Raw genomic sequence first — 226,305 nt, 5'->3', positions numbered from 1 at the left:
CGGGCGCGGCACTCCCGTGGCGGCCCACTCCGCGCCCTTGGACGACGCCGCGTCACGCGCGCTCCGACCATCCGTTACCGTTTCGCTCGCTGCCCCGGTAGCCCAACGGCAGAGGCAATGTGCTCAAACCACATCCAGTGTGAGTTCGAATCTCACCCGGGGCACGGCGGCATCGCTGTTCGCGGACACCGGGGGACGTCATACGGGGCGAGGGCGATCGCCCACTCTCCGTATGACGTCCGCGGTCGGCGCGGGCTCGGCCCGAAGCGCTGAGCCGCCTCAGCGGGCGCGGCGGTAGGCCGGCGCGACCTCGTTGATGGCGTCGCCCATCCGGTGGATCCGCAGTGCGTTGGTGGAGCCGGGGATGCCCGGCGGGCTGCCGGCGACGATGACGACCAGGTCGCCCTCGACGACGCGACCGATGCGCAGCAGCTCCTCGTCGACCTGGCGGACCATCTCGTCGGTGTGCTCGACGGTGCTGGTCTTGAACGCCTCGACGCCCCAGGTCATGGCGAGCTGGGAGCGCACCCGTGCCTCGGGGGTGAACGCGAGCACGGGGATCCCGCTGCGCAGCCGGGCGAGGCGCCGGGCGGAGTCGCCGGACTGGGTGAACGCGACGACGTACTTGGCCCCGACCCGCTGGGCGACCTCCTCGGCCGCCTTGGTGATCACGCCGGCGCGCGTGTGGGGGTCCCACTCGATGCGGCCGAAGCCGGTGAAGGTCTCGTCGGTGAGCGCGTGCGCCTCGGTGGCGGCGACGATCCGCGCCATCGTCTCCACCGTGTGCACGGGGTGCTCCCCCACGCTGGTCTCGCCGGAGAGCATCACCGCGTCGGCGCCGTCGAGCACGGCGTTGGCCACGTCGCTGGCCTCGGCGCGGGTCGGCGCGGGGTTGGTGACCATCGACTCCAGCATCTGGGTGGCCACGATGACCGGCTTGGCGTTCTCGCGAGCGGCGACGACGACCCGCTTCTGCAGGAACGGCACCTCCTCGAGCGGGCACTCCACGCCCAGGTCGCCCCGCGCGACCATGAACCCGTCGAACGCCTGCACCACGTCGTCGAGGTTGTCGATCGCCTGCGGCTTCTCGATCTTGGCGATGACGGGGATGATGATGCCCTCCTCGCGCATCACCTTCCGCACGTCCTCGGCGTCGGCGGCGCTGCGCACGAAGCTCAGCGCGATGAAGTCGACGCCCAGCCGCAGCGCGAACCGCAGGTCCTCGGCGTCCTTCTCCGACAGCGCCGGCACCGAGACCGCCACCCCCGGCAGGTTGATGCCCTTGTTGTTGCTCACCGGGCCGCCGACGAGCACCTCGGTGGTGACGTCGGTGTCCTCGACCTCCACGACGCGGAGCTTGACCTTGCCGTCGTCGATCAGGATCGGGTCGCCGGGCGAGACGTCACCGGGAAGCCCCTTGTACGTCGTCCCGCAGACCTTCTCGTCGCCGAGCACGTCGCGGGTGGTGATCGTCCACTCCTGGCCACGCTCGAGCCGCACCGGCCCGTCGGCGAACCGCTCGAGCCGGATCTTCGGCCCCTGCAGGTCCGCGAAGATGCCGACCCCGCGGCCGCTGGCGTCCGACGCCTCGCGCACCAGCCGGTAGACATCGGCGTGGTCGGCATGGCTGCCGTGGCTCATGTTCAGCCGGGCGACGTCCATCCCGGCGTAGACGAGCTCACGGATCCGCCGCTCGGAACTGGTCGCGGGGCCCAGCGTGCACACGATCTTGGCTCTTCGCACGACCCCAACCCTAGTGGGCATGTGATCGATCCAAACCGTCTGGACCGGGGTACTGGACAGTAGGTCCGGCACCCCGGTCCGGCGTCAGACGGCCAGCGGCCGGGCGGTCGGCGGGATCGGGGCCGGCAGCGTCGTGGAGCCGGTGAGGAACCGGTCGACCGCGGCCGCGGCCGCCCGCCCCTCGGCGATCGCCCACACGATGAGCGACTGCCCTCGGCCGGCGTCGCCGGCGACGAACACCCCCGGGACGGTCGACATGTAGTCGCCGTCGCGGACGACGTTGCCGCGCCCGTCGAGGTCGACGCCGAGCTGCTCGACCAGCCCCTCCTTCTCGGGGCCGAGGAATCCCATCGCGAAGAGCACCAGGTCGGCCGCGATCTCCCGCTCGGTCCCCTCGATCTCGACCAGCCGGCCGTCCTCGAAGGTGACGTCGACCAGGCGCAGCGCCTTCACGTTGCCGTGCTCGTCGCCGACGAACTCCTTCGTCGACACCGAGTAGACCCGATCCCCCCGCCTCCTCGTGCGCGGAGGAGACCCGGAACACCATCGGGTACGTCGGCCACGGCTGGCTGCCGGGCCGGTCGGCCGGCGGCTCCGGCATGATCTCCAGCTGGGTGACCGACGCGGCGCCCTGTCGGGTGGACGTGCCGAGGCAGTCGGCGCCGGTGTCACCGCCGCCGATGATGACGACGTGCTTGCCGTCGGCGCGGATCTGGTCGGGCACCTCCTCGCCGAGCGCGACCCGGTTGGCCTGCGGCAGGAACTCCATCGCCTGGTGGATGCCGCGCAGCTCGCGGCCCGGCACCGCCAGGTCACGGGGGCACGGTCGAGCCGACGGCGAGCACGACGGCGTCGTAGCGGTCGCGGAGCGCGGCGCCGGTGAGGTCCCCCGTGCCGACCTCGACCCCGGAGCGGAAGACCGTGCCCTCCCGCTTCATCTGCTCGAGGCGCCGGTCGAGGTGCTGCTTCTCCATCTTGAACTCGGGGATGCCGTAGCGGAGCAGCCCGCCGGGCTTGTCGGCGCGCTCGTAGACGGCGACCGTGTGGCCGGCCCGGGTCAGCTGCTGGGCGGCGGCCAGGCCCGCGGGGCCCGAGCCGACGACGGCGACCGTCCGGCCCGAGAGCCACTCCGGCGGCTGCGGCGTCACGAACCCGGAGTCCCACGCCTTGTCGATGATCGAGACCTCGACGTTCTTGATCGTCACCGCCGGCTGGTTGATGCCGAGCACGCACGCGGTCTCGCACGGCGCCGGGCAGAGCCGGCCCGTGAACTCCGGGAAGTTGTTGGTCGCGTGCAGCCGCTCGATGGCGCCCCTGCCAGTCGTCGCGCCAGACCAGGTCGTTCCACTCGGGGATGATGTTGCCGAGGGGGCACCCCTGGTGGCAGAACGGGATGCCGCAGTCCATGCACCGCCCGGCCTGCTCGGTGATGATCGGCAGCAGCGCCCGGCCGGCACCGCCGGGATAGACCTCGTTCCAATCGCGCACGCGCTCCTCGACCGGCCGCCGCTCGGCGACCTGCCGGCCGTGCTTCAGGAATCCCTTCGGGTCAGCCATGGAGCACCTCCATAATCCGGTTCGCCGTCGCGTCCTCGTCGAGGCCGTCGGCCTCTGCCTTCGCCCTCACCTCGAGGACGATCCGGTAGTCACGCGGCATCACCTCGGTGAACCGCTCGAGCGCGGCCTCCCAGTCGGCGAGCAGCGCCTCTGCGACCTTCGAGCCGGTCTCCTCGTGGTGCCGGCGCACCATGTCGTGCAGCTCGTCGCGGTGCGCCTCGGCGACCGGGCCGAGCTCGACCAGCTCGCCGTTGACGCGCTGCTCCTTCAGGTCCAGCACCCAGGCGATGCCGCCCGACATGCCCGCCGCGAAGTTGCGGCCGGTCGGCCCCAGGACGGCGACCCGGCCGCCGGTCATGTATTCGCAGCCGTGGTCGCCCACGCCCTCGGTCACGACCCGCGCCCCGGAGTTGCGCACGCAGCACCGCTCCCCCACGCCGCCGCGGATGTAGATCTCGCCCGAGGTGGCGCCGTAGGCGATCGTGTTGCCCGCGATGATGTGCTCGTCGGCCTTGAACGGCGCCGAGCGGTCGGGCCGGATCACCAGCCGGCCGCCGGAGAGCCCCTTGCCGACGTAGTCGTTGGCGTCGCCCTCCAGCCGCAGCGTCACCCCGCGCGGCACGAACGCCCCGAACGACTGGCCGGCCGAGCCGGTGAACGTCAGGTCGATGGTGCCGTCGGGCAGGCCGTCGCCGCCGTACCGCTTGGTCACCTCGTGCCCGAGGATCGTGCCGACGGTGCGGTTGACGTTGCGGATCCGCAGCTGGGCGCGCACGGGCTCGCCGCGCTCGAGCGCGGGCTCCGCCAGCGGGACCAGCTCGGTGACGTCGAGCGACCGCTCCAGCCCGTGGTCCTGGACCTTGGTGCGCCGCACGTCCTGGTCGGGGAAGTGCGTCTCGGCGACCTCGACCTGGTGCAGGATCGGCGCCAGGTCGAGCCCGGAGGCCTTCCAGTGGTCGATCGCGCCGACGGTGTCGAGCGACTCGACCCGGCCGACGGCCTCGTCGATCGAGCGGAAGCCGAGCGCGGCCAGCAGCTCGCGCACCTCCTGGGCGATGAACTCGAAGAAGTTCACGACGAACTCGGGCTTGCCGCTGAACCGGGACCGCAGCACCGGGTTCTGGGTCGCGACGCCGACCGGACAGGTGTCGAGGTGGCACACCCGCATCAGGATGCAGCCCGAGACCACCAGCGGCGCGGTGGCGAAGCCGAACTCCTCGGCGCCGAGCAGCGCGGCGACCACGACGTCGCGGCCGGTCTTGAGCTGGCCGTCGGTCTGCACGACGATCCGGTCGCGCAGGCCGTTGAGGAGCAGCGTCTGCTGGGTCTCGGCGAGACCTAGCTCCCAGGGCCCGCCGGCGTGCTTGAGCGACGTCAGGGGGCGACGCGCCGGTGCCGCCGTCGTGGCCGGAGATTAGCACGACGTCGGCGTGCGCCTTGGAGACGCCGGCGGCGACCGTCCCGACACCGACCTCCGACACGAGCTTCACGTGCACCCGTGCCGCCGGGTTGGCGTTCTTGAGGTCGTGGATCAGCTGCGCCAGGTCCTCGATGGAGTAGATGTCGTGGTGCGGCGGCGGGCTGATCAGGCCCACACCCGGCGTCGAGTGCCGGGTGCGCGCCACCCAGGGGTAGACCTTGTTGCCGGGCAGCTGGCCGCCCTCGCCGGGCTTCGCGCCCTGCGCCATCTTGATCTGGATGTCGTCGGCGTTGGTGAGGTACTCCGACGTCACACCGAACCGGCCCGACGCGACCTGCTTGATCGAGCTGCGCCGCTCGGGGTCGTAGAGCCGATCGGGGTCCTCGCCGCCCTCACCGGTGTTGGACTTCGCGCCCAGCCGGTTCATCGCGATCGCGAGGGTCTCGTGCGCCTCCTTGCTGATCGAGCCGTAGGACATGGCGCCGGTGGAGAACCGCTTGACGATCTCCGACACCGGCTCGACCTCGTCGACCGGCACCGGGGCGCGACCGAGGTCGGCCGGGTCCTTGAACTTGAAGAGCCCGCGCAGCGTCATCAGCCGCTCCGCCTGCTCGTCCACGGCCTGCGTGTACTGCTTGAAGATGTCGTAGCGGCCGGTCCGGGTGGAGTGCTGCAGCCGGAACACGGTCTCGGGGTCGAACAGGTGCGGCTCGCCCTCCCGGCGCCACTGGTACTCGCCGCCCACCGGCAGCGCCCGGTGGGCCGGCGCGATGCCGTCCTTGGGGTACGCCGTGGCGTGCCGGCGGGCGACCTCCTCGGCGATCGCGTCGAGCTCGACGCCGCCCAGCTTGGAGGTCGTTCCGGTGAAGTACTTGTCGACGACGGACTGGGAGAGACCGATGCACTCGAAGATCTGGGCGCCGGTGTAGGACGCCACGGTGCTGACGCCGATCTTCGACATCACCTTCAGCACGCCCTTGCCGAGCGCCTTCACCAAGTTGGCGACCGCCTGCTCGGGCTCGACTTTGACGAAGAAGCCCTGCCGGGCGAGGTCCTCGACCGACTCCATCGCGAGGTAGGGGTTGACCGCGGCGGCGCCGTAGCCCACGAGCAGCGCGACGTGGTGCACCTCGCGGACGTCGCCGGCCTCGACGAGGAGACCGACCTGGGTGCGGGTCTTCTCGCGCACCAGGTGGTGGTGCACGGCGCCGGTGAGCAGGAGCGACGGGATCGGCGCCTTCTCCTGGGTGGAGTGGCGGTCGGAGAGCACGATGACCCGCGCGCCCTTGGCGATCGCGTCGGAGACCTCCTGGCAGATCTCGTCGATCCGCTGCGCCATCGCGGCGCCGCCGCCCTCGACCGGGTAGAGGCCGCGGGGAGACGTGGGTGGCGAAGCCGGGCATGTCGCCGTCGCGGTTGATGTGGCGGATCTTGGCCAGGTCGTCGTTGGAGATCACCGGGAACGGCAGCACGACCTGGCGGCACGACGCCGGCGTCGGCTGCAGCAGGTTGGCCTCCGGGCCGATGGTGCCGTTGAGGGAGGTCACCAGCTCCTCGCGGATCGCGTCGAGCGGCGGGTTGGTGACCTGGGCGAAGAGCTGGCTGAAGTAGTCGAACAGCAGCCGCGGCTTCTCGCTGAGCGCCGCGATCGGCGTGTCGGTGCCCATCGAGCCGATCGGCTCACCGCCGGTGTTGGCCATCGGCGTGAGGATGACCCGCAGCTCCTCCTCGGTGTAGCCGAAGACCTGCTGCCGGCGCGTGACCGAGGCGTGGGTGTGCACGATGTGCTCGCGCTCGGGGATGTCGTCGAGGTGGACCAGGCCGGCGTGGAGCCACTCGCCGTACGGCTGCTCGGCGGCGAGCTCGTCCTTGATCTCCTCGTCCTCGATGATCCGGTGCTCGTCGGTGTCGACGAGGAACATCCGGCCGGGCTGGAGGCGCCCCTTGCGCACCACCGTGGCCGGGTCGATGTCGAGCACGCCCACCTCGGAGGCGAGGACGACGAGGCCGTCGTCGGTGACCCAGAACCGCGACGGACGGAGGCCGTTGCGGTCGAGCACGGCGCCGATCTGGGTGCCGTCGGTGAAGACGACGCACGCGGGACCGTCCCACGGCTCCATCAGCGTGGAGTGGAATCGGTAGAAGTCGCGGCGCTTCTCGTCCATCTCGGCGTGGTTCTCCCACGCCTCCGGGATCATCATCAGCACCGAGTGCGGGAGGCTGCGGCCGCCCATGTGGAGCAGCTCGAGCACCTCGTCGAACGACGCGGAGTCGGACGCCCCGGGCGTGCAGACCGGGTAGAGCCGCTCGAGGTCGCCGGGGATGAGGTCGCTGTCGAGCAGCGCCTCGCGGGCCCGCATCCAGTTGCGGTTGCCCATCACGGTGTTGATCTCGCCGTTGTGGGCGATGAACCGGAACGGGTGGGCCAGCGGCCAGCTGGGGAACGTGTTGGTCGAGAAGCGCGAGTGCACCACGGCCAGCGCCGACGCGATCCGCTCGTCGACGAGGTCGGGGAAGAACTTGTCGAGCTGGTCGGTCGTCAGCATGCCCTTGTAGACCAGGGTGCGCGACGACAGCGACGGGAAGTAGACCTCGGCCTCGCTCTCCGCCCGCTTGCGCAGGCAGAACGCGCGCCGCTCCAGCGCCATGCCGGTGAGCCGCTGGCCCGAGGCCTGGACGAACACCTGGCTGAACGTCGGCATCACGCTCAGCGCCATCGTGCCGAGGACGTCGGGGTCGACGGGCACGTCGCGCCACCCGATGACCGAGAGACCCTCCTCGGCCGCGATCTCCTCGATCCGGCTGCGGGTCTTGGCGACCTGCTCCTCGTCGCCCGGGAGGAACGCCGTGCCGACGGCGTAGCACCACTGCTCGGGCAGCTCGAAGCCCGCCTCGCGGGTGACCTCGCGCAGGAAGGCGTCGGGAACCTGCATCAGGATGCCCGCACCGTCACCGGAGTTGGGCTCCGCCCCGGCCGCACCCCGGTGGTCCAGGTTGCGGAGGGCGGTCAGGGCCTTCGCCACGATGTCGTGGCTGGCCTCGCCGGTCAGGGTCGCCACGAAGGCGACGCCACAGGCGTCGTGCTCGTGACTCGGGTCGTACAGACCCTGCGGCGGCGGGAACGCGTGCGAGTACGGCACCAGAGTTCTCCCGTCGGCTTCGTCTGCCGGCCGACGCACCGAGGCGGCGGCGAAAAGCAGAAGGTGGGGCGCTAGGGACGGCGTTGGCCCACGCGGCGGAGGGCACACGTTACCACCGCGTGACAGGGCGTGAACACGCCTCAGTCGTCGGTGGACGCGCTCGCGTCCTCGCGCTCCTCCTCCGACTCGCCGTCCGGGGCCGCGCCGTCGCGGTGGACGCTCTCCTCGCGGCCCGGGTGGCGCCGGCTCGACCAGACGAAGTACGCCGCGGCGGCCGCGAACAGGACGATCGAGGTCCAGACGTTGAACCGCAGCCCCAGCACGTCGTCGTACTGGACGTCGTCGATGCGCAACGCCTCGATCCAGCCCCGACCCGCGGTGTAGGCCATGACGTAGAGAGCCATCACCCGCCCGTGGCCGATGCGGAACCGGCGGTCGAGCCAGATGATCAGCGCGAAGGCGGCGAGGTTCCAGATGCACTCGTAGAGGAACGTCGGGTGGAACGTCGCGACGCAGCCCTCGAGGCCGGGGTCGGCGCTGCACTGACCGAGCGTGGGCAGCGCGTTGCCGGCTGCCTCCTGCTGGGCCTCGTAGGCGCTGCTGAAGTGCTCGCGGTCGATCTCGAGCCCCCACGGGAGGTCGGTCGGACGGCCGTAGAGCTCCTGGTTGAACCAGTTGCCCCACCGGCCGATCGCCTGCGCGACGAGCAGCCCCGGCGCGAGCGCGTCGAGCACCGGGGGAACCGGAGGCCCTTGGCCCGGCAGCCGAGGTAGGCGCCGAGCGCGCCGAGGGCGATGCCGCCCCAGATGCCGAGACCGCCGCGCCAGACGTAGAGGGCGGTGACCGGGTTGTTGCCCTCACCGAAGTAGCGGCCCCAGTCGGTCGCGACGTGGTAGATCCGGGCGCCGACGATGCCGAACGGCACCGCCCAGATGGCGATGTCCTGCACGTCGCCGGGCCGGCCGCCGCGCGCCACCCACCGGCGCTCGCCGATCCAGATGGCGGCGACGATGCCGAGGATGATGCAGAGGGCGTAGCCGCGGAGGGGCACCGGGCCGATCTCCCACACCCCCTGCTCCGGGCTCGGGATGGCGGCGGCGAGCAGGTCTGGGAGCACCGGTCAGTCCTCGTCTAGCAGCGTCTGGATGTCGTCGGCGAGCTCGACGGCGGAGGTCTCCCTGGTTCCAGACCACCACGGCCTCGTCGTCCTCGTCGATGCCGAGGACGAACGTCGAGTGCCCGCCGAGATCGTAGCCACCGCTGGGCAGCTTCTGGCCGTCGTTGACGTAGAGATGGAGGGGGTCGCCGGCGGCGACGATGTCGTCGAGGTCGCCGGTGAGGCCGATGAAGCTCTCGTCGTAGCCGTCGAGGTACTCCCGCACCACCGTCTCGTCGTCGCGCTCGGGGTCGGTGGTCACGAACACCATGTCCACCTGGTCGCGCTCGTCGTCGTCGAGGCGCTGCAGGCCCGCGGCGATGTTGTTCATCACCAGCGGGCAGATGTCGGGGCAGTTGGTGTAGCCGAAGAAGACCAGGGTCAGCGGCTTGTCGGTGTCGGCGGCGATCGAGAACGACTCGCCGCCGGTGTCGGTGAGCGCGATCGTCGGCGCCTGGTAGGGGCGGTCGAGCCGGGTGCCGGTGAACTCGGCGGGCTCGTCGCCGCCGCAGGCCGTGAGGAGGAGCACGGCGCCCAGGGCGGCCGCGAGGAGGCGACGTCGGGGGTCAGCCACGTACGCCGCCCGCGAGGTCCTCGGTGAGGGCGGCGAGCGCGCGGAGGCCGGCGGCCTCGTCGCCCGGGTGGTCGAGAAGGGCGCGCACGAACGCCGATCCGACGATCACGCCGTCGGCGTACGCCGCCACCTCGGCGGCCTGCGCGCCGTTGCTCACGCCGAGGCCGACGCCCACCGGCAGGTCGGTCACGGCCTTCGTGCGCGCGACGAGCGGGCCGGCGAGGTCGCTGGTCGACTCCCGCGCACCGGTGACGCCCATGACCGCCGTCGCGTAAACGAAGCCGCGGCACGCCGCCGTCGTCATCGCGATCCGCTCGTCGGTCGACGAGGGGGCGACGAGGAACACCTTGTCGAGGTCGCGCGCGTCGGCGGCGGCGATCCACTCCGGCGCGAAGTCCGGCGTCAGGTCGGGGGTGATCAGCCCGGCGCCGCCGGCGTCGTGGAGGTCCTGGGCGAACCGGTCGACGCCACTGCGCCCACGGCTACGACCGCTTCCGCGTCCGTAGCTCTCGACCGGGTTCCAGTAGGTCATCACCAGCGTGGGCGTGCCGGTCGCGGCGACCGCCTCGACCGTGCGCAGCACGTCGGTGGTCCGCACGCCCGACTCGAGCGCCTGCTGGGCGGCCGCCTGGATGGTCGGGCCGTCCATCACCGGGTCGCTGTAGGGCAGGCCGACCTCGATCACGTCGCACCCGGCCTCGACCATGGTGCGCATGGCGGCGATGCCGCCCTCGACGGTGGGGAACCCGGCCGGGAGGTAGCCGACCAGCGCCGCCCGGCCGTCGGCCCGCGCCTTCTCGAACGCGACGCTGACGCTGGTGCTCACGCCTCCTCACCCTCCTCCGAGACCGGCGACGGGCCGGCCGTGCCGAGACCGAACCAGTCGAGCGCCGTGCCCATGTCCTTGTCGCCGCGGCCGCTGAGGTTGACGAGGATCGTCTCCCCCGGCCGTTCCGCGGCCACCTTCAGCGCGCCCGCGACGGCGTGCGCGGACTCGATCGCCGGGATGATCCCCTCGGTGCGCGCCAGCAGCGCCATCGCGTCCATCGCCTCGGCGTCGGTCACCGGGAGGTACGTCGCCCGGCCGGTCTCGGCGAGGCCGGCGTGCTGCGGCCCGACACCCGGGTAGTCGAGGCCGGCGGAGATCGAGTGCGACTCGACGGTCTGGCCGTCGTCGTCCTGCAGCACGAACGTGCGGGCGCCGTGGAGCACCCCGATGCTGCCGGCGAAGATCGTGGCGGCGTGGCGACCGGTCTCGACGCCGTCGCCCCCCGCCTCGAAGCCGTAGATCGCGACCTCGGGGTCGTCGAGGAAGCCCGCGAACAGGCCGATCGCGTTGGAGCCGCCGCCCACGCAGGCGGCGATGGCGTCGGGCAGCCGGCCGGTGAGGTCGAGGCACTGGCGGCGCGCCTCGTCGCCGATGCCGCGGACGAAGCTCAGCACCAGGCTGGGGGAACGGGTGCGGCCCGGCCGCCGTCCCGAAGAGGTACGCCGTCCGGTCGACGCTCGCGACCCAGTCGCGGAGAGCCTCGTTGATGGCGTCCTTGAGCGTGCGGCTGCCGCTCGTCACCGGGACCACCTCGGCGCCGAGCAGCTGCATGCGGGCGACGTTGAGCGCCTGCCGCTCGGTGTCGACCTCCCCCATGTAGACCGTGCAGTCGAGCCCGAGGTAGGCGGCCGCGGTCGCCGACGCGACGCCGTGCTGGCCGGCCCCGGTCTCGGCGATCACCCTCGTCTTGCCCATCCGCTTGGTGAGCAGCGCCTGGCCGAGCACGTTGCGGATCTTGTGGGCGCCGGTGTGGTTGAGGTCCTCGCGCTTGAGCAGGATCCGCGCGCCCGCGCGCTCGGAGAGGCGGTGCGCGTCGTAGAGCATGCTCGGCACGCCGGCGTAGTTCTGCAGCAGCTGGTCGAGCTCGCGGAGGAACGCCGGGTCGGCCATCGCCTCCTGCCACGCGGTGTCGAGCTCGTCGAGCGCGGCGATCAGCGCCTCGGGCATGAACCGGCCGCCGAAGTGGCCGGCGTACCAGCCGTGCTGGTCGGCGTCGAACTTGGTGGTCACGCTTGGATTCCTGTCATCGCGGCGACCGCCTCGCGCGGTGCGCCGTCCTTCACCAGTGCCTCGCCGACCAGGACGACGCGGGCGCCGTCGGCGACGAAGCGCTTCACGTCGGTCGGTCCGCCGATGCCCGACTCGGCGACCAGCACCCGGTCGTCGGGGACGAGCGGGGCGAGCCGGCCGAACGCGTCGGGGTCGACGTCGAGGGTCTTGAGGTTGCGGGCGTTGACGCCGACCAGCTCGGCGCCCAGCGCCACCGCCCGCTCGGTCTCGGCCTCGTCGTGGACCTCGACGAGCACGGTCAGCCCGAGCTCCCGCGCGGTGTCGTGGAGCCGCCGCAGGGTGTCGTCGTCGAGCGCGGCGACGATGAGCAGCGCGAGGTCGCCGCCGGCGGCGCGGGCCTCGAGCAGCTGGTAGTCGCTGACGATGAAGTCCTTGCGCAGGAGCGGCACGTCCACCGCTGCCCGCACCGCGCGCAGGTCGTCGAGGCTGCCCCCGAAGCGGCGCCGTTCGGTGAGCACGCTGATGGCGGCCGCGCCGCCCGCGGCGTACTCCCGCGCCAGGGCGGCAGGGTCGGGGATGTCGGCCAGGTCGCCCTTGCTGGGGCTGCGCCGCTTGACCTCCGCGATCACGCTCGAGCCGGCGCCGCGGAAGTGCGGCATCGGGTCCCGCGGCGGGTCGACGTCGGCGAGCGCCGCCCGCAGCTCCGCGGCCGGCACCGCGGCCTCCCTGGCGGCGAGGTCCTCGCGCACCCCGGCGACGATGTCGTCCAGGACGGACACGTGGCCTCCTCCTTCTCGTCCTGCGGCCTGCTCCGCCGCGGCTCCGACCCGGGCTCCCGGGTTCCCCGCGACGCACGGCGGTGGTCCTTTCGAGTGTCCCACGATGCCGATACGGTCGGGGCACCCGTCCCGGCGAACGGCCGGGAGACGCCTCGGAGAAGGACGGCACCACGTGAGCTACAACGAGCCCCCCAACTACGGCGCCCCCGCCGCCGCCTCCGCCCGGCGGCGGCGGCCAACCGCCCTACGGCGGGCAGCCCTACGGCGGCCAGCCCTACGGCGGCGGCCAGCCCCAGCAGAACTCGGTCATGGCGATCATCGGCCTCGTCCTCGGCATCCTCGGCCTGATCCCGTGCCTGTGGGGCTGCTTCATCTTCTCGATCGCGGCCGTCGTGCTCGGCTTCCTCGGCAAGAAGGAGACCGACTCGGGCCAGAAGAAGGGCGGCGGGATGGCCCTCGCCGCGCTGATCACCGGTGTCCTCGGCATCCTGGCGAGCATCCTGATCTGGATCCTCTTCGCCACCGGGGCGTTCGACTTCTACTACAACGACATCTGACGGTCGTCGGCCACGGCGGGGTTCAGGGCGCGAGCCAGGACCCCGCCGTGGTGTTGCGGAGCACGGTGAAGACCACCAGCCCGACCGCGAGCAGCACCGCCGAGGCGTTCATCGTGGTCGCCGACAGCTCCCACCGCTCCCCTCGCCAGCGGGCGAGGGCCCACCGGCCGATCAGCCACAGCACGAACGGCGCCACGACGACGAGCACCAGGTTGCTCGACGCGGCGTCGACCAGCCGCAGGTTACTGAGGTCGTTGACGCCGCGCAGGCCGCCGCAGCCGGGGCAGTAGATCCCGAACATCGAGTAGCTGGGGCACACGCCCCACGACCCCTGGTCGTGCGGGTCGCGCAGGTGCAGCGCGACGACGGCCGCCGCCAGCCCACCCGTCACCAGCGCCGGCGCGACCAGCCGGCGCCCGCGGGAGGCGACCGCGGTGGGCACCGTCAGTGGCCCGACTGGTGCAGCCCGAGCTTGTCCATCACGACGAACACCACACCGGCGAGCACGACGATCGCGGCGCCGACCCAGAAGACCACCATGCTGACGGGGTCGAGCATCAGGCCGACCGCACCCACCACGAATCCGAGCAGGCCCACTACGACAGCCGTCCAGGCCGCGGGGGTGTTGCCGTGGTTGTCAGACATGCAGGTGCTCCTCTGAGGTCGCGCAGGGTCGGATGAAGTCTAGGAGACGGGGCCGGTCGTGGGATCGTCACCCTCGTCGAGCGACTTCCACAGGTCGAGGTTGGTCCGCTCCTCGGCGGGAGCGTCGGCGGAGCCGGGCTCCTGCGCGGCCGGGGCGTCGTACCGGCTGCCCATCTCGGGCCACCACGGCGCCAGGCGCACGGCGGCCACCGCGGCGGCGAGCGCGAGCGCGGACCCGGCGAGGGCGACCCAGAACCAGGCCGTGAGCTCCATGGTGAACCGGTCGCCGCCCGCGCCGGTCAGCCCGACCTGGTCGACGAAGTCGTCACGGGCGTCGTCGCGCTGCACGAAGCCGCCGACGGCGACGACCACCAGCACCCCGGCGGTCGCGAGCGCGGCGAGGACCGCCACGGCCCGGCGTACGACGCCGCGGGTCACGAGGAGCGCCCCCCAGCAGGCGAGCGCGACCAGCGCCAGCGCGCCCGCGAGCGGGAACTCGGCCTGGCTCAGCTCCTGACCGGCGACCGACATCGCCCCCGCCCGGTCGAGCTGCTCCTCGGGCACGCGGATCATCGGCTGGTGGCCGGCGAACGCGGTGAGCCCGGTCGTGGCCAGGCCCGCCAGCGCCACCCGCCCGAACGTGCGGCGGCGGGGGTCGGTCGTCGCCCCGACCGGCGCCTCGCCCGGTCCGGCCCGGTCAGCCACGCAGGAGCCCGTCGTCGAAGCAGGTGCGGGTGCCGGTGTGGCACGCCGGGCCCCTCCTGGTCGACCTTGAGCAGCACGGTGTCGCCGTCGCAGTCGAGCCGGACCTCCCGGACGTGCTGGCGGTGGCCGGACGTCTCGCCCTTGACCCAGTACTCCTGCCGCGAGCGACTCCAGTACGTCGCCCGGCCGGTCGTCAGCGTGCGGTGCAGCGCCTCGTCGTCCATCCACGCGAGCATGAGCACCTCACCGGTGTCGTGCTGCTGCACCACCGCCGGGAACAGGCCCGCCTCGGTGCGGGTCAGCCGGTCGGCGATGGCGGGGTCGAGAGGCATGCCGCCAGTATCCCAGCGCCCCGGTCACCCGTGCTGGGAGACCCAGGAGCGGTGCAGTCCGGCGTAGACCGACCCCTCCTGCCGCACCAGCTCGGCGTGCGGGCCGCGCTGGACGATCCGGCCGCGGTCGACGACGACCACCTCGTCGGCGGCCTCGGCGGTCGACAGCCGGTGGGCGATCGTCACCGACGTGCGCCCCGACATCAGCCGCTCCAGGGCCCGACCGATCCGGGTCTCCAGCTGCGGGTCGACGGCACTGGTCGCCTCGTCGAGGACGAGCAGGTCGGGGTCGGCGAGCTGGGCCCGCAGCAGCGCCACCAGCTGCCGCTCCCCCGCCGACAGCGACTCGCCGCGCTGGCCGACCGGCGTCGCGAGCCCCTCGGGCAGGCCGTCGACCCAGTCGCCGAGGCCGAGCTCCTGGGCCGCGGAGACGATCTCCGCCTCGCTGGCGTCGAGCCGGCCGTAGCGCACGTTCGCGGCCAGGGTGTCGTCGAACAGGAAGCCCTCCTGCGGCACCAGCACGACGCTGGAGCGCAGCGACGCCTCGGAGATGTCGCGCAGGTCGATGCCGTCGAGCAGCACGCGCCCCGCCGAGGGGTCCATCAGCCGGGTGAGCAGCTTGGCGATGGTCGACTTCCCGGAGCCGGTCTCCCCGACCACGGCGACCCGCCGGCCGGCGGGGGATGTCGAGGTCGATGTCGACCAGCACGGGCGGCCCGCCGGGGTAGGCGAAGCCGACGCCCTCGAACCGCACGTCGACCGCCCGGTCGGGCAGCACCTGCCCCTCCGGACCGGGGTCGACCAGGTCGGCCGGCGTGTCGAGGATGCCGATGACGCGGCGCCAGCCGGCGATCGCGTTCTGCGCGTCGGTGAGGATCTGCGTGCCCATCTGGACCGGGCCGACGAACAGCGTGACGAGGAACGCGAACGCGAGCACCTGGCCGGCGGTGATGCCTCCGCCGCCGAGCCAGCCGTGGACGCCCAGCCAGATGCCGACGATCAGCACCCCGGCGTTGGCCAGCCCCGCCGAGATGCCGCCGAGGGAGAACGAGAACGCGGTGAACCCCTGCGCCCGGGTCGAGGCCGCCTGGTGCTTGGCGATCGCGTCGTCGATCCGCGCCTGGGTGCGGGCCTCGACGGCGTAGGAGCGGACCACGGCGGCTCCGACGACGGGCTCGGAGATCGCCGACAGCATGCCGCCGACCTGCTGGCGGACGATGCCGTAGGCGGCGGACAGCTTGCGCTGGAAGTAGCGCAGGCTGAGGAAGAGCGGCGCGAAGCACAGCCAGACGACGAGCGCCAGCTGCCAGCTGTAGACGATCATGACGACGGTCGCGATCAGGACCTGCCCGATGCTGACGACGAAGAGCAGGCCCCCGAAGACGAGGAACTGGCTCACCTGGTCGACGTCGCTGGTCACCCGGGAGACGAGGGCGCCGCGGCGCTCGGTGTTCTGGGTCAGCAGCGGCAGGTCGTGGACGTGGCGGAACGCCTTGACCCGCAGCGTCGCGAGCCCGCGCTCGGAGGTGGCGAACAGTCGCGAGGTCATCGCGAACGACGCCCAGCTGGTGAGCACGATCGCCGCGGCGGCGAGCACGGCCATCCAGGTCGTGAAGCCGAGGTCGGGTCCGTCGGAGCCGCGCAGGCCGCGGTCGATGGTCTGCTGGACGGCGATCGGTACGACGACCTGGCCGACCGACGCGAGGACGGCCAGGCCGAGGGTCTTCCAGATGCCGTCGACCAGCTCGGGCGAGTGGTGCACGCCGCGGCGGATGGTCTCCCAGGCGCCGATGTCCTCGCCGGTCTCCATCCGGGTGCTGTTGACGGTGCTGGTGCTCACGGCGCCACCTGCTCGGCGTGCTCCGACTGCCCCGACTGCCCCGACTGCCCCGACTGCTCCGTCTCGTAGGCGTTGACCAGCTCGGCGTAGTCGGGGTTGGTCGCGACCAGCTGGTCGTGGGGGCCGCGGTCGACGATCGCGCCGTCGGCGAGGAACAGCACCTCGTCGGCGAGCCCGATCGTGGCCTTGCGGTAGGCGACGACCACGAGCGTCGCGTCGTGCCCGTGGGTCCGCAGCGCCGCGAGGATGCGGGCCTCGACCTCCGGGTCGACCGCGGAGGTGGCGTCGTCGAGCACGAGCAGCCGCGGCCGTCGTACGAGCGCCCGGGCGAGGGAGATCCGCTGCCGCTGGCCGCCGGAGAGGGAGGTGCCGCGCTCCCCCCAGCCGGGTGTCGAGACCCGCGGGCAGCGCGGCGACGAACCCGTCGGCCTGCGCGGTGCGCAGCGCCTCCCACACGTCGTCGTCGGTGACGTCGGCGCCGAGGGTCACGTTGCCGCGGACGGTGTCGTCGAAGAGGAACGGCGTCTGCGGCACGACGGCCATCACCTCGGCCAGCTCGCCGCGGGCCAGGTCGCGGACGTCGACACCGTCGAGCCGGATGCTGCCGGCGTCGACGTCGACCAGGCGGGTGAGGAGGGTGGTCAGGGTGCTTTTCCCCGACGCCGTGGCGCCGACGAGCGCCACCGTGCGGCCGGGCTCGACGGTGAACGACAGGTCCCGCAGCAGCGGGCGGTCGGCGCGGTAGCCGTAGCGGAGGCGGTCGACCTCCAGCCGGGCGCCGCCGGTCGCGGCCGGGGCAGGGGCGTCGCCGTGCTCCATCGAGCCCGTGGCGCGGAGCACGGCCGAGACGCGCCGGAAGCCGACGACGCTGCGCGGGAACTCGCCGAGCAGCCAGCCGATCGAGCGGATCGGGAACGACACGACGGTGAGCAGGTAGGCGACGGTCACGACGTCGCCCGCGTCGGTGGCGCCCGAGACCACGCGGCTGACGCCCACGACGAGGACGACCAACACCGCCAGGTTCGGCAGCGCGGCCAGGGTCGGGTCGAACGCCGCGCGGATCCGGCCGACCCGGGTGTTGGCCTCGCGGAGCTCGAGCGCCTTGGCCCGGAACCGGGCCGTCTCCTCCGGCTCGCGGCCGAGGGTCTTGACGACCATCGCACCGTCGAAGGACTCGTGGGCGATCTCGCTGAGCTCGGCGCGCAGCTGCTGCGCCCGGGTCGCCCAGCCCTGGGCGAGGTTCTGGTAGACGATGTTGGTCGCGATCACCACGGGGAACACCAGCAGCCCCACCAGGGCCAGCACCAGGTCGGCGAAGAACATCTGCGCGACGGCGATCACCATCATCGCGACCGTCCCGACGGCCATCGGCAGCGGCGCGATCGGCCCCCAGGCCGCCTCGACGTCGGAGTTGGCGTTGGAGAGCAGCTCGCCCGTCGGGTGCCGCTGGTGCCACGACATCGGCAGCCGGAGGTACTGCCGGGTCACCGCGCGCCGGGTGCTGGCCTGCATCCGGTACTGCATGACGCCCGCCCCGAGCCGCCGGGCCACGATGCCGACCGCCCGCAGGATCGCGACGCCGAGGAACAGCGCGAGCACCGCCCACAGCAGGTTGCCGTCCACCTCGCCGTCGCGGAACGCCGGCAGCACCACGTGGTCGGTCGCCCACCCGAGCACCCAGGCGTCCGCGACGGTCAGCGCGCCGAAGAGGAGGCTGCCGAGGGTGGAGAGGGTGAAGATCCAGGGCTCACGCTTGATCGCCACCCAGAGGACGCCGAACCCCGCCCACGTCGTCCCGCTGTCGCTTCGCTCGTCCGCCACCCGGCCCTGCTCCTCCTTTGTCCCCGGTCGCAACCGGGCAAGAGGGACAGCCTATTCCCCGGCACGGGATCGATCGGCATCCAGGTTGCGGGCTTCCGCCCACGGGAAGCCGATCTGCGGTATACGTGACGCGCGCACCGAACGACGGGTGCGCCCCGCTCCCCTCCGAGGAGGCGCCATGCGCGCTCGCCGAGTCCTGCCCACCGCGATCACGCTGGCGCTCGCCGCCGTGACGCTGCCACCGCTGGTCGGGCCGGCACCGCCGGCGACGGCCGACGAGGACGCGCAGTGCACGGCCGTCGGCACCCGCATCACCTGCGTCTACGACGACCCGGCCACGGTCACCGTGTTCCCGGCACCGGACGCGCCGTCGATGCGGGTCGTCGTCGAGGGCGGCGCCGGTGCGCCCGGGATGCGCGACGGGGTCCCGACCTCCGCGGGCGGAGCCGGGGCCGTCGTCACGCACGACATCCAGATCGACCCGGCTGGAACCGTCGCGCCGGGCACGTCCCTCAGGCTCAACATCGGCGGCAACGCCGACGGCCGCTTGGGCGGTGGCTTCGGCGGCGGCCACGGAGGGGGCTCGGGCGACACCTACGGCGGTGGCGGCGGCGGAGTGTCGTCGGTCGAGGTCGCGTCGACCTTCGAGGTGCTGGTCGCCGCAGCGGGCGGCGGGGGGCGGCGGCGTGACAGCCGACCACGAAGGGGGCGACGGCGGCGACGCCGGCACTGACGACCGGGACGGCGCCGATGGCGGCAGCGCGATCGTCGACGGCCAGGGTGGCGGTGCCGGCAGCGACCTGGGCGGCAACGGCGGGTCCCCCGGCGTCGGGACGTCCCCTCAACGGGCTGCCCGGCAACAACGCGGACTCCACGGGTGCGGGCGCGGACGGGGTCTCCGGAGCAGCCGGTGGTCACAGCGGCGGCGGAGGCGGCGGCTGGACGCCGATCGGGCGCGGTGGCGGCGGCTCGGGCGGCTCCGGCGGCAGCGACAACGGGGAGTCCGGCGACGGCGGCGGAGGCGGAGCCGGTTCGTCGTACCCCACGACCGCCTCGGTCACCAGCGGCACCGGCGACCCGCGGGTGGTGATCAGCTGGGACGAGGCGCGGCCGCAGACGATGCTGATGGACTACCCGCGGCCATGGCTGCTCGGCGGCAAGGCGCGCTTCGCCTACGCCTCGAGCCACCCCGACACCTCCTTTGCGTGCGCGGTCGACGGGCGCCCGCTCGAGTGCGGCGCCGACGGCGTGAGGCTCCCGGTCGGCAAGCCGGGCAGCCACGTCTTCAGCGTCGCCGCCACCGAGCCGACGTGGGGCATCCCCGACACCACTCCCGCGAAGGCGGTCTGGACCGTCCCGCACGACGACAGGGTGTTCAAGCGGTCGCGCGGCTGGGTGCGCAAGCAGGTGGCGAGGGGCTACCGCGGCAGCGCTCTGACCGCCCGGCGCAAGGGCGCGACGCTGACCTACCAGGTCCGCGGCGCTCGCGAGCTCGTGCTGGTCGCGTCGACGTCAGGCCGGTCGGGCACGGTCGTCGTTCGGCTCGGCAACCGGGTGCTCCAGCGGGTCTCCCTCGACCTCGGCCACCCGCGGACCACGCACCGCCAGCTGTTCCGTCTCGGCAGGTGGAAGAAGGCCCGCTCCGGGCGGCTCACCATCACCACCACGAGCAGGCAGCCGGTGACCATCGACGGGATCGGCGTCCGGACCCGCTGAGGTCCCGGGAGTCAGGTGAACGGGACCGGGTTGGGTACTGCCCTGTCGTGACCGCACTGTCCTCGACCGCGCCCGAGCGCACCGCCGCCCCACCTCCCGCCCCCCGGCGGCCTGACCCGCGCGCAGGTGATCGCGCTCGGCGAGGAGCTCGACGCCCTGCGCCAGGAGGTCCTGGACAGCCGCGGCGAGCGAGACGCGGCGTACATCCGGCGGGTGATCGCCGTGCAACGGGCCCTCGAGCTCGGCAGCCGGGTCGTGCTCCTCGGCAGCCGCAACAAGGCGGCGTGGCTGGTCGGCACGGTCGGGCTCTCGCTCGCGAAGATCCTCGACAACATGGAGATCGGGCACAACGTCCTCCACGGCCAGTGGGACTGGATGCGCGACCCCAAGATCCACTCCGCCACCTGGGAGTGGGACCACGCCTCGCCGCCCGAGCAGTGGCAGCGGGCGCACAACCAGGTGCACCACACGTTCACCAACATCGTCGGCCACGACAACGACCTCGGCTACGGGATCATGCGCGTCGACGAGGCGCAGGAGTGGCGGCCCCGTCACCTGGTGCAGCCGGTGTGGAACCTGGTCACCGCCTGCATCTTCGAGTGGGGCATCGCGATGTACGACCTCGACCTCGGCGACCACCTCCGCGAGAAGCGGAAGATGTCGCCGGCGAAGCGGAAGGAGCTGCGGAAGACGCTGAAGCGCGCGGCCAAGCAGGTCGCGAAGGACTACGTCGTCTGGCCGGCGCTCTCGCTCCGCTCGTGGCGCTCGACCCTGGCCGCAGGTGCCGTCGCCAACCTGACCCGCAACCTGTGGTCGCACTCGGTGATCATGTGCGGTCACTTCCCCGAGGGGGTCGAGGTGTTCGAGCTCGACGAGCTCGACCCGACCGAGGAGCGCGGTGACTGGTACCTGCGCCAGATGCTCGGCTCGGCCGACATCTCCGGATCGAGGCTGATGCACGTCCTCACCGGCAACCTCTCCCACCAGATCGAGCACCACCTCTTCCCCGACCTGCCGAGCAACCGGTACGGCGAGATCGCGCCCAAGGTGCGCGCGGTCTTCGAGAAGTACGGCCTCGCCTACTGCTCCCGGCCGCTCGTCCCGCAGGTCTACTCCGCCTGGCACAAGGTGGTGCGGCTCTCCCTCCCCAACGGGTGGCTCGAGGAGACCAACCGCCGCAACCTGCTCCCCCCAGCTCGGGAAGCTGCTCAGGCCGGCGGCGGCGTAGGCCCCCGGCGCCCCGCGCGCGGCGCGGTGCGTGCCGCGCCGCGCGCGAGAACCGGCTACCGCCGCTTCACCTTCGCCCGCACCTTCGTCGTGGCACCCGGCTCGACGAGCGCGGAGCCGCGGTGGGTGACGACCAGGGTGTGCCTGCCGGCGCCCAGCCGCGCCAGGCGCACGCGGGCCTTGCCGTTGGCCGCCACCCGCGCCGTGCCGACCTTGCGGCCGCCGTCGGTGACCACGACCTTGCCGCCGGGCGCGGTGAAGCCGGGAGCGCGCACCGTGACCACGAGCGTGCCGCGCTTGGCGGCGGTCAGCTTCCGGGGCCGCAGGGTGGCGCTGACCCGGGCGACGGCCCGCTCGACGGTGAGCCGGGCGGTGTCGCTCGACGCCAGCATCCCGGGGCCGCCGTCGTAGCTGACCGAGAGCGTGTGCACGCCCGGCCGCAGGGCCCGCGGCGCGACGGTGATGGTCGCGACCGACATGCCGGGCACGTCACCGTCGGCGACCAGCGAGCCGCTGCCGAGCGAGGTGGAGCCGGCACGCAGCACGACCGTGCCCTCGGGCGCCGCGGCGCCCGACCCGAAGACGACCGCGCGCACGGTCGTGCGGGCCCCGTAACGCACCGAGGAGTCGGCGAGGGTCGCGACGGTCGCCGACACCGCCGCCGCGACGGTCAGCGTGAACGACGTCGTGATGTCGGTGCCCGCGCCGTTGCCGGCCTCCACCGTCACGGGGAAGGAGCCGGCCGCGGTCGGGATGCCCGCGATCAGTCCTGTCTCGGCATCGAGGCTCAGGCCGGCGGGCAGCGCGCCGTCGGTGACGGCGTACGTCGGCGCGGGGTGACCGGTCGCCTCGACGGCGAACTCGTAGGGGGACGCCCACGTGGCCCGCCGGCGGCTCGCCGCTGGTGAACACCGGTCCGGCGAGCACGTCGAGGACGACGTCGAGCCCGGTCGCACCGGCAGGGTTGCGCGCCTCGACCGTGAAGGCGCTCGCTCCGCGCTCGGTCGGGACACCGGAGATCGCGCCGGTCTCGGCGTCGAGGGTCAGGCCGTCCGGCAGGTCGCCGTCGGTGACGGCGTACGTCGGCGCGGGGCGGCCGGTGGCGGTGAGCTGGTAGGAGTACGGCTCACCGAGCGAGGCCGCCTCGGGTGCCGGGCTCGTGAACTCGGGGGCGCCGGCCTCGACCAGCGGCGCCAGCGGCACCGCCGCGGCCAGCGCCTGCTGGCCCAGCGTGTTGACGTGCAGCCCGTCGAGGTCGTACGCCGGGCGGATGATGTTGGGGTTGCCCGGGTCGCGCAGCGCGGCGTCGAAGTCGACGACCCCGTCGCAGGTGCCCGAGCAGTCCCCCGCCCGCGCGGATGAACGCGTTGATCTCGCTGCGCCGCTGGTTCTGGAAGAACGTGTAGCCGGGCCGCGGCGTCACCGGGGGTGACGAACACGTCGATGCCGGCGGCGCGCAGCTCGGCGAAGGTGGCGCGCATGCTCGACGTCAGCGCCTCCGCGCTGCAGCCGCTGCCGTTGTTGAGGTTGGCGAGGTCGTTGGTGCCGTAGTAGTAGATGAGCGCGGTGACGCCGGTCAGCTCGAGCACGTCGCGGCTCAACCGGGACACGCCGTCGATGCCGCCGGAGCCGCAGGCCGGGGACGCCGTGGTGCCTGCGATGCCGGCGTTGACGATCGCCAGCTGGCTGTCGGCGGGCAGCTCGGACTGGATGCGGCGCGAGACGATGTCGGTCCAGCGCATGTAGGGGTTGGGCTCGGAGCAGCCGGGGCCGCAGCTCTCCGACCCGTTGCCGTCGACGACCGAGCTGCCGTAGGTGACGACGGTGCCGGCGAGGTCCTCGTTGTGGACGTCGATCGCGCCGACGATGTAGCTCCAGCCGTGGGTCTCGTTGAACGGCGCGGCCGACTCCGACAGCGTGTGGTTGCCGCCGCCGTTGGGCGCGAACCAGTTCGTGCGGCCGGCGCGGTCGTGCAGCGTCGTCACCGTGGCGTTCTGCAGGTAGAGCGACACCATGAGGTCGTCCTGCGCCTCGACGGTGTAGTCGAGCGGGTCGCTCCACACCATGCCGCCGGCGGGGATCGTGATGCTCGGGCTGCCGTTGAACATCACCGTCTCGAGCGAGCCCGGCACCACGGCGGCGCCGGTGCCGGCGAGACCGACGGTCGTCTGGTCCACCACCATCGGCGCGTTGCCGAAGGAGTTCTCCAACCGCAGCCGGATCTTGTCACCGCCCTGGCTCAGCCGGCTGACCTGGCGGAGGGTCCGGTTGGTGAAGGTCAGGCCGGACCGGCGCTGGATCGACTGGGTCCACGCCGTGAACCAGTGCTCGTCGTCCGCGCTGTGATCCTCGGCCGCGGCCGATGCGGCCGCGGCCGAGGGGGGCCGATGCGGTGGGCGCCGCCGCGGTCGGCGGCGCGGTCAGGCCGCCGACGGCGAGGCCTCCGGTCAGGGTCGCCACCAGCACTGCTGCTGCTCGACGGAGTCTCATCACTGAGCCTTTCTCGCGCCCCGCGCGGCAGCAGCCGGCGGGCACGGGACGGGTCCGGTCGGGATCGGCACGGACCAGGGAGGGCAGGGTCGGGTCGCCGGCGCTCAGACCTCGCAGCCTGCCCTCGACATCGTCGAACAGCGTGGAACAGTGACGGCCGGCACACTCAACCGACTCGCTGCGGACGTGTCAAGGGCGACGCCGCCAGGTGGTACGGCGCCCCGCCGTACGGCAGTCTTCGGGCATGCACTTCGTCGGTGTCGACCTCGCATGGGGCGACCGCAGGCCCACCGGCATTGCCGTCCTCGACGCCGACGGCCACCTGGTGCACGTGTCGGCCGCGCAGACCGACGACGAGGTGGTCGACGCGATCGCGCCCTACACCGACGGGGACTGCCTGGTCGCGATCGACGCACCCCCTGGTGGTGGCCAACCCGACCGGCAGCCGGCCCGCGGAGGCAGCGCTCAACAAGGACTTCGCCCGGTTCGACGCCGGCGCACACCCGTCCAACACCGGCAAGCCGGAGTTCCGCGACCAGCCGCGCGGGGCCCGGATCGCGGCGCGGCTCGGCCTCGACATCGACCCCCGGTCCAACCGGCCGCGCCGGGCGATCGAGGTCTACCCGCACCCCGCGACGATCGCGCTGTTCCACCTCGGGCGGACGCTGAAGTACAAGCACAAGTCCGGCCGCGACCTCGAGCAGCTGCGCGCCGAGCTGCTCGTGCTGGTCGGCCTGCTCGAGGGGCTCGCCACCGCCGATCCCCCGCTCCTGGTCGACGGCCGGCCGCAGGAGCCCGGCGGACCGCGGCCCTGGCGGCTGCTGCGCACCGCGGTCGAGCGGGCGGGCCGCAAGAGCGAGCTGCGGGCGGTCGAGGACCAGGTCGACGCCGTCGTCTGCGCCTACATCGGGCTCTTCGCCACCCGGCGACCCGACCTCACCACGACGTACGGGGACCTCCAGACCGGCTACATCGTCACCCCGGCCCTCCCCCACGACCTGGTGCCGACGCCGCGCGGCAGGGGCACGCAGCCCGAGGCCCGGGACCCAGGCGCGGCGGTGCGGGAGTACGCCGAGCGCCACCCCGAGCTGCGGCGGGCCGCCGACCTGTTCGTGGAGCTGGTGACGTCGGTCCTCGACGACGCCGGCATCAACTACCTGACGGTCAGCGGCCGCGCGAAGTCGATCGCGTCGTTCGCCGCCAAGGCCGCGCGCACCGTCGACGGCCGGCCGACCTACGCCGACCCGCTCACCGAGATCACCGACCAGATCGGTGTTCGGGTCATCACCTACGTGCACAGCGACGTGCAGGCAGTGGTCGACCTGCTCGACGACCAGGTCGTCGTGCACGACGACCGCGACCTCGGCCAGGAGACGGCGAGCGAGGGCCGGTTCGGCTACGCCAGCCGCCACCTGCTGGTGAGCCTCGACGAGGAGCAGGAGACCGAGCCGGCGTACGACGTGCTGCGCGGCCACACCGCTCAGGTGCAGATCCGCACGGTGCTGCAGCACGCGTGGGCGGAGTTCGAGCACGACATCCGCTACAAGGGGTCGCTGCCGGCGGAGCACCGGCCGGAGTTCGACCGCCGGTTCACCCTCGCCGCCGGGCTGCTCGAGCTCGCCGACCGCGAGTTCTCCAAGATCCGCGACCGGCTCCGCGAAGGCGCCCCCGGCTCCGGGCCCGAGCCGGAGGACGACGACCCGCGGATCCACCCGCGGGAGCTCGCGGCGTTCCTCGCCGGGCAGTACGCCGACGCCGGCTGGTCGCGCACCGACCACTACGCCTGGATCGCCGGCGTCGTCCTCGAGCTCGGCATCACCTCCCTCGCCCAGCTCGGCGAGACCCTGCGCTCGGTCGACACCGCCACCGCTGATGGAGCGGATGGACTACCGCTACCCGCCCGGCGCCGTCCGCCGCCTCGACGACGCCCTGCTCTGGACCTACGGCGACACCTACGTCGACCTGCGCGCCAACGCGCACCGGGCGGGGGCTGCTGCGGGCGAGGTTGGCGAAGATGCGCGGCGAGGGGTGACTCGGTCGGCGCACTTCCGCGTCGGTCGTCAGTGGTCGCCCGGCAGCCGTCGCGCCTGGTCGACCCACGACCTGAGCTGGTCCTCGTCGAGGTCGTCGTCCTCGTGGAGGTCGAGGTAGCGCACACGCGGGTGCTTCGACTCCTTCGGCGGGACCGGGTCGAGCTCGGCTCCGTTGAGGAGCTGGACCTGCACGTACTTCGTGTAGCAGCGGAACGACAGGAACCAGCCGTTGTCGTCGGTGCCGTAGAACGGCTGGTTCCACTTCACGGCCTTGCGCAGGTCGGGCGTCGCCTCGGTGACGATCCGGTCGAGGCGCTTGCCGACGCTGCTCTTCCACCCCGGCATGGCCGCGATGTAGTCCTGGACGGGGCCGTCGCCATCGCCCTTGGGGATCTGAGGATTGCCGCCGGAGAGCAGCTTGGGTGCGGTGTCGCTGTCCTTCGCCATCACGCGCTCCAGACGAAGCCGTCGGGGTCGGTGAACGAGCCTGCGTCGCCGTGGATGACGAGGCGCGCGGGATCGGTCCCGTCCGCCGACACACCGACGGCCTTGGCGAGGTCACCCGGCTTGTTGAGGGTGAGCGTGACCGGACCGGTGTCGAGCTCGGCGTACTTGCGGCCGAAGCTCTTGGCGACGGTGAAGCCGCGGTCGGCGTAGAAGCGTTTGGTCGCGGCCACGTCGGCGACGCCGAGCTGGAGCACGACGTCGTCGACCCGCCCCGTGGCCGGCGCGGTGTCCTTCTTCGACGACGACGCCACGGTGCAGACGGTGCCGTCGGGCGCCTGGAACGCCGCGCCGTAGCCCCACAGCGACTTCTTGGCCGGCTTGAGGGACGTGGCGCCGGCGTTCAAGGCCCGCTCCACGAGCATGTCGACGTCGCCCGGCTGGGCGAGGACGAAGGAGAGGGTGAACCCCTCGAAGCCGGTCGGTGCGGTCTCCGCGGCCCGGACCCGGACCAGGCCACTCACGCCGAGTGCGGCGTAGAACGCCTCCGCCGCCGCCAGGTCCGCCGCGCCGAGATCCAAGTGGTCGATGACAGGCATCGGTTCCAACGTAACCAGCGATCGGGGTGCAGGCCAAGCCCCTCGGCGAGCCGGCTGGGGATCGGCATCGGCGCTGCAGGGTCTGGCCGTCGCCCGCCGGGCCCCGAGGAGGGACAGGCGCAGCGCACGCGAGACGTCATACGAATCGTGGGCTATAGCCCCCGATTCGTATGACGTCCTCGGCTACACCGTCCGTGGGAGCGCTCACGACGTCGGACCGCCCTCCTCGTGGCTCGGGCAGTCGGAGTTGCTGCAGACTCGCTCGTCCACCGTGGGGTCGGCATCGCCGACCACGCCGTCGGGGTGCACCGACAGGCTCGCTGCCCGAGGCGTCCGGCACCTCACGCGCCTGCAGCTTCACCTCGGAGCCGCAGACCTGGCACGGCTTGTTGTCGAAGTACATGGGCGCATCCTCCCCCAGGAGGAACTCCGACGGCGCCGAGCCTGCCCGTTTCGGCGCTCACGAGTCGCCGCGGTCCGCCGGCTCGAGGAACGCAGCGGTGTCGTAGTAGGTGGCGAACCGGGTGACCCGGCCGTCGTCGTCGAGGTCGAGCAGGGAGACGCCGGAGTAGCTGACGTCGCGTCCGGTGCTCAGCCGGCCGGTCGAGTGCCACTCGAGCCAGGCGGCGCGGGGCGCCTCGCGGACGGTGTCGAAATCAGTGCTGATCTCGTCGAACTGGTCGAGGTAGGCCTGCCAGTACGCCGCCGGGTCGCTGGTCGACGAGCCGCGCGCGGCGACCTCGGGGCGGAGCAGCTCGGCGTCGTCGGCGAAGAGGCCGAGCAGGGGCGTCGGTGTCGCCGGAGGACTCCAGCTGCTGGAGGGCGGAGGCGAACTTCCGGGCGGGCGTGTCGTCGGCCATGAGGAGGCGGTGCCCGAGGTCGACGCCCGCAAACCCCCAGCGGCTCGACCCAGCCCCGCTCAGCGCCGCGGCGGCACCGGTACCCGGTCGAGGTCGCGTGCGGCGTGCACGTCGGGGTGGTGCAGCCGCGCCTCGGCCTCGAAGACCGACTCGTCGGGGTGGCGGCCGGAGTAGTGGGTCAGCACGAGGCGGCGTACGCCGGCCTCCCAGGCCAGCGTGCCGGCCTGGGCCGCCGTGAGGTGGGCGTACTTCTCGGCGAGGTCCTCCTCGGAGGCGAGGAACGTCGACTCGGTGACCAGCAGGTCGACGCCCTGCGCGAGCTCGCGGGCACCGGAGCACAGCCGCGTGTCCATCACGAACGCGAACGACTGTCCCGGCCGCGGCTCGCTGACCTCCTCGGCGGTGACCACCCGGCCGCCGACCTCCAGGCGCCCGGCCCGCGCCAGCTCGCCGACGGCCGGCCCCGCGATCCCCAGGGCGTCGAGCCGGTCGGACAGCATCCGCCGACCGTCCGGCTCCTGCAGGCGCCAGCCGTAGGCGTCGATCCGGTGGTCGAGGGCGCGTGCCTCGAGCGTCAACCCGGGCCAGCGGTCGACGACCCCATCGGCTGACACCGGGTGCTCCCGCACCTCCGGGGTCGCGGCGACCGCGCTGGCCCGCCGGAGCCGGTCGACGTACTCCTGTCCGGACGCCGGGTAGTAGAGGTCGACCGGCTGCCGGGCGCCGTCGAGCAGCATCCGCTGCAGCACGCCGGGCAGGCCGAGGCAGTGGTCGCCGTGCAGGTGGGTGATGCAGATCCGGGTGATGCTCCCCGCGGAGACGCCCGCCAGCGTGAGCTGCCGCTGCGTCCCCTCCCCGGGGTCGAACAGCACGACCTCGCGGTCCCACCGCAGCAGCGCACCGTGATGCGCGCGGGTCCTGGTCGGCACCTGCGACGCGGTGCCGAGGACGACGAGCTCGCGGACGGTCACCGGCGCCTAGTGGTAGGTGAAGCCGTGGAGGTGCGGCCGGCCGCCCTCGATGCCGACGTAGGAGAGCACGTAGTAGCGGCCCCGAGTGCTGCCGGCCATCGAGACCTCCACCGCCTGCGGCGCGTAGAGCGCCTCGCCGGCCCCGACAAAGCCCGAGCTCAGGCCGGGGGCGTCGAGCGCGAGGAGCGACGGGGTGCCGGTCGAGGCCCCGCCCCACATCGTGGCGAGCACGGCGCGACCGTCGGGAGCCACCGCGATGTCGGTGCCGTCCTCGAAGAGCGGGGGGTCGACGACCTTCACGAGCCGGCGCTTGCGCAGGTCGATCCGCGCGATCCGCCCTGGCGACTCGGTCATCGACGAGCTGACGTAGGCGGTGCGGCTGTCGCGGGTGATCGCGATGCCGTCGGGTGCGAACGGCAGGCGCAGCCGCTTCGCCAGCTTGAGCCGGCCCTTCTTGCGGACGCCGTGGATCAGCACGTAGTCGTCGACGGTGCGTGAGGTGGTCACCACCAGCTTGCCGTTGCGGGCGACCTCGACGTCGCCGCCCCACTCGGCCAACCGGTTGCGGCGCACCAGCTTCGGCTTGCGGGGCTTGACCAGCGACAGGGTCGCGATGCCCTTCCCCTTGCCGTGACCGCCGAGGACGAAGCCGTGCTTGACGAGCAGCATCCTGCCGTTCGGGGTGACGGCGATGTCGAAGGCGTGCGACGGGGCGAAGGCACCCCGCCGGAGCTGGCGGACCACCTTCGGGCGCTTGGCGGCGACGTTGACCACGAACAGCTGGTCGCCGTCGCTGAGCACGTACGCCGTGGTGCCGTCCTTGCTGAGCGCGACCTGCTCCCCGAAGGCCGCGGTGGTGCGACCGCCGAGCACCATCCGCGAACCATGCAGCTCGACGACCTGGAGGTAGTCGTCGGCGACGATGACCGCCCGCCGGCCCCGGCTGGCGATCGCCAGGTCGTTGGGGCCGTTGGTGGTGCGCGGCAGGGCGAGCGAGCCGAAGGTGAACAGCTGCGGGGCGTTCATCCCGCGCGGGGCGATCGGGTGGACGACCCGGTCCCGCGAGTCCTCCGCGTCCTCCGCACCCGCGGCGGTCATCGGGACCACCAGGAGCAACGCCACCACACCGACCAGCAACCGAAGCCGAGACCTCATGGCCGCAGAGCCTCCCACACCCCGGTGCCAGGGATGACGAGGCGCGCCCGCCGCCTCAGCGCACCGGGTGCCCGGCCTCCGACAGTGCCGTCTTGACCTCGGCCACCCGCACCTTGCCGAAGTGGAAGATCGTCGCCGCCAGCACGGCGTCCGCGCCCGCGTCGACCGCGGGCGGGAAGTGCTCGGCCGCACCGGCGCCGCCGGAGGCGATCACCGGGACGGTGACCTCGCGGCGCACGGCCTCGATCAGCTCGAGGTCGAAGCCGTCCTCGGTCCCGTCGGCGTCCATCGCGTTGAGCAGGATCTCGCCCGCACCGAGCTCGCAGGCCCGCGCCGCCCACGCGACCGCGTCGAGCCCGGCCGACTTCCGGCCGCCGTGGGTGGTGACCTCGAACCCGGAGTCGGTGCGGCCCTCCCCCGTCACCCGGCGGGCGTCGACCGACAGCACCAGCACCTGGTTGCCGAACCGGTCGGCGATCTCGGCGACCAGCTCGGGCCGCTGGATGGCGGCCGTGTTGACCGCCACCTTGTCGGCGCCGGCCCGCAGCAGCCGGTCGACGTCGGCCACCGACGAGACGCCGCCACCGACGGTCAGCGGGATGAACACCTGCTCCGCGGTCGCGGCGACGATCTCCATCGTCGTGGCGCGCCCCTCGTGGGAGGCGGAGATGTCGAGGAACGTCAGCTCGTCGGCGCCCTCGGCGTCGTAGGTGCGCGCCAGCTCGACCGGGTCACCGGCGTCGCGCAGCTCGCGGAAGTTGATCCCCTTGACGACCCGGCCGGCGTCGACGTCGAGGCACGGGATCACCCGCACCGCGAGGGTCACGCCGTGCCCTTGGTCAGCGCGAGCGCGTCCTCGAGCGTGAACTGCCCGGTGTAGAGCGCCGTCCCGGCGATGGCGCCCTCGACGCCCAGCGGCACCAGCTCCATCAGCGCCCGGATGTCGTCGAGCGTGGTCACGCCGCCGGACGCGACGACCGGCCGGTCGGTGGCGGCGCAGACGTCGCGGAGCAGCTGCAGGTTGGGGCCCTGCAGCATGCCGTCCTTGTTGACGTCGGTCACGACGTAGCGCGCGCAGCCCTCGGAGTCGAGCCGGGCCAGGGTCTCGTAGAGGTCGCCGCCCTCCCGGGTCCAGCCGCGCGCGGCCAGGGTGCGGCCCCGGACGTCGAGACCCACCGCAACGCGGTCGCCGTACGTCGCGATCGCGCGGGCGCACCACTCGGGCTGCTCGAGCGCGGCGGTGCCGATGTTGACCCGGCGGCAGCCGGTGGCCATCGCGGCCTCCAGCGACTCGTCGTCGCGGATGCCGCCGCTCATCTCCACCTTGATGTCGAGCCGGCCGACGATCTCGGCCTGGAACCGGCGGTTCTCGCCGGTGCCGAACGCGGCGTCGAGGTCGACCAGGTGCAGCCACTCCGCGCCGGCCTCCTGCCAGCGCATGGCCGCCTCCAGCGGGTCGCCGAACCGCTTCTCCGACCCGTTCACGCCCTGCACCAGCTGGACGGCCTGGCCGCCCTTGATGTCCACGGCGGGCAGGAGCTCGAGGTAGTCAGGCATGACCGTCGCTTTCAGAGGCTCGTGACCCAGTTGCGGAGCAGCTGGGCGCCGGCGTCGCCGGACTTCTCGGGGTGGAACTGGGTGGCGCTGAGGGGGCCGTTCTCGACGGCGGCGACGAACCGGTCGCCGCCGTGCTCGGCCCAGGTGACCAGCGGCTGGTGGGGAGTCCGGCGTGCGGTCGTTGGTGACCAGCGACCAGTCGCGGACGCCGTAGGAGTGGACGAAGTAGAACCGCTCGTCCTCGATGCCGGCGAACAGGCGGGTGCCGTCGGCGGCGTGGACGGTGTTCCACCCCATGTGCGGCACGACCGGGGCCTGGAGCCGCTCGACGACGCCGGGCCACTCGCCGCAACCCGCGGTCTCGACGCCGTGCTCGATCCCGCGCTCGAAGAGGATCTGCATGCCGACGCAGATGCCGAGCACCGGGCGACCGCCGGAGAGCCGGCGGGCGATCACCCGCTCGCCGCGGATCGCGCGGAGTCCGTTCATGCACGCCTCGAACGCGCCCACCCCGGGCACGACGAGGCCGTCGGCCTCCAGCGCCGTGTCGAGGTCGGCGGTCAGCGTGACGTCGCCGCCGGCGCGCTCGAACGCGCGCACGGCGGAGCGGAGGTTGCCCGAGCCGTAGTCGAGGACGACGACGCTGGGCTTGCGGTCAGCCACCGGTTACAGCGCACCCTTCGTGGACGGGACCCCCGGTCTCGCGGGGGTCGAGCGCGATCGCGTCGCGGAACGCGCGGGCGAACGCCTTGAACTGCGTCTCCACGATGTGGTGCGGCTCGCGCCCCGCCAGCACCCGCACGTGCAGGGCGATGTGGGCGTGGAAGGCGATCGTCTCGAAGACGTGCTTGGTCAGCGAGCCGAGGTAGGCCGGGGTGGTGCCGCCGAGCTGCACGTACTGCTGCCCCTCCGGCTCGCCGGTGTGGACGCAGTAGGGCCGGCCGGACACGTCGACCACGGCCTGCACCAGCGCCTCGTCGAGCGGCACCGTGGCGTCGCCGAACCGGCGGATGCCGACCTTGTCGCCGAGCGCCTGGCGCAGCGCCTGACCGAGCACGATCGCGGTGTCCTCGACCGTGTGGTGGGCGTCGATGTGCACGTCACCGTCGGTCTGGACGGTGAGGTCGACCAGACCGTGCCGGGCGAACGAGATCAGCATGTGGTCGTAGAACCCGACGCCGGTGGAGACGTCGTGGCGGCCGGTGCCGTCGAGGTCGACCTCGACGAGCACCTTCGACTCGCTGGTCTGCCGCTCGATCCGTGCGGTCCTGCTCATCACAGCTCCTTCATCACGTCGGTCAGGGCGTCCTCGAACGCCGCCATCTCCTCCGGCGTGCCGATCGACACGCGGAGCCAGCCGTCCGGGCCGGTCTCGCGGATCAGCACCCCGCGGTCGAGCAGGCCCTGCCAGACAGCATGCCGGTCGGCGAACGTGCCGAACAGGCAGAAGTTGGCGTCGCTGTCGGCCACCTGCAGCCCCTGGTCGCGCAGCCAGGCCACGGTCTTGTCGCGCTGGACGCGCAGCTCGTCGACCCGGCCGAGCAGCTCGGGGGCGTGCCGCAGCGCCGCGAGCGCGGCGGCCTGGGTGACCGCGGAGAGGTGGTGAGGGCAGCCGCACGACGTGGATCGCGTCGCAGATCGCCGGGTCGGCGGCGAGGTAGCCGAGCCGCAGGCCCGCCCCCGGCGAACGCCTTGCTCATCGTCCGCGTCACCACCAGGTTGCGGTGCACCGGCAACAGCTCGAGCGCGCTCGGCACGCCGGAGCGGCGGAACTCGCCGTACGCCTCGTCGACCACCACGACGCCGGCGTCGCCCACCGCCTCGCAGAGCGCCGTCACCGCCGTCTGCGGCAACGCGGTGCCGGTGGGGTTGTTGGGGCTCGGCAGCAGCACCACGCTCGGCCGCACCTCGGCGACCAGCTCTCGTGCGCGGTCGAGGTCGAGCGAGAAGTCCTCCTGGCGCCGCCCGGTGACCCACGCGGTGCTGGTGTCGCGGGCGTACTCGGGATACATCGAGTACGTCGGCGCGAAGCTCACCGCGGTCCGCCCCGGCCCGCCGAAGGCCTGGAGCAGCTGCAGCATCACCTCGTTGGACCCGTTGGCGGCCCACACCTGCGCCGGCTCGATCGTGCCGGGCACGTCGCCGGAGAGGTACGACGCCAGCGCGGTGCGCAGCGCGACGAGCTCGCGGTCGGGGGTACCGGTTGAGCGTCCGCGCCGCGTCCGCCACCGCGGCCGCGACGTCGGCGACACACTCCTCGGACGGCCCGTAGGGGTTCTCGTTGACGTTGAGCTGCACCGGCGCCACGTCGAGCGAGAGCTGGGGGAGCGCCGTAGGGCTCGATCCCCCGCAGCTCCTCCCGGACCGGGGGGCCAGCTCACGACTCGAACCTGATCGCGACCGACTGCCCGTGGCCGGGCAGGTCCTCGGCCTCGGCCAGCGTCACCACGTGGTCGCGCACGGCCGACAACCCCTCGCGGGTGTAGTCGACGACGTGCACCGCCTTGGTGAACGAGCGCACCGAGAGCCCGCTGCTGTGGCAGGCGCAGCCGCCGGTGGGCAGCACGTGGTTGGAGCCCGCGCAGTAGTCGCCGAGCGCGGTGGGCGCGAACGGGCCGATGAAGATCGCGCCGGCGTTGCGGATCCGCGCGGCCACCGCGTGCGCGTCGCGGGTCTGGATCTCGAGGTGCTCCGACGCGTAGGCGTTGGCGACGTCGACGCCCTGGTCGAGGTCGGCGACCAGCACGATGCCCGACTGCGACCCGGCCAGCGCCGTGCGCACCCGCTCGGCGTGCTTGGTGGCCGGGACCTGCCGCTCCAGCTCGGCCTCCACCGCGTCGGCGAGCTCGACCGAGTCGGTGATCAGCACCGCCGCGGCGAGCGGGTCGTGCTCGGCCTCGGAGACCAGGTCGGCGGCGACATAGACCGGGTCGGCACTGTCGTCGGCGAGGATCGCCACCTCGGTCGGACCCGCCTCGGAGTCGATGCCGACGAGGCCCTTGAGGATCCGCTTGGCGGTGACGACGTAGATGTTGCCCGGGCCGGTGACCAGGTCGACCCGGCGACAGGGCCCGACGCCGTAGGCGAACATGGCGATCGCCTGCGCGCCGCCGACGGCGTAGACCTCGTCGACGCCGAGCAGCGCGCACGCGGCCAGGATCGTCGGGTGGACGGAGCCGCCGAAGTCCTTCTGCGGCGGGCTGGCGAGCGCGATCGAGCCGACCCCGGCGACCTGGGCCGGGACGACGTTCATCAGCACCGTGGACACCAGCGGCGCGAGGCCGCCGGGCACGTAGAGACCCACCCGGTCGACCGGCACCTTGCGCTGCACCACCCGCGCACCCGGCGCGACGTCGGTGACCACGTCGGCCTCGAGCTCGCGCTCGCTGGCCGCCCGGAGCCGCGCGATCGACTCCTCCAGCCCGGCCCGTACGTCGGGGTCGAGCTGCTCGAGGGCGGCCGTCATCGCCTCCGGGGCGACCCGGAGGTCGTCGACGCGCACGCCGTCGAACCGCTCCCCCAGCTCGCGGATCGCGTCGACGCCGCGGGTCCGGACCTCCTCGCAGATCGCATGCACCGCCGGCACCGCGGCTTCGACGTCGAAGTCGGCGCGGGGGCACGGCTGCGCGGTAGTCGACCCGTGCCGGGTCGGCGTCACGCAGGTCGATGCGACGGATGAGGGCCATGGCCCGATTCTACGGCCGGGCCTCGGTTTCCCCCGCCTCGCCGACGACCGGTGGACGAGGCCCGCGGTGCGCCGCACTAGTGTCGACCGTGTGACGGCACAGCTCCCGATGTTCCCGCTGAGCACGGTGGTGTTCCCGGGCGTGAGCGTGCCGCTGCACGTCTTCGAGGACCGCTACCGCGCGCTGGTGCACCACCTCCTGCGGGTCGACGACCCGGCCGAGCGCCTGTTCGGCTCGGTGGCGATCCGCGAGGGTTACGAGGTGGGCGACCACGGAGCCCAGTCGCTGTTCCGTGTCGGGGTCCGGCTCCAGCTCACCGACGTCGAGGCCCACGCCGACGGCACGTTCGATGTGGTGGCGGTCGGTCGCGACCGGATCCGCCTCGACCGGCTGCTCCCGGGCGACCAGTTCCCGCTCGGCGAGGTCGCCGACCTGCCGGAGCCCGAGGCGCGGGTGCCGGCCGAGCTGGTCGAGCGGGCACGGGCGACGTTCACGGCCTACCGGGCCACGCTGGCCCAGATCGCCACCGACCCCTACGACGGCGCGCTGCCGGCCGACCCGACGTACCTCTCCTGGGTGCTCGCCGCGTCCGCGCCGCTGCCGATGGCGGAGCGGCAGCAGCTGCTCGAGGCGTCCGACGCGGCCGAGCGCCTCGCGCTCGTCGTCGAGCAGCTGCGGGAGGAGCTGCAGGCGATGAACGTGATCACCTCGCTGCCCGCGACCGAGGTGGCCCGCACCCGCTGGTCGCCCAACTAGGCACCGGGCTGGTCAGAGGGCCGATGGCGAAGAAGAAGTCGGCGGGCGGGACGCCCGCGACCACCGTCCTGACGGCGGCCGGCGTGGCGTTCACCGTCCAGGAGTACGAGCACGACCCGCGGTCGGAGTCCTACGGCGAGGAGGCGGCCGCGGCGATCGGCGTCGACCCCGCCCGGGTGTTCAAGACCCTGCTGGCCGACGTCGACGGCCGGCTCACGGTCGCCGTCGTGCCGGTGTCGGGCCAGCTCGACCTCAAGGCGCTCGCGAAGGCGGCGGGCGGCCGGCGCGCGGTGATGGCCGACCCACAGGCGGCCGAGCGCGCGACCGGCTACGTCGTCGGCGGCATCTCGCCGCTCGGCCAGAAGCGCGCGCATCCCACCGTGGTCGACGACTCGGCGCTCGACTGGCCGACGGTGTGCGTCTCGGCCGGGCGCCGCGGGCTCGAGGTCGAGCTCGCGCCGACCGACCTGGTGCGGCTCACGCGGGCGGTGACGGCTCCGATCCGCCGGGCCTGAGCCAGCCGCCGCCGGCCTCCCGGCGGCGCACGTTCTCGGCGCTGTTGACCAGCAGGGTCGCGGCCAGCCAGGCCACGAGACCGCCGAGCGACCAGCACAGGTAGGGCGTCCAGCCGTCGACCTGCATCGACGACGGCAGCTCCGCGCCGACGCCCTTCTCCGCCGCCAGGCCCTGCGGGTCCGGCGGGCCGAGCGCCGTGCCGACGACGAAGGTGACGGCGGCCGCGACGGCGGTGGCGAGCAGGAGACCGGCCAGTGCCGCCAGGGCCCGGCGGCGCCCCGTGACCGCGGCGACGACGCCCAGCAGGACGCCCCCGACCAACCCGACGACGGCGTACTGCGCCGTGCCGGCGAAGACCTGCGCCTGGCCCGGGTCCCACGGGAACGGCAGCCACACCACGCCGTCCTCCGTCTCGAACACCCGGCCCGGACGAGCCGGCGACCACCACGCGTGCCAGGCCCAGCCGCCGACCACGCCGAGCAGGCCGCCCAGCCCGACCAGGCCGGCGGGCAGCAGCAGCCGGCGGCCGGACCGCTCCGCCTCCGCCGGAGGTGCGTCGGCCACGACGGGCTGGCTCATCCGGCGAGGCACCCGGGCCCGAGCAGCTGCTTGAGGTCGGCGAAGAGAGCGGGGCTCGGCGACACCCGCAGGCCGTCGTCGAGCTTCATCAGCCGCGTGTTCTCCCGGGTGAGAAGCCGCAGCCGGACCTCGGTGAGCCCCGGGTGGGTGCGGAGCACCTCCTTGAGCCCGGCCACGACCGGGGCGGTGCAGCGCGTAGAGGGCAGACTGATCACGACCGGGCCGTCGCTGCCGCGGTCGAGGTCGGGCACGGTGACCTCCATCGCGTGCAGCTCCGGCTGCTCCTTGCTGCGCGAGAGGCGACCCTTGACGGTCACGATCGCGTCGGGCACCAGCATCGTGCCCGCCAGCTGGTAGGCGCTCGGGAACAGCAGCACGTCGATGGCGCCCTCGAGGTCCTCGAGCGAGATCATCGCCCAGGGGTCGCCCTTCTTGGTGATCTTGCGCTGCACCGAGGTGATCAGCCCGCTGACCGTGATCACCGCGCCGTCGGGCCGCTCGGTGCCCTCGGTGTCGGCCATCAGCTCGCCGATCGTGCAGTCGGCGCTGTTGGCGAGGACGTGCTCGAGCCCGAGCAGCGGGTGGTCGGAGACGTAGAGGCCGAGCATGTCGCGCTCGTGGCCGAGCAGGGTGGTCTTGTCCCACTCGTCGATGTCGGGGATGGTCACGCTCACCCCGAAGTCCGCACCGTCCATGTCGTCGAGCCCGGCGAAGAGCGAGTCCTGCCCGATCGCCTCGTTGCGCTTGATGTCGACGTACTGGTCGACCGCCGTCTCGTGGATCGCCAGCAGCGCGCGCCGCCGGTGCTTGAGGTCGTCGAACGCGCCGGCCTTGATCAGCGACTCGATCACCCGCTTGTTGCACACCAGCGCGGGCACCTTGTCGAGGAAGTCGTTGAACGACTCGTAGCGACCCTTCTCCTCCCGCGCGGCGACGACCTGGTCGACGACGTTGGCACCGACGTTGCGGACGGCGGTCAGGCCGAAGCGGATGTCGGTGCCGACCGGCGTGAAGTTCTTGGCCGACTCGTTGACGTCGGGCGGCAGCACCTGGATCTTCAGGCGACGGCACTCGTTGAGGTAGACCGCCATCTTGTCCTTGTCGTCCTTCACCGACGTGAGGAGCGCCGCCATGTACTCGGCGGTGTAGTTGGCCTTGAGGTACGCCGTCCAGTAGGACACGACGCCGTAGGCCGCGGAGTGCGCCTTGTTGAACGCGTAGTCGGAGAACGGGAGCAGGATCTCCCAGAGGGTGCGGACGGCGTCCTTGGAGTAGCCGCGCTCGAGCATGCCGCCCTCGAAGCCGGCGTACTGCTTGTCGAGCTCCTCCTTCTTCTTCTTGCCCATCGCCCGGCGCAGGTTGTCGGCCTGTCCCAGCGTGAAGCCCGCCAGGACCTGGGCGATCGCCATCACCTGCTCCTGGTAGACGATCAGGCCGTAGGTCTCGCCGAGGATCGGCTCCAGCGCCTCCGCCAGCTCGGGGTGGATCGGCTCGATCGGCTCGCGGCCGTTCTTGCGGCGGGCGTACTTGTTGTGGGAGTCGGCGCCCATCGGCCCCGGGCGGTAGAGCGCACCGACCGCGGAGATGTCGGCGAACTTGTCGGGCCGCATGCTGCGCAGCAGCGCCCGCATCGGGCCGCCGTCGAGCTGGAAGACGCCGAGTGTGTCGCCGGCCGAGAGCAGGTCGTAGGTGGCGGGGTCGTCGAACGGCAGGTCCTCGAGCACCACCTCCTCGCCCCGGTTGGCGCGGATGTTGTCGAGCGCGTCGTCGAGGACCGTGAGGTTGCGGAGGCCGAGGAAGTCCATCTTGACCAGCCCGAGCGACTCGCACATCGGGTAGTCGAACTGGGTGATGATCGCGCCGTCCTGCTCGCGCTTCATGATCGGGACGATGTCGACCAGCGGCTCGCTCGACATGATGACGCCCGCCGCGTGCACGCCCCACTGCCGGATCTGCCCCTCGAGGCCGAGGGCGGTCTGGTAGATCTCGCGGACCGTGGGGTCCTTGTCGTAGAGCTCGCGGAACTCGGCGCCGTCGCCGAACCGCTTGTGGCCGTCGTCGAAGATGTCCTTGAGCGGCACGCCCTTGCCCATGACGTCGGGCGGGAGCGCCTTGGTGATCTGGTCGCCGACGGCGAACCCGTGGTCGAGCACCCGGGCGGCGTCCTTGATCGCCTGCTTGGCCTTGATCCGGCCGAAGGTGGCGATGTAGGAGACCCGGTCGCTGCCGTACTTCTCGCTGACGTACTGGATGACCTCGGTGCGCCGACGCTCGTCGAAGTCGATGTCGAAGTCGGGCATCGACGGGCGCTCGGGGTTGAGGAACCGCTCGAAGATCAGGCCGTGCTCGAGCGGGCACAGGTCGGTGATCCGCAGGGCGTACGCCGCGATCGACCCGGCGCCCGAGCCACGCCCGGGGCCGACCCGGATGCCGTTGCTCTTGGCCCAGTTGATGAAGTCGGCGACCACGAGGTAGTAGCCGCAGTAGCCCTTCTGGGAGATGACCGCGAGCTCCATGTCGACCCGGTCGCGGACCTCCTGGGTCAGCCGGTCGCCGGGGTAGCGCGACTCGATGCCACGCCACACCTCCTTGACGAACCACGACTCCTCGGTCTCCCCCCGCCGGCACGTCGGCGCGGGCCATGTAGCCGCCGGTCGACTCGTTGAACTCGACCTCGCACCGCTCGGCGATCAGCAGCGTGTTGTCGCACGCCTCCCGCAGGCCGTTGTGGTCGCCCCACAGCTCGCGCATCTCGGCCGCGGACTTGATGTAGTAGCCGGTGCCCTCGAACGCGAACCGGCGCCCGCCCTTGCTGTACGGCGGCTCGGAGAGCCGGCTGCCCGACTGCACGCAGAGCAGCGCCTCGTGCGCCGCGGCGTCGCCGGGGTTGTTGTAGTGGCTGTCGTTGGTGGCGACGGGCGGGATGCCGAGCTGCTTGCCGAGCTTCAGCAGGTCGTCGCGGACCCGCTTCTCGATCGAGATGCCGTGGTCCATCAGCTCGAGGAAGACGTTGTCGCGCCCGAAGACGTCCTGCAGCTCGCCGGCCTCGCGGACCGCCTCGTCCCACTGCCCCAGCCGGAGCCGGGTCTGGATCGCGCCGCTGGGGCAGCCGGTGCTGACGATCAGGCCCTTGCTGTAGGTCTGGAGGAGCTCCTTGTCCATCCGGGGCTTGTAGAAGTACCCCTCGAGGCTGGACAGCGACGAGAGCCGGAAGAGGTTGTGCATCCCCTCGGTGCTCTCTGCCCACATGGTCATGTGGGTGTAGGCGCCGCCGCCCGAGACGTCGTCGCCGCCCTCCTCGGCGGTCTCGCCCTTGCCCCAGCGGACGCGGCGACGCTCGGAGCGGTGGGTGCCGGGGGTGACGTAGGCCTCGATGCCGATGATCGGCTTGACGCCGTGCTTGCGGGCCTTGGACCAGAAGTCGTAGGCACCGTGCAGGTTGCCGTGGTCGGTCATGGCGACGGCGGGCATGCCGAGCTCGCTGACCCGGCCGAACAGCCCGTCGAGCAGCGACGCCCCGTCGAGCATCGAGTACTCGGTGTGGACGTGCAGGTGGACGAAGTCCCCGTCCCCGGCTGCCGCGGCGCTCGAGCCTGCCATGTGCTGCTTCTGACTCCCTCACTCGGTGTGCGGACGGCGTGCGGCAGTGGCCGGAACGGCCGCGCCGGACGTCGGCGGGCGGGCCCGCGGGCTCACTGGGGGAAGGACCGCCAGCCTACGCGAACTCGGACCCGACGATAGGGAGACCCTCCGACAGTCCGGCCGGCCGGCTCAGGTGGTGCCGACCGCCACCACGAACCCGGCGGCGGCGAGGACCAGCAACCCCGCTGCGGGGGCCAGGAAACCGGCCAGGACCACCCACCGGTGGCGGGGGCTGAGCACGCCGGGGCGGCGGAACGCCCACCACGCGCCGACCGCCAGCCACATCAGCCCGAGCGGCACGAGCGGCAGCGACGCCGCGGCCCAGCGGGACCACAGGTCGCTGCGGTAGGCGGAGCGGGAGTCGGGGTCGGCGCGCACCGCATAGCTCTCCCCCGGGTCGCCGTCGTAGTAGAGCTCGGCACGGTACGCCGAGCCGCCCCCCGGCCGGCTCGAACGTACCGAGGCACTGCGCGCGCGTCGTCGTGCCGTCGTACTGCAGGTCGCGGCCGCAGGTCTTGGCGGCGAACGTGCCGGCCTCTCCGGACAGGCCGAAGGTGAGGGGCCAGCTCGGTGCGGCTGCCGAGGACGACGACCAGCAGCACGGCGAGCAGCGCACCGGCGAAGCCCAGGGCGGTCCGCCCTCGGGCGGCCTCGGCCGCGGCATCCTCCGGCGAGCCGGCGGCGCCGGTCGCTCCGGAGGACTCCGACCACGTGGTCATGCCCCCGAGTCTCCCGTCGCGAGCGCCGCGGCGGAGCGGTTTCGGCGAAGCCGTTGTCAGATCCCGGTCCGCCGGCCGGGCCACTCCATCCGGACGTCCGGTTCCCGCTCCTCGTTGCCCGACCCGTCGGTGTGCTCGCGCTCGACCAGCCCCCCGGCCGGCGTAGAACCTCCGCGCCGGCTCGTTCGTCTCGAACACCCACAGGCCGAAGCCGTGCGGGCGCCGCGCCTTCACCAGGTCGAGCAGGGCCGAGCCGATGCCGGTGCCCGCGTGCGCGGGGTGCACGTAGAGGTCGTCGAGCCACGTGGCCGTGAACCGGGCGTAGCCGACGACGCGCCCGGTCAGCCCGGTCAGCCCGGTCAGCCCGGTCGACTCCGCCAACTCCGCCACCCAGGTCTCGTCGGCGTCCACACGAGCGGCGCCGTCGAGCCGGCTCGCGAGCCAGGCGCGGACCTCCGGCTCGGGGTGCACCGACGGCGGCATCGGCGCAGCAGCGCGGGCCGCGAGGTGGACGTCGGCGACCGCGTCCGCGTCGGCCGGACCGGCCGGGCGCAGCACCAGGTCAGTGGCTGTCACGGATGACGTCGAGGGCGCTCTGGAGGTCGTCGGGGTACGACGACTCGTACTCGACGTGCTTGCCCGTGTCGGGGTGCTCGAACCCGAGCCGCACCGCGTGCAGCCACTGCCGGGTCAGCCCGAGCCTGCGGCCGAGGACGGGGTCGGCTCCGTAGGTGAGGTCGCCGCAGCAGGGGTGCTTGAGGGCCGCCATGTGCACCCGGATCTGGTGGGTGCGGCCGGTCTCGAGGTGGACCTCCAGGAGGCTGGCGAACCGGTGCGCCTCGAGCGTCTCGTAGTGCGTCACGCTCGCGCGTCCGCCCTCCATCACCGCGAACTTGTAGTCCGCGCCCGGGTGGCGGCCGATCGGCGCGTCGATGGTGCCGGACAGCGGGTCGGGGTGCCCCTGGACGAGGGCGTGGTAGGTCTTGTCGACGGTGCGCTGCCGGAAGGCGTTCTTGAGCAGCGAGTAGGCGTGCTCGGACTTGCAGATCACCATCACGCCCGACGTGCCGACGTCGAGCCGCTGGACGATGCCCTGCCGCTCCGACGCGCCGCTGGTGGCGATCCGGAACCCGGCGCCCGCCAGGTGGCCGACGACGGTCGGGCCGCGCCAGCCGGGCGAGGGGTGCACCGCGACGCCCACCGGCTTGTCGATCACGACGATGGAGTCGTCGTCGTGGATGATCTTGATGCCCTCGACCACCTCGGGCACCACCTCGAGCGGGTCGGCCTCGACGGGGATCTCGACGTCGAGCACCGAGCCGGGCAGCACCCGTTCGCTCTTGCTCACCGCCGCGCCGTCGAGGCGGACGTTGCCCGCGGCGATCAGCTCGGCCGCCCGGGAGCGGGAGAGCCCGAACAGCTGGGCCATGGCGACGTCGACCCGCTCGCCGTCGAGGCTGTCGGGCACGGGGAGGCTGCGGTGGTCGGCGGTGGTCACCGGTCGTCCTCCGCGGCGGCCGGGCCTCCCCCGTCGTCCTCGGCGGAGGCGCCGTCGGTGCCCGTCCCGTCGTCACCGGGCCGGTCGGGGGTCCCGCGGGTGCCGTCGAGGTGGACGCCGCGGAACACCTGGATCAGCACCACGGCGGCGCCGACGTTGATCGCGATGTCGGCGACGTTGAAGATCGGCCAGTTCGGCAGCTGGAGGAAGTCGATGACGTGACCGTGGAAGGCCTGCGGCTCCCTGACCAGCCGGTCGGTGAGGTTGCCGGTGATGCCGGCCAGCATCGCGCCCAGCCCGAACGCCCAGAACCGGTCGGCCAGGCCGCGACTCATCCACAGCACCACCACGGTGGCCGCGATGGCGAGGCAGGTGAGGACGACCGTGAAGTCGGTGCCGAGCGAGAAGGCGGCGCCGGGGTTGCGGGTCAGGTGCAGCTGCAGGAGCTCGCCGACGACCTGCACGTCACCGTCGGCGAGGTGCTCGACCGCGGCCCGCTTCGACAGCTGGTCGGCGGCGTAGAGCACGCCGGCGACGACCGCGAACAGCAGCCAGGTGCCCCGGCTGGCGAGCAGGCGGCGACGGCGTTCGTCCGGGGCGGTCTCGTGGTCTACCGGCGTTCCTCGCGCTGCTTGCATGTCATGCACAGTGTCGCACGGGGGAACGCCATCAACCTCATCTTGCCGATGGGGTTGCCGCACGACTCGCACACGCCGTAGGTGCCGTTCTCGATGCGCGCGAGCGCCCGGTCGATCTGGGCCAGCTTCTCGCGCTCGTGGTTGAGGACGGTGAGCTCGTGGTCGCGCTCGAAGCTGGTGGCGCCGATGTCGGCCTGGTCCTGCCCGGCGCCGTCGCCGGCGTCGCGGAGCAGCCCGGACAGGTCGGCCTCCTGCTCGGCGACGATCTGCGCGCTGTGCTCGCGCTGCTCGTGGAGCTCGGCCATCACCTCGGCCAGCTCCGCCGACGACCACTTCGCCTCGCTGTCGAGCACCGGCAGCGCGGTCGCCGCCGCCTTCTGCGCGGACGCCGCCTTCTTCGGTGCTGCCTTCTTCGGTGCTGCCTTCTTCACGGGCGCCGCCCGCTTGGTCGTCTTCTTCACCGGCGCCGCCTTCGTGGTCGGTGCCGGCTTCGGGGCCGGCGAGGTCTTCGTGGTCGACTTCGTGGCGGGCGACGTCTTCTTCGTCGCGGAAGCCTTCTTCGCCGGTGCGGCCTTCTTCGCGGGCGTCGCCTTCTTGGCCGGCGCGGCCTTCTTCGCGGGCGTCGCCTTCTTGGCGGGGGCGGCCTTCTTGGCCGGTGCGGCCTTCTTGGCGGGCGTCGCCTTCTTGGCGGGGGCCGCCTTCTTCGACGGCGTCGCCTTCTTCGCCGGAGCCGCCTTCTTCGCGGGCGTCGCCTTCTTCGCCGGAGCCGCCTTCTTGGCGGGTGCGGCCTTCTTCGCCGTCGTCTTCTTCACCGACGCGGTGGTCCGGGACGGGCTCGCGTCCTCACCGTTGGCGGAGCGCCGGCGGCCGATGATCTTGCCGGCCGCGGACACGGTGCGTCCCGCCAACGACTTCTTCGTGCTGCGGGCCATGCGGACCCTCCTTGTCCGGGCTCAGCCGGTGACGTGGATCACGGGCTGCAGGGAGGGTAGCCGGTGGGTCCCCCGCGACCAAGCAGCCACACCGCCTGCGCCGAGCCGCCGAAATGCACACCGGCCGCCCGCGGTGCGGGACGGCCGGTGGTGCAGGTGCAGGCGCCGGAGCGCTCAGCGCTCCTCTTCGCCGAGGATGGAGCGCAGCCGCTTGGGGGCCGGCGCCTCCTCGGACGGGGCGACCGTGTCGCCCGGGGTCTGCAGGGCCTCGAGCTGCTGGGTGAAGTAGCTCTTGAGGCGCGAGCGGTACTCGCGCTCGAACGAGCGGAGGTTCTCGACCTCCAGCGCCAGCTTGTCGCGCTCCTTCTCGAGGTCACCGAAGAGCTGCGTGCGCCGCTCGGCGGTTTCGGCGTCGAGCATCTCGGCGCGGGCCCGGGCGTCGGACTCGAGCCGGTCGGACTTGCCACGGGCCTCGTTCTCGAGGCGCTCGGCCTTGGTGCGGGCCTCGCCCACGATCCGGTCGGCCTCGTTCTTGGCGTCCTCGACCAGCTCGTCGGCGTTGCGGGTCGCGATCTCGAGCAGCCGGGCGGCGGCGTTGGACGCCTCCGGCACGGTCTCCACCCGGATGGTCTCGACCCCGCCGACGACCTCGCCGGTGGCCGGTGCGCTCACCGGTGCGGGCGCGGGCGCAGCCACGGGCGCCGGCGGCGGCTCCGGAGCGGCCTCGGGCACCGGGGTGAGCTGGGTGGGCGCCACCGGGTCGAACGACGACGGAGCACCCGACTGAGCGGCGGCCAGCTTGGCGCGCAGCTCGTCGTTCTCCTGCGTGAGCCGCGCGAGCTCGGCCTCCACCTCGTCGAGGAACTGGTCGACCTCGCCCATGTCGTAGCCCTCGCGCAACCGGACGGGGGTAAAGCGCTTGTTGCTCACGTCCTCGGGCGTCAGCGGCATGACCTCACCTATCTTCGATCCTGGGACTTGCTGTCCCGCGAACAATAGCGCCTGACCTGCAGGTCGAGAGACTCGACGATACCGCCGTGACGTCAGATCGCCATGCTCCGGGTCACGCCCAGAGCGATGTAGGCGAGGATCATCACGATGATGAAGCTGAGGTCGAGCGCGATGCTCCCCAGCCGCAGCGGCGGCACCACCCGGCGCAGCGCCTTGATCGGCGGGTCCGTCACCGAGTAGACGACCTCGAGCAGCACCAGGACCAGGCCGCGCGGCTGCCACGACCGGGCGAACACCTGCACCCAGTCGACGATGAAACGCACCCAGAGCAGCCCGATGAAGACCCACAGGACGTACTCGATGACCTGGCCGACGATCGACAACGACAGTTCCTAGTTGGTGAACGAGAGAAGCCGGGCGCTGTCGCCCGGCGGCTCAAGTGTGCCGTACGGGCCAACCGGCCCCGGGGCTGGGTGGAGCGGCCGGACGACCGGTCAGCTCTGGTTGAAGAACCCGCCCTCGGCGATCCGCTGCTTGTCGGCGGCGGCGACGGTGACGTTGGGCGGCGAGAGCAGGAACACCTTGTTGGTGATCCGCTCGATGCTGCCCCGGGTGGCGAAGATCAGGCCGGCGGCGAAGTCGACGAGGCGCTTGGCGTCGGCGTCGTCCATCTCGGTGAGGTTCATGATCACCGGCGTGCCGTCGCGGTACTGCTCGCCCACCGCCCGGGCCTCGTTGTAGGTGCGCGGGTGGAGCGTGATGATCCGGGAGAGCTCGGCCACGGTGCCCCCTTCCGGGCCCACCTCAGGCGCCACCTGGGCGACCGGGGCGGCCGGGACGGAGCGGCGCCGCTCGCTGATGTCGGCGACGGGGGCCGGACGGGGACGGGCGGTCCGCTCGGCCCGGGCCGAGGAGGTGCGCTCGGTCTCGTCGACGACGTCGCGGTCGTCGTCGAGCTCGTCGTAGCCGGTGTCCTCGAGCAGGCCGAGGTACTCACCGATCCTGCGCATCGCACCGCTCATGGCTGTTGCCTCCGAGTCTTCTGCGCCCCGCGCGGGCGACTTCTCGTGTTGTGGACATTACTGGACCGCGGGCCTCGATCCGAGGACCGCGGTGCCGACGCGCACGTGTGTCGCACCGGCCGTGATCGCCTGCTCCAGGTCGCCGCTCATGCCGGCCGAGAGCCAACCTGCGTCGGGGTGGTCGGCGAGGAAGTCGGCGCGGATGGCGGCGAGCCGTTCGAATGCCGCGGCCGGGTCCTCGCCGAGCGGCGCGACGGCCATCAGGCCGCGCAGCCGCAGGTGCGGAGCGGCGGCCACCCGGTCGGCCAGGTCGGCCACGTCGGCGGGGTCGACCCCGGCCCGTCCCTCGCGCCCCGGCGGGTCGAGGCTCACCTGGAGGAGGACGTCGACCGGCCGGGGCCGGCTCTCGGCGCCCGCGTCGAGCCGGGCGACCAGCTTGGCGCGGTCGAGGGAGTGCACGGCGTCGGCGTAGCGAGCGACCGCGGCGGCCTTGTTGCTCTGCAGCCCGCCGATGAAGTGCCACCGCACCGGCACGTCGGCGCACTCGGCCGCCTTGGCCTCCGCCTCCTGGTGGCGGTTCTCCCCCACGTCGGTCACCCCGAGCTCGGCGAGCAGGCGCACGTCGGAGGCCGGGAAGTACTTGGTCACCACGACCAGCCGGACCTCGTCGGCGGAGCGGCCGGCGGCCGCACAGGCCGCGGCGATCCGGGCGCGGACCCGGTCGAGCCCGGCGGCGACCTCGTCGCGGCGGCTCATGCCGCGCCTCGCAGCCGCACGAGGCCGGCGGACCGGCCGGCGGCGGCGCCGTCGCGGCGGTAGGAGTAGAGGTCGGGCGACTCGCGGGTGCAGCGGGCGGCGTCGACGACCGGTACGCCGACCGCGGTGAGCTGGGCGCGGACGCCCGCCCCGATGTCGAGGCCCGGGGTCCCCCACGAGGTGGTGCTCCTGCTCTCCGGGACCGCGGCGGCCACCTCGTCCTGCAGCTGCGCCGGCACCTCGTAGCAGCGGCCGCAGATGTGGGGGCCCACCCAGGCCGTCACCCGGCGGGCGCCCAGCGCGGTCATCCGCTCCACCGTGCGCGGCACCACCTCCCCGCACCATCCCGGCCCGCCCGGCGTGGGCGACGCCGACCACGCCGGCCTCGGCGTCGGCGAGCAGCACCGGCACGCAGTCGGCCACCCGCACCACGAGCACCAGGTCGGGCCGGTCGGTGACCTGGCCGTCGCACTCGACCCGCTCGGAGCCGGCGGCCTCGCCGTGGTCGACGTACGTCACGTCGGGTCCGTGGACCTGGACCATCGCGGGCGCCGGGTCGGCGTCGGGGGCGAAGTCGGCGAGCACCGTGCGCAGGTTCCGCGCCACCGCGGCCGGGTCGTCGCCCCCGTGAGCGCGAGGTTGAGCTCGTCGTAGGGCGCAGCACTGACCCCGCCGAGCCGGTCGGTGAACGCCAGCTCGACGGGGCCGTGGGTGCTGCGGTAGGCGTACATGTCCTCCGGGACCTACTTGAGGAAGTCGGGGACGTCGAGGTCGTCGTCGTCGAGCTGCATCGGCGCGGGCGCCGGGCGGGCGCCCACGGGCACGCTCGGCTTCTCGGCCGGGCGCTCCGACCGCTCGGCGGGCGCCGGGGCCGGCCGCTCGGTCCGCTCGGCGGCGGGCTCGCGCCGGTTGGCGGCTGCGGCCACGGCGGCGCGGGTCTCCTCCTGCGTCTGCTGCGGCCGGGCCTCGCGTCGCAGCGCGCTGCCCTCCTCCCGGCGCTTGGGCGTGCCGCCGTCGAAGCCGGCCGCGATCACGGTGACCCGCACCTCGTCGCCCAGGGCGTCGTCGATGGTCGCGCCGAAGATGATGTTGGCATCGGGGTGCACGGCCTCGGCGACCAGCGCCGCCGCCTCGTTGATCTCGAACAGGCCGAGGTCGGAGCCGCCGGCGATCGAGAGCAGCACGCCGTGCGCGCCGTCGATGGACGCCTCGAGCAGCGGGCTCGACACCGCCATCTCGGCGGCCGCCACCGAGCGGTCCTCGCCGCGGGCGGAGCCGATGCCCATCAGCGCGGACCCGGCGTTGGCCATGACCGACTTCACGTCGGCGAAGTCGAGGTTGATCAGGCCCGGCGTCGTGATCAGGTCGGTGATGCCGGAGACGCCCTGGAGCAGCACCTGGTCGGCCTGGCGGAACGCGTCCATCACCGACACGTTGCGGTCGCTGATGGAGAGCAGCCGGTCGTTGGGGATGACGATGAGGGTGTCGACCTCCTCGCGGAGCCGGGCGATGCCCTCCTCGGCGGAGCCGGCGCGGCGCCGGCCCTCGAACGCGAACGGCCGGGTGACGACGCCGATGGTCAGCGCGCCGAGCGAGCGCGCGATCCGGGCCACGACCGGGGCGCCGCCGGTGCCGGTGCCGCCGCCCTCGCCGGCGGTCACGAAGACCATGTCGGCGCCCTTGAGCACCTCCTCGATCTCCTCCGCGTGGTCCTCGGCGGCTTTGCCGCCGACCTCGGGGTTGGCGCCGGCGCCGAGCCCGCGGGTGAGCTCGCGGCCGATGTCGAGCTTGACGTCGGCGTCGCTCATGAGCAGGGCCTGCGCGTCGGTGTTGATCGCGATGAACTCGACGCCCTTGAGGCCGACCTCGATCATCCGGTTGACGGCGTTGACCCCACCACCACCGATGCCCACGACCTTGATGATGGCCAGGTAGTTCTGTGCAGCTGCCACGGCGGCTTTCACCTCTCGTCGAATCAGTTCTGTGTGCCAGTTGGTGTCGGCAGCCGGCTGGTGGGGCCAGCTGTTGGGGATGGCGGGACGGTCGTGCGGGGAAGCGACGGGCCGGCGTGTCCCTCAACCCTTACCCTCATCCTGAGGGTTATAGTTATGTCAACCTCGTCGTGCCGACGACACTAGGGACGAAGCGGCGCCCGGCGGCGCAGACACGCCGGGACGCCGGCCGGCATCCGTGGCGCCTGTGCCGGGAGCGCGCTACGGCCGGGTCGTGGGGAGCCCGGGGACGCTGACGTCGTAGGTCCGCGCGTCCGGCGCGGCCGCGAGCAGGTCCAGCAGCACGGCGGCCTTCTGCTCGGCCCGGTCCGCGCTCCCCCACCGCACCTCGCGCCCGTCCCGCAGCCGCAGCAGCACCTGGTCGACGGTGCGCACCTCCACCGCCTCCACCCGGGCGCTCACGTCCGGGTCGAGGGCCGCCACGACCTGCGCCGCCTCGACGAGGGCCGCGCGGTCGGCGTCGGACCCGACCTCCACCAGCGGCAGCCCGTCGGGCGCCTTCGCGAGCCGGCCGAAGGTCCACCCCTCGGCGTCGAGCTGGCTGAAGGAGTCGCCGTCGTCGACGACGGCCACGGGGGGTCCGCTCGACGATGTCGATGCGCACCTCGTGCGGCCACTGCCGGGAGACGTCGACCGACCGCACCGCCGGCAGCGCCTGCACCCGCCGGGCGATCGCGTCGAGGTCGACCCGCGCCAGGGCGCCGCCGTCCGGCACCTCCGCCGCCGCGAGCACCTCCGCCTCGGTGAGCTGCCCCTCCCCCACGACCTCGGCACCCTCGACCCGCAGCCACGGCGAGAAGTAGACGGCGTAGACCGCGAAGCCGAGCGTCGCCACGACGAGCACGACGCCCAGCACGTAGCGCCAGGTCAGCCAGCGGCGGGCCCACTGCCGGCGCGCGAACCGTCTCCTCGTCCGCTCCACGCCCCGGTCAGCCACCGGCGGCCGCCCCCTCCGCCAGCAGGGCCAGCAGCTCGGGAGCCAGCGCGGTCACGTCGCCCGCGCCGAGGGTCAGCACGACGTCGCCCGGCCGGGCGAGCCCGAGCAGCGTCGGTACGACGTCGGCGCGGTCGGGCAGGTAGCGCACCCGCCCCTCCGCGAGCGGCACCGCGTCGGCGACCACCGCGCCGGTGACCGCCGGGTCGGCGTCCTCGCGGGCCAGGTAGACGTCGAGGACCACCACCTCGTCGGCGGCGCCGAGCGCCTCGCCCATCGCGCGGCCGAAGATCCTCGTGCGCGAGACCAGGTGCGGCTGGAACGCGACGACGACCCGGCCGTCGCCGGCGACGGCACGGGCGGCCTCGAGGTCGCCGCGGATCTCGCTCGGGTGGTGGGCATAGCTGTCGAGCACCCGCACCCCGCCGGCCTCGCCCTTGGGCTCCATCCGGCGCCCGGTGCCCGTGAACGAGCCGAGCCCGCGCGCCAGGGCGGTGAAGTCGTGGCCGAGCTCGAGCCCGGTGGCCAGCGCTGCCAGCGCGTCGACGACGTAGTGCCGGCCGGGGATCCGGAGCGCGACCGTGCCGAGCACCGCGCCGTCGCGTCGCTCGACGTCGAACGTGGTGCCGGTGCCGGCGGTGCGCAGGCCGGTGGCGCGGAGGTCGGCGCCGGCGTCCTCGCCGATGGTGACCACCCGTCGCCCGGCGGCGCGCTGCCGGGAGGCCAGCCGGGCGGCTCCGGGGTCGTCGACGCCGCAGACGAGGAACCCGGCGGGGTCGATGCCGTCGGCGAACTCGTCGAACGCCGCGGCGTAGGCGGCCTCGCTGCCCCAGATGTCGAGGTGGTCGGCCTCCACGTTGAGGACGATCGCCGCGTGAGTGTCGTAGACGAGGAAGGCGCCGTCGCTCTCGTCGGCCTCGGCGACGAAGTACTCCCCCCTGCCCGAGGTCCGCGTTGCGGCCGGTGGCGCTCAGCACCCCGCCGACGACGTACGACGGGTCCGCGCCCGCCTCGATCAGCGCGACGGCGAGGAGCGACGTGGTGGTGGTCTTGCCGTGGGTGCCGGCGACGGCGACGACCCGCTGGCCGTGCATCGCCGCCTTGAGTCCCGCCGACCGCGGCAGCAGCCGGAGCCCGCGCTCCTGGGCCGCGACCACCTCGGGGTTGGTCTCGCGCGCCGCGGTCGTGACGACGACGGTGTCGGCGTCGCCGAGGTGCGCAGCGTCGTAGGAGAGGTGGAGCGGGACGTCGAGCTCGCGCAGTCCGGCGAGGAACGGGGTGTCGTTGTCGTCGCTGCCCGTGACCGGGACGCCGCGGCGCGCCATGATCCGCGCGATGCCCGACAGCCCGGCACCGCCGATGCCGACGAAGTGCACCCGGCCCAGCTCCTCGGCCGGCGGCACCTCCGCCGGGACCGGGATCCTCACCGCGCCCCCCTGCCCGACCCGGCGGCCTCGACGACGATCCGCGCGAGCCGCTCGTCGGCGTCCGCGGGGACCAGCCCCGCCGCGGCAGCTCCCATCCGGGCCAGCCGGTCGCCGTCGGTGGCGAGCCCGGGCACGGTGTCGGCGACGTAGGCCGCGGTGAACGCGGCGTCCTCGACCAGCAGCCCGCCGCCGGCGTCGACCACCGGGCGGGCGTTGTGGGCCTGCTCGCCGTTGCCGATCGGCAGCGGCACGAAGATCGCGGGCACCCCGCTGGCGGCGGCCTCGACCACGCTGTTGGCGCCCGCGCGGCAGACCATCAGGTCGGCGGCCGCGAGCGCGTGGTCCATCCGCTCGACGAACGGCACCACGACGTAGGGCACCGACGGCTGCGCCTTCGGCTCCTTCCACTCCGGGTCCTCCAGCCCCCGCGGGTCGACGACGTGCAGCACCTGCACGCCGGCTGCGCCCAGCGCGGCAGCGGCGCCGGCGACAGCACGGTTGAGCTTCCACGCGCCCTGGGAGCCGCCGGTCACGACGAGGGTCGGGAGGTCGGGCTCGAGCCCGAAGAACGACCGGGCCTCGGGCCGCAGCGCCGGCCGGTCGAGCTGCGAGATCATCCGCCGCACGGGCAGGCCGACGTACTCGGCGCCGCGCAGCGTGTGCCCGGGAAGCTGACCGCGACCCTGGTGGCGAACCGGGCGCCGAGCTTGTTGCCGATTCCCGGCAGCGCGTTCTGCTCGTGCACGACCAGCGGCAGCCGCCGGCGCCGGGCCGCCAGGTACGCCGGCACCGACACGTAGCCGCCGTAGCCGACGACGACGTCGGGGTCCACCCGGTCGAGCACCGCGTGGGCGGCCCGCACCGCGGCTCGCAGCCGGGCCGGCACCTTGACCAGGTCGGCCCCCGGTCGGCGGGGCAGCGGCACCGGCGGGATCAGCTCGAGCGGGTAGCCGGCCGCGGGCACGACGGTGTTCTCCAGGCCGCGGGGGGTGCCGAGGCAGGTGATCTCGACCGACGGGTCGAGCCGCTGCAGCGCGGCCGCCGTCGCCAGGAGCGGTGAGGTGTGCCCTGCCGTGCCGCCACCGGCCAACAACACTCGCATTGCGCGAAGGCTACCGATGGGCCGACAGGCCCGTGGAGCGGGCGCGCCGGCGCTGCGCGAGGGCACGGGCAGCCGCCGGCTCGCGGCGGGCGAAGCCCACGACCAGACCGAGCGCGACCAGGGTCGGCAGCAGGCTGGAGCCGCCGTAGGACACCAGCGGCAGCGGGATGCCGATCACCGGCAGCAGCGCCAGCACCATGCCGACGTTGATGATCATCTGGCCCAGCAGCCAGATGACGATGCCGAAGGTGCAGTAGCGGACGAACGGCTCCTTGGTCTCGCGGGCGATCCGCAGGGCGGCGTAGGCGATCGTCAGGAACAGCCCGACGACGAGCAGGGTGCCGACGAGGCCGAGCTCCTCGCCGAGCACGGCGAAGATGAAGTCGGTGTGGGCCTCCGGGAGGGCGCCCCACTTCTGCTGGCTGGCGCCGATGCCCTCGCCGAAGATGCCGCCGCTGGACATGGCGTAGAGGCCGTGGGCCGGCTGCCAGCCCGTGCCGTGGTAGTCCTTGAAGGGGTCGACGAACGTCGTGATGCGCGCGAGCCGCTCGGACTCGGTGGCCGCCAGCGCGAGCGCGGTCGCGCCGAGGCCGCAGATGACGATGGCGAAGACCCGCAGGGGCACGCCGACCACCCAGAGCATCCCGACGGCGATCGCGAAGAACACCAGGGCCGTGCCGAGGTCGCGGCCCACGACGACGAGCACGGTCGCGAGCGCCAGGCCGGGCACGACCGGGACGACCATCTCGTGCAGGCTGCGGCCGAGCCGCCGCTCCTTGTTGGCGTAGATGTGCGCCGCCCAGACGACCACCGAGAGCTTGGCGACCTCGGAGGGCTGGATCTGCAGCGGGCCGATCGCGAGCCAGTTCTGGTTGCCGTTGACGGTGATGCCGATGACGGCGGTGAGCCCGAGCAGGACGAGCGAGGCGGAGAACGCGACGTAGGCGAGCCGGCGCACCCACCGCAGCGGCACCCGGGACGCGACCCAGGCCGCGGGCACCCCCACCGCTACCCACATCAGCTGCCGCTTCACCGTCGCGTAGGAGTCGCCGGTCTGGCGGTAGGCCTCGACGCTCGAGGCGCTGAGGACCATGAGCAGCCCGATCGTCAGCAGCAGCGCGACCGAGCCGAGCAGCAGGTAGTAGGTGGTGAGCGGCCGGGCGAGGGCGTCGCGCAGGGCCGCCGTCCAGCCGGGTCGCCCCGCCTGTCCCGGTCGCAGGGCCGGCAGGAGGCGGGCCGGCGGTCGGAGCCGGAACCGGGTGCTGCCCTCGGGGTGCGCGGTGGTGATGGCGACCCCTCCTGTCCGGCCCGGCTGCTCGTACGACGGCCCGGGACGCGACGGCGCGCCGTCCCAGAGCGCGGTCCCAGTCTCCCCGGCGCCGGCGCCGATGGCGCGCACATCCGGTGCGTGTCGCGCAGGCCGGTCAGGGCGCGGGGCGGAGCTCCCGCAGCCCGTCGCGCACGGCGGAGCGGCTGATGCCGTGGGCGCGGGCCAGCGCCGCCGCGGCCAGCGCACCGGTCACGAACGCGGGCTCCTGGGAGGCGAGGTCGGCCAGGGCACACAGCTCGGCGGCGCTGCTCCGCCGCTCCTCGATGAAGGCCCGGTCGACCAGGATGTCGTCGACCACGCCGAGCATGCCGACCGACGGGATGCCGAGGGTCACGCCGATCGCCCGCGCGCCCTCGACGACGTCGGCCTCGCGCACCAGCTGCTCGGTGGCCGGGTCGGCCGGGTTGTAGACGCAGGCCCGCTCGACGCCCTCGTAGACCCGCCCGGTGTCCCGGGCGTGGGCGCCGGCCGGGTCGGGATCGGCGTACCAGTCCCGCCGGCGGCTGCCCGACTGCGAGCACGGCGGCGGACTCGGCGGCCAGGCCGGCGGTGTGGTGGAGCTGGCGGCCCGACAGCTCGACCGCGAGCACGTCGTAGGGCTCGGGGTCCATCACGGCCTCGGTGAGCGGGGAGCCGGTGGCCGCCCGCCGCGGCGCTGCGCAGGCCGGCGGCCCGCAGGATCGGGACGAGGGCGGTGGCGACGGTCTCGCGGCCCTCTCCGCCCACGCACAGCCACGGGGCCGGCTGCTCGGGGTCGCGGAGCCGCCACGCGAGCTCGGCCTCGCCCCCACACCGGCACGCCGCGCCCGGACGCCTGCTCCAGCAGCGGCGCACCGGGCGGGAACCCCGGGGAGACGACGAGCAGGTCGGTGTCGTCGGGCAGGGTCGCCGTCGCGTCACTCCCGACCCGGAACCGTGCGCCGAGCGCCTCGAGCAGCTCGGCGCGGGGTTGCAGCCCCTCACCCACCGCGTCGGCCACCGCGGTCACGTCCGCGTCGAGGTGCAGCAGGTTGTCGACCGCCGCCGCCCCACTGGCGCCGAAGCCGGCGACGACCGCCCGCACCCCGCGCCAGGACTGCCCGCGACCGAGGGCGTCGACGTCGGTCACAGCCTCGCCACCCACTCGGCGTAGAAGATGCCGAGGCCGGTGGCGACGAACAGCCCGGTGATGATCCAGAACCGGATCACGATCGTCACCTGCTCCCAGCCGAGCAGCTCGAAGTGGTGCTGAAGCGGCGCCATCCGGAACAGCCGCTTGCCGGTGCCGGTGAACCGCTTGGTGGCCTTGAACCAGCCGACCTGCAGCATCACCGACGCGGTGATCAGCACGAACAGGCCGCCGAGCACGACCAGCAGCAGCTCGGTGCGGGTGAAGATCGCGAACCCGGCGAGCGCCCCGCCCAGCGAGAGCGAGCCGGTGTCGCCCATGAAGATCTTGGCCGGCGACGCGTTCCACCACAGGAAGCCGAAGCAGGCCCCGGTGATGGCGGCGGCGATGATCGCGAGGTCGAGCGGGTCGCGGACGTTGTAGCAGCCGTCGCCGGGTGCGACGTCGCACGACTGGTTGAACTGCCAGATGTTCACCAGGGTGTAGGCGCCGAACACCATCACGCTGGCGCCGGCCGCGAGCCCGTCGAGGCCGTCGGTGAGGTTGACGGCGTTGCTGAAGCCGGTGACGAGGAGCCAGATCAGCAGCAGCGCGACCAGCAGCGGGAGGGCCAGCCACTCGATCTCGCGCAGGAACGACACCTTGTGCGTGGCGAACACGTCGCCGACCTGGACGAAACCGGCGGGCGTGACGTCGGACTCGTCGGCCAGCCACGGCGACAGGGCCAGCAGTCCGAAGACGAGGGCGATCAGGGTCTGCCCGACCATCTTCGCCTTGCTGCGGAGCCCGAGGCTGCGTTGCTTGTAGATCTTGATGAAGTCGTCGAGGAACCCCACCAGGCCCATGCCGACGAAGAGGAACACCAGCAGCAGCGCCGACGCGCTGGGCGCGTCGAGCGTGAGCAGCTTGGCCCCGAAGTAGCCGAGCACCGCCGCGGCGATGATCACCACGCCGCCCATCGTGGGCGTGCCGCGCTTGGTGTGGTGGCTGGTCGGCCCGTCGTCGCGGATCTCCTGGCCGTAGCCCCACTTGGTGAAGAGCCGGATCGCGACCTGGGTGCCGAGCAGCGAGGTCAGGAGGGCGATGCCGCCGCCGAGCAGGATCGCTAGCACGGTGTCGTCGTCCTCTCCTCGTCCGACCGGGTCACGGGGCGTCCGACCCGGCGAGCAGCTGGTCGGCGACCCATTCCAACGCGGCGCCCCGCGACGCCTTCACGAGGACGACGTCCTCCGGTCCGGCATTCTGCCGCACCCACGTCGACGCCTCCTCGCGCCCCTCGGTCCGCACCACCCGGGTGGCCGGTCCCGACCCGGCGGCGTCGGCGATGCCCGCCGCCGCCGCGCCGACGACGACCACCACGTCGACACCGAGCCGGGCGGCGTCCGCGCCGACGGCGCGGTGGCCGCTGTCGTGCTCGTCGCCGAGCTCCTTCATCTCCCCCAGCACCGCGACCGTACGGCGGCCGCGGGCGCGCCCGATCGCGATGAGGGCGTCCAGGGCCGCGCGCATCGAGTCGGGGTTGGCGTTGTAGGCGTCGTTGACGACGACCAGGCCGTCGGCCCGTTCGTGGACCTCCATCCGCCACCGCGACGCCGAGGTGGCCTCCGACAGCGCCCCGGCCACGTCGCCCAGCCCGAACCCACCGGCGACGGCCAGGGCGGCGGCCGCCGCCGCGTTGAGCACCTGGTGGGCTCCGGTCTGGCGCAGCCGCACCGGGTGCCAGGAGCCGCCGTGGCCGATCTCGAACGCCGGGCGGCCGAGGTCGTCGAGCTCGACCGCGCGCCAGGACACGTCCCCGCCCGTCCCGAACGTGAGCACCCGTGCCCGGGTGCGGTGGCGCATGGCGGCGACCAGCGGGTCGTCGGCGTTGAGCACGGCGGTGCCCTCGGCAGGCAGCGCCTCGACGATCTCGCCCTTGGCCCGCGCGATCGCCTCGCGGCCCCCGAACTCGCCCACGTGGGCGGAGCCGACGTTGACCACCGCCGCCACCCGGGGCGGCGCGACGTCGCACAGGTAGGCGATGTGGCCGGTCCCCCGGGCTCCCATCTCGACGACCAGGTGGCTGGTGTCCTCCGTCGCGCGCAGCACGGTGAGAGGGACGCCGAGCTCGTTGTTGTGGTTGGCAGCCGTGGCGACGACCTTCTCCGCCCCCGACGAGGCGCGCGAGCACGGCGGCCAGGTAGTCCTTGGTGCCGGTCTTGCCCTGGGAGCCGGTCAGGGCGGTGACGTGGGCGCCGGTGCGGTCGAGCAGGTGGCGGGCGAGCCGGCCGAGCGCCGCGACCGGGTCGGCGGCGACGACGGTGGGTGCCGCCGTCGGCCGGTTGCCGAGCACGGCATGGGCGCCGGCGGCGTGGTCGTGGCCGTCGGCGCGCTCGCCCACCAGGGCGACGAACAGCCCGCCCGCGACGGGCGAGCGGCTGTCGACGTACGCGTCCCCGGTGACGAGGAGGTCCGGGTCGCCGTGCAGCTCGCCGCCGGCGACGGCGGCGACCTCGGCGAGGGTGAGGGGGATCATCGTCCGCCCAGGATCTCGCGGACGACCTCGCGGTCGTCGAACGGGTGCACCACGCCGGCGACCTCCTGCCCGGTCTCGTGGCCCTTGCCGGCGACGAGCACGACGTCGCCGGGGCGGGCGGCGACGAGCGCGAACGCGATGGCCGCACGTCGACCGCCGACCTCGTGCACCTCGGCGCGCTCCCCCTCGGTGACCTCGCGGGCGCCGGCGAGGAGCTCGGCGCGGATGGCGGCCGGGTCCTCGCTGCGCGGGTTGTCGTCGGTCACGACCACGACGTCGGCGGCAGTCGCCGCGATCGCGCCCATCACCGGCCGCTTGCCGCGGTCGCGGTCGCCGCCGGCACCGATGACGACGACGAGCCGGCCGGCCGTGACCGGGCGCAGCGTGCGCAGCACCGCCTCCAGGGCGTCGGGCTTGTGGGCGTAGTCGACGACGACCGTGAACCCGCGGTCGGTCGCCACCCGCTCGAGCCGGCCCGGCACGCCGCCGCCGGCCGCGACGCCGGCGACCACCCGGTCGACGTCGAGCCCCGCCTCGGCCGCGGCGGCGACCGCGGCCAGCGCGTTGGCCACGTTGAAGTCGCCGGGGATGGCGACCCGGGCGTCGGTGTCGACGCCCGGGCCGCGAGACGGAAGGTGGAGCCGTCGGGCCCGAGCCGGACGTCGGTCGCGGTCCAGTCGGCGTCAGTGCCGGCCGCCGAGAACGTGCGCACGGGCACCGTGGCCTCGGCCGCCAGGCGACGGCCGTGCTCGTCGTCGACGTTCACCAGGCCGAGCCGTGCCCGCTCCGGCGTGAACAGCGAGGCCTTGGCGCGGAAGTAGTCCTCGACGTCGGCGTGGAAGTCGAGGTGGTCGCGGCCGAGGTTGGTGAAGACGGCGACGTCGAACACCACGCCGTCGACGCGGCCGAGGACCAGCGCGTGGCTCGAGACCTCGATCGCGCAGCTGGTCACCGCGAGCTCGCGCATCCGCGCGAACAGGCCGTGCAGGTCGGGCGCCTCCGGCGTGGTGAGCGAGGTGCGGACGTCCGTGCCGGCGATCCGGGTGCCGACGGTGCCGACGACGGCCGAGGTGATGCCGGCGGCGCCGAGGCCGCCGTCGAGGAGGCGGGTGACGGTGGTCTTGCCCTGGGTGCCGGTGACGCCGACCATCCGCATCGCCCGGGCCGGGTGGCCGTAGACGCCGGCCGACACCTCGCCGAGCACCGCGCGCGGGGCGGGCACGACAATCGCCGGGACCCCCGCCCGGCCGGCCGCACCGGCGCCCGCCTCGTCGGTCAGCACCGCGACCGCCCCCGCGGCCACGGCCTGGTCGACGAACTCGATGCCGTGCGCGCGGGCGCCCGGCAGGGCGGCGTAGACGTCGCCCGGCAGCACCCGCCGGGAGTCGAGCGTGATGCCCGTGACCGGGCCCCCGGACCCGGTCACCCGGGCCTCCGTCCGGTCCCGGACCAGCGCGACGAGGTCGCCGAACGGCAGCGCGACCGGGTGCTGGGGGCGGGTGGCGGCGACGTCGGAGGCAGGGGTCGGGTCGGCCATCACCACTCGACGGGCAGCTGCGAGGGGCGGGTCTCCGTGCGCTTCACGCCGTAGCGCCGCAGGCTGTAGCTCATCAGCTTCGCGAACGCCGGGCCGGCGACGGCCGAGCCGCCACCGGTGCGCGAGTCGTGCACGACGACGTAGATGGTGAACCGCGGGTCGTCGGTCGGCCCGAAGCCCACGAACGACGCGGTGTGGCTGCCGTCGTAGCAGCCGCACTCCTCGGCGACCCGCTGCGCCGTGCCGGTCTTGCCGGCGATCCGGTAGCCGGGGACCGAGGCGATGGACGCGACGCCGTCCTCCGGGTCGAGCACCCGCTCCATCATCAGCGCCGTCTGCCAGGCGGCCTCGCTGCTCACGACCCGGCGGCGCTCGACCTGGTCGGTGCCGATCGGCGTCCCGTCGTCGAGGGTGGCGGTGCCCTTGACCAGGCTCGGGTCGATCCGGACGCCGTCGTTGGCGAGGGCGTTGACGGCCGCCACCATCTGGACCGCGTTGACCGACAGCGACTGGCCGAACGCGATCCGGTCGTCGACCTGGTCGGTCCACGCCGCGCCCTTCGGCAGCAGGCCCTTGGTCTCGCCGCGCGGGCCGACGTCGGTACGCCGGCCCAGGCCGAACGCGGTGAGGTAGCGGCGCAGCTGGCCCGGGCGGAACCGGTCGGCGGCCAGCACGGTGCCGATGTTGGACGACTTGGCGAGGATCCCGGCCAGGGTCAGGTGCTCGACGCCGTGCACCCAGTGGTCGTGGATGGGGCGGTCCTGCCGGTCGAGCACCGGCGGGACGACGTACTGCTGGCGGGGCGTGCCGAGACCGGCGTCGAGCACGGCGCTGAGCGTCAGCACCTTCTGCACCGAGCCCGGCTCGTAGACGTCGGTCAGCGCGCTGGACTTGAACAGGTGCTTCTGGTCCGCGAACTCCTGGGGGGTCGCTCGCGTCGTAGGACGGGTAGTCGGCGAGCGCGAGCAGCTCGCCGGTGCGGCTGTCCATCACGACCGCGATGCCGGACTCGCCCCGCGAGCCCTCGACGGTCTGCTGGAGCACCTTCTGCGTGTACCACTGGAGGTCGCGGTCGAGCGTGAGCCGCAGCTCGGACCCGTCGACGGCCGGCGTGACCGTGTTGTCGCCGAGCGGGATCTGGTTGCCGGCGCCGGTCTCGTAGCGCGCCTCGCCGTCGGTGCCGGCGAGGTAGGCGTCGAACGCCGCCTCGAGCCCGGCGAGCGCCCGCGCCGAGCCGTCCTTGCGCGGCGTGCCGAGGAAGCCGACCAGGTTGGCGGCGACGTCGCCGTTGGGGTAGACCCGCACCGGGTCGTGCTCGGTGAACAGGCCGACGAAGCCCTTCCGCTCGGCGTCGGCGACCACGTCGGAGGCCAGGCTGGCGGGGACCTGCCGGGCGACGTACTGGAACCGGCTGCCCTCCACCCGCAGCCGCTCGAGCACCTCGATGTAGTCGAGGTCGAGCCGGCGGGCGAGGAACGTCGCCAGCTCGGGGGCGTCGTCGGCGGTGAGCGCCGGGTCGGCCACGATCATCCGCCCGTCGACCGACTCGGCCAGCGGCTCCCCGAAGCGGTCGAGGATCTCGCCGCGGGCGGCCGGCAGGACGACGGACTCGGTGCCCTCGGCCGCGGCCATCGCGGCGTAGTCGGCCGGGTCGACGCCCTGCAGCTGGACCAGCCGTGCGGCGAAGACCGACAGCACCATCGCGATCAGCACGAACCCCACGCGCAGCCGCAGCAGCGGCGAGGCTCGGTCGGGTCGGCTCACCTGCCCAACCTAGATCGGGCGCGATCCCGATCGCGGTCCGGCACGCCGTCGCGGTCGACGACCTGCACCGGGCCGGGGTCGAGGGCCGGCGGACGGCGCTGCCCCGGCAGGTCGACGGGCACCTGCTGGCCGGCCTGGGCCGGCTCCGGGTCGCCGGCCACCTGGCCGCTGCCGAGCTCGAGCACGCCGACGCCGCCGGCCGGGATCACCATGCCGAGCTCGCGCTGCGCGACCCGGGCGAGCCGGTCGCCGTCCCGGAGCTCCTGCAGCTCCAGCTGCAGCGCCTCCTGGCGGGCCGACAGGTCCCCCGCCTGCCGCTCCAGCGCCGTGGTGCGGAAGGCCGCCTGCTGCATCGAGGTGTTGAACAGGAGCAGCCCGACGACGCCGCCGAGCAGCAGGACGCTGACGAGGATGACGAACGGCACCCGCGGTGCGCGCGGCCGGGTGCGCGGCCGCGGGACGACGGTGAGCCGGGCCCGCTCGACCGCGGCCCCGGCGAACCGGGGGATGCGACTGCGGAGCTGGGGTGCGGTGCTGCTCATGACGCGACTCCCTCGTCGGCCGGGCGGGTGCGGGGACGGACTCTCTCGACGGCGCGCAGCCGCACGGACGCGGCGCGGGGGTTGGCGGCGACCTCGTCGGCACCGGCCTGCTCGGCGCCGCGGGTGACCAGGCGCAGCGCGGGCTCGTGGCCCTCCGGGACGAACGGCAGGTCCTCGGGGACGTCGGACCGGGTCGCCGCGGTGAACGCACGCTTGACCAGCCGGTCCTCCAGCGAGTGGTAGGACTCGACGACGACCCGTCCGCCGACGCCGATCGCGGCGATCGCGGCCGGCACCGCCCGCTCCAGCACGCGCAGCTCGTCGTTCACCTCGATCCGCAGCGCCTGGAACGTCCGCTTCGCGGGGTGGCCACCGGTCCGCCGCGCCGGGGCTGGGATCGCGTCGTAGAGCAGGGCGACCAGGCGCGCGGAGGTCGTGAACGGCTCCCGCTCCCGCTCCCGGACCACGGCGGCCGCGATCCGGCGGGCGTGGCGCTCCTCGCCGTAGTCGCGCAGCACCCGGGCCAGGTCGTCGGCGGTGTAGGTGTTGAGGACGTCGGCGGCCGTCGGCCCGGAGCCGGGGTCCATCCGCATGTCGAGCGGCGCGTCGACCGCGTAGGCGAAGCCCCGGTCGGGCAGGTCGAGCTGCATCGACGAGACCCCGAGGTCGAACAGCACGGCGCCGACCTCGGCCAGCCCGAGGTCGGCGACCACGTCGGGGAGCTCGTCGTAGACGGCGTGCACGGCGGTGAACCGGTCGCCGTACGACGCCAGCCGCTGCGTGCTGCGCTCGAGCGCCCCCGGGTCGCGGTCGATGCCGACCACCCGGGCGCGGCCGCAACGGGCCAGCACGGCCTCGGTGTGGCCCCCGAGGCCGAGGGTCGCGTCGACCAGGACCGCGCCCTCGCGGTCGAGCGCGGGCGCGAGGAGGTCGACGACCCGGTCGAGGAGGACCGGGACGTGGCGGGCGTCGTCCATCTCCGGCCTCAGCGACCCCGCGCCGTGGCCGAGCAGGAGCAGCAGCGCGACACCGAGCGACACGGCGGCCGAGAACGCCATCAACGTGACCGCGTCGCGCGCCAGCTCGCGCACCCGCGGCTCGCGCGCTGCGTCGGGCGTCGCGCCGGACCGACCGGCGGTGCCCGCACCCGTCATGCTCATTCGACCCTCACCCGCTGCTGCTCCGCTGTCCTGCCCCCTGTCCGAGACTGCGACGGATCCGCAGGTCCAGGTCCCTGCCCGCTCCCTGCGTGCGCCTCTGGAACCGGGGAAGGGGCCCCAGAGGCGGCGGGTCGACGTTCTGGAGCCGGGGAAGGTGCCCCAGACCGCGACCAGGAGCGGGCCGAGGCCTCGTCCTGCGGATCCGCTGTCGAGTTGTGCTGCGCGCCGGGCCGACCCGGCTGGTTCCTCGGTGGTGCTAGTCCTCGTCGTCCTCGTCGAGGTCGGCGAAGTCCTCGAGGGCCTCGGCCTGGAACTCGCTCCACCGCTGCGGGTTCCAGATCTCGAGCCGGTCCCGGACGCCGATCACGACCACGTCGCGGTCGAGCCCCGCGTAGTCGCGCAGGTGGGCGGGGATGCCGATCCGCCCCTGCTTGTCCGGTTTGCCCTCGTCGCCGCCGGCGAACAGCACACGTGCGTAGCGCCGGGCGGCCTTGTTGGTCATCGGCCGCGCTGCTGCCCGCTCGGCCTCCTCCGCGAAGACGTCGGCAGGCCAGACGACGAGGCAGTTCTCCTGTCCCTGCGTCACCACGAGGCCCTCCGCCAGTCGGTCCCTGAACTTCGCCGGGAGGAAGAGCCGCCCCTTCTCGTCGAGCTTGGGGGTGAAGGTGCCCATGAAGAGCATCTCGCACCTCCGCTTTCCTCCACTTTCCCCCACAGTACTCCACTTTCCTCCACCGTCAACCACATCGGGGCGTGTCCGAGCGTCCTTCCGGCGCCCTCCGCGGCGTCGCGGGGACCTGCGGCCACGGCGGATCCCGGCGCTTCCCAGGCGGGAACGAGGCGTGGCGGGCGGGTGGAGGGGGCGCGGTGGAGCGGGTGGAGCGGAAAGTGGAGGAAGTGGGGCGCCGTGGTGGCCCCGGGGGCACCGGAGGGGGAGCGGCGGTGGCGGCCGGGGCAGGAAGCGCGGGCCGCGGCACCCGCTTGCGCGGACGCCGTACCGTGGCCGCACCTCGCGCCTTACGCTGGGGGCGCAGGCCAGAGACAGGGAGTACCAGGACGTGGAGTCGCCGACCGCCGAGCAGATCGACCACAACCGGGGGGCCGACGTCGCCACCGTCGCCCGGGTGGCCGGGCGCATCCGCGCCAACGTCGAGCGCGTGATCGAGGGGAAGAGCGAGGTCGTCTCGGCGTCCCTCGTCGTGCTGCTCGCCGAGGGCCACCTGCTGCTCGAGGACGTGCCCGGCGTCGGCAAGACCATGCTGAGCAAGGCCCTGGCCCGCAGCATCGACTCGACGGTGCGCCGGATCCAGTTCACCCCCGACCTGCTGCCCTCGGACGTGACCGGGGTGTCGGTCTACAACCAGCAGACGCGCGAGTTCGAGTTCCGGCCGGGCGGGGTGTTCGCCAACATCGTCATCGGCGACGAGATCAACCGCGCCTCCCCCAAGACCCAGTCGGCGCTGCTGGAGTGCATGGAGGAGCGGCAGGTCACCGTCGACAACGTCACCTACCAGCTCGAGTCGCCGTTCATGGTGGTCGCGACGCAGAACCCGGTCGAGATGGAGGGCACCTACGCCCTCCCCGAGGCGCAGCGCGACCGGTTCATGGCCCGGGTGTCGATCGGCTACCCGGTGCCGGCGGCGGAGATCGCGATGCTCGGCTCCCACACCCAGCTGAACCCGCTCGACGACCTCGAGCCCGTGACCGACGGCGCGGAGCTGCGCAAGCTGTGCGCGATCGTCGGCCAGGTGCACGTCGCCGAGCCGGTCCAGCGCTACGCCGTCGCCCTCACCTCCGCCACCCGCGACCACCCCGACCTGCTCCTCGGCGCCTCCCCGCGCGCGACCCTGCACCTGGTGCGCGCCGCGAAGGCCTACGCCGCGCTCCACCAGCGCGACTACGTGCTCCCCGACGACGTCCGTGCCCTGGTCCAGCCGGTGCTCGCGCACCGGCTGCTCCCCCGGGCCGAGGCGGGCCTCGGCACCGCCGCGATCCTCGACCGGATCGCCGCGCAGGTGCCCGTGCCCGACCACCGCTGACGCCGGCCGATCCTGTGCGACAGACCCTCTCCGGCCTGACCCTCCGCGGCCGCGCGTTCCTCGCGGCCGGCGTGACCACGATCGTCTGCGCGATGCTGCTCGGCCAGACCAGCCTGACCCGGATCGGGGTGCTGGTGCTGACGCTGCCGCTGGTCGCCGCGTTCGTGATCGGTCGCCGCCGGCCGGCGCTGGCCGTCGGACGAGCGGTGCACCCGCGGCTCGTCACCGCCGGCCAGCCGGCGCGGGTCGACCTCGACCTCGTCAACGAGGGCCGCGCCGGCGCCGGCGCCATGCTGGTCGAGGACCAGGTCCCCTACGCCCTCGGCACCCGGCCGCGGTTCGTCCTCCAGGGCATCGGCCGCAACTGGCGGCAGAAGGTGAGCTACCAGGTCCGCTCCGACGTCCGCGGCCGGTTCGACGTCGGCCCGCTCACGGTCCGGGTGTCCGACCCGTTCGGCCTGGTCGAGACCCGGCGCACGCTCCCCGGGGTCGCTCCGCTGGTCGTCACACCGCGCACGGTCACCCTGCCGGTGGTGCGGCTGAGCGGCGGCTGGAGCGGCGCCAGCGAGCACCGCCCGCAGTCGTTCGCCGCCGGCTCCGCCGAGGACGTCAGCGTGCGGGAGTACCGCCGCGGCGACGACCTCCGCCGGGTGCACTGGCGGAGCTCGGCGAAGGTCGGCGACCTGATGGTGCGCCGCGAGGAGCAGCCGTGGGAGGCGCGCGCCACCGTGCTCCTCGACAACCGGCTGCGCGCCCACCGGGGCCAGGGCCTCGGGTCGAGCTTCGAGCACGCCGTCGTCGTCGCGGCGTCGGTCGTCACCCACCTCGAGCAGCACGGGTACGCCGTCCGGCTGGTGCTGACCGACGGCGGCGGCGCCGACTCCCCCGACAGCTCCACGGCGGTGCTCGAGCGGCTGGCGCTGGCCGCGACCGCCCAGCACCCCGGGATCGACGCGACCTGGTCGGACCACGACCGCGGGGGCCTCGTCGTGGCCGTCCTCGGCGGCAGCGACAGCGGCGACCAGGTCCCGCTGCGCCGGATCCGGCACGACGCCGGCACCGCGCTCGCGTTCGTGCTCGACGTCGAGCAGTGGGCAGGGCGGCCCGCGTCGCCGGCGGCCGCACGGGGCGCCTCGGGTGCCGGGTGGCGCGCCGTCGCGATCGGACCGCGTGACCGGATCGACGTCGCCTGGCGCGAGCTGGGCCGCCGTGCCGTCAGCGCACCGGCGCCGGGCGGACCGGTGGCGGGCGGGCCCGTGGCGGGAGCGGCGCGGTGACCGGTCGTCCCGCACTCCCCCAGGCCCTGCTGCTGGCCCTGCTGGCGGGCGGCACCACCGTCGCTGCGCTGCTGTCGTGGCGCGGCTTCGTCGTGGACTCCTCGGAGTACCTCGCGCCCGTGGTCGTCATGGGCACCTTCCTCGTCGTCGGCGGTGCGCTGCTGCGGTGGCTCGGCACGCCGGCGCTGCTGACCGTGACCCTGCAGCTGCTCGTGGCCGTGGCGTTCGTCAGCGGCCACCTCGGCGGCAGTCCGATCCCCTACGGCGACACCGGCGACCGGCTCGTCCGCTCCCTGGAGCTCGCGGTCGACTCGGCCGGCACGTACGCCGCGCCCATCGGTCCCGGCGTACCTCCGGTGGCCCCGCTGCTGGTCGTCGGCGGGCTCTTCTTCGTCCTCGTCGTCGACCTGCTCGCGTGCACGCTGCGACGGGTGCCGGTCGCCGGGCTGGCCCCTGCTCGCGGTCTACTCCGTGCCCGCCGGCCTCGCCGAGACCGGCCCGGGCTGGTTCACGTTCGTCCTCGCGGCGGCCGGCTTCCTCGCCATGCTCCACCTCGACAGCCGCGAGCAGGTGCTGCGGTGGGGGGCGGCCGCTCGGCCTCGACGAGCACAACCCCTGGGACGAGAGCAACCCGATGGCCGACGCGCTGCGCGTCGGCGCCGGCCGGATCGGCGTGGCCGCGACCGCCCTGGCGCTCGTGGTGCCGCCGTTCATCCCCGTGCTCGACGTCGACGTGCTCGGCCTGGGCGCCGGCAACGGCGACGACGAGATCGAGATCCACAACCCCCGCGCCGACCTGCGCCGGGACCTCCAGCGCGACGCGGACATCCCGCTGCTGCGGGTGCGCACCGACGACCCCGACCCGCGCTACCTCCGGATCGCGTCCCTCAACCGGTTCACCGGCATCGAGTGGAGCAGCGGCGACCGGGGCGTCGCCGACGACGCGCGCGCGGGCGGCGAGCTGCCGGGACCGAGCGGGCTCTCGCCGGAGGTGCCGCTGACCTCCTACGACTACGACGTCGAGGTGACCGGGGACTTCCGGTCGTCGTGGCTCCCCACGCAGTTTCCGGCGACGTCGGTGACCGCTGACGGCGACTGGCGCTACGACCTCGACACGATGGACTTCATCGCGGTGCCCGACGACCTGACCACCGCCGGGCTGTCCTACGAGATGACCGCGGTCGAGCCGTCCTTCGGCACCGACGGCCGGTTCTTCGCCAACGCCCCCACCGGCGCGGTGGACGAGGAGTTCCTCGAGGTTCCTGGCGGCATCCCCAGCGTCGTGCGCAACTATGCGCGGTCGGTCACCGAGACCGCGCGCGACGACTACGAGGCGGCGCTGCTGCTCCAGGACTGGTTCCGCAGCTCCGGCGGCTTCCGCTACAGCCTCCGCCGGGCGCCGTCGGGCATCGGCGGCGACGTGTTCGAGACGTTCCTCAACAGGGGACCGGACGGGCGCGTCGGCTACTGCGAGCAGTTCGCGTCGGCGATGGCGATCATGGCGCGGATGGTCGGGATCCCGGCCCGCGTCGCGGTCGGGTTCCTCGAGCCCGAGGCCCTCGGCGACGACACCTACGAGTACAGCTCGCACGACCTCCACACGTGGGTCGAGCTCTACTTCGAGGGCGCCGGCTGGGTGCTGTTCGAGCCGACGCCCGCGAGCACCGCGGGCGGGTGCCCGACTACACCACCGTCGAGGTGGACCGCGCGAACGTGCCGGACTTCCCGACCGAGTCCCAGACGACGCAGGAACCGTCGTTGCGCCCCAGCGACGCCACGGGCAGCGTCACCGTCGAGCCCGAGCCCACCGACGTCGACGTCGAGGCGGCCGACGAGGAGGAGGGCGCCGGCTGGCTGCCGGTGCTGCTCGGCGGGCTCGGCGCGGTGCTGGTCGTCGCCCTGCTGCTCGCGCTGCTGCTCGCCCCGCGGAGGCTGCGGGACCGGGCGCGCCGGCGCCGCCTCACCGGCGGCCCCGAGCAGGTGTGGGCGGAGCTGCGCGCGACCGCCGTCGACCTCGGCCTTCCCTGGCCCGCAGGCCGGTCGCCCCGCGAGGTCGGCGCCGTGCTGGTGGGACTGCTCGGCGACCGGTCCGACCAGAGCCCGCCCGAGCGGCCCCGCACCGGACCCGACGTCGACCCCGACGCGACCGCCGCGCTCGACCGGGTCGTCGATGCCCTCGAACGCTCCCGCTACGCCCGCGACGGTGACGACAGCCCGCTGCCCGGGCTGGCCGACGACGCTCGTGCAGTGGCCGACTCGCTGGCTGCCGGCGCCCCGCGACGCAGCTCGCGGGCCCGCTGGCTCCCCGCGGTCGCTGTGGGCGGGCGTGGACCGCGGCGACGGCCGGGCTCCCTCGGTCGAGGACGAGCGGGTTCCTGCCGGGCGCTGATCGGCTGTGCGGGTCAGAAGCCGCCCTGCTCGCGGCGACGACGCCAGCGAGCCTCCATCCGCGCCATGAACGATCCGGAGCCCGCGGGCCGGGGCCGGCCGGATCGGCGACTGCGTGAGCGCCCACCCTGGATGACACCGAGGCCGGACGGGTGCGCCGTCGGCCCGGGGTCGGCTCCGACCCGCTGCTGTCCTCGGATCGCGCTGAGCGCGACGGTGGCGGACCCGAGCATGATCACGAAGCCGAGGATGCCGATCTGCCACCACCCACTGATCGCCCCACCCATGAGGACGGCGATGCCGATCGCGAAGACCACCCCGGCGAGCAGCGCCCGGCGACGGGCGGCCTGGCGGAGCGTGGTGCCACGGAGCGTGGACGCGAACTTGGGATCTTCCTCGACGAGGGCCCGCTCCATCTGCTCCAGCAGTCGCAGCTCCTCTTCGGAGAGTGGCACCGGTTCCTCCCACGTGCGAAGACGGTCGGGCCGTCAGTGGTTCTTGCAGCAAGTGTAGGCAGGGCCCGCGCCGACCGGTAGGCCGACCACGGCAATTCCGCTAACTCCGTACGTTCGGGCACTACCCATGATCGGTCGGGATCATCCCCGGCGGCCCGCCCGCAGCGCCGTCGAGCAGGCTGGCCCGGCGTACCGCAGCCCGCCCGAACCGGTCCACCGCCCGGTCGACGGCCCGGTCGGCGTCGGGCCACCCGGGGTCGCGCTCGCCGATCGCGAGCTGCCGCCCGTCGAGGCGCTGCCGCGGCACTAGCCGCTCCACACGCACCCCCACGAGCCGCACCGCCTGCCGCAGCGGGCCCAGGGCGTCGAGCAGGACCAGGGCGGCGCGGTAAACGTCGTCGGTCACGTCGGTCGGCTCGTTCAGCGTCCGGGAGCGGGAGATGGTGCGGAAGTCGCTCCACCTGACGGTCAGGGCGACCGTGCGGCCGACCTTGCCGGCGGCGCGGAGCCGGGCGGCGACGCGGCCCGAGAGGCGCAGCAGCTCGCGCGCGAGCTGCTGGCGGTCGCGGGTGTCGGCGGCGAGCGTGTGTTGGGCGCCCATGCTGCCCTCGGGCGTGCCCTCCCCGAAGCCGAAGGTGCCGGCACCGCCGGGGTGCAGCTCGCTGCGGTCGGCGCCGTGGGCCAGCGCGTGCAGGTGACCACCGAGGTGCCCGCCGAGCATCCGGCGCAGGTCGTCGACCGGGATCCGCGCGACGTCGCCGACCGTGACCAGCCCGAGCCGGTGCAGGCGCCGACGGGTCGCCTCACCGACGCCGTAGAGCTCGCCCACGTCGAGCGGGTGGACGATGGTGGCGAACCGGTGGGGCGGGATGGTCAGGACGCCGTCGGGCTTCGCGCGCCGGCTGGCGAGCTTGGCGACCGACACCGTGGCGGCGATCCCCACCGAGCAGGTGATGCCGTGCTCGGCACGCACCCGCGAGCGGATCAGCTCGGCGATCCGCTCCGGCGGGCCGAACAGGCGGACGGCACTGCGGACGTCGAGGAACGCCTCGTCGAGCGACATCACCTCGACCACCGGCGTGAAGCTGCGGAACGTCTCCATGATCGCCCGCGACACCGGGCGGAGCACGTCGAAGTCGGGCGGCACCGCGACCAGTCCAGGGCAGATCCGGCGGGCCTCGACCCCCGACATGCCGGACCGGACGCCGTACGCCCGGGCGGGGTAGTTGGCCGACAGCACGACCCCGCGGTGGCCGCCGCCGACCACCACGGGCACGTCCTGCAGCTCGGGCCGGTCGCGGATCGCGACGGAGGCGTAGAACGCGTCCATGTCGACGTGCAGCAGGTGGCAGTCGATCGGGGTGCGGGTCTGCCCCGTCACCGGGGCGCCCCGGGTCGGTCAGTGGGCGAGCAGGTGCAGCTGGGTGGCGAGGGGGAGGTACTCGGGGCGCTCGGCGACTGCGCGCTCGAGGTCGGCGAGCGCAGCAGCGGCGCCGGGCTCCTGGTCGAGCAGGGAGCCCGGGACGAGGTCGGTGAAGACCCGTACCGCGTGGGTGGCCGTGACGGCGAACCCGGCCTGCTGCACCATCGCGGCCACCTCGTCGGCGGCGAACCGGCGGGTCGGGCGGGCCGATCGGCCGCGCTGCTCGGCCGGGTCGTCCCCGTCGAGCAGGGCGAGCGCCTGCTGGAAGTGGCCGGCCATCGCCCGGTGCACGACGGCCGCGTGTCGCTGGGCGACGAGCAGGCTGAGGACGCCGCCCGGGCGGAGGACGCGGCGGATGGTGGCGAGGGCCGCGACGGGGTCGACCATCTCGAGGAGGCCGTGGCAGAGCACGAGGTCGGCGCTGTCGGCGCCGACCACGTCGAGCAGCCCGGAGACATCACCCTGCCGGCCGGCGACCACGACCCCGACCTCGCGGGCGCGGCGGTCGAGCGCCGCGAGCGCGTCGGGGCTGGGGTCGACCACCGTGACCCGGTGGCCGAGGCGCGCCACGCGGACCGCGAACCCTCCGGTGCCGCCGCCGATGTCGACGACGTCGCGCGGGTCTCCCGCGAGGACCGGCCCGAGCGCGTCCCACACGACGGCGGTGCGCACCGAGCCCGGGCGCTCGACGGGCCGCTCACTGGTGACCATGACGGCAACACTAGAGCCTCGCCCGCCGCGCGGCGGTGGTCAGCCTGCCGCTCGCCCGGCCAGCTGGTCGCCGACCGGCACGTGCGGCACCAGGCCGAGGGCCTGCTCCACGACCGCGAGGAACCGGTCGGCGTCGCGCACGAGGTCGTCGGCCTCCCGTTCGGTGACCGCGCGGCTCGACCCCGCCTCGGCCGCCGCGCGCTTGCCCGCGCCCGCCGCGAAGAACGACGCCCACTCGGCGAGCTCGGGCGCCACGTCGGCGAGCAGCACCCAGGCGTTCTTCTGCGGACGCCGCCGCCCCGGCGCCGGCCGGGCCCGGGCGGCGAGCAGCGCCGCCGCGGCCCGCAGCGCCGCGACGTGGGCGCACGCGTAGCGCGCCGCGACGTCGCGGGCGGCGACGGCCTCGCTCAGCGATTCCGCCGCCCGCAGGAGGTAGGAGTGGGTGGTGGCCGGCAGGTGGACCGGGCCGGAGATCGGCCCGGGCACCGACCCTCGGGTCGGCCCTGCGACCTGCCGGGTGGCGCTGCCGGCTCCGGACGGGTGGGTGCTCGCCATCGCTGGTCCCCTTCGTGTGGCGGTGTCGGCCGGGTCGAGCCGACGGGGCGGGGTCGAGGCGCCCCGCCGGCTCGCTGTTCGAACGTTTGTTCGAACACGTTCACGGTACACCCGCCCCCCGACAGGGCGTCAAGGGTTGGCGGCGCGGGGGCGCAGGGGGTCGGCCCGTGCGGCGGTGGGCGGGGGCCAAAGGCTGCGGTGGCGGGCGGTTGGGAACGGCGGGGGCGAGGCGGGGCGGCGGCCCGGGCGGCGGGGCGGCGACGTGACGGGCAAAACCTCCACTTGTCCGGCATTGCTTTGCCCGACAAGTTGAGGTTTCCCCGGTCGACCGGGGAAACCTCACGTCGCGGCGGGCCCTCCCACCCCGGGCCGCGGGCCGGTCAGACAGTCAGGGGCGCCGCGCCGCAGACCCGCCGCGCACGGCGTCCCCGGCGTCCCCCGCGTCCGCGGCATCGCCGGCATCACCGGAGTCGCCGGCGCCCGCACCGTCCTCCTCTTCCGAGCGACCGCCGTCCCCGTCCTCCTCCAGGCAGTGCCGGCGGGACTGGGGGTGCCACAGGAACACCAGGCTGACGGCGCTGAGGACCGCGGCCACGATGATCAGCCAGCGGAACAGGGTCGGCGGGGAGGTGCGGACGGTGGCGACCGTGACGAAGAGGATCCCGACCACGATGGAGGCGAGCGAGTGCCGGGCCCAGTTGTGCCCGTGGCGCATCAGCGGGATGAGCGTGACCGCGAGCACCGCGACCACGACGTAGAGCACGAGGATCACCGGGACGAACTCGAGCGGCCGGACGGTGCTCCCGTCCGAGGAGGCGGGCGACCACGCATCGGCGAGGTCGTCGCGGAACACGACGACGAGGACCGACATCACCAGCCCCGCGACCACGAGGGTCCACAGCAGCCACGTGGCCAGCTCGACCGCGGCCGGTCGCTTCTGCATCCGAGTCCTCCTCGACTCCCCGTCGGACCTGTCGTCCGTGCCCCGGGCGGTTGCCCTAGGGTCACTCCCATGTCGGCCGACCACCCGTCGATCAGCCGGTTCCGCGACGAGCACGAGCGTCGCGGGGGTTCTGGCGAGATCGTCATTCTGCCCGATTCCGTCCACACCGCCGCACTCGCCGCCGAGGCGCTCGGCTGCGAGGTCGGCGCGATCGCCAACAGCCTGCTGTTCGACGCGGGCGGGTCGCCGGTCCTGATCCTCACGTCCGGCGCCCACCGCGTCGACACCGTCCGCACGGCCGCGGCCGTCGGCGTGGAGCGGCTGAAGCGGGCCAGCCCCGACTTCGTCCGCGAGCACACCGGTCAGGTGATCGGCGGGGTCTCGCCGATCGGGCACCCCTCCCCCGTGCCGACGTACCTCGACACCTGGCTGGAGAAGTACGACGTCGTGTGGGCGGCCGCCGGCCACCCCGCGGCGGTCTTCTCGACGTCCTACGACGAGCTGCTCCGGTTGACCGGCGCGACCCCCGTCGACGTCGAGTGAGGCACTGGTGAGGCACTGGTGAGGCGCTGGTGAGGCGCTGGTGAGGATCGTCGTCGTCGGCGGCGGCCTCGGCGGTCTCGCGTCCGCCGCCCGGCTCGCCAAGACCGGCCACCAGGTGGTGCTGGTCGAGGCGTCCCCGACGCTCGGCGGCGCGCTCGGCGCGGTGAGTGAGGCCGGCTTCACGTGGGACGGTGCGGCGACCACGACGCTGCTGCCGGCGGCGCTGCGCGACCTCTTCCGCAAGACCGGCCGCCCCCTCGAGCGCGAGCTCGGCGGCGAGCTCGAGCCGCTGGAGGTGGCTCGCGAGCACCGGTTCGCCGACCGCACGTCCGTCGTCGTCCCGGGCGGCTCCCGGGCCGCGCAGGTCGCCGCGTTCGACGAGCTCGCCCCCGGCCTCGGCGAGGCATGGGTCCGCCACGTCGACCGCTATGCGCCGGTGTGGGACGTCCTCCGCCGCCACTACGTCGAGGCGCCCTGGGACCCGACCGACGTCCCCCGCGACCTCGCCGCGCTGCTCGGCAGCCGGGAGACGCTCCACAAGCGGCTGCGGCGCGACTTCCGCGACGAGCGGCTCGCCCTGGTCGCCGGCCACCCGGCGGTGGCCGAGGGGCACGACCTGCGCAACGTGCCCTCGTGGGTGGGCGTCGCGAGCTATCTCGAGCAGTGCTTCGGCGTGTGGCGGGTGCCGGGCGGGATGGCGCGCGTCGCCGACCTCCTCGCGACGCGGATGGAGACCCGTGGCGTCACCGTGCTCACCTCGACCCCGGCGCGCGACCTGGTGGTCCGCGACGGGCGGGTCGCGGCCGTCGTGGTCGAGACCGGCGAGATCGACGTCGACGCGGTCGTCGTCGCGGTCGACCCCCGCCGTCTGCCGGCCCTGGCCCCGCTCGTCGAGCGCACGATGCCGGCGATCCCGCCGGTCGTCGCCCACGTCGGCCTCGAGGGTGACGTGCCCGACCTCCCCGCCGAGCTGGTCCTCCACGCGGAGCCGCTGCTCACCGTGCGCACGGGCGGCACGGCGCCCGAGGGCCGCGCGGCCTGGACGGTGCACGGCCGCGGCCGGATCGCCGAGGACGTGCTCGACGCGCTGGCCCGCCACCGCATCGACGTCCGCGACCAGGTCGTCGCACGCGTCGACCTCTCCCCCCGCGACCAGGTCGACCGCTGGGGCGGCTCGCCGATGGGCGTGCTCTGGCAGGGGCGCGGCACGGTGCGGCACCGACTCGGGCCCACCACCCCGATCGCGGGGGTGTACGCCGCCGGCGCGCACGCCGCGCCCGGCGCGGGCGTGCCGTTCGTCGCGCAGTCGGCGGCGCTGGTCGCGCAGGTCGTCGGGCCGGCCTGACCGCCCGCTCAGAGCAAGCGCACCGCGGCGGCGGCCGCCGCCCCGACCAGGACGGCGACCAGCAGCGGTGCCCGCAGGAACCAGGCCAGCCCCGCCACCGTGACGCCCAGCACCTGCGGACCGTCGAGCCCCCGCCAGTCGGGGCCGGCGAGCTCGACCACGATCAGTCCCGCCAGCAGCACCGGTGCCACCAGCGCCACGACACGGCGGACGACGGGTGGCAGCCGCCGCTCGCCGAGCACGAGCGGCCCGGTCGCCTTCAGCAGGCTGTTGGCCGCGGCGACGGCGAGGACCGACAACCAGACCCTCATGCCGGCTGCTCCTCCGCACCGGGGAGCAGCGCCACCGCCGCCCCCCGCCGTGGCGGCCAGCAGCGCGTAGCCGGGCTCGGTCACCAGCAGGAGCGCCCCCGCGATGCTCCCGCCGCAGAGCGCAGCGGCGGCCGCCCGAGCGGACTTGATCTCCTCGAGGACGAGCAGCAGGAAGAACGCCGGGAAGACCACGTCGAGGCCTAGCCGCTCCATCATCGCGGGGTCGGGCCGCAGGAGCAGCCCCACGAGGGTGCCGAGCAGCCAGCACGTCCACTGCGGGACGGTGGCCCCGAGGAGCCGCACCACGTCGAACCGCCCACCGCCGCGGTGGGCCACCACGAACGACGCGTCGACCAGGGCCTGCGCCTGCAGCGCCCGCCGTCCGCGACCGCCCTCGAGGCTGTCGTTGAGCGCGAGCCCCATGACCAGGTAGCGGGCGTTGATGAGGACCGCCGAGGCGACGGCCGCCACGGCACTGCCCGCCTGCAGCGTCGTGAGCAGCGAGAACTGCGCCGATCCCGAGAACGCGAGCGCCGAGAAAGCCAGCGGCGCCGCGAAGCCCCACCCCGCGGCGGCCGCCGCCGCTCCGAACGAGATCCCGAGGGCGAGCGTGGCGGCCGCCGGCCCGACCGCCTTGCGGGCGCCGTCGACGAAGTCCGAGCGGAAGCTCACCGCTGCTCCGTCGTACGCCGGAGGTTCTCGCGCTCGAGCAGTCGCCAGGCGGCGAGGGCGGGCTCGTCCAGCAGGCTCGTCGCGACGAGCTCCCGCACGGCGCGCCTCAGACGGTGATCCGCAGTGCCTCGAAGATCTCCAGCGTCGCCTTCGACCGGTTCAGCGTGTAGAAGTGCAGGCCCGGGGCGCCGCCGGCGAGCAGGTCCTCGCACAGCTCGGCCGCCAGCCGGATGCCCTCCGCGCGGATGTCGGCGGGGTCGGGGCCGGCGGCGGTGATCCGCGCGACGACCTCGTCGGGCACCGAGGTGCCGATCAGCTCGCCCTGGCGGCGGATCGCGTTGAGGTTCAGGATCGGCATGATGCCCGGGAGGATCGGCATGTCGACACCACGTCGACGCACCCGGTCGACGAGACCGAAGTAGTCCTCGGCACGGAAGAACATCTGGGTGACGGCGAACTCGGCGCCGGCCCGGGCCTTCGCCACCAGCACGTCGGCGTCGTCGTCGAGCGACGTCGCCGCGGGGTGCCCCCTCGGGGAAGGCGGCGACGCCGACCCGGAAGTCCCCGCGCGAGCGGGCGAGCTCGACCAGCTCGACGGCGTAGTCGAGGCCGCCGGGCGTGGGCGTCCAGTCGGCGCGCGGCCCCTCGGTGGGGTCGCCGCGCAGCGCCATCAGGTGACAGACACCCTCGGCGGCGTACGCGTCGAGGATCGACTCGAGCTCCTCCCGGGTGTGGCCCACGCAGGTGAGGTGGGCGATCGGCAGCAGCGAGGTCTCACGGGCGATCCGCCCGGTGATGCCGATGGTCTTGTCGCGGCTGCTGCCGCCGGCGCCGTAGGTGACGGAGACGAACGTCGGCCGGTAGGGCTCGAGCGCGCGGATGGCGTTCCAGAGCTGCTGCTCCCCCGCCTCGTCCTTGGGCGGGAAGAACTCGAACGAGAACGAGCGCTCGCCCGTGCCGATGATGTCGCCCAGGGAGCGGCCGCGACCCGTTGTCATGGCGGCGAGTGTAGGAGAGCGACCCCCTCAGCGGGGCATTGTCCGTGATCAATAGGCTCGCCGCCATGAGCGGGCAGGCGTGGGACGACGACGAGCAGCAGCGGTTCCGCGCCGACCTCCAGGCGGCCATCGACGCGTTCCTCGACGAGCAGGCCGAGCGGCTCCGACCGCTGGGCGGTGACGCCGAGCGGCTGGTGGCGGAGGCGCGGGCCGTCTCCTCCGGCGGCAAGCGGTTCCGGGCGGCGTTCTGCCACTGGGGGTTCCGCGCCGCGGTGCGCGACGACTTCGACGAACGCGCCCTGGTCCGGGCAGGAGCGGCGCTCGAGCTGTTGCACGCGAGCGCGCTCGCCCACGACGACCTGATCGACGCCTCCGACACCCGCCGCGGGCGGCCGGCGACCCACCGCGGGTTCGCGGCCCTGCACCGCGACGCCGGCTGGCCCGGCGACCCGGAGCAGTACGGCGCCGCCGCCGCCATCCTCCTCGGTGACCTGCTGCTCTCCTGGTCCGACGAGATGCTGCGCCGGTGCGGGCTGCCGCTCGAACGGGTCGCTCCTGCGCTGGACGTGCTCGAGCTGTGCCGCACCGAGGTGATCGCGGGGCAGTTCCTCGACGTCTCCGTCCAGGCCCGGGGCCGGGCCGACGTCGACGCGGCCATGACGGTGCTGCGGTACAAGTCCGCGAAGTACTCGATCGAGCGCCCGCTCCACGTCGGCGCCGCACTCGCCGGCGCCGGCCCAGAGACGCTGACGGCGCTCAGCTCGTTCGGCCTGCCGCTCGGCGAGGCCTTCCAGCTCCGCGACGACCTGCTCGGTGTCTACGGCGACCCGGCGACCACCGGGAAGCCCGCGGGCGACGACCTGGTCGAGGGCAAGCGCACCGTCCTGGTGGCGCTCGCCCTCGACGCCGCTCCCCGGCGGAGGCCGCCCGGCTCGACGCCGCCCTCGGGACCGCGCTCGGCGACGAGGAGGTCGCCGAGCTGCGCGGGATCATCGACCGCTCGGGTGCCGCCGAGCAGGTGGAGGCCGTGATCGACGACCTCGCCGGCCGCGCGGTCGCCGCCCTCCACCGGGCTCGGGAGGCGGTCGGCCTCGACGACCACGCCTGCGCCGTGCTGGAGGGGCTGGCGACCGCGGCGACCCGCCGGGCGGTCTAGATGAGTAAGTCCAAGGGTTCGCACGCTGCGCAACGCTCAGCATCCACCGTGGCGGCGTTGCGGCCGCTCGGAGATGGACCCACAGCGCCGTCGCGACCGCGCCTTGCCACGGCGGCGCTGAGCGCCGCTCGCCTGCACGACCCCTTGGACTTACTCATCTAGGCGAAGAAGACCCGCAGGTCGGCGGCCAGGTCCTCGGGCACCTCCATCGCCGCGAAGTGCCCGCCGCGGGGGTGCTCCGACCAGTGCTCGATGCCGGCGTTGTCGCGCTCGGCGAACGCACGGATGGTCTGGAAGTCGTCCTTGAAGACGGCCACCCCGAGCCGGCCCCGGCTGACGACCGGCTCGCGCTCGGCGCGCTGCTCCTCGAAGTGGTAGCGCACCGCGCTGGCGTAGGTGTTGGTCAGCCAGTAGAGCGACACCTGGGCGAGCACCTGCTCGGGCCGCACCAGGCTGGTGCCGTTGCCGAAGCTCTCGAAGAGCTCGCTGTAGGCGAGCGCGGCGACCGGGGAGTCGGCGAGCCCGGCGGCGACCGTCTGCGGCCGGGTGCCGTTCATCTGGTTGTAGCCACCGACGCTCTGGAACCACTGCAGGTGCCCGAGCGCGGCGTACTCCTTCTCGCCGAACCCGTCCATCTCCCCGGGCGCCCCGGTGGGGAACGCGAACAGGTGCAGCACGTGCGCGCCGAGGAACCCGGCCGGCTCGACGACGGCCATCTCGCGCGCCACCAGTGCGCCCGCGTCGCTGCCGTGGATCCCGTAGGCGTCGTAGCCGAGGCGGCGCATCAACGTGTCGTAGGCCCCGGCCACCCGGGCGATCGTCCACGGCTCGGTGACCGGCGCCGAGAACCCGAGGCCAGGCATCGACGGGATCACCAGGTGGAAGGCGTCCTCGGGCCGGCCGCCGTGGGCCACCGGGTCGGTCAACGGGCCGATCAGGTCGAGGTAGTCGAGGACCGAGCCGGGGTAGGTGTGCGCGAGCAGCAGCGGCGTGGCGCCCTCGACCGACGACCGGACGTGGAGGAAGTGGATGTCCTGACCGTCGATCTCGGTCACGAAGCCGGGGTGCGCGTTGATCGAGTCCTCGACCGCGCGCCAGTCGAAGTCCTTCCAGCGCTCCACCATGTCGCGCAGGTAGGACTCCGGCGTGCCGTAGTCCCAGGAGTCGCCCGGGGCGGCCGGGGCGAAGCGGGTGCGCTCGAGCCGGGCGTGCAGGTCGTCGAGCTCGGACTGCGGGACCCGGACGGCGTACGGGCGGACCTCGGCGTTGGTGGTGGTCATGGCTCCTCCTCGGGAGTTCGCGGTTCGTGACCCTCACGCTAGGAGTGGTTCAGGAACGGTTTCTTCCGGTACTTTCGGGACCGTCGAGAGATCCGGAGGAGGTACGCCGTGGCCGCGACCGCCGAGCGCCTGCTCGCGTTGCTGGGACTGCTGCAGGCGCGGGCCGACTGGTCCGGCGCCGAGCTCGCCGAGCGGATGGGGGTGACCGACCGCACGGTTCGCAGCGACGTCGCCCGGCTGCGCGAGCTCGGCTACCCGGTCGTGTCGGTCCGCGGCCCGGGTGGGCGCTACCGCCTCGGGGCGGGCGCCAAGCTGCCGCCGCTGCTGCTCGACGACGGGGAGGCCGTCGCCGTCGCGGTCGGCCTCCGCGCCGCGACCGGGATGGCCGGGTTCGAGGAGTCCGGCACCCGCGCCCTCGCCAAGCTCGAGCAGGTACTGCCCGACCGGTTGCGCCGGCGGCTGGCGGCGCTCCGGACGGCGACGAGCGCCGGCCCGGCCAACACCGACTCCAACGTCGAGGACCCGGTGGTCGACCCCGACCTGCTCAACGAGCTGGCCGCGGCGGTCCGCGACCACCAGGGCATCCGCTGCGACTACGGGGAGGCGCGGCTCGAGCTGGAGCCCTACCACCTCGTGGCGTGGCAGCGGCGCTGGTTCCTGGTGGCGCGCGACGTCGGCAGCGGCGCGTGGGCGCCGTACCGCGTCGACTGGATCCGGCTCCGCGTCCCCGGCGGTCGGCGGTTCACCCCGCAGCCGCACCCGTTCGACCTCACCGAGTTCGTCGTGCGGGAGGTGGCCCGCACCGGGTGGGCGGTGCACGCCCGCCTCGTGGTCGACGCACCGGCCGAGGAGGTGGTCGCCCGGATCAACCCCGCCGTCGGCACCGTCGAGCCGCGCCCCCGACGGGCGCAGCGTGCTGGTGACCGGCGGCGACAGCCTCGAGGTGGTCGCGGTCTGGATCGGCATGCTCGGCATCGACTTCTGGGTCGAGGAGCCGCCCGCGCTCGTCGACCACCTGCGGGTGCTGGCGACCCGCTACGCGAGCGCCGTCGACCGCTCCACCCGCGACTGACTGGACGATCGCGTATGCGGCCGAGCGTCCCGGCCATGGCGAGCCACTCATCCCGGCGGTTTGACTGAGCAGGTCAAACCGACCGAGGAGGAACACCATGAAGATCACCGTCCTGGGTGCGACCGGCACCGTCGGCCGCCACGTCGTCGAGCAGGCGCTGGCCGCCGGGCACCACGTCACCGCGCTGGTGCGCGACCCCGACCGTCTCGACCCGTCGCTCCGCGACGACCAGGGGCTGCACGTCCTGGCCGGCGACGCGACCGACCACGACGTCGTGGCACGGGCGGTCGCGGGCGCCGACGCCGTGGTCGTGGCGCTCGGCGCCGGCCGCGCGGCCGGCATCCGCGAGGCCGGCACCAGCGCCGCCGTCGCCGCGATGAAGGAGGCCGGCGTCGAGCGACTGGTCTGCGTCTCCACGCTCGGCGCCGGCGACAGCCGGGCCAACCTGAGCTTCGTCTGGAAGCGGCTGATGTTCGGGATGCTGCTCCGCAAGGCGTACGCCGACCACCAGCGGCAGGAGGAGGTCGTCCGCTCCAGCGGCCTGGTGTGGACCCTGGTGCGGCCGGCCGCCTACACCGACGGGCCGCTCACCGGTCGCTACCGCCACGGCTTCGGTCCCGATGCCAGGGACCTGGCGCTCCAGGTCTCCCGCGCCGACGTCGCGCACTTCGTGCTCGACGTCGTGACCGAGGACCGCTACGTCGGGGCTCCTGCCGGCCTGTCGTACTGACCCGGCTGACCTAGACTTCCGCGACATGGACGTGCTCGAGGCGCTGCTCGACGGGCCGCGCGCCCGCGGCGCGTTCCTGCTCCGCTCGCTGCTGGAGCCGCCGTGGGCGCTGCGCATCGAGGACGCGGCGCCGCTCACCGTCGTGACACCGCTGCGCGGGTCGGCGTACGTCGTCCCCGACGAGGGGGGCGTCCACCCGCCTGGCGGCCGGGGACGTGGCGGTGGTCCGCGGACCGGGCTTCTACACCGTCGCCGACGAGCCCGCGACCGAGCCGACGGTGGTGGTGCTGCCGGGCGGCCTGTGCACCAGTGCCGACGACGGCCGCAGCCTCGTCGACGAGTGGTCGCTCGGCATCCGCACCTGGGGGACCAGCACCGAGGCCGGCACCGTGCTGCTCACGGCCACCTACGAGCACGCGGGCGAGGTCAGCCGCCCCCTGCTGGCCGCGCTGCCGCCGGTGGCCGTGGTCAGGGGCGAGGAGTGGCGCTCGCCCCTGGTCGACCTGCTGGCGCACGAGGTGACCGTCGAGGCCCCCGGCCAGCGCGCACTGCTCGACCGGCTCCTCGACGTGCTGCTGATCTCGGCGCTGAGGCAGTGGTTCACGACGGCCAGGGGACGGCGCGCCCGCGTGGTTCCGCGGGCAGCACGACCCCGTGGTGGGCCAGGTGCTCGGTCTCATGCACGGCCGGCCCGCGCACCCGTGGACGGTCGGGTCCCTGGCCGACGCCGCCGGGATCTCGCGGGCGGCCCTCGCCCGCAGGTTCACCGACGTGATGGGCGAGCCGCCCATGGCCTACCTCACCGGCTGGCGGCTGGCCCTGGCCGCCGACCTGCTCAGCGACCCGGAGGCCACCATCGCGAGTGTGGCCCGCCAGGTCGGCTACAGCACGCCGTTCGCGCTGAGCGCGGCGTTCAAGCGCGAGCGCGGCATGAGCCCGCAGCAGTACCGGCTGCGCGACGTGTCGGCCTGATCCGCCCGCCGCCCGGGCGCAGGGTCAGGGCGCGGGGTCAGAACGCGGGGTCAGAACGCCAGCGCCTGCGCGCGGCGCTTGACCTCGGTGCCGCGGTTCTCGCGGAGGGCGTCGATCGGACGGCCGGGAAGGTCGGCGTCGAGGAAGATCCAGGCGATGCACTCGCGGTCGTCGAAGCCGGAGTCGTGGAGCAGCGTCAGCAGGCCGGGCAGCCCCTTGACCGGCAGTCCCTCGTCGTCGATGAACAGGGCGGGCACCATCGGGGGACGGCCCTCCCCCGGCACGGCGGCGGCGAGCTGGTGGTCGCGGACCATCGTGCGCACCTTGGCCGGCGTGACGCCGAGCCGTGCGCCGGCGGCGTCCCAGTCGAGCCAGTCCTCCACGAGCGCGCCGAGGTCGCGGTCTGCGAGGCGCGGAGCCGGATCGGTCATGCCTCCATCATTCCAGCAGCGGTCCAGCCGGGCACGGCCCGGTTCCGGCCCTCGACGGGGGCGCGCCCGGGCAGCGCGCGCGGGCGGCGAGCCTGCCCGGGCGCCCACGCCGGCCGACGTACCATGTGGCCTCCGGTCCTTCCCCACCGGAGCCCGACGGACTGCACAGGAGGGTCGCTGTGCACGAGGACACGCGTGCCCGTGGTGCCCGCGCGCGGAGCTCGGCGACCCCGGACAACGACCCCCGCGTCGGCCGCCTCCTCGACGGTCGCTACCGCGTCGGGCCGCGCATCGCCCGCGGCGGCATGGCCGGTGTCTACGAGGCGCACGACGTGCGGCTCGACCGCACGGTCGCGGTGAAGATCATGCACGCCGGGCTGGGCGACGCCACGTCCGGGGACGAGGAGTTCGCGGCGCGGTTCGTCCGCGAGGCGCGCGCCGCCGCCCGGCTGTCGCACCCCAACGTCGTCGCCGTCTACGACCAGGGCGAGGACGAGGGCACGGTCTACCTCGCGATGGAGCTGGTCACCGGCCACACGCTGCGCGACACCGTCACCAAGGAGGCGCCGATGTCGCCCGAGCGGGCGCTCGCCCTGCTCGACCCGGTGCTGTCGGCCCTGGCGTCCGCGCACCGCGCCGGCCTGGTGCACCGCGACGTCAAGCCCGAGAACGTGCTCATCGCCGACGACGGCCGGATCAAGGTGGCCGACTTCGGCCTGGCGCGCGCGGTGAGTGCGGAGACCCAGCACACCGCGACCCAGGGCGTGCTGATCGGCACCGTCTCCTACCTGGCGCCCGAGCTGGTGGTCGACGGCCGCGCCGACGCCCGGGTCGACGTCTACGCGGTCGGCGTGATCCTCTACGAGCTGCTCACCGGCACCAAGCCGCACACCGGCGAGAGCCCGATCCAGGTCGCCTACAAGCACGTCCACGAGGACGTGCCGCCGCCGTCGCAGCGGGCGCCGGGGATCCCGGCGTACGTCGACGCGCTCGTCGCCCGCGCGACGACCCGCGACCGGTCGCTGCGCCCGGCCGACGCCGGCGTGCTGCTCCACCACGTGCACCGGGTCACCGCGGCGCTGCACGACGGCGTGCGCGAGGACGCCGAGCTCGAGGCCGACCTGCGGCCCGTGGCCGTGCGCACCGACACCGTGCCGGAGCCGATGAGCGAGCTCTGGGACGAGGCCGAGGTCGCCGACGCCCTCGACCGGGCCGACGACGTCGTCGGACCGGCCCCGGCGGCGCGCCGCGAGCCGACGACGGTCATCGAGGCACCGGACGATCACGTTCCTCCCGCGGGCGGACCGCCGACGCCGGTCGCCGGCCGATCCCGACGACGGCGACGCGGCGTCGTACTCCTCCTGCTGGCGGCGCTCCTGGCCGCGGCCGTGGGCGGCGGTGCCTACTGGTTCGGCTGGGCGCGGTACACGACGACGCCGAGCGTCGTGGGGCTGACGCAGGCAGCCGCCGAGGAACGGCTGGAGGACGCCGGGCTGCAGGTCGAGCTCGCCGACGCCGTCTACTCCGAGCACGTCGCCGCCGGTGAGGTCATCAGCAGCGACCCGGGGGGCGGGGTCTCGGATCCTGCCCGACGACACGGTCGTGCTGACGGTGTCGAAGGGGCCCGAGCGCTACGACGTCCCCGACCTGCGCGGGCACACGGTCGAGGAGGCGACCGAGGCGCTCGCGGAGGTGAAGTTCGTCGTCGGGAAGGTGGAGCGGCGGTGGTCGGAGTCGGTGCCCGAGGGCGAGGTGATCCGCAGCCTGCCGAAGTTCGGGACCGAGAAGGCCGAGGGCCTCTCGCCCGACACCGCGATCGGCCTGGTGGTCAGCAAGGGCCGCAAGCCGATCAAGGTCGGCGACTGGGTCGGCAAGGACTTCGAGACGGCGAAGGCGGAGCTCGAGGACCGCGGGCTCGCGGTCGAGGTCGTCGACCGCGAGCACAGCGACACCGTCGACGAGGGCGGCGTGATCAGCCATGAGCCCGCCGAGGGCACGCTGTTCAAGGGCGACGTGGTGGAGTTCGTGGTGTCGGAGGGCCCCGAGCTGGTCGAGGTCCCCAGCGTCTTCTACGACCCCACCGAGGAGGCCGTCGCGACCCTCGAGGACCTCGGCTTCGTCGTGCGGATCCGGCACGCGCCGGTCTACTTCACCGGCGAGCGCGCCTACTCCACCAACCCGCCCGCCGGCACCATGGCCGAGAAGGGCAGCACCATCACCGTCTACGTGGTCTGACCCTGGCCCGCCTCCACGTTGAATCGGGCCTCGTGGTTGGTCGAATCGGCCCTCGTGGTCGGTCGAGTCCGGCCTCGTGGTCGGTCGAATCGGCCCTCGTGGTCGGTCGAATCGGGCCCCGTGGTGGGTCGAATCGGGCCTCGTGGTTGGTCGAATCAGGCCTCGTGGTTGCTCGAGTCCGGTCTCGTGGTGATCGGCCGGCGCCACAAGGCCCGAATGGAGCCACCACGACACCCGATTCGGCGCGCCACAACACCCGAATCGACACACCACGACACCCGATTCAACACACCACATCCGCCCGGATAGCGTGGCGCGGTCATGCAGCAGCCCTCGCGCCCCGTCGGCACCCACGTCCTGGTCGGCAAGAACCTCGTCGACGGCGCGCTCCGCAGCGCCGAGGAGCTCGGCTGCGAGGCGGTGCAGGTGTTCGTCGGCAACCCGCGCGGTTGGGCCCGCTCCCCCGGCGACCCCGAGGTCGACCGCCGGTTCCGCGAGGCCACGGCCGAGCGGGGCGTGCGGGTGCTGATCCACACGCCGTACCTGGTCAACCTCGGCAGTCCGACCCCGCAGACGTACGAGAGCTCCGCGGCCCTGGTCGCGCACAACCTGCGCCGGGCCGTCGAGGTCGGCGCCGAGGGCGTCGTCGTCCACACCGGTTCGTACGTCGACCCCGGCGAGCCCGGCTCGGCGGTCGAGCGCCACGAGCGGGCGCTGCGGCAGGTGCGGGAGGCGCTGCTGCCCGTCCTCGAGCAGGTCGAGGCCGACCACGCGCCGTGGCTGCTGCTGGAGCCGACCGCCGGCCAGGGCCGCTCGCTGTGTGCCGGCGTCGACGACCTCGAGGCCTACCTCGCCGCGCTCGACTTCCACCCGAAGGCAGGGATCTGCCTCGACACCTGCCACGTGTTCGCGGCAGGCGCTCCCTCGCCGAGCCCGGCGGCGCGAAGGCCACCGTCGACCGGGTCGTCGAGATCGGCGGGCCGGGGCGGCTCCGGCTCGTGCACGCCAACGACTCCAAGGACCCCCGCGGGTGCTGCGCGACCGCCACGAGAAGATCGGTCAGGGCCACATCGGTGTCGACGCGTTCGCCGAGCTGCTCACCCACCCGGCGACCGAGGGTGTGCCGTTCATCCTGGAGACGCCCGGCTCCCGCAGCCCCGACGACCCCGACATCCCGCTGCTCAAGCGGCTGCGGCCCTGATCGACGGCCGGACCGCCCGTCCGGATCCTGGATCGGCCACCGGCCGTCACCCCGGGTGGCCTAGTCTCTTCCTCGTGCAGAGGACCTATCTGTTTACCCACCCGCCGGGCGCCGCCCGTGCGGGTGAGGAGCATGTAGACCCCTCCCCGCCACCCCATCCCAACGCCCCGGCTGCCGAACCCGGGGCGTCGTGCTGTCCGGGTCGTCACCGGGAACCAGCACAGAGAGTGAGTTGCACCATGGTCGTGGTCATGGCACCGGATGCCACCGCGGAGGACATCGCCCACGTCGTCGAGCGCGTCGAGGCCGTCGGCGGCGAGGCGTTCGTCTCCCAGGGCGTGGACCGGACGATCATCGGACTGGTCGGCGACATCGACAGCTTCCACCACCTCAACCTGCGCACGCTCCAGGGCGTCCAGGCGGTGCACCGGATCTCCGACCCCTACAAGCTGGTCAGCCGTCAGCACCACCCGGAGCGGTCGACGGTCTGGGTCGGCAAGCCTGGCGCCGAGGCCCCGATCGGCCCCGGCACGTTCACGCTGATCGCCGGTCCCTGCGCGGTGGAGACCCCGGACCAGACGCTCGAGGCGGCGACCATGGCCAAGGCGGCCGGAGCCACCCTCCTGCGCGGCGGCGCCTACAAGCCGCGGACGTCGCCGTACGCCTTCCAAGGCCTCGGCCGCAAGGGCCTCGACATCCTCGCGTCGGTCGGCGAGGCGACCGGGCTCCCGATCGTGACCGAGGTCGTCGACGCCCGCGACGTGCCCGAGGTGGCCGAGCACGCCGACATGCTGCAGATCGGCACTCGCAACATGGCGAACTTCGGCCTGCTCCAGGCCGTCGGCGAGGCCGGCAAGCCGGTCCTGCTCAAGCGGGGGCATGACCGCCACGATCGAGGAGTGGCTGATGGCGGCGGAGTACGTCGCGCAGCGCGGCAACCTCGACGTCGTCCTGTGCGAGCGGGGCATCCGCACCTTCGAGCCGGCCACCCGCAACACCCTCGACATCTCGGCGGTGCCGGTGGTGCAGGCGACCAGCCACCTGCCGATCATCATCGACCCGTCGCACGCCGCCGGCCGCAAGGACCTGGTCGTGCCGCTGTCGCGAGCGGCGATCGCGGTGGGCGCCGACGGCGTCATCGTCGACGTCCACCCCGAGCCGGAGGTCGCGCTGTGCGACGGCCCACAGGCCCTGGTCGGCCCGGAGCTCCGGGCCCTGGCGCAGGCGGTGCGGCAGCTGCCGCCGCTCGTCGGGCGGGCGCCGGCCGAGGCGAGGACGCCGGCGGGCTGATCGCGTCGGATCGTGGTTTGATCGCGGCATGAGGTACTGCGGCAACTGCGGTCGCGAGCTGGGGGCGGGTGCGTTCTGCGCCGGCTGCGGCGCACCGGCGCCCCACCCGGTCGCCGGCGACGCGCCGGACGGGACGCGCGACCCCGACGTGACGGCGGTGCGGCTCCCCCGGTGCAGCCGCTCCCGCCGTCGTCGGTGCCGCCCTCGGCCCGCTACCCGTTGTACGCCGACGCGCCGCCGCCCGCGCCGCCGGGCCCACCGACCGCCCCGCCGCGGTCGTCGCCGCCGGGCCCGCCACCGGCCGGGCAGTCGCGGGCCGGGCAGCCGGCGGCCGACCGTCCGGCCCGGCGCCGGACCGCCCTGCCCTGGGTGGCTGCCCTGGCGCTGCTCGCACTGGTCGCGCTCACCGGCATCGTGCTCCTGGTCACCGGCGGCTCCCCGCAGGAGCCCCAGGCCGCCGGCGGTGACCCGACCCCCGCGCCGGTCAGCGAGCCGGCAGGTGCTGGTGAGGAGGAGGAGCCGTCCGACCAGCCCGCCGGGCAACGCCGGCTCGCGGCGCTCGCGCTGGTCGACGTGCCGGCCACGGCACCGGCCAGCACCGACGGCGACGGCAACCGGGTCTCCTTCCACGCCCGCCGGATGCTCGACGGCGACCCGCGCACCGCCTGGCGGATGGCGGGCGACGGCACCGGGCAGGTGGTCACCTTCCGGTTCGACGAGCCGGTCGAGATCACGTCGGTGGGCCTGGTCAACGGCTACGCCAAGAAGGACCCGCCGCACGACTGGTACGACGGCAACCGCCGCATCCTGCGCGTCTCCTGGCTGTTCGAGGACGGCTCCGAGGTCACCCAGGACCTCCGCGAGCGGCGGGCCCTGCAGGTCGTCGACATCGACCCGGTCAGCACCCGGCAGGTCCAGCTGCGGATCCTCGACGTGACCGCCCCCGGCCGTGGCCGGTCGGGTCGCGACTACACCGCCATCAGCGAGGTCGCGTTCGGCGGACCGACCGGCTGACGAGACGCGCGGGCGGATCGCCGTACTGTTCCGCCATGCGATCGGGGTGGGCGGAGGCGCGGGACGCCTATCGGGCGGCGGCGGAGCGGTTCTTGGCGACGGTGCGGCTGGTCGGTGACCGCTGGGACGAGCCGGGCCTCGGCGAGTGGGACGTGCGCGCCCTGGTCGGCCACACCACCCGGTCGTTCCTCACCGTCGAGGAGTACGCCGCCACGCCGGCCGACGCGATCCGGGTCGACTCCCCTGTCGAGTACTACCGGGCCGCGCGGGCGATCGCGGCCGGCCCCGGGGTCGCGCAACGCGGGCGGGACGCCGGCGCCGCCCTCGGTGACGACCCGGTCGCCGCGGTCACCGCGATCGCCGAGCGGGTGCTGCCGGTCCTCGACCGGCACGACGGCACGGAGGTGGTCCAGACCATCGTCGGCGGCATGCGGTTCGCCGACTACCTGCCGACCCGGGTCTTCGAGCTCGCGGTGCACACCGCCGACCTGGCCGTCGCGCTCGGCGAGCCGGTCGACGTACCTCCGGCGGCCGCCGAGATGGCCCTGTCGATCGTCGCCGGGCTCGCCGTCCACGACGGCCGCGCCGGCGACCTGCTGCTCGCCGCGACGGGCCGGTCGGGGCTGCCGGTCGGGTTCTCGGTGCTCTGACCTCCCCACGCGGGTGCGCCCGCTGCCTGTTCGGCGCCGAGTGGGGAAGATCGGTCGCACATGGCCGGTGACTCCCCGTGGCGACGGGACTGACCGCTCCCGCCGCTCCTCACACCGCGGCGAGGAACCCCTGCACGCGCTCCGTCAGCAGCGCGGTGGCCTCCGGGTCGTAGGCATCGAGGGAGGAGTCCGCGAAGAGGTGCTGGTCGCCCGGGTAGAGGAACAGCTCGGCGTCGTCGGTGGCGGCGGCCAGCTCGCGCGCGGCCGGGAGGTCCTCCTCGAAGAACTCGTCACCCTCCTTGCCGTGGATCTGCACCGGTACGCCGGCGGGCCACGGTCCGCCGAACGCGGCGACCGGGATGCACGAGTACATGAGCAGGGCGCCGCGGGCACCAGGGCGGGTCTGCGCCAGCTGCTGGGCGATCATCACGCCGAAGGAGAACCCGGCGTAGACCAGGCCGGTGCCCAGCTCGTCGGCCGCCGCCGCTCCCCGCTCGCGGACCGCGTCGAGCCCGGCGTCCTCGGCGAACCCGAAGCCCTCCTCGATGCTGGCGAAGGTGCGGCCGTCGAACAGGTCGGGCGTGTGGACGGTGTGGCCGGCGCTGCGCAGGTCGTCGGCGAAGGCCCGGACGCCGTCGGTCAGCCCCTGGATGTGGTGGTAGAGCAGCACCTCGGCCATCTCAACGCCCCTTTTGATCGACTATTCCGGAACATTCGATCACGCTAGTCTGTTCGTCCATGACCGACAACCCCCGGACTACGAGCTCGCCGACCGGCTGGCGCTGACCCGACCGGAGCAGGTCAAGGCGATCGGTCACCCGCTGCGCACGACGCTCCTGCAGCTGCTGCACGAGCGGGCCGCCTCGGTCACCGAGCTCGCTGCCGCCGTCGAACGCCCCAAGAGCACGGTCGCCCACCACGTCGACGTGCTCGTCCGCAACGGGCTCCTCCGGGTGGTCCGGACGCGGAAGGTGCGCGCGATCGAGGAGCGCTTCTACGGTCGCACCGCCCGCCTGTTCTACGTGACCGCTGAGCCGTCGGCCGACGGCGAGGCGCCGCTCGACTTCAACGACCTCGAGGTCGCCGCCCAGGAGTCGGCGACGGCGCACGGGCAGGGGAAGCTGTGGGGGTTCATCCGCCACGCACGCATCTCGGAGGACCAGGCCTCCCGGTTCTGGGAGCGGATGACCGAGCTGGTCGACGAGTTCGACAAGCTGCCCAGGTCGGGCGAGATCGTGTACGGGTTCGCGGTCGGCATCTACCCGACCGACCACCCCACCCCTGCCCACCGTGTCCACCGGCGAGTGAGGCCACGACAGGCGCCCAGGAAGGACGAAGATCGTCGCCATGCCCGACCAGACCGTCGACTCCGCCGAGTTCGCCGAGCTCTCCGAGCCGCTCCGTCACGAGCTGCAGGTGCACTGCTACCGGCTGCTCGGCTCCTACGACGAGGCCGAGGACCTCGTGCAGGAGGCGCTCCTGCGCGCCTGGAAGTCCCGGGAGCGGTTCGAGCGGGGCTCCAACTTCCGGGCCTGGCTCTACAAGGTGGCGACCAACGCCTGCCTGGACTTCCTGCGGGCGCACCAGCGGACCCCGGCGCCGTACGCCGAGCTCCCCGGGATGGACCACGGCACCGGCGCGGCTCCGGTCAGCATCGCCTGGCTGCAGCCGGCGCCGCTGCCCGAGGACAGCACCGAGGCGCGGGAGACCATCGAGCTGGCGTTCGTCGGCGGTCTCCAGCACCTGCCTCCGGTGCAGCGCGCGGTGAGCGTGCTGCGCGACGTGCTGGGCTGGTCCGCCGCCGACACGGCGCGGCTGCTCGACACCAGCCCCGCTTCGGTGAACTCCGCCCTGCAACGTGCTCGATCGACGCTCCGCTCCCGCCTGCCTGCACGGAGGGAGGAGTGGCGCCGGGCGCGAGGGCCGTCCGAGGAGGAGCGGAAGATCCTCGACCGCTACATCGCGGCCGTGGAGTCGCTGGACGCGGCCGAGATCGCGAACGTGCTCCGCGACGACGTGGTGCTCACCATGCCGCCGAACCCGTTCTGGTTCCACGGCCGGGACGCGATGCTGTCGTTCGTGATGCGGTCGCTCGACCCGGCGTCGCCGACCTTCCTCGGGCACTGGCGATCGACGCCGACCACCGTCAACACCATGCCGGCGTGCGCGAACTACGTCCGGTTGCCGGGTACGACGGTCTACCGCGCGCAGGTGCTCGACGTGCTCCGCATCGAGGGTGACCGGGTCGCCGAGATCACCTCGTTCGAGCCGCACCACTTCATCCGGTTGGGCCTGCCGCTGGTGCTGCCCGAGCAGTCGCGCGGCGACGACCGGAGAAGTCGCCGATGAGGATCTCGACCGGGCTCCGTTACAGGAGGTGAACGGCGCGCACCGGGCGGGCCGACCACCTCACAGGAGCTCACCGTGAACGCTCAGCACCCCATCACCAGGTCCACCAGCCGACGGGTTGTCGCCAACCTCGCGCTCACCCTGGACGGCTCGTTCCACGGCGCCGGCGGACCCGACGACTTGGCACCGATCGTCCGTTACGCCGTCACCGACGTCGCCCGCAACCACATGGCGCGTTTCATCTCGACCGCAACGACCGCTGTCCTCGGGCGTGTCAACGCCGAGGGGTTCCTCGGGTTCTGGCCCGCCCTCATCAGCTCCGACGGCGTCGACCCCCGCGACGAGGCCTACGCCAAGTGGCTGGTGGCCACCGAGAAGGTGGTGCTCTCCACCACGCTCACCGACGCCCCGGGCGAGAACTCGCGCGTCCGCAACGCGCCCGCGGCCGAGGTGGTCGCGGAGCTGCGCGACGTCGGTGTGGGCGACATCCTCGTCAACAGCAGCCCGAGCGTGATCCAAGAGCTGCTGGCCGCGGACGAGGTCGACCGGCTGGAGCTGCTCGTCGTACCCGAGCTCGCCGGTGGCGGCACCCGCCTCTTCGAGGCCGGCCTGCCGGCGACGAGGTGGACGCTCGCCCGGCACGAGGCGGGCGAGCAGGGCGAGCTGAGCCTGACCTACGACCGGGCGCGCTGATCCGGCTCACGGCCCGCCGCGCGGCGGGCCGCGCTACTCGGTCAGAGACGCGCGAGCACCTTCGCCGCGGCCTCGGCGTCGGCGCGGGTCACGTCGAGGTGGGTGACCAGCCGGACGGTGCGGGGGCCGACGGCGCCGATGAGCAGGCCCTCGGCGCGGGCCTTCTCGACGAACGCGACCGCGTCCGGGCGGTCGAAGGTGACGATGTTGGTCGCGACGCCGGCCGGGTCGGCACCGCAGGCGTCGGCGAGCAGCCGTGCGTGGTCGTGGTCGTCGGCGAGCCGGTCGACGTGGTGGTCGAGGGCGTGCAGGCCGGCGGCGGCGAGGATGCCGACCTGGCGCATCCCGCCGCCGAGCCGCTTCCGCCGGATCCGGGCCTCCGCCACCAGGTCGGCCGGGCCGACGACCAGCGAGCCGACCGGGGCGCCGAGCCCCTTGGACAGGCAGACCGCCAGCACGTCCGCGCAGGCGCCGTACGCCGCCAGCGGGGTGCCCGTCGCGACGTGCGCGTTCCAGATCCGGGCGCCGTCGAGGTGCACCGCCGCGCCGCGCTCGGCGGCGAACGCCCGCAGCGCCTGCAGGTCGGCCAGCGGCAGCACCGCTCCCCCGGCGAAGTTGTGGGTGTTCTCGACCGAGATCGCCGCCGTCGGCACGAAGAACGGGCCGAGGTCGGGTGCGAAGAGGTCGTCGAGCGCGGCGAGGTCGACCTGCCCGCGCGGGTGCGACCAGGTGCGCATCGTGATGCCGGACACCGCTGCGTGGGCGCCGAGCTCGGCCCGGGCGATGTGGGCCCGCGCCTCGCAGAGCACCTCCTGCCCGGGCGCGACGACCAGCCCGACCGCGAGCACGTTGGCCATCGACCCGGTGGGGGTGAACAGGGCCGCCTCGTGCCCGAACAGGGCGGCGACCCGCTCCTCGAGCGCGCGGACCGTGGGGTCCTCGCCGTAGACGTCGTCGCCGACCTCGGCGCGCGCCATCGCGGCGCGCATCGCCTCGGTCGGCCGGGTGACGGTGTCGGACCGGAGGTCGAGCACGGTCACGCCCGGCGGTCGCGGCGCAGCATCTCCGCGACGAGGAACGCCAGCTCCAGCGACTGCACCCGGTTGAGACGCGGGTCGCAGACCGACTCGTAGCGGTTGGCGAGGTCCTCGTCGCGCAGCTCCTCGCCGCCGCCGAGGCACTCGGTGACGTCGTCGCCGGTCAGCTCGACGTGGATGCCGCCGGGCCAGGTGCCGAGGGCGTGGTGCACGTCGAAGAAGCCCTGCACCTCCTCGATCACGTCGTCGAAGCGGCGGGTCTTGTAGCCGGAGGTCGCCTCGAACGTGTTGCCGTGCATCGGGTCGCAGACCCACGCGGCCTGGACGCCCTCGGCGGTGATCTTCTCGACCAGGTGCGGCAGCCCGTCGCGGATCTTCGCCGCGCCGAACCGGGTGATGAACGTCAGCCGGCCGGGCTCGTTGTCCGGGTTGAGCTTCGCCGCGAGCGCGAGCGCGTCGTCGGCGGAGGTGGTCGGGCCGAGCTTGACGCCGATCGGGTTGCGGATCCGGCTCAGCAGCTCGACGTGGGCGCCGTCGAGCTGGCGGGTCCGCTCGCCGATCCAGACGAAGTGGCCGGACGCGGCGTAGGGCTGCTGGGTGCGGGAGTCGACGCGGGTCATCGCGTGCTCGTACTCCAGCACCAGCGCCTCGTGGGAGGAGTGGAAGTCGACCCGGCGCAGCTCCTCGGCGTCGACGCCGATGGCGGTCATGAACTGCATCGCCTTGTCGATCTCGGTGGCCACCCGCTCGTAGCGCTGGCCGTAGACGCTCGTCGAGACGAAGTCGGTGTTCCAGGTGTGCACCTGGCGCAGGTCGGCGTACCCGCCGCGGACGAAGGCGTTGACCAGGTTGAGCGTCGCCGCCGAGGCGCGGTAGACCTCGAGCAGGCGCTGCGGGTCGGGTTGCCGCGCGGCCGCGGTGAACTCGTAGCCGTTGACGGCGTCGCCGCGGTAGGCGGGCAGCGTGACGCTCTGCCCGTCGGCGGTGGCGCGGGTCTCGAGGTCGGAGCTGCGCGGCTTGGCGTACTGCCCGGCGAGCCGGCCCACCTTCACCACCGGCACCGACGCGGCGTAGGTCAGCACGATCGCCATCTGCAGGAGCACCCGCAGCTTGTTGCGCACGTTGTCGGCCGTCGCGCCGGCGAAGGTCTCGGCGCAGTCCCCGCCCTGCAGCAGGAACGCCTCGCCGCGGGTCACCGCGGCGAGCTTGTCCTGAGGTCGTCGCACTCGCCGGCGAACACCAGCGGCGGCATCGTCCGCAGCCGCTCGACCACGCCGGCGACGGCGGCCGGGTCGTCGTACGTCGGCTGCTGCCGGGCGCCGAGGGCGTGCAGCTGCTCGAGGGTGGGGATCGTGCTCACCGCTCAAGGGTACGGCGCCCGGTCCGGCGCCACCGATTCCGCGCCCGCCCACGGACGCGCGGGCGACGGCGGGCCGGTGCCCGCTCAGTATGCTGACGTGGTGAGCCCGCTGCTGTCGCTGCCGCGCGCGTCGCTCGCGTTCCACGTGCTGGAGCCGATTTTTCGACGGCGACGCGACCGTCACGCTCCGCTACGAGGTCCGCGACGACGGCGGGGAGCGGCTGGCGTCGTTCGACGAGGTCGTGGTGCTGCCCGGCACCGCCGCTGCCCACCCCGACCGGGCGGCGTTCGACCGGGTGCTGCGGCTGCTCGCGCTGGCGGGCGGCCTCAGCTACTACAAGACCTGCATCCCCGCCCGGATCGTCGTGCCCGGGGGCCTGACCCCTCGGGAGCGCGGCTTCCTCACGGCGCTGGTGCGGGGCGGGCTCGCCGAGTTCGCCTACCGCAACGACCGGCCCGAGGCGCTGCGACCGGGCGTCGAGGGCCCCGACCTCCCCCGAGCCGCCGGCCGCCGACGGGGTCGTCGACAACCCGCGGCGGCCGCTGGTCGCGGTGGGCGGCGGCAAGGACTCGATCGTCACCGTCGAGACGGTGCGCCGGCTGCCGGTCGACGTCACCTTGTTCTCGGTCAACGAGTACGCACCGATCCGCGCCACTGCCGACCAGGCGGGCCTGCCGCTCCTGGTCGCGCGCCGGACCCTCGACCCGCTGCTGTTCGAGCTCAACGCGCAGGGTGCGCTCAACGGCCACGTGCCGGTGACGGCGGTCAACTCCCTCATCGCCTGCCTGGCCGCGATCCGGGCCGGGCACGACGCGGTCGTGTTCAGCAACGAGGCCAGCTCGTCGGCGGGCAACCTCACCTGGGAGGGCGTCGACGTCAACCACCAGTGGTCGAAGGGGCTGGAGTTCGAGGCGCTGGTGCGCGACCTCGTCGCCGGCCAGCGGCTCACGTACTTCTCGTTCCTCCGGCCGCTCTCCGAGCTCGCGATCATGCGGGCGTTCGCCCGGCTCACCGACTACCACCCGGTGTTCACCAGTTGCAATCGCGCCTTCCACCTCGACGAGTCGCGGCGCCGGCTGTGGTGCGGCGAGTGCCCGAAGTGCCGGTTCGTCTTCCTCTGCCTGGCCCCGTTCCTGACCCGGGACGCCCTGCTGGCCGTCTTCGCTGGGCGCGACCTGCTCGCCGACCCCGCCCAGCGGGAGGGCTTCCTCGCGCTCCTCAACGTCGGCGGCCGGCTGAAGCCGTTCGAGTGCGTGGGCGAGCCGGCGGAGTGCCGGGTGGCCGCGACGCTCCTGTCCCGCCACCCCGACTGGCAGGCGCACCCGTTCCTCGACGACCCGGAGGTGCGGGCGACGCTCACCGACGAGTCGGGGATCGCGTCGGTGTTCGCCTTCCACGACGAGCACTTCCTGCCCCCGGCGTACGAGAAGGCCGTGCGTGAACTTCTCTGACCTGGCCGGCCGCCGGGTCGCGGTGTGGGGCCACGGCCGGGAGGGGCGCTCGGTGTCGGCCCACCTGTCGGCGCTCGGCATCCCGCACGACGTCGTCGTCCCCGACGAGGAGGACGGCCCCGACCCGCAGGTGGCGTACGGCGACCGGGCGCGGTCGCTGCTGCTGGCCGCGGAGGTCGCGGTGAAGTCGCCCGGCATCCCGGTCACCTCGCCGCTCTACGGCCAGGTCGTCGCCGGGGGCACCGTCGTGACCAGCCTGACCGACCTCTGGATGAGCGACAACGCGCCGCGGACGGTCGCGGTGACGGGCTCGAAGGGCAAGAGCACGACGGCGTCGCTGCTGAGCCACGTCCTCGACCACGCCGGCCGGCGGGCGTCGTTGAGAGGCAACATCGGCACCAGCGTGCTGGAGGAGCCGGACCCGCCGTCCGAGCTGGTCGTCATGGAGCTGTCGAGCTATCAGGCCCAGTCGCTCACCGTGTCGCCGCGGGTCCTCGTCGTGACCTCGCTCTTCCCCGAGCACCTCACCTGGCACGGGTCGGAGGAGGCCTACTACCGCGACAAGCTCAACGCGGCCGCGCACGGGCCCGAGGTCGTGGTGGTGCCGGGGTCCGACGACGCGCTGCTCGCCCGGGTCCGCGCCGCCGCCCCGGGGGCGCCCCTCCTCGCGACCGGCCGGCACACCGTCGGCGTCACGGAGGACGGCGCGGTCGTCTGGGCCGACGGCACCCGGGTCGACCGTGACGACCTTCCCCTGCTGGGCCGGCACCAGGCCGTCAACATCGCCCTGGCGGCCCTCGCCGCGCAGCACCTCGGGGTCGCGCCGGACGTCGTCGCCGCGGCGGTCCGCACGTTCCGGGCCCTGCCGCACCGGATGGAGCGCGTCCCGTCGGCCGACCACCGCACCTGGATCGACGACAGCCTGGCGACGGCCCCGGAGGCCGTGGTCGCCTCCCTGGCCTCGCTCCCGGACGACCGGGTCGCGCTGCTGGTGGGCGGCGCCGACCGCGGCCTCGACTTCACGCCGCTGACTGACTACCTCGCCCGGCGGCCGGACGTGACGGTGCTGCTGGTGGGCCCCGCGGGCCGCAGGGTCCACGACACCGCGGGCGTCGGCCGGCTCTTCGCGTCGTTCGCCGACGCCGTGACGTGGGCCCGCTCCGGCGACAACCCCGCCTCCGTGGTGCTGCTCTCCCCCGGCGCGCCGAGCTTCGACGAGTTCGAGAGCTACGAGCAGCGCTCGGCCGCGTTCCGCGCGGCCGCCGCGGCCCGGTGAGTCCCGGAGGCGCGACCAGCGCCGTGACGACCTGGCGCGGCGGCGACCCCGTGGCCACGTCGGCCGCCGAGTGGGACCGCCGCGCCGCCGGGTTCCTCGGCTGCGGGTTCCGGGTGGTCGTGCCGACCGGACCGCCCGGCGGGCCGGCGTACCGCTTCGCCCGGGCGCAGGCCGAGCGCGTCGCCCGGCGCCTCGGCCTGGAGCTCGACCCGGTGGCCTGGGCGGAGCTCGCGAACCGCGACGGCGGGGCCGTCGTCGAGGGCGGCTGGGAGTACTGGCCCGGCCGCCCGTTCGGACCGCCCTGGACCTGCGCCGCCCGCCTCGACGCGGCAACCGCCCCTGAGCCACCGGTCGCCGTCGCGGCCGTGAGCCTGCCCTGGCGCTGGGGGTCGACGGGCGCGCTCGCCGGCCTGCCGACGATCTCGCGGCTCGAGGCCGCCCGCGCCGAGCGCCACGTCGCCGGCCGCGGCGCCGGCCTCGGCCTGTGGTTCGACCACCGCGGCCGGCTCTGCACGACGACGGCCGGGCCCGTCGTGGTGCTGGCAGCCGACGGCCGGTGGGTCCGCCCGCCCGAGGAGGCCGGTGCGGTCACCTCGTGGACCTACGACGAGGTCGCCGCCGCCGTCGCCGCCGCGCCCGCCGGCCTCGGTCGGGCAGCGCTCGCGGACGCCCGGCTGGTGTGCGCGGTCGGCGAGCTCGGCGACCTGCGCGCGGCCGTCTCGGTCGACGGCCGCCCCTGCTCCCCCGACCCCGTGGCGCTCGACGAGCTGCGGACCGCCGTAGCCAGGATCCTCAGCCCGCGTCGCCGATCGGGTCGATGACCTCGAGCCGCTCGAGCAGGAACAGGAACGCCTGCGCGAACGGGTTGTCCTTCGTCTCGCGGGCGACGACGTCCCACTCGACCTGCTCGCGGACGGCACGGGCGACCGGCAGCCCCTTGCCGAAGTCGCAGGCGTGCTCCTCCATGGCGCCGAGCTTGTCCGCCATCAGGGTGGTCGTCGACAGCACCGGCATCTGCACCGACTCGACCTCGAGCTCGTCGGCGTAGTCGAAGCGCGACCGCTCGATCGGCTCGCTGCGGGCGCGGAAGATGATGTCGACCATCGCGTCGTCGACGTAGACCTTGAACAGCCAGTCCTCGGGCGGCTGCACGACGTTGAGCCCGCGCTCGGCCAGCAGGTCCTTGGCCCGCGGCGCGTCCTCCTCGGCGATCATGAAGTCCACGTCGTGCGCCGGCTCGGGGCCGCCGCGTGCCCACAGCCCATAGCTCCCGGCGAGCGCGAACGGCGCCTCGCCCTCCTTCAGGGTCACCGCGACCAGCTTGAGGGCCTCGCGGAGGTTGCGTTGTACGTCGTGCACGGCCGCTCGGTACCCCGCGCGGGCGCGCTCATCCGAAGTCGGCGCCGGCTCATGCAACGGCACCGGCATGGGTACCCCGCCGTTGATGCGCCTGGTGACCTTCAACATCCTCAACGGCCGCTCGCTGCACGACGAGCAGGTCGACGACGAGGTGCTGCGCGCGGCCGTGCGCGACCTCGACCCGGACGTGCTCGCCCTGCAGGAGGTCGACCGCAACCAGCCGCGGTCGAACTGGCACGACCTCACCGCGATCGCGGCCGAGGCGATGGGCGCCGCGCAGCACCGGTTCGTCGCGGCGCTGGCCGGCAGCCCGGGCGCGACCTGGCAGGCGGCCACCGGCGAGGAGCAGCCGGACGCGGCGGCGTACGGGATCGCGCTGCTGAGCCGCTACCCGGTGAGCGGCTGGAACGTGGTGCGGCTGCCCACCATCCCGTTCCCGACGCCGATCCGGTTCGACGGCCGGCGGCTCCCGACGATGGTGCGCGACGAGCCCCCGGGTGGCGGTCGCCGCGACCATCGACTGCCCCTCCGGCCCGCTCACCGTGGCGACGACGCACCTGTCGTTCGTCAACTGGTGGAACGGCCGCCAGCTGCGGCACCTGGTGTCGTCGCTGGCGTCGCTGCCGGCGCCGATGCTGGTCACCGGCGACCTCAACATGGGCGTCGACCGGGCCGAGCGGGTCTCCGGCATGACCGCGGTCGCGCGGCACCCGACGTTCCCCGCCGACGCGCCGCGCGAGCAGCTCGACCACGTGCTCGCCGACCGGCGGCTCGAGGTGCGGTCGCAGACCTGCCGGATGCCGCTCTCGGACCATCTCGCCCTGGTCGTCGACCTGGTGTGAGGCGGCCCCGGTCAGCCGTCAGCCGAAGAAGACCTCCGCCTCGGCGTACTCCTCCGGGCTCACGACCTTGAGCTCGCCGGTGCCCTCGATCAGCGGCAGCCGCACGATGTCGGTGCCCCGCAGCGCCACCATCACGCCGAACTCGCCGTCGGCGACCGCGGCGATCGCGTGCAGGCCGAACCGGGTGGCGAGCCAGCGGTCGAACGCCGTCGGCGTGCCGCCGCGCTGCACGTGGCCGAGCACGACCGCCCGCGCCTCCTTGCCGGTGCGCTGCTCGATCTCCTTGGCGATCCGGTCGCCGATGCCACCGAGCCGCACGTGGCCGAACGCGTCCTTCTCGCCGCTGGCGAGCGTCATCCCGCTGCCGTCGGCCGGGACGGCGCCCTCGGAGACGACGATGATCGGGGCGTACTCGCTCTCGAAGCGGGTCTCGACGTCGGCGCAGACCGCGTCGATGTCGAACGGCACCTCCGGGATCAGCACGGCGCTGGCCCCGCCCGCGATGCCGGCGTGGAGCGCGATCCAGCCGGCGTGGCGGCCCATCACCTCCACGACCAGCACCCGGTGGTGGGACTCCGCCGTCGTGTGCAGCCGGTCGATGGCCTCGGTCGCGATGTTGACCGCGGTGTCGAAGCCGAACGTGAAGTCGGTGCCGGACAGGTCGTTGTCGATCGTCTTGGGGACGCCGACGACCTGGACGCCGAGGTCGGCGAGCTTGGTGGCGACGCCGAGGGTGTCCTCGCCGCCGATCGCCACCAGCGCGTCGACACCGGCCTCGGCGAGGTTGTCCTTGATCCGCTGCACGCCGTCCTCGACCTTGAACGGGTTGGTGCGCGAGGAGCCCAGTATGGTGCCGCCCCGCGGGAGGATGCCGCGGCACTGCTCGATGCCGAGCGGCATCGTGATGCCCTCGAGCGGGCCCCCGCCAGCCGTCACGGAACCCGACGAACTCGAAGCCGTACTCCTTGACCCCCCGGCGGACGACCGCGCGGATCACCGCGTTGAGCCCGGGGCAGTCGCCTCCTCCGGTCAGCACTCCGACGCGCATGGACCCGTCTCCCTCCGACTTGGAACGATCAACGGCGAGACTAGCGAAACCGAGGTGACCGGGGCACCGTGACGCGGCGGGGCTACGGTGGCGCCCATGACGTTCTCGATCGTGGCCCGCTCCGCCGACGGCGAGTCCTGGGGCGTGGCGGTGGCCTCCAAGTTCCTCGCGGTCGGGTCGGCGGTGCCCGCCGCCGTGGCCGGGGTCGGCGCCGTGGCGACCCAGGCCTGGGCCAACGTCGCCTACAAGGGCATCGCGCTCGCGCACCTCGACGAAGGAGCCACGGCGTCGGTCGCCGTGCAGCGGCTGGTCGAGGAGGACGAGGGCCGCGACCACCGCCAGGTCGGCGTCGTCGACCTCGACGGCGGCGCCGCGACGTACACCGGCTCCGCGTGCCTGGAGTGGGCCGGCGGCGTGAGCGGCGAGGGCTACGCCATCCAGGGCAACATCCTCACCGGGCCCGAGGTGGTCGACGCGATGCAGGCCGCGTTCGATGGCAGCGACCCCGACGCCCCGTTGGCGCGGCGGCTGCTGGCGGCCCTGGCGGCGGGTGACGCCGCCGGGGGGCGACAGCCGTGGCCGGCAGTCCGCCGCCCTGCTCGTGGTGAAGGAGGGCGCCGGGTACGGCGGCTTCGACGACGTCGCGGTCGACCTCCGGGTCGACGACCACGCCGAGCCGGTCCGCGAGCTGGAGCGGCTGCTCGGCCTGCACGAGGAGCTGTTCCCGGTCGTGGCCGAGGAGGACCAGCTGCCCGACAGCCCGGAGCTGCAGGCCGAGCTCGACGGTCGTGCCCGCGCGCTCGGGCACGACGACTTCGGCGCCTGGGTCGGCAGCCTCAATTACGAGGGCTACGTGGGCGAGGGCTGGACGGCTCGGAAGGTGGTCGACGAGCTCCGGAGCGCGACGCCGGAGTGGTCGGCCTCCTGACACCCGGGGGCGCCCGGACCGCCCTGACGCGAGGGAGCCCGGCCGGTCACCGCCGGCGCGAGGCGACCCGGTCGAGCGCGGCCTGCGCGGCGTCGCGGTCGGCGGTCGCCGTCCGCAGCGTCGCGGCGGCCTCGTCGCGCACGTCCTCGGCGTCGCCGAGCTCGTCGTCGACCTCGTCGAGCTCCGTCTCCAGCTCCGCGAGCCTCCGGCGCAGCTCGTCGATCTCGGCCTGCAGCTGCAGCGACCGCGCGGACAGGCGCTCGACGTCGGCGAGGGCCTCGGCGTGGGCTGCCTCCGCCTCCACGTGCGCCTCCGCAGCGGCGGCGAGCCGTCCTCGGCCGCCGCCCGCGCCTTCGCCTCGGCGTCGGGATCGGGCACCACCCGCAGGTCGGGAGGGCCGGGCGCCGGGGCCTCGCGGGGCGTGGCGGTGAACCCGAGGGCCTCGGGCACCGCGAGCGCGGCGGCCAGCCGGTCCTCGGGCACCTCCTCCACGCCGGTGGTCTGCAGGGTGCCGACGAGCATCCCGCTGCGCACCGCACGCCCGCACCGGGCGTCGACCATCGCCGCCGTGAGCGTCGCCTCCACCTGGTCGGCGACGGCCTGCGTGACCTTGTGCCCCTCCTCCGCCGCGAGCCGCCGCGCCTGCTGGGTCACCGCGGCGGTCACCTGCCGCCGCTGCTTGGTGAGCGCCCGCAGCTCCCCTGCGGACATGGCGGCCTGCGCCTCGCGCAGCGCGGCCCCGACGCTCAGCAGCTGCTCGACCTGCTCGGCCTCGCGCCGCACGAGGAGGTCGACGACCCATGCCGCCGTGCTCGGCTTCTTCAGCGCCTTCACCCGCGGCGCCAGCGGCGTGCCCTTGAGCTCCTTGACCTTCGCGTCGCGGGCTGCGGTGAACTCGCCGGGCGGCAGGCCGTAGAGCTCGTCGGCGACGGCGAGCAGCTCGGCCGTGTCGTCCGGGCCGCCCGTGTCGGTCTCGTCGCGCCGGGCCATCAGTCGTCGAGCCCCTGCTCGATGGCGTAGCGGGTGAGCTCCACGCGGTTGTGGAGCTGCAGCTTGCGGAGGGTGTTCTGCACGTGGTTCTGCACCGTGCGGTGGGAGAGCACGAGCCGCTCGGCGATCTGCTTGTAGGACATCCCCTTGGCGACCATCTTCAGCACCTCGGTCTCCCGCTCGGTGAGCTGCTCGCCGTCACGTGCCGCCGGCTCGGGGTCGTGGGCCATCCGGCGGAACTCACCGAGCACGAGCCCGGCGAGGCCCGGGGTGAAGACGCTGTCGCCGACGGCGACCCGGCGGACGGCGTCGACCAGCTCCTCGCGCGACGCCGACTTGACCAGGTAGCCGGTCGCACCGGCCTTCACCGCCTCCAGCACGTCGTCCTGCTCGCCCGACGCGGAGAGGATCAGCACCCGCGCCGACGGGTCCTCGCGCAGCACGGTGGCGGCGACCTCGACGCCGCTCGGCGGCGGGATCTGCAGGTCGAGCACGACCACCTGCGGCCGGGTGGCGGTGAACCGCGTCACCGCCTCCCCGCCCGGTCGCCGCCGTCGCCACCACGGTGAACCCGGCGGCCTCCAGGTCGCGCTCGACCGCCTCGCGCCACATCGGGTGGTCGTCGACGATCATCACGCGCACACGGGCGTCCCCAGGATCGCGAGGGTCGGTCATGGCGGCGACCCTATTCAGTCGAGGGTGCGGAAGCGACCACGCCGGTGCAGCAGCGGCCGCTCGTCCTCGCCGACCGTGACCGCGTCGAGGGTCGCGGTGACCTCGACCGACCACCCGACCTCCCGCTCGCCCGCGAGCGTGACGTCCGCCCAGGTGGTCGCCGTCGCGAGGCGCGGCCCGTACGCCGTCGCGACGAACTCCGCCTGGCGGAACGGGCCGCCTGGTGCGGGCGCCGTACCGGCGAAGGCCTCGGCCAGCTGGCGGTCGGGCCAGGTGAGGACGTGCACCACGGCGCGGCCGGTGTCGCGCAGCTCCGCGAGCAGGTCGCTGTCGGGGTCGAGCAGCGCCAGCAGCGCGGGGCGGGCCCCATCGCGACCATCACCGAGGTGACGGTGAGGCCGGCCGCGGTCGCGCCCTCCCCTGCCGACCAGAGGGTGACCGCGCCGCCCAGCCGGCCGCGCAGCCGCCGGACGGGATCCGGCTCGGGGTCGGCGAACGGGTGGCTGGTGTGGATCGTCACGGGTCGAGGGTAGGGGCCGGGTCGGGAGCGACAGCCGACGAGGTCCAGCCGCGCGGCGTCCGCTCACCCCTTCGGTACGACGACCTCCCACTCGGTGCCGAACGGGCCGGTGCTGAGCGTCGCCGTGCCGCCCAGGTCGCGCACCCGGCCCTCGATCGACCCACTGACCCCGAGCCGTCCCTCCGCCCGCGCCTCGGCGAGCCGGCCCTCGGGGATGCCGTCGCCCTCGTCGCGCACCGAGACCGCCACCCGGTCGCCGAGGTCCTCCAGCAGCACCCACGCCGGAGCGCCCTCCCCGACGTGCCGGGTGACGTTGTCGAGGCAGGCGACGACGACCGCGACCAGCTCGGCGACCACCGGCGCCGGCAGCTCGACCGCCCCGCCCGGGAGCGCCACCTGCACCCCCGGCCGCGGGGCGAGGGCGCCGAGCGCGGCAGCCAGGTCCTCCGCGCCGGCCCGGTCGTCCGCGGTGACCGCGTCCTGACTGCGGATCAACGTCCGCAGCGCCTGCTCCTGCTCCCCCGCCAGCCGGCCGAGCTCCTCGGCCTCCCCCGCCGATCTCGGCGCCGCGCCGCTGGACCAGCGCCAGCACCTGGAGCACGCCGTCGTGCACCACCCGCGCCAGCCGCGCCCGCTCCGCGGCCGCGGCGGCCTCCCGCTCGGCGAGGTCGCGCTCGGTCGCCATCCGCTGCAGCGACTCGCAGAGGTAGCCGACGATCGGCCCGCCGATCAGCAGCAGGAACACGTTGGCGTAGTTGCCCTGGTCGAAGTCCGGGCGGATCGTCAGGTCGCAGCCGACGAGCACGCCGGCGGCGACCAGTCCGCCGAGCCAGCCGTAGCGCACGGCCCACGCGATCAGCGCCCCCATCACCCAGAACCCCGGGATGGTGGCGTCGAACCACGGGCCCTTCACGACCGGCGTCGCGAGCATCAGGCCCGCGGCGACGGCCAGGTCGGCGACGAGCAGCCGCCAGGTGCGGCGGGCCGGACGGGCGTAGGTGACGATGGCGTACGCCGTCCAGGCGACCATCAGCGCGAGGCACGCCCAGGCGGCGGTCGGGTGGTCGAAGTTGTTGCGGTAGGCGTTGATGACGAGTGCGTTGAGGAGCACGACGACCCGCAGCACCGCGAGCGCGCGGAACATCCGGTCCTCGACCGCCACCGCGGCCCGGGTCGCCGTACCGGCCATCGGGCGGAGGGTCAGGACGCCAGCCGGCGCTGCTCGTCGCCCTTGCCGGAGTCGCCGCGCTTGGCGTCCTCCTTGGCCCGGTTGGCGTAGACGTCGACGTACTCCTGCCCGGAGAGCCGCATGATCTCGTACATGATCTCGTCGGTGATCGACCGCAGGATGAACCGGTCGTTCTCCATCCCCGCGTAGCGGCTGAAGTCCAGCGGCTCGCCGAACCGGACGAGCGGCCGGGTGTAGCGCCCGAACTTCTTGCCCGGCGGCGCCACCACGTCGGTGCCGACGACGGCGACCGGCACGACCGGCACCCCTGTCTCCAGGGCCAGCCGGGCGATGCCGGTCTTGCCGCGGTAGAGACGCCCGTCGTGCGACCGGGTGCCCTCGGGGTAGATGCCGAACAGCTCACCGGCGCCGAGCACCCGCTTGGCCGACAGCAACGCGCCCGCGGCGGCGTCGGCGCCGGACCGGTCGATCGGGATGTTGCCGGTGCCGCTGAAGAACGTCTTCTGCAGCCAGCCCTTGATCCCGGGGCTGGTGAAGTACTCCGCCTTGGCGACGAAGCTGACCTTGCGCGGGATCACCAGCGGCATGAACAGCCAGTCGGCGTAGGACAGGTGGTTGCTCGCCAGGATCGCCGGGCCCTCGGCCGGGACGTTCTCGACGCCCTCGGCGCGCGGCCGGAAGACCAGCCGGAGGAGCGGCCCGAGCGCGATGAACTTCAGGAACCAGTAGAACAACCCACCGCACCTCTCCCCGAGACCGTCGCGGACACACCCTCCGCCGGTCCGCCGGGCGGACGCCCTGGGCCGGCTGACCGAAGCGTAGTGCCTGACCGGTCAGGTCGGACACTGGTGCACAATCGCGGCCATGGCCCACCTGCCCGAGTCCGAGCCCCTCGCCGTCGCCGCGCGTCCCGAGCTGACCGGCGGACGCCGGGTCGGCGTGCTGCTGAGCCACGGCTTCACCGGGTCGCCGGTCTCGATCCGGCCGTGGGGTCGGCACCTGGCCGAGCTCGGCTACGGCGTGCGGGTGCCGCTGCTGCCCGGCCACGCGACCTCCTGGCAGGACCTCAACACCAAGCGCTGGCCGGACTGGTACGCCGCCCTCAACGAGGTGTTCGACGAGATGTGGGCCGAGCACGACGCCGTCGTCGTGGGCGGGCTGTCGATGGGGGGCGCGCTGGTGCTGCGGCTGGCCGCCGACCGCTCCGACGACGTCGCCGGCGTGATGCTCGTCAACCCGGCGGTGGCGACGAAGCGGCTCGACGTCAGGGCGCTGCCGGTGCTGAAGCACCTGGTGCCGTCGTTCCCGGGCATCGCCAACGACATCAAGAAGGCCGGCGTCCAGGAGCACGGCTACACCCGCACGCCCCTCAAGGCGATCCACTCGCTGATCCAGGCGTGGCGGCCGCTGGTGGCCGACCTCCCTCAGGTGAAGGCGCCGCTGATCTACTTCCGCTCCGCGGTCGACCACGTCGTCGACGACGCGTCCCAGCCGCTCGTCCTCGAGCGGGTCTCCTCCACCGACGTCACCGTGGTCCCGCTCCCCGACTCCTACCACGTCGCGACCCTCGACAACGACGCCCCGACGATCTTCGAGCGGTCGGCGGAGTTCGTCGCTCGGGTCGCCGCGGTGTGACCACCCCGGCGTAGCCTGGGGCCATGGCCCGCGACGACGACGAGGCACTCGCCCACGAGCGCGAGTGGCAGCGGATCGTCGAGAACTTCGGCGAGCGTGCGGTCCTCGGGCCCGAGGACGACGGACCGGACGCCCCGGCGGCCTCGACCGGGCGGCCGTCGTACGCCGGGAGCGGCGGCGCCGACGTCTCCGACGGCCCCGACGGGGCGGGCGGGACGCGCGGTGGCGACACCGACCCGGCGGACCAGGTGCCGCCCGACGAGCAGTTCGTGCCGCCGACGCCACCCCCCGATCCCCCCGCCCGCCGACCGACCGGCTGCTGGCGTGGCTCGGTGTCCTGGGTGTGCCGGCGCTCGTCGTCGTGCTGGTCGCGGCCGGCGTGAGCATCCCGTCGTGGGCGGGCCTGCTGCTCGCCGCCGCCTTCGTCGGCGGGTTCCTCTACCTGGTCGTCCGGCTGCCCGGCTCGCCGCGGGACCCGTGGGACGACGGAGCGGTGCTCTAGCGCCCGCGGGCGCCCCTCTGCCGGCTAGCCGCGCCCGTCGCGCGCGAGCAAAGCCGCGCCCACGGCGCTCGCCTCCGGCCCGAACCGGGTCGGCACCAGCGGCGGGACCTGCCGGTGCTCGGCGCCCTGGAGCGCGTCGAGCAGGCAGCGCCGGGCCGGCTCGAGGAGGAGATCGCCCACGGCGGAGACGCCGCCGCCGATGACGACGACCGCCGGGTCGAACGCCGACACCAGGCCGGCCACGCCGACGCCCAGCCACGTGCCCACCGACGCGAACGCCTGGCGCGCGAGGGGGTCGCCGCCGCGGGCGCTGGCCGCGACCTCCGGACCGTCGAGGTGGGACCCCAGCGACACCCGCATCACCCGCTCGAGGGCGCGGCCGCTCGCGTACTGCTCCCAGCAGCCGCGCAGCCCGCACTCGCACGGCAACCCGTCGGGCACGACCTGCATGTGGCCGAACTCGCCGGCCATCCCGTTGGCGCCGCGGACCACCCGGCCGTCGATCACCAGGGCGCCGCCGATCCCGGTGCCGACCGTGACCAGCACGGCCGAGGAGGCACCGCGGGCGGCGCCGGCGGTGACCTCGGCGAGGGCCGCGCAGTTGGCGTCGTTGTCGAGGCTCACCGGCGCGCCGACGAGCTCCTCGACCCGGGACCGGACGGGCGCGTCGCGCCACGGCAGGTGCGCGGCGAATCGCACGCGCTCTCCGTCGCGGTCGACTAGGCCGGCCGACGACAGGCCGACGGCGGTCGGCGTCCGGCCGTCGGTGGCCTCGTGGACGGCCTTCGCGACCGCTGCCTCCACGGCGGCGTCGGGGGCGTCGCGCCCGGGCATCGGGACCTGGGCCGACGCGGCGACGACGACCTGTCCGTCCGCCGCGGGCTGGTCGGCCAGCCGGACGGCGAGGACCTTCGTGCCGCCGACGTCGACGCCGACGTGCATCAGCTGCGGGCCAGGTCGGCGGCGCCGATCACGCCGGCGCGGTTGCCGAGCTCGGCGAGCCGGACCTCCGCCTCGGGGCGGTGGCCGCGGCCGGTGAGGTGCCGCTGGAAGGAGTCGCGCACCGGGTCGACCAGGAGGTCGCCGGCCGCGCTGACGCCGCCGCCGATCACGATGACCGCCGGGTCGAGCACGGCGACGAGCGAGGCGATGCCCTGGCCGAGCCACTCCCCCAGCTGCTCGAGCTGCTCGACCGCGAACTTGTCGCCGTCCTGGGCCGCCTCGGTGATGAGCGGCCCCGTGATGCCTGCGACGTCGCCGCCGGCCCGCTCCAGCAGGTCGCGGGCGAGCGTCGAGCCGGCGGCGGCCTCCCGGGCCGACCGCACGAGCGCCGACCCGGAGCCGTACTGCTCCAGGCAGCCGTAGTTGCCGCAGCCGCACAGCCGCCCGTCGGGAACGAGGCACAGGTGGCCGATCTCCGCGCCGCAGCCGAAGCCGCCGCGCAGCAGCCGGCCGTCGACGATGATGCCGCCCCCCGACGCCGGTGCCGACGGTGACCATCAGCTGGTCGTCGACGTCGCGGCCGGCGCCGTGGCGGAACTCCCCCCACGCTGCGGCGTTGGCGTCGTTCTCGACGACGACCGGCAGGTCGAGGAGCCGGCCGAGGTCGGCGCCGAGCGGCTCGTCGCGCCACGCGATGTTGGGGGCGAACAGCACCGTCGACCGGTCGGCGGCGATGTAGCCCGCTGCGCCGACGCCGACCGCCGCGACGGGCGTGGTGGCGCCGAGCTCGCCCACGAGGCGGGCGACGGCCTGCTCGATGGCGTCGGGATCGGTCGCCGGCGACTCGACGCGCGACTCCGCGCGGATCTCGCCGGACTCGTCCACGACCGCTCCCGCGATCTTGGTGCCGCCGATGTCGATGCCACAGGTCAGTGACTCGGTCACGGGTCCCCGTCCTCCTCCTCGGTCCCGAGATCGTCGAAGCCCTCGCTGCGGCCAGGGCTGCCAGGACCGCCCGAGCGATCGGTCACCGTCGGGTCGTCGGCGCCGTCGAGGTCGATGTGCTCCACCCCGGCGCCGCGCCGGGCGTCGCCGGCCCCGGGCGGCGGCACCGTCTCGAGCAGGCCGGCGGCGGCCTGCACCAGCGCCGACGCGGCGGTCCTCAGGTGGGTCCGCACCTCCGGCGACGTCGTCCGTACGGCGTGCACCACCCGGCAGACCGGGCAGTAGCGGCACTCGTCGCTGTCGGTCGCGACGTGCTCGTCGACCTGCTGGGCGAACGACGCGGCGTGCCCGGCGAGCCCGCCGAGGCCGGTGCCGACCTCGGAGCCGTGCTGGCGGGCGAGATCGGCAAGCGCGCCGAACAGCTTCACGGCCTCCTCGCCGACCGAGCCGACGTCCAGGCGGTCGGAGCGGTCGGAGTGGTCGGGCGGGTCGTGCGGCTCGGTCATCCCGCCCCCTCTCTGGTCGCTGCGGTCACCGGTTCCGGCTCGCGGAACCGTACCCGCAGCTCGCCGCCGTCGACACGGGCGCCCACCACGCGGAGCCGGGCGAGGCTCGCCGGGAGGGTGAGCAGCCGCCGCGCGGACCCGACGGTCACCACCAGCTCGTCGCCGTTGCGCGCGAGGTCGACGTCCGACCGGGTGACGAACGGCAGCGCCAGGTGCAGCACCGCCCCTCGCCGGTGCGGTCCACACGGAACGGTCCGTCGCCCTCCGGGACCGCGAGCGGGTCGTGCGCGCCGTACAGCTCCTCGGCGAGGGCCGCCAGTGCCTCCACGCCGACCGGCTCGACCGGCTGGTACTCCGACCGCCAGACCGGCAGCCCGGCGAACGACTGCTCCACCTCCTCGAGCACCGTCCGCTGCGCGGCTACCCATCCCTGCCGCCAGTCGTCGCCCGGGCCCGCCGGGAACACGCGGTTGGCGACGACGCCGTCGACCCGGTAGCCGAACAGGGAGAGGCTCGTGTAGGCGCGCCGCGCCTCGGCGAGCACCACGCTCTCCGGGGTCAGCACCACCCGCACCGAGGCCTCCGGGCCGGCGAGCAGCTCCTGCACCTCGTCGAGCTCCCCGTGCAGCCGCGTGACCGCCTCGAAGACGGAGTCGCCGGGCATCGGCACGCCCGCGGCCCGGTTGAGCACGGGGCGCAGCGCCCCCACCAGCCGGCGCTGGATGGGCAGCAGCCGCTCCATGTACCAGCCGAGCGCCTCCGGCAGCGCGAGCAGGCGGAGGGTCTCCGCTGTCGGGGCGCAGTCGACCACGATTGCGTCCCACCGGCCGGACCGGGCCTGGTGCCGCAGCTCGAGCAGCGCCAGCACCTCCTCGGCCCCGGGGACGACGGTCATCTCCTCGGCGGCGACGGGGTCCATCCCGACCGCGTCGAGCACCGACAGCAGGTAGCGCTGGACGTCGGCCCAGGACTGCTCGAACCGCAGCTGGGCGTCGACCTGCTGGACGAAGAGGTGGTCGCGGACCTCGGTCGGCTCGGCGTGCGCCTGCCCGACCCGTGCTCCCGCGCCCACACCGTCGGCGCCGTAGGCGTCGGCCAGCGAGTGCGCCGCGTCGGTCGACAGCACCAGCGTCCGCAGGCCGCGCGCGGCGGCCAGCGCAGCGGTGCCGGCGGCGACGGTCGACTTCCCGACGCCGCCCTTGCCGGTGAACAGCACGATCCGCACGGCGGGCTCCTGGTGCCGGGGGGTGGGTCAGGCGCCGGTCTCGACGCGCTTCTTCAGCCCCCTTGAGCGCGGTGTCGATGAGGATCTTCTCGCCCTTGCGCTTGAGCATGCCGATCAGCGGGATCGAGACGTCGAGGGCGAGCCGGTAGATCACCTCGGTGGTGCCCGGCGCGGTCTCCCGCAGCGTGTAGGCGCCGTCGAGCGAGCGGAGCATCTTGCCCTCGACCAGGGTCCAGGTGACCTCGCGGTCGCCGTCCCACTCGTAGGCGAGGGTGTACTCGTCCTTGATCGGCGACACGTCGAGCGCGAAGAACACCTGGCGGGCGCGGCCGCGCGCCGACGGGTCGGCTCCGTCGTAGGACTCGACGACGTCGGCGACCCGGACGCCCTTGGCCCACTCGGGGTAGGCCGCGAAGTCGGCGATGACGGCCATCACGTCGGCCGCCGGGGCGTCGACGACGATCGACGAGGACGTCTGCTCGGCCATGGCGGCAGGCTACCGGATGCGTCCCGGCCCCGACCCGGCGGTAACCTGCGCTCCGGCCCACCTCGACGCCGGACCGCAGGAGGAAGACCTTGCGCGAGTACTTCCACTCCCCCGACGGTCGAGATCCCGACCACCGGGAACCTCACCGACGACGTGGTCCGCAACGCCGCGGAGGCGCCGGACGCCGTCGTCTTCAGCCGTCCGGACGGGACCGAGGGCGACGCCGCGGGATGGGAGGACGTCACCGCGGCGGAGTTCCTGGCGCAGGTGCGGACGGTGGCCAAGGGCCTCGTCGCGTGCGGCATCGAGCCGGGCGACCGGGTCGCGATCGTCTCCCGCACCCGCTACGAGTGGACGCTGGTCGACTACGCGACCTGGTTCGCGGGTGCGGTGAGCGTGCCGATCTACGAGAGCTCCTCGGAGGAGCAGATCGCCTGGATCCTCGGCGACTCCGGCGCGAAGGGCGTCTTCGCCGAGGACGGCGGCCACGTCGCCAAGGTCACCGCGGTGCGGAAGGGGCTGCCGGACCTGCACCACGTCTGGTCGTTCGCCGACAACGCCCTCGACGTCCTCACCCGGCTCGGCGGCGACGTCCCCGACGACGACCTCGAGCAGCGGCGTACGACGGCCGGGCCCGACGACCTGGCGACGCTCATCTACACCTCCGGCACGACCGGCCGCCCCAAAGGCTGCATGCTCACCCACGGCAACTTCGAGACCGAGCTGGGCGTCGCGGTGGCCGAGCTGCACCGGCTGTTCGACGCCGACGACGCCTCCACACTCCTCTTCCTGCCGCTGGCGCACGTCTTCGCGCGGATCATCCAGGTCGGCTGCGTGAAGTCCCGCACCCGGCTCGGCCACAGCGCCGACATCAAGAACCTGCTGCCGCAGCTGCAGACGTTCCGGCCGACGTTCATCCTCGCGGTGCCGCGGGTCTTCGAGAAGGTGTTCAACACCGCGTCGCAGAACGCCACGGCCGACGGGAAGGGCCGGATCTTCGACCGGGCCGCCGATGTGGCGATCGCGTACTCGCGGGGCCTCGACACCGGTCGGGTTCCGCTGCGCGTCCGCGCGCAGCACGCCGTCTTCTCGCGGCTCGTCTACAGCAAGCTCCGAGCGGCCCTCGGTGGCGCCTGCCAGTTCGCGGTGTCGGGCGGCGCGCCCCTCGGCGAGCGGCTCGGCCACTTCTACCGCGGGATCGGCCTGTGCGTGCTCGAGGGCTACGGGCTCACCGAGACGACCGCCGCGCTGACGGTCAACCTGCCGGACGCGCAGAAGGTCGGCACCGTCGGCCGCCCGCTGCCCGGCACCTCGGTGCGGGTGAGCGACGACGGCGAGCTGCTCTTCCGGGGCGGCCAGGTCTTCACCGGCTACTGGAACAACCCCGAGGCGACCGCCGAGGTGATCGACGCCGACGGCTGGCTCCACAGCGGCGACGTCGGCGAGGTCGACGACGAGGGGTTCGTGCGGATCACCGGCCGGAAGAAGGAGATCCTTGTCACGGCCGGCGGCAAGAACGTCGCGCCCGCCGTCCTCGAGGACCGGGTCCGCGCGCACGCGCTGGTCAGCCAGTGCCTGGTCGTGGGCGACGGCCAGCCGTTCATCGCGGCGCTGGTGACGATCGACCCGGAGGCGTTCCCCGCCTGGGCCGAGCAGCACGGCAAGACCGGCGCGATCGCCGACCTGACCGACGACCCCGACCTCCGGCAGGAGGTGCAGAAGGCCGTCGACGACGCCAACCAGGCGGTGTCGAAGGCCGAGTCGATCCGGAAGTTCACGATCCTCCCCCACGACTGGACCGAGGAGGGCGGGCAGCTCACCCCGAGCCTCAAGCTCAAGCGCAACGTCGTCCTGCGGGAGTGCCGCGAGGCGGTCGAGGCCCTCTACGAGCTCTGAGAAGGCGTTGGCGAGGGGCCCGGTCGGACCCTTCGGAGACCCCCGCTAGCCCGAAGTGACTAGGACCCGTTGACGTTCGGATCCTGTTTGCACTTTCGATAACGCTTGGGGTCCTCCGACGGCTAGATTCGCAGTCGCTGGTCGCGGCCGGGAGAGGTCCGGCGACAGCCCCAAGCGTTTGAGCGCGGGCGCACGACAGGGAGTCGTGCGCCGGCATGGGAGCGGGAGGCTCTGATGGACCGTCGTAGGTTGCTGCTCGTCGTCGCCGCGGTGATCGCGGCTCTCGGCGTGGCGCTGGTCTTCGTCTACGCGCGGGGCGCGGACGCCCGCGCCGCGGAGCAGTTCGACACCCGGGAGGTCCTGGTCGCGACCCAGACGATCGAGCCGGGCGAGAGCTTCGAGGACGCGCTCGCCAGCGGCAAGGTCGACAAGGCCGCCGTCGCCGAGGGCCAGCTCCTCGACGGTGCCGGCGACCAGACCGACCCCTTCGACGGCAAGCTCGCACTCACCACGATCTACCCCAACGAGCAGCTGGTGCCACTGAAGTTCGGCGGTGCGTTCGACGTCGAGGCCGCGGCGACCCTCCCCATCCCCGAGGGCAAGATCGCGATCTCGATCCTCGTCAACGACGACGGCCGGGTCGGCAAGTTCCTGAGCCCCGGCGCAGAGGTGGCGGTCATCTTCACCGACATCGACCGGAGCACCGGCGAGCCGGTGCTGACCCAGACCCTCCTCCCGCGCGTGACGGTCCTCGCTGCCGGCAGCACCACCGCCCTCCAGGGCGACGACGGGTCCTCCGAGGACGCCGCGGCCGGCGACGAGCGGCAGATCCAGCAGCTGCTGACGATCGCCGTCAGCCAGCGGCAGGCCCAGCAGGTGCGGTTCGCCGAGAAGGACGGCGAGCTCACCGCGGCGCTGCTCAACCACGCCAGCGAGGTCGACGTCGACAAGGGCGTCACCAAGGACAACCTCCTCAAGCAAGGGGACTGACCGATGCCCGTTCTCGTCGAGGCCGACGGCAGGGGCCGTCGAGTCCCTCCTCCGGGCGATGCCCGCGGGCTCCCACGCCGTCGCGGCCGCCGACCGGATGTACGTCTGGCTCGATCAGCGCACCGACGAGTACGCCGTCGCGCTGGGCCCGTCGGTGCCGGTCGAGGTCGCGCTGTCCTGCGCCGAGGACCTGCGGATCACCAAGCCCACGGTGAGCGTGGTCCTGGTCCGCGACCAGTTCGACACCGACCTGCTGACGCGCGCCATGCAGGCGGGCGTCCGCGACGTCGTGACGACCGACGACGAGAAGGGACTCACCAAGGCCGTCGAGCGGGCCCACCAGCTGCACCAGGCGCTGCGGGGCCCCGGCGGGGCGCGGCAGATGGGCCGCATCGTGACCGTCTTCTCCCCCAAGGGCGGCGTCGGCAAGACGACCGCCTCGGTCAACCTCGCCCTCGCGCTGGCCGACAAGGGCGCCCGCAAGGTCTGCCTGGTCGACCTCGACCTCGCGTTCGGCGACGTCGCGATCACCATGCAGCTCTTCCCGACCCACTCGATCGAGCAGGCGGTCGGCTCCGAGGACTCCGTCGACCTGGCCATGATCGAGGGCCTCCTCACCCGCCACCAGGACTCGCTCAGCGTGCTGGCCGCTCCGGCCCACCCCGACGTCCGCGAGCGGGTCACCCCGCTGCTGATCTCCCGCATCCTCCGGGCCCTGCGCGACGGCTTCGACTACGTCGTCGTCGACACCTCGCCGTCGTTCGACGACGCGACGCTCACCGCCCTCGACGAGACCGACGAGTGCGTGGTCATCGCCACCCTCGACGTGCCGACGCTCAAGAACGTCAAGGTCGCGCTCGAGACGATGGACATGCTCAACATCGCCCGCGGCCACCGTCACCTGCTCCTCAACCGTGCGGACGACGCGGTCGGCATCAGCGTCGACAAGGTGGAGAGCATCCTGGCGATGCCGGTCGCCGCGCAGGTGCAGACCGCGATGGACATCGCCGCTGCGACCAACGCCGGCACCCCGATCGTGACCGAGCGCCCGACCCACCCCGCCAGCCGCGCCTTCCTCGAGCTCGCGTCAGCCGTGACCGGGGGAGCCGCTCGCCGCGGCGGCCGTCGACCAGCCCGAGGCAGGCTCACGTGGGCGCGGCCTGTTCCGGCGCGGAAGGAGCTGACATGTCGAGCCTCTCCGAGCGGCTCGCCGCCGCCCGCCGGGCGGCCGAGGGCCGGCACGCCGGTGCGCCGGACCCGCAGGAGGCGCGCGCCGCCGACCGACCCGGAAGCCGCGCTGCTGGCGGAGATCACCGCCGCCGCCCCGGCGACGCCCCCCGGACAGCCCGGAGACCCCGGCCGCCGCCGCGGCGCCTGCTGCCCCGCCCGCGTCCGCCGCAGCGCCGGCGGCGTCCCCCCGCGTCGTCTGCCCCCCGGGCCGCTGGCCGCCCGGGCCGCGAAGGCCGCGGCGGCCGACACCCGGTCTCCGCAGCGCCGCGCCCTCGCGCACCAGGAGTCCGACCGGATCGAGGAGCTCAAGACGAGCGTCCACGCCGAGCTGCTCCAGCAGCTGGGCCCGCGTCTCTACGACTCCGACATGGCCCAGGACGACCTCGACCAGCAGGTCCGCACCGTCCTGGCCGAGGTGCTGGGGGCGCAGGACCGCCCGCTCAGCAAGAGCGACCGGACGCGTGTCACCCAGGAGATCAGCGACGACATCCTCGGGTACGGGCCGATCGACCCCTACCTGCGTGACCCCGAGGTCTCCGAGGTGATGGTCAACGGCCACGACAACGTCTGGCTGGAGAAGGGCGGCCGGCTGGTGAAGGCCGGGGCCCACTTCGCCGACGAGGCCCACCTCCGGCGCACGATCGACAAGATCGTGTCGCGGATCGGCCGTCGCGTCGACGAGTCGAGCCCGATGGTCGACGCGCGGCTCCCCGACGGCAGCCGGGTCAACGCGATCGTCCCGCCGCTGGCCATCGACGGCTCGGCGCTGACGATCCGGAAGTTCTCCGCCGACCCGCTCACGGTCGACGACCTCATCAACTTCGGCTCGCTGACCCGGCAGACGGCCGACTTCCTCGACGCGTGCGTGCGCGGCCGGCTCAACATCATCGTCTCGGGCAGCACCGGCTCCGGCAAGACGACCACGCTCAACGTGCTGTCGTCGTTCATCCCGTCCGACGAGCGCATCGTGACCATCGAGGACGCCGCCGAGCTGCAGCTCCACCAGGAGCACGTCGTCCGCCTCGAGTCGCGCCCGGCCAACATCGAGGGCAAGGGTGCGGTCACCATCCGCGACCTGGTGAAGAACACGCTCCGCATGCGGCCCGACCGGATCGTCGTCGGCGAGGTCCGCGACGCCTCGGCGCTGGACATGCTGCAGGCGATGAACACCGGTCACGACGGGTCGATCACGACGCTGCACTCCAACAGCCCGCGCGACACCCTCGCCCGGATGGAGACCATGGTGCTGATGGCCGGGATGGACCTGCCGGTGCGCGCGATCCGCGAGCAGGTCGCCTCCGCGGTCGACCTGGTCGTGCACCAGACCCGCTTCAAGGACGGCTCCCGCCGGATCACCCACATCACCGAGGTGGAGCGGATGGAGGGCGACGTGATCACGCTGCAGGACGTCTTCGTCTTCGACAACTCGGCAGGCTTCGACGAGAACGGCCGGGTCCTCGGCCGGCTCCGGTCGACCGGCCTGCGCCCGAAGTTCGTGGAGAAGCTGGCCCATTCCAACGTCACCGTCGACCCGATGCTGTTCCGGCTGGACCGGCTGTGACCGCGCGCCCCACCCCGGTCACGGCGGTCCGGCTGGCGGCCGCCGTGCTCGCCGGCCTCGTGTCCGTCCTCGTCGTGCTGCTCCTCCCCTCGGCCGCGTGGGCCGAGGACCCCACGATCGCCCACGTCGAGTCGACCGGCGAGGGCCTGCGGGTGCTCGTCAGCGTCCCGGCCGGAGCCGAGGTCGACCTCGACGGCGTCACCGCCACCCTCGACGGCGACGACCTCGACGCCACGGCCGAGCACGCCGGCACCGACACCTCGGTGCAGCGGACGACGATCCTCGCGATCGACACCAGCGACTCGATGGCGCGCCGCGGGCGGTTCGACGCCGCAAAGGCCGCCGCGCTCACCTTCCTCGCCACGGTGCCGGCCGACGTGGCGGTCGGCATCGTCACCTTCGACGGCGGTGTCACGACCGCGCTGGACCCCACCACCGACCGCGGTGCCGCCGAGGTCGTCGTCGAGGGCCTCACGCTCGACCGCGGCACCCTGCTCTACGACGGCCTCCTGGCGTCGCTCGACCTGGCCGGCGACGACGGCCAACGCACCGTGCTCGTGCTCTCCGACGGCGCCGACACCGGTGACGTGACCGCGCTCGACGACGTGACCGCGGCCATCGAGGACGCCGCGGCGCTCGTCGACGTCGTGTCGCTAGACGAGCGAGGACCCCGCCGTGCCGCGGCCGCCCTGGAGGAGCTGGCCGACGCCGGCCAGGGGCCGGGTCATCGAGGCCACCGGCGACGACCTCGCCGCGGCCTTCGAGTCCGAGGCCGAGGAGCTGGCCGACCAGGTGCTGGTCACCGCTCCCCCCTGCCGGCCGGCTTCGCCGCGAGCGAGGCCACCGTCGAGGTCACCCTCCCGTCGCCGACCGGCGACCTGGTCGCCCGCGCCTTCGCCCGCATCCAGGACGCGCCCGCCGAGACGACGGCTCCGGTGGCCGCACCGGCGCTCGCCGACGAGGGCCGGCACGTGCCCTCCCTGGGTGCTCTACGCCGGCATCGCCGTCTTCGCCCTCGGCCTGCTGACCGTCGCCGTCCTCCTGGTGCCGGGCAAGCCCAAGCCGATGAGCATCGCCGACCGGGTGTCGGCCTACAGCCGCGCCGATGTCCCGGCCAAGGACACCTCCAAGCCGGCAGCCGATCCGGTGCTGGACCAGGCAAAGGCCGCCGCGGCCGGGGTGTTGGAGCGCAACAAGGGCTTGGAGGACAAGCTGGCCGTGCGGCTGGCTGCGGCCGGCAGCCCGCTCAGCCGTCCGAGTGGCTGCTCGTCCACGTCGCCATCGTTGTGGTCATCACGGTCCTTGGCCTCCTTGTCGGCCGCGGAAGCCTTCTCGTGGCCGTGCTCTTCCTCGTCTGCGGTCTGTTCGTCCCGAGGACCTACCTCTGGTTCAAGGCGAATAGAAGGCGCAACGCGTTCGATGCGGCGCTCCCGGACACCCTCCAACTCATCGCGGGCAGCCTTTCCGCTGGACTGTCGCTGCCACAGGCGGTCGACACGATCACCCGAGAAGGGCAGGAGCCGATCGCTGGCGAGTTCAAGCGGGTTCTCATGGAGAACCGCATCGGCATGACGCTCGAAGACTCCTTCGAAGGCGTTGCCGAGCGGTTCGGAAGCAAGGACTTCGCTTGGGTCGTCATGGCGATCCGCATTCAGCGCCAGGTCGGGGGCAACCTCGCCGAGCTCCTGACGACCGTCGCCGGCACCATGCGCGAACGCGCCTACCTTCGCCGTCAGGTCAACGCTCTCGCGGCCGAGGGCAAGTTGTCGGCGGTGATCCTGACTGCGCTGCCCCCGGGCTTCCTCGTCTTCCAGCTGCTGACGAACCGCGACTTCGTGATGCCCTTGTTCAACGAACCACTCGGTCTCCTGATGCTGGTCGGTGGGTTCCTCTGGCTCGGTGTCGGCGCTTTCTGGATGAGTCGCACGGTGAAGGTGGAGGTCTGAGATGACCCTGTTCCTCGGCGTAGTTCTGATCGGCGCCGCAGTCGTCCTCCTCGGACGCTCCTTAGGGCGGCAGGAGCCGGCGACGGGACTCACCAGGTCGCTCGAGGCTCTCGAGAATCTGAACGCCCGCCCTGACGCGACCGACCTTCTCGCCGAAACGGAGCCGCCCTTCGCAGATCGGGTTCTGGCACCGCTTCAGGAGCGCGCCCTGGCCATCGGTCGCCGGTTCACCGGTGCTGACAAGACGGAGCGGATCCGCCACAAGCTCGACCTCGCCGGCAATCCCCGCGACTGGTCGGTCGACAGGGTGGTCTCGCTCAAGGTGCTGGGTGCGGTCGTGTCGCCCTTGTTGGCGCTGTCCTACGGCCTGGTCATGGATTTCGGCCTGAGCGTGGTCGCGTTGGTCACCCTCGGCGGTTTGGTTGTCGGGTTCTACGGCCCTGATCTCTATCTCTACCAACGGTCCTACAACCGCTCCGAGGAGATCCGGCGAACTCTCGCCGATGCCGTCGACTTGTTGACGATCAGTGTCGAGGCGGGTCTCGGTTTCGACGCCGCCGTCCAGCACGTCGCACGAAACACCGACGGCCCACTTGCCGAGGAGTTCTCACGGGTTCTGCGAGAGATGCAGCTAGGCAAGGGCCGTTCCGAGTCCCTGAAGGCGCTCGCTGAGCGGACGAACGTCGATGACCTGAAAACGTTCGTGGGAGCGATGGTTCAGGCGGATGCCTTCGGTATCTCGATCGGTCAGGTGCTCCGCGTGCAGTCAAGCGAGATGCGCGTCAAGCGGCGCCAGTATGCGGAGACAAAGGCGCAGCAAGTGCCCGTGAAGATCATGGTGCCGCTGATCGTGTGCATCCTGCCGTGCCTGATGGTGGTCGTGATGGGCCCGGCGGTCCTCGGCATCATGAAGAGCTTCGGCTGACAGTATTGACGGCATGCCCAGCAGCCAGGCGTTTGCCGTCGTCGCAGCGGCGCGACTCTTCGCGCTGATCGCGATCGGTGCTCCTGCGCTGTACCTGCGGCAGACCGATGCTCTGATTGCACTGCTGGTCCTCGCCGTCTTGTGGACCTATCAGGTCGTGACGGCTACCCGCCGTGAGCTCGAGCTCACTTTGTCGCCAGCTGTCGAAGCGACAGCGGTCGGCATCGTTTGCGCGATCGGCATGAAATCCTCCGACGCGATTCTGGCCGCCCTCGTGGTCCCGCCCCTCTACGCCACTGCCGTGGCCGGCACCCGCACGATGGTGCGCACGGTCGCCTTCCAGGTTGTGTCGATTGTCAGCCTCGGGCTGATGTGGCATGGGGACATCACGGGCCAGGAAGGCGTGAGCATCTTCACCTGGTCGATGGCCGGGGTCGGCCTCAGCCTCGTCGCCGGCGTGACGTTTGCCTCTGACTACATCGAGCTCGACCCGTTGGCGCCCTACCGTGACGCGCAGCACCTGATCCGGCAACTGATCGAGCTGTCCGACAACCTCAGCTCCGGTCTCGACGTTCCCGCTCTCGGCGGCGAGGTGTTAGCCGTGATCGGTGATCGGTTGCCGACGCAGGCGCTTGCCCTGTTCGTGCCCCGAGGCGATGCTCTCAGCCCGGTTGCTGCAACCACCGACCTCGACGGCGCGGACACCGACGCCTGCGAGCAGATCGCCACCGACGCTTGGGCCCAGGCGGCCCCGGTAACCACTGGGCGTAGCTTCGCCCTTCCGGTCGGCGACGCCGCCGTGGTTGCGGGCCTCCTGCCGGAGGGTTCGGCGGCCGACGACGTCCCGTTCGACGTGCTCAAGAAGGCGCTCGCAGCCAGCGTGGTCAAGTTCGACACTGCGCTGCTCTTTCTCCCCACTTCCGCGACGTCGCCACGGCCGGCGAGCGCCAGCGGCTGGCCCGGGAGATGCACGACGGGGTGGCCCAGGACATCGCGTCTCTCGGCTACCTCGTCGACGCGCTGGCGGCCCGCCCGACCGACGAGCACCAGGCCAAGCAGCTCGCGCTCCTCCGCGACCGCGTCACCAAGGTCGTGGCGGAGGTGCGGCAGTCGGTGATGAACCTGCGCACCAGCATCGGCGAGAACGAGAGCCTCGGCGCGGCGATCAGCGCCGTGGCGCGCCACCTGTCCGAGGCGTCCGGCATCCCGATCCGGGTGCGCCTCGACGAGCAGCCGGCGCGGTTGCGGCCGGAGGTCGAGGCCGAGCTGTTCCGGATCGCCCAGGAGGCGATCAACAACGCCGTCAAGCACGCCCGGGCGACCGCGATCGACGTGCGCTGCCAGGTCTACGCCCCCGATGCTCGGATCACGGTCACCGATGACGGCGTGGGCATGCAGGTCGGCCGCAGCGACTCACACGGGCTCAAGATCATGCGTGAGCGGGCGCGGCTGATCGGCGCCCAGCTCACAGTGCGCGACAATGCGAGCAGGGGGCTGACGGTCTCGGTCGTGCTGCGGGCCTCCGGAGGGGGTACCGGTACGGCAACGGGGCAGAACGGAACCAAGGAGCACTGATGACCGACGACACCATCTCCATCCTGCTGGTCGACGACCACGAGCTGATCCGCAGCGGGCTCGGCGCCGTGCTCGACCTCGAACCCGACATGGACGTGGTCGGCACCGCGGGCAGCGTGGCGGAGGCGATCGCCGCCTTCGAGCGGCTCCGCCCCCGGGTGGTGGTCGCCGACCTCCAGCTCCAGGACGGCACCGGACTCGACATCGTGCGCACCGTGCGCAAGCAGAGCGACACCACCGGTCTGGTGGTGCTGACCATGCACTCCGGCGACGACCAGATCTTCGCCGCGATGCAGGCCGGTGCGTCGGGATTCGTCGGCAAGGACGCGCCGGCGACCGAGGTGATCAAGACCGCGCGACACGCCGCGGTCTCCCCCCAGGCGTTCGTCTGCGCCGGCCTGGTCGGCGCGATGATGCGCAGGCGAAGCGGCGAGTCCTCGGCCCTGACCGACCGCGAGCACGACGTGCTGCTGCTGCTGGCGGAAGGACTCAACGCCGCGGCGATCGGCAAGCAGCTCTACCTGTCGGAGTCGACCACGAAGTCGCACATCGCCCGGATCTACCAGAAGCTCGGTGCCGCCAACCGTGCCCAGGCGTTGGTCACCGCGATGCGGATCGGGCTGCTGTCGACGGTCCAGCCGTCAGCACGCTGACGACGCCATCGTCTGCCCCGACCACCGCCGCCAGTCGATAGTCACAAAGGACTACCGCGGTCGAGTCGAACTCCCGATCCGTGGAGCCGCCGTTCCCGGCAGGATTGTCGTTGTCGGGGAAGTACTCCCCCGGGGACACAGCAACACGAATGAGGGAGCACTTCCGATGATCCAGTACCTGCAGATCCTGCTCAACGCCCGCCGCGACGACGAGCGCGGTGCGTCCGCCGTCGAGTACGGCCTTCTCGTCGCCCTGATCGCCATCATCCTCACGGTCGGCGTCGGAGCGTTCGGCACGCAGCTGAACGGGTTCTTCAATGAGCTCGGCACCACGATCCAGGGCTGGTAACCACCGAACTAGATCGCACTCCGATGGCCGCGTGCCCGCTGGGCGCGCGGCCATCGGCGCATTTTGGGAAGGAGTCTTATGGTCGACCGCCGCAGATCTTCGACCTGGGCCGCACCCGGCGCGGGTCAACACCGTCACCGTAGTGAGCGAGGAGCCTCCGCGACCGAGTACGGACTCCTCGTCATCTCCATCGCGATCATGCTGACGACCGCCGCCTTCCTGTTCGGTGGTGCAGTCAGCGCCTTCTTCGCGAGCTTCGTCTCCGATCTCGCTGGAATCCTCTAAGACATCTCACCGGCGCGCCAGACCGACCCGCTCGAGCACCGTCGGGTGGCTGCCGAACCACCACTGCGACCACCGCGGCGGGGTCGGGTCGGACAGCGACCGGGCGGCAAGCCGCCGCTGCAGCCCGACGAACGCCTCCGGGTCGTCGGTGCTCTCCAGCGCGACCACGTCGGCGCGGGTCTCGATCTGCCTGCTGATCCCGTTCTGCACCGGAGCCGACAGCACGGTCGCCAGCGCGACCAGCGCTAGCACGGCCGGCACCGCCCCGACGTCGGTGACGTCGGGCCACCCCCGGCGGCGCGCCGCTCCCGCCAGCAGCCCCAGCAGGCCCGCGCCGACCAGCATGCCGGCGGCGCCCAGCACCGTGCCGATCACCACGTCGTCGTGCCGCGCGTGGGCGAGCTCGTGGGCCACGACCGACAGCGCCTGGTCCTCCGGCAGGTCCTCCACGAGGGTGTCGTAGAGGACGACCCGGCGGGTGCCGCCGAAGCCCGAGACGTAGGCGTTGATGGTCGTCGTGCGGCGGGAAGCATCGGACACGAGCACCTCGTCGACGTCGACGCCCTCCTCCTCGGCGAGCCGGAGCACGCCCGTGCGCAGGGAGCCGTCGGGCAGCGGCGTGAACGAGTTGAAGAGCGGCTCCACCAGCAGCGGGTAGACGAACGACCCGAGCACGACCAGCAGGGCGAGCAGCGCCCCGGCGATCGCCGGCCAGGCACGTCGCCACCGGCGCGCGATCCCGACCAGCGCCACGACGCCGATCGAGGTGACGACGATCCCGACCAGCTCGCCCTTCACGAGGTCGCCGGCCCATCCCGACCAGCTCGCGGTGCTCAAGCCCGCGTCGCGCCGCAGCTGCTGAGCGGCGACGGCCATCGGCAGCGTCGCCGCGCGCCCGATGACCGCCAGGGCGGCGACGACCAGCGCCACCCGCAGCCACCACGGCCCGCGCATCCGCCCGGCCAGCTGCCGCCCGCGCCGGCCGAAGCCCAGCCAGCACGCTACGGCCAACGAGACCGCGAGCGAGCTCCAGCTCCAGACCCGTGCCCAGCGCGAGAAGTGCTCGGCCCGGTCGACCTGCTCGGCGGTGAGCACGGAGTCGACGTCGGCCGGCGTGGGCGCCCCGCCGGGCACCGGGTCCCACGGCACCAGCCACGCGGCCAGGACGACGAACGCGGCCGCGCCGATGATCGTCGTGCCGAGAGCGACGCGACGCTGCTGGTCGACCACGTCAGCCGCCGGCCCGTGCGACCGCGCGCAGGCGGTCCTGCCAGGCCCGGGTGAGGTCGGTGAGCGACCAGCCGAACCGCCGGCGCAGCTGCTCCTCGACCGGGGCGCCGGCGAGGGCCGCGTCGTAGAGGGCCACCAGCGCCTCCTCTCCCCCGTGCTCGACCAGTGTCACGCAGACGAGCCAGGCCGCCTCGTAGGCGGCGCCCAGGTTGGCTCCCCCGGTGCGGAACTCGAGCGGGCCGGGCAGCTCGCCGGGCACCCCGTCGGTGCGCACCTGCTCAGCGACCTGGGCGGCCGTGGTCGTCTCCGGGAGCCCGACGTCGCGGAGCGCGACGTAGTCGGCGAAGCCCTCGAGCAGCCACGGCGGCGCGGTCTGCACCGAGGCGGGCGCCCCGGTGACCGCGTGCACGGCCTCGTGGCTCATGACCACCTGGGCCGCGAGGGGGTCGAGCCCGCCGTAGACCTCCGGGTTGAGGAAGACGTGCACGGGGGCGTCGGGGACGCCGCTGCCGTCGGCCGCCGCGGTGACCGCGGCGATCCGGTCGTAGGTCCCGGCGTCGGCGCCCACCGCAGCGTTCAACGAGGCCGGCGATGCGGGCACCTCGACCACGAGCCGGCCGCCGCGCCCGAGGACGTCGCGGACGACGCCGAGGCCCCGGCGGGCCTGCCGGGCGAGGGTGCGGCCGTCGGCCGCCTCGGCCTCCACGAGCACCAGGGTGTCGGCGGCGCGGTGGACGGTGAGCGACCCGCTCATCCACAGCGGGGACAGCCGCGGCTGACCGGCCAGGTCGGCGACGGCGGCTCCGCCGTCGGCGAACCCGACCTCGATCTCCGCCCGGGCGGCGGTGGGGTCGAAGCCGGCGAGCCGCCAGGTCGTCTCGACCTCGGCCCGCCAGCCGTCCGCGTCGGCCTCGCCGGTCTCGATGAGGTAGCGGAAGGAGAGGTCGCGCACCCGGAGCCGGCCGACGTCGCGCGCGACCGCGGCCAACCGGGCCGCGGCGTCCGCGTCGGCGCCCAGGGCGCTCGCCGCGGTCTCGTCGCCGCGGCGCAGCGCGTCCTCGAGGCGACCGAGGGTCGTCGCGGCGGCGGCGGGGTCGACGACGGCAGCCGGGGCGGCCGGCGTCGGCGCGACGTACGGCTCCTCCTCGGCCCGGCAGCCGCCGGTGAGGAGGACCGCGGCGAGCAGGGGCCGCGAGGGGCCTGCTCAGGCGTCGGTCAGCCAGGGCGGACCGCGCCGACGTACGGCATCGAGTGGAGCGCGTCGACCCTCACGCCGGCGCCCGGGTTGGCCGCGTGCACGATCAGGCCGTTGCCGATGTACATCGCGACGTGGCTGATCGGGCTGTAGTAGAAGACCAGGTCGCCGGGCTGCAGCTGGCTCTCCGAGATGCGGGTGCCGGTGCTGAACTGCGCGCTGGAGGAGTGCGGCAGCGCGACGCCCGCCTGCGCCCAGGCCATCATCGTGAGGCCGGAGCAGTCGAACGCGCTCGGCCCGGCGGCGCCGTAGACGTAGGCGTCGCCCACCTGGGCCATGGCGTAGTCGATGGCGAGCTTGGCGCGCCCCTCGGCCGGCACCTCCGACGGCGCCCGCACCGAGCCGTCGCGGGAGAGGATCGCCTCCCGCTCCTCGGCCTCGAGCTCCTCGAGCAGGTCCTCGGCCTCGGCGAGCTTGGCGTCGACCGCCTCGCTCTCCTCCGCCAGCTCCTCCTCCGAGGGCGGCGATCCGGTCGCGGCGCTGGGCGGTCTCGGAGCGCCGGATGGCGTAGGCCTTGAGCTCGTCGTTGTAGTCGCCGAGCAGCGAGTCCTGGAGGTCGCCGACCGTGGTCAGCGTCGAGAGGTTGCTCATGAAGGCGTCCTCCTCGGTGCTGAGGAGCTCGCCGGCCGGTCCCAGGCTGTGGCCCTGGAACTGGCGGATCACGGAGTTGCGCACGTCGGAGCGGATGTCGGCGAGCTGGTCGCCCTGGCGGGCCTCGTCGGCCTCGAGGGACTCGAGCTCGTCGTCGAGCTCGTCCAGCTCCAGCCGGGCGTCGTGGTGGCGCTCCTGGGCCTGCTCGGCCTCGTGGTAGAGGCGGTCGACCCGGGCGCGGACGTCCTCGATGTCGGGATCGGCGGCCGCGGGGCCGGAGGCGCTCACGGAGAGCCCGATCGAAGCGGCGAGCGCGAGCGCGGTGAGCGCGGTGGTGATGCGTGTGCGGCCGTTCAGCACCTGCTGGCGGTCCCCTCTGGTGTCGTACGCCTACCGGGTGAGCTGTCGGGTTCGGGCACGACTTGCCCTACCCGTGCTCCTCGCGACCACCGCTGGTGCGGCCGCGCCTCGCACGGGATTCACCCCAGGAGTGTGGGTCCCCGGCTCCGGCACCGCGAGCGGCGCCGGACTCGACGCGGTGCCCGCGCGGATCGGTCGACCCACTTCCACGGACACCTGAGCGAGCAGCCTAGACCGGCGCCGGTCCCCCGCAAACCGCGCCTCGCCGTCCGGGCGCACGGTTCTCGATCCCTTCCGTCACACCCGTCACACCCGTCTCAGGCGGACTCCACGTCGGGTCCGGAGACCGGCTGCACCAGCCGCAGCGGCGGCACCAGGCCCTCCCCCGCGAGCACGTCCAACGCGCGCTGCTCCTCGTCGTCGATGGTCAGCTCCGGCGGTGGCCCGAGCAGCACCGTGACCACGCAGTCGTGGCACGCCAGCCCGCGCACCAGGCAGGAGTCGCAGTCGATCCTCGTCGTCATGGCAGGAGACTTGCAGGACCCCCGACGGTATTGACTGCGCTCGCTCCGCTCGCGCTGTCGCGCGGCGCTGCAGCGTCCTGTCTTCCTCCGCTGCGCTCGCTCGTCCCTCGCTCGCTCCGCTCCGTCCAGACACGACGGCGCCGCGCGACCTCTTGTCCGTCTTCGCACCGCTCGCTCCGCTCGCGCTGTCGCGCGGCGCTGCAGCGTCCTGTCTTCCTCCGCTGCGCTCGCGCGGCCTACTCGCCGTCGGCGCGGGCGATGACCTCGATCGCGTCGTCGCGGCCGCACCAGCGGCAGCGCACCGACTCCACCGCCTCGGCCAGCACCTCGGTGTCGTCCACCCGGTGGTCGCCGGCGAGGTCGAAGTGCCAGTACTCGGTGGTCCGGCGGCTCCGCGTCACGTCGAAGCGGGTCAGGTTGCCGCAGCCACCGCAACGCCAGCGCTGGGTCGGGTCCGGGAGGTCGGTCACGGCGGGAAGTGTAGAGACGTCCGCGACCTCCCCGCGGCGCCGGGGCGTGCCTCCGCCGACCTGTCGGAGGGGGCGCCTACCGTCAGCCGCGTGAGCACGACGCCGGTCCGCAGCCGCTGGGAGGAGCAGCGCAGCTTCGACGAGCTGGGCCGGCAGCTGCGCGACGTGACGTTCTGCGTGGTCGACCTCGAGACCACCGGCGGGTCGGTCGGGGACGGCGACATGATCACCGAGATCGGGGCCGTGAAGGTCCGCGGCGGCGAGGTGCTCGGCGAGTTCCAGACCCTGGTCAACCCGCAGACGTCGATCCCGGCGTTCATCGCCGTGCTCACGGGCATCACCAACGGCATGGTCGCGCAGGCGCCGCCGATCACCGCCGCGCTGCCGGCCTTCCTGGAGTTCGCGGCCGGCTCGGTGCTGGTGGCCCACAACGCCCGGTTCGACGTCGGCTTCCTCAAGCACTTCGCACGGCAGCAGGACCTGCCGTGGCCGGGCTTCGAGGTCGTCGACACGGTCACCCTGGCCCGCCGGGTGGTGACCCGCGACGAGGCGCCCAACCACAAGCTGTCCTCGCTCGCCCGTGTCTTCCGGTCGGGCACCACCCCCAACCACCGCGCCCTCGCCGACGCCCGCGCGACGGTCGACGTGCTGCACGGGCTGCTCGAACGGCTCGGTGGCCTCGGCGTCCAGGACGTTGGAGGACCTGCAGACCTACTCCTCCAAGGTCGCGCCCGCCCAGCGCCGCAAGCTGGCACCTCGCCGACCCGCTCCCCCACGCGCCCGGCGTCTACCTCTTCCGCGACGAGCAGTCGCGCGTGCTCTACGTCGGCACGTCGAAGGACCTCCGCCGGCGCGTCCGGTCCTACTTCACCGCGTCCGAGACCCGCTCGCGCATCGGCGAGATGGTGCGGCTGGCCGCCTCGGTGACCGGCATCGAGTGCGCGACGCCGCTGGAGGCCGAGGTGCGCGAGCTCCGGCTGATCGCCGAGCACAAGCCCAGCTACAACCGCCGCTCGAAGTTCCCCGAGAAGATGACCTTCGTCAAGCTCACCCGCGAGCCGTGGCCCCGGCTGTCGCTGGTCAAGCGGGTGCTCGACGACGACGCCGACTACCTCGGGCCGTTCTCGTCCCGCGCGACGGCCGAGAGCTGCCTGGCCGCGCTGCACGAGACGTTCCCCATCCGTCAGTGCTCCGACCGGTTCGGGCGGCAGCCGGCGCGCTCCGCGTGCGTGCTCGCCGAGCTGGGCCGCTGCCTGTCCCCCTGCGACGGCAGCGTCGACCTGCTGACCTACGGCGCCGTCGTACGCCAGCTCCGCGACGCGCTGCTGCGCCACCCCGACGACGTCGTCGAGCTGGTCAACGCCAAGATGGCCGGCCTCGCCGAGCAGGAGCGGTTCGAGGAGGCCGGTGCCCAGCGCGACCGGTTGGCGGCGTTCGTCCGCGGCGCCGCTCGCACCCAGCGGCTGACGTCGCTGACCCGCTGCCCCGGAGGTGGTGGCCGCGCGCCGCGAGGACGACGGGCGGTGGTCGGTCCACGTGGTCCGTCACGGCCGGCTGGCCGCCGCCGGCGTGATCCCCAACGGGATGGAGGCGATGGCCTATATCGACCAGCTGCGCGCGTCCGCGGAGACGGTGGTGCCCTCCGTCGGTCCGCTGCCGGCGGCGACGGCGGAGGAGTCCGAGCGAATCCTGCGCTGGCTCGAGCTGCCCGGGGTCCGGCTCGTCGACATCGACGGCGAGTGGACCTGCCCGGTGCACGGCGCCGGTCGCCACGCGCAGCGGCTCGCTGGCGTCTGACCGGTCGGGCGCCGGGACCCGGGTCCTAGGCTGAACCCATGATCACCGCCATCGTGTTCGTGAAGGCCGACGTCGCCCGGATCCCCGAGGTCGCCGAGGGCATCGCCGCGCTCGAGGGGGTCAGCGAGGTCTACTCCGTGACCGGCCAGGTCGACCTGATCGCGCTGGTGCGGGTCCGCCGCCACGAGGACGTCGCGGCGGTCGTCGCCGACCAGCTCAACAAGGTGCCGGGCGTGCTCGACACCGAGACTCACATTGCGTTCCGCGCCTACTCCCGCCATGACCTCGAGGCGGCGTTCTCGCTCGGCCTGGACTGACGAGGCGGCCGCCGAGCCCGGCAGCGACGGGACGGTCAGCGGCTCACCTTGGCCGTCGCGCGGCTGGTCCGCTTGACGGTGGTGTAACCGGCCAGCGTTGCCGTGACGACCACGGCGATCCGCTTGCCGCGCGCCGTCCGCGGGATCCGGAACTGTGGCTTCGTGCCTGCCTTGCCCTTGACGAGCCGCGACCCCACCTTCCACTGGTAGCGCAGCTTGACGCCGCTGGGTGACCAGTACCCCGCGCTCACCATGAGGGTGCTCCCGACCTTCGCCGTCCCGTAGATCGTCGGCGTGCTCGGCGTGACCCTTCCCTTGGCGACCGTCCGAGTCGGCTCGCTGGAGGTCGTGAGCGGCTCGTAGCCGGTCCGTTCGCCGGTCACCCGCAGCACGATCGGCTTGCCAGCTGCCTTGGCCGGCACCGTGAGAGATGTGCTCCACCCCGACTGGAGCAGCGTGTTGCCGGCGTACCACTCGTAGGTGAGGGACGAGCCGGGCGGACTCCAGCCAGACGCGCTCCCCGTCAGCCGCTCCCCGACCCGCGGCGTGCCCGTCACCTTCGGAACGGCGCCGAGCATGGGCGTCCCTCTGACGGAGACCGCGGCGCTGGTGACGGAGACCGGGTCGTATCCGGGCTTGGAGCCCGCGACGACGACACCGAGCTGCTTGCCGGCATCCTGCGTGACCGGCACGTAGCTGACTCTTGTCGCTCCGATGATGTTCTTGCCGTCGCGCTGCCACTGGTAGGTGAACGAGGTCCCCAGCGGCCAGCTACCTGCGCAAGTGCCGCCCGACGGCTCCGCCACGTCGCACACCCGACCCGGATGGGCGAGCACCTCCTGGTCGACAACCACCGATGGCTCACCGGTCGACGTGAGGATGGCCGGGGTTCCCTCGGACTCCATCCGGTCTCCCGCGACGACCGGCGTGGGCGCGCTGGTCCAGTCCCGGTCGGCGAACTCGGACCGCCGCGCCGTCGCCCGCACCGTGATCCGCTTGCCGCGCTGCGCCGCCGCCAGGACCAACGAGTCGCTCGTCGCACCGGTGATCAGTGCGCCGTCGGCGTACCACTGGTAGGACCAGGAGTCCTGCAGGGGGCGGGTCGCCACGGGCTGGACAGTGATCTCCTCGCCCACCTTCGGCGTGCCGTCGTGCGAAACGAGGGGCGTCGAACCGTCCTGAAAGACCCCGAGTCCGATCGGAAGCGTGACGTACCACCGGTCGGGGTCGGTCCCTGCCTCTTTGGTGTTGGGATAGGTCTGGCTCGGACGCCCGTGGACGACGCCGGTGACGAGCACGATCAGCACCATGCCCCGGTCGAGGTTGGTCGGCACGTAGGACTGCCGGTCGGCGTCCGGGATGGGCGTCCACCGGTTCATGTCCGAGTTGTGGGCATTGCCCGGAAAGGTCCGGTACCAGCGGAACCGCAGGTCCACTGGTGCGGCGGGCGCAGGTGGGTCCAGCCGTTGTCGACGGCGTCGTAGCGCTCGATGACCGAGGTGCTCGGCACGGGGTCGTAGCTGAGCGGGTAGCCGACCCGGCGTTCGCCCTTGATGCTGCCCTCGCCGTACTGGTGGGCCGGCCGTGCCGCGACCCCCGCTGCACAGGTGTCGGTCAGCCCGACGTTGTCGACGAAGGCGGCGGTGTCGAGCTCGCCCGCGTCGTGCAGGGCGTCGCTGACGACCACGTCGATGACCTCCGGGCCGCCCGCGAGGTTCAACGGCACCGCGGCGGTGTCCCGGGTGGTGACACGGCTCAGCGGCGTCCACCGCGCGAGCCGCGGCGTCTCCAGCTGCCCGTTCTCGACGTCGGTCCGGTCGCCGGGCTCGTGCCAGTAGTCGACGTCGTTGGTGCCGTACGGCCTGGGCTCAGGGGTCCAGCCGTCCTGCTGGAAGTAGCCCTCGCCTGCGTTCATCGCGTGCTCGGTCTCCGGGTCCGACCGCCGCGTGACCGAGAACGAGTCGCCGGGCGTCCCCGGCAGGTAGGCCCGCACCGTCTCGTCGGTGGCCATGGCGAAGTCGACCTGGAGGCACCCGGCGCCGGTCGACGGCGCGACGGTGATCGTGAGCGTGGTGGTGTCGGGCAGACGGTCCGCTTCCCGGTCCGTGCTCACGAGCGGGTCCGGCTCGCGCTCGAACACCGGGGTCCGCGGGTCGTCGATCGCGAGCGGCGCGTCGAGCATCACGTCCTCGGCCAGACCGGTGGAGAGGACCAGGTAGTCGGAGCCCTTGGCCGGGTCGGACGGGAAGTCGTTGAACGGCCGCGTCTCGACCGTGCTGCTGCCGGTGACGGTCGCGGTCACGCCCGCAGGCAGGTCGAGGGCGGCCGCGGCCTGGGTCGGGGTCACGGCAGCGACGGCAGGCGATGCCACACCGGCGACCGCCAGTCCACTCCCCCACGAGCACCGCGGTCAGCGGCACGACGAACTTCCTCGGCGACACTTCGCCCTCCCACCCGAACGTCTGCTTGCGGCGTCCTCCGGCGGTTGCCGGGCTCCGCGCCGTCGCGTGAACCTATCCGCAGCCACGCCGTGCGACGGCGCTGTCGCGGGAGGACCGGTCGTTCGACATCGCGAGGTAGTCACAACTGACCAGGGGGTCCCGGGCCGGTCCCAGGCCGGGGAACCGGCGCTCCGGCCGCCGTAGACTCGGCGGGTGGAGACCTGGGTCGCCGAGCACTGGCTCGAGGCGCTGGGGTGGGGCGGGAGCGCGCTGCTCGTCTTCTCGCTGCTGCAGCAGCGCGTCCTCCGGTTCCGCACGCTCAACCTGGTCGCCGGGCTGGTGCTGGTCGTGTTCAACGCGCTCATCGAGGTGTGGCCGATGGTGGCGCTCAACGCGGTGACCAGCTCGATCAACGTCTGGTTCATCGCGCAGCTGCTGCGGCACCGCCACGACGCCGCCACGTTCGAGGTGATCGAGGTCGGGGTCGACGACCACTACCTCCAGCACGTGCTCGACACGCACGCCGAGGACATCCGGAAGCACCAGCCGACGTTCGGCGGCCGGGCGGAGCCCGGTGACGAGGCGTTCGTGGTCGCTCGCGGCGACGAGACGGTCGGCGTGGTGCTGCTGCAGCGCGACGGCGACACCGCCCGGGTGCACCTCGACTACGTGACGCCGAAGTACCGCGACTTCACGCCCGGCGAGTTCGTGTGGCGGCGCAGCGACCTGCTCCGCAGCCGCGGCTACCGGCGGGTGGTCACCTCACCGGACGTCGTCGACCCCTACTACGACAAGATCGGCTTCCGCCGCAGCGGCGACGTGTTCGTGCTCGACCTCGACGATCAGGCCGACGCCGCCTCGACCCACCGGTCGAGCGTCGCCTGAGCCGCACCGGAATCGATCGCCTCGCCGGCGCGGCGGATGCCGGCGGTGAGGGCCTCGAGCGGCTCCTCGCCCGGGGCGTCGTGGACGGCCAGCGCGGCGCCGGCGTTGAGCACCACCGCGTCGCGGACCGGGCCCTGCTCCCCCGCGAGCAGACGGCGTACGACGTCGGCGTTGTGCCGCACGTCGCCACCGCGGAGCGCGTCCTTGTCGGCCCGGGCGATGCCGAGCCCGGTCGGGTCGAGGCTGAAGCTCTGCACCCCACCCCCGTGCACGGCCCACACCGCGGACGTCGTCGACGTGGTCAGCTCGTCGAGCCCGTCGTCGCCGCGGAACACCCAGGCGTCGACACCGCGGGCGGCGAACACCCCCGCCATCACCTCGGCCTTCCCCGGGAAGGCGCAGCCGATGGCCTGGGCGCCCGGCCGCACCGGGTTGGCCAGCGGGCCGAGCAGGTTGAAGAGCGTGCCGATGCCGAGCTCGCGGCGCGGCACCGCGGCGTGCCGCAGGGCGGGGTGGAACGCCGCGGCGAAGCAGAACGTGATGCCGGCCTCCTCCGCGAGCGCCGCCACCCGCTCGACGGGCAGGTCCAGCCGCACTCCGAGCTCCTCGAGGGTGTCGGCACTCCCGGCCTTCGAGGACGCCGACCGGTTGCCGTGCTTGACGACCCGCGCGCCCGCACCGGCGGCCACGATGGCCGACATCAGCGACACGTTGACCGACATCGACCGGTCGCCCCCGGTGCCGACGACGTCGAGCGTGCGCCCCGGCACCGAGATCGGCGTCGCGACCTCGTACATCGCGTCGACGAGGCCGCTGAGCTCCTCGCTCGTCTCCCCCTTGGCGCGCAGCGCGACGGCGAACCCCGCGATCTGCACCGGGGTGGCGTCGCCCGAGAGGATCTCGCCCATCGCCCACCGGGCCTCGGCAGGAGTCAGGTCGCGACCCGTGACGACCGCGTCGAGCAGCTCCGGCCAGGTCGTGCTCACGCCGGGACGCGCGACCGCAGCAGCGAGATGGCGGCCTCGGCCAGCTGGATCGGGTCGATCGGGTGCGGCACGGCGGCGTCGGCCCGCGACCAGGTCGCCAGCCACGCGTCTTGTGGGCGACCGGTCAGCACGAGCACCGGCGGACAGTTGTAGATCTCGTCCTTGAGCTGCTTGGCGATGCCCAGGCCGCCGGCCGGCACCGCCTCCCCGTCGAGGACCGCGAGGTCGATGTGCCCGGCGTCCATGTTGTGGATCACGACCGGCTCGGTCGCGACCTCGACGTACTCCACCTCCGGGAGGTCCGGGTGGGGGGTGCCGGCCCAGCGCGAGGATGACCTGCTCGCGGGTGTGGACGTCGTCGCTGTAGACGAGGACCTTCAGGGTCTTGGTCGAAGTCACGCGCTGATGCTACTCGGCGGCGCTCCCGAGCCGTTCGAGCCGGTCGAGTCGGCGGTCCTCCCGCTCGGCCTCCTTCTTCGCGTCGCGCACCCACTGGGCGAAGAGGACGACGAAGAAGATCACCCCCACGAGGTCGCCCGCGCCCCAGAGCAGGCCGCCGGCGAGCTCCTGGTCGGCGTGCGGGTCGGGGAGCCAGGCGCCCATCGGGCCGTCGTGGAGCGAGGGGTAGTGGTCGCCGCCCAGCAGCTGGCTCTGGTCCATGACCGTCACTCCGAGGAACGCGTGGAACGGCAGGGTGAGCACGGTCAGCAGCACCCGGAAGGGGTGGGACACCCGGCCGGGCAGCGGGTCGATGCCCACGATCGGCCAGAAGAAGAGCGCGCCGACGAGCACGAGGTGGACGTGCATCATCTCGTGGACGTACGTCGAGGTGAGCGACGCCTCGTACCACCCGGTGAAGTACAGCGCCCAGGGCGACGCGACGTAGAGCGCGAACGCCAGCGGCGGGAACGACAGCACCTTGGCCACCCGCGAGTGCAGGACGGCGAGCAGCCACCGGCGGGGGCGTGCCGGCAGCGTGCGCAGCGCGAGCGTCACCGGCGCCCCGAGCGCGAGGCACAGCGGCACGACCATCGAGAGCACCATGTGCTGCCCCATGTGGGCGCTCAGCAGCACCGTGTCGTAGGCGGCGACACCCGACGACGTGGAGAGGTAGAAGGCGAGCATCCCGAGGCCCCAGGCGATCGACCGCCCGACCGGCCAGCGGTCGCCCCGATGGCGCAGCGTCCACACGCCGAGCGCGTAGAACCCCACCGACCACACGGTCACCACCAGTGACAACGGGTCGAGCGCCCACTCGGTCACCGCGGTGGTGAAGGTGAGCTCCGGGAGCACCTCGCCGCCGTCTCCGGGACCGGCCTGCGGACCGGCTCCGAGGGCGCTCACGACCGTCGTCTCCACCCCCGACCGTACGTCGCCGCGGAGGCGCGCCGGATTGGAGGGGGTCGGGGAGACGTCGGGGTCGACTACCGACATAATGAGGACCGTGGCGACCACAGCAACGGCATTCCTCCCGGCCTCGCGACTGCACGGGCAGCACGACCGACCGAGCATGGTCGCCGTCGGCACGATCATCTGGCTCTCCAGCGAGCTGATGTTCTTCGCCGCCCTGTTCGCGGCGTACTTCACGATCCGGGCGGCCAGCCCCGAGATGTGGGCCGAGAACACCGAGCTGCTCAACGTCCCGTTCGCGTCGGTCAACACCACGATCCTGGTGCTGTCGTCGTTCACCTGCCAGCTCGGCGTGTTCGCCGCCGAGCGGGGCCAGGTCGCGCGCACCGGGGGCCTGTTCGACGTGCGCGGCTGGGGACTGCGCGAGTGGTTCATCCTCACCTACGTCATGGGCGCCGTCTTCATCGGCGGCCAGGCGCTGGAGTACGCCGAGCTGATCCACCACGGCGTCACGATCCCCAACGACGCCTACGGCTCGATGTTCTACCTCACCACCGGTTTCCACGGCATCCACGTGACCGGCGGCCTGTTCGCGTTCCTGTTCGTCCTCGGACGCACCTACATGGCGAAGCGGTTCACCCACGAGCAGGCGGTGAGCGCGATCGTCGTGTCCTACTACTGGCACTTCGTCGACGTGGTCTGGATCGGTCTGTTCGCGACGATCTACCTCGTCCAGTGACGCTCGCCACCGCCTGACAACTCAACCCCCTGACGACCCGTCCCGGACCCGCAAGGAATCGATGTGCGCCTCCTGAACCGCTCCGCCGGCCGCTTGTCGCGGCACCGTCGCGGGCCGCTCGCCGGCCTGCTGGTGCTGGTCCTCGGCCTGCTGCTCACCGGCGGTCTCTACTCCGCGTTCGCGCCGGCGCAGGCCGACTCCACGCAGGCCCAGGAGGAGCTCGTCCAGGAGGGCCGCGAGCTCTTCCTGGTCGGCTGCGCCTTCTGCCACGGCCAGAACGGTGAGGGCGTCCTCACCCAGGGCGGCACGCAGTACGGCCCGCCGCTCACCGACGTCGGCGCCGCCGCGGTCGACTTCCAGGTCGGCACCGGCCGGATGCCGATGGCGCAGCCCGGCCAGCAGCCGCCGAAGAAGGACCCGGTCTACTCCGAGGAGGAGACCGCGGCCCTCGCGGCGTACGTCGCCTCGCTCGGCACCGGCCCCGCGATCCCCGACCGCGAGCTCTACGACCCCGAGACGATCGCGGACGCCAACGGCAACGGCAGCAATGAGGACGAGGTCCAGGAGTACGTCGCCCGGGGCGGCCAGATCTTCCTCGCCAACTGCACCGCGTGCCACAACTTCGAGGGCTCCGGCGGTGCCATGCCGCGCGGCGGCTACGCGCCCAAGATCCGCGGCACCGACCCGAAGCACATCTACGAGGCCATGCTCACCGGTCCGTACACGATGGACACCTTCTCCGACGGCAACATCCCGCCGGACGACAAGCTGGCGGTGATCGCCTACCTGCAGACGCTCGAGGAGACCCCGAGCTACGGCGGCTTCACCTTCGGCGGGCTGGGCCCGGTGAGCGAGGGCATCATCGCCTGGGTGGTCGGACTCGGCGCGCTCGTCGCGTTCGCCGTGTGGATCGCCGCACACACCACGCGCACGAGCAGGAAGAAGGACGGGGCGGAAGCGTGACCGACGCACACACCAACGACGGCCACACCGGCGACGAGGAGCGCCGCGGCGAGCTGGAGCCGTTCACCGACCCGGGCCTGCCCGAGCACCAGTGGCGCCCGACCGACGTCGATCCGCGGCAGGAGAAGCGGGCCGAGATCCAGGTCGCGACGCTGTTCGGCCTCTCGGCGCTCTGCACCGTCCTGTTCGTCGTGGCCTACTTCACCCTCGACATCGAGGACAACTGGCACGTCGTGGGCGGCTTCGGCGCCTCGACGATGGCGCTGGGCGCGACCCTCGGCGGCGCGTTCCTGTTCATCGGCATCGCGATCATCCAGTGGGCGCGCAAGCTGATGGGCGACCACGAGATCGTGGAGATGCGCCACCCCGCCCGGTCCAGCGACGAGGACCGGGCCGCCAGCGTGGAGGCGCTCCGCACCGGCTTCGACGAGACCGGCATCGCTCGCCGGCCGCTCATCCGCAACTCGGCCCTCGGCGCGCTCGGCCTGGTCGCCGTCGGTCCGCTCGTGATGCTGCGCGACCTCGGCCCCCTGCCGGGTGACAGCCTCGAGCACACCATCTGGGGCGCGGGCGGCCGCACCATCAAGGTGCTCGACGACAACGGGGTCGAGCAGGAGGTGCAGGTGCCGAAGATGCGGATCGCGCGCGACGCGATCGGCACCCCCGATCCTCGCCTCCGACCTCGAGATCGGCGACCTCGTCAACGCCCAGCCCGAGGTGCTCTTCAACCCCGAGCGCTACCACGTCGACCCGCACGAGGTCGAGGGCATCGAGCTGCAGGTCCACAAGAGCAAGGCGTCGCTCATCCTGCACCGGATGCACCCCTCGGAGATCAAGCCGGGCAAGGGCCGCGAGAACTGGGACGTCGGCGGCATCGTGGCCTACTCCAAGATCTGCACCCACGTCGGCTGCCCGATCTCGCTGAACGAGCGGACGACCCACCACCTGCTGTGCCCCTGCCACCAGTCGACGTTCGACCTGACCGACTCCGGTCGCGTCGTGTTCGGCCCGGCCGGGCGGCCGCTCCCCCAGCTGCCGCTCGAGGTCGACGAGCAGGGCTACCTGGTCGCCCAGAGCGACTTCACCGAACCGGTCGGACCGAGCTACTGGGAGCGTGACTACGATGAGCCTTGGTGACCGCCCCGACATGAGCAAGGTCGCGAAGTCGAACGCCGGGGAGCCGGCCGTCCCGCCCAGCCGCGGGTCCCAGCGCGCCGGCGCGGTGGCCAACTGGGCCGACGAGCGGCTCGGCCTGGGCACGATGCTCAAGAAGAACCTGCGCAAGGTCTTCCCCGACCACTGGTCCTTCATGCTCGGTGAGATCGCGCTGTGGAGCTTCGTGGTGCTGCTCCTCACCGGTGTGTTCCTCACGCTCTGGTACGACCCGAGCATGACCGAGGTGCAGTACGCCGGGTCCTACGACCCGCTGCGTGGCGTGCACATGTCCTCGGCGTTCGCGTCGACGCTCGACATCTCCTTCGACGTCCGCGGCGGCCTGCTGCTGCGGCAGATGCACCACTGGGCGGCGCACATCTTCATCGCCGCGATGATGATCCACCTGCTGCGCGTCTACTTCACGGGCGCCTTCCGCAAGCCGCGCGAGCTCAACTGGGTGATCGGCTGCCTCCTGCTGCTGCTCGGCACGATCGAGGGCTTCACCGGTTACTCGCTCCCCGACGACCTGCTCTCGGGCACCGGCGTCCGCGCCGCCGACGGGTTCGTGAAGGCCACCCCCGTGGTCGGCACCTACATGTCGTTCTTCATGTTCGGCGGCGAGTTCCCGGGCGACGCGATCATCCCGCGGCTCTACATCGCGCACGTCCTGCTGCTCCCCGGCCTGCTGCTGGCGCTGATCGCGGCCCACATGCTGCTGCTCGTCTACCACAAGCACACGCAGTGGCCTGGTCCCGGCCGGACCGAGCAGAACGTGGTCGGCTACCCGCTCCTCCCGGTCTACGCGGCCAAGGCCGGCGGCTTCTTCTTCATCGTGTTCGGCGCCTGCGCCCTCCTGGGTGGGCTGTTCTCGATCAACAACGTGTGGAAGCTCGGCCCCTACGACCCGTCGAAGGTCACCGCCGGCTCCCAGCCCGACTGGTACATGGGCTGGCCCGACGGCCTGCTGCGGATCATCCCGCCGTGGGAGACCCACATCTGGGGCGTGACGCTGTCGTGGAACATCATGCTGCCGATCCTCGTGATGCCGCCGCTGATGATCACGATCCTGGCGCTGCTGCCCTTCATCGAGCAGTGGGTGACCGGCGACAAGCGGGAGCACCACCTGCTGCAGCGGCCGCGCAACGCGCCGACGCGGACGGCGATCATGGTCGCGCTGATGACCTTCTACGGCCTGTCGTGGGCCGCGGGAGGCAACGACATCATCGCGATCAAGATGGATCTGAGCATCAACCAGATCACGTACTTCATGCGTGCCGCGATCTTCGTCGGCCCGGTGATCGCGTTCATGATCACCAAGCGCTGGTGCATCTCGCTGCAGCGGCAGGACAAGGAGAAGCTGCTGCACGGCTACGAGACGGGCGTCCTGGTCCGCTCCCCCGCCGGCGGGTACGCGGAGAAGCACCTGCCGATCGACGAGCACCAGGCCTACGCGCTCACGGCGCGCGACCGCGACGAGGTCTACGTGCCGGAGGAGGACGACCTCGACGGCGTCTCGCCCCGCGGGCGTCGCCTGGCGCGGCTGCGGGCGAAGCTGTCGGCGATGTTCTTCGCCGACAACGTGCAGAAGCCGACGGCTGCGGAGGTCGAGGAGTCGCGGGCGCACGCGGAGCACGAGCTGCACGAGCTGGAGCACCAGATCGCCACCGGCCCCAACAAGCACGGTCCGAGCTCCGACCACTGAGCACGACGACGAAGGCCCGCTCCCCGAGGGGGGCGGGCCTTCGTCGTACCCGGTCCGGCTGGCCTGCCAGGCGCGGACCAGAGCGGCGGGCGGTCAGCGCAGGGCGGAGCCCTCGCGTACGTCGGCCCAGGAGAGGTTCCAGTCGCCGTACCCGTTGTCGGGCTCCATCGGGCGGTCGGTGCCGGTGTACTCGACGACGTCGCCGCGGCGGGTCATGGCGTAGAGCCAGCCGGCGTCGGCGGTGCTCATGCCGGTGCAGCCGTGGGAGACGTTGTCGTGGCCCTGGGAGCCGACCGACCACGGCGCCGCGTGGATGAACTCGCCCGAGTAGGTGAGCCGCATCGCCCACTGGACGCCGGCGATGTTGTAGGCGTCGGCGCCGGTGATCCCGACCGTCTCGGAGTTCATGGTCTTGGACTCGAACTTCTCGATGATCACCTTCACGCCCGAGCGGGTGGTGTAGGCGGGCTGCTCCCCCGTCGTGATCGGGATGGTGCGCAGGAGGTCGCCGTTGGAGAACACCTTCATCTGGTGCGTGCGGGCGTTGACCCGGTAGACGTGGGCGTCACCGACCGCGAAGTCGATGTCGCGGTCCTCCTGGCCGTAGATGCCGTTGCCGGCGTCGACGCCGTTGATGTCGACGTCGACGCTGACCTCGGTGCCGGCCTTCCAGTAGCTCTTGGGCCGGTACCGGGCCTCGGTGTCGCTCACCCAGCGCCAGCTGCCGGGCTGGGCGGGCGTCGTGGTGACGTGCATGTTGCGCTCGAACGCGGCCTTGTCGGTGACCGGGAGGTCGAAGGTGACGACGACCGGCATGCCGACCCCGACGGTCTCGCCGTCGAGCGGGGCGACGGAGGGGTAGGTCTGCTCGTCGAGCGTGAGCGCCTGGGTGGTGAAGGCCGAGCGGGTGCGCACGGTGGAGCCGTCGACGCCCTTCCCGACCGCCTCGACCGTGTAGCGCACGCCGGGCTCGAGCCGGTCGCCGGCGGTCCAGCGGGTGCCGTCGGCGGAGATCTCCCCTGGCAGCGCGCCGCCGGGGTGCCGGACGGTGACCTCGGTGAGCTCGGCCGCCTTCGCGGCGACCCGGAGCACCGTGTCGACCGGGACCTCCCGGGCCCCCTTCCGCACGCTCGTGCGCAGCGCTGGCTTCGCGGTGTCGGCGACGCCGGTCGTCTCCGCGGCCGGCTCCTCGCCTCCCCCGCCGGGCAGCGCGTCGCTGGCGGCGTCGCAGGCGGTCAGCAGGGACGCGCAGACCGCGAGCGCGGCCAGGCCCAGCGGGGCGCGGGAGCGCGCAGGACCGAACGTGGAGGGAAGCATGGTGGGAAGGTGTCTCTCTCGCGACATCACGTACAGGAGGACGCGCCCGACCCCTCAGGGGTTGCGCGCCGCCCCCAGGTTAACCCCACCACCCGCCCCAACCCGCCTCGCCGCGCATGCAGGGCCGGCCGGAACGCACCGGGTCGGGCGCCCCTCACGCGCAGGAATGCGCCGGGTCGACGCTCCTCACGTGCGGGAATGCGCCGGGTCGGCACCCCCTCACGCGCCGGAACGCGCCGGGTCGACGCTCCTCACGTGCGGGAATGGGCCGGGTCGGCCCCTCTCACGTGCGGGAATGCGCCGGGTCGGCGCCACGAGCTCGTCTGGCCGCCCAGCAACCTCGCACCGAGCCTGCCTCGACCGCGGGCCGGCAGCGTGTCGCACGGCGGCGAAGCCGCCACCCTCACCCCGCCGAGACGTTGCGCCGCCCGCGTTGCCTGGACGGAGCGCAGCGAGCGAGGAACGAGCGAGCGGAGCGGAGGAAGGCAACGCGTCCGAGGCGGCGCAACACGGCCGAGCGGAGCGAGGCCAATTCACTCAATGCGCGTGCTCGCCCCGGTAGTACTCGAAGACCCAGCCGCTGAGGGCGATGGCGCCGAGGGCGCTGCCGATGATGACGAGCCACCAGGCGGTGAGGGCGAGGGCGAGGGTGATGGTGCCGAAGCAGAGAGCGCACCAGAACGGCCACCACGAGTAGGGCGGGAAGAAGCCGAGCTCGCCGGCGCCTTCGGGGGATCTCGCCGTCGGTGCGGTCCTCCGGCCGGGGGTCCATGCGCTGGGCGTGGAACCCGAGGTAGAAGGTGACCATGGCGGCGAGCAGCGTGGTCATGGCGAGCGCGGAGGTGCCGGTCCAGTCGGCGCCGGTGTCGCCGGCGTCGGTGATGAACCAGTAGGCGGGCGTGACGAGGAGGAGGAAGACCGCCGTGATGCCGAAGAGCCAGGCCTCGACCTTCATCGGGCGTCACCGTCCTCGTGGTTGTAGCTGTGGCTGTCGGGGTCGCCGGCTTCCTTCTTGGCCTGCTGCTCGGCGATGTGCTCGGCACGACCGTCGGCCTCGGGCACGTCGGCGGGCTGGCCGTCCTTCTCGCGCGGGTTGACGTCGAGCTCGATGGCGGCGATCTCCGGGTGGTGGAGGTCGAACGCCGGGGACTCCGAGCGCACCCGCGGCAGCCGGTGGAAGTTGTGGCGCGGCGGCGGGCAGCTGGTGGCCCACTCGAGCGAGCGGCCCCAGCCCCAGGGGTCGTCGACCTCGACCAGCGGTGCCTTGCGGGAGATGTAGACGTTGTAGAAGAACGGCAGCATCGAGGAGGCGAGCACGAAGGCGCCGATGGTGGACACCTGGTTGAGGACCTCGAAGTTGTCGCCGGGCAGGTAGTCGGCGTACCGCCGGGGCATGCCCTCGACGCCGAGCCAGTGCTGCACGAGGAAGGTGGCGTGGAAGCCGAGGAACAGCAGCCAGAAGTGGATCTTGCCGAGCCGCTCGTCGAGCATCCGGCCGGTCCACTTGGGCCACCAGAAGTAGAACCCGGCGAACATCGCGAACACGACGGTGCCGAACACGGTGTAGTGGAAGTGGGCGACCACGAAGTAGGAGTCGGACACGTGGAAGTCGAGCGGCGGGCTGGCGAGGATGACGCCGGTGAGGCCGCCGAAGAGGAACGTGGTGAGGAAGCCGATCGACCACAGCATGGGTGTGTCGAGGCGCACTGATCCGCCCCACATGGTGCCGATCCAGTTGAAGAATTTCACTCCGGTCGGCACGGCGATGAGGAACGTCATGCCGGCGAAGAACGGCAGGTTGACCTCGCCGGTGACGTACATGTGGTGCGCCCAGACGGCCACGGACAGGATCGCGATGCCCATGGTGGCGGCGACCAGGCCGATGTAGCCGAACACGGGCTTGCGGCTGAACACGGGGAGGATCTCGGTCACGATGCCGAAGAACGGCAGCGCGATGATGTAGACCTCCGGGTGGCCGAAGAACCAGAACAGGTGCTGCCACAGGATGGCGCCGCCGTGGGAGGCGTCGAACACGTGGGCGCCGAGCTGGCGGTCGGCCTCGAGCGAGAGCAGCGCGCCACCGAGGACCGGGAAGGCGATCAGGACCAGCAGGCTGGTGATGAGCACGTTCCAGGTGAACAGCGGCATCCGGAACATCGTCATGCCGGGGACGCGCATGCAGATGATCGTGGTGATGAAGTTGACGGCGCCGAGGATGGTGCCGATACCGGCCATCCAGAGGCCCATGATCCACAGGTCGCCGCCGACGCTGGGCGAGTTGACCTCGTCGGAGAGCGGGGCGTAGCCGAACCAGCCGAACGACGCGGCGCCCTCGGGCGTGAGGAACCCGGCGGCGGCGATGATGCCGCCGATGAGGTAGAGCCAGTAGCTGAACATGTTCAGCCGGGGGAACGCCACGTCGGGCGCACCGATCTGCAGCGGCATGATCGCGTTGCCGAAGCCGAAGAACAGCGGCGTCGCGAACAGCAGCAGCATGATCGTGCCGTGCATCGTGAAGAGCTGGTTGTACATCTCCTCGTTCACGACCTGGCTGCCCGGGTAGGCGAGCTCGGACCGGATGACGAGGGCCATCACGCCGCCGATGAGGAACCAGACCATCGAGGTGACGAGGTACAGGTTGCCGATCAGCTTGTGGTCGGTCGTGGTCATGAGCCGCACCAGCTGGCGACCGAGCGGCTTGCGCGCGGTCACCTCCGCCGAGCGGGCTGCGGTGGCGGTCACTCGTGCTCTCCCTCGTCCTCGTCGCTCTCCTCGATCTCCTCGAGGGCCGGCGCCTCGGCGTAGGTGCCGCCCTGGACCGGCTCCTCGGAGACGTTGTCAGGGTCCTGCGCCAGGCGCTCGAGGTAGGCCTGGTACTCGTCCTGGGACACCACGTGGACCTCGAAGAGCATCCGCGAGTGGTAGGTGCCGCAGAGCTCGTAGCACTTGCCGGCGTAGGTGCCTTCCTCGGTGGTGTGCACCTGGAAGGCGTTGTCGGCGCCGGGCACGACGTCCATGCGCATGGCGAAGGCCGGGACACCGAAGTTGTGGACCACGTCGGGGCTGAAGAGCCGGAACTCGATGGTGCTGTCGACGGGCAGGTAGAGCTCGGCGATGTTGTCACCGGTGCCGTTGAAGAAGACGTTGGAGCCTTCCGGGGTGTCGACCGACTCCGGGTAGTTGAACGTCCACTGCCACTTCTGGCCGACGACGACGATGTTGACGTCGGGGTCCTCGACCATCTCGAGGGCGGTGTTCTGGACCCGCACGGTGTGCGAGAAGAACACGATCACCATGATGATCGGGAAGATCGTGTAGAAGATCTCGACCGGCAGGTTGTACCGGGTCTGGACGGGGATCTCGTCCTCGTTGCGGCGACGGAAGTAGACCGCCACACCGATGATCAGCGCCCAGACGACGAATCCGGTCGCCAGCGCGGCGATCCAGGCGCCCTGCCACAGCGACAGGATGTCCTGGCCCTGGGTGGTGACGATCTCGGGCATGCCGAGCCGGCCGGCCTCCGTCTCCTTGGAGCAGCCGGCCAGGCCCAACGCGATCGCGACGAGACCGGCCGAGCCGGCCGATCGACGCAGGCGCCGGGCCGTTTCACCCGTGCGCTCGGGGTGCCTCAAACCCACGAACGAGCCCTTCCTCTCGAAGGTTCACGATTGGTCAGAACACTAGCGGAACAGCACCGTCGGGAACGCAGCGGGTCGGATTACCGGCGTCGCTAGATTGAGACGGTGACCGGCTACCTCGACACGGCCTCCGCGGAGCCGCTCCACCCGGCCGCGCGGGAGGCCCTGCTCGCTGCCCTGGAGCGGGGGTACGCCGACCCGCGCCGGCTGCACCACCCCGGGCGGGACGCCCGCCTGCTGCTCGAGAACGCCCGCGCCGTGGTCGCGGAGTGCCTCGGCGTCCGGTCCGACGAGGTGGGGTTCACGGCGTCGGGCACCGACGCCGTCCACCGGGGGCTGCTCGGGCTGGTTTCGGCCCGTCGCAGCCGCGGTGACGGGGTGGTCCACACGGCCGTCGAGCACTCCTCCGTGCTGCACGCCGTGGGGTGGCGACCCTCCCCCGCCCACGTCGCGGTGGGCGTCGACCGCGACGGCCGGGTCGACCCGGAGGAGGTCGCGGCGGCGGCACGGAACCCGGGCGTGGTGGCGGTCGCCGTACAGGCCGCCAACCAGGAGGTCGGCACCCTCCAGCCGGTCGACGACCTGGACCTGCCCGACGACCTGCCGCTCTTCGTCGACGCCGCCGCGGCCGTGGGGCGGGTCCCGCTGCCCCGCCGGTGGTCGGCCCTGGCGGCGTCGGCGCACAAGTGGGGCGGCCCGCCGGGGGTCGGGGTGCTCGCCGTGCGCCGCTCGGCCCGGTGGACCACCCCGTTCCCGGGCGACGACGGCCTCGACCAGCCCGGCGGGTTCGCGGACGTGCCGGGCGCGCTCGCCGCGGCGGCGGCCCTCCAGGCGGTGCTCGCGGACCGCGAGGAGACCGCGGCGCGGCAGCACCGGCTGGTCGAGCGCGTCCGGGCGGCGGCGGCCGCGCTGCCCGACACCGAGGTCGTCGGGCACCCGGTGGAGCGGCTGCCGCACCTGGTGACCTTCTCGTGCCTCTACGTCGGCGGCGACGAGCTGGTCGCCGGGCTCGACCGCCGGGGATTCGCGGTGGCCAGCGGCTCGGCCTGCACAGCGTCCTCGCTGGAACCCAGCCACGTGCTGGCCGCGATGGGCGCGCTGACCCACGGCAACGTGCGCGTCTCCCTGCGCCGCGACACCACCGAGGACGAGGTCGACGCGTTCTGCTCGGCGCTGGTCGAGTGCGTCACCGAGATCCGGGCCGGAGCGGGCCTGTGACCGGCCCCGACGCGGGCGACGACCCGGTGGAGATCGACTGCCGCGAGCTCCCCTGCCCGCGGCCGGTCATCGAGCTGGCCCGGGCGCTCCCGTCGGTCGCCGTCGGCGGGCTGCTCGCCGTCGTGGCGCGCGACCCCGCCGCTCGCCACGACGTACCGGCGTGGTGCCGGATGCGCGGGCAGGAGTACGTCGGCGAGGAGGCCGCCGACGACGGCGCACCGCGCTACGTCGTCCGCCGCCTCAGCTGACGTGCGCCGCGACCTCCTCGGCCGCGAGGTCGCCGTAGGACTCCCGGACCCGGCCGACGAACTGGTCGGCGGTGAAGGCGTACTCCTGGGGGCCGACCGTCTCGACAACGTAGGCGGCCAGCACGCACCCCACCTGGGCCGCCCGCTCCAGCGCCAGCCCCCAGCCGAGCGCGGCGAGGAACCCGGCGCGGAACGCGTCGCCGACACCGGTCGGCTCGACCGGCGTGACGCCGGCGGCCGCCGGGACCTCGAGGAGCTCCTGGTCGGCGCCGCTGATCCGGACCCCCGGGCGCCGAGGGTGGTGACCTGCAGCCGGACCCGGGACCCGATGTCGTCGGTCGTCCAGCCGGTCTTCTTCTCGATGACGTGGGTCTCGTACTCGTTGGTCACGAGCACGTCGGCACCGTCGATGAGCGCGCGGATCAGGTCACCGTCGCCGAACGCCAGCTGCTGGGAGGGGTCGGCCACGAAGCGGTAGCCCCGCTGCAGGCACTCCTCGGTGTGGCGGAGCATCGCGTCGGGGTCGTCGGGGCCGATCAGGACGTAGGCCGGCTCGCCGACCACGTCGACGATCGGCTTGAGCTCGATCTCCCGGGCCTCGCTCATCGCGCCCGGGTAGAACGACGCGATCTGCGCCATCGTGGAGTCGTTGGTGCACACGAACCGGGCGGTGTGGCGGGTCTCCGACACGTGGAGGTGGCCGCAGTCGACCCCGTGCCGCTCGAGCCAGGAGCGGTACTCCGCGAAGTCCTCCCCCACAGCACCGACCAGCACCGGCCGGAGGCCCAGGTTGCCCAGGCCGAAGGAGATGTTGCCGGCGCACCCGCCGCGCCGCACCTCCAGGTCGTGGACCAGGAAGCTGACCGACAGCTTGTCGAGCTGGTCGACGACGAGGGAGTCGGAGAACTTCCCGTCGAACGTCATCAGGTGGTCGGTCGCGATCGAGCCGGCGATGAGCAGGGAGCCGCTGGGTCCAGGCATGACACGGAACACTACCGACCGGTACTGCTGGGGGTACCCGCGAGTAGCGCCTAGCGTCGGCGGCATGACGCCTTACGAGGAGCTCGAGTCGCCGACCGCGCTGCACGCCGACTGCGAGGCGGCCAGCCGCCGGCTCGCCCGCGCGGCGCAGAAGGCCGTCGAGCCGCCGCCCAGCATCCACTACGACGAGCTCCCCCGCGAGGTGCCCAAGCCGGAGATCCGGGTCTCCGAGGCCGCTCAGCGGCTCGCGAACGCGCTGCACCTCCACCTCGACTAGTCGAGTGGGGGTTTTCTCACCCTCGAAATGTCAGAAAGCTCCGGCCGGGCCGGAGCTTTCTGACATTTCGAGGGTGAGAAAACCCCCACTCGACCTCAGTGGAACGAGTCGCCGCAGGCGCACGAACCCGTCGCGTTGGGGTTGTCGATGGTGAAGCCCTGCTTCTCGATGCTGTCGACGAAGTCGATCAGCGCACCGTTGAGGTAGGGCACGCTCATCCGGTCGACGACCACGGACACGCCGTCGAAGTCGGTCACCACGTCGCCGTCGAGGCTGCGCTCGTCGAAGAACAGCTGGTAGCGCAGGCCGCTGCAGCCGCCCGGCTGCACGGAGATCCGCAGCTGCAGGTCGTCACGACCCTCCTGGTCCAGGAGGCTCTTCACCTTGGCGGCGGCGACCGGGCTGAGGTTGATCTGGTCGCTGCGACGCTCGAACTCGGTCTCGAGCTGCTCGGTCATGGATTTCGCTCCCCCGTGGTCGGTTGCTCGCGCCGCGCACCCACGGGCCGTGGGCGCTGTGCCGACGCATCACGTCTGGTGTCTCCAATGGTCGCACACCCTGGGTTATTCCCGGGCCCGGACGACCGGGCGGCGGGTGGTGGTCGGGCTCAGCGCGACCAGGTCCGGGCCACCCGCTGCGCGAGCGCGGCCAGCGAGCCCGCAGGGTCGGCGTACGCCCGCTCCTCGCCGACCAGGTCGACCAGCGAGTACGCCGCGTCCATCCCGAGCGCACGCATCTCGCGCGCCCCGACCAGGACCTGGCCGGCGAGCGCCACACAGGGCCGCAGCGCCTCCGCGGCGACCGCGGCGACGCCGGCAGGGACCTTGCCGGCCCCGCTGCTGAAGTCGAAGGCGCCCTCGCCGGTGAGGACGACGTCGGCGTCGCGGGCCCGCTCCGCCAGCCGGACGGCGTCGGCCACGAGGCCGATCCCCGGCTGCCGGGTGGCGCCGAGCAGCAGCAGCGCGAACCCGAGGCCGCCGGCGGCCCCGGCGCCCTTCTCGAGCGAGACCCGCCGGTCGGTGGCCTCGGCGAACCGCTCGAGCGCCGCGTCCCACCGGGGCAGCTGCTCCTCGGGGATGCCCTTCTGCGGACCGTAGGTGCGGGTCGCACCGAACAGCCCGGTGAGCGGGTTGTCGACGTCGCTGGCCGCGACCACCTCCACGCCGGCCAGCCGCTCCCGCGCGGCCGCCAGGTCGACCCGGGACACCTGCTCGAGGCCCGCCGGCCCCTCCTCCAGCGGACCGTCGGCCCGCGCGCCGAGGGCCGCGAGCAGTCCGGCGCCGCCGTCGTTGGTGCCGCTGCCGCCGAGCCCGACCACCACCCGGCGCGCGCCCGCCTCGACCGCCCGCACGACCAGCGCGCCGACGCCGTACGTCGTGGCGCGGTCGGCGCCCTCACCGCCGCTGAGGTGGAGCCCGCAGGCCTGCGCACTCTCGACGTACGCCACGTCGCCGACCAGCAGGAACGCCGCCGGCACCGTGCCGGCCCGCTCGGTCGGCCCGACGACCGTCGTGGCGACCAGCTCGCCGCCCAGCGCCGCGTGCAGCACGTCGACGAAACCCGGACCGCCGTCCGACATCGGCACCAGGTCGACCTCGTCACCCGGCGCCTGCCTGAGCCAGCCGGTCGCGATGGCGTCCGCCGCCTCGACCGCGCTCAGCGTGCCGGCGAACTTGTCCGGGGCGACGAGGATCCGCATGCCCCCCATGATCGCGGACGCCTATCGTGGCGCGATGGCCGACGTGGTGATCCGACCGATGACGCCCCGACGACGTGCCGGTCGCCGAGCAGATCAGCGACCGCGCCTTCCACGAGCTCGACCTGCGCACCACGCCGCGCGACCAGCCCGAGCCCGAGCCGCGGAGCCCGGAGCACTCGGCGCGGTGGATCGCCCGCACCCTCCGCTTCCTCGAGCACGACCCGGGCGGGTGCTGGGTGGCCGAGGACGCCGACGGCGTGGCGGGCTTCGCGACGTCGCTGGTCCGCGAGCGCGTCTGGTGCCTGGCGACGTACGCCGTCCGGCCCGGGCTCCAGGGCAGGGGCGTCGGCGCCCGCCTGCTCGAGGCCGCGGAGAGCCACGGCGACGACTGCGAGACCGGGATGCTCGCCGCGTCCACCGACCCGCGCGCCGTCCGCCGCTACTGGCGCGCCGGCTTCACCCTGCACCCGCAGGTGCAGCTCCAGGGCCGGGTGGACCGGTCGCGGCTGCGCGGAGCGGACGGCGTCCGTGCCGGCGGGCCCGACGACCGGGAGCTGGCCGACGAGGTCGCGCGCCGGCTGCGCGGCGGCGGCCACGGGCCCGACCACGAGAGCCTCGCCGGGCTCGGCCGGATGCTCGTGGCCGAGGACCGCACCGGCCTGGGGTTCGCCTACGCCGACGACGCCCGGCTCCACCTCCTGGCTGCCACCCACCCGGTGACCGCGCAGGCGCTCCTCTGGGAGTGCCTGGCGGGTGCGGGGGCCGGCGTTCACCGTCCCGCACGTGACGGCGGCGAACCAGTGGGCGGTCGACGTCGGGCTGACCGTGGGGGCTCGAGATGCGACCCCAGGGCTACCTCGGCGTGCGCGGAATGGACCCGCCGACGCCGTACGTTCACAACGGTGCCATGTTGTGACCACGCTGCGACCGGGCACCCGCCGTCGGTGACGGCCGGCTGCGCCGCGAATCGGTGCCCCGGGCGACCGAGGAATAGGATTCAGCCATGACCACCGTCGACCTCCCGCTGCTGCCGCTGGGCCGCGGCACCGACCCGCTCTCCGAGCGCGGCGTCGAGTGCCCCGGCGACCTGCCGCCGGCGTCCGACCCCGACCTGGTCGCGCGCGCCCGCGCCGCCAAGGAGGCGCTCGGCGACAAGGTGTTCGTGCTCGGGCACCACTACCAGCGCAACGAGGTCATCCAGTTCGCCGACGTCACCGGCGACTCCTTCAAGCTCGCCCGCGACGCCGCCGCCCGTCCGGAGGCGGAGTACATCGTCTTCTGCGGCGTGCACTTCATGGCCGAGTCGGCCGACATCCTCACCGGCCCGCACCAGCAGGTCGTGCTCCCCGACCTGGCCGCCGGCTGCTCCATGGCCGACATGGCGCGCATCGCGCAGGTCGAGGCCGCGTGGGACGCGCTCGCCGCCGCCGGGATCCAGGACCAGGTGGTCCCGGTGACCTACATGAACTCCAGCGCCGCCATCAAGGCCTTCTGCGGTCGCAACGGCGGCGTCGTCTGCACCTCGTCGAACGCCGAGGTCGCCCTCGAGTGGGCGTTCCAGCAGAAGGGCCCCGACACGAAGGTGCTCTTCCTCCCCGACCAGCACCTCGGCCGCAACACCGCCGTCCTCAAGCTCGGCTACGGCCTCGACGACTGCGTCGTGTGGAACCCGCACAAGCCCGAGGGCGGCCTCACCGCCGAGCAGCTCTCCGACGCCCGGATGATCCTGTGGAAGGGCCACTGCTCGGTCCACGGCCGGTTCTCCCCCCGACGTCGTCGACGACCTGCGCGAGCGGATCCCCGGCATCAACATCCTGGTGCACCCCGAGTGCACCCACGAGGTGGTGCTCAAGGCCGACCACGTCGGCTCGACGGAGTACATCATCAAGACGATCGAGGCGGCTCCCGCCGGGTCGGCCTGGGCGATCGGCACCGAGCTCAACCTCGTGCAGCGGCTCGCCGAGGCGCACCCCGACAAGCAGATCGTGTTCCTCGACCGCAACGTCTGCTACTGCTCGACCATGAACCGGATCGACCTGCCGCACTTCGTGTGGGCGATGGAGTCCCCTGGTCGAGGGGGTCGTCGTCAACCGGATCGAGGTCGACCCGCAGACCGAGCAGGAGGCGCTGGTCGCCCTGCAGCGGATGCTCGACCTGCCCGGCAGGTCGAGCCGCGACTGACGCAGGAACGGGAGGACGCGTTGTTCCGACGGAGCAGGACCGAGGAGGCACCGGTCGAGGCCGTGGCGCCCAAGCCGGGCGGCAAGGGCCGGCCGACGCCGAAGCGCCGCGAGGCCGAAGCGCTCGCGCGGGCCAAGGCACGGCCGCCGCGCGACCGCAAGGAGCTCAAGCGGCGTCAGCGCGAGCTCCGGATGGAGGACAGCCGCAAGATCCGCCAGGCGATGAAGAGCGGCGACGAGCGCTACTACCTCCCCCGCGACCGCGGCCCGGTGCGCCGGTTCATCCGCGACTACATCGACAGCCGGTTCTCCGTCGTCGAGCTGATGATCCCGCTGCTCGTCGTCAGCATGGTCCTCGGCTGGTCCGGCTCCCCCACGCTCGTCAACGCCAGCTCGATGATCCTGCTCGCGACGTTCCTCTTTGTGATCGTCGACATGGTCGTGCTGCGGTTCCGTCTGCGCCGCGAGCTCGGCCGCCGGTTCCCCGACGAGCCGCTCAAGGGCACGACGTACTACGCGCTCATGCGCGCCCTGCAGATGAAGTTCATGCGGCTGCCCAAGCCGCAGGTGAAGATCGGCCAGAGCCTCTCCGACACCTACCGCTGAGCCGCCGCCAGGTCGAGTAGAGGCTTTCTCACCGTCGAGTGGGCACCTCCTCGCCGGGAAGGCCCCTACTCAACGCGGACAAAGTCCCTGCTCGACGTAGAGAAAGTTCCTACTCGACCCCGATGGTCAGTCGAGGGTGGGTGACCTGGTCAGCGCCGGGTCGCTGGTGACGACGGGGCCGACGACGTCGTCGATCGCCTTCATGGTCGCCTCGTCCAGCTCCACACCGGCGGCCTTGACGTTGTCGGTGACCTGCTCGGGACGGCTGGCGCCGATGATGGCCGCGGAGACGTTGTCGTTCTGCAGCACCCACGCGACGGCGAGCTGCGCCATCGTGAGCCCGACCTCGTCGGCGATCGGCTTGAGCTGCTGCACCCGTTCGAGCACGTCGTCCTGCATCCACCGGCTGATCATGCCGGCGCCACCCTTCTCGTCGGTGGCGCGCGAGCCCGGCGGCGGCGCCTGGCCGGGCAGGTACTTGCCGGTCAGCACGCCCTGCGCGATCGGCGACCAGACGATCTGGCCGATGCCCAGCTCGCGGCAGGTCGGCACCACCTCGCCCTCGATCACCCGCCACAGCATCGAGTACTGCGGCTGGTTCGACACGAGCGGCACGCGCAGCTCCTTCGCGAGCTCGTGCGCGGCGCGGATCTCCTCCGCCCGCCACTCCGAGACGCCGATGTAGAGCGCCTTGCCGGCGCGGACGACGTCGGCGAACGCGAGCATCGTCTCCTCCAGCGGCGTGCCGTGGTCGAAGCGGTGCGCCTGGTAGAGGTCGACGTAGTCGGTGCCGAGCCGCCGCAGCGACCCGTCGATCGACTCGAGGATGTGCTTGCGCGACAACCCCTTGTCGTTGTGCTTGCCGGGGCCGGTCGGCCAGAAGACCTTCGTGAAGATCTCCAGGCCCTCGCGCCGCTCCCCCGCCAGCGCCTTGCCGAGCACCGACTCGGCCGCCGTGTTGGCGTACACGTCGGCGGTGTCGAAGGTGGTGATGCCCTCCTCGAGCGCCTGGCGCACGCACGCCAGCGCGGCGTCCTCCTCGACCTGCGAGCCGTGGGTGAGCCAGTTGCCGTAGGCGATGGCCGAGATCTTCAGGCCGCTCGCTCCGAGGTTGCGGATCTCCATGGGCACGACCCTATCGAGCGCCCGGAAAGCCTCCTGCGAGGATGGAGGCATGACGACAGCGGACGTCTCGGTGCGGGTCGCCTGGGCGCAGGACGGCTCCGGGATCGCCGAGGTCCAGCTCCGGGCGTGGGAGCGGCGGTACGGCGACCTCCTGCCCGGCCTGCTGGCCGAGCGGGGCCTCGACCCCGAGCAGCACCGCTCCGCGTGGGCCCGGTCGCTCGCCCGGCCGCCCGAGGCGCGTCGCCGTGCGCTCGTCGCGCTCGAGCACGACCGGGTCGTCGGCTTCGCCCCTCACCGGCCCGGGCACCGATCCCGACGCCGACCCCGCCGCAGACGGCGAGATCAGCGAGTTCACCGTCGACCCCGGGCACACCGGTCAGGGACACGGCTCCCGGCTGCTGCAGGCGTGCGTCGACACGCTGGAGGCCGACGCGTTCACCCGCGCCACGTGCTGGGTGGACAGCACCGACGACGGCTTCCGCGGGTTCCTGTCCAGCGGCGGCTGGGCACCCGACGGCGCGAGCCGGGAGCTCGCCGACGAGGCGGGAGCGGGAACCGTGAAGCAGGTCCGGCTGCACACCCGCATCGGCGCCGCGGAGGACCCGCCCGCCTGATCCCTCAGCCGAGGTCGAGGAAGTGCTCCAGCCCGACGGTCAGTCCCGGGTGGTCGCCGATCGCGCGCACGCCGGTGAGCACACCCGGGGTGAACGACGCCCGGTCGAGCGAGTCGTGCCGGATGGTGAGCGTCTCCCCCAACCCGCCCAGCACGACCTCCTGGTGCGCCACCAGCCCGCGAACCCGCAGCCCGTGGACGTGGATGCCGTCGACGACGGCGCCGCGGGCACCGTCGAGGGCCGTCGACGTGGCGTCGGGCACCGGCGGGGCGCCGGCCTCGCGGCGTGCGGCGGCGACGAGCTGCGCCGTCCGCCGGGCGGTGCCGCTGGGCGCGTCGGCCTTGTCGGGGTGGTGGAGCTCCACGATCTCGACCGACTCGTAGAACGGCGCGGCCACCGCGGCGAACCGCATCATGAGGATCGCGCCGATCGAGAAGTTCGGCGCGATCAGCACGCCGGTGCCGGGTGACCGCTCGAGCCAACCGGTGAGCGTGTCGAGCCGCTCCTGGTCGAAGCCGGTCGTGCCGACGACCGCGTGGATGCCGTGGTCGACGCAGAACTCGAGGTTGCCCATCACCACGTCGGGGTGGGTGAAGTCGACGACCACCTGGGCACCGGCGTCGGTCAACCGGGTGGCGGGGTCGTCCTGGTCGACCTCGGCGACCAGGTCGAGGTCGTCGGCGGCGGCGACCGCCCGGCACACCTCGGAGCCCACCTTGCCGCGCGCACCCAGCACGCCGACCCGCAACCGACCGCTCTCTGCACCGCTCACGGTGCAATACTGCCCGGTCGGTCCCGCACCCTTGCCGACGGGTCTGGCAGGCTGGGCACATGGCGGTGCAGACGATCCCGGCCCGGATCCGGTGGGCGGTGGACTTCATGGAGGTGCAGCCGAACGACCACGTCCTGGAGATCGGGTGCGGTTCGGGGCACGCGGCTGACCTGATCTGCCGACGGCTCGAGGGCAAGGGCAAGATGTTTGCGATCGACCGCTCCGAGGCGGGCGTCGACCGCACGCGCCAGCGCTGCGCCGCCCACGTCGAGGCGGGCCGGCTGACCGTGCGTCAGATCGACCTCGCCACGCTGCGGGTCCCGGTCAAGCGGCTCACCAAGGTGTTCGCGTTCAACGTCAACCTGTTCTGGGTGCGTGACTGCAAGAACGAGGTCGCGCTGCTCCACGAGCGGGTGCTGCCGGGCGGCTCGGTCAACCTGTTCTTCGACGCCACCCGCCCCGACCAGGTGCAGGAGATCCTCACCAACGCCTCCCGCGCCCTCACCGACGGCGGCTTCCGCGTCTACATCGCCACCTCCGACAAGCCCCCCGTCGTCGGCATCATCGGCCGCCGCTAGGGATCTCGTCAGCCGCGCGCGCGAGCGAAGCGAAGCGCCCACGAGTCACATGAGCCCGCGCGCGCGAGCGAAGCGATGCGCCTGCGAGTCACATGAGCCCGCGCGCGCGAGCGAAGCGATGCGCGGTAGCCGACCCGGCGCAAATCTTGCTCCGCGAGCGAAGCGAGCCACGCCCGAGATTTGCGCCGGGTCGGCAACATGGGCCCGCAGGTTTGCGCCGGGTCGACCCAATCCCGATGCAGGTTTGCGCCGGGTCGACCCGATTCCCGTGCGGAAACGCGCCGGGTCGACCTGCTCTACGCGAGCGAAGCGAGCGCAGATCAACTGGGCCCGACGACGGCCAGGATCTCCGGGCGGCCGAAGACGTCGGCGGCGACGGCGCGGACGTCGTCGATGGTGACGTCGTTGATGCGGTCCATGACGGCGTCGATGCCGAGGACCTCGGCGTAGACGAGCTCGGCCTTGCCGAGGCGCATCATGCGGGCGCCGGAGTCCTCGAGGCCGAGGACGAGGCCGCCGACGAGCTGGCCCTTGCCGCGGGCGAGCTCCTCGTCGGTGATGCCGTGGGCGGCGATGCGGGAGAGCTCGACACGGACCACCTCGAGCACGTCGTCGAGCCGGTCGGGCAGGCAGCCGACGGCGACGCCGACGATGCCGGAGTCGGCGTAGTGGCTGGCGAAGGAGTAGACGGAGTAGGCCAGGCCGCGGCGCTCGCGGACCTCCTGGAAGAGCCGGCTCGACGTGCCGCCGCCGAGGGCGGTGTTGAGCACGCCGAGGGCGAACCGGCGTTCGTCGTCGCGGGGCAGGCCCTCGTTGGCGAGGACGACGTTGACCTGCTCGAAGGGGCGGGCGATCCGACCGCTGCCGCCGCGGACCTGCGGGCTGCGTTTGAGGGCGCGCGGGCCGCGGGGGCTCGGCGACGGCGTCCAGGAACCCGTGGCGGCCGAACGAGCGGCGGACCGCGCGGACGACCTCGGTGTGGTCGACGGCTCCGGCCACGGAGACGACCATGTTGTCGGGCCGGTAGTGGCGGCGGTAGAAGCGCTGGATCTGGGCGCGGGTCATGGCGCCGATCGACTCGGTCGTGCCGGCGATCGGCCGGCCCAGCGGCGACTCGGCACCCCAGGCGAGCTCGGCGACGAGGTTCTGCACGACGTCGTCGGGGGTCGTCCTCGTGCATGGCGATCTCGTCCAGGATGACGTCACGCTCGGCGTCGACGTCGTGCGGCTCGAGGAGCGAGCCGGTGACCATGTCGCCGAGCACGTCGACGGCCAGCGGCAGGTCCTCGCCGAGGACCCGGGCGTGGAAGCAGGTGTACTCCTTGGCGGTGAAGGCGTTGAACTCGCCGCCGACGGCGTCGAGCGCCACGGAGATGTCGAGCGCGGAGCGCTCGTGGGTGCCCTTGAACAGCAGGTGCTCGAGGAAGTGCGAGCCGCCGTGGGTCGTGGGCGTCTCGTCGCGGGAGCCGACGCCGGTCCAGACGCCGATCGACGCCGACCGGGCACCGGCCATCTGCTCGGTGACGATCCGCAGGCCCGACGGCAGCACCGTGCGGCGTACCCGCGAGGTGACGTGCCCGGTGGCGTCGCGGACGGTCTCCACCGTGCGGGTGGAGGCCCGGCCGGCTGACCGGGTAAGGCCGGACGGCCGGCCCGCGTGCTGCGGACCGGCCGTCGTCGGGAATGTGCTCAAGACGGGCTCACGCCTCCGCCTGCTCGGGCTCCCCCGCCCTCGCCGGCGTCGGAGGCGCCCTCGGACTCCTCCACGACCGGGATCAGCGACAGCTTGCCGCGGTCGTCGATCTCGGCGATCTCGACCTGGAGCTTCTGGCCGACGGAGACCACGTCCTCGACGTTCTCGACCCGCTTGCCGCCGGCGAGGCCGCGCAGCTTGCTGATGTGCAGCAGGCCGTCCTTGCCGGGCAGCAGCGAGACGAACGCGCCGAAGTTGGTGGTCTTGACGACGGTGCCGAGGTAGCGCTCCCCGACCTCCGGCATGGTCGGGTTGGCGATCGCGTTGACGGCCTGGCGGGCGGCCTCCGCGGCCTCGCCGTTGGTCGCACCGATGTAGACGGTGCCGTCGTCCTCGATCGACAGCGTCGCGCCGGTGTCGTCCTGGATCTGGTTGATCACCTTGCCCTTGGGGCCGATGACCTCGCCGATCTTGTCGACGGGCACCGTGACGGTGATGATCCGCGGGGCGTGGACCGACATCTCCTCGGGGCCGTCGATGGCCTCGCCCATGACGTCGAGGATCGCCATCCGCGCGTCCTTGGCCTGGCCGAGCGCCTGGGCGAGGACCTCGGCGGGGATGCCGTCGAGCTTGGTGTCGAGCTGGAGCGCGGTCACGAACTCGCGGGTGCCGGCGACCTTGAAGTCCATGTCGCCGTAGGCGTCCTCGGCGCCGAGGATGTCGGTGAGCGCGACGTACGACGTCTCGCCGTCGACCTCGCCGGAGATCAGGCCCATCGCGATGCCGGCCACGGGCGCCTTGAGCGGCACACCGGCCTGCAGCAGCGACAGCGTCGAGGCGCACACCGAGCCCATCGACGTCGAGCCGTTGGAGCCCATCGCCTCGGAGAGCTGACGGATCGCGTAAGGGAACTCCTCGCGCGACGGCAGTACCGGCAGCAGCGCGCGGCGCGCCAGGGCGCCGTGGCCGACCTCGCGACGCTTGGGCGAGCCGACGCGGCCGGTCTCGCCGGTGGAGAACGGCGGGAAGACGTACTTGTGCATGTAGCGGCGCGACTTCTCCGGGGAGAGGGTGTCGAGCTGCTGCTCCATCTTGAGCATGTCGAGGGTGGTGACGCCCAGGATCTGGGTCTCGCCCCGCTCGAACAGCGCCGAGCCGTGGACCCGCGGGATCACGCCGACCTCGGCGTGGAGCGGCCGGATGTCGGCGAGGCCGCGCCCGTCGATGCGGACCTTGTCGCGGAGCACGCGCTCGCGGACCAGCTGCTTGTTGAGCGAGCGGAACGCGGCGCCGATCTCCTTCTCGCGGCCCTCGAACTGCGGGCCGACCTCGTCGAGCAGGGCGGCCTTGATCTGGTCGAGGCGCTCCTCGCGCTCCTGCTTGCCCCCGATGGTGAGCGCCTCGGCGGTCTGGGTGCGCACGGCGGCCTCGACGGCGGCGTAGACGTCGTCCTCGTAGTCGAGGAAGACCGGGAACTCCTGGACCGGCTTCGCGGCCTGCTTGGCCAGCTCGGCCTGCGCCTCGCACAGCTGCTTGATGAACGGCTTGGCGGCGTCGAGACCGCCGGCGACGACGTCCTCCGACGGCGCCTGGGCGCCGGTCTGCACGAGCTCGAAGGTCTGCTCGGTGGCCTCGGCCTCGACCATCATGATCGCGACGTCACCGGACTCGGTCACCCGGCCGGCCACGACCATGTCGAAGACGGCGCGCTCGAGCTGGCTGTGGGTGGGGAAGGCCACCCACTGGCCGTCGACGAGGGCGACGCGGACGCCGCCCACCGGGCCGGAGAACGGCAGGCCGGAGAGCTGGGTGGAGATCGACGCGGCGTTGATCGCGAGCACGTCGTAGGGCATGTCGGGGTCGAGCGCCAGCACCGTGATGACGACCTGGACCTCGTTGCGCAGGCCCTTCTTGAAGGTCGGGCGCAGCGGGCGGTCGATCAGCCGGCAGGTGAGGATCGCGTCCTCGCTGGGGCGGCCCTCGGACCGGAAGAACGAGCCGGGGATCTGGCCGACGGCGTACATCCGCTCCTCGACGTCGATCGTCAGCGGGAAGAAGTCGAAGTGGTCCTTCGGCTGCTTCGACGCGGTCGTCGCCGACAGGAGCATGGTGTCGTCGTCGAGGTAGGCGGTCACCGAACCGGCGGCCTGGCGGGCGAGCAGCCCGGTCTCGAACTTGACGGTGCGGGTTCCGAACTTCCCGTTGTCGATGACGGTCTCGACGGCGGAGATGACGGGTTCAGTCACGTGGGACTTCCTTCGTTCGCGGTGCGATCCGCGACCGTCCGCGTCCGGCCCGGGGGGCCAGTGGTGACCGGTCTTCGATCGAGACCCACAGACCGGCGGTCTGGGGATCACTACCGAGGACCGGGTCGACCCGGAAGGCCGGCGGGGACGCGAATCGCTCCAGTTGATGGTGTTGTTCAGTTGTTCCGCGCTGCAATGTAGCGGTGGGGGACCCACCAGGTGGTGGATCCCCACACGCGAAGTTCAGCGGCGCAGGCCGAGGCGCTCGACGAGCGAGCGGTAGCGCTCGATGTCGGTCTTCTTCAGGTAGTTGAGGAGCCGACGGCGCTGGCCGACCAGGAGCAGCAGGCCGCGCCGGCTGTGGTGGTCGTGCTTGTGCTGCTTCAGGTGCTCGGTGAGGTGGGAGATCCGGTGGCTCAGGAGCGCGACCTGCACCTCGGGCGAGCCGGTGTCGCCCTCGTTCGTGCCGTACTCGGCGATGATCTTCTTCTTGACCTCAGCGGGGGTTCCGACAGCCATGGGCTTCCTTCCAGCTCACTCGTTGCGCGGCGCGCCCGGGCCTGTTCACCGGGGCACTCTCTGTCCGCGGCCGTTCCTACGGCAACCGCTCAAGGCTATCAGCGCCCCCTCACCGGGCCGAATCCCCGAGCGTGCGCACCAGCAGGTCGACGTACCGGTCGCGGTGGGCGCGCAAGGCCACCGAGACGACCGAGCCGGCGCAGCTGTCGGGGCTGAAGGCGAACCGGGTGGCGCCGTAGGTGACCGGGTCGGTGCGCTCGACGGTCACCGCCGTACGCCGGACGTCGACCACCCCGGGATCGACCAGGCAGGCGACGGCCAGGGGGTCGTGGAGCGGCGCCGCGTTCAGCGCGAGCATGGCCTCGTCGCGGCGGTACCAGGCGATCCGCTCCTCCAGCAGGTCGGCCGCGGTCTGCGCCGCCGGCGTCCCGGTCGACCGGAGGCGGGTGACGTCGACGCCGGTGAGCGGCGCGGAGAAGGTCGCGTCCATCGTGATCAGCAGGATCTCGCGGAACGCCCCGGTGAACACGTCGTGGGCGGCCTCGGGGTCGCACCAGACGTTGCGCTCGGCGTGCGGCGTGACGCCCCGCTGCCGGTAGGCGCCGCCGAGCACGACCAGCCGTCGTACGGCGTCCGTGACGGCGGGGTCGGCGGCCACCAGGGCGGCGATGTTGCTGGAGCGGCCCGGTGGCGACGAGGGTGACCGGGTCGGTGGCGGCGCGGAGCGTCTCGAGCAGCCACTCGGCCGCCGGGGCGCCCGGCGCTGCGGTGGCCGGGGGCAGCGGGAGGCGGGGCGGCAGGTCGTCACGGCCCGGCGGGACCGCGCAGACCCGCGGCCGGACCGGCCCGTCGGCGCCGGGGTGGACGCCGACGTCGTCGCGGCCGATGCGCGCGAGCACCCGGAGCGTGTTGTCGGTGGTGCCGCGGACGTCGTGATTGCCCCCACACCGTGGTCACGCCGAGCAGGTCCAGCGCGGGGTGGTGCGCGGCCAGCATGATCGCGACCGCGTCGTCGCTGCCCGTGTCGCAGTCGAGGACCACCGGGATCCGGGGGTGGCCGGTCACGGCCCTGGCACCTCCTGGGCCGACTGCGCTGCCGTCGCCGGCGCCGTCAGACGCGGTCGTCGCGGTGCACCGTCTGCGACCCGTCGGGGTGGGTGGTGCTGTTGTAGCGGCTCCGGCGCGACGCGGCGGTCACCGCGGTCAGCACGATCGCTAGCAAACCGACGCCGGCGAGGATCCAGCCGATCAGCGTGAGGTCCACGCTCTCGACCCGGTCCTGCACGGCCAGCGCGAGGATCAGCCCGAGCGCGAGCAGGAAGATGCCGAGTCCGTAACCCATGTGACCTGTCCCTTCGGTGGCGGGTCGTCCTTGCACCCGAGGAGGTACCCAGCCGGGCGCGGACCATCCGAGCCGCCGGCGACGCTCGGGCGCTCAGCCGGCGGTCACGGGGCGCCGGGCCGCTCCCGTGCGCGCAGGGCGAGGTAGACCGCGCGCATGCCCACGGCGCGCTCGAGCTCCCGGAGCAGCCCTCCGAAGAACTGCTCGCGGTAGGCGTCGTCGGTCACCGTGGAGACCGTGAGGTAGAGCAGCGAGAACGACGCGAGGAAGAACGACACCCGGAGCAGCTCCACCGACACGGTGGGCAGCCACTCGGCGCTCCGCAGGCTCTCGGACCCGGTCCAGGCCAGCTGCACGCTGTCGGTCATCACCAGCGACCCGAAGACCAAGAAGAACGCGAACACGCCGGCGGCGATCAGGACGACCTGCACCAGCTGGACGACCAGGAGCGACAGCACGAGGTTCCAGCGCTCGTAGCCGACGATCGTGGCGTACGACGCCGGGTCGGCGTCCGGGTCGGCCACCAGGTCGACGCACGCCTCCTCCAGCGGCGTGTCCCGGCAGGCGCGCAGGAGGAACGCGTCGTCCACGTCGTCGTCGACCTTGTCGACCTCCTCGGGGAGGCGGATCACGAGGAACGTCAGCGCCGTCGCCGCGAACAGGAGCGCCGTGAGCCACAACGCCCCCACGCTGACGGCGGCAGCCATCTGCCAGACCTCGGCGTTGATGAAGAGGAACGTCACGAACAGCAGCAGCAGCGGCAGCGCCCGCATCACCATCGGGAGCAGCCGGCGGAGCGAGCCGAACGTGCGGCTCAGGCCCCAGCCCAGGATGTGGCCCGCCCGCAGCGCCGTCACCCCGTAGGTGACCAGCGCCAGCACCGCGATCGTGACCAGGACGGCCGGGCCGGCACCCAGGTCGCCGGAGACCGAGACCAGCGCCACCGCGACCGACAGCGCGACCACGACGACGAGGACGGCCGGGACGAGCGTGCGCCGCACCCGCAGCGCCGCGCGCACCGCCGCCCGCTGCTCGGGCACGAAGTAGGTCAGCCCGTGCCGCAGGAACCAGGCGTCGGTCGCCACGAGCACCGGGCCGGCCGCACGGTCGCTCATGCGGATGCGCCCAGGATCTCCCGTGTCCGGGCCACGTCCTCGGCCATCGCCTCCAACAGCGCTTCGACCGACTCGAACCGCACCATGCCGCGGATCCGGTCGACGAACTCGACCTCCACCTCCGCCCCGTAGAGCTCCAGGTCGGTGCGGTCCAGCACGTAGGCCTCCACCCGGCGCTCGCGCTGCCCGTCGAAGGTCGGGTTGGTGCCGACGCTGATCGCGGCGGGGAGGGCCTCGCCGTCCGGTCCGGCCGGGCCGTCCAGCCGCCGCAACCGGCCGGCGTACACCCCGTCGGCCGGTGCCGCGGCGCCGGGGACCACCGGGACGTTCGCGGTCGGGTAGCCGAGCCCGCGGCCACGCTTGTCGCCCTCGACGACGACGCCCCGGGTGACGTAGGGCCGGCCCAGCGCCTCCGCCGCGCCGGCGACGTCACCGGCGGCGAGGCAGGTGCGGACGTAGGTGGACGACCACACCTGGGGTCCCCCGTCGAGCTCGACCGCGTCGACGACGAAGTCGCGGGTGGCGCCGGCCTCCCGCAGCAGCTGGCAGTCGCCGGCGGCCCGGTTGCCGAACCGGAAGTTGGCGCCGACGACGACCGCCCGGGCGTGGAGGGTGCCGACGAGGATCCGGTCGATGAACTCCTCCGGCGTCCAGGCGGCGATCTCGCGGGAGAACGGGATCACGAGCACGTGGTCGACGCCGGCCTCCTCGAGCAGCCGCAGCCGCTCGTCGATGGTCGTCAGCGTCGGAGGGGCGTGCTCGGGACGCAGCACCGCAATCGGGTGCGGGTCGAACGTGACGGCGACGACGGTGCCGACCCCGACCTCGTTCGCCACCTCACGCGTGCGTCGTACGACGTGCTGGTGGCCGAGGTGCATGCCGTCGAAGTTGCCGATCGTGACGACGGTGCGCCCGAGATCCGCAGGGACGTCCTCGAACCTTCTCCACACGCGCACGGGCGCCAGACTACTGATCCCCGTCAGCCGACGAAGACGGCGACCGGGCGGGCGCGGCCCCCCGTCGGGGCGGTAGAGGGCGAGGAACTCGCCGTCAGGCGCGAAGACGGCGGTGACCGCGGCGAGCTGGAGCGGCAGCGGCCGGCCGTGCCGGACGGCCTGCGCCTGGTCGGCGTCGAGGTCGATCGAGGCGAACGTCGCCCGGGCCGCCTCGGCCAGCCCCGTCACGTGGAGGTGGTCGAGGTCCGTGTCGGCGCCGTCGATGGTGAACGGGCCGACGGAGTGGCGCCGCAGCCGGGTCAGGTGGCCGCCGACCCCGAGGGCGGTCCCGAGGTCGCGGGCGATCGCCCGGACGTACGTGCCGCTCGAGCACCGCAGCCGGACCTCGACGTCGAGGAACTCGCCGTCGCGGCGGAACGCGCCCGCCTCGATGGCGTGGACGGTGATCCTACGGGCCTCGAGCCGCACCTCCTCGCCGGCGCGGGCCCGGGCGTAGGCCCGTCGGCCGTCGACCTTGATCGCCGAGACCGTCGACGGCACCTGCTCGATCTCGCCCTCGAACGCCGCGAGCGCGGCACGGACGGCGTCGTCGCTCAGGCCCGCCGCCGGCGTGGTCGCCATGACCTCGCCCTCGGCGTCGTCGGTCGTGGTGGCCGCGCCCAGCCGCACCGTCGCTGCATAGGTCTTCTCGGTCAGCATCAGGTGGCCGAGCAACCGGGTGGCGCGCTCGACACCGAGCACGAGCACGCCGGTCGCCATCGGGTCGAGGGTGCCGGCGTGGCCGACCTTGCGGGTGCCGAGGGTCCGCCGCGCCCGGGCGACGACGTCGTGGGACGTCATGCCGGCGGGCTTGTCGACGACGACGAGCCCCGACGGCGCGCCGCCCATCAGGCCTCGTCCTCGTCCTCTACGTCTGTCTCGACAGCTTCGCCCGTCTCCTCCGAGGCCTCGCGCGGCTTCCGGTACGGGTCGGGCTCGCCGGCCGGCCGCGCGCCCTCGCGGGCCGCGGCGACGGCGGCGTCCGCCTCCCGCGCGCGGGCCAGCACCTCGTCGAGATGCCGGGCGCTCTCGGGAATCGCGTCCAGCTCGAACGCGATGCTCGGCACGTGCCGCATGCCGAGCTGCTTGCCGACCTCAGAGCGGATCACGCCCTTGGCCGACTCCAGCGCGGTCGCGGTCGCCTTCTGGTCGGCGTCCTCACCGAGCACCGTGTAGAAGACCGTCGCGTTCTGGGCGTCGCCCGTGAGCCGGACGTCGGTGACCGTGACGAACCCCAGCCGCGGGTCCTTGATCCGGCGCTCGAGCATCTCGGCCACGATCACCTGGATCCGGTCCGCGATCTTGCGCACGCGCGGGCTACTCATGCTTCGTTCCTATCAGTGAGACGGCTGCGCCGCCCGGTCCGAGGGGACCGGGCGGCACAGCGGGGAGTGATCAGCTGCGCGGGATCTCGCGCATCTCGAACGCCTCGACGACGTCGCCCTCCTTGATGTCCTGGAAGTTCCGGAGCACGAGACCGCACTCGAAGCCCTCCCGGACCTCCGACGCGTCGTCCTTCTCCCGCCGCAGCGAGGACAGGTCGAGGTTGTCGGCGACGACGGCACCGTCGCGGATGACCCGGTACTTGGCGTTGCGCCGGATCACGCCGCTGGTGACCATGCAGCCGGCGATGTTGCCGATCCTCGAGGAGCGGAAGATCGCACGGATCTCCGCCTGGCCGAGGGTGGCCTCCTCGAACTCCGGCTTGAGCATGCCCTTGAGCGCCGCCTCGATCTCCTCGATCGCCTGGTAGATGACCGAGTAGTACTTGATCTCGACGCCCTCCTGGTCGGCCAGCTCGGCCACCTTGCCCTCGGGCCGGACGTTGAAGCCGATGATCACCGCGTCGGACGCCGCCGCGAGGTCGACGTTCGCCTTCGTGATCGCACCGACGCCGCGGTCGATGACGCGCAGCGACACCTCGTCGCCGACCTCGATCTGGGCCAGGGGAGTCCTCGAGCGCCTCGACCGAACCGGACACGTCGCCCTTGAGGATGAGGTTGAGCTCCTGCGCCTCGCCCTTCTCCATGGAGGCCATGAAGTCCTCGAGCGAACGACGGGCACGCCGCTTGGCCTGCTGGGCGGCACGCTCGCGCGCCTCCCGCTTCTCGGCGATCTGCCGGGCCATCCGGTCGTCCTCGACCACGAGGAAGTTCTGACCGGCACCGGGCACCGCCGAGAGACCGAGCACGAGCGCCGGGCGGGCCGGGTCGGCCACCTCGAGCTCGTTGCCGTGCTCGTCGAGCATCGCCCGGACGCGTCCGTGCGCCGGACCGGCGACGATCGAGTCGCCGACCCGCAGCGTGCCGCGCTGGACCAGCACCGTCGCCACCGGACCACGGCCGCGGTCGAGGTGCGCCTCGACCACGAGGCCCTGCGCCTGCTGGGTGGGGTTGGCCCGCAGGTCCAGTGACGCGTCGGCCGTCAGCACGACCGCCTCGAGCAGCTTGTCGAGGTTGAGCCCGGCCTTCGCGGAGACGTCGACGAACATCGCGTCGCCGCCGTACTCCTCGGGGACCAGGCCGTACTCGGTGAGCTGGCCGCGGACCTTGGTCGGGTCGGCCTCCGGCTTGTCGACCTTGTTCACCGCGACCACGATCGGCACGTCGGCGGCCTTGGCGTGGTTGAGCGCCTCGACCGTCTGCGGCATCACGCCGTCGTCGGCCGCCACCACGAGGATCGCGATGTCGGTCGCCTGCGCACCACGGGCACGCATGGCCGTGAACGCCTCGTGACCGGGGGTGTCGATCAGGGTGATCCGGCGGTCCTCGCCGTCGACGTCGGTGTGCACCTGGTAGGCACCGATGTGCTGGGTGATGCCACCGGCCTCCTTGTCGACGACGTTCGCGTTGCGGAGCGCGTCGAGGAGCTTGGTCTTTCCGTGGTCGACGTGACCCATGACGGTGACCACCGGCGGGGCGGACCACCAGGTCGGACTCGTCGCCCTCGTCGGCGCCGAACTCGATGTCGAAGGACTCGAGCAGCTCGCGGTCCTCGTCCTCGGGCGAGACGACCTCGACCTTGTAGTTGAGCTCCTCACCGAGCAACTCCAGGGTCTCGTCGCCCACCGACTGGGTGGCCGTGACCATCTCGCCGAGGTGGAAGAGCATCTGCACCAGCGACGCGGCGTCGACGCCGATCTTCTCGGCGAAGTCGGTCAGCGAGGCACCGCGCGCGAGGCGGACGGTCTCGCCGTTGCCCTTGCGGACCCGCATGCCGCCGATCGTCGGGGCCTCCATGGCCTCGAACTCCTGGCGACGCGCCCGCTTGGACTTACGACCGCGACGGGCCGGACCGCCGGGGCGACCGAAGGCGCCCTGCGTCTGGCCGCGCTGGCCGGGACGACCGCGACCACCGCCACCGGGGCCGAAACCGCCCGGACCGCGACCGCCGCCGGGTGCGCCGGCACCGGCTCCGGCGCGACCGCCGCCACCGGGGCGGCCGGGGGCACCGGACCGGCCGGGGCCGCCGGGACCACCGGGTCCGCGACCCGGGCCACGGCCACCGCCGCCACCGCCCTGGCCGAAGAGGGCCGGGTTCTTGGGCATCATCGCCGGGTTGGGACGGGGCATGCCCGGACGGGCGGGCGGCCGGGGGCCACCCGGACCGGCCTCGCCGTCGCGCGCCGGCGGCGCGGGCCGGCGGCCCATGCCCTGCGCGGACGAGAACGGGTTGTTGCCGGGCCGGGGCGTGCCGCCGGGCTTGCCGACGGGGCGCGGCGCGGGCGCCTTGGGCGTCGGCGGCCCAGGGGCCGCCGGCTTCGGCGCCGTCGGCTTGGCGGCAGGCGCAGCGGGGGCCGCCGGCGCAGCAGGCGGCTCCTCGGTCGGGGCGGGCGCCGCGGCAGCCGCCGGCTTCGCGGTGGGCTCGGCGGGAGCGGCCGGCTGTGCGGGGCTCGGCCGGCTGCTCCGGCGCGGGCGCCTTGGGCTTGGGGCCGGGCTTGGGGGCGGTCGCCTTCTTGGCGGCCGGCTTCTCCTCGGCGGGCTTGTCCGCCTTCTTCTCCTCGGCGGGCTTCATGCGGGCGAGGAGCTCGGCACCGTAGGTGTCCTCGAACTTCTTCACCGCCGGCAGCTCGATGCTCGAGGATGCCGTCTTGGCGAACTCGCCGATTGCGTTCAGCTTCTCCAGCGCTTCCTTGCTGGGGATGCCGTACTTCTTCGCGAGCTCGGAAACTCGGGTCTTGGCCACGTCTCTCCTTCTGGCCTGAAGACCCGGTTCCTGGGGTGTTTCAGACCGTTGGTGGATGCTGCAGAACGAACTGGCTCATCGCGAGGTACTCATCGAGTGCTCATGAGCTGCTGCTCCAGTTTCTTTTCCGGTCGGTCAGTGCTGTTGCTGTCGCGAGGTGAGGTAGTCACCCACCGGTGCGCTGGAGACCCCTCCCCTTTCCCCGCCGCGAGGCGGAGGGCGCGGGCGAAGGCCTTCCGGCGCACCGCGAGCTCGTAGCACTCGGTCACGGGGTGCAGGTGCGCTCCGCGGCCGGGTGCGGTGCCGTCGGGATCGGGCAGGGCGACCGGTCCCCCGGTCGTCGCGTCCGAGCCGGCGACCACTCGCAACAACTCACGCTTGGCGGCCCGCTGCCGGCACCCGATGCACGTCCGCACCGGTCCCGCGAGGGGAACCCGGTCCGGGCGAGCAGGGGAACTCCGTCGGCTTGCCACCGAGGTACCAGTCTACCCACGGACGCCACCGGAATCCGAAACGGGCGCGCCCCCGTGCTCCGCCACCCGCCGACCCGGCTCGTCTCTGCACCTCCAACGCCCCGACTCGTCCCATCCCGGCACCTCAAACGGCCCGACCCGTCCCATCTCCGCACCTCAAACGGCCCGACCCGGCTCGTCTCAGCAGACTGACGCGCGGAGATGCGCCGGTCGACGCGTTCTGCGTGCCGAGATGAGCCGGGTCGACGCGTTCTGCGTGCCGAGATGAGCCGGGTCGGCGCATTCTGCGTGCCGAGATGAGCCGGGTCGGCGGTGTGCGTCACTCCGACGCGGCGGGCTCCTCGTCGGAGTGGATGTCGATGCGCCAGCCGGTGAGCCGGGCGGCGAGCCGGGCGTTCTGCCCCTCCTTGCCGATGGCGAGCGAGAGCTGGAAGTCGGGGACGACGACCCGGGCCGACTTGGCGGCGGCGTCGACGACCTGGACCGAGCTGACCTGCGCCGGCGACAGGGCGTGCGCGACCAGCTCGGCCGGGTCGTCGGACCAGTCGACGATGTCGATCTTCTCGCCGCCGAGCTCGGCCATCACCGCGCGGACGCGCTGGCCCATCGGGCCGATGCACGCGCCCTTGGCGTTGACGCCCTGCACGGTCGAGCGGACGGCCATCTTGGTGCGGTGGCCGGCCTCACGGGCGATCGCGGCGATCTCGACGGTGCCGTCGGCGATCTCGGGCACCTCGAGCGCGAACAGCTTCTTCACCAGGCTCGGGTGCGAACGCGACAGCGTGACCTGAGGTCCGCGCATGCCCTTGCGCACCGACACGACCAGGCACTTGATCCGGGTTCCGTGGCGGTAGTCCTCCCCCGGCACCCGCTCGCTCACCGGCAGCAGGGCCTCGAGCTTGCCCAGGTCGACGAGCACGTCGTCGGGGTTGCGGCCCTGCTGGATGACGCCGGAGATGATGTCGCCCTCCTTGCCGGAGAACTCCCCGAACCGCACCTCGTCCTCGGCGTCGCGGAGCCGCTGGAGCATGATCTGCTTCGCGGTGGTGGCCGCGATCCGGCCGAACCCCTGGGGCGTGTCGTCGTACTCCCCGATCCGGTTGCCGTCGTCGTCGAGCTCCGCCGCCCACACGGTGACGTGGCCCGAGCGCCGGTCGAGCTCGACCCGTGCGTCCTCCTGGGCGCCCGGCGTCTTGTGGTACGCCGTCAGCAGCGCCTGCTCGATCGCCTCGACGAGGACGTCGAACTTGATCTCCTTCTCCCGCTCCAGCATCCGCAGGATGCTCAGGTCGATGTCCATCGTCAGTCGTCGCCTTCCTTGCGGTTGAACTCGATCTGCACCAGCGCCTTGGCCACGTCGGCGTAAGGCACGGTGCGCTCGGCGCCCCCGACGTCGAGGGTGGCGCTGTCGTCGCCGGAGTCACGGACCCGGCCGGTGACGGTGCTGCCGTCGGTGAGCGTGACACGGACCAGCCGCGACCGGTTGCGCCGCCAGTGTCGCGGCAGGGTGAGCGGGCGGTCGACGCCACGCGAGGTCACCTCGAGCGTGTAGGGCTGCTCGCCCATCACGTCGGAGTCCTCGAGGGCAGCGTCGACGGCCTTCGTGGCCGCGGCGACGTCGTCGAGGGTGACGCCGCCGTCCTTGTCGACGGCGATCCGCAGCACGCGCCGCCTGCCGGCCGGGGTGAGCTCCACCGCCTCGACGTCGAGGTCGAGGGCCGCCAGCGGCCGGGTGACCTCGGCCTCCACGGCTGCGACGACGGCGGACTGGCTCGAGCTCATGGGTGAGACCCCCGTGTCCTGTTGTGGCGGTGCTGGTTGTGGCGGTGCTGCCTGCGTCGCGCACGGCGCGACGTGCGATCCGTCCACGATAGCGGGTCGCGGCGAGGGTGGCGGAGGGCCGCGCCGGGGCCGACGCGAAGGCCGTGATCCTCTACAGTCGCCGCGTGCACCGACACCCGCGCGCGACCCGTCGAGCGGTGCTCGCCGCCTGTGCGGGCACCGGGGTCGCGCTCGTCGCGGGGTGCGGATCCGACCGCACGGGCGGCCCGGCGCCGGGCCCCGGCGCCGACCCCACCGAGCCGGCCGTCGACGCCGACTCCGATCTCGTGGCCGAGGTCGCCGCCGAGCTCGAGGCGGCGGTCGCCGCGGCGACGGCGACCGCACGGCAGCACCGCGCCCTCCGCCCCCTCGCCCGACGGCTGGCGAGCCTGCACCGCTCCCACCTCGCGGAGCTGGGGCGCGACGGGTCGGTCCGGCCGGCGACCGCACCGCCCGGGCCGCAGGCCGCGGCCCGGGAGCGGCTGCTGCGCACCGAGGCGCGCCTGCAGCGCCGCCTCACCGCGGCCGCGGTGGAGGCCGAGAGCGGTGCGCTTGCGCAGGTCCTCGCAGCGATGGCGGCGGCGGTGGCCCAGCAGCGGGCGGTGGCGGCATGACCGCGCTCGACGCGCTCGGGACGGCGCTCGCTGCCGAGCACGCGGCGGTGTTCGTCTACGGCGCGCTCGGCGGCCAGACCTCGCAGTCCAGCGACCCGCAGCTGTTCGCCGAGGTCACCGACGCGTACGTCGTGCACCGCGGCCGGCGCGACCGGTTGACCGCGATGATCACCGAGGCGGGCGGTGAGCCGCCGGCGGCCGAGCCCGGTTACGACCTGCCGGCCGACCTCTCCGGGCCGGTGGCCGTCGCCGACCGGGCGCTGCGGGTCGAGCGGGCGTGCGCGGCCACCTACGCCTACGTCGTCGCCAGCACCGCCGGCGAGGAGCGGCAGTGGGCCGTGGCCGCCCTCGTCGACGCCGCCGTGCGGCAGGTGACGTTCGGCGGCGAGCCGACGGCACTGCCGGGTCTCTGAGGGCCCGAAGCGAAGCAGCGGTCCGTGCCTCCGCCTCCGGGGAACTCCCGAGACGTCCCCCGGAGCACGGAGGCACGGACCGCTGACGACCGGGGACAACGGTCATCGCTTCACGATCGAGGGAGGTGGGGGCTCTTCGATCGCTGCGTGCACGATTGTGCAACGCTGCAGGCCCTCCGGCGCTCGTTCCCGCCATCCTCATAAACTCGCAGTGCAGGAACCTGCAACAGCGAGGCGCGCGGGTCAGCGCCAGGGCTCGATGAGCGACGGGATCTCGGCCAGCCGGTGCGCCACCGCGTCCGGTACGCCGTGGGTGTGGCCGAGCTGCTCGGTGGGGATGTCGGAGTGCGGCACGTGGATCGCCCGCATCCCCGCCTGCTGCGCGCCCCAGACGTCGTCGTAGAGCCGGTCGCCGACGTAGACGCACCGGCCCGGGTCGTCGACGCCGACGGCCGCCATCGCCGCCGCGAAGGCCTGGGGCGACGGCTTCGTCCACGGGATCTCGCTGGTGTAGACGTCGCCGTCGACCAAATGGGCGACGCCGTCGCGCTCGAAGAACCCGACGTGCCACGCGCGCGGCCAGATCGTGTTGGAGAGCACGCCGACCCGGATGCCCTCGCCCCGGGCGTCTCCCACAGCGGGCCGACCTCCGGGTCGGTCTGGGTGTGCGGCTCCCAGAACTCGTAGTAGGCGGTGAGCAGGTCGGGGTCGTGGTCGAGGCCGGCCTCGGCGAACAGGTCGGCCAGCGTCGAGCTCCGGTGTTCGTCGCGGCTGCGGCCCCAGATCACGCTGCCCGCCGTCAGCAGCCGGCTCGCGTGGGAGGACACCGCGAGCGCCCGGTCGTCCTCCGGGTCGGGCGTCGCCACCACGGCCGCCGCCAGCGCGACCGACTCCGCGTGGAAGTCGATGTCGTGCCAACGGGTGAGGGTCCCGCCCCAGTCGAAGATCACCGCGTCGACGCCACCGGCCACGGTCACATCCTGCCTTCCCGGAGGTAGTTGACGTGCCAGCCCAGCGCCTCCTCGAGCAGGTGCGGGGTGTGCCGGGCGTGCGGCCGGGCGGCGCGCGCCCGGGCGACGTAGTCGCGCAGCCGGTCACGGTAGTCGGGGTGCGCGCACCGGTCGATCACCCGCTCGGCGCGGTCGCTCGGGGAGAGCCCGCGGAGGTCGGCCAGCCCCTGCTCGGTGACCAGCACGTGCACGTCGTGCTCGGTGTGGTCGACGTGGCTCACCATCGGCACGATCTTGGAGACGGCGCCGGCCTTGGCTGTCGACGGCGCGACGAAGAAGTTGAGGTAGGCGTTGCGGGCGAAGTCGCCGCTTCCGCCGATGCCGTTCATGATGGCCGAGCCCATCAGGTGAGTGGAGTTGACGTTGCCGTAGATGTCGGCCTCGAGCATGCCGTTGACCGCGATCACGCCCAGCCGCCGTACGAGCTCGGGGTGGTTGGAGATCTCCTGGCTGCGGAGGAGGATCCGGCCCTTGTAGGAGCCGACGTTGTCGAGGAACCGGCGCTGCCCCTCCGGGGACAGCCCGAACGACGTCGACGAGAGGGGAAACCAGCTTGCCCGCGTCGAGGAGGTCGAGGAGCCCGTCCTGGATCACCTCGGTGAACGCGGTCATGCCCTCGAACTCGCTGGCGAGCAGCCCCTCCATCACCGCGTTGGCGACGTTGCCCACGCCGGACTGGAGCGGCAGCAGCGACGACGGGATCCGGCCGGCGCGCACCTCGTGGCGGAGGAAGTCGACGAGCAGGTCGGCCATCGCCCGGGACGCGTCGTCCGGCGGGTCGAGCGGGGTGTTGCGGTCGGGCGCGTCGGTCTCGACGACCGCGACCACCTTGGCCGGGTCGACCCGCAGGTAGGGGTCGCCGATGCGCTGCATGGGGTGGGTCAGCTGGATGGGGATCCGGTGCGGCGGGAGGGCCGCGCCGTAGTAGACGTCGTGGAAGCCCTCCAGGTCGCGCGGCAGCCACCGGTTGACCTCGAGGATCACCTTGCCGGCTTGGTCGAGCCAGGTCTTGTTGTTGCCGACCGACGTCCCGGGCACGAGCAGCCCGTTGGGCAGGACGGCCGCGACCTCCACGACGGCCACGTCGAGCGGCCCGTAGAACCCGAACCACGCCTGCTGGGCGGCGTGCGAGAGGTGGGCGTCGACGTAGTCGACGGTGCCGTCGTTGATGAGGCGCCGCAGGTCGGGGTCGGAGTTGTAGGGGAGCCGCTTGTCGAGGCCGTCGACGCCGGCCAGCACCCCGTCCACCTCCGGGCCGGTGGACGCACCGGACCAGAGCCCGACCCGGAAGTCCTCGCCGCGATCACGCGCAGCCGCGATCCGTGCCGCCAGCGCGCGCGGCACCGCCTTGGGGAATCCGGCGCCGGTGAACCCGCTGATGCCGACCGAGTCGCCCGGCTGGACGACCGCCGCCGCCTCCGCCGCGGTCGTGACCCGCCCGGCCAGGGCCGGGCACGTGATCCGCTCGAGCATCGTCAGCGGTGCCCGGCGCCGGTGGCGCCGGCCGAGGCGACCAGCCCGACGAGGTGCTCGACGGCGCCGTCGACCGGGACCTCGGTGCGCTCGCCGGTGCGGCGGTCCTTCACCTCGACGACGCCGTCGGCGAGACCGCGCCCGACGGTGACGATCGTGGGGACCCCGATCAGCTCGGCGTCCTTGAACTTCACGCCGGGACTGACCTTCGGCCGGTCGTCGAGCAGCACCTCCACACCGCGGGCGTCGAGGTTGGCGGCGAGCCGGGCGGCGGCCTCGAACACGGCCTCGTCCTTGCCGGTCGCGACGACGTGCAGGTCGTACGGCGCGACGTTGCGCGGCCAGCACAGCCCGATGTCGTCGAGGGTGTTCTCCGCGATCGCGGCGACCGCGCGGGAGGGCCCGATGCCATAGGAGCCCATCGTGACGGTCACGAGCTTGCCGTTCTCGTCGAGGACCTGGAGGCCGAGCGCGTCGGCGTACTTGCGGCCGAGCTGGAAGATGTGGCCCATCTCGATGCCGCGTGCCGCCTCCAGGGTGCCGCCCTGGTCGTGGCCGCACCGGGGGCACGCGTCGCCGTCCACCACGTTGGCGGCCTCGATGGTGCCGTCGGGGGTGAAGTCGCGGCCGACGACGAGGTCGATGACGTGGCTGCCCTCGACGTTGGCGCCGGTCACCCACCGGGTGCCCTCGACGACGCGGGGGTCGACGACGTAGCGGATCCCGCTCTTGCCCTCCTCGCCGAGCACCTCGGGTCCGATGTAGCCCTTCACCAGCGCGGGGTGCTTCGCGAGCTCGTCGTCGTCCATCGGCTCGACGTCGATCGGCTCCAGCTGGCCGCCGAGCCGCTTGAGGTCGACCTCGCGGTCGCCGGGCACGCCGATGGCCAGCGGCTCCCTCTTGCCGTCGGGGTGCACGAGCACCACGAGGACGTTCTTGAGGGTGTCGGCGGCCGTCCACGGACGGTCGTCCCGGGGGAAGCGCTCGTTGAGGTGGTCGACGAGCGTGGCGATGGTGGGCGTGCCGGGCGTCGCCTCCGCGTGCGCGGCGGGCGCGTCGTCGTAGGGCACCGGCTCGGGGGCCCGCACCTCGACGGCCTCGACGTTGGCGGCGTAGTCGCAGCGCGTGCAGCGGACGTAGGTGTCCTCGCCGACCTCGGCCTTGGCGAGGAACTCCTCGGACCGGGAGCCGCCCATCGCGCCCGAGGTGGCCTTGACGATGACGTACTCGAAGCCGAGCCGGTCGAAGATCCGCACGTAGGCCTCGCGGTGGGCGCGGTAGCTCGCGTCGAGCCCGGCGTCGTCGACGTCGAAGGAGTAGGAGTCCTTCATCGTGAACTCCCGGCCCCGCAGCAGCCCGGCTCGGGGACGCGCCTCGTCGCGGTACTTCGTCTGGATCTGGTAGATCGACAGCGGCAGGTCCTTGTAGGAGGAGTAGAGGCCCTTGACCAGGAGCGTGAACATCTCCTCGTGCGTGGGGCCGAGCAGGTAGTCGGCGCCCTTGCGGTCCTGGAGCCGGAACAGGTTCGGGCCGTACTCCGTCCAGCGGTTCGACGCCTCGTAGGGCTCCCGCGGCAGCAGGGCGGGGAAGCTGACCTCCTGGGCACCGATCGCGTCCATCTCCTCGCGGATGATGTTCTCGATCTTGCGCAGCACCCGCAGCCCGAGCGGCAGCCACGTGTAGATCCCGGGCGCCGCGCGGCGGATGTAGCCCGCCCGGACCAGCAGCCGGTGGCTCGGCACCTCGGCGTCCGCGGGGTCCTCGCGCAGGGTGCGGACGAACAGGGTCGACATCCGGGAGATCATGCGCAAAGGGTAGGCGGGGCCGCGCCGCGCGCCGCAACCGGATTGCCCGGGACGAGGTCAGAACATCACGGTGGCGAACCGGGCGGACTCCCGGAAGCCGACCCGCTCGTAGGCGAGGCGCGCGGCGTGGTTCCACTCGTTGACGTAGAGCGACACCGAGGGGGCGATCCGCTCCCTCACCAGCTGCACCACCGCAGCCATGCCGGCGGTGGCCAGGCCCTCGCCGCGCCGGTGCGGCGGCACCCACACGCCCTGGACCTGGGCGGCGTCGGGGGGTGGCGCAGGCGACCTCGGCCTTGAAGACCAGCTCGTCGCCGTCGTAGCGCGCGAACGACCAGCCGCGGCTGATCAGCTGGGCCACCCGCGTGCGGTAGAGGTCGGCTCCTCCCCCGACCTCCGGCGACACCCCCGACCTCCTCGGTGTACATCGCGACGCACGCCGGGTAGAGCGACTCGAGGTCCTCGCGCACGGTCGGCCGCACCGCCGGGTCGGGCGCCACGACCGGCGGCCCCTCGATGACCATGTGCCGCTGGTCCCAGCGCTCCTCGCGCGGGCGTCCCCAGGCGCCGCCGACCTCGTCCCAGAACGCGCGGACGGCGTCCTGCGGGCCGACGATCGTGGAGGCGGTACGACGACGCGCGAGCGCCCGGGCGGCGAACGCAACGGCGTCCTCGGCGCGGGCCTGGACGGGCACCAGGTTGGCGGCCACGTGGCACGCCGCGACCAGCAGCCCGTCCTCGAACCGGCCCCACATCTCGCCGCCCAGCCAGCGGGGCTCGAGCCCGGTGGTGCGGGCGCGGTGGATCGCGAACACGTTGACCACCGGCTCCTGGTCGGCCAGCTCCAGGAACGCGTCCAGGTCGGCGGCCGCCAGGACGCGCACACCGCTCCGGGTCGTCAGCACGAGCCGAGCCTACGAGGCGGAGCCGTCGGCGGCCATCCGGTGTCCGGCTGACCGCTCCTGCGGTGCGCTCAGGAGATGCTGACCTGGGGCTCGGCGCCCTCGACCGGCTCCATCGCCTCGGCGATCCGCATCGCCTCCTCGATGAGCGTCTCCACGATCTCGGACTCGGGCACGGTCTTGATCACCTCGCCCTTGACGAAGATCTGGCCCTTGCCGTTGCCGGAGGCGACGCCGAGGTCGGCCTCGCGGGCCTCACCGGGACCGTTGACGACGCAGCCCATGACCGCGACCCGCAGCGGGACCTCCAGGCCGTCGAGGCCGGCGGTCACCTGGTCGGCGAGCTTGTAGACGTCGACCTGCGCCCGGCCGCAGCTGGGGCAGGAGACGATCTCGAGCCGGCGCGGCCGCAGGTTGAGCGACTCCAGGATCTGCAGCCCGACCTTGACCTCCTCGACCGGCGGTGCGGACAGCGAGACCCGGATCGTGTCGCCGATGCCCTTGCTGAGCAGCGCACCGAACGCGGTCGCGGACTTGATGGTGCCCTGGAACGCGGGCCCGGCCTCGGTGACGCCGAGGTGGAGCGGCCAGTCGCCCTGCTCGGCGAGCAGCTCGTAGGCGCGCACCATCACCACGGGGTCGTTGTGCTTCACCGAGATCTTGAAGTCGTGGAAGTCGTGCTCCTCGAAGAGGCTCGCCTCCCACACGGCCGACTCGACGAGCGCCTCGGGCGTGGCCTTGCCGTGCTTCTCCAGCAGCCGCTTGTCGAGCGACCCGGCGTTGACGCCGATCCGGATCGAGGTGCCGTGGTCCTTCGCGGCCCGCGCGATCTCCTTGACCTGGTCGTCGAACTTCTTGATGTTGCCGGGGTTGACGCGGACGGCGGCGCACCCGGCCTCGATGGCGGCGAAGACGTAGCGCGGCTGGAAGTGGATGTCGGCGATGACCGGGATCTGGCTGTGCCGGGCGATCTCCGGGAGCGCGTCGGCGTCGTCCTGGCTCGGGCACGCCACCCGCACGATGTCGCAGCCGGACGCGGTGAGCTCGGCGATCTGCTGCAGCGTGCTGTTGACGTCGGCCGTCAGCGTCGTCGTCATCGACTGCACCGAGATCGGGTGGTCGCTGCCGACACCGACCTTGCCGACCTGGATCTGCCGGGTCTTGCGGCGGGGAGCCAGCACCGGCGGCGGGGCGGTGGGCATGCCGAGGCCGATAGCGGTCATGGCTCCAGGGTACTTCCGGGGGCCGCGCGGACGGGATTCGGCGACGCCCCCGCAGGCCCGGTCAGGACGTCAGCCGGACCGGCACGACGAGGTCGCCGACGATCAGCACGACACCCATGACCAGCATCGCGCTCGCGACGACGTAGGCCACCGGCAGCAGCTTCGCGGCGTCGACGTACCCGGGGTCGGGGCGCCCGCGGAGCCGGGCGAACCGGCGGCGCAGCGCCTCCCACACCGCGCTGGCGATGTGACCGCCGTCGAGCGGCAGCAGCGGCACGAAGTTGAACATGCCGATGAAGAAGTTGAAACCGGCGATGAGCATCAGCAGCGACATCACCTTCTGGTCCACGAGGATCTCCTCGTGCGCCGCCGTCTCGCCGGCGAGCCGGCCGCCGCCGACGATGCTGACCGGACCGGTGGGGTCGCGCTCCTCCAGACCGACGATCGCCTGCGCGACGTCGAACACCTTCGCCGGCAGGGTCGCCAGCGCCTCGACGACGTCGACGGTCATCACGCCCATCTGCTCGAGCGTGTAGAGCGGCCCGCCGGTCGTCGGGCTGCTCTCCGGGCGCACGCCGAGGAACCCGACCGGCTCCGGCTCCTCGGCCTCGGCGTCGAGGAACCGCGGCGTCACCGTCGTGGCGGTCTCGACCTGCACCTCGCCGCCGTCGCGCTCGAGCAGGATGGTCGCGCGGTCGTCGCCGTTGCCGCGGATCATCTGCTGCAGGTGGGTCCAGTCGCGGACCTCCACCCCGTTGAAGGCGACGATCCGGTCGCCCGAGCGGATCCCGGCCTCGTACGCCGGGGGTCGGGCTGGTGGCGATCTCCTCGTCCGTGCAGACCCGGCCCGACTCCTCGACCGGCACGACGCAGGCCTGCACCTCGTCGACGACGGTGCTGACGTCGGGGTCGGCCGCGTTGCCCCAGGTGGCGAAGACGCCGAGGAAGATCAGGAAGGCGATCAGGATGTTGACGCTCGGACCGCCGGCCATCACGACGATCTTCTTCCAGGGCGGCATCTTGTAGAACAGCCGGTCGGCGTCGCCGGGGCCGACCAGCTCCCACTCGGCGGCGCGCGCGTCGGAGATCAGCTGGGTGAACATGCCGGTGTTGGACTTGCGCACCCGGGTCACCTGGTTGCCCGCGGCGTCGACGGTCACCTCGTCGGCCAGCTCGGCGGCACCCGGCGGGGAGCATCCCGACGATCTTCACGTAGCCGCCGAGCGGGATCGCCTTGACGCCGTACTCCGGTCTCGCCGACCTGCTTGCTCCAGACAGTGGGGCCGAAGCCGACGAAGTACTGGGTGACCTTGCCGCCGAACTTCTTCGCCGGGACCAGGTGCCCGACCTCGTGCAGGGCGATCGAGACCAGGATCGCGACGGCGAAGACGACGACGCCGAGGGTGTAGAGAAGTGCGGTCATGCTGGCGTCAGGTCTCTCGGGTCGGCGCGGTCGTGGCGGTGGCCGCGATGGTCCGGCGGGCGGCGTCACGCGCCCACGCGTCGGCGGCGAGGACGTCGTCGAGCGTGAGCTGCTGGTCCGAGGGTACGTCGTGCTCGGTGAGCACGGACGCGATCACGTCGACGATGGCCGGGAACGGCAGCCGCCCGTCGTGGAAGGCGTCGACGCACACCTCGTTGGCGGCGTTGTAGACCGCCGGGGCGGTGCCGCCGCGGGCACCGGCCTCGCGGGCGAGCCGGACGGCGGGGAACGCGGTGTCGTCGAGCGGCTCGAACCGCCAGTCGGCGGCTCGGGTCCAGTCGACCGGCGACTCCGCGTCCGGCACCCGCTCGGGCCAGGCGAGGCCGAGGGCGATCGGCACCAGCATCGTCGGCAGCCCGATCTGGGCCACGACCGCGCCGTCGGTGAACTCCACCATGGAGTGGATCATCTGCTGCGGGTGCACCACGACGTCGATCCGCTCGAACGGCACGTCGAAGAGCAGGTGTGCCTCGATCACCTCGAGTCCCTTGTTGACGAGGGTCGCGGAGTTGGTGGTGATCACCGGGCCCATCGCGAAGTTCGGGTGCGCCAGCGCCTGCTCCGGCGTGACGCCGGCGAGGTCGTCGCGGCTCCGCCCGCGGAACGGGCCGCCGCTCGCGGTGAGGACCAGGCGGCGTACCTCGTCCGGGCGGCCGCCGCGCAGGCTCTGCGCGATCGCGCTGTGCTCGCTGTCGACCGGCACGATCTGGCCCGGCTTCGCACGCTCCTTGACCAGCGGGCCGCCGATGATCAGCGACTCCTTGTTGGCCAGCGCCAGGGTGCGGCCGGCGTCGAGGGCGGCGAGCGTCGGGCGGAGGCCGACCGCGCCGGTGATGCCGTTGAGCACGACGTCGCAGGGCAGCTGCGCCGCCTCCACCGACGCCTCCTCCCCCCAGCCCGGCGTGGAGGCCCGGGAACCGCTGCCGGCACTCGGCGACCTGCGCCTCGAACAGGTCCGGGTTGCTCCCCCCGGCGGTCAGCCCGACCACCCGGAACCGGTCGGGATTGGCGCGCACGATGTCGAGCGCCTGGGTGCCGATCGACCCGGTGGAGCCGAGGATGACGACGTCTCTCACGTCGCCCATCCTCTCAGGAGGGGGTGGGTGTTCCCACCATCGCAGGGACGGTTGCGGGTCGGCGGTGATAGGGGGCGACGCCGGTGGGGAGGTGGCCGCGGTAGACGCCCTCGCGCAGCTCGAGGGCGTAGGCGTCGAGCTCGGGCATCCCGACCGCCGCGGCGTGGGCCAGCTCGGCCTCGTGGTCGTAGGGAACCCGCACGAACGCGACCGAGAACGGCGCCGGCTCGGTGCCGTCCGCGACGCCCTCGAGGACGACGTACACCGGTGTCGGGTCGCCGATGCAGTTGCCGACGCTGCCCACGTTGACGAGGGTCCGGCGGCCGCGGTCGTTCTCGAGGTAGGGGTCGTGCGTGTCGCCGTACGCCACCACGTCGGGGACGGGGCCGTCGCCGGTGAGCGGGGTGTTGCGGAACATGTCGAGGAACCCGTCCTCGTCGTGGTCGAACCACACCTTGCGGTGCACGTCGTCGGGCGACGCGTGCAGCAGCCGCACCCGCCGGCCGCTCATCCAGAGGTCGTGGCTGAACGGCCGCGACCGCAGCCACTCCGCCTGCCCCGGACCGAGCTGGTCGCGCCACCAGCGCACGGCCTCGCTAGTCGCCGCCGCGGGCCGGGTCGGGCAGGAAGTCGTCCCAGTTGCCGAGGAGGTTGACCTCGCACCGCTCACGGCACCGGTCGACCACCTCCCGGCCGCGCGGCCCCTTGCCGACGTAGTCGCCCAGGTTGAGGACCCGCTCGATCCCCCGGGCCTCGATGTCGGCGAGCACCGCCTCCAGCGCCGTCAGGTTGCCGTGGACGTCGGAGATCAGCGCGATCCGGTCGAGCTCCACGAACATCACCCTAGACCGGCGGGCGGGGTGGGGGGTGCGGGCCGGTGTGGCCGTTGTGGCCGGTGTGGCGGCTCCGCGTCGACGTGACGGGCAATCCCTCCACTTGTCGGGCAATGCTCTGCCCGACAAGTTGAGGTTTCCCGGTCGGCCGGGGAAACCTCACGTCGCCCGGTCCCCGAAACCCCGGCCGGCCTCACCCCCCGGCCCGACCGGCTCCGCCTCACCCCGCCCCCGGCAACCCCCGCGCCTCGAGGAACGCCCGGGCGAGCCGCTTGGGGGGCCCGGGCGAGCCAGGCGTCGGTCAGGACCTCCTCGAGCTCGTCGACGTCGATGGCGTCGAGGTGGACCAGCACGCCGGGCCAGCCGTCGAAGTGCGGGATCGTGAAGAAGACGTCGGGCTCGCTGGCGATCAGCTCCTGCTTCTCCCCCCTCGTCGGCGAGGCGGATGCCCATGATCTCGCCGGCAGGCACCGGCCGACCGAGCGCCTCGAGGTCGGCGACGTCCTTCTTCCGCAGCGGACGCACCCAGGCGAAGGCCTTGCTGCGGATCCGCCAGCCGTCGTTGCTCTCCGTGGCCTCGGGGAGGGCGAGCGCGAGGCGTCGTACGTCGTCCCAGGTCGCCATGGCCTCACCGTACGGCGTCGCCGTGGCCGGTCGCCCCGTTCCGCCGCGCGGCTGGTCGGGACTTGCCTGCCCGGGCCACCCTGGTGGGGTGCTCCCCCGTCGTCGCCGGACCGCTGCCCTGCTCGGGGTGGCCTGCCTGCTCGTCGCGCTGCTCGCCGGCTCGTGCGGCGACGGTGCGGCGCCACGCTCGCCGGCGCCGGAAACGGAGGCCGGCCCGACCGCGACGCCGTCACGCTCGGCGGACCGCGGCGGCTGCACGGGGAGGGTGGCGCTGACGTTCGACGACGGTCCGCGGCCCGGGCCGACCGACCGGCTGCTGCGGATCCTGAGGGAGGCGCGGGTGCCGGCGACCTTCTTCATGATCGGCACGCGGGCGGCGGCCGAGCCGCGGCTGGCCCGCCGGGTCGAGCGCGCCGGCTTCCTGGTCGCCAACCACTCGTGGAACCACCGCAACATGCGGAGCCAGACCGCTGCGCAGGTCGCGCGGTCGCTGCGCACCACCGACCGCGCGCTGCGGCGGCTCGGCATCCACCCGACCCCGCTGATGCGACCGCCGTACGGCGGCCTCGACGGCGCCGCCCGGGCCGGGATCCGCCGGGCCGGCCTGGTGCCGGTCATGTGGACGGCGTCCTCCCGCGACTGGGAGGGCGGCACCAGCCGGGAGATCGCGGCCAGGGTGCTCGCAGCGCTGCGGCCGGGTGACAACATCGCCGTGCAGCACGACGGGGGCCGCCACGCGGAGGCCACGGTCGATGCGGTGCCCATGATCGTCCGCCAGGCCCGGCGACGCGGCTACTGCTTCACCGCGCTCGACGAGGACGGACGCCCCGGCTTCCCGACGCCGGCCGCCTCGGTCGCGCTCACCGACGGCGTCGAGGGCGGCGTCGCGGTGGCGACCGTCCGGCTGTCGGCTCCCCGCCGGGCGCGCCACCAGCGTCCGCTTGCGGACCGTGTCGCGCTTTCGGCCCGGGCCGGCAGCGACGTCGCCCGGGTCGTCCGCCGGGTGCGGGTCCCGGCGGGCCGGCTCCGGGCGCAGGTGCCCGTCCGGCTGCTGCCCGACGACGTCGCCGATCCGGCCGAGGACTTCGCCGTCGTGCTCGACCGGCCGCAGGGGCTCCGGCTCCGGTCCGCCACCGCGACCGCCCGGATCACCGACGCCCGGCCGGGTGCCGGAGGTCGGTGACGGCCGGAGCGGCTCAGGACGTCCCGGCGACGAGCTCGTCGGCCGCCGCGTAGGGGTCGGTGTCGCCGGCGGCGACGGCCGCGGCGAGCTGGTCGAGCCGGTCGCCGGAGCCGACCGTGCCCCAGCGCCGGCGGAGGGCGGTGAGGGCGAGCGCCTCCACCTCCTGCGGGCCCGGCGCACCCGGCGCCGCTGCAGCTCGCCGGTGTCGCGGAGCCAGGCCGCGTGCTCCTCCAGCGCGTCGGCCACCGCCGGCACGCCCTCGCCCGTGGCCGCGGTGGTCTTCAGCACCGGCGGTCGCCAGGCACCCTCGCGGCGCTCGGCGAGCCCGAGCATCGAGCGCAGGTCGCGCCGCACCTTGTCGGCGCCCTCCCGGTCGCCCTTGTTGACGACGTAGACGTCGCCGATCTCGAGGATGCCGGCCTTGGCCGCCTGGATGCCGTCGCCCATGCCCGGCGCGAGCAGCACCACGGTGGTGTCGGCGTGACCGGCGACCTCGACCTCGCTCTGGCCGACGCCGACGGTCTCGACGACGACGACGTCGTAGCCGGCCGCGTCGAGCACCCGCAGCGCCTGCGGCGCGGCCCACTTGACAGCCCGCCGAGGTGGCCGCGCGCCGCCATCGACCGGATGAACACGCCGGGGTCGAGCACGTGGTCGGACATCCGGATCCGGTCGCCGAGCAGCGCGCCGCCCGAGAACGGCGACGACGGGTCGACGGCGAGCACACCCACCCGCAGGTCGCGGCGGCGCAGCTCGGTGACCAGGGCGTTGGTCGAGGTGGACTTCCCGACCCCCCGGGGCGCCGGTGAGGCCGACGACGCGGGCCCGGCCGGCGTACGGCGCCAGCGCGCGCATCACGTCGCGCAGCAGCGGCGACTCGTCCTCGACGAGGGAGATCAGCCGCCCCACCGAGCGGGCGTCGCCGTCACGCGCCCGCGCCACCAGGTCGGGGACGGACGCCGCGGTGGTCCCGCGGCGACCGCCTCCGCTGCTGTCGGTCAACCGGCGGGCCCTCAGGCCCCCGGCACGCGCACGAGCAGCGCGTCGCCCTGGCCACCGCCGCCGCAGAGGGCGGCCGCGCCGACCCCGCCGCCGCGCCGCTTCAGCTCCAGCGCCAGGTGGAGGACCACGCGGGCGCCGGACATGCCGACCGGGTGGCCGAGCGCGATCGCGCCGCCGTTGACGTTGACCTTCGCGTCGTCGAGCCCGAGCTCACGGGCGGACGCGATGCCGACGGCGGCGAAGGCCTCGTTGAACTCGACCAGGTCGAGGTCGGTCGGCGCGATGCCGTCCTTCTCCGCACGCCCGGGCCGTTGCCGCGGCCGGCTGCAGCTGCAGCGTCGAGTCCGGGCCAGCGACCATGCCGTGCGCGCCGATCTCCGCGAGCCACTCCAGTCCGAGCTCCTCGGCCTTGGCCTTGCTCATGACCACCACGGCGCACGCTCCGTCGGAGATCTGCGAGGAGGAGCCGGCGGTGATCGTGCCCTCCTTGGAGAACGCGGGGCGCAGCTTGCCGAGCGACTCCGCGGTGGTGTCGCCGCGGACGCCCTCGTCCTCCCGCACCACGAGCGGGTCGCCCTTGCGCTGCGGGATCTCGACCGGCACCACCTCGTCGTCGAAGACGCCGTTCTTCCACGCGGTCGCCGCCTTCTGGTGCGACTGCGCGGCGAAGTGGTCCTGCTCGTCGCGGGTCAGGTTCTGCGCGGCCTGGTTGCACTCCTCGGTGAGGAGGCCCATCGCCTGCTTCGTGAACTGGTCGAACAGCGCGTCGTAGGCCATCGAGTCGACCAGCGGGACGTCGCCGTACTTGAAGCCCTCCCGCGACTTCGGCAGCAGGTGGGGTGCGTTGGTCATCGACTCCATGCCGCCGGCGACGACCACCTCGACCTCGCCGGCGCGGATCATCTGGTCGGCCATCGCGATCGCGTTGAGGCCGGAGAGGCACACCTTGTTGATGGTGATCGACGGGACGCCCATCGGGATGCCGGCGTTGACGCCCGCCATCCGGGCGGGGTTCTGGCCGGCCCCGGCCTGGATCACCTGGCCCATGATCACGTAGTCGACCTGGTCGCCGGAGACTCCTGCCTTGTCCAGGGCGCCCTTGATGGCGATCCCGCCGAGGTCGGGCGCCGACAGCGACTTCAGGCCGCCGAGCAGGCGACCGATCGGCGTGCGGGCGCCGGCGACGATGACGCTCGGGTTCTCGGACATGGTGCCTCCGCAGGTGTTGAAGGACGGGTGGGGCCGGACGCCTGCGACCTTACTAAGAGGTAGCCGGATGTCGAGGCCCGGCCGCGGGTGCGGGATGAGTCGCTCGTCACATGCCCGCTCCGGGGCCCGGAGGTGGCGGCACACTGACCTGCATGCAGATCACCGACGGCCTCCCCGAGCAGCTCTTCACCGCCATCGACCACGTCGGCATCGCGGTCCCCTGACCTGGACGCGGCGATCGCGTTCTACCGCGACACGTTCGGCATGGTCGCCGTCCACGAGGAGACCAACGAGGAGCAGGGCGTGCGGGAGGCGATGGTCGCCGTCGGCGACCCCGCCGACCCGGCGTCGTGCATCCAGCTGCTGGCCCCGCTGGACGAGTCGTCCACGATCGCGAAGTTCCTCGACCGCAACGGCCCCGGCCTGCAGCAGCTCGCCTACCGGGTCACCGACCTCGACCGGGTCTCGGCGCTGCTCCGCGAGCGCGGCGTGCGGCTGCTCTACCCCGAGGCTCGCCGCGGCACGGCCGACAGCCGCATCAACTTCGTGCACCCCAAGGACGCGGGGGGCGTGCTCGTCGAGCTGGTGGAGCCGGCGGCCACCGGCCACTGACGGGCCGGCGCCGCGGCACCGGGCGTGAGACGAGTCAGGCCCACCGGAACCGGACCTGCTCCCCCGGCCGCAGCTGGGCCAGCCGGTCGGTGTCCTCGTCGAGCACCACTGCCACCACCGGGTAGCCGCCCGTGACCGGGTGGTCGGGGCCGAAGACGACCGGCTCGCCTCCCGGCGGAACCTGCACCGCTCCACGGGTGGCGCCTTCGCTCGGCAGCTGGCGCGCAGGGTCGACGTGCTCGAGCCGTCCCGCCGCCCAGGCGCACACCCACCCGGTCGGACTCCGGCGCCACCGTCCAGATGGTGGTGACCAGCACCGCGGGGTCGCGCACCCAGTCGGCGCGCGGGCCGGGCCCCCACCCGCAGCAGCGGGCGGTCGTCAGTACGCCTGCGGCGGGACGGCGTCGACCAGCATCGGCCGCGCCGCGCCCGATCCCACCGGCAGCAGGTCGCCGGGGCCGACAAGCTCCGGCCCGAGACCGGCCAGGGTGTCCCGCGCCCGCGAGCCGAGCACCGGAGGCAGGTCGAGGCCGCCGCGCACGGCGAGGTAGGACCGCAGGCCGGTGGGTGGCAGCCCGAGCGCCGCGACGGCGCCCGGCCGCAGGGCGAGCACCGACCCGGTCGGCTCCGCGCGTCCGTCGACCGTCAGCGGTGCCGGCGCACCGGTCACGGCCAGCCACACGGTCCGCCCGACCGCCTCGACCTCGAGGCCGCCGAGGGTCACCTCCAGCGCCGCGGCGCCGGGAGGGTTGCCGACCAGCCGGTTGCCGAGGTCGTACGCCGACCGGTCGGCCGCGCCGGACCGGCCCACGCCGATCGCGGCGTGCCCGGGCCGCCCCGCGTCCTGGACGAGGCACGGGCCGCCGGTGCGGCGCACGCGCAGCGCGGCCTCCGTCGCACCACTCATGCCGCGCGGAACCGGACGGTCGCTCCCGGCGCGAGCAGCGCCGGCGGGTCGAGGTCGAGGTCCCACACCGGCAGGTCGGTGCGGCCGATCAGCTGCCACCCGCCCGGCGACGGGCGCGGGTAGACGCCGCTGAACTCCCCCGCCAGCCCGACCGCGCCCGCCGGCACCGTCGTGCGGGGGCGGTCGCGGCGGGGCACGCGGAGCCGGGGGTCGCCGCCGACGAGGTAGGCGAACCCGGGGGCGAACCCGCCGAACGCGACCCGCCAGGGCGTGCCGGTGTGGGCCGCCACCACCTCGTCCTCGCGGAGGCCGGTGTGGCGGGCGACCTCGGCGAGGTCGGGGCCGTCGTAGGTGACCGGCACCTCGACCTCCGCCGTCGGCACCTGCTCTCGAAGGTCGTCGCCGGTCGAGCCGGTCGAGCCGGTCGCCGCCGGGGGCGACGTGTCGGCGAGGCGATCGCGGAGCCGCCCGAGCGGGACGCCGGGGGCGGCGCGCACGAGGAGCGTGCGGGCGCCGGGGACGACGTCCTCGACCAGGTCGGCGAGCCCGGTGTCGCTGCGCACGAGGTCGGCGAGGTCGACCACCGCGGCGACGTCGTCGAGCTCGACGAGCAGGGCGCGGTCGCCGTAGGGCAGCAGGCGGGAGGTCACGCGAACGCCCGCAGCTCCAGGCCGGCGTCGACCAGGGCGGCGCGGACGCGCTGCGCCATCGTGACCGCGCCGGGGCTGTCGCCGTGCACGCACACCGAGTCCACCGCCCCCCGACGCCGCCAGCCGCACCGCCTGGTCGGCGGCCGCGGCGGGGTCGTCGAGCACCGCGCCGGGCTCGGAGCGGGGGACGAGCGTGCCGTCCGGGCGGTAGGCGCGGTCGGCGAACCCCTCGCGCACCGTCGGCAGCCCGGCCACGGTCGCCGCCTCGAGGAACGCCGAGCCGGGCAGGCCGACGACGGGCAGCGCGGTGCCGTGCCCCTTGTCGTAGGCGAGGACCGCGTCCACCACGGCGGCGGCCTGCCGCTCGTGGGTCACGATCGCGTTGTAGAGCGCGCCGTGCGGCTTCACGTAGGCCACGCGGCCGCCCTCGGCACGGGCGATCGCGTCGAGCGCCCCCAGCTGGTAGACGACGTCGGCGGCGAGGTCGTCGGGCGCCACGTCGACGAAGCGACGGCCGAAGCCGGCGAGGTCGCGGTAGCCGACCTGGGCGCCGATCACCACGCCGCGAGCCACGGCCTCGGCACACGTGCGCCGGAGCGTGGTCGGGTCGCCGGCGTGGAACCCGCACGCCACGTTGGCACTCGTGACGACCGCCAGCACCGCCGCGTCGTCCCCGAGCGTCCAGCGGCCGAACGACTCGCCGACGTCGGCGTTGAGGTCGACGGCTCCTCGGGCCGAGGGACCGGGCGAGGTGCTCACGGCCCTATGGTGACCCATGCCGGCGTCGCTGAGTCCACGACGACGCCAGAAGCCTTCCGGGTGACGAGGGTCACGAACCGCTCTGCCGGACGTTACCGGCGGGTATCTTGCGGCTCGGCCGCCGATCCCTCACCGACACAGGAGACGATCCCGTGCAGCACATCCTCGACGCCATCATGACCGACGGCACGTCCACGGAGGACTTCGCCGGGCTCGACCTGCCCGAGTCCTACCGGGCGGTGACCGTGCACAAGGACGAGGTCGACATGTTCGAGGGCATCTCCACCAGGGAGAAGGACCCCCGCAAGTCGCTCCACGTGGACGACGTACCGCTGCCGGAGCTCGGTCCCGGCGAGGCGTTCGTCGCCGTCATGGCCTCGGCGATCAACTACAACACCGTGTGGACGTCGATCTTCGAGCCGGTGTCGACCTTCGGCTTCCTCGAGCGCTACGGCCGGCTCTCCGACCTCACCAAGCGCCACGACCTGCCCTACCACGTCGTCGGCTCCGACCTGTCCGGCGTGGTGCTCGAGGTCGGACCCGGCGTCACGAAGTGGAAGCCCGGCGACCGCGTGGTCGCCCACTGCCTCTCGGTCGAGCTGGAGTCGCCCGACGGCCACGACGACACGATGCTCGACAACGAGCAGCGGATCTGGGGGTTCGAGACCAACTTCGGCGGCCTCGCGGAGATCGCGATGGTCAAGGCCAACCAGCTGATGCCCAAGCCCGAGCACCTCACCTGGGAGGAGGCCGCCTCCCCGGCCTGGTCAACTGCACCGCCTACCGCCAGCTGGTGTCGAAGAACGGCGGGGCGATGAAGCAGGGCGACAACGTGCTGATCTGGGGCGCCTCCGGCGGCCTGGGCGGCTTCGCCACGCAGTACGCCCTCAACGGCGGCGCGAACCCGGTGTGCGTGGTGTCCAACGCCGAGAAGGCCGAGATCTGCCGCCGGATGGGCGCGGAGATGATCATCAACCGCTCCGAGGAGGACTACCGGTTCTGGAACGAGGACGGCACCCAGCAGAACCCCGCGGAGTGGCGGCGGTTCGGCAAGAAGATCCGCGAGCTCACCGGCGGTGAGGACATCGACATCGTCTTCGAGCACCCCGGCCGCGAGACCTTCGGCGCGTCGGTGTTCGTCACCCGCAAGGGCGGCACCATCACGACCTGCGCGTCGACGACCGGCTACATGCACGAGTACGACAACCGCTACCTGTGGATGAACCTCAAGCGGATCGTGTCCAGCCACTTCGCCAACTACCGCGAGTCGTGGGAGGCCAACCGGCTCATCGCCAAGGGCAGGATCCACCCCACCCTCTCGCGGACCTACCGCCTCGACGAGACCGGCCAGGCCGCCCTCGACGTGCACCACAACAAGCACCAGGGGAAGGTCGGCGTGCTCTGCCTCGCTCCCGAGGAGGGCCTCGGCGTGCTCGACACCGAGCTGCGCGAGCAGCACCTGGACAAGATCAACCTGTTCCGCGGCGTCTGAGCCCGCACCCGCGCCTGCTTCGTGTGACCCGCGCGTGAATTCGCGCGGGTCGGGGTGGGTTATCGCCCCGCGATCAGGGATCATGGTCCGGTCCTGCCGAACCACGCGACGCGAGGGAGCCCGCCCCCCATGAGCGACCAGGGTCTGTCCATCTTCGACGAGGAGCCCACCGACGGTCCGCCGCGAGGGCCGGGCAAGCCCGACCCCGACAACGAGAAGACCCAGGTGATGCCGGTGACGACCCCGCCCCGCTCCGCCCCGCCGGCTCCCCGTCCGACCGTCCGCGGTGGCGCAGCCGCCGGCGGCCCCGCCCGCGACGGCCTCCCTGCCCGTGGTCCGCAAGGGCGGCTACGACCGGGCGGCGGTCGACCAGCACCTCCGGCAGCTCGCCGGCGAGAAGGCCGCGCTCAGCGCCGGGCTCGCCGAGGCCGAGCAGCGGGTTGTGGGGCTCGAGGAGGAGCTCGGCCGGCTCCGCGCGGAGCTCGCCGAGATGGACAACCCGTCGTACGCCGGGCTCGGCGGCCGGGCCAGCGCCATGCTGCGGCTGGCCGAGGAGGGAGGCCGACGAGATCCGGGCCATCGCCGAGCGCGACGCCACCGAGATCCGCGACCAGGCCGCCCGCGACGCGAAGGCGATCCGCGCCGAGGCCTCCCGCGAGGCCGAGGACATGCGGGCCGTGCAGCTGCGCGAGCTCGAGGAGAACCGCGCCCGCCTGCTGGCCGACGCCGAGCAGGAGCTCGCGCTCGCGCGGAGCGAGGCGTCCGACACCCTGGCGGCCGCCCGCCGCGAGGCCGACCAGCTCCGGCTCGCCGCCCAGCAGGAGGCCAGCGAGCTGCGCAGCTCCGCCCAGCGCGAGAGCGAGCAGGCGCGGGCCGCGGTCGACCGCGAGGTCCAGGAGGCCCGGCGGATGCTGGCCGTGGAGAAGGAGCGGCTCGCTCGCGAGGCGACCGACCACCACAACACCGCGGTCGCCGAGACCAAGCGGCTGGTCGAGGAGGCCGAGCAGCGCGCGGCCGCCGCCGAGCAGCGGGCCGCCGACGCGAGCAAGCAGGCCACCGAGAACCGTGCCGCCGCCCAGTCCGAGGCCGAGGCGATGGTCAGCCGCGCCCGCCGCGAGGCCGAGCAGATCGTCGCCTCCGCCCGCACCCAGGCCGAGTCGATCACCGCCAGCGGCGAGGCCGAGGCGCAGCGCCAGCTCGCCGCCACCCGCGCCGAGCTCGAGCGGCTCACCAAGCGCCGGGCCGCCATCACCGCGCAGCTGTCGTCGCTCGCCGACCTCGTGGCCGGGTTCGACGAGGGCGAGGGCGAAGGCTGATGCGAGGTCGGCGGCAGCCTGCCGTCCCGGACGGGGAGGCGGGCCCGCCGCCGACGGGCGACGGCGCCGACGTACCTCCCGGCAGCCCTCCCGGCGGCTCTCCCGGCGGTGCCGGCGTCGCGGCGTACGGCGACCTGGGCCAGCCGTTCGACCGGCGCTCGCCGTTCTACGTCGGGTTCGTCGGCGGCCTAGGCCTGCTGCTGGCCTACTGGATCTTCCAGGCGCTGCTCGGCATCGGCTCGGTGCTGCTGCTGGTGGTCGTGTCGTTCTTCCTCGCGGCCGGGCTCAACCCCTCCGTCGAGCTGCTCGAGCGGCGCGGCCTGCGCCGGTCGCTGGCGGTCACGACGGTGATCATCGCCGCGCTCGGCATGCTCGCGCTGTTCGTCGTCGCGATCGTGCCGGTGATCGCCGACCAGATCCGGGCGCTCACCGAGAACGCGCCGATCTGGCTCGACCAGCTCCAGGAGAACCGGAAGGTTCAGGAGCTGAACGAGGAGTACGAGATCGTCGACAAGGCCAAGGACTTCGTGGCCAACGGCGACTTCATCTCCACCCTCTTCGGCGGTGCGCTCGGGGTGGGACTCAAGATCGTCTCGGCGCTGTTCAACGCGTTCATCATCATCGTCCTGACGCTCTACTTCCTGGCGTCGCTCAACACCACCACGCACGCGATCTACCGGCTCGCGCCCGCCTCGCGGCGCGACCGGGTCACCCGGCTCGGCGACAAGGTCATCAGCGACATCGGCGGCTACGTCTCCGGCGCGTTCATCGTCGCGCTGTGCGCGGGCCTGTCCTCGCTGGTGTTCCTGTGGTTCACCGAGGTGCGCGAGTACGCCGTCGCCCTGGCGTTCGTCGTGGCCCTGCTCGACGTGATCCCGATGATCGGCGCGACCATCGGCGCCGTCGTGGTCTCCGCGATCGCGTTCGCCACCGACATCAAGAGCGGCATCGCCGCGGTGATCTTCTACATCATCTACCAGCAGGTGGAGAACTACGTGATCTACCCGCGGGTGATGAGCAAGTCCGTCGACCTGCCCGGCGCGGCCATCGTGATCGCCGCCCTCGTCGGCGCCGCCCTCCTCGGCGTCGTCGGCGCCCTCCTGGCGATCCCCACCGCGGCCGCCGTACTCCTCATCATCCGCGAGGTCGTGGTGAAGCAGCAGGACCTGCGCTGACCTGTTGAATCGGGGCCTCGTGGTCGGTCGAATCGGGTGTCGTGGTCGGTCGAATCGGGTGTCGTGGCGCGTCGAATCGGGTGTCGTGGCGACGGCTGATCACCACGAGGCCGGATTCAACACACCACAAGGCCCGATTCAACACACCACAAGGCCCGATTCAACACACCACGAGGCCGGATTCAACCCACCACAACACCCGATTCAACGTCCTCGCGGAGGTCAGGCGGGGGTCGGCTCGGCGTGGGCGACCGAGCGCTCACCGAGCTTGACGCCGACCACGCCGAGGAGGATGAGGACGCCGCCGAGGAGCTGGACGAGGCCGGGGAGCTCGCCGAGGAGGGCCCAGGCCCAGAGGACGGCGGCGACGACCTCGGAGAGCGCCACGAACGACGCCACCCGCGAGCCGAGCAGCCGGGCGGCGGCGATGCCGGAGGTGTAGGCCAGCGCAGCGGTGATCAGGCCGAGCAGCGCGAGCGGCACCCACCAGTCGACGCGGACGCCGGCGTACTCGACCTCGGCACCGGTCACCTCCATCGGCAGCAGCCCGACCAGGCCGAGCAGCCCGAGGACGGCCGCCCCGACGACGAGGCCGCCGGCGGCGAGCGAGATCGGCGGCAGCCCGGTGCTGTCGTCGCCGGAGATCACGAAATACGCCGCCGCGCCCACCATCGCCGCGAACGCCCAGGCGACGCCGCCCAGGTGCAGGCCGAACCCGGCGACCACGTCGAGCACGAGCAGCAGGCCGAGCGCCGCGACGACCGCGCCGGCGACGGTGACCGGGCCGGGCCGCTGCCCGTGGCGCACCCACAGCCAGAGCACGACCGCGGCGGGCGCGGTGTACTCGATGAGCAGCGCCGGCCCCACCTCGAGGTAGCGGACGGCGGAGAAGTAGCAGAACTGGGCGCCCGCCACGGCCAGCAGCCCGTAGAGCCCGATCAGCCCGGCGTTGCGCCGGAGCAGGTGCCACCGCCCCTGCAGCGCGGCCACGCCGAAGGGCAGCACCACCAGCGCGCCGAGACCGATGCGCACGAGCACGACGGCGCCCGCGCTCCAACCCTGGTGGAGCAGCGGCGAGGCGAGCGCGCCGGAGAGCGCGAACGAGACGGCGGAGAGCAGCGCGACCGCAAGGCCCGCCGCCGTACGGCGCGAGGGCGTCGTCGCCGGAATGTCATCAGTCATCGCCGTCATGGGACATGACGCTATCGGCGGTGATGTAACCTGTCAACGTGGTTTTCGCCCATGACACCAACGAGGCCCTGCGCGCGGCCGTGCTGCTCGTCAACTCCGCCGAGCCGCCGGACACGTTGACGTCGGCGGAGGAGCTCGCGACGTTCCTGGACGACTTCGGGTTCACCGGCCGCCGCGACGGCGACGCCACCGAGCTCCAGGCCGTACGACGCCTCCGGCCGCTGCTGCGCGAGGTGCTCACCGCCGACCGCGACCGCGCGGTCGAGCTCGTGAACGAGCTGCTGCGCAGCGCCCGCGCGCTCCCCCAGCTGCGCCGGCACGGCGACTACGACTGGCACGTCCACGCGATCGACGACGACGCCCGCTGCGCGACCGGATCGTGGTGGAGACCGCGATGGCGATGATCGACGTGATCCGCAGCGACGAGATGTCCCGCCTCGGCATCTGTGCCGACGACGACTGCGAGGGCCTGGTCCTCGACCTCTCCCGCAACCGCTCGCGCCGGTTCTGCTCGACCGCCTGCGGCAACCGCAACGCGGTCGCGGCCTACCGTGCCCGACAGGCCTCCGGCGCCTGAGCTCACCCGAGGAACTGGCGCAGCACCTCGAGGAAGACGTCCGGCTTCTCCGAGTGCACCCAGTGGCCCGCGCCCTTGACGGTGACCCGCCGGACCCTCGGGAACAGGGCCTCCATCGCGGCGGCGTGCTCGTCGCGCACGTAGCGCGACTCCGAGCCGCCCATCCACAGCACCGGGCCGTCGTACGGCGTCACGACATCGAGCGCCTCCTCCGGCCAGTCGGTGACGGCGTCGAGGTCGTCGCGGAGCAGCTCGAGGTTCGGTTGCCACCGCCACGCGTCGCCGTCGCGCCGCAGGTTCTGCAGCAGGAAGCCCCGCACCCCCGGGTCGGGCACCGCGTCGGTGAGAGCCGCGTCGGCCTCGCGCCGCCCCTCGAGCGTCGTCAGGTCGATGGCCAGCATGGCGTCGATGTAGCCGGCGAACTCGGTGGCGGAGCGGTAGCGCACCGGGGCGACGTCGACCACGCAGAGCCGCTCGACCAGCTCCGGGTGGCGCAGCGCCAGCACCATCGCGATCTTGCCGCCCATCGAGTGGCCGACGAGCGCGACGGGGTCGTCGGCGTCGAGGACGCCGGCCACCCGGTCGGCGGCGTCGACGTAGTCGAACCGCTCGGTCCACTCCGACCGCCCGTGGTTGGGCATGTCGACGAGCAGCACCCGGTGGTCGGCCGCCAGGTCCTTGGCGTGCTGGTTCCAGTTGCGGCCCTGGCCGAAGAGGCCGTGGCAGAAGACCACCCGGCTGCCGTGGTCGCCGTACGTCGTGGTGTGGAGCGGCACGTGCGCCAGTCTGTCAGGCGGCTCCCCCGCCCGGCGGAGCGGTCGCGCCGGCACAAAGATCGGGAAACACCCGCCCCGGCTTCGGTTTCTCCTGGGAGGATCAGCGAAGATGGCAACGGCCATGCGACCGACCCCAGGGAGACACCTCTTGCGTCCCGCCACCTCCGTCCGCGTCCTGCTCGCCTTCGCGGCTGCGCTGCTGATGGGCGCGTCCGCGCTCGCGGCGACACCCGCCACCGCTGCCCCGGCCACGCCGGCCTCGATGGTCACGGTCGCCACCCACGTGCAGCCGCGGCTCGCGCCGCGCCCTCCGTGCGCGCCCCGCTGCTGGACCGCGATCTCGTTCAACCCGCGCGCGAAGATCTGGGGGCTGGACCAACAAGGAGGGCGTCGGCTCGAAGAAGCTCGCGATGCAGAAGGCGCTCCAGCGGTGCAAGGCCCGGACGAAGAACGAGACCAACGCCCCGCCCAGCGCCTGCCAGCCGCCGGCCAAGCGCAAGGTCTTCGCCTACAACGGCTGCGTCGCGGTCGCGTGGCGGGTCCGCGACAACAGGGTCGTCGAGTGGGGCAAGGGCAAGGCTCGCGACAAGATCTCAGCCGAGCGGAGCGCCCGCCGGTCGGTCAAGGGTCCGGGCCAGATCACCTCGAAGTTCGCCTGCACGTTCCGCCCGGCTCGCTGACGGCACGCGTACGCCGTCCGTCGCTGCCGGCCGGCGGAGCCGGGGCGACGGCCCACCGGGGTCAGCCGGCGTAGTCGTGGAACCCCTTGCCGGTCTTGCGGCCGAGCTCGCCGCGGGCGACCTTCTCCTCGAGCAGCGTCGCCGGTGAGAAGCCGGGCTCCTTGAACTCGGCGTGCAGCTCCTTCTGGATCGCCAGCGACACGTCGTTGCCGACGACGTCGAGCAGCTCGAAGGGGCCCATGGGGAAGCCGGCGTGCTCCTTGACGGCGGCGTCGATGGTGTCCAGCGGGACGCCCGCCTCGTGCAGGCGCACGGCGTCGTTGAGGTAGGGGAACAGCAGGCAGTTGACGATGAAGCCCGCGCGGTCGCCGCAGGAGACGGCGACCTTGCCGATCTCGGCGCAGAGCGCGAGCACGGTCTCGTCGACGTCGACGGCGGTGGCCTCGGTGGTGACGACCTCGACCAGCTTCATGACCATGGCCGGGTTGAAGAAGTGCATCCCGATGACGGACGCCGGCCGTCCGGTGGCCTCGCCGAGCGCGGTCACCGGCAGCGACGACGTCGTGGTGGCGAGGATCGCCCCCGGCTTGCAGATCCGGTCGAGGTCGCGGAAGAGGTCGGTCTTGACCGCGAGGTCCTCGGCGATCGCCTCGACGACCAGGTCGGCGTCGGCGAGGTCGTCGCGCGACGTCGTGCCGCTGAGCCGGGCGAGCGCGGCCTCCCGTGCGGCATCGTCGATCCTGCCCTTGGCGACCAGCTTGGCCAGGTTCTTCTCGACGAGTCGCCGGACGCCGGCGACCTTCTCCTCGCTGCGCCCGACGACCACGACGTCGCGGCCGGCCTGGGCGAAGACCTGGGCGATGCCCGACGCCATGGTGCCGGTGCCCACGACGCCCACCGTGGCGACCCGGTGCCGCAGCCGCGGCGTCCCCGTGCTGCCGCCGGCCGCCTCCTCGGCGAACGACCGGCCCTCGGTCGCGAGCTTGTCGAGCAGGTCGGCAGGCTCGTGGAGGCGGTCGCCGGTCTTGGCGTGGCGGGCGGCGAGCCGGTCGCGCACGGTCGCTGCCCCGAGCTCGTCGATCGTCGCCAGCGGACCGCTGGTGTAGCCGCAGCCGTACCGCATCGCCGCGTCGATGTCGGCCGCCGAGGCGTACGACGACTCGTACATGCGCACCGCGTGGTTGAGGTAGGGCAGCACCAGGGTGTCGAAGATCTGCTCGCTGGTCGAGGTCATGGCGGCAGTGTGGCAAACCGTGACAGCGGTTTCTACCCGTCAGTAACTATGCAACACGTCACACCGGCGCGACCCGCACCACCTTCGACCGCGACGACCGGCCGCGCACCACCGCCACCGACGAGCGCGGGACGCCCAGCTCGTCGGCGACGAAGCGCTCCAAGGCGGCATTGGCCTTCCCGTCGACCGGCGGCGCCTGCAGGCGCATCCGCAGCTGGTCGCCGTACGGCCCGACCACCTCGGTGCGGGACGCGCCCGGCTGCACCCGCACCGACAGCAGCCATGCCTCGCCGTCGGGCCGCCACCACGGTCGCCCCGCCTCGATCTCCACGGGCGTCACGGTAGCCTCGGGCCCCGTGAGACTCGTCGTCGCGCGCTGCCAGGTGGACTACGCCGGCCGCCTCACCGCCCACCTCCCGATGGCGACCCGGGTGCTGATGATCAAGGCCGACGGCTCGGTGCTCGTCCACTCCGACGGCGGCTCCTACAAGCCGCTCAACTGGATGTCACCGCCGTGCACGGTCCGGGAGGGATCGACCGAGGACGGCACCGTCGAGTGGACCGTCACCTCGCGCGCCCCCAAGGGCGCCGTGCCCGACACGCTGCGGATCCTGATCGAGGAGATCCACCACGACTCCCGGCACGAGCTGGGGATCGACCCGGGCCTGCAGAAGGACGGCGTCGAGAAGCACCTGCAGGAGCTGCTCGCCGAGCACCCGGCGACGCTGATGCCGGGGTTGTCGCTGGTACGCCGGGAGTACCCCACAGCGATCGGTCCGGTCGACCTCATGTGCCGCGACGCCGACGGCGTGAGCGTGGCGGTCGAGATCAAGCGCCGCGGGGAGATCGACGGCGTCGAGCAGCTCACCCGTTACCTCGAGCTGCTCAACCGCGACCCGCTGCTCGCGCCGGTCCGGGGGCATCTTCGCCGCCCAGGAGATCAAGCCGCAGGCCCGGGTGCTCGCCGGCGACCGCGGCATCACCTGCGCCCTCGTCGACTACGACGCGCTCCGTGGCCTCGACGACCCGTCCGACCGGCTGTTCTAGCCGGCCCCCGATGACGACGATCTTCCACGTCGCGTTCGCCTCCGACTGGCGGGCCGCCCGACGCACCGGGGTCTACACGGTGTCGACGTGGGGCCGCACCCTCGCCGAGGTCGGGTTCATCCACTGCAGCCGCGCCGACCAGTGGCTGCGGATCCGCGACGCCCTCTACCACGACGCGACCGAGCCGCTGGTGCTCCTGCACATCGACACCGACCTGCTGGACGTGCCGGTGGTCGAGGAGCCCGGAGAGCCGGGCAGCGACGAGACCTTCCCGCACGTCTACGGGCCGTTGCCGACCGGCGCCGTGGTGAGGGCCACGCCGATCAGCCCCACCGGCGACCCGGCCACGGACGGAGGGTCTTCGCCGGGGCACGGGCACGCGGGCTGAGATCCGCCGTCAGCCGACGAGCGCGACGACCTCCTCGGCGCAACCCCAGGCCAGCGTGACGCCGGCGCCGCCGTGGCCGTAGCAGTGCACCACATCACCCACCCGCTCGAGGCGCACCTCCGGGCGGGCGGGACGCAGGCCCACCTTGTGCCGGAGCACCCGCGCGTCCGCGAGCGCGGGCACCAGCGCCGCGGCGCGTGCCACGATCGCCTCCGCCGTCGCCGGGTCCGGCGTGCGGCTCCACTCCCCCGGCTCGTCGGTGCCGCCGAGGACGATGTCGGTCGACCTCGGGACGACGTAGGTACGGAGGTGACCGTCCGGCCGGTCAGCGTCGGCCCGCCACCACCGGTCCAGGCCCACCTGCTCGACCACGACGACCTGGCCGCGCACGGGCGTGACCGAGGCGTCCTGGGCGAACAGGCGGGCGCCGAGCCCCGCGCAGTGCACCACCACGTCGACACCGGCCGCATCGGCACCGGCCAGCGGCAGCGCGGAGAGGTTGAGCCGGGTCAGGGTGCCGCCGAGCTCGCCCAGGCGGTGCACCAGCCAGTCGAGGTGGACCGGCATCTCCACCACGGGCGCCGTGAACCGCCACCCGTCGACGTACCCGGGCGGCAGCCCGTCGGTGGGCGTCACCCGGGCCAGCGACGGCACGGCGTCGCGCCACCACGGGTCGGCGGCGGGGGCGCGGAACAGCTCGGTGCCGGGCACCATCCGGACGCCGGTGGTCGGGCCCTCGCGCAGCTCGGCCAGGCCCGCCAGGACGTCGTACGTGCGGGCCGCCCAGGTCGTCACCCGCGCGCGGGGCTCCCCGACCCGGGGGTACCAGTACGCCGCGGCGACCGCGGAGGTCGTCTCCCGCGGCAGGTCGCGGCCGACGACGTCGACGCGGTGGCCGGCCTCGGCGAGCCGCACCGCGCAGGTCAGGCCGACGACACCGGCGCCGACGACGACGACCCTCGCCACCGTTGCCGCCTCAGGCGCCCGCCGCCGGCGGAGCCGTCGGGTCGGGGTCGGGTCCGCCCTGCTCGCGCTCGACGTAGGCCTCGATGTCGTTGAGGTCGTCGCAGCTGCGGGTGACCACCGCCAGGAGGTCGCTCATCGTGGCGACCTCCTCGACCTGCTCCCTGACGAACCACTGCAGGAACTGCTCGGAGGCGTAGTCGTCCTCCTCCCGGGCGATCCTGACCAGCTCGTTGACCTGCCGGGTGACCGTGCGCTCCTGCTCGAGCGCGAGCTCGACCGGCGCCACCACGTCGGCGAACGCCGACTCGGGCGCGGGCACGGCGGGGATCCGCACCGCCGCGTCGGTGTCGAGGAGGTAGCGCACCATCATCATGGCGTGCTCGCGCTCCTCGAGCGCTTGGGCGTAGAAGAACGCGGCCATCTGCGGCATCGTCAGTGCGTCGTAGTACACCGCGCAGGCCAGGTACTGGTTGTGGGCGGCCAGCTCGTTGCCGATCTGGACGTTGAGCTGGTCAGTGAACCGAGGGGCAGGCATGGCCGAAACCCTAGTCGGCCCCAGGCCGCCGCCCGGGCACCGCTCACGCGGCCTTCTGCAGCTCCTTCTTGGAGACCTTCTTGCCGTCCGCGGCGCGCACGAGGACCCGCTTCTTCACCGCGAGCCCGTCGGGCAGGGTGCCTTCCTTGAGCATCCGGATGGGGCACCGTCCGCAGCGGGACTTCGAGACGCAGCACTCCCGCTTGGGGAGCTTGCGCTTCTCCACGCCGGCCTTGCCGGCCTTCGCGGCCTTCTTGGACTTCTTGCCCACGGCCCGACGGTAGCACGAGGTGAGGGGCTGCCTAACCTTCACTGGCGTGTGGTCACGCCCGGTCCCGCGGCGCGGTGACGGCAACGGAGGTCCACACGACGGCCATCAGGAAGCCGTTGAGGGGCAGCAGGAACATGATCGGGAGCAGGAGGGCGACGCCCGCACCCACCCAGCCCGGCCAGACCCGGCGCGTGCCGAGCACGCCGGCAGCGACGAGCCCGACGAACGTCGGCAGCACGGCCAGCACGAAGAGCCACTCGGCGGGCTCCTGGCCGACCACGGGCACCGCGAGCATGGTGCCGCCCGCGACCGTGAGCCCGGCCGGAGCAAGCCACCACAGCAGTCCGCGCCAGCCGGTCACCGGCGTCAGGGCGACGAGAGCGACCGCCGCCGCGACGAACGCCGCGCCGGCGGTGAGCTCGGAGAGGAGGCCGAGGCCGGTGAAGTGGTCGCTGTCGTCGCCGCCGAGCACCCCGCACACGCCGTTGACGGCCAGGAGGGAGGCCGCGAAGGCTGCAGCGGGCCTCGCGGCGGTGCGAGGAAGGAGCAGCGTCGGTGCGGTGGTGGTGAGGGGACATCGTGATCTCCTTGGTCCGGGGTCGTCGTCCGACCGGGTCGGGGCGACGCTAGGAGCTCGGAGACCGGGCGCGGATCGGCCTTGCGGCCACCCTCGCCTCTGTCGCAGGACAGAGGACACGGAGCGTGCTCGCTCCTACGATCACCCGCATGCTCCGTCCGTCGCGCGACCTCCTCCTGGGAGCCGCCGTCCTCCTCGTCGCCGAGGTGGAGCTGCTCCTCGTCGACGTCGACGACCGCCTCGACCACCAGCTCGCAACACTCCTGGTGCTCCCCTGCCGTCGCGCTCCGGCGGCGCGCTCCGCTGCTGTCGATGGCGTTCGTGGCGCTCGGCCTGGTGACCGACCCGCTGGTCGGCGACGCCGCGGTGGCGACGCCGTACCTCACGATCCTGTTCCTGCTCGGCTCCCTGGGCTGGTACGCCGGCCCGCGCACGGGTCTCGTCGGTGTCGCGGCGGTCCTCGGCTGCGGTCTGGCGCCCGACCTGCTCACGGGGACGGCGCAACCCGCCGACGTCGTCGTGAACGCGGTGCTGATCGTCCTTCCCTGGGTCCTCCTGCGCGGGCTCCGGATCGCGACGGACCGCCGGGTCCTGGCCGAGGTGGCTGCCGACCGGACGGCCCGGGAGGCGGTCGAGGCCGAGCGGCGGCGGATCGCGCAGGACCTGCACGACTCGATGGCGCACGCCCTGACGTTGATCACCCTGCACGCCGGGTCCGCCCGGGAGCGAACCACGGACACCGGATCGGCCGACGCGCTGGCGGCGATCGAGCGGAGCGGGCGGGAGGCGCTGGCCGACATGCACCGCTACCTCGGACTGCTCGGCCCTCGCGACGGTGAGGCGCCGGGGCTCGCCGACATCGACGACCTGGTCGAGGGCGTCCGCCGCGGGGGGGCTCGACGTCGTCCTCGACGTCGACACCGGGACGGGTGACGTGCCGGCCAGCGTCGCCACGACCGTCTACCGGGTGGTCCAGGAGGGCCTGACCAACGTGGTCCGGCACAGCGACGCCGGACGTGCGGAGGTGCGGGTCCTCCGGCGCGACGGCGAGCTGGTGACGGAGGTCCGCGACGACGGGAGGCCGCAGCCCTCGCACGTCGCGGGCAGCGGCCGGGGGCTGGACGGCCTCCGACGTCGTCTCGGCCTCTTCGGCGGCCGGCTCTCCTCGGACGCCTCCCCGAGGGCTGGCGGCTCGAGGCCCGGATCCCGCTCGCGACGGAGGCGCCGTGAGCGCCGTGAGCGCCGTGAGCACCGTGCGCCTCGTCGTGGTCGACGACGAGCCGCTGGTCCGGCAGGGCCTCCGGATGGTCCTCGAGCTGGGCGAGGGGTTCGCAGTGGTCGCGGAGGGAGCGGACGGAGAGGAGGCGGTGTCGCTGGTGCGCGAGCACCGGCCGTCGGTCGCGCTCCTCGACGTCCGGATGCCCCGGCTCGACGGGATCGAGGCGACACAGCGGATCACCGCAGACCCTGCTCTGCACGGCGTGCGCGTGGTGGTGCTCACGACCTTCGCCGACGACGACCTGGTCGTGGCCGCCGTCCGCGCCGGAGCGTCCGGCTACCTGCTCAAGTCGATGCCGCCGGACGAGATCCGCGCCGGCGTCCGGGCGGTGGCCGAGGGACGCACGACGCTGGCCCCCTGCCCTGGTCGACCGCCTCCTTCGCGAGCACGCCGGACGGAGGACGGCGCGGTCGCCGCTCCTCGACCGGCTGACGGCCCGCGAGACCGAGGTGCTCCGAGAGATCGCTTCAGGAAGGTCGAACGCCGAGATCGCGTCGGCCCTCTTCCTCAGCGAGGGGACGGTCAAGACCCACGTCGCCGCGATCCTCCACAAGCTGGCCGTCCGCGACCGCACCCAGGCCGCCGTGGCGGCGTACGAGATGGGGCTCGTGCGGCCTGGTGGCTGAGCCACCACCCCGGCGCTTCAGTCGAGCCCGTTGGCACGCCGGATCACGCCGACGATCCCGGCCATGATCTCGGTCAGGCCGAAGTCCTTGGGCGTGTACACGGCCGCGACGCCGAGGTCGACGAGCCGGCGCGCGTCGGACTCGGGGATGATCCCGCCGACCACCACCGGGACGTCGGCCATGTCCTGGGCTCGCAGGCCGTCGAGCACGGCGGGCACCAGCTCCATGTGCGACCCGGAGAGGATCGAGAGGCCGACGCAGTGCACGTCCTCGGCCACGGCGGCCGCGACGATCTGCTCGGGCGTGAGCCGGATGCCCTGGTAGACGACCTCGAACCCGGCGTCCCGCGCCCGTACGGCGACCTGCTCGGCGCCGTTGGAGTGGCCGTCGAGCCCGGGCTTGCCGACGAGCAGGCGCAGCCGCCCGCCGTGGCCGGTCAGCTCCTCGCCCGTCCGCCGGACCGCCTCGCGGACGGCCGCCAGCTCCTCGCCCGCCTCCGCGACCCCGACCGCGCCGCTGACCCCCGTCGGGGCGCGGAACTCGCCGAAGACCTCGCGCAGGGTGCCTCGCCCACTCCCCGGTCGTCGCGCCCGCGCGGGCCGCGGCGAGCGTGGCCTCCATCAGGTTGGCGTCGCTCTTGGCGTCCTCGGCCAGCCGCCGCAGCGCCTCGTCGACCTCCGCCTGGTCGCGCTGCTCCTTCCAGGCGCGCAGCGACTCCAGGGCCGTCTGCTCGGCCTGCGGGTCGGCGACCATGATCGCCGTGTCGAGGTCGGCGGTCAGAGGGCTCGGCTCGGTGGTCTCGAACCGGTTGACGCCGACGATGACCTCCTCCCCGCTCTCGATCCTGGCCCGGCGTGCGGCGTGCGCGGAGACCAGCTCCTGCTTCATGTAGCCGGAGTCGACCGCGGCGATCGCGCCGCCCATGGCCTGCACCCGGTCGATCTCGGCCTTCGCTCCGTCGACGAGCTCCTTCACCTTCGCCTCGACCACGTGCGAGCCGTCGAAGATGTCCTCGTGCTCGAGCAGGTCGGACTCGTAGGCGAGCACCTGCTGCAGCCGCAGCGACCACTGCTGGTCCCACGGACGCGGCAGGCCGAGCGCCTCGTTCCACGCCGGCAGCTGCAGCGCCCGCGCGCGGGCCTTCTTCGACAGCGTGACGCCGAGCATCTCCAGCACGATCCGCTGGACGTTGTTCTCCGGCTGCGCCTCGGTCAGGCCGAGCGAGTTGACCTGGACGCCGTAGCGGAAGCGTCGCATCTTCGGGTCCTGCACGCCGTAGCGCTCGCGGGTGATCTCGTCCCACAGCTCGACGAAGGCCCGCATCTTGCACATCTCCTCGACGAACCGCACGCCGGCGTTGACGAAGAACGAGATCCGGCCGACGACCTTCTCAAAGTCCTCGTCGGAGACCTGCCCCGACGCCTTCACCCGGTCGAGCACCGCGATCGCGGTGCACAGCGAGTAGGCCAGCTCCTGGGTCGGGGTCGCACCCGCCTCCTGGAGGTGGTAGCTGCAGATGTTGATCGGGTTCCACCGCGGGATGTTGTGCACCGCGTAGGCGATCATGTCGGCGATCAGCCGCAGGGAGTGCTCCGGCGGGAACACGTAGGTCCCCCGCGACAGGTACTCCTTGATGATGTCGTTCTGGGTCGTGCCCGCGAGCCGGGCCGCGACCTCCTCCGGAGTGGCGCGGCCCTCCGGCACGCCGGCCTGCTCCTCGGCGACGACCTGGTAGAGCGCCAGCAGCCACATGGCGGTGGCGTTGATGGTCATCGAGGTGTTCATCTCGGCCAGCGGGATCTGGTCGAAGAGCTTGCGCATCTCGCCCAGGTGCGGGACCGGGACGCCCACCTTGCCCACCTCGCCGCGGGCGAGCGGGCTGTCGGGGGTCGTACCCGGTCTGCGTCGGTAGGTCGAAGGCGACCGAGAGTCCGGTCTGCCCCTTCGCCAGGTTGGTGCGGTACAGCGCGTTGGACGCCTCCGCGGTGGAGTGCCCGGCGTAGGTGCGCATCACCCAGGGGCGGTCCTTCGTGCGCTTCTCCTCGCTCATGGCGGGCAGCCTAGGGCGATCGCTACTGCTTGGTAACGCCTCGGGGATGTGGGGTTTCCGACACCTTCCGGGAGTGGTCAGGCGGGTATGGCTTCGCGTTCCAGCTCGACGAACCGGATCAGGTGGGAGAGGTGGAGCATCCGGCGGACCGCCGGGCAGGCGCCCCGGAGGACGATCCGGCGGCCGTCGCGGTGGGCGAACCGGCTGGCGACCGCCAGCACCTTGAGGGCGGTGACGTCGACGGTGTCGACCTGCGTGATGTCGATGGTGACGTGCCCGTCGTGACGGTCGAGGAGGTCGTAGACGGCGTTGCGCACCTCGCTGGTGCTGCGAACGTCGAAGTCGCCGCGGAGCACCAGCGTCGACCCGTCGCTCACGATGTCCATGGCTCCCCTTCCTGCACCACGCCCGAGTTGTGGTGGTTCTTTACCCACCATGACGCTCCGCACCCTGATTCGGTTGCATTGGGCGACCAACCGGCCCCGGTGTGTCGCCGGTCACACCGGCGCCGGCGGGGTCGGTGGCCCGACGGGGGGCGTCGCCGCGCCCCACCTCCCCGGGCGGCCTACGCTCGGTCCATGGTCAACCTCACCCGCATCTACACCCGCACCGGCGACGCCGGCGAGACCCGGCTCGGCGACATGAGCGTCACCACGAAGACCGACCTCCGGCTGGAGGCGTACGCCAGCGTGGACGAGGCGAACGCCCACCTGGGTGTCGCGCTGGCGATCGGCGGGCTCGACGACGACGTCGTGGCGGTGCTGGGGCACGTGCAGAACGACCTCTTCGACGTGGGCGCCGACCTCTGCAACCCGGTGACCGACGACCCGGCGTACCCGCCGCTGCGGATCGAGCAGGACTACGTCGACCGGCTCGAGCAGTGGTGCGACCACTACAACGACCAGGTGCCGAACCTGCGGTCGTTCATCCTCAACGGAGGGACGCCGGCGGCCGCCCACCTCCACGTCGCCCGCACCGTCGTACGTCGTGCCGAGCGCGCCGCGTGGGCGGCGTACGCCGTGCACGGGGAGACGATGAACAAGCTGGCGATCACCTACCTCAACCGGCTGTCGGACCTGGTGTTCGTGCTGGCGCGGTATGCGAACCGGGAGAACGGGGACGTGCTCTGGGTGCCTGGCGGTGAGCGGGCGCAGCGAGGGACGAGCGGGGGCGAGCCGGGCAGGTGAGGCGGCTGCTCGGAGCACTCACGGTCGTCGCCGTGCTGGCGGCGACCGGCGCGTGCTCCGACGACGACGGCGGCGGGGACGTCGGTCCGGCAGGTAGCCCCTCCGGCAGCGCGAGCACCGGCAGCCCTGACGGCGAGACGCTGCGCAGCCCGACCGACGGCCCGACCGGGGCGCCCGAGCAGCAGCTGCCGCAGGCGCCGCCGGTGACCGAGCGGTTCGTGCCGGCCCGCACGCCCCGGGAGCTGGCGACCCGGCTGACCGTCGCCGAGGACCTGGCCCGCGCGTCGGCCGACGGCGGAGAGGTGCGGCGGGCGGCGGCGTTCGAGACCCAGCTCCTCTACCGCCAGCTGGCCCGCCGGCCGGCGTGGGAGGAGCGGGTGCGCGCCGCGGTGCCCCGGCGCTACCGCGCCGACGTGTCGGCGCACGTCCACGCGCGCCGGTCGCTGCGGAGCCTGCACACGACGCTGACCGACGAGCTGCCGGCGTGGCGGATCGCGGAGCCGGCGCCGCTCGCCGACCTGCTGCGCTTCTACCGCAAGGGCGAGCGCGTCCACGGCGTACCGTGGGAGGTGCTCGCGGCGATCAACCTGGTGGAGACCGGCTTCGGCCGGATCCGCGGCGTGTCGTCGGCCGGCGCCCAGGGCCCGATGCAGTTCATCCCCTCGACCTGGGCCGCCTACGGCGAGGGCGACGTCGACGACCCGCACGACGCGATCCTCGCCGCCGCCCGCTACCTGGCCGCCAGCGGTGGGGCCGGTGGCCGGGACGGGCTCGAGGACGCGCTCTACAGCTACAACAACCACTCCGGCTACGTCGCTGGCATCCTGGCGTACGCCTCGGTGCTCGAGCGCGACCCGCAGGCGCTGCGCACGCTCAGCGCCTGGCAGATCATCTACCTGTCCACGATCGGCGACCTGTGGCTCCCGGTCGGGTACGACGAGGAGCGCCCGGTGCCGGTGCGGCGCTACGCCCGGCAGCATCCGGAGCGGCACCTCGGGACCGCGACCGACTGACCGCGGTCGGCGGCGCCGCGGTGGGCCGAGGGGGTCGGCGCGGGCGGTCGCGGGGTCGGCGCGATCGTGGGGGCGGCGGCGCGATCGAGGGGCTCAACGGGCGACGTGACGGGCAAAACCTCCACTTGTCCGGCATTGCTTTGCCCGACAAGTTGAGGTTTCCCCCGGTCGGCCGGGGGAAACCTCACGCCGTCCGCACCCCGAAAAAACCGCACCCCCGAAATCCCGCCCCCGCCGCAACCCCACACCTACCCGGCCCCCACCCTCAGAACCCCAGCCGCGCGCGTTCCTCCTCGAGCCACGCGCAGACCCGGTCGAGGCCCCAGGCCGTGGCCTGGTCGCGGGCGCTGGCGGCGTGCCGGGCGGCCTCGTCCGGTCGTCCGAGAACGGCGGCGGCCAGGGCGAGGTAGGCGTCGACCGGGGCGGTCACCAGGCCCGAGCCGGCGCTGCAGGGCCGGCCGGCGTGCTGGAGCAGCACGTCGTGGGCGCGCTGCGCGAGCGTCGGGTCGTCGAGGTACGTCGCCAGCTCGGCCACGTGCCCGGCCGCGAGCACCGTGGAGAGGTCGTCGTCGTGGAACTCCACACCGGGGTCTGCGACGAACGCCCGGGCCTCGTCGAGGCGGCCGGCGCGGCACAGGTAGACCGCGGCGGTCGGCCGGACCTCCTCCTCCGCCGACCAGCGGAGCAGGGTGTCGACCGCCGACCCCGGACGGTCGCCCCAGTAGGCGACCGCGCAGCGCGCGAGGTCGACGTTCGCCTCCACCGTCTCGTGGACGAGGACCGCGCCGTAGCCCTGCAGCCGCTCGATCGCGGCCTCGGCCTCCGCGAACCGGCCGCACATCGCCAGCCACGACACCTCGATGGTGGTGAGGATCAGGTCGCCGTAGAAGATCCGCTGCCGCAGCGCCGCCGCCCGCGCGGCCGCGAGCTGCTCCCACATCTCCGCGACCCGACCCATCTCGCTGAGCGACGCGGTGCGGAGGGTGCCGGCCACGACGTAGGCACGCGAGTCGCCCGTCTCCTCGGCGATGCGGACCGCCTCGGTGATCCAGGACAAGCGCTCCGCAGCCGTCGACGGCACCCACTGTGTCATGTAGCCCACCTGGAGGGCGTTCATGAGGAGCCGCCGGTCGCCGAGGCGGCGGGCCATCGCCAGCGCGTCGTCGACGAGCGGGCGGATGGCGGGCACCGGCGTCACGCTCTTGCCCTCGACGGCGAGCGCGAGCAGCACCCGGCAGCGCAGCTCGCCGTCGCCGGGCGGCAACCGGTCCTGGCTGGTCCGCAGCGCGCTCGTGACCGTGGGGTTGGTCTCCCCGTCCGGCGCCGAACGCCACAGCACCTCGTGGCTGGCCGAGATCGCCGCCCTCGCCAGCAGCTCGGGGTCGGCGAGGTCGTGGGCGATCCCGATCGCCTCCTCGGCCGCGGCGACGAGGCCCGGGAGGTTGGCCGACCACCGGTGGGCGTCGACGAGCCGGAGGAGCACGTCGTAGCGCTCCAGGGGCGTCACGGCGGGGTCGGCTGCCTGGCTGTCGACCGCCGACCGCAGCAGCCCGGCGGCCTCGTCGTGCTCGTGCATCCGACGGGTGACGTCGGCGGCGGCGACCGCCGCTCGCCAGGCGCGGCCGGCGTGGGCCGGTCCGGCGTCGCGCCAGTGGCGCGCCACCTCCGACTCCCGGCCCGGCAGGCCCTCGAGCGCCGCCGCCGTCCGGGCGTGCACGCGCGCCAGCCGGCTGGCGCTCAACCCCTCCCGCAGCCGGTCACGGACCAGGGCGTGCGCGAAGCGGAACCGGTCGGGGCCGTCCTCGCGCAGCAGTCCCGCGGCCTGGGCCGGTTCGACCAGGTCGAGCACGTCCGCGTCGTCCGCGACGGCCGCCGCCGCCTCGAGCGTGCCGAGGTCGAATTGCCGGCCGATGACGGAGGCCGCCCGGAGGGTGGCGACCGTCTCGTCCGGCAACCGCGCCAGCCGGCGGTCGATGACCTCGCCGATGGCCGACGGCAGCCCGTCGCCGGGGAGTCGGCCCCCGCGCTCGGCGCTGAGGCGGGCCAGCTCGACGAGGAAGAACGGGTTGCCGTCGGTGCGCTGCAGCAGCGCCTGCGACTCGGCGGCCTCGGGTGCCCGACGGGCGATCGCCTCGAACACCGTGCGCACCTCACGCTCGGGCAGACCGGTCAGCGCCACCCGGTGGGCGTGGCGGCGGGCGAGCGCCTCGGCGGCCTCGGCGAGCGGCCCGGTCGGCGCCGGGTGGCTGCGCCAGGTCGCGATCAGCAGCAGGTGCTCGTCGGTGACCGACTCGACCAGGAGTCGCAGCACGCGCAACGTGGCCGCGTCCGCCCAGTGCAGGTCGTCGAGGAGGACCACCAGGCCGCGGTCGCGGGCGGCGCCGCGGACGGCGTCGCAGATCCGCTCCCAGGCGCGGAACCGGCCGCCCTCGTCCTGGCCGGCCGTGGTCACGGCGTCGACGAGGTCGAGCCCGACCCCCTCCAGCACGGACTTCCACGGCCACAGCGGCGGGGCGCCCTCGTCCTGCGTGCACCGCCCGACGAGCACCCGGGTGCCGTGCCGGCGGGCCTGGAGCAGCACCTCGGCGGCGAGGCGGGACTTGCCGATGCCCGGCTCGCCGGTGAGGACGGCGAACGACGGCCGGCCCCGCTCGGCCTCCGACAGCAGGCCGACGAGGGCGGCGAGGTCGGCGTCGCGGCCCACCATCGGCCACGGCGCGACGTTGACCTCGGCAGCCGGCCGCGGAGCGGGCGCAGACGGGACCGGCGGCGCGACCGGGGGCGCCGGCGGGGCCGCCGCCGCGGGCGGGGTGCGCCAGTCGAGGTCCGGGTCCTGGCGCAGGAGCGCCGTCTGCAGGTCGCGCACCGCCACCGACGGCTCGATGCCGAGCTCCTCGTCGAGCACGTCGCGGAGCCGGCGGAGCACGTCGAGCGCCTCGGCCTGCCGCCCCGACCGGGCGAGCGCCACGGCGCGCACCGACCACAGGCGCTCCCGCAGCGGGTGCGCCGCGGTGAGCGCCTCCAGCTCGGCCGCGACCGGTGCGTGGTCGCCGAGCGCGAGCGCGGCCAGCGCCCGGTCCTCCAGCGCCACCATCCGCAGCTCCTCGAGCCGGACGCGCTCGGCGGTGACGGCGTCGACGCCGTCCAGCTCGGCGTACGGCGTCCCCCGCCAGAGCGCGAGCGCGCCGTCGAGGGCGGCCCGCTCCTGCTCCAGCACCGCGGCGTCGAGCCCGTGACTCCCCCACGTCCCGAGCGGCTGGAGCCGCTTGTGGGCGCGGGTGACCGTCTGCTCGAAGCGTCGGGCGTCGACGGCGTCCTCGGGCACCCGCAGCGCGTAGCCGGGCGCCGTGGTCACCAGGACGGTCGCCGGCGTCCGCGGCGCGCGGTCGGGCTCGATGACCCGGCGCAGCTGGGGAGACGTAGGCCTGGAGCGTGCCGGTCACGCCGGGCGGCGCGTCGTCGCCCCACAGGTGGTCGACGATCGCGTCGACCGACACCGGCCAGCCGTGCGCCAGCGCGAGCGCCGCGACGAGCGCCCGTTGCTTGGGCGTGCCGAGGTCGAGGACCGATCCCCCGCGCCGGACCTCCAGGGCGCCGAGGACGGACACCGCGACCTGCTCTGGCACGCCCGCAGCATAGGGACGTCCGCGCAGGTCAGCACGGGATTTCCACGAGGTGGTCGACGCCGACCGGCGGGCTCGGGCGGCGGCCCCAAGTCGACCCCAAGTCGCTCCCAAGCGGTCGCCGGCACCGTCCTCGGCATCACGACAGACGCCCTGAGCAGCACCGAGGAGCACCCATGACCATCGAGACCGACACCGTCAGCACCCCGCCCGACCTCGTCACCGTGGGCCACGCCCTGCGCGGCCTGCTCGGCGACCGCGTCGTCCTGCCGGGCGACGAGCGGTACGACGAGGTGCGGGTTCCCTGGAACTTCGCCGTCGACCAGCGCCCGGCCGCGGTCGCCGTGCCGCGCTCGGCGGCCGAGGTCGCGACCGTCGTCCGCGTGGCCGCGGAGAACGGTCTCCGCGTGGCGGCCCAGTCGACCGGCCACAACGCCGGCCCGCTCGCCGCCCAGGGGGCTCGACGACGTCGTCGTCGTGCGTACGTCGGACCTCGACCTGGCGGTCGCCGACCCCGGCCGCGGCATCGTCCGCGTCGAGGGCGGTGCCCTCTGGGAGGCCGCCGTCACGGCCGCCGCCGCCGACGGGCGCGCGGTCCTGCACGGCTCCTCCCCGACGTCGGTGTCGCCGGCTACTCCCTCGGCGGCGGCATCGGCTGGTACGCCCGCAAGCTCGGGCTGGCGACCAACAGCCTCACCGCCGTGGAGCTGGTCGTCGCCGACGGCACGCTGGTGCGCGCGGACGCCGACCACAACGCCGAGCTGTTCTGGGCGCTCCGGGGTGGGGGCGGCAACTTCGGCGTGGTCACCGCGCTCGAGCTCCGCTCCTTCGACATCCCCACGGCCTACGCGGGGTTCCTGCTGTGGGACGCCGCCCAGGCCGAGCCGGTGCTGCGCACCTGGGCGGCCTGGGCGCCGGACGCACCCGACGAGATCACCACCGCCTTCCGCGTCATGCGGCTCCCGGACCTCCCCGACCTGCCGGACTTCCTCCGCGGTCGGGCGGTCGTCGTCGTCGACGGCGCCGTGCTCGGCAGCGCCGAGCGCGGCAGCGAGCTGCTCGCCGACCTGCGGGCGCTGCGGCCGGAGATCGACACCTTCGCGACCGTCCCGGCGGCGTCGCTCGTGCGGCTGCACATGGACCCCGAGGGCGGCGCGCCCGTCACCTCGGACTCGCGAGTGCTCGACGCCCTCCCCGACGCGGCGATCGACGCGTTCCTGGCGCAGGTCGGTCCCGGCGCCGACACGCCGCTCGCCATCGCCGAGCTGCGCCAGCTCGGCGGTGCCCTCGGACGGCCGCACGACGGCGGCGGCGTGCTGTCGCACCTCGAGGGCCGGTTCCTGTGGTTCGGCGGCGCGATGGCGCTCACGCCGGAGATGGCCGCGGAGGGACACCGCGCCGCGGCAGCGGTCAGCGGGGCGCTCGCGACGTGCTCGTCGGGACGGCAGTACCTCAACTTCGCCGAGAACCCCGTCGACACGCGCACGGCGTACCGCCCCGAGGCCTGGCGCCAGCTCGTCGGCGTCCGGTCGGCGGTCGACCCGCACGGCCTCTTCGTCGCCAACCACCGCGTCCCGCGGCTCTACGAGGACGGAGGGCCGACGACGTGACGCGCAACGCGATCGGGAACGTCCGCTGACCCTCTCCCCGGCACCCCCACCCGGCCGGCCGGGCCGCTCCTCAGGAGCCGGCCCGGTCGGCCGTTCGCTCCGTGTGGCCCAGCTCCCTGCCGGGAGCGACCAGGTCGCGCACCCGGCGCTTGAGGTCGGCCACCTCCGGGAAGCCGCCGTCGCGCTTGCGGTTCCACACCGTCACGCGCCCCGACCCCGTCGGAGCGGTCCCGGAGGAGACGCCCTCGACCTCGACCCGGAACACGCCGGCGTCGGCGTCGCGCGGGGCCGGGCGCAGCGCCACCTCGTCGAGCTCGTCCTCGAAGGTCTGCAGCAGCTCGGCGGCGTACCACTGCGCGCGCAGCAGCCACCGGCACCGGACGCAGTAGGTGATCACGACCCGTCCCGCCATGGCGCCCAGTCTTCCAGCCCCCGCCGCGGCAGCCTCTGTGGATGGCTTCGTGCGCTGTCCGCACCGCGTGCCACGATGGTCGCACCGTGGACGTCCTGGCCTCGCTCACCGACGAGTTCCTCGAGGAGCACTTCGCTCCCGAGACCCTCGCCCGCGCCCGCAGCTACGTCGACCGCCTCGACGGCCCGCCCCACCTGCACCAGCTGAGCTCCGGGTCGGTGACCGCGACCGCCGACGTCCGCGGCTCGGCGCTCTCGCCCTACCACGTGCAGCTGCACTGCGAGGTCGGCCGGCCCAGCGGGCGGAGCCGCACGTCGACGTCGGGATGGATCTTCAGCCTCTGCACCTGCCCGGTGCGCAACATGTGCAAGCACGGCGCGGCGGTGGCGCTCACGATGCGCAAGGGCCACGTCGGTGGCGACCGCACCCCGGCGTGGGAGCGGCGCCTCGGCTCGCTCGTCGACGAGCTGGCCCGCACGACGACGTTCCGAGCGGAGGCGGTGCCGATCGCCCTCCAGCTCTCCCTCGACCAGCGGCGGATCTACCGCTACACCGAGGATGCCCCGGTGCTGCGGCTGCGGCCGTTGCGGCCGGGAGCCCGGCAGAACTGGATCCGCACCGGCGCCGACTGGCCCGACGTCGGCCACCTGGTGCTCGGCGGGGCGCTGGTGCCCGAGCAGGCCGACGCGCTCGGAGCTCTGCATGCCGCCTGGCAGGCGCACCGCTCGCTCGGCTACCAGCCCGCCGGCACCGCACCGTCGCTCGACCAGTTCGGCGCCCAGCTGCCGCGGCTGCTGCGCGCCGCCGTCGCCGCCGGTGTGGAGCTGCACCCGGTCGCGCCGCTGCGGTCGGTCACCCTCCGGGACGAGCCGGTCGGGCTCGCCGCCGACCTCACCCGGGTGGGAGGGACCGCCCGGCTCGAGCTGGGTGTCGACGTCGACGGCGCGCTCTGGCGTGGCGAGCTGCTGCTCCCCGGCCACGACCCCACCATGGTCGGCCTGCTCGACGCCGACGGGCACCTCGAGCTCGCCGAGCTGCGGCGCAGGGTGCCACCGGGCGTCCGCTCGATGGTCGAGGGCGAGGCGCTGGAGGTGCCCGCCGGCGAGCTCGAGACCTTCCGCGACCGGCTCACCGGGCTCGTCCGGCACCTGACCGTCCGCTCCCCCGACGGCTCGGTCGAGCTGCCGGCCCCCTTGGAGCCGACGCTGGTCGTCACGGTGGGCTGGCACGCCTCGACGTCGGCCGAGCTCGACTGGCAGTGGCGCTACGACGACACCCGCGGCTGCCCGCTCGACAGCCGCGACCGGTTGGGAGGGGTGCGCGACCGCGCCAAGGAGGCCGACATCCGGGCGACGGTGCCGCCGCACCTGCTCGGCGTCGACGCCGTCCACGGCGGCGATGCGCTCACCCTGGCGATCCACGACCTGCCCCACCTCCGCGGGCTCGCCGGCGTCGAGGTGGTCGAGGTCGAGCGCCCCGACTTCCGCGAGGTCGACGAGGCCCCCGAGATCAGCTTCGAGCTCGTGGACGGCGAGGCCGCCGACGGTCCGACCGACTGGCTCGACCTCGAGGTCGCCGTCTCCGTCGACGGCGAGCGGGTGCCGCTCCCCGACGTACTGGCGGCACTGACCCTCGGCCACGAGTTCCTCGTCCTCCCCAGCGGGCGCTACATCACGACCGACCGCCCCGAGTTCGACCGCCTGCGGGAGGTGGTCGCCGCGGCGGCCGAGCTGCGCGAGCGCGAGGGCGACCGGATCGGGGTCGGCAAGCACGACCTCGGCCTGTGGGCCCAGCTCGCCGAGACGGGCATCGTCGACGCCCAGGCGGCCGACTGGGTCCGCCGCGCGCAGGCGCTGCGCGACCTCACCGTCATCCCCCGCCCGGAGCCGGTGGGCCTGGCGACCGACCTGCGGACCTACCAGCGCGAAGGGTTCTGGTGGCTCTCGTTCCTGTGGGAGCACGGGCTCGGCGGGATCCTGGCCGACGACATGGGCCTCGGCAAGACCCTCCAGGTGCTCGCGCTCGTCGCGCGGGCGCGGGTCGAGCGCCCCGACGACGGCCCGTTCCTCGTGGTCGCGCCGACCAGCGTCGTCACGGCGTGGGCGAGCGAGGCGGCGCGCCACGCGCCGGGCCTGCGGGTCGGCGTCGCCACCCGCCGCTCCGACGACGTCGCGGCGCTCGCGGCGACCAGCGACCTCGTCGTGACGACGTACACCCTCCTCCGGCTGGCACAGGCCGACTACGCCCTCGGTCCGCTGGGCCGGGCTGGTGCTCGACGAGGCGCAGCAGGTCAAGAACCACCAGAGCAAGACGTACGCCGCGGCGCGCTCGGTCGCCGCCCCGTTCAAGCTGGCCGTGACCGGCACGCCGTTCGAGAACCGGCTCATGGAGCTGTGGGCGCTGCTGTCGATCACCGTGCCCGGCCTCTACCCGTGGCCGCGCCAGTTCACCGAGCGGGTGGTGCGACCGGTCGAGCGCGGGGCCGACGAGCAGGCGCTGGCGCGGTTCCGGGCGAGGATCCGTCCGTTCGTCCTGCGGCGGACCAAGGAGCTGGTCGCGGCCGACCTGCCGCCCAAGCAGGAGCAGGTGCTCGACGTCGCGCTCGGGGCACGGCACCGCCGCATCTACGACACCCACCTCGCCAAGGCCCGGCAGGAGATCCTCGGCCTGGTCGAGGACTTCGACCGCAACCGGGTCGCGATCTTCAGCGCGCTGACCCGCCTGCGCCAGCTCGCCCTCGACCCGGCCCTGGTCGACCCGGCCCACGACCGCGTCGGCTCCGCCAAGCTCGACCTGCTCGTCGAGCACCTCGCCGAGATCGCCGCGGAGGGCCACCAGGCGCTGGTGTTCAGCCAGTTCACGTCGTTCCTCGGCCGGGTGCGCGACCGGCTGGCCCGGGAGGACATCGGCGCGCTCTACCTCGACGGTGCCACCCGCGACCGGGCGACGGTGATCGAGCAGTTCCGCTCCGGCGCGGCGCCGGTGTTCCTCATCTCGCTGAAGGCCGGCGGCGTCGGCCTGACCCTCACCGAGGCCGACTACGTCTTCGTCCTCGACCCGTGGTGGAACCCCGCCGCCGAGGCGCAGGCCGTCGACCGCGCCCACCGGATCGGCCAGACCCAGCACGTCAACGTCTACCGGCTGGTCGCGACCGACACGATCGAGGAGAAGGTGATGGAGCTCAAGGGCCGCAAGGCCGAGCTGTTCGCCCGGGTGGTCGACGGCGGCGGCGCGATGAGCACCGCCATCGGCGCCGACGACATCCGCGGCCTGTTCGAGGAGTAGGCCTCAGTCGCTCGCGGTCGTCGCGGACCGCTCCCGCGCGGCGCCGACCGTCAACATCGCGACCACCATCACCCCGGCGGCCGCCAGCAGCGACTCCAGGGTGCCGACCCGGTCGGCGAGCGCGCCGAGCAGCGGCGGACCGCCGAGGAAGGCGCCGTAGGCGATGGTGGCGACCACGCCGACCCGCCGGGCGGCGCCCACCGGGTCGTCGGCGGCGGCGCTCATGCCGACCGGGAACCCGAGGGCCGCGCCGGTCCCCCACAGCAGGATGCCGAGCGCCACGAGCGGCCAGCTGCCGCCCCACACCACGAGCAGCACCCCCACGGCGGAGACCAGCGCGGACAGGCCGAGCACGGGCGCCCGGCCGAAGCGGTCGAGCGCCGCCGGGCCGGTCAGCCTGCCCGTGGTCATCGCCGACACGAACAGCGCGAACCCGGCCACGCCCGCCCAGTGGGGGACGTCGTAGCCGTCGATGAGGGCGAGGGTGAGCCAGTCGTTGGCCGCGCCCTCGACCAGCGCGAAGCACATCACCATCACGCCGATCGCGAGCGTGCGCGGCTCGGTCCACGGGGAGCGCGTACGCCGCCCCTCTTCCGGCCCGGGGCCGGCGGGCGCGGCCGCCGCCGCGGAGGTCGCCAGGAACCGGCCGGCCGCACGGGCTGCGACCCCGCCGGAGACGAGAGCGCCGACGACGAGGTGGGGCGCCACCGGGACGTCGAGCCGGGTGAGCACGACGCCGACCCCGGCGCCGCCGAACGTGCCCAGCGACCACCCGGCGTGGAACCGGGGCATGATCGTGCGACCCAGCGCCCGCTCCACCTCCGCGGCCTCGACGTTCATCGCGACGTCCCAGCCGCCGATGCCGAGGCCGTAGACGAGGAACCCGGCCGCGGTCACCGGCACCGACGACGACAGCGCGACGCCGGCCGCGGACAGCACGAAGCCGACGACCACCGCGACGCAGCCGGCGCGGACGACCGCGGTGGCGCCGAACCGGCCCACCAGGCGACCGCTCGCGGACAGGGCCACGAGGGAGCCGACGGTGATCAGCAGCAGCAGGAGGCCGAGGCCTCCGTTGGAGAGGTCGAGGCCCGAGCGGATGTCCGGGAGCCGCGCGACCAGGCAGGAGAACGACAGGCCGTTGAGGGCGAAGACGACCGCGACCGCGTTGCGGGCGCCGGTGTGAGGGCCGTCAGGCACCGGTCGCCCGGCGGTCCCAGTCGGCGCCCGGAGGCTTGGCCTCGAGCCAGGACTGGAAGCCGGTCAGCGAGGCGGGGCTCATCGCGAGCTCCACCGGCCCGTCCGGGGAGCCGCAGCGGATCACCAGGTGGTCGGGGTAGAGCGAGGCCTGCTCGGCGCCGACCGGCTCGCGCCGGCCGTCGTACGTCAGCGCCTCACGGAGCCAGACCCGGCGCGGCCGCGGGTCGAGCGTGAAGACCCGGAACCACTCGAGGCGCTCGCCGGAGTAGCGGCCGAGGCCGAGCACCCAGCCCTGGTCGGGCACGTCCGGGCGCAGCCGGTGGCTGAGCTCGAACGTGCCCCCGTGCCGGGCCAGGACCCGGCGGCGTACGACCAGCGCGACGCCGTAGACGACGACGAGGAGCAGGGTGACGCCCGCGATGTCGAGCAACCACTCCCACCACGCCATGGACTCTCGCTAGTGGCCTACGCCGGAGGAGACCTTCTCGGCGGCACGCAGGCGCGCCTCGGCGCGACGCACCCGCTTCTCCGCCTCGTCGTTGGCGCCGATGAGGCCGCGGGCCTCCTCGAGCTCCGCCCGGGCCCGGTCGACGTGGATCTCCTCGCCGAGCTCGATGCGCTCGGAGAGGATCGACACCCGGTTGTTGGCGACGCTGAGGAAGCCGCCGTCGACGGCCGCCACCACGACGTCGTCGGTGCCCCTCGACCTGGACCTCGATCACGGCCGCCGCCAGCAGCGACAGCGCCGGCGCGTGGTCGCGCAGGACGCCGAGGTCCCCCTCGGTCGTCCGCGCGATCACCATCGCGGCGTCGCCGGACCACACGGTCCGGTCGGCCGCGACCAGCTCGACGTGGAGCGCTTCGGAGCCGGCCATGTCAGAGGTTCTTCTGGATCTCGGCCCAGTTGCGCTCGACGTCGTCGAGGCCACCGCACATGAAGAACGCCTGCTCGGCCACGTGGTCGTACTCGCCGTCGCAGATCTTGTTGAACGCCTCGATCGTCTCCGACACCGGGACCGTGGAGCCCTCGATGCCGGTGAACTGCTTGGCGACGTAGGTGTTCTGCGACAGGAACCGCTGCAGCCGGCGAGCCCGGGAGACGATGATCTTGTCCTCCTCGGACAGCTCGTCGACACCGAGGATCGCGATGATGTCCTGCAGCTCCTTGTTGCGCTGCAGGATCTGCTTCACGCGGATCGCGCAGTCGTAGTGCGCCTGGCCGATGTACTGCGGGTCGAGGATCCGCGAGGTCGACGTCAGCGGGTCCACGGCCGGGTAGATGCCGAGCGAGGCGATCTCACGCGAGAGCTCGGTCGTCGCGTCGAGGTGGGCGAACGTCGTCGCCGGCGCCGGGTCGGTGTAGTCGTCCGCGGGCACGTAGATCGCCTGCATCGAGGTGATCGAGTGACCACGGGTCGAGGTGATCCGCTCCTGGAGCACGCCCATCTCGTCGGCCAGGTTGGGCTGGTAGCCCACCGCGGACGGCATCCGGCCGAGCAGGGTCGACACCTCCGAGCCCGCCTGGGTGAACCGGAAGATGTTGTCGATGAACAGCAGCACGTCCTGCTGCTGGACGTCGCGGAAGTACTCCGCCATCGTCAGCGCGGACAGCGCGACGCGCAGCCGGGTGCCCGGCGGCTCGTCCATCTGGCCGAACACCAGGGCGGTCTGGCCGAACACGCCGGCCTCGGTCATCTCCTCGATGAGGTCGTTGCCCTCACGGGTGCGCTCGCCGACGCCGGCGAACACCGACACACCACCGTGGTTGCGTGCCACGCGGGCGATCATCTCCTGGATGAGCACGGTCTTGCCGACGCCCGCACCACCGAACAGGCCGATCTTGCCGCCCTGCACGTACGGGGTCAGCAGGTCGATGACCTTGATGCCGGTCTCGAACATCTGGGTCCGCGCCTCGAGCTGGTCGAAGGCCGGAGCCGAGCGGTGGATGCCCCAGCGCTCCTGGACGTCGAGCTGCTCGCCCTCCTCGAGGTTGAGCACGTCGCCGGTCGCGTTGAACACGTGGCCGAGGGTCACGTCGCCCACCGGCACCGTGATCGGGCCGCCGGTGTCGGTCACCTGCGCGCCGCGGACCAGGCCGTCGGTCGGCTTCAGCGAGATCGCGCGGACCATGCCGTCACCGATGTGCTGGGCCACCTCGAGCGGCAGCAGCGTGGTCTCGTCGCCGAGGGTCACCTCGACCTCGAGCTTGTTGTAGATCTCCGGCATCGCGTCGACGGGGAACTCCACGTCGACGACCGGGCCGATGACCCGAGCGATCCGACCGACCGAGGCCGCACCGCTGGTCGTGGTCTCTTCAACCGTTGCAGTCATGTCTGTCTACTCCGTTGTGGTGGTTCTGGGGGTGCGGTCAGTCGTTCGCGCTGGCCTGGGCGTCGGCGAGCGCGTTGACGCCGCCGACGATCTCGCTGATCTCCTGGGTGATGCCCGCCTGGCGCGCCTGGTTGGCGATCCGGGTGAACTTCTTGATGAGCTCCTCGGCGTTGTCCGTCGCCGACTTCATCGCCTTCTGGCGCGCGGCGAGCTCGGAGGCCGCCGCCTGCAGCAGGCAGTAGAAGATCCGGCTCTGGACGTACTGCGGGAGCAGCTTGTCGAGGACCTCCGCCGGGGACGGCTCGAACTCGTAGAGCGGCAGCAGCTCGGACTCCTCCGGCGCCTCCTCACCCTCGACGACCTCGAGCGGGAGCAGCCGCACGGCGGTCGGCTCCTGCACGAGCATCGAACGGAACCGGGTGAACACGACGTGCACCTCGTCGACGCCGGTCACGCCGTCGTCGCCGCGCTCGCCGCTGTCGAGGAGGAAGGCGTCGATCAGCGTCCGGCCGATCTCGGCCGCCGCGTCGTAGGACGGCTGGTCCGAGAACCCCGTCCACGAGCTGACGAACGGGCGCTGGCGGAACTTGAAGTACGCCTCGGCCTTCCGACCGGAGAGGTAGTAGTCGATCTCCTTGCCCTCCTCGCGGAGCCGCTCGGCGAGCCGCTCGGCCTCCTTGAGGACGCTGGAGGAGTAGGCACCGGCGAGGCCGCGGTCGCTCGTGATCACGAGCACCGCCGCCCGCCGCGGGTTCTCCTCCTCGCTGGTCAGCGGGTGGTCGACGTTGGAGAACGTCGCCACCGCCGACACCGCACGGGTCAGCTCGCGGGCGTACGGCGCCGCCGCCTGCGCCCGCTGCTGCGCCTTGATGATCCGGGACGCAGCGATGAGCTCCATGGCGCGCGTGATCTTCTTCATCGACTCCGTCGACCTGATCCGCGCGCGGTACTCACGCAGCGATACGGCCATGAGAGGTCACACCCTCTTCTGCTTGACGATCTGCTCCTGCTCGAGCTCGTCGTCGGGGAGCGCCTCGGCCTCGGCCTCGTGCCCGGGCTTGATGGAGCCACCCTCGGAGGTCTCGAACTGGTCGAGGAAGGAGTCGTAGGCGCGCTCGAGCTCGTCCTCGACCTCGAACTTCGTGGTCTCCCGGATGCTGCCGAGGATGCCCTCGTGCGAGCGCCGCAGGTAGTCGAGGAACTCGCTCTCGAACCGCAGGACGTCGCCGACCGGCACCCGGTCGAGGCGGCCGGTGGTGCCCAGCCACAGCGAGACGGTCATCTCGTCCAGCGGGTACGGCGAGTACGCCGGCTGCTTGAGCAGGGCCATCAGCCGCTGACCGCGGTCGAGCTGCTGCCGCGACGCCGCGTCGAGGTCGGAGGCGAACATCGCGAACGCCTCCATCGCGCGGTACTGCGCCAGGTCGACCTTCAGCGAGCCGGTGACGGCCTTCATCGCCTTGGTCATCGCCGCGCCGCCCACTCGCGACACCGAGATGCCGACGTCGATCGCCGGCCGCTGGTTGGCCGCGAACAGGTCGGACTGCAGGAAGATCTGCCCGTCGGTGATCGAGATGACGTTGGTGGGGATGAACGCCGAGACGTCGTTGGCCTTGGTCTCGATGATCGGCAGACCGGTCATCGAGCCCGCGCCGAGGTCGTCGGAGAGCTTCGCGCAACGCTCCAGCAGCCGCGAGTGCAGGTAGAAGACGTCACCCGGGTAGGCCTCACGACCCGGCGGACGACGCAGCAGCAGCGACACCGCGCGGTAGGCCTCGGCCTGCTTGGTGAGGTCGTCGAAGACGATGAGGACGTGCTTGCCGTCGTACATCCAGTGCTGGCCGATGGCCGAGCCGGTGTAGGGGGCGAGGTACTTGAAGCCCGCGCTGTCGGACGCCGGGGCGGCGACGATCGTGGTGTACTCCAGCGCACCGGACTCCTCGAGCGCGGCCCGCACCGACGCGATGGTCGAGCCCTTCTGGCCGATGGCGACGTAGATGCAGCGGACCTGCTTGGTCGGGTCGCCGGAGTCCCAGTTCTGCTTCTGGTTGATGATCGTGTCGATCGCGATCGTCGTCTTGCCGGTCGCGCGGTCGCCGATGATCAGCTGGCGCTGACCGCGGCCGATCGGCGTCATCGCGTCGATCGCCTTGATGCCGGTCGCGAGGGGCTCGTGCACCGACTTGCGCTGCACCACCGACGGCGCCTGCAGCTCCAGCGCCCGGCGGCCGGTGGTCTCGATGTCGCCGAGGCCGTCGATCGGCTTGCCGAGCGGGTCCACGACCCGTCCGAGGTAGCCGTCGCCCACCGGCACGGAGAGGATCTCGCCGGTCCGGCGGACCGTCTGACCCTCCTCGATCTTGTCGAAGTCGCCGAGGACGACGACACCGATCTCGCGGTCCTCGAGGTTCAGCGCGAGGCCCAGGGTGCCGTCCTCGAACTCGAGGAGCTCGTTGGCCATCGCGGAGGGCAGACCGCTGACGCGGGCGATGCCGTCACCGGCGGAGGCGACCGTGCCGACCTCTTCCTTGCTGGCGGCAGCCGGCTGGTAGTCGGCGACGTACTTGGCCAGCGCGTCGCGGATCTCGTCGGGACGGATGGAGAGTTCCGTCATCGTGAGTGCCTTCTCTCTTCTGCTTCGAAAACCGGTGGGGTGGTCGGTGGGGCGGTCAGCCGGCGAGCCTGCGCCGGGCGTCGTCGAGCCGGCTCGAGACCGTCCCGTCGATGACGTCGTCGCCGATCTCGACCCGGATGCCACCGATGACGGCGGGGTCGACGACGACGTTGAGGTGGACCGGCATGCCGTACTGCCGGCTGAGGGCGTCGGTCAGCCGCTGCGCCTCGGCGTCGGCCAGCGGCCGCGCGACGTGCACCGTCGCGACCCGCTGGCCGTGGACGTCCGCGGCGACCTTCTCGTAGTCCTCGAGCGCGGCGACCACGGTGCGGTAGCTTCCGGCGAGCGACTGCTTCACCAGCGTCACCGTCGCCGGCAGCGCCTTCCCCTCGAGGAGGGTGTCGACCAGCGCCGCCTTGTCGGCGACGCTGCGCGCCGGGTCGGACAGGGCGTTGCGGAGGTCGCTGTCGTCGCCGAGGAGCGACCGCACCGCGAACAGCTCGTCGGTCAGCCGACCGCTGTCGGCGCCCGACGAACGGACGACCGCGACGACCCCGAGCAGCTCCAGCGCGTCGGCGAGGTCACGGCTGCTGGTCCAGCGCCGGCTGACCGCCGCCTTGAGCAGCTCCAGCGACGCCGGGTCGACCTTGCCCTCGAAGAGCTCGCCGGCGAGGCCGGCGCGGGCCTCGACCGGGACCGTCGCGTCGGTCGCGAACCGGCGCAGCGCGCCCTCGGCGCGCAGGCTGGCCGCGACCGCGAACAGGTCGTCGGCCACGGCGTTCGCCGAGGACTCCGCCACGCCACCGAGCTGGTCGGACAGCACGGCGAAGGCGTCGGCAGACGCGCCGCGGAAGCCGGAGCGGACGGTCATCAGTTCGCTCCGGGAGCGCTCGGACCGGTCTCGAGGTCGGCCAGGAACCGCTCGACCACGCGGGCCTGCCGCGCGTCGTCCTCGAGGGACTCGCCGACGATCCGGCCGGCGAGGCCGGTCGCGAGGGTGCCGACCTCGGCACGGAGCGAGGTGACCGCCTGCTGGCGCTCGGCCTCGATCTGCGCCTTGCCGTGCTCGACGATCCGGGCCGACTCCGCCTGGGCCTGCTCCCCGCATCTCGGCGATGATCGCGGCCCCTGCTCGCGCGCCTCCTCACGGATCCGCGCGGCCTCGTGGCGGGCGTCGGCGAGCTGCTGCTCGAGCTCGGCGAGCTTGGCGTCCGCCTCGGCCTGCTTGTTCTCCGCCGCGGCCAGGCCGCCCTCGATCGCCTGGGTGCGCTCGGCGTACGTCTTCTCGAAGTTCGGCACGACGAACTTCCGCACGGCGAGGAAGAGCAGGGCGAACACGATGAGCGAGAGCACGATCTCGACGGGCTCGATCGCGAGCGGGCTCTCCGGCGTGTGACCGCCCTCCTCGCCTTCGGCAAGGATGAGGAACATTGACTTCATGGACCTGACCTATCGGTGATGGTCTGGGACGACGCGCGGTGGACGCGTCAGAGGGCGAAGGCGAGCGCGATACCGATGATCGCCAGCGCCTCGGCGAGCGCGAAGCCCAGGATCGCGATCGACTGCAGGCGGCTCTGGGCCTCCGGCTGGCGGGCGACTCCGTTGATGTAGGCGGCGAAGATGAGACCGATGCCGACACCCGGGCCGATGGCGGCCAGGCCGTAACCGATCATGTTGAGGTTGCCGTCCACGGCGGTTCCTTTCGGTTGATACTGCGGTTGTTGAGTTGGGTCGGAGAAGTGCTCAGTGCTCGTCGGCGAGTGCGCCCTGGATGTACATCGCGTTCAGCAGGACGAAGACGTAGGCCTGCAGGAACTGCACCAGGATCTCGAGGAAGCTGACCAGGATCGCCATCACCCAGGCGGCGATGCCCGAGATGACGCCGACGGCGCCGCCGTACTCGCTGACGAGGTAGAGGCCGCCGGTGGCGAACAGGATCAGCAGGAGGTGGCCGGCGAACATGTTGGCAAAGAGTCGCAGCGCGAGCGTGACCGGCCGGACCAGGATGTTGGAGAAGAACTCCAGCGGGACCAGCAGCGGGTACATCGCCGCAGGCACGCCGGACGGGATGCTCTGCAGCTTGAGGTAGCCGACGAACCCGTGCTTGGCGATGCCGACGCCGTTGTAGATCAGCCAGGAGAGCCCGGCGAGCGCGTAGGCCATGCTCGAGCGGCTGAACGTCGGGAACTGGATGAACGGGATGCTCGCGAACAGGTTGTTGACGAGCACGAAGAAGAACAGCGCCACCAGGTAGGGCACGAACCGCTGGAAGTCGTGGCTGCCGATGATGTCGCGGCCGACGCTGTTGCGGACGAAGTTGTAGGCGCCCTCGCCGGCGAACTGGAGGCGGCCGGGCACCATCGCGGCGCGGCGCGAGGCCATCCAGAAGAACGCGAGCACGAGGATCCCGGCGAGCACCAGCTGCACCATCGGCTTGGTCACGTCGACACCACCGACCGAGAACAGCTCGGGGTACTCGAAGTTGGCCGGGCCGGGCGCGGTGAAGCCGTCACCTGCGGCGGTGATGGTGCTGGCTGCGCTGATCACCAGGTCTCCTTAGTCCGTGTCCTGCTCAGGGTCATGCTGCGGCTTCTCCACCGGCTCGGTGCGGAAGCGGGCGGCGGTCATGTAGATCCCGAACGCCGCCCCGACCACGATCCCGATCGCCACCAGGAACCGGGTGCCGAGCCAACGGTCCGCGAGGAACCCCAGCACCCCGTAGACAGCGACGCCGGCCACGACATAGCCGAACGCCCGCCACGGGTCGCCCTTCGGATCCTCCACGGGCTGACTCATTGCGCCCCCGGACAATAGCAGTCGCTCCGGCTCATCCCGCACCGCCCTCCGCCCGGTCGACGAGGCCCTCACGGGGCGTCTCGGAGGCGGCTCCGGCCGGCCCGTCGAAGACCGGCAGCCGGGCCGTCGTCGAGGCCCTCAGCTGGACAGCCGACCACACCAGGGCGCCGGCGATCACGCCGGCCCCGAGCCACCCGCGCTCGACGTCCGACTCCAGGACGTCGGCCCGTCGGACGGCGACGAACAACAGCGCCATCAGGGCCACCTGGAACGTGTAGGTGACCAGCGCGACGAGCAGCGACGCAGCCGGCGCGACGCGGGCGACGAGGTCGACGAAGAAGGCTCCGAAGGCGAGCACGCCCACGACCATCAGGCTGCCGACGGCCGCCCCCGTGGCCAGGCTGCGCCGTGCGCGACGGCTGCGGCGGCGACCAGCAGGGAGCCGACGACGGCAGTGACGACGGCAGCGACGACCAGCGGTCGCGACCCGACGCGCGGGTCCCCCGGCCGGGGCTTCGCGGTGTCGGTCGTCAGCATCGGCGGCCGTCCTGTCGAGGGTGTCGGGGCGGTCGGTCTGCGGGCAGTCTCTGCCTGCTCGTGAAAGTTATCACAAAGTCTGCGGCGCTCCCGAATCGGGGGCCTCTCCCCCACCGGCCGGGGCGGGTGGCGTCTCCTCGGAGAACCGCCGGCCCGGCAGCAGCGGCACCAGGAACGTCAGCACCACGGTGAGCGCCGCGGCGGCGCCGATGCCGATCCAGACCGCGAGGTCGTCGTACAGGCTGGCCACGACCGTGCCGAACGCGATCAGCCCCGCCCAGAGCCACATGATCAGGACGGCCCGGCGGTGGGAGTGGCCGATCTCCAGCAGCCGGTGGTGCAGGTGCTGCTTGTCCGGGGCAAACGGCGACCGGCCGGCCCGGGTGCGTCGCACCACCGCCAGCACCAGGTCGGCCAGCGGCACGATCAGGATCATGATCGGCAGCGCGACCGGCAGCAGCATCGGGAGCAGGCTGGCGCGGGTGCCGTCGACGCCCTGGGCGATCTCGGCCGCGGGGAACTGGACGGTCACCGTCATCGCCGTCGACGAGAGCACCAGCCCGATCAGCATCGAGCCGCTGTCGCCCATGAACAGGCGGGCGGGGTGGAAGTTGTGGGCGAGGAAGCCGGCGCAGGCGCCGGCCAGCGCGGCCGACAGCAGCGCCCCGGTGCTGGCGCGGCTCGCCTCGTTGATCACGGTCAGCTGGTAGCAGAACAGGAAGAAGGCCAGGGCGCTGATCCCGATGACGCCGGCGGCCAGCCCGTCGAGGCCGTCGATGAAGTTCACGGCGTTGACCGTCGCCAGCACGATCAGCGCGGTCAGCAGCGCCCCCTGCGTGCTGTCGAGGGAGAACTGCGACCCGTCGGACTGGAAGAAGTAGCGGAACTGGATGCCGGAGTAGACCAGCACGCCCACGGCGAGCACCTGGCCGCCGAACTTGGTGAGCGCGTCGAGGTCGAAGATGTCGTCGAGCACGCCGACCGCACAGACGAGCGCCCCCCGCGATCAGCACCGAGAGCGCGTCCTCGAAGACGAACGGCGGACTGTTGGAGAGGAACGGCAGGTCACGAGCGACGGCGTAGGCGGCGAACAGCCCGCCGAGCATCGCCAGCCCGCCGAGGTAGGGGATCGGCTCGGCGTGGACGTCGCGGTCGCGGACCTTGGCGACCGCTCCGGTGCGGATCGCGATCTCGCGGGCGACGACGGTCAGCAGGTAGGTGACCGCCGCGGCGACGAGGAAGACGACGACGTACTCGCGCACGGCCCGGCTCAGCCCTCGTCCGCGGTCTCCGCGCCGACCGGCGCGGTCTCGACGCTGACGCCGTGGGCGCCGAGGACGTCGTCGAGGCGCTCGACCGGGATCGCGCCCAGCCGCAGCAGCCGCGGGCGCTCGCCGGTGACGTCGAGGATCGTCGAGGGGGTGGCGCCGCGGGTCCGGCCGCCGTCGACGACCACCGCCACCTCCGCGCCGAGCATCGCGACGGCCTCGGCGGCGTCGGTCGCGGCGGGTCGCCCGGTGAGGTTGGCCGAGCTCACCGCGAGCGGTCCGGTGCGGTCGAGGATCTCGCGGGCCAGGTCGTGGTCGGGCATCCGTACGGCGACCGTGCCGCGGGTGTCGCCGAGGTCCCAGCGCAGCGAGGCCTGCTCGTGGCACACGACGGTCAGCGGGCCGGGCCACAGCTCCTCGACGAGGGCCTGCGCGTAGTCGGGCACGCGGGTCGTCAGCGCGTCGAGCGTCGCGGCGGTGCTGACGAGCACGGGCGGGGGGCATCTCGCGGCCCCGCCCCTTGGCCGCCAGCAGCCGCTGGACCGCGGCCGGGTCGAACGCGTCGGCCGCCAGGCCGTAGACGGTGTCGGTCGGGAAGACCACCAGCCGTCCTCGTTGGACGGCCAGGCTCGCCGCGTCGACGGCCGCCTCGCGCTCCTCGTCGGTCGTGACGGGACAGACCTGTGCCGACTCACTCACGGCGCCCATCCTGTCACTGCCGGTCCCGCTCCTGCCCGGCCCGGCGTCCCGGGACCGCCCGCCGGGCGGTGACGAACCGGGGCCGGTCGTTGAGGTCGCGGTGGTCGCGGACCTCCTCCCACCGCTCGTCGGCGGCGAACACGGCGGGCGCGGACTCGCCCTGGACGTCGGCGTGCTCGACGCCCACCACTCCCCCGGGCCGGAGCAGGTCGGCGGCGCGGCGGGCGAGCGCGCGGATGGCGTCGAGCCCGTCCTCGCCGGAGAAGAGCGCGAGGTGCGGGTCGTGGTCGCGCGCTTCGGGCGCGACCGACTCCCCAGGCCTCCAGCGGGACGTACGGCGGATTGCTCACCACCACGTCGACGGTGCCCAGCAGGTCGTCGAACGCCGTCGCCAGGTCGCCGTGCCGGAGGTCGACACCGGTGCCGGCCAGGTTGCGGGCCGCCCAAGCGTGCGCGGCGTCGTCGAGCTCGACCGCGTGCACCCGCGCGCCGGGCACCTCCTCGGCGATCGCCTTCGCGATCACCCCGGAACCGGTGCAGAGGTCGACGGCGACCAGCGGGTCCGCGCTGTCGGGGGTCTGGGGCCGGCCGTCCCGGGCGCGGGTCAGCTGCTCCACCGCCCAGCCAGCCAGCAGCTCGGTCTCGGGCCGCGGGACGAACACCCCCGGACCCACCGCCACCTCGCCGTGGCGGAAGTAGGCCCTGCCGGTGAGGTGCTGGAGCGGCACCCGGCCACACCGCCGGGCCACCAGGTCCTCGAACGCTGCCGCCGCCTCACCGGGCACGTCGGTCACCAGCACCAACCGGCCCCGAGTGGTCCCGAGCGTGTGGGCGAGCAGCTCGGCGGCGTCGTGGTCGGGGCTGGCCACGCCGGCGGCCCGCAGCCGCTCGGCCGCGGAGCGGAGCAGCTCGCGGGTGACCGCCACTCAGTCCTCCAGCGCGGCGAGCCGCGCCGCCAGGTCGGCCTCGACGCAGGAGTCGAGCACCGGCTGCAGGTCGCCGTCGAGGACCTGGTCGAGGTTGTAGGACTTGTAGCCGGTGCGGTGGTCGGAGATCCGGTTCTCGGGGAAGTTGTAGGTCCGGATCCGCTCGGAGCGGTCGACGGTCCGCACCTGGCTGCGCCGGGCGTCGCTCGCCTCGGCGTCGGCGGCGTCCTGGGCCGCCTGCAGCAGCCGGGCGCGGAGGATGCGCAGCGCCTGCTCCTTGTTCTGCAGCTGGCTCTTCTCGTTCTGGCAGCTGACGACGATGCCGGTGGGCAGGTGGGTGATCCGCACCGCGGAGTCGGTCGTGTTGACGCTCTGGCCACCGGGACCGCTGCTCCGGAAGACGTCGATGCGCAGGTCGTTGTCGTTGATCTCGACGTCGATCGGCTCGGCCTCCGGCATCACCAGCACGCCGGCGGCCGAGGTGTGGATCCGGCCCTGGGACTCGGTCACCGGCACCCGCTGCACGCGGTGGACGCCGCCCTCGAACTTCAGCAGCGCGTACGGCGTCTGGCCCGGGGTCGACGCCGTGGACCCGGCCTTCACCGCGACCGTGACCGACTTGAACCCGCCGAGGTCGGACTCGGTGGCGTCCAGGACCTCGGTCTTCCAGCCCCGCCGCTCGGCGTACCGGGTGTACATCCGCAGCAGGTCGCCCGCGAAGAGCGCGCTCTCCTCGCCTCCCTCGCCCGACTTCACCTCGAGCAGCGCGTCCTTGTCGTCGGCGGGGTCGCGCGGGACCAGCAGCCGCCGCAGCCGCTCCGCGGCGGCCTCCTGCCGCGCCCGCAGCTCGGTGACCTCCTCGGCGAAGCCAG

201 protein-coding genes, 1 tRNA gene, 63 pseudogenes and 1 riboswitch (1 of these 266 only partly in view) are annotated in these 226,305 nt (G+C 73.2%); of the genes and pseudogenes, 86 read left to right on the top strand and 179 right to left on the bottom strand.

Annotation, left to right across the window (positions count from 1 at the left end):
• Window positions 1–91 precede the first annotated feature (91 nt).
• Window positions 92–164: transfer RNA gene (locus MF408_RS19720), tRNA-Leu, on the top strand.
• A 115-nt stretch (window positions 165–279) separates the two neighbouring features.
• Here MF408_RS19720 and pyk read toward each other — a convergent pair.
• The 8 genes and pseudogenes from pyk to trpC form a co-directional block, all read right to left on the bottom strand.
• On the bottom strand, window positions 280–1,743 hold the full coding sequence (pyk, locus tag MF408_RS19715; protein ID WP_240249077.1) for a pyruvate kinase: 1,464 nt from the start codon (window positions 1,741–1,743) through the stop codon (window positions 280–282).
• Window positions 1,744–1,827: 84 nt separating this feature from the next.
• A pseudogene (locus MF408_RS19710) lies at window positions 1,828–3,300 on the bottom strand (glutamate synthase subunit beta).
• Window positions 3,293–7,860, bottom strand: a pseudogene (gltB, locus tag MF408_RS19705) (glutamate synthase large subunit). Before gltB ends, MF408_RS19710 begins: the two co-directional pseudogenes overlap by 8 nt.
• 140 nt (window positions 7,861–8,000) lie before the next feature.
• A pseudogene (lgt, locus tag MF408_RS19700) lies at window positions 8,001–8,911 on the bottom strand (prolipoprotein diacylglyceryl transferase).
• A 214-nt stretch (window positions 8,912–9,125) separates the two neighbouring features.
• A pseudogene (locus MF408_RS19695) lies at window positions 9,126–9,545 on the bottom strand (SCO family protein); the annotation flags it as partial.
• A gap of 37 nt (window positions 9,546–9,582) precedes the next feature.
• The gene (trpA, locus tag MF408_RS19690) at window positions 9,583–10,416 is read right to left on the bottom strand and encodes a tryptophan synthase subunit alpha (RefSeq protein WP_240249076.1); all 834 of its coding nucleotides are present in this window, start codon (window positions 10,414–10,416) and stop codon (window positions 9,583–9,585) included.
• Window positions 10,413–11,586 (bottom strand): annotated as a pseudogene (gene trpB / locus MF408_RS19685) (tryptophan synthase subunit beta). Before trpB ends, trpA begins: the two are co-directional and overlap by 4 nt.
• Before the next feature lie 59 nt (window positions 11,587–11,645).
• Window positions 11,646–12,428: an indole-3-glycerol phosphate synthase TrpC gene (trpC, locus tag MF408_RS19680; RefSeq protein ID WP_240249075.1), complete on the bottom strand. Its 783-nt coding sequence runs from the start codon at window positions 12,426–12,428 to the stop codon at window positions 11,646–11,648.
• A gap of 308 nt (window positions 12,429–12,736) precedes the next feature.
• Between trpC and MF408_RS19675 the strand changes: the two genes are divergently transcribed.
• Entirely contained in the window at window positions 12,737–12,985 is a 249-nt protein-coding gene (locus tag MF408_RS19675) for a DUF4190 domain-containing protein (protein WP_240249074.1), read from the top strand.
• Between the two features lie 22 nt (window positions 12,986–13,007).
• Here MF408_RS19675 and MF408_RS19670 read toward each other — a convergent pair whose 3' ends face one another.
• From MF408_RS19670 to MF408_RS19635, 8 genes and pseudogenes are all read right to left on the bottom strand, one after another.
• The gene (locus tag MF408_RS19670; protein WP_240249073.1) at window positions 13,008–13,427 is read right to left on the bottom strand and encodes a DUF2752 domain-containing protein; all 420 of its coding nucleotides are present in this window, start codon (window positions 13,425–13,427) and stop codon (window positions 13,008–13,010) included.
• 2 nt (window positions 13,428–13,429) lie between these two features.
• Window positions 13,430–13,630, bottom strand: a complete 201-nt coding sequence (locus MF408_RS19665) for an HGxxPAAW family protein (protein WP_240249072.1) — start codon at window positions 13,628–13,630, stop codon at window positions 13,430–13,432.
• A 39-nt stretch (window positions 13,631–13,669) separates the two neighbouring features.
• Window positions 13,670–14,260: a Trp biosynthesis-associated membrane protein gene (locus MF408_RS19660; protein ID WP_240252075.1), complete on the bottom strand. Its 591-nt coding sequence runs from the start codon at window positions 14,258–14,260 to the stop codon at window positions 13,670–13,672.
• A gap of 67 nt (window positions 14,261–14,327) precedes the next feature.
• Window positions 14,328–14,667 (bottom strand): annotated as a pseudogene (gene hisI / locus MF408_RS19655) (phosphoribosyl-AMP cyclohydrolase).
• Window positions 14,668–14,691: 24 nt separating this feature from the next.
• A complete protein-coding gene (locus MF408_RS19650) occupies window positions 14,692–15,327 on the bottom strand; it encodes an ATP-binding cassette domain-containing protein (RefSeq protein WP_240252073.1) in 636 nt (211 codons plus the stop codon).
• A 292-nt stretch (window positions 15,328–15,619) separates the two neighbouring features.
• Window positions 15,620–16,324, bottom strand: a pseudogene (locus MF408_RS19645) (ABC transporter ATP-binding protein); the annotation flags it as partial.
• A gap of 179 nt (window positions 16,325–16,503) precedes the next feature.
• Window positions 16,504–16,845: a hypothetical protein gene (locus MF408_RS19640; RefSeq protein WP_240252071.1), complete on the bottom strand. Its 342-nt coding sequence runs from the start codon at window positions 16,843–16,845 to the stop codon at window positions 16,504–16,506.
• 139 nt (window positions 16,846–16,984) lie between these two features.
• Window positions 16,985–18,106, bottom strand: a pseudogene (locus MF408_RS19635) (ABC transporter ATP-binding protein); the annotation flags it as partial.
• A gap of 400 nt (window positions 18,107–18,506) precedes the next feature.
• Between MF408_RS19635 and MF408_RS25910 the strand changes: the two are divergent.
• The 4 genes from MF408_RS25910 to MF408_RS19615 all read left to right on the top strand — a co-directional run bounded on the left by MF408_RS25910 (window position 18,507) and on the right by MF408_RS19615 (window position 21,886).
• Window positions 18,507–19,061 carry a hypothetical protein gene (locus tag MF408_RS25910; protein WP_275693237.1) on the top strand — a complete coding sequence of 185 codons (555 nt, stop codon included), beginning with the start codon at window positions 18,507–18,509 and terminating at the stop codon, window positions 19,059–19,061.
• Window positions 19,062–19,108: 47 nt separating this feature from the next.
• Window positions 19,109–20,044 carry a hypothetical protein gene (locus MF408_RS19625; protein WP_240249071.1) on the top strand — a complete coding sequence of 312 codons (936 nt, stop codon included), beginning with the start codon at window positions 19,109–19,111 and terminating at the stop codon, window positions 20,042–20,044.
• Window positions 20,045–20,170: 126 nt separating this feature from the next.
• Complete coding sequence (locus MF408_RS19620; protein WP_240249070.1) at window positions 20,171–21,682, top strand: acyl-CoA desaturase; 1,512 nt, start codon at window positions 20,171–20,173, stop codon at window positions 21,680–21,682.
• Window positions 21,683–21,694: 12 nt separating this feature from the next.
• Entirely contained in the window at window positions 21,695–21,886 is a 192-nt protein-coding gene (locus tag MF408_RS19615; RefSeq protein WP_240249069.1) for a hypothetical protein, read from the top strand.
• Window positions 21,887–22,314: 428 nt separating this feature from the next.
• On the opposite strand, the gene MF408_RS19610 is transcribed toward MF408_RS19615, so the two are convergent.
• The gene (locus tag MF408_RS19610) at window positions 22,315–23,481 is read right to left on the bottom strand and encodes a hypothetical protein (RefSeq protein ID WP_240249068.1); all 1,167 of its coding nucleotides are present in this window, start codon (window positions 23,479–23,481) and stop codon (window positions 22,315–22,317) included.
• A gap of 177 nt (window positions 23,482–23,658) precedes the next feature.
• Here MF408_RS19610 and MF408_RS19605 point away from each other — a divergent pair.
• Window positions 23,659–25,251: pseudogene (locus MF408_RS19605) on the top strand (DUF429 domain-containing protein); the annotation flags it as partial.
• A gap of 989 nt (window positions 25,252–26,240) precedes the next feature.
• Here the strand turns inward: MF408_RS19605 and MF408_RS19595 are convergent.
• The 10 genes and pseudogenes from MF408_RS19595 to hisD all read right to left on the bottom strand — a co-directional run bounded on the left by MF408_RS19595 (window position 26,241) and on the right by hisD (window position 35,066).
• The gene (locus MF408_RS19595; RefSeq protein WP_240249066.1) at window positions 26,241–26,837 is read right to left on the bottom strand and encodes a glyoxalase; all 597 of its coding nucleotides are present in this window, start codon (window positions 26,835–26,837) and stop codon (window positions 26,241–26,243) included.
• Window positions 26,838–27,297: 460 nt separating this feature from the next.
• On the bottom strand, window positions 27,298–27,729 hold the full coding sequence (locus MF408_RS19590; RefSeq protein WP_240249065.1) for a nuclear transport factor 2 family protein: 432 nt from the start codon (window positions 27,727–27,729) through the stop codon (window positions 27,298–27,300).
• A gap of 27 nt (window positions 27,730–27,756) precedes the next feature.
• A complete protein-coding gene (locus MF408_RS19585; RefSeq protein WP_240249064.1) occupies window positions 27,757–28,668 on the bottom strand; it encodes a ribonuclease Z in 912 nt (303 codons plus the stop codon).
• 6 nt (window positions 28,669–28,674) lie between these two features.
• Entirely contained in the window at window positions 28,675–29,790 is a 1,116-nt protein-coding gene (locus tag MF408_RS19580) for a hypothetical protein (protein WP_240249063.1), read from the bottom strand.
• A gap of 88 nt (window positions 29,791–29,878) precedes the next feature.
• Window positions 29,879–30,649, bottom strand: a complete 771-nt coding sequence (hisF, locus tag MF408_RS19575) for an imidazole glycerol phosphate synthase subunit HisF (RefSeq protein WP_240249062.1) — start codon at window positions 30,647–30,649, stop codon at window positions 29,879–29,881.
• Window positions 30,646–31,380 carry a bifunctional 1-(5-phosphoribosyl)-5-((5-phosphoribosylamino)methylideneamino)imidazole-4-carboxamide isomerase/phosphoribosylanthranilate isomerase PriA gene (gene priA / locus MF408_RS19570; protein ID WP_240249061.1) on the bottom strand — a complete coding sequence of 245 codons (735 nt, stop codon included), beginning with the start codon at window positions 31,378–31,380 and terminating at the stop codon, window positions 30,646–30,648. The genes hisF and priA overlap by 4 nt, the downstream gene beginning before the upstream one ends.
• An 11-nt stretch (window positions 31,381–31,391) precedes the next feature.
• Window positions 31,392–31,980: pseudogene (gene hisH / locus MF408_RS19565) on the bottom strand (imidazole glycerol phosphate synthase subunit HisH).
• A gap of 66 nt (window positions 31,981–32,046) precedes the next feature.
• A pseudogene (gene hisB / locus MF408_RS19560) lies at window positions 32,047–32,656 on the bottom strand (imidazoleglycerol-phosphate dehydratase HisB).
• A pseudogene (locus tag MF408_RS19555) lies at window positions 32,656–33,733 on the bottom strand (histidinol-phosphate transaminase). The pseudogenes hisB and MF408_RS19555 overlap by 1 nt, the downstream one beginning before the upstream one ends.
• 24 nt (window positions 33,734–33,757) lie before the next feature.
• A pseudogene (gene hisD / locus MF408_RS19550) lies at window positions 33,758–35,066 on the bottom strand (histidinol dehydrogenase).
• A gap of 90 nt (window positions 35,067–35,156) precedes the next feature.
• On the opposite strand from hisD, the gene MF408_RS19545 reads away from it, so the two are divergent.
• Entirely contained in the window at window positions 35,157–35,822 is a 666-nt protein-coding gene (locus MF408_RS19545; RefSeq protein WP_240249059.1) for an LON peptidase substrate-binding domain-containing protein, read from the top strand.
• A gap of 23 nt (window positions 35,823–35,845) precedes the next feature.
• Window positions 35,846–36,337 carry a Cys-tRNA(Pro) deacylase gene (gene ybaK, locus MF408_RS19540; RefSeq protein WP_240249058.1) on the top strand — a complete coding sequence of 164 codons (492 nt, stop codon included), beginning with the start codon at window positions 35,846–35,848 and terminating at the stop codon, window positions 36,335–36,337.
• On the opposite strand, the gene MF408_RS19535 is transcribed toward ybaK, so the two are convergent.
• From MF408_RS19535 to mraZ, 33 genes and pseudogenes are all read right to left on the bottom strand, one after another.
• The gene (locus MF408_RS19535) at window positions 36,300–36,917 is read right to left on the bottom strand and encodes a hypothetical protein (protein WP_240249057.1); all 618 of its coding nucleotides are present in this window, start codon (window positions 36,915–36,917) and stop codon (window positions 36,300–36,302) included. The genes ybaK and MF408_RS19535 overlap by 38 nt on opposite strands.
• A pseudogene (dnaE, locus tag MF408_RS19530) lies at window positions 36,914–39,511 on the bottom strand (DNA polymerase III subunit alpha); the annotation flags it as partial. The gene MF408_RS19535 and the pseudogene dnaE, both read right to left, overlap by 4 nt.
• A gap of 451 nt (window positions 39,512–39,962) precedes the next feature.
• Window positions 39,963–40,445, bottom strand: a pseudogene (locus tag MF408_RS27200) (PHP domain-containing protein); the annotation flags it as partial.
• Window positions 40,446–40,688: 243 nt separating this feature from the next.
• Window positions 40,689–40,859 (bottom strand): hypothetical protein, encoded by a 171-nt coding sequence (locus MF408_RS19525; protein ID WP_240249056.1) that lies wholly within the window; start codon window positions 40,857–40,859, stop codon window positions 40,689–40,691.
• Window positions 40,844–41,854 (bottom strand): GNAT family N-acetyltransferase, encoded by a 1,011-nt coding sequence (locus MF408_RS19520; RefSeq protein WP_240249055.1) that lies wholly within the window; start codon window positions 41,852–41,854, stop codon window positions 40,844–40,846. Before MF408_RS19520 ends, MF408_RS19525 begins: the two co-directional genes overlap by 16 nt.
• Complete coding sequence (locus tag MF408_RS19515; RefSeq protein WP_275693236.1) at window positions 41,841–42,776, bottom strand: RluA family pseudouridine synthase; 936 nt, start codon at window positions 42,774–42,776, stop codon at window positions 41,841–41,843. Before MF408_RS19515 ends, MF408_RS19520 begins: the two co-directional genes overlap by 14 nt.
• Window positions 42,773–43,414 carry a signal peptidase II gene (lspA, locus tag MF408_RS19510; protein ID WP_240249054.1) on the bottom strand — a complete coding sequence of 214 codons (642 nt, stop codon included), beginning with the start codon at window positions 43,412–43,414 and terminating at the stop codon, window positions 42,773–42,775. The genes MF408_RS19515 and lspA overlap by 4 nt, the downstream gene beginning before the upstream one ends.
• The gene (locus MF408_RS19505; protein WP_240249053.1) at window positions 43,387–44,346 is read right to left on the bottom strand and encodes a TraR/DksA family transcriptional regulator; all 960 of its coding nucleotides are present in this window, start codon (window positions 44,344–44,346) and stop codon (window positions 43,387–43,389) included. The genes lspA and MF408_RS19505 overlap by 28 nt, the downstream gene beginning before the upstream one ends.
• A 174-nt stretch (window positions 44,347–44,520) precedes the next feature.
• A complete protein-coding gene (locus tag MF408_RS19500) occupies window positions 44,521–45,297 on the bottom strand; it encodes a DivIVA domain-containing protein (RefSeq protein ID WP_240249052.1) in 777 nt (258 codons plus the stop codon).
• Window positions 45,298–45,389: 92 nt separating this feature from the next.
• Window positions 45,390–45,680, bottom strand: a complete 291-nt coding sequence (locus tag MF408_RS19495) for a YggT family protein (protein WP_240249051.1) — start codon at window positions 45,678–45,680, stop codon at window positions 45,390–45,392.
• Window positions 45,681–45,791: 111 nt separating this feature from the next.
• Window positions 45,792–46,319 carry a cell division protein SepF gene (gene sepF / locus MF408_RS19490; protein ID WP_240249050.1) on the bottom strand — a complete coding sequence of 176 codons (528 nt, stop codon included), beginning with the start codon at window positions 46,317–46,319 and terminating at the stop codon, window positions 45,792–45,794.
• Between the two features lie 57 nt (window positions 46,320–46,376).
• The gene (locus tag MF408_RS19485) at window positions 46,377–47,252 is read right to left on the bottom strand and encodes a YggS family pyridoxal phosphate-dependent enzyme (RefSeq protein ID WP_345893961.1); all 876 of its coding nucleotides are present in this window, start codon (window positions 47,250–47,252) and stop codon (window positions 46,377–46,379) included.
• A pseudogene (locus MF408_RS25905) lies at window positions 47,153–47,383 on the bottom strand (laccase domain-containing protein); the annotation flags it as partial. The pseudogene MF408_RS25905 and the gene MF408_RS19485, both read right to left, overlap by 100 nt.
• Window positions 47,384–47,486: 103 nt before the next feature.
• Window positions 47,487–47,660, bottom strand: a pseudogene (locus MF408_RS25900) (laccase domain-containing protein); the annotation flags it as partial.
• A gap of 158 nt (window positions 47,661–47,818) precedes the next feature.
• Window positions 47,819–49,027 carry a cell division protein FtsZ gene (gene ftsZ, locus MF408_RS19480; protein WP_240249049.1) on the bottom strand — a complete coding sequence of 403 codons (1,209 nt, stop codon included), beginning with the start codon at window positions 49,025–49,027 and terminating at the stop codon, window positions 47,819–47,821.
• A 261-nt stretch (window positions 49,028–49,288) separates the two neighbouring features.
• Entirely contained in the window at window positions 49,289–49,660 is a 372-nt protein-coding gene (locus MF408_RS19475) for a cell division protein FtsQ/DivIB (RefSeq protein WP_240249048.1), read from the bottom strand.
• A gap of 67 nt (window positions 49,661–49,727) precedes the next feature.
• A pseudogene (locus MF408_RS19470) lies at window positions 49,728–49,802 on the bottom strand (hypothetical protein); the annotation flags it as partial.
• 214 nt (window positions 49,803–50,016) lie between these two features.
• Window positions 50,017–50,469 (bottom strand): cyanophycin synthetase, encoded by a 453-nt coding sequence (locus tag MF408_RS27195; RefSeq protein WP_345893960.1) that lies wholly within the window; start codon window positions 50,467–50,469, stop codon window positions 50,017–50,019.
• A 132-nt stretch (window positions 50,470–50,601) separates the two neighbouring features.
• Window positions 50,602–50,898 (bottom strand): annotated as a pseudogene (locus tag MF408_RS27190) (Mur ligase family protein); the annotation flags it as partial.
• A gap of 265 nt (window positions 50,899–51,163) precedes the next feature.
• Window positions 51,164–51,346 (bottom strand): annotated as a pseudogene (locus tag MF408_RS27185) (Mur ligase domain-containing protein); the annotation flags it as partial.
• A gap of 98 nt (window positions 51,347–51,444) precedes the next feature.
• Window positions 51,445–52,550: pseudogene (gene murG / locus MF408_RS19460) on the bottom strand (undecaprenyldiphospho-muramoylpentapeptide beta-N-acetylglucosaminyltransferase).
• A 10-nt stretch (window positions 52,551–52,560) separates the two neighbouring features.
• Window positions 52,561–53,949 carry a putative lipid II flippase FtsW gene (gene ftsW, locus MF408_RS19455; RefSeq protein WP_240249047.1) on the bottom strand — a complete coding sequence of 463 codons (1,389 nt, stop codon included), beginning with the start codon at window positions 53,947–53,949 and terminating at the stop codon, window positions 52,561–52,563.
• A gap of 25 nt (window positions 53,950–53,974) precedes the next feature.
• Entirely contained in the window at window positions 53,975–54,256 is a 282-nt protein-coding gene (locus tag MF408_RS19450; protein ID WP_240249046.1) for a hypothetical protein, read from the bottom strand.
• Between the two features lie 234 nt (window positions 54,257–54,490).
• On the bottom strand, window positions 54,491–54,988 hold the full coding sequence (locus MF408_RS19445) for a hypothetical protein (RefSeq protein ID WP_240249045.1): 498 nt from the start codon (window positions 54,986–54,988) through the stop codon (window positions 54,491–54,493).
• The gene (mraY, locus tag MF408_RS19440) at window positions 54,985–56,100 is read right to left on the bottom strand and encodes a phospho-N-acetylmuramoyl-pentapeptide-transferase (protein WP_240249044.1); all 1,116 of its coding nucleotides are present in this window, start codon (window positions 56,098–56,100) and stop codon (window positions 54,985–54,987) included. The genes MF408_RS19445 and mraY overlap by 4 nt, the downstream gene beginning before the upstream one ends.
• Before the next feature lie 31 nt (window positions 56,101–56,131).
• Complete coding sequence (locus MF408_RS19435) at window positions 56,132–57,076, bottom strand: Mur ligase family protein (RefSeq protein WP_345893775.1); 945 nt, start codon at window positions 57,074–57,076, stop codon at window positions 56,132–56,134.
• 423 nt (window positions 57,077–57,499) lie between these two features.
• Window positions 57,500–57,964 (bottom strand): cyanophycin synthetase, encoded by a 465-nt coding sequence (locus MF408_RS19430; protein ID WP_240249043.1) that lies wholly within the window; start codon window positions 57,962–57,964, stop codon window positions 57,500–57,502.
• A 221-nt stretch (window positions 57,965–58,185) separates the two neighbouring features.
• A pseudogene (locus MF408_RS19425) lies at window positions 58,186–58,848 on the bottom strand (Mur ligase family protein); the annotation flags it as partial.
• A 191-nt stretch (window positions 58,849–59,039) separates the two neighbouring features.
• A complete protein-coding gene (locus MF408_RS19420) occupies window positions 59,040–59,939 on the bottom strand; it encodes a penicillin-binding transpeptidase domain-containing protein (RefSeq protein WP_240252065.1) in 900 nt (299 codons plus the stop codon).
• Window positions 59,940–60,237: 298 nt separating this feature from the next.
• Window positions 60,238–60,672, bottom strand: a pseudogene (locus tag MF408_RS19415) (penicillin-binding protein 2); the annotation flags it as partial.
• A 128-nt stretch (window positions 60,673–60,800) separates the two neighbouring features.
• Window positions 60,801–61,346 carry a septum formation initiator family protein gene (locus MF408_RS19410; RefSeq protein ID WP_240249042.1) on the bottom strand — a complete coding sequence of 182 codons (546 nt, stop codon included), beginning with the start codon at window positions 61,344–61,346 and terminating at the stop codon, window positions 60,801–60,803.
• Window positions 61,343–62,323: a 16S rRNA (cytosine(1402)-N(4))-methyltransferase RsmH gene (gene rsmH / locus MF408_RS19405; protein WP_240252062.1), complete on the bottom strand. Its 981-nt coding sequence runs from the start codon at window positions 62,321–62,323 to the stop codon at window positions 61,343–61,345. Before rsmH ends, MF408_RS19410 begins: the two co-directional genes overlap by 4 nt.
• A 439-nt stretch (window positions 62,324–62,762) precedes the next feature.
• Window positions 62,763–63,188 (bottom strand): division/cell wall cluster transcriptional repressor MraZ, encoded by a 426-nt coding sequence (mraZ, locus tag MF408_RS19400; RefSeq protein WP_240249041.1) that lies wholly within the window; start codon window positions 63,186–63,188, stop codon window positions 62,763–62,765.
• Between the two features lie 400 nt (window positions 63,189–63,588).
• On the opposite strand from mraZ, the gene MF408_RS19395 reads away from it, so the two are divergent.
• The 3 genes from MF408_RS19395 (at window position 63,589) to MF408_RS19385 (ending at window position 68,211) form a co-directional block, all read left to right on the top strand.
• Window positions 63,589–64,545, top strand: coding sequence for a MoxR family ATPase (locus MF408_RS19395; RefSeq protein ID WP_240252059.1), 957 nt, complete (start codon window positions 63,589–63,591; stop codon window positions 64,543–64,545).
• A gap of 14 nt (window positions 64,546–64,559) precedes the next feature.
• Window positions 64,560–65,822: a DUF58 domain-containing protein gene (locus MF408_RS19390; protein WP_240249040.1), complete on the top strand. Its 1,263-nt coding sequence runs from the start codon at window positions 64,560–64,562 to the stop codon at window positions 65,820–65,822.
• A gap of 634 nt (window positions 65,823–66,456) precedes the next feature.
• Window positions 66,457–68,211 (top strand): DUF3488 and transglutaminase-like domain-containing protein, encoded by a 1,755-nt coding sequence (locus MF408_RS19385; protein WP_240249039.1) that lies wholly within the window; start codon window positions 66,457–66,459, stop codon window positions 68,209–68,211.
• Between the two features lie 13 nt (window positions 68,212–68,224).
• Here MF408_RS19385 and MF408_RS19380 read toward each other — a convergent pair whose 3' ends face one another.
• The 5 genes from MF408_RS19380 to MF408_RS19360 all read right to left on the bottom strand — a co-directional run bounded on the left by MF408_RS19380 (window position 68,225) and on the right by MF408_RS19360 (window position 72,297).
• Window positions 68,225–68,665 carry a DUF3040 domain-containing protein gene (locus MF408_RS19380; RefSeq protein WP_240249038.1) on the bottom strand — a complete coding sequence of 147 codons (441 nt, stop codon included), beginning with the start codon at window positions 68,663–68,665 and terminating at the stop codon, window positions 68,225–68,227.
• 121 nt (window positions 68,666–68,786) lie between these two features.
• Window positions 68,787–70,046, bottom strand: coding sequence for a DNA polymerase IV (gene dinB / locus MF408_RS19375; RefSeq protein ID WP_240249037.1), 1,260 nt, complete (start codon window positions 70,044–70,046; stop codon window positions 68,787–68,789).
• Window positions 70,047–70,064: 18 nt separating this feature from the next.
• The gene (locus tag MF408_RS19370) at window positions 70,065–70,799 is read right to left on the bottom strand and encodes a methyltransferase domain-containing protein (protein WP_240249036.1); all 735 of its coding nucleotides are present in this window, start codon (window positions 70,797–70,799) and stop codon (window positions 70,065–70,067) included.
• A 39-nt stretch (window positions 70,800–70,838) separates the two neighbouring features.
• Window positions 70,839–71,354: an SAV_6107 family HEPN domain-containing protein gene (locus MF408_RS19365; protein WP_240249035.1), complete on the bottom strand. Its 516-nt coding sequence runs from the start codon at window positions 71,352–71,354 to the stop codon at window positions 70,839–70,841.
• A gap of 388 nt (window positions 71,355–71,742) precedes the next feature.
• Window positions 71,743–72,297: a hypothetical protein gene (locus tag MF408_RS19360; protein ID WP_240249034.1), complete on the bottom strand. Its 555-nt coding sequence runs from the start codon at window positions 72,295–72,297 to the stop codon at window positions 71,743–71,745.
• Window positions 72,298–72,366: 69 nt separating this feature from the next.
• Here MF408_RS19360 and MF408_RS19355 point away from each other — a divergent pair, with 69 nt between their 5' ends.
• Both MF408_RS19355 and MF408_RS19350 read left to right on the top strand, forming a co-directional pair.
• Window positions 72,367–72,840, top strand: a complete 474-nt coding sequence (locus MF408_RS19355; protein ID WP_240249033.1) for a YbaK/EbsC family protein — start codon at window positions 72,367–72,369, stop codon at window positions 72,838–72,840.
• A gap of 40 nt (window positions 72,841–72,880) precedes the next feature.
• A complete protein-coding gene (locus tag MF408_RS19350) occupies window positions 72,881–74,185 on the top strand; it encodes an FAD-dependent oxidoreductase (RefSeq protein ID WP_240249032.1) in 1,305 nt (434 codons plus the stop codon).
• A gap of 8 nt (window positions 74,186–74,193) precedes the next feature.
• Here MF408_RS19350 and MF408_RS19345 read toward each other — a convergent pair whose 3' ends face one another.
• From MF408_RS19345 to MF408_RS27175, 3 genes and pseudogenes are all read right to left on the bottom strand, one after another.
• Entirely contained in the window at window positions 74,194–75,168 is a 975-nt protein-coding gene (locus MF408_RS19345) for an AzlC family ABC transporter permease (RefSeq protein ID WP_240249031.1), read from the bottom strand.
• A 106-nt stretch (window positions 75,169–75,274) separates the two neighbouring features.
• Window positions 75,275–75,658, bottom strand: a complete 384-nt coding sequence (locus MF408_RS27180) for a methylenetetrahydrofolate reductase (RefSeq protein ID WP_345893774.1) — start codon at window positions 75,656–75,658, stop codon at window positions 75,275–75,277.
• Window positions 75,659–75,764: 106 nt separating this feature from the next.
• Window positions 75,765–76,166, bottom strand: a pseudogene (locus MF408_RS27175) (methylenetetrahydrofolate reductase); the annotation flags it as partial.
• Between the two features lie 65 nt (window positions 76,167–76,231).
• On the opposite strand from MF408_RS27175, the gene MF408_RS19335 reads away from it, so the two are divergent.
• Together MF408_RS19335 and MF408_RS25895 are read left to right on the top strand one after the other, a co-directional pair.
• Window positions 76,232–77,197, top strand: coding sequence for a polyprenyl synthetase family protein (locus tag MF408_RS19335; RefSeq protein WP_240249030.1), 966 nt, complete (start codon window positions 76,232–76,234; stop codon window positions 77,195–77,197).
• Entirely contained in the window at window positions 77,194–77,322 is a 129-nt protein-coding gene (locus tag MF408_RS25895) for a hypothetical protein (RefSeq protein WP_275693235.1), read from the top strand. The genes MF408_RS19335 and MF408_RS25895 overlap by 4 nt, the downstream gene beginning before the upstream one ends.
• Before the next feature lie 158 nt (window positions 77,323–77,480).
• Here MF408_RS25895 and MF408_RS19330 read toward each other — a convergent pair whose 3' ends face one another.
• Window positions 77,481–78,602 (bottom strand): epoxide hydrolase family protein, encoded by a 1,122-nt coding sequence (locus MF408_RS19330; RefSeq protein WP_240249029.1) that lies wholly within the window; start codon window positions 78,600–78,602, stop codon window positions 77,481–77,483.
• A 108-nt stretch (window positions 78,603–78,710) separates the two neighbouring features.
• Here MF408_RS19330 and MF408_RS19325 point away from each other — a divergent pair, with 108 nt between their 5' ends.
• The 5 genes and pseudogenes from MF408_RS19325 to MF408_RS19305 all read left to right on the top strand — a co-directional run bounded on the left by MF408_RS19325 (window position 78,711) and on the right by MF408_RS19305 (window position 81,376).
• Entirely contained in the window at window positions 78,711–79,742 is a 1,032-nt protein-coding gene (locus MF408_RS19325) for a WYL domain-containing protein (protein ID WP_345893773.1), read from the top strand.
• A gap of 29 nt (window positions 79,743–79,771) precedes the next feature.
• Window positions 79,772–80,404 (top strand): NAD(P)H-binding protein, encoded by a 633-nt coding sequence (locus MF408_RS19320; protein WP_240249028.1) that lies wholly within the window; start codon window positions 79,772–79,774, stop codon window positions 80,402–80,404.
• Window positions 80,405–80,429: 25 nt separating this feature from the next.
• Window positions 80,430–80,531: pseudogene (locus MF408_RS19315) on the top strand (cupin domain-containing protein); the annotation flags it as partial.
• Between the two features lie 88 nt (window positions 80,532–80,619).
• Window positions 80,620–80,946, top strand: a pseudogene (locus MF408_RS19310) (cupin domain-containing protein); the annotation flags it as partial.
• 115 nt (window positions 80,947–81,061) lie between these two features.
• Window positions 81,062–81,376 carry a helix-turn-helix transcriptional regulator gene (locus MF408_RS19305; RefSeq protein ID WP_240249027.1) on the top strand — a complete coding sequence of 105 codons (315 nt, stop codon included), beginning with the start codon at window positions 81,062–81,064 and terminating at the stop codon, window positions 81,374–81,376.
• A 50-nt stretch (window positions 81,377–81,426) separates the two neighbouring features.
• On the opposite strand, the gene MF408_RS19300 is transcribed toward MF408_RS19305, so the two are convergent.
• The gene (locus MF408_RS19300; RefSeq protein WP_240249026.1) at window positions 81,427–81,807 is read right to left on the bottom strand and encodes an Rv2175c family DNA-binding protein; all 381 of its coding nucleotides are present in this window, start codon (window positions 81,805–81,807) and stop codon (window positions 81,427–81,429) included.
• Window positions 81,808–81,986: 179 nt separating this feature from the next.
• Here MF408_RS19300 and MF408_RS27170 point away from each other — a divergent pair.
• From MF408_RS27170 to MF408_RS19270, 7 genes and pseudogenes are all read left to right on the top strand, one after another.
• Window positions 81,987–82,844 (top strand): annotated as a pseudogene (locus tag MF408_RS27170) (protein kinase); the annotation flags it as partial.
• Window positions 82,845–82,970: 126 nt separating this feature from the next.
• A pseudogene (locus MF408_RS27165) lies at window positions 82,971–83,321 on the top strand (hypothetical protein); the annotation flags it as partial.
• 28 nt (window positions 83,322–83,349) lie between these two features.
• Window positions 83,350–84,042 (top strand): PASTA domain-containing protein, encoded by a 693-nt coding sequence (locus MF408_RS19290; protein ID WP_345893772.1) that lies wholly within the window; start codon window positions 83,350–83,352, stop codon window positions 84,040–84,042.
• A gap of 321 nt (window positions 84,043–84,363) precedes the next feature.
• Window positions 84,364–86,067: pseudogene (locus tag MF408_RS19285) on the top strand (TIM barrel protein); the annotation flags it as partial.
• Between the two features lie 55 nt (window positions 86,068–86,122).
• Complete coding sequence (locus tag MF408_RS19280; protein ID WP_345893959.1) at window positions 86,123–86,533, top strand: hypothetical protein; 411 nt, start codon at window positions 86,123–86,125, stop codon at window positions 86,531–86,533.
• Window positions 86,534–86,704: 171 nt separating this feature from the next.
• Window positions 86,705–87,547 (top strand): discoidin domain-containing protein, encoded by an 843-nt coding sequence (locus MF408_RS19275; RefSeq protein WP_240249024.1) that lies wholly within the window; start codon window positions 86,705–86,707, stop codon window positions 87,545–87,547.
• Window positions 87,548–87,582: 35 nt separating this feature from the next.
• Window positions 87,583–88,197 (top strand): maleylpyruvate isomerase family mycothiol-dependent enzyme, encoded by a 615-nt coding sequence (locus MF408_RS19270; RefSeq protein ID WP_240249023.1) that lies wholly within the window; start codon window positions 87,583–87,585, stop codon window positions 88,195–88,197.
• A 109-nt stretch (window positions 88,198–88,306) separates the two neighbouring features.
• On the opposite strand, the gene MF408_RS19265 is transcribed toward MF408_RS19270, so the two are convergent.
• A complete protein-coding gene (locus tag MF408_RS19265; protein ID WP_240249022.1) occupies window positions 88,307–88,876 on the bottom strand; it encodes a dienelactone hydrolase family protein in 570 nt (189 codons plus the stop codon).
• 13 nt (window positions 88,877–88,889) lie between these two features.
• Between MF408_RS19265 and MF408_RS19260 the strand changes: the two are divergent.
• The 3 genes and pseudogenes from MF408_RS19260 to MF408_RS19250 all read left to right on the top strand — a co-directional run.
• Window positions 88,890–89,096: pseudogene (locus MF408_RS19260) on the top strand (hypothetical protein); the annotation flags it as partial.
• A 448-nt stretch (window positions 89,097–89,544) separates the two neighbouring features.
• Window positions 89,545–90,546: an RNA polymerase subunit sigma-70 gene (locus tag MF408_RS19255; protein WP_240249021.1), complete on the top strand. Its 1,002-nt coding sequence runs from the start codon at window positions 89,545–89,547 to the stop codon at window positions 90,544–90,546.
• Between the two features lie 75 nt (window positions 90,547–90,621).
• Entirely contained in the window at window positions 90,622–91,239 is a 618-nt protein-coding gene (locus MF408_RS19250; RefSeq protein WP_240249020.1) for a dihydrofolate reductase family protein, read from the top strand.
• Window positions 91,240–91,280: 41 nt separating this feature from the next.
• On the opposite strand, the gene MF408_RS19245 is transcribed toward MF408_RS19250, so the two are convergent.
• On the bottom strand, window positions 91,281–92,279 hold the full coding sequence (locus tag MF408_RS19245; RefSeq protein WP_345893771.1) for a GntG family PLP-dependent aldolase: 999 nt from the start codon (window positions 92,277–92,279) through the stop codon (window positions 91,281–91,283).
• Window positions 92,276–93,636 (bottom strand): annotated as a pseudogene (locus MF408_RS19240) (3-deoxy-7-phosphoheptulonate synthase class II). The gene MF408_RS19245 and the pseudogene MF408_RS19240 overlap by 4 nt, the downstream one beginning before the upstream one ends.
• A gap of 552 nt (window positions 93,637–94,188) precedes the next feature.
• Between MF408_RS19240 and MF408_RS19235 the strand changes: the two are divergent.
• The 3 genes from MF408_RS19235 to MF408_RS19225 are packed head-to-tail and all read left to right on the top strand — an operon-like array spanning window position 94,189 to window position 97,185.
• Window positions 94,189–95,088: a hypothetical protein gene (locus tag MF408_RS19235; protein ID WP_240249019.1), complete on the top strand. Its 900-nt coding sequence runs from the start codon at window positions 94,189–94,191 to the stop codon at window positions 95,086–95,088.
• Complete coding sequence (gene murD / locus MF408_RS19230) at window positions 95,075–96,364, top strand: UDP-N-acetylmuramoyl-L-alanine--D-glutamate ligase (protein WP_275693234.1); 1,290 nt, start codon at window positions 95,075–95,077, stop codon at window positions 96,362–96,364. The genes MF408_RS19235 and murD overlap by 14 nt, the downstream gene beginning before the upstream one ends.
• A gap of 23 nt (window positions 96,365–96,387) precedes the next feature.
• Window positions 96,388–97,185, top strand: coding sequence for a hypothetical protein (locus MF408_RS19225; RefSeq protein ID WP_240249018.1), 798 nt, complete (start codon window positions 96,388–96,390; stop codon window positions 97,183–97,185).
• Here MF408_RS19225 and MF408_RS19220 read toward each other — a convergent pair.
• Window positions 97,157–97,723 (bottom strand): hypothetical protein, encoded by a 567-nt coding sequence (locus MF408_RS19220; protein WP_240249017.1) that lies wholly within the window; start codon window positions 97,721–97,723, stop codon window positions 97,157–97,159. The two genes, MF408_RS19225 and MF408_RS19220, sit on opposite strands and share 29 nt — an antisense overlap.
• Before the next feature lie 49 nt (window positions 97,724–97,772).
• On the bottom strand, window positions 97,773–98,240 hold the full coding sequence (locus tag MF408_RS19215; protein ID WP_240249016.1) for a hypothetical protein: 468 nt from the start codon (window positions 98,238–98,240) through the stop codon (window positions 97,773–97,775).
• Here MF408_RS19215 and MF408_RS19210 point away from each other — a divergent pair.
• Window positions 98,221–98,565, top strand: coding sequence for an endonuclease/exonuclease/phosphatase family protein (locus MF408_RS19210; protein ID WP_240249015.1), 345 nt, complete (start codon window positions 98,221–98,223; stop codon window positions 98,563–98,565). The two genes, MF408_RS19215 and MF408_RS19210, sit on opposite strands and share 20 nt — an antisense overlap.
• 18 nt (window positions 98,566–98,583) lie before the next feature.
• On the opposite strand, the gene MF408_RS19205 is transcribed toward MF408_RS19210, so the two are convergent.
• Window positions 98,584–99,501, bottom strand: coding sequence for an ATP-dependent 6-phosphofructokinase (locus tag MF408_RS19205; protein ID WP_240249014.1), 918 nt, complete (start codon window positions 99,499–99,501; stop codon window positions 98,584–98,586).
• 37 nt (window positions 99,502–99,538) lie between these two features.
• Window positions 99,539–99,613 (bottom strand): annotated as a pseudogene (locus tag MF408_RS27160) (6-phosphofructokinase); the annotation flags it as partial.
• A 96-nt stretch (window positions 99,614–99,709) separates the two neighbouring features.
• Here MF408_RS27160 and MF408_RS19200 point away from each other — a divergent pair.
• A pseudogene (locus MF408_RS19200) lies at window positions 99,710–100,120 on the top strand (DUF1028 domain-containing protein); the annotation flags it as partial.
• On the top strand, window positions 100,107–100,541 hold the full coding sequence (locus tag MF408_RS19195) for a DUF1028 domain-containing protein (RefSeq protein ID WP_240249013.1): 435 nt from the start codon (window positions 100,107–100,109) through the stop codon (window positions 100,539–100,541). The pseudogene MF408_RS19200 and the gene MF408_RS19195, both read left to right, overlap by 14 nt.
• A gap of 46 nt (window positions 100,542–100,587) precedes the next feature.
• Here the strand turns inward: MF408_RS19195 and MF408_RS19190 are convergent, their stop codons facing one another.
• Window positions 100,588–100,845, bottom strand: coding sequence for a hypothetical protein (locus MF408_RS19190; RefSeq protein ID WP_240249012.1), 258 nt, complete (start codon window positions 100,843–100,845; stop codon window positions 100,588–100,590).
• 204 nt (window positions 100,846–101,049) lie between these two features.
• Between MF408_RS19190 and MF408_RS19185 the strand changes: the two genes are divergently transcribed.
• Window positions 101,050–101,457 carry a hypothetical protein gene (locus MF408_RS19185; RefSeq protein ID WP_240249011.1) on the top strand — a complete coding sequence of 136 codons (408 nt, stop codon included), beginning with the start codon at window positions 101,050–101,052 and terminating at the stop codon, window positions 101,455–101,457.
• A 73-nt stretch (window positions 101,458–101,530) separates the two neighbouring features.
• Here the strand turns inward: MF408_RS19185 and MF408_RS19180 are convergent.
• From MF408_RS19180 to MF408_RS19170, 5 genes and pseudogenes are all read right to left on the bottom strand, one after another.
• A pseudogene (locus tag MF408_RS19180) lies at window positions 101,531–102,206 on the bottom strand (response regulator transcription factor).
• A 14-nt stretch (window positions 102,207–102,220) separates the two neighbouring features.
• The gene (locus tag MF408_RS27155) at window positions 102,221–102,793 is read right to left on the bottom strand and encodes a flavin reductase family protein (protein ID WP_345893958.1); all 573 of its coding nucleotides are present in this window, start codon (window positions 102,791–102,793) and stop codon (window positions 102,221–102,223) included.
• Complete coding sequence (locus MF408_RS27150) at window positions 102,790–103,083, bottom strand: ATP-binding protein (RefSeq protein ID WP_345893957.1); 294 nt, start codon at window positions 103,081–103,083, stop codon at window positions 102,790–102,792. Before MF408_RS27150 ends, MF408_RS27155 begins: the two co-directional genes overlap by 4 nt.
• 367 nt (window positions 103,084–103,450) lie before the next feature.
• Window positions 103,451–103,870: pseudogene (locus MF408_RS27145) on the bottom strand (DUF5931 domain-containing protein); the annotation flags it as partial.
• A 56-nt stretch (window positions 103,871–103,926) separates the two neighbouring features.
• Entirely contained in the window at window positions 103,927–104,649 is a 723-nt protein-coding gene (locus tag MF408_RS19170) for a lysophospholipid acyltransferase family protein (RefSeq protein ID WP_240249009.1), read from the bottom strand.
• 130 nt (window positions 104,650–104,779) lie between these two features.
• Here MF408_RS19170 and MF408_RS19165 point away from each other — a divergent pair, with 130 nt between their 5' ends.
• From MF408_RS19165 to MF408_RS25890, 3 genes are read left to right on the top strand one after another with little or no spacing between them, the layout of a single operon-like run.
• Window positions 104,780–105,550 (top strand): alpha/beta fold hydrolase, encoded by a 771-nt coding sequence (locus MF408_RS19165; protein ID WP_240249008.1) that lies wholly within the window; start codon window positions 104,780–104,782, stop codon window positions 105,548–105,550.
• Between the two features lie 23 nt (window positions 105,551–105,573).
• On the top strand, window positions 105,574–105,933 hold the full coding sequence (locus MF408_RS19160; protein ID WP_240249007.1) for a hypothetical protein: 360 nt from the start codon (window positions 105,574–105,576) through the stop codon (window positions 105,931–105,933).
• Window positions 105,930–106,052 carry a hypothetical protein gene (locus tag MF408_RS25890; RefSeq protein ID WP_275693233.1) on the top strand — a complete coding sequence of 41 codons (123 nt, stop codon included), beginning with the start codon at window positions 105,930–105,932 and terminating at the stop codon, window positions 106,050–106,052. Before MF408_RS19160 ends, MF408_RS25890 begins: the two co-directional genes overlap by 4 nt.
• Window positions 106,053–106,076: 24 nt before the next feature.
• Here MF408_RS25890 and MF408_RS19155 read toward each other — a convergent pair.
• The 7 genes and pseudogenes from MF408_RS19155 to MF408_RS19130 form a co-directional block, all read right to left on the bottom strand.
• Window positions 106,077–106,928: pseudogene (locus MF408_RS19155) on the bottom strand (ROK family protein); the annotation flags it as partial.
• A 65-nt stretch (window positions 106,929–106,993) separates the two neighbouring features.
• Window positions 106,994–107,467 (bottom strand): ROK family protein, encoded by a 474-nt coding sequence (locus MF408_RS25885; protein WP_275693498.1) that lies wholly within the window; start codon window positions 107,465–107,467, stop codon window positions 106,994–106,996.
• 121 nt (window positions 107,468–107,588) lie between these two features.
• Window positions 107,589–107,879, bottom strand: a pseudogene (locus tag MF408_RS25880) (ROK family protein); the annotation flags it as partial.
• A gap of 56 nt (window positions 107,880–107,935) precedes the next feature.
• On the bottom strand, window positions 107,936–108,445 hold the full coding sequence (locus tag MF408_RS19145) for a hypothetical protein (protein ID WP_240249005.1): 510 nt from the start codon (window positions 108,443–108,445) through the stop codon (window positions 107,936–107,938).
• On the bottom strand, window positions 108,442–108,666 hold the full coding sequence (locus MF408_RS19140) for a hypothetical protein (protein WP_240252051.1): 225 nt from the start codon (window positions 108,664–108,666) through the stop codon (window positions 108,442–108,444). Before MF408_RS19140 ends, MF408_RS19145 begins: the two co-directional genes overlap by 4 nt.
• On the bottom strand, window positions 108,591–109,670 hold the full coding sequence (locus tag MF408_RS19135) for an ArsA family ATPase (RefSeq protein ID WP_240249004.1): 1,080 nt from the start codon (window positions 109,668–109,670) through the stop codon (window positions 108,591–108,593). The genes MF408_RS19140 and MF408_RS19135 overlap by 76 nt, the downstream gene beginning before the upstream one ends.
• 124 nt (window positions 109,671–109,794) lie before the next feature.
• A pseudogene (locus tag MF408_RS19130) lies at window positions 109,795–110,103 on the bottom strand (SRPBCC family protein); the annotation flags it as partial.
• A gap of 207 nt (window positions 110,104–110,310) precedes the next feature.
• Here MF408_RS19130 and MF408_RS19125 point away from each other — a divergent pair.
• The 9 genes from MF408_RS19125 (at window position 110,311) to MF408_RS19085 (ending at window position 121,282) form a co-directional block, all read left to right on the top strand.
• Window positions 110,311–112,053 (top strand): AMP-dependent synthetase/ligase, encoded by a 1,743-nt coding sequence (locus MF408_RS19125; RefSeq protein ID WP_240249003.1) that lies wholly within the window; start codon window positions 110,311–110,313, stop codon window positions 112,051–112,053.
• 234 nt (window positions 112,054–112,287) lie between these two features.
• Complete coding sequence (gene cpaB / locus MF408_RS19120; RefSeq protein WP_240249002.1) at window positions 112,288–113,043, top strand: Flp pilus assembly protein CpaB; 756 nt, start codon at window positions 112,288–112,290, stop codon at window positions 113,041–113,043.
• Window positions 113,044–113,101: 58 nt separating this feature from the next.
• On the top strand, window positions 113,102–115,834 hold the full coding sequence (locus tag MF408_RS19115) for an ATPase, T2SS/T4P/T4SS family (protein ID WP_240249001.1): 2,733 nt from the start codon (window positions 113,102–113,104) through the stop codon (window positions 115,832–115,834).
• Complete coding sequence (locus MF408_RS19110; RefSeq protein ID WP_240249000.1) at window positions 115,831–117,780, top strand: type II secretion system F family protein; 1,950 nt, start codon at window positions 115,831–115,833, stop codon at window positions 117,778–117,780. The genes MF408_RS19115 and MF408_RS19110 overlap by 4 nt, the downstream gene beginning before the upstream one ends.
• Window position 117,781: 1 nt before the next feature.
• Window positions 117,782–118,705, top strand: coding sequence for a type II secretion system F family protein (locus tag MF408_RS19105; RefSeq protein ID WP_240248999.1), 924 nt, complete (start codon window positions 117,782–117,784; stop codon window positions 118,703–118,705).
• Between the two features lie 13 nt (window positions 118,706–118,718).
• Complete coding sequence (locus MF408_RS19100) at window positions 118,719–119,822, top strand: hypothetical protein (RefSeq protein WP_240248998.1); 1,104 nt, start codon at window positions 118,719–118,721, stop codon at window positions 119,820–119,822.
• Window positions 119,798–120,280 carry an ATP-binding protein gene (locus tag MF408_RS19095; RefSeq protein ID WP_240248997.1) on the top strand — a complete coding sequence of 161 codons (483 nt, stop codon included), beginning with the start codon at window positions 119,798–119,800 and terminating at the stop codon, window positions 120,278–120,280. Before MF408_RS19100 ends, MF408_RS19095 begins: the two co-directional genes overlap by 25 nt.
• A complete protein-coding gene (locus tag MF408_RS19090) occupies window positions 120,280–120,933 on the top strand; it encodes a response regulator transcription factor (RefSeq protein WP_240248996.1) in 654 nt (217 codons plus the stop codon). Before MF408_RS19095 ends, MF408_RS19090 begins: the two co-directional genes overlap by 1 nt.
• 166 nt (window positions 120,934–121,099) lie before the next feature.
• Complete coding sequence (locus tag MF408_RS19085) at window positions 121,100–121,282, top strand: Flp family type IVb pilin (RefSeq protein ID WP_240248995.1); 183 nt, start codon at window positions 121,100–121,102, stop codon at window positions 121,280–121,282.
• A gap of 291 nt (window positions 121,283–121,573) precedes the next feature.
• Here the strand turns inward: MF408_RS19085 and MF408_RS19080 are convergent, their stop codons facing one another.
• From MF408_RS19080 to MF408_RS19060, 5 genes are all read right to left on the bottom strand, one after another.
• Window positions 121,574–122,797: a M48 family metallopeptidase gene (locus MF408_RS19080; RefSeq protein WP_240248994.1), complete on the bottom strand. Its 1,224-nt coding sequence runs from the start codon at window positions 122,795–122,797 to the stop codon at window positions 121,574–121,576.
• Window position 122,798: 1 nt separating this feature from the next.
• A complete protein-coding gene (locus MF408_RS19075) occupies window positions 122,799–123,785 on the bottom strand; it encodes a hypothetical protein (protein WP_240248993.1) in 987 nt (328 codons plus the stop codon).
• 227 nt (window positions 123,786–124,012) lie between these two features.
• Complete coding sequence (locus MF408_RS19070; RefSeq protein ID WP_240252049.1) at window positions 124,013–124,258, bottom strand: NlpC/P60 family protein; 246 nt, start codon at window positions 124,256–124,258, stop codon at window positions 124,013–124,015.
• A gap of 757 nt (window positions 124,259–125,015) precedes the next feature.
• A riboswitch (cyclic di-AMP (ydaO/yuaA leader) is annotated at window positions 125,016–125,177 on the bottom strand.
• 143 nt (window positions 125,178–125,320) lie between these two features.
• Window positions 125,321–125,527: a hypothetical protein gene (locus tag MF408_RS19065; RefSeq protein ID WP_240248992.1), complete on the bottom strand. Its 207-nt coding sequence runs from the start codon at window positions 125,525–125,527 to the stop codon at window positions 125,321–125,323.
• A gap of 236 nt (window positions 125,528–125,763) precedes the next feature.
• A complete protein-coding gene (locus MF408_RS19060) occupies window positions 125,764–125,997 on the bottom strand; it encodes a hypothetical protein (RefSeq protein ID WP_240248991.1) in 234 nt (77 codons plus the stop codon).
• A gap of 90 nt (window positions 125,998–126,087) precedes the next feature.
• On the opposite strand from MF408_RS19060, the gene MF408_RS27140 reads away from it, so the two are divergent.
• Genes MF408_RS27140 through MF408_RS19050 form a run of 3 tightly spaced genes read left to right on the top strand, consistent with a single transcriptional unit; the run spans window position 126,088 to window position 128,111 of the window.
• Window positions 126,088–126,924: an exonuclease domain-containing protein gene (locus tag MF408_RS27140; RefSeq protein ID WP_345893770.1), complete on the top strand. Its 837-nt coding sequence runs from the start codon at window positions 126,088–126,090 to the stop codon at window positions 126,922–126,924.
• The gene (locus tag MF408_RS27135) at window positions 126,813–127,823 is read left to right on the top strand and encodes a hypothetical protein (protein WP_345893769.1); all 1,011 of its coding nucleotides are present in this window, start codon (window positions 126,813–126,815) and stop codon (window positions 127,821–127,823) included. The genes MF408_RS27140 and MF408_RS27135 overlap by 112 nt, the downstream gene beginning before the upstream one ends.
• A gap of 9 nt (window positions 127,824–127,832) precedes the next feature.
• Complete coding sequence (locus MF408_RS19050; RefSeq protein ID WP_240248990.1) at window positions 127,833–128,111, top strand: Lrp/AsnC ligand binding domain-containing protein; 279 nt, start codon at window positions 127,833–127,835, stop codon at window positions 128,109–128,111.
• 35 nt (window positions 128,112–128,146) lie between these two features.
• On the opposite strand, the gene MF408_RS19045 is transcribed toward MF408_RS19050, so the two are convergent.
• Both MF408_RS19045 and MF408_RS19040 read right to left on the bottom strand, forming a co-directional pair.
• A complete protein-coding gene (locus tag MF408_RS19045) occupies window positions 128,147–129,490 on the bottom strand; it encodes a hypothetical protein (RefSeq protein ID WP_240248989.1) in 1,344 nt (447 codons plus the stop codon).
• Window positions 129,487–130,458, bottom strand: a complete 972-nt coding sequence (locus MF408_RS19040; RefSeq protein WP_240248988.1) for a hypothetical protein — start codon at window positions 130,456–130,458, stop codon at window positions 129,487–129,489. The genes MF408_RS19045 and MF408_RS19040 overlap by 4 nt, the downstream gene beginning before the upstream one ends.
• Window positions 130,459–130,765: 307 nt before the next feature.
• On the opposite strand from MF408_RS19040, the gene MF408_RS19035 reads away from it, so the two are divergent.
• The gene (locus MF408_RS19035) at window positions 130,766–131,437 is read left to right on the top strand and encodes a hypothetical protein (protein ID WP_240248987.1); all 672 of its coding nucleotides are present in this window, start codon (window positions 130,766–130,768) and stop codon (window positions 131,435–131,437) included.
• On the opposite strand, the gene trpD is transcribed toward MF408_RS19035, so the two are convergent.
• The 3 genes and pseudogenes from trpD to MF408_RS19020 form a co-directional block, all read right to left on the bottom strand.
• Window positions 131,395–132,423 (bottom strand): anthranilate phosphoribosyltransferase, encoded by a 1,029-nt coding sequence (gene trpD, locus MF408_RS19030; protein ID WP_240248986.1) that lies wholly within the window; start codon window positions 132,421–132,423, stop codon window positions 131,395–131,397. The two genes, MF408_RS19035 and trpD, sit on opposite strands and share 43 nt — an antisense overlap.
• A pseudogene (locus MF408_RS19025) lies at window positions 132,420–132,822 on the bottom strand (hypothetical protein). The gene trpD and the pseudogene MF408_RS19025 overlap by 4 nt, the downstream one beginning before the upstream one ends.
• Before the next feature lie 9 nt (window positions 132,823–132,831).
• A complete protein-coding gene (locus tag MF408_RS19020) occupies window positions 132,832–133,767 on the bottom strand; it encodes a cytochrome c oxidase assembly protein (RefSeq protein WP_240248985.1) in 936 nt (311 codons plus the stop codon).
• Window positions 133,768–133,858: 91 nt separating this feature from the next.
• Here MF408_RS19020 and MF408_RS19015 point away from each other — a divergent pair, with 91 nt between their 5' ends.
• The 4 genes and pseudogenes from MF408_RS19015 to MF408_RS19000 all read left to right on the top strand — a co-directional run bounded on the left by MF408_RS19015 (window position 133,859) and on the right by MF408_RS19000 (window position 138,332).
• Window positions 133,859–134,512: a heme-copper oxidase subunit III gene (locus MF408_RS19015; protein ID WP_275693232.1), complete on the top strand. Its 654-nt coding sequence runs from the start codon at window positions 133,859–133,861 to the stop codon at window positions 134,510–134,512.
• A 72-nt stretch (window positions 134,513–134,584) separates the two neighbouring features.
• Entirely contained in the window at window positions 134,585–135,475 is an 891-nt protein-coding gene (locus MF408_RS19010; protein WP_240252047.1) for a cytochrome c, read from the top strand.
• A 53-nt stretch (window positions 135,476–135,528) separates the two neighbouring features.
• Window positions 135,529–136,612: pseudogene (locus MF408_RS19005) on the top strand (Rieske 2Fe-2S domain-containing protein).
• A 10-nt stretch (window positions 136,613–136,622) separates the two neighbouring features.
• Window positions 136,623–138,332 carry a cytochrome bc complex cytochrome b subunit gene (locus MF408_RS19000; RefSeq protein ID WP_240248983.1) on the top strand — a complete coding sequence of 570 codons (1,710 nt, stop codon included), beginning with the start codon at window positions 136,623–136,625 and terminating at the stop codon, window positions 138,330–138,332.
• Window positions 138,333–138,425: 93 nt separating this feature from the next.
• Here MF408_RS19000 and MF408_RS18995 read toward each other — a convergent pair whose 3' ends face one another.
• The 5 genes and pseudogenes from MF408_RS18995 to coxB form a co-directional block, all read right to left on the bottom strand.
• Window positions 138,426–139,649, bottom strand: a complete 1,224-nt coding sequence (locus MF408_RS18995) for an Ig-like domain-containing protein (RefSeq protein WP_240248982.1) — start codon at window positions 139,647–139,649, stop codon at window positions 138,426–138,428.
• 537 nt (window positions 139,650–140,186) lie between these two features.
• Window positions 140,187–140,321: pseudogene (locus MF408_RS27130) on the bottom strand (cytochrome c oxidase subunit 4); the annotation flags it as partial.
• Between the two features lie 121 nt (window positions 140,322–140,442).
• Window positions 140,443–140,604 (bottom strand): annotated as a pseudogene (locus tag MF408_RS27125) (cytochrome c oxidase subunit 4); the annotation flags it as partial.
• Complete coding sequence (gene ctaD / locus MF408_RS18985; RefSeq protein WP_240248981.1) at window positions 140,601–142,391, bottom strand: cytochrome c oxidase subunit I; 1,791 nt, start codon at window positions 142,389–142,391, stop codon at window positions 140,601–140,603. The gene ctaD and the pseudogene MF408_RS27125, both read right to left, overlap by 4 nt.
• Window positions 142,388–143,200 (bottom strand): cytochrome c oxidase subunit II, encoded by an 813-nt coding sequence (coxB, locus tag MF408_RS18980; protein WP_240248980.1) that lies wholly within the window; start codon window positions 143,198–143,200, stop codon window positions 142,388–142,390. Before coxB ends, ctaD begins: the two co-directional genes overlap by 4 nt.
• 192 nt (window positions 143,201–143,392) lie before the next feature.
• Here coxB and MF408_RS18975 point away from each other — a divergent pair, with 192 nt between their 5' ends.
• Together MF408_RS18975 and MF408_RS18970 are read left to right on the top strand one after the other, a co-directional pair.
• The gene (locus MF408_RS18975; protein ID WP_240248979.1) at window positions 143,393–144,505 is read left to right on the top strand and encodes an aminotransferase class V-fold PLP-dependent enzyme; all 1,113 of its coding nucleotides are present in this window, start codon (window positions 143,393–143,395) and stop codon (window positions 144,503–144,505) included.
• Window positions 144,502–144,753: a sulfurtransferase TusA family protein gene (locus MF408_RS18970; protein ID WP_240248978.1), complete on the top strand. Its 252-nt coding sequence runs from the start codon at window positions 144,502–144,504 to the stop codon at window positions 144,751–144,753. Before MF408_RS18975 ends, MF408_RS18970 begins: the two co-directional genes overlap by 4 nt.
• On the opposite strand, the gene MF408_RS27120 is transcribed toward MF408_RS18970, so the two are convergent.
• Window positions 144,746–144,877, bottom strand: a complete 132-nt coding sequence (locus MF408_RS27120) for a hypothetical protein (protein ID WP_345893985.1) — start codon at window positions 144,875–144,877, stop codon at window positions 144,746–144,748. The genes MF408_RS18970 and MF408_RS27120 overlap by 8 nt on opposite strands.
• Window positions 144,878–144,895: 18 nt before the next feature.
• Window positions 144,896–145,677: pseudogene (locus tag MF408_RS18965) on the bottom strand (carbohydrate kinase family protein); the annotation flags it as partial.
• 121 nt (window positions 145,678–145,798) lie between these two features.
• Between MF408_RS18965 and MF408_RS18960 the strand changes: the two are divergent.
• Complete coding sequence (locus MF408_RS18960; protein WP_240248977.1) at window positions 145,799–146,011, top strand: hypothetical protein; 213 nt, start codon at window positions 145,799–145,801, stop codon at window positions 146,009–146,011.
• Between the two features lie 95 nt (window positions 146,012–146,106).
• Here the strand turns inward: MF408_RS18960 and erpA are convergent, their stop codons facing one another.
• Window positions 146,107–146,469: an iron-sulfur cluster insertion protein ErpA gene (gene erpA, locus MF408_RS18955; RefSeq protein WP_240248976.1), complete on the bottom strand. Its 363-nt coding sequence runs from the start codon at window positions 146,467–146,469 to the stop codon at window positions 146,107–146,109.
• A 149-nt stretch (window positions 146,470–146,618) separates the two neighbouring features.
• Entirely contained in the window at window positions 146,619–147,710 is a 1,092-nt protein-coding gene (locus MF408_RS18950) for a glycerate kinase (protein ID WP_240248975.1), read from the bottom strand.
• A 74-nt stretch (window positions 147,711–147,784) separates the two neighbouring features.
• Between MF408_RS18950 and MF408_RS18945 the strand changes: the two genes are divergently transcribed.
• The 3 genes and pseudogenes from MF408_RS18945 to nadA (MF408_RS18935) all read left to right on the top strand — a co-directional run bounded on the left by MF408_RS18945 (window position 147,785) and on the right by nadA (MF408_RS18935) (window position 150,496).
• Window positions 147,785–148,717, top strand: a complete 933-nt coding sequence (locus tag MF408_RS18945) for a GNAT family N-acetyltransferase (RefSeq protein WP_240248974.1) — start codon at window positions 147,785–147,787, stop codon at window positions 148,715–148,717.
• A pseudogene (nadA, locus tag MF408_RS18940) lies at window positions 148,714–149,436 on the top strand (quinolinate synthase NadA); the annotation flags it as partial. The gene MF408_RS18945 and the pseudogene nadA (MF408_RS18940), both read left to right, overlap by 4 nt.
• Before the next feature lie 91 nt (window positions 149,437–149,527).
• Complete coding sequence (nadA, locus tag MF408_RS18935) at window positions 149,528–150,496, top strand: quinolinate synthase NadA (protein ID WP_240248973.1); 969 nt, start codon at window positions 149,528–149,530, stop codon at window positions 150,494–150,496.
• A gap of 126 nt (window positions 150,497–150,622) precedes the next feature.
• Here the strand turns inward: nadA (MF408_RS18935) and MF408_RS18930 are convergent, their stop codons facing one another.
• A complete protein-coding gene (locus MF408_RS18930) occupies window positions 150,623–151,621 on the bottom strand; it encodes an aldo/keto reductase family protein (protein WP_240248972.1) in 999 nt (332 codons plus the stop codon).
• Window positions 151,622–151,866: 245 nt separating this feature from the next.
• Between MF408_RS18930 and MF408_RS18925 the strand changes: the two genes are divergently transcribed.
• Window positions 151,867–152,235, top strand: a complete 369-nt coding sequence (locus MF408_RS18925) for a GNAT family N-acetyltransferase (protein WP_240248971.1) — start codon at window positions 151,867–151,869, stop codon at window positions 152,233–152,235.
• A gap of 4 nt (window positions 152,236–152,239) precedes the next feature.
• Here MF408_RS18925 and dapB read toward each other — a convergent pair whose 3' ends face one another.
• Window positions 152,240–152,983, bottom strand: coding sequence for a 4-hydroxy-tetrahydrodipicolinate reductase (gene dapB / locus MF408_RS18920; protein ID WP_240252045.1), 744 nt, complete (start codon window positions 152,981–152,983; stop codon window positions 152,240–152,242).
• Window positions 152,984–153,066: 83 nt separating this feature from the next.
• Here dapB and MF408_RS18915 point away from each other — a divergent pair, with 83 nt between their 5' ends.
• On the top strand, window positions 153,067–153,585 hold the full coding sequence (locus tag MF408_RS18915; RefSeq protein ID WP_240248970.1) for a class I SAM-dependent methyltransferase: 519 nt from the start codon (window positions 153,067–153,069) through the stop codon (window positions 153,583–153,585).
• 320 nt (window positions 153,586–153,905) lie between these two features.
• On the opposite strand, the pseudogene MF408_RS18910 reads toward MF408_RS18915, so the two are convergent.
• From MF408_RS18910 to rimP, 15 genes and pseudogenes are all read right to left on the bottom strand, one after another.
• Window positions 153,906–154,460 (bottom strand): annotated as a pseudogene (locus MF408_RS18910) (insulinase family protein); the annotation flags it as partial.
• A 335-nt stretch (window positions 154,461–154,795) separates the two neighbouring features.
• Window positions 154,796–155,098, bottom strand: a pseudogene (locus MF408_RS18905) (insulinase family protein); the annotation flags it as partial.
• A 176-nt stretch (window positions 155,099–155,274) separates the two neighbouring features.
• Window positions 155,275–157,524 (bottom strand): polyribonucleotide nucleotidyltransferase, encoded by a 2,250-nt coding sequence (locus MF408_RS18900; protein ID WP_240248969.1) that lies wholly within the window; start codon window positions 157,522–157,524, stop codon window positions 155,275–155,277.
• A gap of 243 nt (window positions 157,525–157,767) precedes the next feature.
• Window positions 157,768–158,043, bottom strand: coding sequence for a 30S ribosomal protein S15 (rpsO, locus tag MF408_RS18895; protein WP_240248968.1), 276 nt, complete (start codon window positions 158,041–158,043; stop codon window positions 157,768–157,770).
• A gap of 109 nt (window positions 158,044–158,152) precedes the next feature.
• Window positions 158,153–158,851, bottom strand: a complete 699-nt coding sequence (locus MF408_RS18890) for a nucleoside hydrolase (protein WP_275693231.1) — start codon at window positions 158,849–158,851, stop codon at window positions 158,153–158,155.
• The gene (locus MF408_RS25875) at window positions 158,848–159,108 is read right to left on the bottom strand and encodes a nucleoside hydrolase (protein WP_275693230.1); all 261 of its coding nucleotides are present in this window, start codon (window positions 159,106–159,108) and stop codon (window positions 158,848–158,850) included. Before MF408_RS25875 ends, MF408_RS18890 begins: the two co-directional genes overlap by 4 nt.
• A 46-nt stretch (window positions 159,109–159,154) precedes the next feature.
• Window positions 159,155–159,385 carry a DUF6458 family protein gene (locus tag MF408_RS18885; protein ID WP_240248967.1) on the bottom strand — a complete coding sequence of 77 codons (231 nt, stop codon included), beginning with the start codon at window positions 159,383–159,385 and terminating at the stop codon, window positions 159,155–159,157.
• Between the two features lie 104 nt (window positions 159,386–159,489).
• Window positions 159,490–160,500, bottom strand: coding sequence for a hypothetical protein (locus MF408_RS18880; protein ID WP_240248966.1), 1,011 nt, complete (start codon window positions 160,498–160,500; stop codon window positions 159,490–159,492).
• Window positions 160,497–161,441 (bottom strand): annotated as a pseudogene (locus MF408_RS18875) (bifunctional riboflavin kinase/FAD synthetase); the annotation flags it as partial. The gene MF408_RS18880 and the pseudogene MF408_RS18875, both read right to left, overlap by 4 nt.
• A gap of 38 nt (window positions 161,442–161,479) precedes the next feature.
• Window positions 161,480–162,344: pseudogene (truB, locus tag MF408_RS18870) on the bottom strand (tRNA pseudouridine(55) synthase TruB).
• Complete coding sequence (gene rbfA, locus MF408_RS18865) at window positions 162,344–162,820, bottom strand: 30S ribosome-binding factor RbfA (RefSeq protein ID WP_240248964.1); 477 nt, start codon at window positions 162,818–162,820, stop codon at window positions 162,344–162,346. The pseudogene truB and the gene rbfA overlap by 1 nt, the downstream one beginning before the upstream one ends.
• Window positions 162,821–162,890: 70 nt before the next feature.
• A pseudogene (gene infB / locus MF408_RS27115) lies at window positions 162,891–165,680 on the bottom strand (translation initiation factor IF-2).
• Window positions 165,681–165,769: 89 nt separating this feature from the next.
• The gene (locus MF408_RS18850; protein ID WP_275693228.1) at window positions 165,770–166,096 is read right to left on the bottom strand and encodes a YlxR family protein; all 327 of its coding nucleotides are present in this window, start codon (window positions 166,094–166,096) and stop codon (window positions 165,770–165,772) included.
• Window positions 166,097–166,472: 376 nt separating this feature from the next.
• The gene (nusA, locus tag MF408_RS18845; protein ID WP_240248963.1) at window positions 166,473–167,453 is read right to left on the bottom strand and encodes a transcription termination factor NusA; all 981 of its coding nucleotides are present in this window, start codon (window positions 167,451–167,453) and stop codon (window positions 166,473–166,475) included.
• A 2-nt stretch (window positions 167,454–167,455) separates the two neighbouring features.
• Entirely contained in the window at window positions 167,456–167,935 is a 480-nt protein-coding gene (rimP, locus tag MF408_RS18840; RefSeq protein ID WP_240248962.1) for a ribosome maturation factor RimP, read from the bottom strand.
• Between the two features lie 143 nt (window positions 167,936–168,078).
• Here rimP and MF408_RS18835 point away from each other — a divergent pair, with 143 nt between their 5' ends.
• Window positions 168,079–168,588 carry a hypothetical protein gene (locus tag MF408_RS18835; protein ID WP_240248961.1) on the top strand — a complete coding sequence of 170 codons (510 nt, stop codon included), beginning with the start codon at window positions 168,079–168,081 and terminating at the stop codon, window positions 168,586–168,588.
• Window positions 168,585–169,001: a ferritin-like domain-containing protein gene (locus MF408_RS18830; RefSeq protein WP_240248960.1), complete on the top strand. Its 417-nt coding sequence runs from the start codon at window positions 168,585–168,587 to the stop codon at window positions 168,999–169,001. The genes MF408_RS18835 and MF408_RS18830 overlap by 4 nt, the downstream gene beginning before the upstream one ends.
• A 243-nt stretch (window positions 169,002–169,244) precedes the next feature.
• Here MF408_RS18830 and MF408_RS27110 read toward each other — a convergent pair whose 3' ends face one another.
• The 8 genes and pseudogenes from MF408_RS27110 to MF408_RS25865 form a co-directional block, all read right to left on the bottom strand.
• Complete coding sequence (locus tag MF408_RS27110) at window positions 169,245–169,637, bottom strand: HAD family hydrolase (RefSeq protein ID WP_345893768.1); 393 nt, start codon at window positions 169,635–169,637, stop codon at window positions 169,245–169,247.
• Between the two features lie 337 nt (window positions 169,638–169,974).
• Window positions 169,975–171,484 (bottom strand): annotated as a pseudogene (locus tag MF408_RS18820) (succinate CoA transferase).
• A gap of 2 nt (window positions 171,485–171,486) precedes the next feature.
• Window positions 171,487–173,289, bottom strand: a complete 1,803-nt coding sequence (locus tag MF408_RS18815; protein WP_240248958.1) for a proline--tRNA ligase — start codon at window positions 173,287–173,289, stop codon at window positions 171,487–171,489.
• Window positions 173,290–173,346: 57 nt separating this feature from the next.
• Entirely contained in the window at window positions 173,347–173,532 is a 186-nt protein-coding gene (locus MF408_RS18810; protein ID WP_240252041.1) for a GNAT family N-acetyltransferase, read from the bottom strand.
• Window positions 173,466–174,194 carry a DUF4081 domain-containing protein gene (locus MF408_RS18805; RefSeq protein WP_240248957.1) on the bottom strand — a complete coding sequence of 243 codons (729 nt, stop codon included), beginning with the start codon at window positions 174,192–174,194 and terminating at the stop codon, window positions 173,466–173,468. Before MF408_RS18805 ends, MF408_RS18810 begins: the two co-directional genes overlap by 67 nt.
• Window positions 174,195–174,262: 68 nt before the next feature.
• Window positions 174,263–175,414 carry a flavodoxin-dependent (E)-4-hydroxy-3-methylbut-2-enyl-diphosphate synthase gene (gene ispG, locus MF408_RS18800; protein ID WP_240248956.1) on the bottom strand — a complete coding sequence of 384 codons (1,152 nt, stop codon included), beginning with the start codon at window positions 175,412–175,414 and terminating at the stop codon, window positions 174,263–174,265.
• Window positions 175,415–175,475: 61 nt separating this feature from the next.
• Window positions 175,476–176,048, bottom strand: coding sequence for a site-2 protease family protein (locus tag MF408_RS18795; RefSeq protein WP_275693497.1), 573 nt, complete (start codon window positions 176,046–176,048; stop codon window positions 175,476–175,478).
• 48 nt (window positions 176,049–176,096) lie between these two features.
• A pseudogene (locus MF408_RS25865) lies at window positions 176,097–176,210 on the bottom strand (PDZ domain-containing protein); the annotation flags it as partial.
• A gap of 20 nt (window positions 176,211–176,230) precedes the next feature.
• On the opposite strand from MF408_RS25865, the gene MF408_RS18785 reads away from it, so the two are divergent.
• A complete protein-coding gene (locus tag MF408_RS18785) occupies window positions 176,231–176,440 on the top strand; it encodes a hypothetical protein (RefSeq protein ID WP_240248954.1) in 210 nt (69 codons plus the stop codon).
• A 130-nt stretch (window positions 176,441–176,570) separates the two neighbouring features.
• Here the strand turns inward: MF408_RS18785 and MF408_RS18780 are convergent, their stop codons facing one another.
• From MF408_RS18780 to MF408_RS18765, 6 genes and pseudogenes are all read right to left on the bottom strand, one after another.
• On the bottom strand, window positions 176,571–176,837 hold the full coding sequence (locus MF408_RS18780; RefSeq protein WP_240248953.1) for a site-2 protease family protein: 267 nt from the start codon (window positions 176,835–176,837) through the stop codon (window positions 176,571–176,573).
• 7 nt (window positions 176,838–176,844) lie between these two features.
• Entirely contained in the window at window positions 176,845–177,774 is a 930-nt protein-coding gene (gene dxr, locus MF408_RS18775; protein WP_345893767.1) for a 1-deoxy-D-xylulose-5-phosphate reductoisomerase, read from the bottom strand.
• A gap of 103 nt (window positions 177,775–177,877) precedes the next feature.
• Window positions 177,878–177,982: pseudogene (locus MF408_RS27105) on the bottom strand (hypothetical protein); the annotation flags it as partial.
• A gap of 4 nt (window positions 177,983–177,986) precedes the next feature.
• Window positions 177,987–178,562 carry a metallophosphoesterase family protein gene (locus tag MF408_RS18770; RefSeq protein WP_275693227.1) on the bottom strand — a complete coding sequence of 192 codons (576 nt, stop codon included), beginning with the start codon at window positions 178,560–178,562 and terminating at the stop codon, window positions 177,987–177,989.
• Window positions 178,563–178,569: 7 nt separating this feature from the next.
• On the bottom strand, window positions 178,570–178,812 hold the full coding sequence (locus tag MF408_RS25860; protein WP_275693226.1) for a metallophosphoesterase: 243 nt from the start codon (window positions 178,810–178,812) through the stop codon (window positions 178,570–178,572).
• A gap of 153 nt (window positions 178,813–178,965) precedes the next feature.
• Entirely contained in the window at window positions 178,966–179,430 is a 465-nt protein-coding gene (locus MF408_RS18765; protein WP_240248952.1) for a hypothetical protein, read from the bottom strand.
• Between MF408_RS18765 and MF408_RS18760 the strand changes: the two genes are divergently transcribed.
• Window positions 179,429–180,613: a polysaccharide deacetylase family protein gene (locus MF408_RS18760; RefSeq protein ID WP_240248951.1), complete on the top strand. Its 1,185-nt coding sequence runs from the start codon at window positions 179,429–179,431 to the stop codon at window positions 180,611–180,613. The genes MF408_RS18765 and MF408_RS18760 overlap by 2 nt on opposite strands.
• Before the next feature lie 13 nt (window positions 180,614–180,626).
• Here MF408_RS18760 and meaB read toward each other — a convergent pair.
• Together meaB and MF408_RS18750 are read right to left on the bottom strand one after the other, a co-directional pair.
• Window positions 180,627–181,558 (bottom strand): annotated as a pseudogene (gene meaB, locus MF408_RS18755) (methylmalonyl Co-A mutase-associated GTPase MeaB).
• A 68-nt stretch (window positions 181,559–181,626) separates the two neighbouring features.
• Window positions 181,627–182,824: pseudogene (locus tag MF408_RS18750) on the bottom strand (acetyl-CoA C-acetyltransferase).
• Between the two features lie 152 nt (window positions 182,825–182,976).
• Between MF408_RS18750 and mce the strand changes: the two are divergent.
• Window positions 182,977–183,436 (top strand): annotated as a pseudogene (mce, locus tag MF408_RS18745) (methylmalonyl-CoA epimerase).
• A gap of 34 nt (window positions 183,437–183,470) precedes the next feature.
• On the opposite strand, the gene MF408_RS18740 reads toward mce, so the two are convergent.
• The 4 genes and pseudogenes from MF408_RS18740 to MF408_RS18725 form a co-directional block, all read right to left on the bottom strand.
• Window positions 183,471–183,704 (bottom strand): biotin-dependent carboxyltransferase family protein, encoded by a 234-nt coding sequence (locus tag MF408_RS18740; protein ID WP_240248950.1) that lies wholly within the window; start codon window positions 183,702–183,704, stop codon window positions 183,471–183,473.
• Between the two features lie 111 nt (window positions 183,705–183,815).
• Complete coding sequence (locus MF408_RS18735; RefSeq protein ID WP_240248949.1) at window positions 183,816–184,343, bottom strand: hypothetical protein; 528 nt, start codon at window positions 184,341–184,343, stop codon at window positions 183,816–183,818.
• On the bottom strand, window positions 184,340–184,927 hold the full coding sequence (locus MF408_RS18730; RefSeq protein WP_240252039.1) for a carboxyltransferase domain-containing protein: 588 nt from the start codon (window positions 184,925–184,927) through the stop codon (window positions 184,340–184,342). The genes MF408_RS18735 and MF408_RS18730 overlap by 4 nt, the downstream gene beginning before the upstream one ends.
• A gap of 62 nt (window positions 184,928–184,989) precedes the next feature.
• A pseudogene (locus MF408_RS18725) lies at window positions 184,990–185,770 on the bottom strand (5-oxoprolinase subunit PxpA).
• A 134-nt stretch (window positions 185,771–185,904) separates the two neighbouring features.
• Here MF408_RS18725 and ccrA point away from each other — a divergent pair.
• From ccrA to MF408_RS18705, 3 genes and pseudogenes are all read left to right on the top strand, one after another.
• A pseudogene (gene ccrA, locus MF408_RS27100) lies at window positions 185,905–187,244 on the top strand (crotonyl-CoA carboxylase/reductase).
• A gap of 440 nt (window positions 187,245–187,684) precedes the next feature.
• Window positions 187,685–188,560, top strand: coding sequence for a hypothetical protein (locus MF408_RS18710; RefSeq protein ID WP_240252193.1), 876 nt, complete (start codon window positions 187,685–187,687; stop codon window positions 188,558–188,560).
• On the top strand, window positions 188,560–189,735 hold the full coding sequence (locus MF408_RS18705; RefSeq protein WP_240252037.1) for an AI-2E family transporter: 1,176 nt from the start codon (window positions 188,560–188,562) through the stop codon (window positions 189,733–189,735). Before MF408_RS18710 ends, MF408_RS18705 begins: the two co-directional genes overlap by 1 nt.
• A 222-nt stretch (window positions 189,736–189,957) precedes the next feature.
• Here the strand turns inward: MF408_RS18705 and MF408_RS18700 are convergent, their stop codons facing one another.
• On the bottom strand, window positions 189,958–190,917 hold the full coding sequence (locus tag MF408_RS18700) for an EamA family transporter (RefSeq protein WP_240248946.1): 960 nt from the start codon (window positions 190,915–190,917) through the stop codon (window positions 189,958–189,960).
• A gap of 47 nt (window positions 190,918–190,964) precedes the next feature.
• Here MF408_RS18700 and MF408_RS18695 point away from each other — a divergent pair, with 47 nt between their 5' ends.
• Both MF408_RS18695 and MF408_RS18690 read left to right on the top strand, forming a co-directional pair.
• On the top strand, window positions 190,965–191,330 hold the full coding sequence (locus MF408_RS18695) for an ABATE domain-containing protein (protein ID WP_240248945.1): 366 nt from the start codon (window positions 190,965–190,967) through the stop codon (window positions 191,328–191,330).
• Window positions 191,321–191,503: a CGNR zinc finger domain-containing protein gene (locus MF408_RS18690; protein ID WP_240248944.1), complete on the top strand. Its 183-nt coding sequence runs from the start codon at window positions 191,321–191,323 to the stop codon at window positions 191,501–191,503. The genes MF408_RS18695 and MF408_RS18690 overlap by 10 nt, the downstream gene beginning before the upstream one ends.
• Window positions 191,504–191,505: 2 nt before the next feature.
• On the opposite strand, the gene MF408_RS18685 is transcribed toward MF408_RS18690, so the two are convergent.
• The gene (locus MF408_RS18685; RefSeq protein WP_240248943.1) at window positions 191,506–192,279 is read right to left on the bottom strand and encodes an alpha/beta fold hydrolase; all 774 of its coding nucleotides are present in this window, start codon (window positions 192,277–192,279) and stop codon (window positions 191,506–191,508) included.
• A gap of 410 nt (window positions 192,280–192,689) precedes the next feature.
• On the opposite strand from MF408_RS18685, the gene MF408_RS18680 reads away from it, so the two are divergent.
• The gene (locus tag MF408_RS18680) at window positions 192,690–192,959 is read left to right on the top strand and encodes a hypothetical protein (protein WP_240248942.1); all 270 of its coding nucleotides are present in this window, start codon (window positions 192,690–192,692) and stop codon (window positions 192,957–192,959) included.
• A 61-nt stretch (window positions 192,960–193,020) separates the two neighbouring features.
• Here the strand turns inward: MF408_RS18680 and MF408_RS18675 are convergent, their stop codons facing one another.
• Window positions 193,021–194,193, bottom strand: a complete 1,173-nt coding sequence (locus MF408_RS18675) for a 3-hydroxyacyl-CoA dehydrogenase family protein (protein ID WP_240248941.1) — start codon at window positions 194,191–194,193, stop codon at window positions 193,021–193,023.
• Window positions 194,194–194,251: 58 nt separating this feature from the next.
• On the bottom strand, window positions 194,252–194,524 hold the full coding sequence (locus MF408_RS18670) for a DUF167 domain-containing protein (RefSeq protein ID WP_240248940.1): 273 nt from the start codon (window positions 194,522–194,524) through the stop codon (window positions 194,252–194,254).
• Window positions 194,525–194,549: 25 nt separating this feature from the next.
• Between MF408_RS18670 and nucS the strand changes: the two are divergent.
• Both nucS and MF408_RS18660 read left to right on the top strand, forming a co-directional pair.
• Window positions 194,550–195,240: pseudogene (nucS, locus tag MF408_RS18665) on the top strand (endonuclease NucS).
• 10 nt (window positions 195,241–195,250) lie between these two features.
• Entirely contained in the window at window positions 195,251–195,628 is a 378-nt protein-coding gene (locus tag MF408_RS18660; RefSeq protein WP_240248939.1) for a DUF952 domain-containing protein, read from the top strand.
• A gap of 9 nt (window positions 195,629–195,637) precedes the next feature.
• Here MF408_RS18660 and MF408_RS18655 read toward each other — a convergent pair whose 3' ends face one another.
• Genes MF408_RS18655 through MF408_RS18640 form a run of 4 tightly spaced genes read right to left on the bottom strand, consistent with a single transcriptional unit; the run spans window position 195,638 to window position 197,881 of the window.
• Complete coding sequence (locus MF408_RS18655) at window positions 195,638–196,594, bottom strand: FAD-dependent oxidoreductase (protein WP_240248938.1); 957 nt, start codon at window positions 196,592–196,594, stop codon at window positions 195,638–195,640.
• A gap of 10 nt (window positions 196,595–196,604) precedes the next feature.
• Window positions 196,605–197,129 carry a ferritin gene (locus tag MF408_RS18650; protein WP_240248937.1) on the bottom strand — a complete coding sequence of 175 codons (525 nt, stop codon included), beginning with the start codon at window positions 197,127–197,129 and terminating at the stop codon, window positions 196,605–196,607.
• Between the two features lie 43 nt (window positions 197,130–197,172).
• Window positions 197,173–197,400: a hypothetical protein gene (locus MF408_RS18645; protein ID WP_240248936.1), complete on the bottom strand. Its 228-nt coding sequence runs from the start codon at window positions 197,398–197,400 to the stop codon at window positions 197,173–197,175.
• Window positions 197,401–197,452: 52 nt separating this feature from the next.
• Window positions 197,453–197,881 carry a hypothetical protein gene (locus tag MF408_RS18640; RefSeq protein ID WP_240248935.1) on the bottom strand — a complete coding sequence of 143 codons (429 nt, stop codon included), beginning with the start codon at window positions 197,879–197,881 and terminating at the stop codon, window positions 197,453–197,455.
• Window positions 197,882–198,289: 408 nt separating this feature from the next.
• On the opposite strand from MF408_RS18640, the gene MF408_RS18635 reads away from it, so the two are divergent.
• The 3 genes and pseudogenes from MF408_RS18635 (at window position 198,290) to MF408_RS27090 (ending at window position 199,882) form a co-directional block, all read left to right on the top strand.
• Window positions 198,290–198,910 (top strand): histidine kinase dimerization/phosphoacceptor domain-containing protein, encoded by a 621-nt coding sequence (locus MF408_RS18635; protein WP_240248934.1) that lies wholly within the window; start codon window positions 198,290–198,292, stop codon window positions 198,908–198,910.
• 371 nt (window positions 198,911–199,281) lie between these two features.
• A pseudogene (locus MF408_RS27095) lies at window positions 199,282–199,518 on the top strand (response regulator transcription factor); the annotation flags it as partial.
• Between the two features lie 187 nt (window positions 199,519–199,705).
• The gene (locus MF408_RS27090; protein ID WP_345893766.1) at window positions 199,706–199,882 is read left to right on the top strand and encodes a LuxR C-terminal-related transcriptional regulator; all 177 of its coding nucleotides are present in this window, start codon (window positions 199,706–199,708) and stop codon (window positions 199,880–199,882) included.
• 17 nt (window positions 199,883–199,899) lie between these two features.
• Here the strand turns inward: MF408_RS27090 and MF408_RS18625 are convergent, their stop codons facing one another.
• The 4 genes and pseudogenes from MF408_RS18625 to MF408_RS18615 form a co-directional block, all read right to left on the bottom strand.
• Entirely contained in the window at window positions 199,900–200,295 is a 396-nt protein-coding gene (locus MF408_RS18625) for a cobalamin B12-binding domain-containing protein (protein WP_240252035.1), read from the bottom strand.
• Between the two features lie 217 nt (window positions 200,296–200,512).
• Window positions 200,513–201,733 (bottom strand): annotated as a pseudogene (locus MF408_RS18620) (methylmalonyl-CoA mutase family protein); the annotation flags it as partial.
• 106 nt (window positions 201,734–201,839) lie between these two features.
• Window positions 201,840–201,893 (bottom strand): annotated as a pseudogene (locus tag MF408_RS25855) (hypothetical protein); the annotation flags it as partial.
• Between the two features lie 116 nt (window positions 201,894–202,009).
• Window positions 202,010–202,318 carry an STAS domain-containing protein gene (locus tag MF408_RS18615; protein WP_240248933.1) on the bottom strand — a complete coding sequence of 103 codons (309 nt, stop codon included), beginning with the start codon at window positions 202,316–202,318 and terminating at the stop codon, window positions 202,010–202,012.
• Between the two features lie 192 nt (window positions 202,319–202,510).
• Between MF408_RS18615 and MF408_RS18610 the strand changes: the two genes are divergently transcribed.
• The gene (locus MF408_RS18610; protein WP_240248932.1) at window positions 202,511–203,119 is read left to right on the top strand and encodes a cob(I)yrinic acid a,c-diamide adenosyltransferase; all 609 of its coding nucleotides are present in this window, start codon (window positions 202,511–202,513) and stop codon (window positions 203,117–203,119) included.
• Window positions 203,116–204,132, top strand: coding sequence for a transglycosylase SLT domain-containing protein (locus MF408_RS18605; protein ID WP_240248931.1), 1,017 nt, complete (start codon window positions 203,116–203,118; stop codon window positions 204,130–204,132). Before MF408_RS18610 ends, MF408_RS18605 begins: the two co-directional genes overlap by 4 nt.
• 265 nt (window positions 204,133–204,397) lie before the next feature.
• Here MF408_RS18605 and MF408_RS18600 read toward each other — a convergent pair whose 3' ends face one another.
• The gene (locus MF408_RS18600; protein WP_240248930.1) at window positions 204,398–207,487 is read right to left on the bottom strand and encodes a BTAD domain-containing putative transcriptional regulator; all 3,090 of its coding nucleotides are present in this window, start codon (window positions 207,485–207,487) and stop codon (window positions 204,398–204,400) included.
• Window positions 207,488–207,931: 444 nt separating this feature from the next.
• On the opposite strand from MF408_RS18600, the gene MF408_RS18595 reads away from it, so the two are divergent.
• The gene (locus MF408_RS18595; protein ID WP_240248929.1) at window positions 207,932–209,365 is read left to right on the top strand and encodes an FAD-linked oxidase; all 1,434 of its coding nucleotides are present in this window, start codon (window positions 207,932–207,934) and stop codon (window positions 209,363–209,365) included.
• A gap of 70 nt (window positions 209,366–209,435) precedes the next feature.
• Here the strand turns inward: MF408_RS18595 and MF408_RS18590 are convergent, their stop codons facing one another.
• Both MF408_RS18590 and MF408_RS25850 read right to left on the bottom strand, forming a co-directional pair.
• Window positions 209,436–209,777: a SelT/SelW/SelH family protein gene (locus tag MF408_RS18590; RefSeq protein ID WP_240248928.1), complete on the bottom strand. Its 342-nt coding sequence runs from the start codon at window positions 209,775–209,777 to the stop codon at window positions 209,436–209,438.
• Window positions 209,759–212,086 carry a hypothetical protein gene (locus MF408_RS25850; protein ID WP_275693225.1) on the bottom strand — a complete coding sequence of 776 codons (2,328 nt, stop codon included), beginning with the start codon at window positions 212,084–212,086 and terminating at the stop codon, window positions 209,759–209,761. Before MF408_RS25850 ends, MF408_RS18590 begins: the two co-directional genes overlap by 19 nt.
• On the opposite strand from MF408_RS25850, the gene MF408_RS25845 reads away from it, so the two are divergent.
• Window positions 212,046–213,062: a DEAD/DEAH box helicase gene (locus MF408_RS25845; RefSeq protein WP_275693224.1), complete on the top strand. Its 1,017-nt coding sequence runs from the start codon at window positions 212,046–212,048 to the stop codon at window positions 213,060–213,062. The genes MF408_RS25850 and MF408_RS25845 overlap by 41 nt on opposite strands.
• Window positions 213,063–213,065: 3 nt before the next feature.
• Here the strand turns inward: MF408_RS25845 and MF408_RS18575 are convergent, their stop codons facing one another.
• The 18 genes and pseudogenes from MF408_RS18575 to prfA form a co-directional block, all read right to left on the bottom strand.
• Window positions 213,066–214,262: an MFS transporter gene (locus MF408_RS18575; RefSeq protein ID WP_240248927.1), complete on the bottom strand. Its 1,197-nt coding sequence runs from the start codon at window positions 214,260–214,262 to the stop codon at window positions 213,066–213,068.
• Complete coding sequence (locus tag MF408_RS18570; protein WP_240248926.1) at window positions 214,255–214,710, bottom strand: DUF2550 domain-containing protein; 456 nt, start codon at window positions 214,708–214,710, stop codon at window positions 214,255–214,257. The genes MF408_RS18575 and MF408_RS18570 overlap by 8 nt, the downstream gene beginning before the upstream one ends.
• A 9-nt stretch (window positions 214,711–214,719) precedes the next feature.
• A complete protein-coding gene (locus tag MF408_RS18565) occupies window positions 214,720–214,944 on the bottom strand; it encodes a hypothetical protein (RefSeq protein WP_240248925.1) in 225 nt (74 codons plus the stop codon).
• Between the two features lie 73 nt (window positions 214,945–215,017).
• Window positions 215,018–215,065 (bottom strand): annotated as a pseudogene (locus MF408_RS18560) (hypothetical protein); the annotation flags it as partial.
• Between the two features lie 73 nt (window positions 215,066–215,138).
• On the bottom strand, window positions 215,139–216,593 hold the full coding sequence (atpD, locus tag MF408_RS18555; protein ID WP_240248924.1) for a F0F1 ATP synthase subunit beta: 1,455 nt from the start codon (window positions 216,591–216,593) through the stop codon (window positions 215,139–215,141).
• A 37-nt stretch (window positions 216,594–216,630) separates the two neighbouring features.
• Window positions 216,631–217,563, bottom strand: a complete 933-nt coding sequence (locus MF408_RS18550) for a F0F1 ATP synthase subunit gamma (RefSeq protein ID WP_240248923.1) — start codon at window positions 217,561–217,563, stop codon at window positions 216,631–216,633.
• A gap of 6 nt (window positions 217,564–217,569) precedes the next feature.
• Window positions 217,570–219,207, bottom strand: coding sequence for a F0F1 ATP synthase subunit alpha (gene atpA / locus MF408_RS18545; protein ID WP_240248922.1), 1,638 nt, complete (start codon window positions 219,205–219,207; stop codon window positions 217,570–217,572).
• A 55-nt stretch (window positions 219,208–219,262) separates the two neighbouring features.
• On the bottom strand, window positions 219,263–220,078 hold the full coding sequence (locus MF408_RS18540) for a F0F1 ATP synthase subunit delta (protein WP_240248921.1): 816 nt from the start codon (window positions 220,076–220,078) through the stop codon (window positions 219,263–219,265).
• Entirely contained in the window at window positions 220,078–220,647 is a 570-nt protein-coding gene (locus MF408_RS18535; RefSeq protein WP_240248920.1) for a F0F1 ATP synthase subunit B, read from the bottom strand. The genes MF408_RS18540 and MF408_RS18535 overlap by 1 nt, the downstream gene beginning before the upstream one ends.
• A gap of 47 nt (window positions 220,648–220,694) precedes the next feature.
• The gene (gene atpE, locus MF408_RS18530; protein WP_275693223.1) at window positions 220,695–220,898 is read right to left on the bottom strand and encodes an ATP synthase F0 subunit C; all 204 of its coding nucleotides are present in this window, start codon (window positions 220,896–220,898) and stop codon (window positions 220,695–220,697) included.
• Between the two features lie 52 nt (window positions 220,899–220,950).
• Window positions 220,951–221,754, bottom strand: a complete 804-nt coding sequence (gene atpB / locus MF408_RS18525) for a F0F1 ATP synthase subunit A (protein ID WP_240248919.1) — start codon at window positions 221,752–221,754, stop codon at window positions 220,951–220,953.
• 9 nt (window positions 221,755–221,763) lie between these two features.
• Window positions 221,764–221,991, bottom strand: coding sequence for a hypothetical protein (locus MF408_RS18520; RefSeq protein WP_240248918.1), 228 nt, complete (start codon window positions 221,989–221,991; stop codon window positions 221,764–221,766).
• A 43-nt stretch (window positions 221,992–222,034) separates the two neighbouring features.
• Complete coding sequence (locus tag MF408_RS18515) at window positions 222,035–222,361, bottom strand: hypothetical protein (protein ID WP_240248917.1); 327 nt, start codon at window positions 222,359–222,361, stop codon at window positions 222,035–222,037.
• 249 nt (window positions 222,362–222,610) lie between these two features.
• Window positions 222,611–223,516, bottom strand: coding sequence for an MraY family glycosyltransferase (locus MF408_RS18510; protein WP_240248916.1), 906 nt, complete (start codon window positions 223,514–223,516; stop codon window positions 222,611–222,613).
• Window positions 223,517–223,810: 294 nt separating this feature from the next.
• Complete coding sequence (locus MF408_RS18505) at window positions 223,811–224,299, bottom strand: L-threonylcarbamoyladenylate synthase (protein ID WP_275693222.1); 489 nt, start codon at window positions 224,297–224,299, stop codon at window positions 223,811–223,813.
• A gap of 65 nt (window positions 224,300–224,364) precedes the next feature.
• Window positions 224,365–224,516 (bottom strand): annotated as a pseudogene (locus MF408_RS25840) (threonylcarbamoyl-AMP synthase); the annotation flags it as partial.
• Entirely contained in the window at window positions 224,504–225,433 is a 930-nt protein-coding gene (locus MF408_RS18500; protein WP_345893765.1) for a HemK/PrmC family methyltransferase, read from the bottom strand. The gene MF408_RS18500 and the pseudogene MF408_RS25840, both read right to left, overlap by 13 nt.
• Window positions 225,434–226,305, bottom strand: the 3' portion of a protein-coding gene (prfA, locus tag MF408_RS18495; RefSeq protein WP_240248915.1) for a peptide chain release factor 1. The gene runs 205 nt beyond the window's last position; only the last 872 of its 1,077 coding nucleotides appear in the window; the start codon falls outside the window, past its right edge — the gene reads right to left on this strand; its stop codon occupies window positions 225,434–225,436.

It is taken from the genome of Nocardioides sp. TF02-7, from assembly GCF_022437945.1.
GTDB lineage: Bacteria > Actinomycetota > Actinomycetes > Propionibacteriales > Nocardioidaceae > Nocardioides.
The sequence above is the reverse complement of the archived record's forward strand: the minus strand, read 5'-3'. Positions and strand labels throughout refer to the sequence as shown.

Excerpts from the sequence above, each read along its gene's own strand:
- MF408_RS19505 (WP_240249053.1), bottom strand. The coding sequence starts at position 44,346 with ATGGCCCGCAGCACGAAGAAGTCGTTGGCGGGACGCACCGTGTCCGCG.
- MF408_RS18570 (WP_240248926.1), bottom strand. The coding sequence starts at position 214,710 with ATGGCGTGGTGGGAGTGGTTGCTCGACATCGCGGGCGTCACCCTGCTC.
- ispG (WP_240248956.1), bottom strand. The coding sequence starts at position 175,414 with ATGACCGCTATCGGCCTCGGCATGCCCACCGCCCCGCCGCCGGTGCTG.
- MF408_RS19115 (WP_240249001.1), top strand. The coding sequence starts at position 113,102 with ATGCCCGCGGGCTCCCACGCCGTCGCGGCCGCCGACCGGATGTACGTC.
- MF408_RS19330 (WP_240249029.1), bottom strand. The coding sequence starts at position 78,602 with ATGACCACCACCAACGCCGAGGTCCGCCCGTACGCCGTCCGGGTCCCG.
- erpA (WP_240248976.1), bottom strand. The coding sequence starts at position 146,469 with ATGACCGAGCAGCTCGAGACCGAGTTCGAGCGTCGCAGCGACCAGATC.
- lspA (WP_240249054.1), bottom strand. The coding sequence starts at position 43,414 with ATGCAAGCAGCGCGAGGAACGCCGGTAGACCACGAGACCGCCCCGGAC.
- MF408_RS19665 (WP_240249072.1), bottom strand. The coding sequence starts at position 13,630 with ATGTCTGACAACCACGGCAACACCCCCGCGGCCTGGACGGCTGTCGTA.
- MF408_RS18700 (WP_240248946.1), bottom strand. The coding sequence starts at position 190,917 with ATGACTGATGACATTCCGGCGACGACGCCCTCGCGCCGTACGGCGGCG.
- MF408_RS19280 (WP_345893959.1), top strand. The coding sequence starts at position 86,123 with ATGACCGCCACGATCGAGGAGTGGCTGATGGCGGCGGAGTACGTCGCG.
- MF408_RS19100 (WP_240248998.1), top strand. The coding sequence starts at position 118,719 with ATGCCCAGCAGCCAGGCGTTTGCCGTCGTCGCAGCGGCGCGACTCTTC.
- MF408_RS25860 (WP_275693226.1), bottom strand. The coding sequence starts at position 178,812 with ATGTTCGTGGAGCTCGACCGGATCGCGCTGATCTCCGACGTCCACGGC.
- MF408_RS19000 (WP_240248983.1), top strand. The coding sequence starts at position 136,623 with ATGAGCAAGGTCGCGAAGTCGAACGCCGGGGAGCCGGCCGTCCCGCCC.
- MF408_RS18885 (WP_240248967.1), bottom strand. The coding sequence starts at position 159,385 with ATGGGTTACGGACTCGGCATCTTCCTGCTCGCGCTCGGGCTGATCCTC.
- MF408_RS19070 (WP_240252049.1), bottom strand. The coding sequence starts at position 124,258 with ATGATGGCCTGGGCGCAGGCGGGCGTCGCGCTGCCGCACTCCTCCAGC.
- MF408_RS19050 (WP_240248990.1), top strand. The coding sequence starts at position 127,833 with ATGATCACCGCCATCGTGTTCGTGAAGGCCGACGTCGCCCGGATCCCC.
- MF408_RS19215 (WP_240249016.1), bottom strand. The coding sequence starts at position 98,240 with ATGGTCGCGGCGACCGCCACCCGGGGGCTCGTCGCGCACCATCGTCGG.
- MF408_RS19385 (WP_240249039.1), top strand. The coding sequence starts at position 66,457 with ATGGCCGACGCGCTGCGCGTCGGCGCCGGCCGGATCGGCGTGGCCGCG.
- MF408_RS19675 (WP_240249074.1), top strand. The coding sequence starts at position 12,737 with ATGGCGATCATCGGCCTCGTCCTCGGCATCCTCGGCCTGATCCCGTGC.
- MF408_RS19195 (WP_240249013.1), top strand. The coding sequence starts at position 100,107 with ATGGCAGCGACCCCGACGCCCCGTTGGCGCGGCGGCTGCTGGCGGCCC.
- MF408_RS18780 (WP_240248953.1), bottom strand. The coding sequence starts at position 176,837 with ATGACCGCACTTCTCTACACCCTCGGCGTCGTCGTCTTCGCCGTCGCG.
- MF408_RS19300 (WP_240249026.1), bottom strand. The coding sequence starts at position 81,807 with ATGACCGATCCGGCTCCGCGCCTCGCAGACCGCGACCTCGGCGCGCTC.
- atpD (WP_240248924.1), bottom strand. The coding sequence starts at position 216,593 with ATGACTGCAACGGTTGAAGAGACCACGACCAGCGGTGCGGCCTCGGTC.
- sepF (WP_240249050.1), bottom strand. The coding sequence starts at position 46,319 with ATGAGCGGTGCGATGCGCAGGATCGGTGAGTACCTCGGCCTGCTCGAG.
- MF408_RS18765 (WP_240248952.1), bottom strand. The coding sequence starts at position 179,430 with ATGGCGACCTGGGACGACGTACGACGCCTCGCGCTCGCCCTCCCCGAG.
- MF408_RS19335 (WP_240249030.1), top strand. The coding sequence starts at position 76,232 with ATGAGCGGGCAGGCGTGGGACGACGACGAGCAGCAGCGGTTCCGCGCC.
- MF408_RS19320 (WP_240249028.1), top strand. The coding sequence starts at position 79,772 with ATGAAGATCACCGTCCTGGGTGCGACCGGCACCGTCGGCCGCCACGTC.
- priA (WP_240249061.1), bottom strand. The coding sequence starts at position 31,380 with ATGCCTGACTACCTCGAGCTCCTGCCCGCCGTGGACATCAAGGGCGGC.
- MF408_RS18540 (WP_240248921.1), bottom strand. The coding sequence starts at position 220,078 with ATGACCGTCCGCTCCGGCTTCCGCGGCGCGTCTGCCGACGCCTTCGCC.
- MF408_RS18660 (WP_240248939.1), top strand. The coding sequence starts at position 195,251 with ATGACGACGATCTTCCACGTCGCGTTCGCCTCCGACTGGCGGGCCGCC.
- MF408_RS19085 (WP_240248995.1), top strand. The coding sequence starts at position 121,100 with ATGATCCAGTACCTGCAGATCCTGCTCAACGCCCGCCGCGACGACGAG.
- rpsO (WP_240248968.1), bottom strand. The coding sequence starts at position 158,043 with ATGGCTGTCGGAACCCCCGCTGAGGTCAAGAAGAAGATCATCGCCGAG.
- MF408_RS19410 (WP_240249042.1), bottom strand. The coding sequence starts at position 61,346 with ATGAGCAGCACCGCACCCCAGCTCCGCAGTCGCATCCCCCGGTTCGCC.
- MF408_RS18635 (WP_240248934.1), top strand. The coding sequence starts at position 198,290 with ATGGCGTTCGTGGCGCTCGGCCTGGTGACCGACCCGCTGGTCGGCGAC.
- MF408_RS18590 (WP_240248928.1), bottom strand. The coding sequence starts at position 209,777 with ATGGCGGGACGGGTCGTGATCACCTACTGCGTCCGGTGCCGGTGGCTG.
- MF408_RS18760 (WP_240248951.1), top strand. The coding sequence starts at position 179,429 with ATGGCCTCACCGTACGGCGTCGCCGTGGCCGGTCGCCCCGTTCCGCCG.
- MF408_RS19360 (WP_240249034.1), bottom strand. The coding sequence starts at position 72,297 with ATGCAGAAGCGACCGGCCGCGGTCGAGCTGGCCACGTGGCTGCTGTGG.
- MF408_RS19145 (WP_240249005.1), bottom strand. The coding sequence starts at position 108,445 with ATGACCGAGCCGCACGACCCGCCCGACCACTCCGACCGCTCCGACCGC.
- MF408_RS19105 (WP_240248999.1), top strand. The coding sequence starts at position 117,782 with ATGACCCTGTTCCTCGGCGTAGTTCTGATCGGCGCCGCAGTCGTCCTC.
- MF408_RS25910 (WP_275693237.1), top strand. The coding sequence starts at position 18,507 with ATGCGCGCTCGCCGAGTCCTGCCCACCGCGATCACGCTGGCGCTCGCC.
- MF408_RS18880 (WP_240248966.1), bottom strand. The coding sequence starts at position 160,500 with ATGAGCGACCGTGCGGCCGGCCCGGTGCTCGTGGCGACCGACGCCTGG.
- MF408_RS18830 (WP_240248960.1), top strand. The coding sequence starts at position 168,585 with ATGACCGCGCTCGACGCGCTCGGGACGGCGCTCGCTGCCGAGCACGCG.
- MF408_RS18550 (WP_240248923.1), bottom strand. The coding sequence starts at position 217,563 with ATGGCCGTATCGCTGCGTGAGTACCGCGCGCGGATCAGGTCGACGGAG.
- MF408_RS18735 (WP_240248949.1), bottom strand. The coding sequence starts at position 184,343 with ATGAGTGGTGCGACGGAGGCCGCGCTGCGCGTGCGCCGCACCGGCGGC.
- MF408_RS19160 (WP_240249007.1), top strand. The coding sequence starts at position 105,574 with ATGGCCCGCGACGACGACGAGGCACTCGCCCACGAGCGCGAGTGGCAG.
- MF408_RS18815 (WP_240248958.1), bottom strand. The coding sequence starts at position 173,289 with ATGATCTCCCGGATGTCGACCCTGTTCGTCCGCACCCTGCGCGAGGAC.
- MF408_RS18930 (WP_240248972.1), bottom strand. The coding sequence starts at position 151,621 with ATGGAGATCCGCAACCTCGGAGCGAGCGGCCTGAAGATCTCGGCCATC.
- nusA (WP_240248963.1), bottom strand. The coding sequence starts at position 167,453 with ATGGACATCGACCTGAGCATCCTGCGGATGCTGGAGCGGGAGAAGGAG.
- MF408_RS19270 (WP_240249023.1), top strand. The coding sequence starts at position 87,583 with ATGCGATCGGGGTGGGCGGAGGCGCGGGACGCCTATCGGGCGGCGGCG.
- MF408_RS18535 (WP_240248920.1), bottom strand. The coding sequence starts at position 220,647 with ATGAAGTCAATGTTCCTCATCCTTGCCGAAGGCGAGGAGGGCGGTCAC.
- MF408_RS27195 (WP_345893960.1), bottom strand. The coding sequence starts at position 50,469 with ATGGAGCCCAAGGGCGAGGCCGGCGGGGTGCGGGTGCTCGACAGCTAT.
- MF408_RS18915 (WP_240248970.1), top strand. The coding sequence starts at position 153,067 with ATGGCGGTGCAGACGATCCCGGCCCGGATCCGGTGGGCGGTGGACTTC.
- MF408_RS18995 (WP_240248982.1), bottom strand. The coding sequence starts at position 139,649 with ATGCTTCCCTCCACGTTCGGTCCTGCGCGCTCCCGCGCCCCGCTGGGC.
- MF408_RS19065 (WP_240248992.1), bottom strand. The coding sequence starts at position 125,527 with ATGACGACGAGGATCGACTGCGACTCCTGCCTGGTGCGCGGGCTGGCG.
- MF408_RS18595 (WP_240248929.1), top strand. The coding sequence starts at position 207,932 with ATGACCATCGAGACCGACACCGTCAGCACCCCGCCCGACCTCGTCACC.
- MF408_RS18615 (WP_240248933.1), bottom strand. The coding sequence starts at position 202,318 with ATGGACATCGTGAGCGACGGGTCGACGCTGGTGCTCCGCGGCGACTTC.
- MF408_RS19265 (WP_240249022.1), bottom strand. The coding sequence starts at position 88,876 with ATGGCCGAGGTGCTGCTCTACCACCACATCCAGGGGCTGACCGACGGC.
- MF408_RS19595 (WP_240249066.1), bottom strand. The coding sequence starts at position 26,837 with ATGCCTGTCATCGACCACTTGGATCTCGGCGCGGCGGACCTGGCGGCG.
- MF408_RS19090 (WP_240248996.1), top strand. The coding sequence starts at position 120,280 with ATGACCGACGACACCATCTCCATCCTGCTGGTCGACGACCACGAGCTG.
- MF408_RS19045 (WP_240248989.1), bottom strand. The coding sequence starts at position 129,490 with ATGAACCGGTGGACGCCCATCCCGGACGCCGACCGGCAGTCCTACGTG.
- mraZ (WP_240249041.1), bottom strand. The coding sequence starts at position 63,188 with ATGCTCTTCATGGGCACCTTCACCCCCAAGCTCGACGAGAAGGGGCGG.
- ybaK (WP_240249058.1), top strand. The coding sequence starts at position 35,846 with ATGGCGAAGAAGAAGTCGGCGGGCGGGACGCCCGCGACCACCGTCCTG.
- MF408_RS18680 (WP_240248942.1), top strand. The coding sequence starts at position 192,690 with ATGCAGAAGGCGCTCCAGCGGTGCAAGGCCCGGACGAAGAACGAGACC.
- MF408_RS19255 (WP_240249021.1), top strand. The coding sequence starts at position 89,545 with ATGCCCGACCAGACCGTCGACTCCGCCGAGTTCGCCGAGCTCTCCGAG.
- MF408_RS18705 (WP_240252037.1), top strand. The coding sequence starts at position 188,560 with ATGCGAGGTCGGCGGCAGCCTGCCGTCCCGGACGGGGAGGCGGGCCCG.
- MF408_RS19500 (WP_240249052.1), bottom strand. The coding sequence starts at position 45,297 with ATGCCGCTGACGCCCGAGGACGTGAGCAACAAGCGCTTTACCCCCGTC.
- atpA (WP_240248922.1), bottom strand. The coding sequence starts at position 219,207 with ATGACGGAACTCTCCATCCGTCCCGACGAGATCCGCGACGCGCTGGCC.
- MF408_RS19370 (WP_240249036.1), bottom strand. The coding sequence starts at position 70,799 with ATGGTCACCAGTGAGCGGCCCGTCGAGCGCCCGGGCTCGGTGCGCACC.
- MF408_RS18950 (WP_240248975.1), bottom strand. The coding sequence starts at position 147,710 with ATGCGGATCCTCGTCGCCCCGGACAAGTTCGCCGGCACGCTGAGCGCG.
- MF408_RS18650 (WP_240248937.1), bottom strand. The coding sequence starts at position 197,129 with ATGCCTGCCCCTCGGTTCACTGACCAGCTCAACGTCCAGATCGGCAAC.
- MF408_RS19355 (WP_240249033.1), top strand. The coding sequence starts at position 72,367 with ATGTCGGCCGACCACCCGTCGATCAGCCGGTTCCGCGACGAGCACGAG.
- rimP (WP_240248962.1), bottom strand. The coding sequence starts at position 167,935 with ATGAGCTCGAGCCAGTCCGCCGTCGTCGCAGCCGTGGAGGCCGAGGTC.
- cpaB (WP_240249002.1), top strand. The coding sequence starts at position 112,288 with ATGGACCGTCGTAGGTTGCTGCTCGTCGTCGCCGCGGTGATCGCGGCT.
- MF408_RS19165 (WP_240249008.1), top strand. The coding sequence starts at position 104,780 with ATGGCCCACCTGCCCGAGTCCGAGCCCCTCGCCGTCGCCGCGCGTCCC.
- MF408_RS18960 (WP_240248977.1), top strand. The coding sequence starts at position 145,799 with ATGACGCCTTACGAGGAGCTCGAGTCGCCGACCGCGCTGCACGCCGAC.
- MF408_RS18610 (WP_240248932.1), top strand. The coding sequence starts at position 202,511 with ATGGTCAACCTCACCCGCATCTACACCCGCACCGGCGACGCCGGCGAG.
- MF408_RS19365 (WP_240249035.1), bottom strand. The coding sequence starts at position 71,354 with ATGGCGAGCACCCACCCGTCCGGAGCCGGCAGCGCCACCCGGCAGGTC.
- MF408_RS18675 (WP_240248941.1), bottom strand. The coding sequence starts at position 194,193 with ATGACCTCGACCAGCGAGCAGATCTTCGACACCCTGGTGCTGCCCTAC.
- MF408_RS19535 (WP_240249057.1), bottom strand. The coding sequence starts at position 36,917 with ATGAGCCAGCCCGTCGTGGCCGACGCACCTCCGGCGGAGGCGGAGCGG.
- rbfA (WP_240248964.1), bottom strand. The coding sequence starts at position 162,820 with ATGAGTAGCCCGCGCGTGCGCAAGATCGCGGACCGGATCCAGGTGATC.
- MF408_RS18690 (WP_240248944.1), top strand. The coding sequence starts at position 191,321 with ATGGCGATGATCGACGTGATCCGCAGCGACGAGATGTCCCGCCTCGGC.
- rsmH (WP_240252062.1), bottom strand. The coding sequence starts at position 62,323 with ATGGACGACGCCCGCCACGTCCCGGTCCTCCTCGACCGGGTCGTCGAC.
- MF408_RS19015 (WP_275693232.1), top strand. The coding sequence starts at position 133,859 with ATGAGGACCGTGGCGACCACAGCAACGGCATTCCTCCCGGCCTCGCGA.